Annotated in this window: 152 protein-coding genes, 6 pseudogenes and 1 riboswitch; of the genes and pseudogenes, 92 read left to right on the top strand and 66 right to left on the bottom strand. The window is 62.4% G+C overall.

Translation table 11 applies throughout. The features are described from left to right. A partial coding sequence (locus tag HV770_RS22365; RefSeq protein ID WP_175163031.1) for a sensor histidine kinase occupies positions 1–331 on the top strand: 331 nt, incomplete at its 5' end. 54 nt (positions 332–385) lie between these two features. Here HV770_RS22365 and HV770_RS22360 read toward each other — a convergent pair. Beyond that, positions 386–715 (bottom strand): annotated as a pseudogene (locus HV770_RS22360) (LysR family transcriptional regulator); the annotation flags it as partial. Here HV770_RS22360 and HV770_RS22355 point away from each other — a divergent pair. The 3 genes and pseudogenes from HV770_RS22355 to HV770_RS22345 form a co-directional block, all read left to right on the top strand. Next, positions 705–911 (top strand): annotated as a pseudogene (locus tag HV770_RS22355) (alpha/beta hydrolase); the annotation flags it as partial. The pseudogenes HV770_RS22360 and HV770_RS22355 overlap by 11 nt on opposite strands. A 303-nt stretch (positions 912–1,214) precedes the next feature. Continuing rightward, complete coding sequence (locus HV770_RS22350; protein WP_175163029.1) at positions 1,215–1,568, top strand: DUF4148 domain-containing protein; 354 nt, start codon at positions 1,215–1,217, stop codon at positions 1,566–1,568. An 81-nt stretch (positions 1,569–1,649) separates the two neighbouring features. Then, positions 1,650–2,429 carry an alpha/beta fold hydrolase gene (locus tag HV770_RS22345; protein WP_175163027.1) on the top strand — a complete coding sequence of 260 codons (780 nt, stop codon included), beginning with the start codon at positions 1,650–1,652 and terminating at the stop codon, positions 2,427–2,429. Positions 2,430–2,501: 72 nt separating this feature from the next. On the opposite strand, the gene HV770_RS22340 is transcribed toward HV770_RS22345, so the two are convergent. Continuing rightward, positions 2,502–2,975 (bottom strand): Lrp/AsnC family transcriptional regulator, encoded by a 474-nt coding sequence (locus HV770_RS22340; protein ID WP_175163025.1) that lies wholly within the window; start codon positions 2,973–2,975, stop codon positions 2,502–2,504. 397 nt (positions 2,976–3,372) lie between these two features. Here HV770_RS22340 and HV770_RS22335 point away from each other — a divergent pair, with 397 nt between their 5' ends. After that, positions 3,373–3,993, top strand: a complete 621-nt coding sequence (locus HV770_RS22335) for a LysE family translocator (RefSeq protein WP_175163062.1) — start codon at positions 3,373–3,375, stop codon at positions 3,991–3,993. Positions 3,994–4,325: 332 nt separating this feature from the next. Here HV770_RS22335 and HV770_RS22330 read toward each other — a convergent pair whose 3' ends face one another. Continuing rightward, positions 4,326–5,381: a LacI family DNA-binding transcriptional regulator gene (locus HV770_RS22330; protein ID WP_175163023.1), complete on the bottom strand. Its 1,056-nt coding sequence runs from the start codon at positions 5,379–5,381 to the stop codon at positions 4,326–4,328. Between the two features lie 198 nt (positions 5,382–5,579). Between HV770_RS22330 and HV770_RS22325 the strand changes: the two genes are divergently transcribed. The 5 genes from HV770_RS22325 (at position 5,580) to HV770_RS22305 (ending at position 11,913) form a co-directional block, all read left to right on the top strand. Then, a complete protein-coding gene (locus HV770_RS22325; RefSeq protein ID WP_175163021.1) occupies positions 5,580–6,605 on the top strand; it encodes a TRAP transporter substrate-binding protein in 1,026 nt (341 codons plus the stop codon). A 62-nt stretch (positions 6,606–6,667) separates the two neighbouring features. Beyond that, on the top strand, positions 6,668–8,557 hold the full coding sequence (locus tag HV770_RS22320; RefSeq protein WP_175163020.1) for a TRAP transporter large permease: 1,890 nt from the start codon (positions 6,668–6,670) through the stop codon (positions 8,555–8,557). 92 nt (positions 8,558–8,649) lie between these two features. Beyond that, positions 8,650–9,189 carry a VOC family protein gene (locus tag HV770_RS22315; protein ID WP_175163018.1) on the top strand — a complete coding sequence of 180 codons (540 nt, stop codon included), beginning with the start codon at positions 8,650–8,652 and terminating at the stop codon, positions 9,187–9,189. Continuing rightward, entirely contained in the window at positions 9,186–10,484 is a 1,299-nt protein-coding gene (locus HV770_RS22310) for a ribulose-bisphosphate carboxylase large subunit family protein (RefSeq protein WP_175163016.1), read from the top strand. Before HV770_RS22315 ends, HV770_RS22310 begins: the two co-directional genes overlap by 4 nt. A gap of 13 nt (positions 10,485–10,497) precedes the next feature. After that, entirely contained in the window at positions 10,498–11,913 is a 1,416-nt protein-coding gene (locus HV770_RS22305) for a four-carbon acid sugar kinase family protein (RefSeq protein WP_175163014.1), read from the top strand. A 260-nt stretch (positions 11,914–12,173) separates the two neighbouring features. On the opposite strand, the gene HV770_RS22300 is transcribed toward HV770_RS22305, so the two are convergent. From HV770_RS22300 to HV770_RS22285, 4 genes are all read right to left on the bottom strand, one after another. Beyond that, positions 12,174–12,329, bottom strand: a complete 156-nt coding sequence (locus tag HV770_RS22300) for a DUF3309 family protein (RefSeq protein WP_175163012.1) — start codon at positions 12,327–12,329, stop codon at positions 12,174–12,176. Between the two features lie 152 nt (positions 12,330–12,481). Beyond that, a complete protein-coding gene (locus tag HV770_RS22295) occupies positions 12,482–13,714 on the bottom strand; it encodes a YbfB/YjiJ family MFS transporter (RefSeq protein WP_175163010.1) in 1,233 nt (410 codons plus the stop codon). Positions 13,715–13,818: 104 nt separating this feature from the next. Then, positions 13,819–14,445, bottom strand: a complete 627-nt coding sequence (locus HV770_RS22290) for a TetR/AcrR family transcriptional regulator (protein WP_175163007.1) — start codon at positions 14,443–14,445, stop codon at positions 13,819–13,821. 352 nt (positions 14,446–14,797) lie between these two features. Beyond that, positions 14,798–15,082 (bottom strand): DUF3303 domain-containing protein, encoded by a 285-nt coding sequence (locus tag HV770_RS22285; RefSeq protein WP_175163006.1) that lies wholly within the window; start codon positions 15,080–15,082, stop codon positions 14,798–14,800. Between the two features lie 3 nt (positions 15,083–15,085). Between HV770_RS22285 and HV770_RS22280 the strand changes: the two genes are divergently transcribed. Beyond that, entirely contained in the window at positions 15,086–15,250 is a 165-nt protein-coding gene (locus tag HV770_RS22280) for a hypothetical protein (protein ID WP_175163004.1), read from the top strand. Positions 15,251–15,745: 495 nt separating this feature from the next. Here HV770_RS22280 and HV770_RS22275 read toward each other — a convergent pair whose 3' ends face one another. From HV770_RS22275 to HV770_RS22265, 3 genes are all read right to left on the bottom strand, one after another. Then, positions 15,746–15,964 carry a hypothetical protein gene (locus HV770_RS22275; protein WP_175163002.1) on the bottom strand — a complete coding sequence of 73 codons (219 nt, stop codon included), beginning with the start codon at positions 15,962–15,964 and terminating at the stop codon, positions 15,746–15,748. A 183-nt stretch (positions 15,965–16,147) separates the two neighbouring features. Next, the gene (locus HV770_RS22270) at positions 16,148–16,432 is read right to left on the bottom strand and encodes a hypothetical protein (protein ID WP_175163000.1); all 285 of its coding nucleotides are present in this window, start codon (positions 16,430–16,432) and stop codon (positions 16,148–16,150) included. 88 nt (positions 16,433–16,520) lie between these two features. Beyond that, positions 16,521–16,793 (bottom strand): hypothetical protein, encoded by a 273-nt coding sequence (locus HV770_RS22265; protein WP_121323659.1) that lies wholly within the window; start codon positions 16,791–16,793, stop codon positions 16,521–16,523. A 424-nt stretch (positions 16,794–17,217) separates the two neighbouring features. On the opposite strand from HV770_RS22265, the gene HV770_RS22260 reads away from it, so the two are divergent. Beyond that, positions 17,218–19,383, top strand: a complete 2,166-nt coding sequence (locus HV770_RS22260) for a serine/threonine protein kinase (protein WP_175162998.1) — start codon at positions 17,218–17,220, stop codon at positions 19,381–19,383. Between the two features lie 73 nt (positions 19,384–19,456). Here the strand turns inward: HV770_RS22260 and HV770_RS22255 are convergent, their stop codons facing one another. After that, positions 19,457–21,475: an SUMF1/EgtB/PvdO family nonheme iron enzyme gene (locus HV770_RS22255; RefSeq protein WP_175162996.1), complete on the bottom strand. Its 2,019-nt coding sequence runs from the start codon at positions 21,473–21,475 to the stop codon at positions 19,457–19,459. 469 nt (positions 21,476–21,944) lie between these two features. Between HV770_RS22255 and HV770_RS22250 the strand changes: the two genes are divergently transcribed. The 9 genes from HV770_RS22250 (at position 21,945) to HV770_RS22210 (ending at position 34,717) form a co-directional block, all read left to right on the top strand. Beyond that, complete coding sequence (locus HV770_RS22250) at positions 21,945–22,337, top strand: DUF4399 domain-containing protein (protein WP_246291096.1); 393 nt, start codon at positions 21,945–21,947, stop codon at positions 22,335–22,337. A gap of 46 nt (positions 22,338–22,383) precedes the next feature. Further along, positions 22,384–22,818, top strand: coding sequence for a DUF4399 domain-containing protein (locus HV770_RS22245; protein WP_175162992.1), 435 nt, complete (start codon positions 22,384–22,386; stop codon positions 22,816–22,818). Between the two features lie 289 nt (positions 22,819–23,107). Beyond that, entirely contained in the window at positions 23,108–23,386 is a 279-nt protein-coding gene (locus HV770_RS22240) for a hypothetical protein (protein ID WP_121323654.1), read from the top strand. Between the two features lie 317 nt (positions 23,387–23,703). Further along, entirely contained in the window at positions 23,704–25,161 is a 1,458-nt protein-coding gene (locus tag HV770_RS22235; protein WP_246291094.1) for an efflux transporter outer membrane subunit, read from the top strand. Between the two features lie 269 nt (positions 25,162–25,430). After that, positions 25,431–28,064: an FHA domain-containing protein gene (locus HV770_RS22230; protein ID WP_175162988.1), complete on the top strand. Its 2,634-nt coding sequence runs from the start codon at positions 25,431–25,433 to the stop codon at positions 28,062–28,064. Next, entirely contained in the window at positions 28,042–29,415 is a 1,374-nt protein-coding gene (locus HV770_RS22225) for a beta-barrel domain-containing protein (RefSeq protein WP_175162987.1), read from the top strand. The genes HV770_RS22230 and HV770_RS22225 overlap by 23 nt, the downstream gene beginning before the upstream one ends. Positions 29,416–29,451: 36 nt before the next feature. Next, positions 29,452–30,204, top strand: coding sequence for a peptidylprolyl isomerase (locus HV770_RS22220; RefSeq protein ID WP_175162985.1), 753 nt, complete (start codon positions 29,452–29,454; stop codon positions 30,202–30,204). A gap of 92 nt (positions 30,205–30,296) precedes the next feature. Continuing rightward, complete coding sequence (locus tag HV770_RS22215) at positions 30,297–33,353, top strand: peptidase domain-containing ABC transporter (protein ID WP_175162983.1); 3,057 nt, start codon at positions 30,297–30,299, stop codon at positions 33,351–33,353. Next, entirely contained in the window at positions 33,353–34,717 is a 1,365-nt protein-coding gene (locus HV770_RS22210; protein WP_175162981.1) for a sigma-54 interaction domain-containing protein, read from the top strand. The genes HV770_RS22215 and HV770_RS22210 overlap by 1 nt, the downstream gene beginning before the upstream one ends. A gap of 46 nt (positions 34,718–34,763) precedes the next feature. Here the strand turns inward: HV770_RS22210 and HV770_RS22205 are convergent, their stop codons facing one another. Then, positions 34,764–35,534 (bottom strand): PP2C family protein-serine/threonine phosphatase, encoded by a 771-nt coding sequence (locus tag HV770_RS22205; protein WP_175162979.1) that lies wholly within the window; start codon positions 35,532–35,534, stop codon positions 34,764–34,766. 5 nt (positions 35,535–35,539) lie between these two features. Next, positions 35,540–35,827 (bottom strand): hypothetical protein, encoded by a 288-nt coding sequence (locus HV770_RS22200; RefSeq protein WP_121323646.1) that lies wholly within the window; start codon positions 35,825–35,827, stop codon positions 35,540–35,542. A gap of 474 nt (positions 35,828–36,301) precedes the next feature. Here HV770_RS22200 and HV770_RS22195 point away from each other — a divergent pair, with 474 nt between their 5' ends. Both HV770_RS22195 and HV770_RS22190 read left to right on the top strand, forming a co-directional pair. Next, positions 36,302–36,805, top strand: coding sequence for a lecithin retinol acyltransferase family protein (locus tag HV770_RS22195; protein ID WP_175162977.1), 504 nt, complete (start codon positions 36,302–36,304; stop codon positions 36,803–36,805). Between the two features lie 69 nt (positions 36,806–36,874). After that, positions 36,875–37,123, top strand: a complete 249-nt coding sequence (locus tag HV770_RS22190; RefSeq protein WP_175162974.1) for a hypothetical protein — start codon at positions 36,875–36,877, stop codon at positions 37,121–37,123. On the opposite strand, the gene HV770_RS22185 is transcribed toward HV770_RS22190, so the two are convergent. Then, positions 37,099–37,998 (bottom strand): LysR family transcriptional regulator, encoded by a 900-nt coding sequence (locus tag HV770_RS22185; RefSeq protein ID WP_175162972.1) that lies wholly within the window; start codon positions 37,996–37,998, stop codon positions 37,099–37,101. The two genes, HV770_RS22190 and HV770_RS22185, sit on opposite strands and share 25 nt — an antisense overlap. 99 nt (positions 37,999–38,097) lie before the next feature. Between HV770_RS22185 and bla the strand changes: the two genes are divergently transcribed. The 11 genes from bla (at position 38,098) to HV770_RS22135 (ending at position 47,991) form a co-directional block, all read left to right on the top strand. Then, a complete protein-coding gene (gene bla, locus HV770_RS22180; RefSeq protein WP_175162970.1) occupies positions 38,098–39,042 on the top strand; it encodes a class A beta-lactamase in 945 nt (314 codons plus the stop codon). A gap of 1,328 nt (positions 39,043–40,370) precedes the next feature. Further along, on the top strand, positions 40,371–41,180 hold the full coding sequence (locus HV770_RS22175; RefSeq protein WP_175162968.1) for a type 2 periplasmic-binding domain-containing protein: 810 nt from the start codon (positions 40,371–40,373) through the stop codon (positions 41,178–41,180). Positions 41,181–41,411: 231 nt separating this feature from the next. After that, positions 41,412–41,912 (top strand): aminotransferase class I/II-fold pyridoxal phosphate-dependent enzyme, encoded by a 501-nt coding sequence (locus tag HV770_RS22170; RefSeq protein WP_175162967.1) that lies wholly within the window; start codon positions 41,412–41,414, stop codon positions 41,910–41,912. A gap of 3 nt (positions 41,913–41,915) precedes the next feature. After that, positions 41,916–42,119, top strand: coding sequence for a DUF2848 family protein (locus HV770_RS38815; RefSeq protein ID WP_246291082.1), 204 nt, complete (start codon positions 41,916–41,918; stop codon positions 42,117–42,119). Beyond that, positions 42,106–42,495, top strand: a complete 390-nt coding sequence (locus tag HV770_RS38810) for a DUF2848 family protein (protein WP_246291080.1) — start codon at positions 42,106–42,108, stop codon at positions 42,493–42,495. Before HV770_RS38815 ends, HV770_RS38810 begins: the two co-directional genes overlap by 14 nt. Before the next feature lie 99 nt (positions 42,496–42,594). Then, entirely contained in the window at positions 42,595–43,008 is a 414-nt protein-coding gene (locus tag HV770_RS22160) for a cupin domain-containing protein (RefSeq protein WP_175162965.1), read from the top strand. A gap of 83 nt (positions 43,009–43,091) precedes the next feature. After that, positions 43,092–44,288: an MFS transporter gene (locus HV770_RS22155; protein ID WP_175162963.1), complete on the top strand. Its 1,197-nt coding sequence runs from the start codon at positions 43,092–43,094 to the stop codon at positions 44,286–44,288. Positions 44,289–44,290: 2 nt separating this feature from the next. Next, positions 44,291–44,593: a YciI family protein gene (locus HV770_RS22150; RefSeq protein WP_175162961.1), complete on the top strand. Its 303-nt coding sequence runs from the start codon at positions 44,291–44,293 to the stop codon at positions 44,591–44,593. Between the two features lie 113 nt (positions 44,594–44,706). Beyond that, the gene (locus HV770_RS22145; protein WP_175162959.1) at positions 44,707–46,911 is read left to right on the top strand and encodes a sensor domain-containing diguanylate cyclase; all 2,205 of its coding nucleotides are present in this window, start codon (positions 44,707–44,709) and stop codon (positions 46,909–46,911) included. A gap of 44 nt (positions 46,912–46,955) precedes the next feature. Then, positions 46,956–47,225 carry a hypothetical protein gene (locus tag HV770_RS22140; RefSeq protein ID WP_175162957.1) on the top strand — a complete coding sequence of 90 codons (270 nt, stop codon included), beginning with the start codon at positions 46,956–46,958 and terminating at the stop codon, positions 47,223–47,225. Between the two features lie 34 nt (positions 47,226–47,259). Further along, positions 47,260–47,991 carry an autoinducer binding domain-containing protein gene (locus HV770_RS22135; RefSeq protein ID WP_175162955.1) on the top strand — a complete coding sequence of 244 codons (732 nt, stop codon included), beginning with the start codon at positions 47,260–47,262 and terminating at the stop codon, positions 47,989–47,991. 64 nt (positions 47,992–48,055) lie between these two features. On the opposite strand, the gene HV770_RS39810 is transcribed toward HV770_RS22135, so the two are convergent. The 8 genes and pseudogenes from HV770_RS39810 to HV770_RS22095 form a co-directional block, all read right to left on the bottom strand. After that, positions 48,056–48,400, bottom strand: coding sequence for a type 2 periplasmic-binding domain-containing protein (locus HV770_RS39810; protein WP_425497464.1), 345 nt, complete (start codon positions 48,398–48,400; stop codon positions 48,056–48,058). Positions 48,401–48,593: 193 nt separating this feature from the next. Beyond that, positions 48,594–49,217: pseudogene (locus HV770_RS22125) on the bottom strand (SLAC1 family transporter); the annotation flags it as partial. 236 nt (positions 49,218–49,453) lie between these two features. Continuing rightward, positions 49,454–49,804 carry a response regulator gene (locus HV770_RS22120; protein ID WP_175162951.1) on the bottom strand — a complete coding sequence of 117 codons (351 nt, stop codon included), beginning with the start codon at positions 49,802–49,804 and terminating at the stop codon, positions 49,454–49,456. A gap of 6 nt (positions 49,805–49,810) precedes the next feature. Next, complete coding sequence (locus HV770_RS22115) at positions 49,811–51,328, bottom strand: ATPase domain-containing protein (protein ID WP_246291078.1); 1,518 nt, start codon at positions 51,326–51,328, stop codon at positions 49,811–49,813. A gap of 392 nt (positions 51,329–51,720) precedes the next feature. Beyond that, positions 51,721–53,445: a tannase/feruloyl esterase family alpha/beta hydrolase gene (locus HV770_RS22110; protein WP_175162949.1), complete on the bottom strand. Its 1,725-nt coding sequence runs from the start codon at positions 53,443–53,445 to the stop codon at positions 51,721–51,723. 16 nt (positions 53,446–53,461) lie between these two features. After that, positions 53,462–54,604 (bottom strand): porin, encoded by a 1,143-nt coding sequence (locus HV770_RS22105; protein WP_121323637.1) that lies wholly within the window; start codon positions 54,602–54,604, stop codon positions 53,462–53,464. Between the two features lie 70 nt (positions 54,605–54,674). After that, a complete protein-coding gene (mhpT, locus tag HV770_RS22100; RefSeq protein ID WP_425497463.1) occupies positions 54,675–55,922 on the bottom strand; it encodes a 3-(3-hydroxy-phenyl)propionate transporter MhpT in 1,248 nt (415 codons plus the stop codon). Positions 55,923–56,261: 339 nt separating this feature from the next. Next, entirely contained in the window at positions 56,262–56,732 is a 471-nt protein-coding gene (locus HV770_RS22095; RefSeq protein WP_175162947.1) for a MarR family winged helix-turn-helix transcriptional regulator, read from the bottom strand. A 167-nt stretch (positions 56,733–56,899) separates the two neighbouring features. Between HV770_RS22095 and HV770_RS22090 the strand changes: the two genes are divergently transcribed. The 6 genes from HV770_RS22090 (at position 56,900) to HV770_RS22065 (ending at position 63,883) form a co-directional block, all read left to right on the top strand. After that, positions 56,900–57,727 (top strand): p-hydroxycinnamoyl CoA hydratase/lyase, encoded by an 828-nt coding sequence (locus HV770_RS22090; protein ID WP_121323634.1) that lies wholly within the window; start codon positions 56,900–56,902, stop codon positions 57,725–57,727. 57 nt (positions 57,728–57,784) lie between these two features. Beyond that, positions 57,785–59,236: an aldehyde dehydrogenase gene (locus HV770_RS22085; protein WP_175162945.1), complete on the top strand. Its 1,452-nt coding sequence runs from the start codon at positions 57,785–57,787 to the stop codon at positions 59,234–59,236. 120 nt (positions 59,237–59,356) lie between these two features. Next, a complete protein-coding gene (locus HV770_RS22080; RefSeq protein WP_175162943.1) occupies positions 59,357–61,258 on the top strand; it encodes a feruloyl-CoA synthase in 1,902 nt (633 codons plus the stop codon). A gap of 41 nt (positions 61,259–61,299) precedes the next feature. Further along, positions 61,300–62,184, top strand: a complete 885-nt coding sequence (locus HV770_RS22075) for an amidohydrolase family protein (RefSeq protein WP_175162941.1) — start codon at positions 61,300–61,302, stop codon at positions 62,182–62,184. Between the two features lie 149 nt (positions 62,185–62,333). After that, positions 62,334–63,380 (top strand): phytoene/squalene synthase family protein, encoded by a 1,047-nt coding sequence (locus HV770_RS22070; RefSeq protein ID WP_175162939.1) that lies wholly within the window; start codon positions 62,334–62,336, stop codon positions 63,378–63,380. A 254-nt stretch (positions 63,381–63,634) separates the two neighbouring features. Then, positions 63,635–63,883: a hypothetical protein gene (locus tag HV770_RS22065; protein ID WP_121323630.1), complete on the top strand. Its 249-nt coding sequence runs from the start codon at positions 63,635–63,637 to the stop codon at positions 63,881–63,883. 324 nt (positions 63,884–64,207) lie between these two features. Here HV770_RS22065 and HV770_RS22060 read toward each other — a convergent pair whose 3' ends face one another. The 8 genes from HV770_RS22060 to HV770_RS22025 form a co-directional block, all read right to left on the bottom strand. Beyond that, complete coding sequence (locus HV770_RS22060; RefSeq protein ID WP_175162938.1) at positions 64,208–64,525, bottom strand: DUF4148 domain-containing protein; 318 nt, start codon at positions 64,523–64,525, stop codon at positions 64,208–64,210. Further along, a complete protein-coding gene (locus HV770_RS22055) occupies positions 64,522–64,719 on the bottom strand; it encodes a hypothetical protein (RefSeq protein WP_175162936.1) in 198 nt (65 codons plus the stop codon). The genes HV770_RS22060 and HV770_RS22055 overlap by 4 nt, the downstream gene beginning before the upstream one ends. Before the next feature lie 101 nt (positions 64,720–64,820). Further along, complete coding sequence (locus tag HV770_RS22050) at positions 64,821–65,513, bottom strand: hypothetical protein (protein ID WP_175163056.1); 693 nt, start codon at positions 65,511–65,513, stop codon at positions 64,821–64,823. Further along, entirely contained in the window at positions 65,513–65,995 is a 483-nt protein-coding gene (locus HV770_RS22045; protein ID WP_175162935.1) for a glycoside hydrolase family 108 protein, read from the bottom strand. The genes HV770_RS22050 and HV770_RS22045 overlap by 1 nt, the downstream gene beginning before the upstream one ends. Positions 65,996–66,048: 53 nt before the next feature. Continuing rightward, complete coding sequence (locus HV770_RS22040; RefSeq protein ID WP_175162932.1) at positions 66,049–67,518, bottom strand: tetratricopeptide repeat protein; 1,470 nt, start codon at positions 67,516–67,518, stop codon at positions 66,049–66,051. Between the two features lie 431 nt (positions 67,519–67,949). Then, entirely contained in the window at positions 67,950–68,813 is an 864-nt protein-coding gene (locus tag HV770_RS22035) for an ABC transporter permease (RefSeq protein WP_121323625.1), read from the bottom strand. Positions 68,814–68,829: 16 nt separating this feature from the next. Then, positions 68,830–69,624: an ABC transporter ATP-binding protein gene (locus tag HV770_RS22030; protein WP_121323624.1), complete on the bottom strand. Its 795-nt coding sequence runs from the start codon at positions 69,622–69,624 to the stop codon at positions 68,830–68,832. A gap of 40 nt (positions 69,625–69,664) precedes the next feature. After that, positions 69,665–70,684, bottom strand: coding sequence for an ABC transporter substrate-binding protein (locus tag HV770_RS22025; RefSeq protein WP_175162930.1), 1,020 nt, complete (start codon positions 70,682–70,684; stop codon positions 69,665–69,667). A 260-nt stretch (positions 70,685–70,944) separates the two neighbouring features. Here HV770_RS22025 and HV770_RS22020 point away from each other — a divergent pair, with 260 nt between their 5' ends. Continuing rightward, positions 70,945–71,622, top strand: coding sequence for a response regulator (locus HV770_RS22020; protein WP_121323622.1), 678 nt, complete (start codon positions 70,945–70,947; stop codon positions 71,620–71,622). Beyond that, positions 71,612–73,003 (top strand): sensor histidine kinase, encoded by a 1,392-nt coding sequence (locus HV770_RS22015; RefSeq protein ID WP_175162928.1) that lies wholly within the window; start codon positions 71,612–71,614, stop codon positions 73,001–73,003. The genes HV770_RS22020 and HV770_RS22015 overlap by 11 nt, the downstream gene beginning before the upstream one ends. A 317-nt stretch (positions 73,004–73,320) precedes the next feature. Here the strand turns inward: HV770_RS22015 and HV770_RS22010 are convergent, their stop codons facing one another. Then, on the bottom strand, positions 73,321–74,481 hold the full coding sequence (locus HV770_RS22010; RefSeq protein ID WP_175163055.1) for an iron-containing alcohol dehydrogenase: 1,161 nt from the start codon (positions 74,479–74,481) through the stop codon (positions 73,321–73,323). Next, a complete protein-coding gene (locus HV770_RS22005; RefSeq protein WP_175162926.1) occupies positions 74,481–74,789 on the bottom strand; it encodes a putative quinol monooxygenase in 309 nt (102 codons plus the stop codon). Before HV770_RS22005 ends, HV770_RS22010 begins: the two co-directional genes overlap by 1 nt. Before the next feature lie 598 nt (positions 74,790–75,387). Here HV770_RS22005 and HV770_RS22000 point away from each other — a divergent pair. Further along, positions 75,388–75,555: pseudogene (locus HV770_RS22000) on the top strand (2-hydroxy-6-oxo-6-phenylhexa-2,4-dienoate hydrolase); the annotation flags it as partial. Between the two features lie 53 nt (positions 75,556–75,608). On the opposite strand, the gene HV770_RS21995 reads toward HV770_RS22000, so the two are convergent. Further along, positions 75,609–77,315, bottom strand: a complete 1,707-nt coding sequence (locus HV770_RS21995; protein WP_175162924.1) for an MFS transporter — start codon at positions 77,313–77,315, stop codon at positions 75,609–75,611. 127 nt (positions 77,316–77,442) lie between these two features. Between HV770_RS21995 and HV770_RS21990 the strand changes: the two genes are divergently transcribed. Next, positions 77,443–78,381 (top strand): LysR family transcriptional regulator, encoded by a 939-nt coding sequence (locus tag HV770_RS21990; RefSeq protein WP_175162922.1) that lies wholly within the window; start codon positions 77,443–77,445, stop codon positions 78,379–78,381. Here HV770_RS21990 and HV770_RS21985 read toward each other — a convergent pair. Next, a complete protein-coding gene (locus tag HV770_RS21985) occupies positions 78,378–80,552 on the bottom strand; it encodes a TonB-dependent siderophore receptor (protein ID WP_175162921.1) in 2,175 nt (724 codons plus the stop codon). The two genes, HV770_RS21990 and HV770_RS21985, sit on opposite strands and share 4 nt — an antisense overlap. A 411-nt stretch (positions 80,553–80,963) precedes the next feature. On the opposite strand from HV770_RS21985, the gene HV770_RS21980 reads away from it, so the two are divergent. Then, entirely contained in the window at positions 80,964–83,192 is a 2,229-nt protein-coding gene (locus HV770_RS21980; RefSeq protein WP_175162919.1) for an NADP-dependent isocitrate dehydrogenase, read from the top strand. 113 nt (positions 83,193–83,305) lie between these two features. Here HV770_RS21980 and HV770_RS21975 read toward each other — a convergent pair whose 3' ends face one another. Both HV770_RS21975 and HV770_RS21970 read right to left on the bottom strand, forming a co-directional pair. Continuing rightward, a complete protein-coding gene (locus HV770_RS21975) occupies positions 83,306–83,536 on the bottom strand; it encodes a hypothetical protein (protein ID WP_168667352.1) in 231 nt (76 codons plus the stop codon). Positions 83,537–84,044: 508 nt separating this feature from the next. Beyond that, positions 84,045–84,755, bottom strand: a complete 711-nt coding sequence (locus HV770_RS21970) for a FadR/GntR family transcriptional regulator (protein WP_175162917.1) — start codon at positions 84,753–84,755, stop codon at positions 84,045–84,047. 557 nt (positions 84,756–85,312) lie between these two features. On the opposite strand from HV770_RS21970, the gene HV770_RS21965 reads away from it, so the two are divergent. Both HV770_RS21965 and gudD read left to right on the top strand, forming a co-directional pair. Beyond that, positions 85,313–86,644, top strand: a complete 1,332-nt coding sequence (locus tag HV770_RS21965) for an MFS transporter (protein ID WP_175162915.1) — start codon at positions 85,313–85,315, stop codon at positions 86,642–86,644. A gap of 142 nt (positions 86,645–86,786) precedes the next feature. Beyond that, the gene (gene gudD, locus HV770_RS21960; protein WP_175162913.1) at positions 86,787–88,136 is read left to right on the top strand and encodes a glucarate dehydratase; all 1,350 of its coding nucleotides are present in this window, start codon (positions 86,787–86,789) and stop codon (positions 88,134–88,136) included. 356 nt (positions 88,137–88,492) lie between these two features. Here gudD and HV770_RS21955 read toward each other — a convergent pair whose 3' ends face one another. From HV770_RS21955 to HV770_RS21945, 3 genes are all read right to left on the bottom strand, one after another. Continuing rightward, positions 88,493–90,001: an MFS transporter gene (locus tag HV770_RS21955; RefSeq protein WP_168667363.1), complete on the bottom strand. Its 1,509-nt coding sequence runs from the start codon at positions 89,999–90,001 to the stop codon at positions 88,493–88,495. 276 nt (positions 90,002–90,277) lie between these two features. Continuing rightward, positions 90,278–90,733 (bottom strand): type II 3-dehydroquinate dehydratase, encoded by a 456-nt coding sequence (locus tag HV770_RS21950; protein ID WP_121323613.1) that lies wholly within the window; start codon positions 90,731–90,733, stop codon positions 90,278–90,280. A 75-nt stretch (positions 90,734–90,808) separates the two neighbouring features. Further along, a complete protein-coding gene (locus HV770_RS21945; protein WP_175162911.1) occupies positions 90,809–92,185 on the bottom strand; it encodes an MFS transporter in 1,377 nt (458 codons plus the stop codon). 264 nt (positions 92,186–92,449) lie between these two features. Between HV770_RS21945 and HV770_RS21940 the strand changes: the two genes are divergently transcribed. Continuing rightward, positions 92,450–93,232, top strand: a complete 783-nt coding sequence (locus tag HV770_RS21940; protein WP_175162909.1) for an IclR family transcriptional regulator — start codon at positions 92,450–92,452, stop codon at positions 93,230–93,232. A gap of 52 nt (positions 93,233–93,284) precedes the next feature. Here HV770_RS21940 and HV770_RS21935 read toward each other — a convergent pair whose 3' ends face one another. Together HV770_RS21935 and HV770_RS21930 are read right to left on the bottom strand one after the other, a co-directional pair. Then, positions 93,285–94,352: an SDR family oxidoreductase gene (locus HV770_RS21935; protein WP_175162908.1), complete on the bottom strand. Its 1,068-nt coding sequence runs from the start codon at positions 94,350–94,352 to the stop codon at positions 93,285–93,287. Between the two features lie 85 nt (positions 94,353–94,437). Then, the gene (locus HV770_RS21930) at positions 94,438–95,301 is read right to left on the bottom strand and encodes an intradiol ring-cleavage dioxygenase (RefSeq protein ID WP_175162906.1); all 864 of its coding nucleotides are present in this window, start codon (positions 95,299–95,301) and stop codon (positions 94,438–94,440) included. Positions 95,302–96,074: 773 nt separating this feature from the next. On the opposite strand from HV770_RS21930, the gene cynS reads away from it, so the two are divergent. The 4 genes from cynS to HV770_RS21910 all read left to right on the top strand — a co-directional run bounded on the left by cynS (position 96,075) and on the right by HV770_RS21910 (position 99,912). Continuing rightward, on the top strand, positions 96,075–96,518 hold the full coding sequence (gene cynS / locus HV770_RS21925; RefSeq protein WP_121323608.1) for a cyanase: 444 nt from the start codon (positions 96,075–96,077) through the stop codon (positions 96,516–96,518). Positions 96,519–96,656: 138 nt separating this feature from the next. After that, entirely contained in the window at positions 96,657–97,364 is a 708-nt protein-coding gene (locus HV770_RS21920; RefSeq protein WP_175162904.1) for a dienelactone hydrolase family protein, read from the top strand. 188 nt (positions 97,365–97,552) lie between these two features. Then, positions 97,553–98,545, top strand: coding sequence for a helix-turn-helix domain-containing protein (locus tag HV770_RS21915; RefSeq protein WP_246291076.1), 993 nt, complete (start codon positions 97,553–97,555; stop codon positions 98,543–98,545). 125 nt (positions 98,546–98,670) lie between these two features. Further along, on the top strand, positions 98,671–99,912 hold the full coding sequence (locus HV770_RS21910) for a Zn-dependent hydrolase (protein WP_175162901.1): 1,242 nt from the start codon (positions 98,671–98,673) through the stop codon (positions 99,910–99,912). 72 nt (positions 99,913–99,984) lie between these two features. Here HV770_RS21910 and HV770_RS21905 read toward each other — a convergent pair whose 3' ends face one another. Together HV770_RS21905 and HV770_RS21900 are read right to left on the bottom strand one after the other, a co-directional pair. Next, positions 99,985–100,290 carry a panthothenate synthetase gene (locus tag HV770_RS21905; RefSeq protein ID WP_121323605.1) on the bottom strand — a complete coding sequence of 102 codons (306 nt, stop codon included), beginning with the start codon at positions 100,288–100,290 and terminating at the stop codon, positions 99,985–99,987. 77 nt (positions 100,291–100,367) lie between these two features. Further along, on the bottom strand, positions 100,368–100,991 hold the full coding sequence (locus HV770_RS21900; protein ID WP_246291074.1) for a methylated-DNA--[protein]-cysteine S-methyltransferase: 624 nt from the start codon (positions 100,989–100,991) through the stop codon (positions 100,368–100,370). Between the two features lie 360 nt (positions 100,992–101,351). Between HV770_RS21900 and HV770_RS21895 the strand changes: the two genes are divergently transcribed. Together HV770_RS21895 and HV770_RS21890 are read left to right on the top strand one after the other, a co-directional pair. Then, positions 101,352–102,692: a leucine-rich repeat-containing protein kinase family protein gene (locus HV770_RS21895; RefSeq protein WP_175162897.1), complete on the top strand. Its 1,341-nt coding sequence runs from the start codon at positions 101,352–101,354 to the stop codon at positions 102,690–102,692. A 97-nt stretch (positions 102,693–102,789) separates the two neighbouring features. After that, positions 102,790–103,749, top strand: a complete 960-nt coding sequence (locus HV770_RS21890; RefSeq protein WP_175162895.1) for a substrate-binding domain-containing protein — start codon at positions 102,790–102,792, stop codon at positions 103,747–103,749. 25 nt (positions 103,750–103,774) lie between these two features. Here the strand turns inward: HV770_RS21890 and HV770_RS21885 are convergent, their stop codons facing one another. Further along, positions 103,775–104,206 (bottom strand): PRC-barrel domain-containing protein, encoded by a 432-nt coding sequence (locus HV770_RS21885; protein ID WP_175162893.1) that lies wholly within the window; start codon positions 104,204–104,206, stop codon positions 103,775–103,777. Positions 104,207–104,590: 384 nt separating this feature from the next. Then, a complete protein-coding gene (locus HV770_RS21880; RefSeq protein WP_175162891.1) occupies positions 104,591–105,295 on the bottom strand; it encodes a GntR family transcriptional regulator in 705 nt (234 codons plus the stop codon). A gap of 208 nt (positions 105,296–105,503) precedes the next feature. Here HV770_RS21880 and HV770_RS21875 point away from each other — a divergent pair, with 208 nt between their 5' ends. The 4 genes from HV770_RS21875 (at position 105,504) to HV770_RS21860 (ending at position 109,790) form a co-directional block, all read left to right on the top strand. After that, positions 105,504–106,778, top strand: coding sequence for a glucarate dehydratase family protein (locus HV770_RS21875; protein ID WP_175162889.1), 1,275 nt, complete (start codon positions 105,504–105,506; stop codon positions 106,776–106,778). Between the two features lie 53 nt (positions 106,779–106,831). Beyond that, the gene (locus HV770_RS21870) at positions 106,832–108,160 is read left to right on the top strand and encodes an MFS transporter (protein ID WP_175162887.1); all 1,329 of its coding nucleotides are present in this window, start codon (positions 106,832–106,834) and stop codon (positions 108,158–108,160) included. A 109-nt stretch (positions 108,161–108,269) separates the two neighbouring features. Then, positions 108,270–109,559, top strand: a complete 1,290-nt coding sequence (locus HV770_RS21865; RefSeq protein ID WP_175162885.1) for an MFS transporter — start codon at positions 108,270–108,272, stop codon at positions 109,557–109,559. Positions 109,560–109,601: 42 nt separating this feature from the next. After that, a complete protein-coding gene (locus HV770_RS21860; protein WP_175162730.1) occupies positions 109,602–109,790 on the top strand; it encodes an NUDIX domain-containing protein in 189 nt (62 codons plus the stop codon). Positions 109,791–110,123: 333 nt separating this feature from the next. Here HV770_RS21860 and HV770_RS21855 read toward each other — a convergent pair whose 3' ends face one another. Beyond that, positions 110,124–111,584, bottom strand: coding sequence for an esterase-like activity of phytase family protein (locus tag HV770_RS21855; RefSeq protein WP_175163053.1), 1,461 nt, complete (start codon positions 111,582–111,584; stop codon positions 110,124–110,126). Positions 111,585–111,845: 261 nt separating this feature from the next. Here HV770_RS21855 and HV770_RS21850 point away from each other — a divergent pair, with 261 nt between their 5' ends. The 5 genes from HV770_RS21850 to HV770_RS21830 all read left to right on the top strand — a co-directional run bounded on the left by HV770_RS21850 (position 111,846) and on the right by HV770_RS21830 (position 118,940). Continuing rightward, positions 111,846–112,154, top strand: a complete 309-nt coding sequence (locus HV770_RS21850; protein ID WP_425497462.1) for a hypothetical protein — start codon at positions 111,846–111,848, stop codon at positions 112,152–112,154. Positions 112,155–112,697: 543 nt separating this feature from the next. Next, on the top strand, positions 112,698–114,491 hold the full coding sequence (locus tag HV770_RS21845) for an alkaline phosphatase family protein (protein ID WP_246291072.1): 1,794 nt from the start codon (positions 112,698–112,700) through the stop codon (positions 114,489–114,491). A gap of 153 nt (positions 114,492–114,644) precedes the next feature. Then, complete coding sequence (locus tag HV770_RS21840) at positions 114,645–115,769, top strand: cytochrome c peroxidase (RefSeq protein WP_175162883.1); 1,125 nt, start codon at positions 114,645–114,647, stop codon at positions 115,767–115,769. A 113-nt stretch (positions 115,770–115,882) separates the two neighbouring features. After that, positions 115,883–116,182, top strand: a complete 300-nt coding sequence (locus HV770_RS21835; protein WP_217468634.1) for a hypothetical protein — start codon at positions 115,883–115,885, stop codon at positions 116,180–116,182. Between the two features lie 385 nt (positions 116,183–116,567). Next, positions 116,568–118,940: a filamentous hemagglutinin N-terminal domain-containing protein gene (locus HV770_RS21830; RefSeq protein ID WP_175162878.1), complete on the top strand. Its 2,373-nt coding sequence runs from the start codon at positions 116,568–116,570 to the stop codon at positions 118,938–118,940. A gap of 148 nt (positions 118,941–119,088) precedes the next feature. Here HV770_RS21830 and HV770_RS21825 read toward each other — a convergent pair whose 3' ends face one another. Next, entirely contained in the window at positions 119,089–119,721 is a 633-nt protein-coding gene (locus tag HV770_RS21825; protein WP_246291068.1) for an FkbM family methyltransferase, read from the bottom strand. A 505-nt stretch (positions 119,722–120,226) separates the two neighbouring features. On the opposite strand from HV770_RS21825, the gene HV770_RS21820 reads away from it, so the two are divergent. Then, positions 120,227–120,649 carry a DUF3224 domain-containing protein gene (locus tag HV770_RS21820; protein WP_175162876.1) on the top strand — a complete coding sequence of 141 codons (423 nt, stop codon included), beginning with the start codon at positions 120,227–120,229 and terminating at the stop codon, positions 120,647–120,649. 403 nt (positions 120,650–121,052) lie between these two features. After that, positions 121,053–122,606 (top strand): adenosyl-hopene transferase HpnH, encoded by a 1,554-nt coding sequence (hpnH, locus tag HV770_RS21815; protein ID WP_217468633.1) that lies wholly within the window; start codon positions 121,053–121,055, stop codon positions 122,604–122,606. Between the two features lie 120 nt (positions 122,607–122,726). Here the strand turns inward: hpnH and HV770_RS21805 are convergent, their stop codons facing one another. From HV770_RS21805 to HV770_RS21795, 3 genes are all read right to left on the bottom strand, one after another. After that, positions 122,727–122,939, bottom strand: coding sequence for a hypothetical protein (locus HV770_RS21805; RefSeq protein ID WP_175162874.1), 213 nt, complete (start codon positions 122,937–122,939; stop codon positions 122,727–122,729). Between the two features lie 90 nt (positions 122,940–123,029). After that, the gene (locus tag HV770_RS21800) at positions 123,030–123,437 is read right to left on the bottom strand and encodes an MAPEG family protein (RefSeq protein ID WP_121323591.1); all 408 of its coding nucleotides are present in this window, start codon (positions 123,435–123,437) and stop codon (positions 123,030–123,032) included. Between the two features lie 176 nt (positions 123,438–123,613). After that, complete coding sequence (locus HV770_RS21795) at positions 123,614–123,907, bottom strand: hypothetical protein (RefSeq protein WP_121323590.1); 294 nt, start codon at positions 123,905–123,907, stop codon at positions 123,614–123,616. Positions 123,908–124,014: 107 nt separating this feature from the next. Between HV770_RS21795 and HV770_RS21790 the strand changes: the two genes are divergently transcribed. Further along, complete coding sequence (locus tag HV770_RS21790; RefSeq protein WP_175162873.1) at positions 124,015–124,980, top strand: GlxA family transcriptional regulator; 966 nt, start codon at positions 124,015–124,017, stop codon at positions 124,978–124,980. A gap of 104 nt (positions 124,981–125,084) precedes the next feature. Continuing rightward, positions 125,085–125,600 (top strand): class I SAM-dependent methyltransferase, encoded by a 516-nt coding sequence (locus HV770_RS21785; protein ID WP_175162871.1) that lies wholly within the window; start codon positions 125,085–125,087, stop codon positions 125,598–125,600. Positions 125,601–125,753: 153 nt separating this feature from the next. On the opposite strand, the gene HV770_RS21780 is transcribed toward HV770_RS21785, so the two are convergent. Further along, on the bottom strand, positions 125,754–126,926 hold the full coding sequence (locus HV770_RS21780; protein ID WP_246291066.1) for a trypsin-like serine peptidase: 1,173 nt from the start codon (positions 126,924–126,926) through the stop codon (positions 125,754–125,756). A gap of 782 nt (positions 126,927–127,708) precedes the next feature. After that, positions 127,709–127,808: riboswitch (guanidine-I (ykkC/yxkD leader) on the top strand. 58 nt (positions 127,809–127,866) lie between these two features. Between HV770_RS21780 and HV770_RS21775 the strand changes: the two genes are divergently transcribed. The 8 genes from HV770_RS21775 to HV770_RS21740 all read left to right on the top strand — a co-directional run bounded on the left by HV770_RS21775 (position 127,867) and on the right by HV770_RS21740 (position 138,797). Then, complete coding sequence (locus HV770_RS21775; RefSeq protein WP_175162869.1) at positions 127,867–128,937, top strand: putative urea ABC transporter substrate-binding protein; 1,071 nt, start codon at positions 127,867–127,869, stop codon at positions 128,935–128,937. Positions 128,938–128,972: 35 nt separating this feature from the next. Continuing rightward, positions 128,973–129,788 carry an ABC transporter permease gene (locus HV770_RS21770; RefSeq protein ID WP_175162867.1) on the top strand — a complete coding sequence of 272 codons (816 nt, stop codon included), beginning with the start codon at positions 128,973–128,975 and terminating at the stop codon, positions 129,786–129,788. Beyond that, positions 129,785–130,576, top strand: a complete 792-nt coding sequence (locus HV770_RS21765; protein ID WP_175162865.1) for an ABC transporter ATP-binding protein — start codon at positions 129,785–129,787, stop codon at positions 130,574–130,576. The genes HV770_RS21770 and HV770_RS21765 overlap by 4 nt, the downstream gene beginning before the upstream one ends. A 16-nt stretch (positions 130,577–130,592) precedes the next feature. After that, entirely contained in the window at positions 130,593–131,297 is a 705-nt protein-coding gene (locus HV770_RS21760) for an urea amidolyase associated protein UAAP1 (protein ID WP_175162864.1), read from the top strand. A 15-nt stretch (positions 131,298–131,312) separates the two neighbouring features. Further along, entirely contained in the window at positions 131,313–131,954 is a 642-nt protein-coding gene (locus HV770_RS21755) for an urea amidolyase associated protein UAAP2 (RefSeq protein WP_121323585.1), read from the top strand. A gap of 174 nt (positions 131,955–132,128) precedes the next feature. After that, positions 132,129–135,728, top strand: a complete 3,600-nt coding sequence (gene uca / locus HV770_RS21750; RefSeq protein WP_175162862.1) for an urea carboxylase — start codon at positions 132,129–132,131, stop codon at positions 135,726–135,728. 20 nt (positions 135,729–135,748) lie between these two features. Then, a complete protein-coding gene (atzF, locus tag HV770_RS21745) occupies positions 135,749–137,557 on the top strand; it encodes an allophanate hydrolase (RefSeq protein WP_175162860.1) in 1,809 nt (602 codons plus the stop codon). A gap of 472 nt (positions 137,558–138,029) precedes the next feature. Then, positions 138,030–138,797 carry a bestrophin-like domain gene (locus HV770_RS21740; protein ID WP_175162858.1) on the top strand — a complete coding sequence of 256 codons (768 nt, stop codon included), beginning with the start codon at positions 138,030–138,032 and terminating at the stop codon, positions 138,795–138,797. Positions 138,798–138,840: 43 nt separating this feature from the next. Here HV770_RS21740 and HV770_RS21735 read toward each other — a convergent pair whose 3' ends face one another. Beyond that, a complete protein-coding gene (locus HV770_RS21735) occupies positions 138,841–139,470 on the bottom strand; it encodes a TetR/AcrR family transcriptional regulator (RefSeq protein ID WP_175162856.1) in 630 nt (209 codons plus the stop codon). Positions 139,471–139,553: 83 nt separating this feature from the next. Here HV770_RS21735 and HV770_RS21730 point away from each other — a divergent pair, with 83 nt between their 5' ends. Beyond that, positions 139,554–140,681 (top strand): MBL fold metallo-hydrolase, encoded by a 1,128-nt coding sequence (locus tag HV770_RS21730; protein ID WP_175162854.1) that lies wholly within the window; start codon positions 139,554–139,556, stop codon positions 140,679–140,681. 99 nt (positions 140,682–140,780) lie between these two features. Here the strand turns inward: HV770_RS21730 and HV770_RS21725 are convergent, their stop codons facing one another. After that, positions 140,781–140,984 (bottom strand): hypothetical protein, encoded by a 204-nt coding sequence (locus tag HV770_RS21725; RefSeq protein ID WP_175162852.1) that lies wholly within the window; start codon positions 140,982–140,984, stop codon positions 140,781–140,783. Positions 140,985–141,073: 89 nt separating this feature from the next. After that, positions 141,074–142,642, bottom strand: a complete 1,569-nt coding sequence (locus tag HV770_RS21720; protein WP_175162850.1) for a tetratricopeptide repeat protein — start codon at positions 142,640–142,642, stop codon at positions 141,074–141,076. A 73-nt stretch (positions 142,643–142,715) separates the two neighbouring features. On the opposite strand from HV770_RS21720, the pseudogene HV770_RS21715 reads away from it, so the two are divergent. Next, positions 142,716–143,052: pseudogene (locus HV770_RS21715) on the top strand (ABC transporter permease); the annotation flags it as partial. Between the two features lie 220 nt (positions 143,053–143,272). Here HV770_RS21715 and HV770_RS21710 read toward each other — a convergent pair. Both HV770_RS21710 and nhaR read right to left on the bottom strand, forming a co-directional pair. Next, the gene (locus HV770_RS21710) at positions 143,273–143,983 is read right to left on the bottom strand and encodes an SDR family NAD(P)-dependent oxidoreductase (RefSeq protein ID WP_175163045.1); all 711 of its coding nucleotides are present in this window, start codon (positions 143,981–143,983) and stop codon (positions 143,273–143,275) included. A gap of 299 nt (positions 143,984–144,282) precedes the next feature. Beyond that, positions 144,283–145,179: a transcriptional activator NhaR gene (gene nhaR, locus HV770_RS21705; protein WP_175162848.1), complete on the bottom strand. Its 897-nt coding sequence runs from the start codon at positions 145,177–145,179 to the stop codon at positions 144,283–144,285. A 147-nt stretch (positions 145,180–145,326) separates the two neighbouring features. Between nhaR and HV770_RS21700 the strand changes: the two genes are divergently transcribed. From HV770_RS21700 to HV770_RS21690, 3 genes are all read left to right on the top strand, one after another. Next, positions 145,327–145,809 (top strand): CBS domain-containing protein, encoded by a 483-nt coding sequence (locus HV770_RS21700; protein ID WP_175162846.1) that lies wholly within the window; start codon positions 145,327–145,329, stop codon positions 145,807–145,809. A gap of 91 nt (positions 145,810–145,900) precedes the next feature. Continuing rightward, entirely contained in the window at positions 145,901–146,869 is a 969-nt protein-coding gene (locus HV770_RS21695; protein WP_175162844.1) for a Tim44 domain-containing protein, read from the top strand. Positions 146,870–147,456: 587 nt separating this feature from the next. Continuing rightward, positions 147,457–149,016 (top strand): glycoside hydrolase 5 family protein, encoded by a 1,560-nt coding sequence (locus HV770_RS21690; protein WP_175163043.1) that lies wholly within the window; start codon positions 147,457–147,459, stop codon positions 149,014–149,016. Positions 149,017–149,525: 509 nt separating this feature from the next. Here HV770_RS21690 and HV770_RS21685 read toward each other — a convergent pair. From HV770_RS21685 to HV770_RS21675, 3 genes are all read right to left on the bottom strand, one after another. Next, positions 149,526–150,896, bottom strand: a complete 1,371-nt coding sequence (locus HV770_RS21685) for an SUMF1/EgtB/PvdO family nonheme iron enzyme (RefSeq protein WP_175162842.1) — start codon at positions 150,894–150,896, stop codon at positions 149,526–149,528. A gap of 120 nt (positions 150,897–151,016) precedes the next feature. Then, complete coding sequence (gene fnr, locus HV770_RS21680; protein WP_175162840.1) at positions 151,017–151,811, bottom strand: fumarate/nitrate reduction transcriptional regulator Fnr; 795 nt, start codon at positions 151,809–151,811, stop codon at positions 151,017–151,019. 237 nt (positions 151,812–152,048) lie between these two features. After that, positions 152,049–152,522 (bottom strand): universal stress protein, encoded by a 474-nt coding sequence (locus tag HV770_RS21675; protein WP_175162838.1) that lies wholly within the window; start codon positions 152,520–152,522, stop codon positions 152,049–152,051. Positions 152,523–152,805: 283 nt separating this feature from the next. Here HV770_RS21675 and HV770_RS21670 point away from each other — a divergent pair, with 283 nt between their 5' ends. Then, entirely contained in the window at positions 152,806–153,495 is a 690-nt protein-coding gene (locus HV770_RS21670; RefSeq protein WP_175162836.1) for a FadR/GntR family transcriptional regulator, read from the top strand. A 123-nt stretch (positions 153,496–153,618) separates the two neighbouring features. Here HV770_RS21670 and HV770_RS21665 read toward each other — a convergent pair whose 3' ends face one another. Further along, on the bottom strand, positions 153,619–154,212 hold the full coding sequence (locus HV770_RS21665; RefSeq protein ID WP_175162834.1) for an acyl-homoserine-lactone synthase: 594 nt from the start codon (positions 154,210–154,212) through the stop codon (positions 153,619–153,621). A gap of 152 nt (positions 154,213–154,364) precedes the next feature. On the opposite strand from HV770_RS21665, the gene HV770_RS21660 reads away from it, so the two are divergent. Beyond that, positions 154,365–154,682 carry a helix-turn-helix domain-containing protein gene (locus HV770_RS21660; RefSeq protein ID WP_121323564.1) on the top strand — a complete coding sequence of 106 codons (318 nt, stop codon included), beginning with the start codon at positions 154,365–154,367 and terminating at the stop codon, positions 154,680–154,682. Here the strand turns inward: HV770_RS21660 and HV770_RS21655 are convergent. Further along, entirely contained in the window at positions 154,666–155,370 is a 705-nt protein-coding gene (locus tag HV770_RS21655; RefSeq protein ID WP_175163041.1) for a helix-turn-helix transcriptional regulator, read from the bottom strand. The two genes, HV770_RS21660 and HV770_RS21655, sit on opposite strands and share 17 nt — an antisense overlap. Before the next feature lie 605 nt (positions 155,371–155,975). Here HV770_RS21655 and HV770_RS38805 point away from each other — a divergent pair. The 7 genes and pseudogenes from HV770_RS38805 to araD form a co-directional block, all read left to right on the top strand. Continuing rightward, positions 155,976–156,373: pseudogene (locus HV770_RS38805) on the top strand (dihydrodipicolinate synthase family protein); the annotation flags it as partial. After that, positions 156,370–157,308, top strand: coding sequence for an SMP-30/gluconolactonase/LRE family protein (locus tag HV770_RS21645; RefSeq protein ID WP_175162830.1), 939 nt, complete (start codon positions 156,370–156,372; stop codon positions 157,306–157,308). The pseudogene HV770_RS38805 and the gene HV770_RS21645, both read left to right, overlap by 4 nt. Positions 157,309–157,607: 299 nt before the next feature. Beyond that, positions 157,608–158,783: an extracellular solute-binding protein gene (locus tag HV770_RS21640; protein WP_175162828.1), complete on the top strand. Its 1,176-nt coding sequence runs from the start codon at positions 157,608–157,610 to the stop codon at positions 158,781–158,783. Between the two features lie 92 nt (positions 158,784–158,875). Continuing rightward, positions 158,876–159,955 (top strand): ABC transporter ATP-binding protein, encoded by a 1,080-nt coding sequence (locus HV770_RS21635; RefSeq protein WP_175162826.1) that lies wholly within the window; start codon positions 158,876–158,878, stop codon positions 159,953–159,955. After that, the gene (locus HV770_RS21630) at positions 159,952–160,866 is read left to right on the top strand and encodes an ABC transporter permease (RefSeq protein WP_175162824.1); all 915 of its coding nucleotides are present in this window, start codon (positions 159,952–159,954) and stop codon (positions 160,864–160,866) included. The genes HV770_RS21635 and HV770_RS21630 overlap by 4 nt, the downstream gene beginning before the upstream one ends. Continuing rightward, positions 160,866–161,795, top strand: coding sequence for an ABC transporter permease (locus HV770_RS21625; protein WP_175162822.1), 930 nt, complete (start codon positions 160,866–160,868; stop codon positions 161,793–161,795). Before HV770_RS21630 ends, HV770_RS21625 begins: the two co-directional genes overlap by 1 nt. A 31-nt stretch (positions 161,796–161,826) precedes the next feature. Then, complete coding sequence (gene araD / locus HV770_RS21620; protein WP_175162820.1) at positions 161,827–163,578, top strand: L-arabinonate dehydratase; 1,752 nt, start codon at positions 161,827–161,829, stop codon at positions 163,576–163,578. A 145-nt stretch (positions 163,579–163,723) separates the two neighbouring features. Here the strand turns inward: araD and HV770_RS21615 are convergent, their stop codons facing one another. Together HV770_RS21615 and HV770_RS21610 are read right to left on the bottom strand one after the other, a co-directional pair. Continuing rightward, complete coding sequence (locus HV770_RS21615; protein ID WP_175162819.1) at positions 163,724–164,329, bottom strand: short chain dehydrogenase; 606 nt, start codon at positions 164,327–164,329, stop codon at positions 163,724–163,726. 214 nt (positions 164,330–164,543) lie between these two features. Further along, the gene (locus tag HV770_RS21610) at positions 164,544–164,996 is read right to left on the bottom strand and encodes a DUF3005 domain-containing protein (RefSeq protein WP_175163039.1); all 453 of its coding nucleotides are present in this window, start codon (positions 164,994–164,996) and stop codon (positions 164,544–164,546) included. Positions 164,997–165,322: 326 nt separating this feature from the next. Here HV770_RS21610 and HV770_RS21605 point away from each other — a divergent pair, with 326 nt between their 5' ends. The 3 genes from HV770_RS21605 to HV770_RS21595 all read left to right on the top strand — a co-directional run bounded on the left by HV770_RS21605 (position 165,323) and on the right by HV770_RS21595 (position 167,522). Continuing rightward, positions 165,323–165,556 (top strand): hypothetical protein, encoded by a 234-nt coding sequence (locus HV770_RS21605; RefSeq protein WP_175162817.1) that lies wholly within the window; start codon positions 165,323–165,325, stop codon positions 165,554–165,556. A gap of 154 nt (positions 165,557–165,710) precedes the next feature. After that, complete coding sequence (epsC, locus tag HV770_RS21600) at positions 165,711–166,637, top strand: serine O-acetyltransferase EpsC (protein WP_175162815.1); 927 nt, start codon at positions 165,711–165,713, stop codon at positions 166,635–166,637. Positions 166,638–166,700: 63 nt separating this feature from the next. Then, positions 166,701–167,522, top strand: coding sequence for an AraC family transcriptional regulator (locus HV770_RS21595; protein WP_175162813.1), 822 nt, complete (start codon positions 166,701–166,703; stop codon positions 167,520–167,522). A 3-nt stretch (positions 167,523–167,525) separates the two neighbouring features. On the opposite strand, the gene HV770_RS21590 is transcribed toward HV770_RS21595, so the two are convergent. From HV770_RS21590 to HV770_RS21575, 3 genes are all read right to left on the bottom strand, one after another. Further along, the gene (locus HV770_RS21590) at positions 167,526–168,041 is read right to left on the bottom strand and encodes a metal-dependent hydrolase (protein ID WP_175162811.1); all 516 of its coding nucleotides are present in this window, start codon (positions 168,039–168,041) and stop codon (positions 167,526–167,528) included. A 141-nt stretch (positions 168,042–168,182) separates the two neighbouring features. Continuing rightward, positions 168,183–168,536: a sugar ABC transporter ATPase gene (locus tag HV770_RS21585; protein WP_246291062.1), complete on the bottom strand. Its 354-nt coding sequence runs from the start codon at positions 168,534–168,536 to the stop codon at positions 168,183–168,185. A 316-nt stretch (positions 168,537–168,852) separates the two neighbouring features. Beyond that, entirely contained in the window at positions 168,853–170,004 is a 1,152-nt protein-coding gene (locus HV770_RS21575; protein WP_175162805.1) for a porin, read from the bottom strand. Positions 170,005–170,563: the final 559 nt, after the last annotated feature.

The following is a 170,563-nucleotide window of genomic DNA, read 5'->3' as shown; positions in this document are numbered from 1 at the left end:
GCCGCAGGCATTGCGCCGCATCGTGGGCAACCTCGTCGACAATGCATTGAAGTTTGGCGGCGCAGCCGAGATCAGGATCACGGCGGTGCACGATGGGCAGACGACGATCAGCGTGCTCGACAGTGGCCCCGGCATTCCGGCCGAATCGCTGGAAGCGGTGTTCGAACCGTTCTACCGGGTGGAGACATCGCGCAATCGCCACACGGGCGGCACGGGGCTCGGTCTCGCCATCGCGCGGCAACTCGCGCTGGCGATGGATGCGACACTTTCGCTGCATAACCGTTTGAGTGGCGGGCTCGAAGCAAGATTGACGCTCAGGAATCTGACTTAGATCGCGAATCGGCCGGGCGGGGGGGAGGGCGATGTTTGCACGGGCGCCGCCCACTCAACCCTTACCTCGCAGACGTCTGTTGCGCTTGGGCGCATCATTGCCCTCTCTCGCCGCCGAGAACATCGGCATGCGCTCCTGAATCCACTTGAGCAATTCGAGCGGACCCCGCGCAAGCGGCCGGTCGGTCTTGACCGGCACTCGCGCCTGCGCCCCTTCGAATAGCGGATGCGCAATCGGCACCGTCGTCAGCTCGCCGCTCGCCGGTTCACGGTGCGCGGAAAACTCGCCGCTCAGCGTCATGAAGTTCTCCGCCGTCACGAGACGCTTGAGTGCGCTCAGCGAGTTCGTCGTCATGGTCGCGCGAATCGTGACGATCAATGCGAGCGGCTATCTGATCGGCAGCCAGGAGGCCAACCGTGCACCGCTGCCGCCGAAGGCGGAGCTGACGTGGTGGTATCAGTTCTATTTCGCGACCGAGCGCGGCCAGGCCGGTTACGACGCGAACCGTCACGACTTCAACAAGCTGATCTGGCATACGGCGTCGCCGAAATGGAATTTCGACGATGCGACGCTTTGCCGACGCGATCATCAACGTGACCCGCCTTGCATGACACGTCGGCGCACGCTGGCGACAGGCGAGCCGCTCCGCATCCCGAGAGCGGCTTTTTTGTATCGCAATGTATCCACACCTTACTCAGACAAACAAGCATGCATTAAGCGGCTTAACGAAAACATTCCAGATACGTCGGCGCGTTTTAATACCTACACGCAAGGTTGATTCACAACAGTGCGTTTGAATCAGGCGGGACATGACGGTTTGCATGCAGCAACGGCGTCGCGTTCCACCCAACCTTTGATTGCCTTTGATATCTGGAGAAAACTCATGAAACTCGTTCAATCCCTCATCGTCGCCGCGTTGGTCGCCGTTCCCGTCGCATCGTTCGCACAATCGCAGCAACAACCGCTGACCCGCGCCGAAGTGCGCGCGGAGTTGGTCCAGCTTCAGAAGGCCGGCTACAACCCGTCCAGCGACAACACGCAGTACCCGCAGAACATCGAGGCCGCGCTGGCACGCGTGCAGGCCGATAGCGGTTCGGCTGCGGCGGCATACGGCGGCGTCGCGCAGACCAGTGCGGCTTCGGGTTCGCGCGCGCCTAAGAGCCATGCACCGATGAGCCATGCCACGGCGACCGGGTCGGAAGTCATCGGCCTCGGCCCGATCTACGCGCATTCGTGATCGACTCAACCCCATGACCGTCCGCGTGCTGTCGCGTGGACGGTCGTTCCATCAGCATCCCTATCTATCGAGACATACACAATGACCATGTTTTTGAAGAAGTGCCTCGGATCAGCATTGCTGCTCGGCGGACTATTCGTGTTGCAGGCCGCGCGTGCCGCTCCCCCGCAGGACCTGCAGGGCAAGAACGTCGTGCTCGTGCATGGCGCGTTCGCCGACGGTTCCAGTTGGGACAAAGTGATTCCGCTGCTCGAAGCGCGCGGGCTTCACGTGGTGGCGGTCCAGAACCCGCTGAGTTCGCTGGCCGACGACGTGTCGGCGACCAAACGTGTGATCGATCAACAAAAGGGCCCGGTGATTCTGGTCGGCCATTCGTGGGGTGGCGTCGTGGTCAGCGAAGCGGGCAACGACGACAAGGTCAAGAGTCTCGTCTACGTGGCGGCGTTCGCGCCCGACAGCGGCCAGTCCATCGCGGACATGACGAAGGGCGCACCGGCACCGGTCTGGGCGAGCGAGCTGCGCAAGGACGACGCGGGCTACCTGACGCTCTCGACGAAAGCGGTGCTAGAGGATTTCGCTCAGGACGTGCCGCTGCCCGAGAGACGTTTGATCGCGGCGACGCAAGGGCCGTGGGCCTCCGGCTGCCTAGACGAGAAGGTGACGAAGGCGGCGTGGCATGACAAGCCGTCGTACTTCGTCGTGACCGGTCAGGACCGCATGATCGATCCGAAACTGCAGCAGACGATGGCTAAGAACATCGACGCGACAGTGACGCGCGTCAACGCGAGTCACGTTGCGATGGTGAGCCAGCCGAAAGCGGTGGCCGATGCGATCATCGCCGCGTCGCGCGCTGTGGAGTAACACCGGATGTGAGCGGCGGGCCGGTCATGCGATGACGGTCCGCCGCAACAGTCCGCTGATCGCGACGACCCGCTAGATCGCGATGGACGGAATGCTCTTCATGCATCGCAGCGCGAACATCGACCGGCTGTGACGAATCCCGGCAATCTTGTAGAGCTTCTCGCGCAGGAACCGTTCGTAACCCGCGGTGCCGTCGACGGCCACCTTCACCAGATAGTCGTAGTCGCCCGATACCAGATACGCCTCGAGCACTTCGGACAGCGTCGCGAGTTCGGCGCCGAAGCGGGCGAGCGCGTCGTCGTCGTGGCGGTCGAGCGTGACTTCGAGCAGCACCACGTCGGCGAAACCGAGCTTTTGCTGATCGAGCAACGCGACATAGCCGCGGATATACCCTTCGGTTTCCAATTGACGCGTGCGATTCCAGCACGCGGTGGTCGACATGCCGACCAGTTCAGCCAACTCGGAATTGCTCAGCCGGGCATTCTTCTGCAGTTCGCGCATGATCTTGCGATCCTGATTGTCGAGCGGGCGATTTCGGGCGGTCATGAGAAGATTAGGAAGGTTGTTCTGTACAAGCTGATTTTACAGGAACATCGTCCCTTACGAGGTCGGCTAGACGATCCCTTTAAGAAGCCTATCCAGCCTGCGTCCGGGTATATTTTGACCATGCATTCATGCCCGGGACAACCGTCCGGGCCGCGGGCCTCGCGCCTCGCGGTCTTATGCGGCCACAAGCCGCCACCCGGTGTCTCGCCGCTTTCACCGGAAAGCGGCACGCGGGCGAATTCCGGCGCCACCCGCGCTGGAAAGCGCGCTCGCCGGGCATGGACGCATGTTCCTGACCGATGCTTGTCAGCATGATCGTCCGTATTGCCGGGCTGCGACTCGGTACCTTGAGACGTTATGCATCGGCAACGCAGCCGCCTTGCTCACTTGTCCGCCGATGCCGATCCACCTGTACGTTTCGTTTCTTCTTGCTGCGCTAGTTCTCGTTTATTCCCCCGGTCCGGTCAATGTGCTGACGATGAGCCAGGCGCTTGGCGCTGGCTGGCGCGCCGCGTTGCCGTGCGTTTGGGGCGGCACGTGCGCTGTGCTTCTGCAACTGGTGTTCACCGCGCTGTGTCTGAACTCGCGGTTACTGATCGACGAGCGTGCGTCGACCGCGCTGCGTTGGGCTGGCGCAATGTGTCTGGTTTATCTCGGCGGCAAGCAGTGGCGCAGCGGCAGTCTCGCGGTTCCCACCGGCAGTTCACAGCAACGCAACACGTTCTGGCGCGGCTTCGCCACCTCCGGGCTCAATCCGAAAACCTTGCTGTTCTTTCCGTCGTTTTTTCCACAGTTCATTAGCACCTCTTCGAATGAAGGGCATTGGTCTGTGAATCAGCAATACCTGTTGCTGGCCGCTACGTTCGCAATGGTGTTTGCGTTGGGCGTCGCGTCGACGGCGATTTTTTCGCATCGCTTGCGCACCGTCTTGCAACGGCCGAAACGACTACGCGTCCTGAACCGGACGATGGGCAGTCTGCTGGTCGGCATGGGCGCATTGATGGCGGCGGTGCGCTGATTCGCCGATGCGTCAATCCGCGTGCGCTGCACCGACGCGCGAAGGCGGCGCCCAGTTCTGTGCGCCGCCTCTCTTGTTGCAAAAGGTCAATGGAAGGTCAGGTACAGGATGACCAATACGATCAACGGGACGCCGAGCAGCCAACCGAGTAGATAAGGCATGATGTGATCTCCTTTCGTAGTGAAGTGCGAATACGAAGGTGACCGAGCATCCGCCGTGCCTGACGCCGATCGCAGTGGTTGGCAGCAGCGCCTAAGATGCGCTGGACGCAGGCTCGAAGAGTCGCTACAGCATTCATCGCGGCCACGTGCGGCGCGCAAAACCGCCCTCATTCAAGGCAGATTTTCCCGCAGCACGATGCTGAACTGCACAGGTTTCACATCGCTCATCGCGTCGCGTTTCTCGCGTACGTTGCGGAAAATCCGCAGACAGTTGCCCACCATCGCTTGCGGCGTTTGAGTAATCAGCGCATCCATCGTCCCGTCGATCAGCAGCGCGCGCGTGTCAGGCGTCAAGCCATGCCCCACGAACAGAATCTTCTGCTCCGAGCGCGCCTCGACAATCGCGCGGGCGACGCCGTCCGATCCGCCGCCGCTGTTATAAATGCCCGCGAGGTCGGGATGCTGTTCCAGGAGTTTGCGGGTCTGCATGTAGTTGCGCTCGCTGTCGTCGTGTCCCTCGCGCAGTCCGATCACGCGCACTTGCGGAAACGTCGATTCGATCAGGTGTAGAAAGCCGATCTCGCGCTCCTCGTGACCGCGATAGTTCAGACTGCCCGCGAGCATCGCGATCTTGCCGCTGGGCCGCGGTCCCATGAAGCGCCCCAGCAACAAAGCCGCCGTGCGCCCCGCCGCACGATTGTCGATACCCACATAAGCCAGCCGCCGCGCATTCGACAGATCCGAAATGAGCGTGATGGCCGGCACGCCCTGGTCCGCCAGCGCATTAACGGCATCGCGCACCACCGGATGCTCGAGCGCCATGAACACGACGCCGTCCGCACGCTGTCCGTAATGCAACAGACGGTCGGCCAGTTCTTTCGGGTTGAAACTCTCGACGTAATGGACACGGCACTTCATGTCCAGCGCACTCCATTGATCGTGCGCGAAGTCGATGTAGTCGCCGAGCATGTGCAGGTAGCGATTAGTGCCGGCCGGCAGCAGAAACGCGATGCGCATCGGCTTCGACGCGCTCGCCGCAGGCGCGGCGGGCGTGAGCAGATAGCCGAGTTGCGCGGCCGCTTGCAGCACCCGTTGCGCAGTGACGGCGCGCACGCCTTCGCGCGCATTGAGCACGCGATCCACCGTGGCGGTCGACACGCCGGCAACGCGCGCTATGTCCGGAATGCGTGCGCGCGCGGCGGCGGTGAGGTGAAGCGGTTCGGACATGGCAGTCCTTCACAGATTGGAAAATCCATCAAAAAACATCAAGTCCGCGGTTTGACGCAGGTGCCGTGCACGCCTAGTCTTGCAGCTATCGCGCAACGGCTCAACTGTGATGACCGGAAAATCAACGCGTTGAATCGGCTAATGATGGATTTTGATGGATTCGACAGTCACATCAATTATAAGCAAGGAGACACTCAAATGACCAACCTCGCGAGACGCACGTTGCTGCGTGCCGCGGCCGCCGTGCCGGTGGCCAGTACGCTGGGCTTTCCGGCGATCGTGCGCGCGGCGTCCGGCCCGGAATTCGTGTTCAAGTACGGCAACAATCTGCCGCTCACGCATCCGCTGAACGTGCGTTCGCAGGAGGCGGCCAACCAGATTCGCGAGGCGTCGAAAGGGCGCTTGGAGATCCGGATCTTCCCCAACAACCAGTTGGGCGGCGACACCGACATGCTCGCGCAGGTGCGCAGCGGCGGCATCGAAATGTTCACGCCTTCGGCCCTCGTCGTGTCGACGCTCGCGCCGTCGGTGGCAATCAATGCGGTTGGCTTCGCGTTCAGCGATTACAACCAGGTGTGGGGCGCGATGGACGGCAAGCTCGGCGCCTATGTGCGGGCGGCCATGCAGAAAGCCGGGCTCGAATCGTTCGAAAAGATGTGGGACAACGGTTTTCGTCAGACCACCACCAGCAACGGCCCGATTACGAGCGCGCAGACCATGCGCGGTCTGAAGATTCGCGTGCCGGTGAGTCCACTCAGCATCGACATGTTCAAGGGCCTCGGCGCCGCGCCGACCAGCCTGCAATTCAGCGAAGTCTATTCGTCGCTGCAAACGCATATCGTCGATGCGCAGGAAAATCCGCTGCCGATCGTGCAGGTCGCGAAGCTCTATGAAGTGCAGAAGTACTGTTCGCTGACCAATCACATGTGGGACGGCTACTGGTTCGTGCTGAACCAGCGCGCGTGGCAGCGTCTGCCGAAAGACCTGCAAGGCATTGCCAGCGACGCGTTCAATCAGTCGGCGCTCAAGCAGCGTGAGGATGTCCGCAAGCTCAACGACGCAGCCGTCGCCGATCTGCAAAGCAAGGGGCTCACGATCAATCGGCCCGCGCCGGACACGTTCCGCGTCGCGCTGCGTCAGGCGGGCTTCTATGGCGCGTGGAAGAGCAAGTTCGGCAATGAGGCGTGGGATCTGCTCGAACAATCGGTCGGCAAGCTGGCCTGAGCGTGCAGCAGTCCGGTGAGCATCAGAAGACGCGCGGCGAACGGCCGCGAGGAGACCGCAGGATGTCGAATCACGCATTGAATCCGGCAGAGGCGGCGGCCGTGCCGATGCACGCGGCCAGCACGCCGCGCCGCTGGCTGAGAACCTTGGACCGCGGCCTGATCGCGCTGGTCGAAGTGTGCGCGGCGGCGCTGCTGGCGCTGGAGATCGTCGTGATGCTGGCGGGCGTCGTGTCGCGTTACGTGCTGCATCAGCCGCTCGTGTGGTCGGATGAACTGGCCGGCATCCTGTTCCTGTGGCTCGCGATGCTCGGCGCGGTGCTCGCATTACGGCGCGGCGAACATATGCGGATGACGGCGCTCGTGAGCCGGTTGTCGCCGCAACGGCGCGCCTTCGTCGATACGCTCGCGATCGCCGCGTCGATCGCCTTGCTCGCACTGTTGATCGTGCCAGCGTACGACTATGCGGCCGGCGAGGCGGCGATCGTCACGCCCGCGCTGCAGATCAGCAACGCGTGGCGCGCGCTCGCGTTGCCGATCGGCGCCGCGCTGATGCTGCTGGTCGGTCTGATCCGGCTCGCTCAGGTAAGCCGCGCGCGCGACGTGGTCGTCGTGCTCGCAATCGCCGCGCTGCTTGCCGTGGTGTGCGTATTCGCCGGGCCGTGGTTCCAGACGCTCGGCAAGCTCAACCTGGTGATCTTCTTTGTCGGCGTGGTGGCCATCGGCATTTTTACAGGCGTGCCCATCGGCTTCTCTTTCGCACTCGCGACGTTCGGTTATCTCGGCCTCTCCACTTTCACGCCGCTCGAAGTGGTGGTCGGACGGATGGACGAGGGCATGTCGCATCTGGTGCTGCTCGCCGTGCCGCTGTTCGTCTTTCTCGGTTTGCTGATCGAAATGACCGGCATGGCGCGCGCGATGATCGAGTTTCTCGCGAGCCTCGTCGGTCACGTTCATGGTGGCCTGTCGTTCGTGCTGATCGGCGCGATGTATCTGGTGTCGGGCATTTCCGGCTCGAAAGTCGCGGATATGGCGGCGATCGCGCCAGTGCTGTTTCCCGAGATGAAAAAGCGCGGCGCGTCCGAAGGCGATCTGGTCGCGCTGCTCGCCACAACGGGCGCGCAAAGCGAAACCATTCCACCGAGCATCGTGCTAATCACGATCGGCTCGGTCACGGGGCTGTCGATCTCCGCGCTCTTCACCGCCGGGATGCTGCCGGGCGCGGTGCTCGCGCTGATTCTGTGCGTGGTGGTGTGGTGGCGTTATCGCAAGGAGGACTTGAGCGGCGCGCAGCGCTTTACCAAGCAGCAGATTGGCCGGCTGTTCATCGTATCGTTGCCGGCCCTGGCGTTGCCGTTCGTGATTCGCATGGCGGTGGTCGAGGGCGTGGCGACGGCGACCGAAGTGTCGACCATCGGCATCGCGTATTCGATGCTGATCGGCCTGCTGGTCTATCGCCGCTTCGAATGGCGGCGGCTCGGCCGCATGCTGGTGGATGCGGCAACCCTGTCGGGCGCGATCCTGTTCATTATCGGCTGCGCGACTGCGATGGCCTGGGCGCTCACGCAATCCGGCTTTTCGCAGGATCTCGCGCAATTGATGGGCTCGATGCCCGGCGGCGCGTATGGCTTTCTCGCGGTGTCGATCGTTGTGTTCGTAATGCTCGGCAGCGTGCTCGAAGGCATTCCCGCGATCGTGCTGTTCGGGCCACTGCTGTTTCCGATCGCGCGACTCGCGGGCGTGCATGAGGTGCATTACGCGATCGTCGTGATCCTGTCGATGGGCGTCGGGCTCTTCTCGCCGCCGTTCGGCGTCGGCTACTACTCCGCGTGCGCGATCAGCAAAGTGAATCCCGATGCGGGCATTCGTCCGATCGTCGGCTATATGGGCGCGCTGATCCTCGGCCTGCTGCTGGTCGCGGCGATCCCCTGGATTTCGATCGGCTTCCTCTAAGTTTTCTTCACAGGTTCGACCTTCGGGCGCTGCATTCCCGCCGCGCCGGGGCGTCGCTCGTCCTTCAAAACCCGCAGCATCGGGAGAGTTTCATGAGTCGTTTCTTTGGCGAAATCCGGCAGGCCGGCTATGTGGTGCGTGATATCGAAGCCGCGATGGACTACTGGAGCCGCGTGCTCGGCGTGGGTCCGTGGTTCTACAACGAACGCGTGCCGATCGAAAACTACGCGTATCGCGGGCAAACGTATGAAGTGCACAACTCGGTCGCGCTGGCGAACTCGGGGCCGCTGCAGGTCGAATTGATCCAGACGCGCAACGACGCGCCCTCGATGTATCGCGACTTCCTGGCCGCCGGCCATACCGGTTTGCAGCACAACGCCTACTGGACCACCTCGTTCGACACGGACCTCGCGCGCCTTCAGGAGCAGGGCTTCAAAGTGGCGATGAGCGGCGAGGTGGGGCGTAACGGGCGCTTCGTCTACTTCGATACGGAAGATCATCCCGGCACCGTGATCGAACTCTCGGAGATCGCGGGGCCCAAGGGCAAGCTGTTCGACATGATCTACGCGGCGTCGCGCGATTGGGACGGGCGCGAGCCGGTGCGCCGCTTTCCCGACCTGGGCACGCTATGAGTGCGATGCAGCAGGCGCAACCGGCCAACGACGACACCCTCGAAGCCGACTATCTGATCGAGACGCCGCTCGATCCCGCGCAAGTCGCCGAGGTGATGGCCGGCGAACAGTCGAGCGGCACGTTCGTGCGCGTTGCCAATGAAACCGATGCGCTGCGCGCACGCAGCCGCGCGAGCGTGCTGCGTATCGCGGAACTTGAAGCCGTGGCGCAGCCCAGTCTGCCGAGCGCATGGCTCATCCGGCATGGCACGCCGGGGCCATGGCGGCGCGCGCGCGTCACGCTCTCGTTTCCGCTCGCCAACATCGGCGCGAATCTGCCGACGCTGGCCGCCACCGTCGCGGGCAATCTGTACGATCTCGGCGAAGTCACCGGCATGCGGTTACTGTCGTTGCGCTTGCCCGCATCCTATCGCGCGCGCTTCGAATTGCCGCGTCACGGCGTGGCGGGCACGCGCATGCTGACGCAAGTGACGGACCGTCCGCTGATCGGCACCATCATCAAGCCGAACGTTGGTTTGAGCGCGGCGGAAACGGCGGCGCTGGTGCGCGAGCTGTGCGAAGCGGGCGTCGATTTCATCAAGGATGACGAAGTATCTGCGAATCCCGCGCATGCGCCGCTTGCCGAACGCGTGCGGGCGGTCATGTCCGAGGTGCGCAGTTACCGCGAACGCAGCGGCCGCTCCGTGATGGTGGCGTTCAACATCACCGACGACCTCGACGCAATGCGCCGTCACGCGGAGCTGGTCGAGCACGAAGGCGGCGATTGCGTGATGGCGAGCATCAACTGGTGCGGCTTCTCCGCGATCCAGACGCTGCGCCGCGCGACGCCGCTCGTGCTGCACGCGCATCGCAACGGCTACGGGATGATGTCGCGCGATCCGGCGCTCGGCATCTCGTTCCAGGCGTATCAAACGTTATGGCGTTTGACCGGCGTCGATCATATGCACGTACACGGCCTCGCCGGCAAATTCGCCCAGAGCGATATGGAAGTCATCGGATCGGCGCGCGATTGCGCGACACCGCTCGCGTCCGGTTGCGACGACACCGTGCTACCCGCGTTTTCGTCGGGGCAGTGGGCCGGCACCGCGCCAGCGACCTTCGACGCGGTGCGCTCCACCGATCTGCTGTTCATGTCCGGCGGCGGCATTCTCGCGCATCCGGATGGTCCGTCCGCGGGCGTGACGAGCGTGCGTCAGGCATGGGCGGCCGTGCAGACCGGTACGCCGTTGCCGGTGTACGCCGAGCGGATGCCGGAGTTGCGGCGCGCGCTGGCGTTTTTCGGCGAACGCGCCTGAGCGCGATCGAGACATGAGCGACATGGACGATTTTAGCCGTCGAGGCATGCGCGAATCGCGTGACAAGGGTCCCGCGTACGCGTTCTACGGCGACGACTTCACAGGCGCGACCGATACGCTCGCGCATCTCGCGCGCGCCGGCTTGCGCACGATGCTGCTGTTCGCGCCACCGGATGCCGCCCGTCTGGCGATGCTCGGGCAACTCGACGCGCTCGGCGTCGCAGGCGCCGCGCGGACCATGGCGCCGCTCGCGCAGCAGCAGGAACTCGCGCGGGTCGGCGCCGCGTTCGCCACGCTCGGTGTGCGCGTGATGCACTACAAAGTGTGCTCGACTTTCGATAGCGCACCGCACACCGGCAGCATCGGCGTGGCGATTCGCACGTTGCGCGAGCATTGCGCGAACGAGTTGGTCGCGGTGATCGGCGGTCAGCCAAATTTGCGGCGCTACTGCGTGTTCGGCCAACTGTTCGCCGCGGCCGGGGCGGACGATGATCGGCAAGCGGTCTATCGGATCGACCGTCATCCGACGATGAGCCGTCATCCGGTTACGCCGATGAACGAGGCGGACTTGCGTGTGCATCTGCAACGCCAGGGTGTCGAGCACGTGCAATCGATCGATTGGCGATGCTACGCGGCGGGCGACGCCGCGCTGCAATCCGAAGTGCGGCACCGGCTCGAATCGAAGCCGGACGCCTTGCTGTTCGACGTGCTCGACGACGCGCATCTGCAGGCGATCGGCCGGTTACTCGTGCGGCGCGCGGCGGTGGCGCCGCTGCTGGCGGTCGGCGCGAGCAGTGTTGCGCAGGCTTACGCGTCGGCGCTTGATGAACGAACTGATTCGTCAGCGCGGAATGCGGCTGCGCCGCTGACTCGCGCGCGAGGCCCGGTGTTCGTGCTGGCTGGCAGTCTGTCGCCGTTGACCGAAGTGCAGATTGGCGCGGCGCATTCGTATCTGCGGGTGGAACTTGACCCGCAGCAGATGACCGGCGGTGCCGCGTCCGCCTATCTGGCGGAACGCGTGGCAGCGATCACCGGGCCGTTGCGAGATGGCCGCCACGTGCTTGCATTTACGACGCGCCGAGCGGTGAACGCGACAAGCGTGACGAACGCAGCGGACACGGCGCTGCCGTCACTTGCGCATGCTTGCGCAACGCTGCTGCGGCAGGTGCTCGATGCGGTGCAATTACGACGCATCGGCATAGCAGGCGGTGACACGTCGAGCTTCGCCGTGCGTGCGCTCGACGCGTGGGGTCTGTCGTATCTAGCGCCCTTATCGGCGGGCGTGACCGCGTGCCGTCTTCATGCCGACCGCACGGAACTCGACGGCATGGAGATCATGCTCAAGGGCGGTCAGATGGGCGATGCGGAACTGTTCGAGCAACTGGTCGACGGCTATGCAGTCGGTCAGAACATCGAGCGCCAAGGCTGATCGGCGAACCGGTCGCGCTATTCAACGAGACAACGAGATCGCTGGACGCCAGGCAGGCGCGTAACTTTTCCATCGTCCATTCCCGTCTGACAATGGGCGAAGGTGCCTCAACCAGTGAGACTTTCCCGGCCATCGACATGACAAGGCCGCCGGATATCGCTATCCGGCGGCCGCGTTCGTTCGAACTTCGTTACGACGAGCGTTCTCTCATCCCCGTGGATCGAATCGGTTCGCGTTTCCTCGCGTTTGCTCGCATTTGGCTATATCACGCCGACAACCAGCAGTACGATCACCACGATCAGAACGACACCGAGTCCTCCGGTAGGTCCATAGCCCCACGAACGGCTATGCGGCCAAGCCGGAAACGCGCCGATTAGGAGCAGAATCAGCACGATCAGAAGAATAGTTCCCAACATATCAATGACCTCCGCTGGTTGATAAGGACCCGCCTTCGCACGACGGCCGCGCTAACTTCGCAGCTACCGTGCAAAGACAGCATCGGTGTTTCTGCTGAGCAAGCCGCGTGCCCAACGCGGAGAATCGAATCGCTTTAATCGTATTCATCCGATCACGCCGTCACCCCACGCGGCGTGCCGATTCGCGCAACCACGATATCGGCGACGAACGCAATGGCGAGCGCCGTCGCGCCGCAGATGAAAATCAGCGCGTAGTTGTTATGCGTATGGGAGAACAGAAACGAGTATCCATAACCGCCTAGCGCCTGGAAGAGTGCGAATGCCGTAGTCGCGCGGCTCCATGCGGCTCGCTGTTCGATGTGATCGTGCGGCACGAGTTCGTGGATGCGGCCGAGCGCGAGCGGTACGATGCCCGGCGTGAAGATGCCGAGAATCACGGTCGCCGTCGCCACCGCCAGCGTGCTGCCCGAGAGCGCCAGCATCGCCACCGCCGCGGACTGCAGAAACAGCGCGATCCGATACGCGTTGCCGAAGCCGATGCGATCGGCCACGTTGCCGCAGATGACCGGACCCGTAATCGCCGCGAGGCCGTACAGCACCCAGTATTGCGCGCCGATCGCCGCGCCGTGTCCCAAGCCGCGCGCCACGTAGTCGACGAGCAGCACCATCGCGGGCACGAGGCCGAGCGCGTTCGCCGCGTATTGGGCATACAGCAGGCGCAGCTTCAGGTTATGCGTATGCCCGGCGTGATGCGTGCCGGCGGGTATCACCGGAGCGGGCGGATTCGTCGACGGCCAGCCGAACCAGCTCGCCGCGGTCAGGACCAGCGCGACCACGCCGAGACCGACCCAGGTGGTTTGCAGACCAAAGTGCAGCAGTTGAGGAATCAGTGTGCCGGATGCCGCGATGCCGAGCCCGAGCCCGAGAAAGATCATCCCGCTGACGAAGCCACGGCGGGGCGGCGGGATGTGCGGAAGGATCGACGTCGCCACCAGCACCATGATGGCGCCGCCCGAAATACCCGACAGCAGGCGCCATGCAAAGAACCAGCTGATCGACAACGGATAGGCGCAGGCGAAGAACGCCGCCGTCACGACCGCCATCAGGAGACGCAATGCGCTGCGGTTCGACAGCGCCGACGCAAGCGGACGGCCGATCAGCGCACCGATCAAATAGCCGGCGAAATTCGCCGCGCCGAGCGTCACTGCCTGCGACGACGTGAACCAGTGCGCCTGGATCAGCGAAGGAATCAGCGGCGTATACGCAAAACGCGCGAGACCAATGGCGACGAGACTGCCGCATAGTCCGGCGAAGGTCGCAAAGAGTGCGCGGGCATCGAGCGAGGCAGGTGGTACGGAGCTTAAAGAAGACGGTGCTGCGGACATGACGATTCCTTTACCGGTGCGCATGCCGATGGCGGCGCTGCCGGATGTCGGTGAGAAAACCAGGGAATGCGCCCGTTCGGACGCGCGGTTCGGACGTGGCCGTCTTATGCCGATGAAGCGGGTGGCGCCGAAGGCGGCGGCAGTGCAGGCAAGCCGAGCAGCGTCAACGCCGGCGACACCGAGCCGCATAGCAGCACGTATTGCGGCGTGACTCGCGCGAGCACGCGAATGCCGATCAGCGTGGCGAGCAGATGGGAAGCGGCGTCTTCGAGCGGCACGGCGACGGTGATTTCACCGCTTTGCCGTGCCGCGACCAGGCCCCGGTGAAAAAACGCGCGGATATCGGCCATTTCCGCCGCGACCATGGCACGAAATGCTTCGTCATCCGATGAAATTTCGAGCGCCGAGTTGACCAGCATGCAGCCGCGCATGTCGGGGTCGGCAATCGCGCGCTCGATGACTTCGTGGAAGAACAGCGTAATGCTCCGCGCCGGCGACGCGGTTTTCTCAAGCCGCTCGATCCGCTCGCGCAGGATGTGCTCCAGATAATGTTCGAGCGCTCGCAGGTAGAGGCCGCGCTTGTCGCCGAACGCGTTGTAGAGGCTGGGCTGCGTAAGGCCGGTCGATTTGACCAGATCGCGCGTGGAGGTCGCTTCGTAGCCCTTGCTCCAGAACGCTGCGCTGGCCGCTTCGAGCACGGCGTGCTCGTCGAATCCGCGGGGTCGTGCCATGGTGACTGTCCTTCATGCTGGTCGGCGACCGTTCTATATCGGTCGATATAGAACGGGATTATATATCGGCCGATATAAAACGCAAGGGGAAGTGTTGGGGCGACGGCGCCGGGGCGAACGAGCGGCCAGAGCCGGAGATGATCGGCGGGTGCAGGTCGGTCTGCGCCGGGCGCTTCGGTGCCCGATTCGCCGCGGCGCGGACCCGCACCGGCCGCGCGGCGCAGTGCCGCTCAGCGATGCGGTGTCCAGCGATCAGAATGCCAATATGAAGCGACGGCGTGGCCGTTTCGCAAGTGGCGGCACGGGGCTACCGAGTACTCTTGCGCGATGCCCTAACGCGCCGATGAACGACCTATTGCTGTGCTGCCACATGTTTCCCGAGCGCGGCTCCCAAGTCTTCGTCGGTTAGCGCGGGGAAGATGGTGATTGTCAGCAGGTCACCCCATTCGAGCGACATCGCCACTATGCTCCCCGTGTCGGCAGCCTCGACGACCGCGAAGCCATGCAGGCCTCCGATTGCATGCCAGCGCCCGAGCATGGTGATGCCATCGGGCGGCCGGCCGCCGGTTTTCATGAAGCGTTCGATGACGGCATTCTCGGCGCTCGGCTGACCATTCCATTCCACGATGAATTTCATTGCGTGTCTCCAATCTGGATCGGCGATACCGGCTCGTGGCGCGCCGCGCTCGTCGTCTGGGTGGTGACGCGTCGTCTGCCGGGCGCCACGCACACCACTGCGCCATCGAGCCGTCCGGATAGCACGGGCTATTGGCGGGCGGCAGGAAAAAACCACGTGGCGTCCTAAGCATCATAGGAGAGTGCACGACAATCGATGTCGCCGTGAGCAGACATTCACCAGGTCAATTGAACCGGCACCGCCGTTGCCGCGAGAACGCGAACGGGACGCCACGTTTCCAATTGCGGACGTCTCGCGCGTCCTACAAATAGGTCCCATCCCAAGGGCGTTCGGCGATTGCAGCGTCGATTTCACCATCGTCGACGCCGGTTCGCCGCGCGACGCGGCAGGTCTCTGATAATGACAGTGGATTTCGTGGCAATCCTTCCTGAAGCAGGCGAGCCCACACCATGCGGTGTGCGGCTTTGCCTGTGCTTCAGATACGGCCACGCGCGCGGGTTTCGCGCGAAAAAGCAGTGGGTGATTGGGGCGCGATTTCATGCAGCGAGCAGTGTTACGCGTCGGCCGCATATGACGGTACAAGTAGCGACACAACCCGCGCCCAAAACACAAACGGCATGCGGTTGTGCCGCATGCCGTTGCGATGCCAGTTCGAACTCGACTCTATTCGCGCCGCCGATTACGTGGCAGCGCCACTTCGGCAATCGTCCGATGCGCGGCAGGAAAGCCGGGCGGATATTCGACGACGCGCGCGGCGGCCGGCACCAGCGGCGCGGCCACACTCGATCGCGCGCCGACGCGCGCACCGCCGACGATGGCGGCCATCGCCTCACGGTCGAGTTCGACGCTGTCGATAAGGTCCTTGATGATGAGCTTCGCCATGACGGCTCCCGAAAAGAAATTGGGCGGCCGGTCCATGAACGGGTCCGGCCGCCGCTACTGTCTGTCGTTCGATGTAGAGAGGTCTCGTCGCACTATCAGTATAGGAAATCTGTTTGCAGCTTGTCTGTCGGTGACGATGAAGCAGCACTGAAGGAACCCCCGTTCCTACGGTGCTTCTCGTGCTTATGCAGCGGCGTAGTTGGCGCCCCACAGCGACGGGCTGACGTCGAGATGCAGCGGCACGAACCCCGCACCGATCACGCCGACGTTGTTGAGGGCGGCGACGTTCACGTATTGCATCTGGTTGAGGTTCTGGTTGATCGAGACATTGACGTTGGCAATGCCGCCGAGCCCGGCCACCGAGGGCAGGCCGGGCGTGCCGCCGCCGGCGCCGCCGGCCACCGCCGACATTGCGCGGCGGTCGAGCTCGCGGGTGCGGGACAGATCGCGAATCAAGAGGGATGACATGGTGATTCTCCAAAGGTGCGCGGAAGACGGGCGTGATCGGCGTGAGGCGAAGCGGCCCGCGATCGCGGGCGCTTCGCCTCGTCACGCGTTACACGTGGATGTTGTTGTTCGACGAGATGCTCGGGCTGAACGACGAGGCGATGCCGGCCGCGAACGCAACGTTGTTGCCATTGGCGTTCTGAAGGTCCATCTGGGTGTTGATCAGTTGCGTCGCATCGACGTGCTTGCTGTTGTTCGGTGCGTAGACCGGGCTGAAGTTATAGTAAGAGACCGACGGGCCGAAGCCGCCGCGCACGGCGCTCATCGCCTTGCTGTCGAGTTGTTCGGTGATGGACAGGTCTTTGATCATCAGCGTGTTCATGGTAAGTCTCCTGGAAGAAAATATCGCGGTGTTGCGATTGGGTTCGAGCAATTTGTCTGCTCGGGTGTCACTAACGCATGGGCTGTGCCAGTTTTATTCAAGGTTCCTAATAAAGTTGGTGGATCCTTGCTGCACAAGGCTTTCCCATTGCGACCACAGGTTGACCATAGCGTCGGCATCCGCTCCGTCGGCGCGCGAGCGGTGGCGTATGGCCGACATACGGCCGCATGCTGTCGGCTGGCGGGCGACACTCGCTCGCCACGCCTGCGATGCACGGCGCGGGCCAATCCTGGTTTGCGAAAGCACGGACCGGGAGCTAGTATCGAAGCGGCACATGTAACTGGTTACGACAGGTTTTCCATCAGCCCGAGTGGCTTCGGTCATATGCGATCGGACCCAACGGCAGCGGCGGCGCTTCGCACAAATGGCTAGCCTTGCACGTGTGATTCACGACTTTCAGAGCGGCGAGCTGTCGCGTGACGAGTTCGTCGCTCAACTGGACAGTACGTTGACGACCGAAGAACTCGGTCCCACGCAGCTGCTGGAGATGCTCGGCGCGGCGCATCGTAAAACCCCGTTACCCGACGATCTCTACCTCGAAGTGCGCCGCCGCATCGAGCAGTTGCACGTGTCGAACGTGGCGGCGGGCGGGGAAGAAACCGGCATCCAGACCACGGTGGAGATTCCATCGGTGCCTTCTTCCAGTGCCGGTAGCGCAGGGAGCGCGGGCAACGCCAGCAATGCGCCGAGCGGCGCGGGACACGACCAGAGCAAAGGCACCGGCGACACGTTGAATAACCGCTTCGTCCTCGAGGAATGTCTGGGCGTGGGCGGCATGGGCACGGTGTACAAGGCGCTTGACTTGCGCAAGCTCGAAGCATCGGATCGCAAGCCCTATCTCGCGATCAAGGTGCTCAATGTCCAGTTTCGCGGCAATCCGAATTCGCTCGTCGCCTTGCAGCGCGAGGCGCGCAAGGCGCAGGTTCTCGCGCATCGCAACATCATCACGGTGTACGACTTCGACCGCGACGGGCCGATCGTCTATCTGACGATGGAGTATCTGAGCGGCAAACCGCTCAGCCAGTTGCTGCGCACGCCAGGCTATCAGGGCATGCCGGTGCGCGCGGCTCTGCCCATCGTGCGCGGCATGTGCGCCGCGCTCGCATATGCGCATGAACGCGGCTTCGTCCACTGCGACTTCAAGCCGGCCAACGTGTTTTTGACCACCAACGCCGAAGTGAAAGTGATCGACTTCGGCATTGCGCGCGTGTTTCAGCGCCCCGAAGAGGAGAGCGACGCGACCGTGTTCGATCCGGGCAGCCTGGGTGCGTTGACGCCCGCGTATGCGAGCCCGGAGATGATCGAGCATCGCGAGCCCGATCCGCGCGACGATATCTACGCGCTTGGCTGCATCACCTATGAATTGCTGACCGGTCACCATCCGTTCGACCGTTTGTCGGCGACTCAGGCGCGCAATGCCGACTTCAAGCCGCAGCGGCCACAGAATCTCGATTCGAGGCAGTGGCGCGCGTTGCGTGCCGCGCTGTCGTTCGATCGCGCGACGCGCATGCCGAGCGTGGTGCGCTTCATCACCGAGTTCGACAACGAGGCGCGCGCGGAGAAGTCGGGCACGTTGGCGAAGGCCGGACTCGCGAGCTTTGCCGTGGTGTGCGCGGCGGCGGTCGGCGTGTTCGCGCTGCGCTCGGGGCCGAGCCGGCAGGCAAGTGCGCCGCCGGCGGAGGTAGGGGCGTCGCAGGCATTGGCGGATCGAGCGGATACCGCGTCGGAGCCGAATGCGGCGGCGGCAGTGCCGCCGACTGTGACGGCATCGGCCGCATCGAACTCCGCACCTGCTGCCGCGAGCGCCGCAGCCGTGCCGGCCCCAACCGCCACGCCGCCTGCGCCCAAGCCCGCACTGACGCTCGCCGCCATCGTACCCACGTTGGCGCAAGTACCGTGTTCGGCGCTCTCCGCCGCCATCCAGAATCATTCGCTGACGGTGCGCGGCTTCGTCTCGCAGCGCTACGGTGCGGCCCATCTGAAGGAAACGTTGGCGGCCTTGCCGGGCGCCGATACGCTGACGCTCGACGTCGAACCCATCGCCGAGGACAAATGCGATACCGTCAACGCGCTCGCTCCCTACTGGGTTCGCAACTGGCAAGCAGGGCGCATCGCGGCTTTGCATGTGCGCCCGCCCGGCGGTCAGTTGAGCGAGGGCGAGGCGCTGGTCGTCGACGTGACGACGCCTGGCTTCGACTCGTATGTGAATCTCGACTATTTTCAGCTCGACGGCAGCGTCGTGCATATGGTGCCGAGCCCGCGCGCGAAGGACAATCAGGCGCCGCCGCACTACGCCGCGACGATCGGCAGCGGCGGCGACTGGATCATTTCGAAACCGTTCGGCGCGGAGATGGTGGTGCTGCTGATTACGCCGGTGCCGCTATTCGACAAGCCGCGTCCGGAAAGCGAATCGCGCGCCGACTATCTGCGCGCGCTCGACACGCGGCTCACGCAGATCGGCGGCAAATACGGGCAGGACCACCTCGTCGCCGACTTTGCTTCGATCACGACGAAGCCGCGCGCGCCGTGAATGCGGGGCGGGCGTCAACACCACGTCTGGTCTCGACCGCATGAGCCGCCGATCTGCAGCAAGACCACGCGCTTCATTTGAGATCTTTGACGACCCGAAAGCCATCCTGCGATTGACGTACGCCCGCGCTGTATTTGAAGCGCGTCGCGCTGAGCATGTAGCTGCTGCCTTCGCGCCATGAACCGCCGCGAATCACGCGCATGTCGCAGCCGGGACTGTCCCATGCGTGGCCGTCGGCGGGGCCGCCCTGATAGTTGTTGTGCCAGCAGTCGGCGGTCCATTCCCATACGCTGCCGTTCATGTCGTACAGGCCGAGCGGGTTCGGTGCGAACGAGCCGGCGGACTCCGGTCCTTCCTTGTGCCACGGGTCGCCGCAATCCTTGCAATTGGCGGTGCCCTTGCGCATCTGATCACCCCACCAGTAGGCGGTCGTCGTGCCGCCTCTGTCCGCATATTCCCATTCCGCCTCCGTGGGCAGACGGTAGGGCTTGCCGGTGACTTTGGTGAGCCATTTGACGTACTGCTGCGCGTCGTCCCAACTCAGGTCGCGCGCCGGTGCGGCCTTGTTCGTGTTGCTTTCGGGCGTCGCTTTCTGACAGGCATTGGCGGCGACGCAAGCGTTCCATTGCTCGACCGTCACCTCGTATTTGCCAATGGCAAATGGCGCGCTGATGCTCACGTGGTGGACCGGCTTCTCCGATGGATCGTCGCTGCTGCTGCCCATCGCGAACGAGCCGCCGGGCACGGGGACCATGATCGGACAGGCGGCGCAGTCGCGGCTTTCACCGGCGGTGGGCGGACGAGTGACGGTTTTTTGTGCGACTGCGGCGGCGGGTGGGGCAATCGGCGCGGCCGGTGCGGCTGCGCTTGGCGTGGGCGTTGCATTTGGCGCCGACGCTGTGCGCGGGCGCTCCTGCGCCGGGGCACTTGTTGGCGCGGCGGGATGAGCGGCTTGCGGCGCAGGTGTGGGTGCAGGTGTTGGCGCAGGCGCACTCGCCGTCGCGCGCAGGCGATCGATGCGCGCATGAGCGAGCGTAGCGAAGCGGCCATTCGGATAGGCCTTCAAATAGGCCTCGTAATCGGCGGGGTAGTTGCTGTCCTTGATCGAGTTCCAGAACGTGATTTCGTATTGCTCGCTGCTGTCTTTCGGAAGAATGCCCCTGCTATGCAGCGCGACGGCTGGATTCTCCTGACGCGCCCACGCGACGACCGGCACAGATGCCTCGCGATAGCGGCTGGCGGTTTCGTTCAACTGGGCCGAGGCAGCGAGCGTCGAAGCAATCCACGGCTTTTGCTCACCAGCGGTTGCATCGCGAACTTGCGCGGCGACGTGCTCGAACAGACCGTCGAGCGGTTGCGACGAAGCGCTTTCGAGCGCGTGCAGCAAAGCAGTCGTGTAGACGCCGTGGCGCGCGCCGTCCGCCGCAAAGCCGCCGGGTGCGGTGGCATAGGCGATCACGGTATCGGCACCCGGCGCTGGCGCATCGCTCGTCGCGCCCGGTGAGAACGGATTGTTCAGGCACGCATCGAGAATCACGAGATTGAGCCGACCCGCACGCGGTGCGGCCATCACCCGCAACACGGTATTCAGATCGACGCCGTTATTCACCAGCGATGCCGGCACGCGAGCATCGAGTCCGGCAGGCATGAGCAACGTCTGCGGGCCAATTTGCATGCCGTGGCCCGCGAAATAGAAGAGTCCGACGCCGCCGCCTTGCAAACGCCGCTGGAATTCGTCGATCGCCTCCTGCATGTCCCCTGGCGTCGCATTCGTGCGCATGATGACGTCGAAGCCGAGCGCATGGAGCGTGTCGCGCACTGCTTCGGCATCGCGTGGCGCATTAGAACGAATAGGGGTCGCGAGATCGCCATATACGCCATTGCCGATCACGAGCGCGATACGTGGAGAATGCGCAGGCTCGCGCATTAACGTGAATGGCGAGACCGTATCGGTAAGCGCCGCCGCCTGCGCAGCCGTTGCAATGGGCGCAGGAATTGCAGCGCTCGCCCTGGTCGAGATAGCCGCATGAGCCAAGCTCCATTGCGCCTGGATTGCCCCGGCCATGCACACCAGCAGGAATATTCGCCACATCTTTGCATCCTGTTTGTACCGGACAGAACCCAGGCATTCGAGGACCACGCTGTGTGCAGCATTCGCTGCGGTACTTCGGGCCAAGCATCGATGCCGCTTTCGACGACCACGCGTGTGCAACCTGTCAATAACGATAGCACGCGCTTTGCGCGCCACAACTCGACGCGTCATACGGTTAACGAGTGTGGCGTATCTTTTTGGCAAGTTACGTCCTAAGCTAATTCACAAAGTAACGCCGCACAGTCGTTTTAACTTTGCGGCCGTCCCGTCACTCGCACCCGCGATATCCAGCCGGAGCGCTCGGTCTGCTTTGCGCAGTCGAGACGGCCGTGACCCCTATTCGGGAGAGTGCGCCATGCGAAGAAAAACCCTCACCCCCGTTGTTTCCGATTCGCGTCATGCCGCGAGAGCGAGTGTCGGCGTGGGGCGCGCGGCTGCGTGCGCAACGCTGTTTGCCGCACTCGGCTGCATGGCGACTCTCAATATCGCGCTCGCCGAACAGACCGCGTCGACGCCGGGCGCCGAGGAATACATCATCTGGCCGTCGGATGGCGCGGTGATTCATGGCGGCAAGCTCTGGGTGCGCATGGGTCTGCGCAACATGGGAGTGTGTCCGAAGGGCGTCGCACGCCCGAACTGCGGGCATCATCATCTGTTGATCGATACCGATCTGCCTGCGCTCGACCAGGAAATTCCGTCGGACCGCAATCACCTGCACTTCGGTGCGGGCGAGACGGACGCGCGTATCGAGTTGCCGCCGGGCAAGCACACGCTGCAACTGCTTCTCGGCGACCAGCATCACGTGCCGTTCGTGCCGCCCGTCTATTCGAAGAAGATCACCATTACCGTGCAAAAAGACTAGCGCGATCCGTTCGTTCCACGCGGGTCCGTCAGGACGGAGAGACCTCATGTACAAGATCTTTGTGATCGCGGCGCTCGTGACATCGGCGGGATTGGCCTTGCCTGGCTTCGCCGTGGCCGGCACGACACCAGCGCCGCCCGGCGCATACGCCTATATCGGCTACCCGAACGACGGCCAGGTCGTGCCCGCCAACAAGCCGTTTCGCGTGTGGTTCGGCTTGCGTTTCATGGGCGTGGCGCCCAAAGGCGTCAAGTATCCGAATACGGGCCACCATCATCTGCTGATCGACACCGATCTGCCGCCGATGGACCAGGAAATTCCTTCGGACCGCAACCACCTGCATTTCGGCGCGGGCGAAACGGAAACGATGATTCAATTGCCGCCGGGCAAGCACACGCTGCAGTTGCTGATGGGCGACGATATGCATGTCCCGCACAATCCGCCGGTGTACTCGAAGAAGATCACCGTCATTGCGCGCTGAGACCTTGCACGGCGCGCCTCGTGCATGCCAGTGTCACGACGCAGCCAACAGCTTCGCGCTGTCTGTTGGCTGCGATCCATCATCGGCTGCTTGCCATATCGTCGCGCTCACTTCTTCCAGGATCGTTGGTCATCGGCAAAGCCCTTTATCTGCGGCCTTCCAGGAAATCTCTTAGGAGCGGAAACCAACCCTGGCACAGCCCATGCATTAGTGACACCCGAGCAGACAAATTGCTCGAACCCAAACGCAGGACTGTGCAGTTTCCCCTTCCCCTTCCAGGAGATTCACCATGAACACGCTGATGATCAAAGACCTGTCCATCACCGAACAACTCGACAGCAAGGCGATGAGCGCCGTGCGCGGTGGCTTCGGCTATCCCTCGTCATCCTATTTCAGCTATGCGCCGGTGTATGCGCCGAACAACAGCAAGACCGTCGACGCTACCCAGCTCATCAACACGACGATGAGCATCCAGAGCGCGAACGGCAACAATGCAGCGTTCGTCGCGGGCACCACGACCACGATCGCTCCGCATGTAAGCTCGGCCAACAACATCTACGTGTCCTGAGCGGCGCGTCCCCCGCGAAGGCCTGCCAGCCTTTGCGGGGTCCGCTCCGCCGTGGCCGAGCATCGATCTGGCGTTGCGCCGTGTCGGCTAGTGACTCAAAAAGATTTCCACTTCAATCGTTCTTTGCACGCACCCCTCGCGTCAACGTCCGATCCCCGCGCCACCCTTCCCGCCCGCTGCTTCGATGGTGAAGCCGCCTGGGAGAGGCTGTATCTGAAGGGCGCTCCCGTCGGGCAATGCGTGCAGCGAAGCGGGGGTCATCGGAGACAATCGTGTCAGCGTTGCTTGATTCACCGGTTTGTCAGCGCTTCTTCCTCATGACATCGGCACAGCGCAAGCCGGTGCGTTCAAGCGGCGGCTTGCGCGTCGGCGCCGCGTTGCGCGGCGTATGTGCGGCAGCGGTATGCGCGCTGTCGCTCGGTGCGTGCGTGGACTTCCGCATGGCCGACTACAAGCGCCCCGACACGCCTGCCAAAGCGTCGTGGTCGGATCAGAGGGGCGCGGTGTCGGCCACCGCGACCATCGAGCCCGACTGGTGGAAAGGCTTCCATGATCCGTATCTCGACACGCTGATCGCCAAAGCGATTGCGGGCAACTTCGATATCAGAGTGCTGGCCGCGCGTATTGATGTCGCCGGTACGCAGATCGCAGAGGCCAAAGCAGGTGCGTTGCCCACGATGGACCTCGGCGTCGGCGCCGATTTCGAAAAGACCACGGGCCAAACCTTTGCAAAGCAGTACAACGTCGCGGCCCAGGTGAACTGGGATATCGACATCTGGGGCAAGGTCGAAAAGGGCGTGCAGGCGCAGAAGGCGGAATTTCATGCGAGCGAAGCGGATTGGCGCGCCGGGTATCTCGAACTGGTGGCGAACGTCGCCAGCACCTACTTTCAGATTCTCCAATTCGACGACCAGATCGAGCAGCAGCAGAGAACGCTCGTCACGAACAAACAGATTCTCACGATCTACGACGGCCAGCGGCGCAGCGGCCTCATACCGCAAACCCAAGTGCTGCGCCAGCAGGCGGAAATCAACCGGCTGACGAACGAGCTGCTCGACTTGCGCCGTTCGCGCGCGATTGCCAACAATGCGCTCTGTACGCTGATGGGCGTACCGGCGGGCGAGTTTCAATTGCCGCAGGGCCACCTGCAGGAACGCGTGCAATTGCCCGCGGTACCGGACGGCCTTCCCGCGCAACTGCTCGCGCGGCGCCCCGACGTGGTGGCGGCGGAGTTCAGAGTGCTGGAGGCTTACGACCTCGTCGGCCAGGCCAAGCTCGCGCAATTGCCGACCATCGGTCTCACGGCACACGGCGGCACGGCGAGCGCCGCGCTGAACAACCTGCTGAAATCGTTCACATTCGGCTTGATGCCGAGCATCAACATCCCGTTGCTCGATCCCGGTACGCGGGCTCACGTGAAGACGACTCAGGCGCAATCGACGGTAGCCGAGCAGCAGTACCGCGTGGCCGTGATGGGTGCGTTCGAGGAAGTGGAAAACGCGCTGGTCAATCTGAATTCCCATAAGGCGCAACGCGTGCAATTGCAGGAACAGGTGTCGCGTCTGCAAATCGTCGCCGATCAGATCCAGTCGCAATTGCGACTTGGCGTGGTGTCGCAACTGGAGGTGTTCGAAACTGAGCGGACTTTGCTCGAAGCGCAGCAGGGCCTTCTCGCCAACCATCAACTGATTCTGTCCGACACGGTTCTGCTGTACAAGGCGCTGGGCGGCGGCTGGCCGAGCGTGGACGTGCAGGCGCAGGTCAATAGCAAGTAGGTGACGAATAAGTGGCAGGTAAAAGAGAAGTAAAGGAACACTGAGCTAATCGCGAGACCGCGCGCGGCGTGGGTGTTTTAGATGCAGACGACGCGTGCTGCCTCGACAACCGATCATCTGGAAATTGACACTCGCCATGCGTGACTTACAATCGTTGAGGGGCCCTATTCCATACGGCTCTTTACAACAAGATCGTTTCGCCGTTGTCCTTCGTCCCGTTTCCGTTGCGCTCTCGCCGCAGCGGGTAAACGCTTAGTGATCCAGATAAAATGGCCACCGGCGAAGTTCCGATTGCTGAAATGCGCGCGACCGTGGCCGCTGCCTTCGACGTGGTGTTGTCGCCGGTTGCGTCGGCGCAACGCCCCGCGCTCGACGCGATCCGGATTGTCGAGAACCTGTTTGCGATCGGCCGCAGCGAAGCGCCATTCACCGACTACCCGCCCGAGCGAACCTCGCGTCTGTCGCGCCGTCACGCGCGCGTTTTCACGGAGCACGGCGCGGTTTATGTAGCGGATCTCGGCAGCAAGAACGGCACCACGTTAAACGGCATCGCCGTGCGGCAAATGCCGGCGCGCGTGCGGGCCGGCGACGAATTGTGCTTCGGCGGCGAGCTGTGCTACCGGGTGAGTATCGAGCCGCGCGCACGCATCGTGGCGGCCGCCAGCACACCGCCCACGCCGGGCCTGCTGCTGGTGCCACAGCGCGACGACCTCGGCTTGCAACCGATCGAGGTGCGGGCGTTCCCGTTTCTCATCAGCAAGGCGGACGACGTTTTTTCGCGCTACAAGGAGCGCTATCCGCATCAGGTCAATTACATCTCGCGGCGGCACGCACACATCTTTCTGAAGGGTGGCGACCTCTACGTCGAGGATCTCGGCAGCACCAATGGGACCTTCGTTGGCGGAAAACGCCTGGACGAATCCGCGCTTCCGCTGGCGGAAGGCGACGTCGTTGCATTTGGCGGCGACCACTTCGTCTACAGGGTGTCGCTGCAGAAAGCCCCTGATGTCGAGCCCACCGTGACCCAGCTATTCCTCAATCCAGCCGTCGACGATGCGGCCGATACCGACAAGACCACGTTCGTCGGCGCCGCGCATTCGTTCCTCGATATCTTTTGCGTCGACCCGGGCCTACAACGTGAAGACGAAGTCAACGAAGCGGCATCGGCCGTGTCGGCGCACGCGAAGCGCGATGCGCAGAGCGGCGCAAGGGGCGTGAATGGCACCAGCGGCACCGGCAGCACGAATGGAACGAAGGGCGCGCAGGGCGCGATTAGCGGCGGTAGTGCGCACGGCGCCAACGCCTCGGGCCCCGCGGCGAGCGCGAAGGGCAAGCCGTGGCGCTGGCGCCTCGTCGCGAGCGAACTCGGCAAGGCCTTTGCGGACGACGACCGTCAGAACGTCAGACGCATCGCGGGATGGAGCGGCGCGGGCGTCGCCGTTCTGGCGGCGATCGCGGTGGCGCTTTACTTGCATGGCTCGCCGGAGCGTGAATTGAAGGACCTGCTGGCGAGCGGCGATTACACAAGTGCGGTCACGGCGGCGAAAGGCTATCTGGCGAGTCATCCGGCGGACAGCAAAGTCAGCGCGCTCGCGAGCGAAGCGTTGCTGAAGGCGAAACTGCCCGGCTGGTTGAACGCATTGCAGAAGGCTCAATTCGATCAGGCCGACGCTCTGTTGACAGAGATGAGAGCGTTGAGCGCGGACAACGCGGACGCCACCTCGCTGGCCGGCGAACTGCAATGGGTGGGCGATCTGGAGCGCTTCGTGGCGGGGCGCGGCGGCGCGGATGCGCCGATCCGCATGTATGCGGACGAATCGACGATCAATAAACTCCTGCAACGCTGGGAAGACGACCCGAAAAGCCATCAGCGCGCGCTCGACCGGATCGCGTCATACGTGCCGGTGTTTGCCGAGCCCTACGCGCATGCGCTGAGTCATCTGCGCAAGCTGGAAAGCGACGATTCGGTGTACGTCGCCGCGATCGACCGGCTGAATGGCGTGATCCGCGCCGAACTGGCGCGCGACAAACCCGACGCGCTGCCACCGGTGCTCGACGATTACGCGCAGCGCTACCCGCGTCTCGCCGGCCTCGACCGGGTGCGCGAGGATTTGCGCCAGTACTCCGCGTTGCTCAATGCCGCGCTGAGCCGTCAGCTGACGCCATTGCTCGCGATGCTGAAGTCGGTGCATTTCGGCACGCCGCCTTTTCAGGCGCAGTTTCAACAACTGGCGGCGAGCCGTTTGCCATCCGCCGACGTGATGGAGCGTCACGACGCGGTGAACGCGGCGTGGCTGCGCGGCGACGCGCAGCAGGCCTTGGCCGATTTGCAGGCGATGCCCGTCGGCCCATGGTCCGACGTGCTCGCGGCTGAAGCAGTGCACAAGAAAGCGCTGCTCGACCAGTACACCGATTTGCAGAAGACGCGCGGCGGCAAGGATTACGACCAGCGCCTGCTGTCGTTCTATGCAAGTCTCGATCCGCAGGCGGATGCGTGGTTCGTGCAGTCGATCGATAAAGACGTCGCCGCGCTGCATGACAAAGCGCTCGCGCGTGCGCAAGATCTGCTGCTGCGCGCGCAGAGTCTGTGGAAGCAATATCGCGCGAGCGGTTCGATCGGCGGCACGCAACGGCTCGAAGCGGGCATCTCGCCGGGCTTTCGCAGTGAGGCGCGTTTGCTGTCCGACGCGCAAACGGCGGCGCAGCAGGGCATGCGCATCTACACGCAACTGAAGGCCGATCATCCCGCCGACTTCGACCGCCTGCTCGCGGACATCGAAGCCGAAGCGGATCTGCAGCGCCGCTCGCTGACGGAGTTGCGCATGGTGCTGGACCCGGGTCTGTTGAAGGCGAAGCTGGCATTGATCGGAGGCGAGCACAGTGAAGCGCGACAATCACCCTAAGCCGTTGTCCGAGGCGCTGGAGGACCACAGTGTCGAAGGCATCGCGATTCTGACTGCCGAGCCGGTGCGGATCGCGCGTGCGCTGATCTGGGCAATGGTCGCGCTGGTGGTGGCCGGGCTGCTGTGGTCGTTCGTCGGCCGGGCGGATGTGATCGTCACCGCGCAGGGAACCTTGTCGCCCGAATCGGAAGTGCGCCGCATCTATGCGCCGATCGACGGCGAACTGGCCGACCTGTACATCGCCGAGGGACAGCCGGTGTCGAAAGGCGACGTGCTGGCGCGGCTGAACGCGCGCGGCGCGATCGAAGCGGCGAGCAACGCGCTGCAAGCGCAACTCAAACTCGAAGACGCGGAGCGCGACTCGAAACAGTTTCCGCAGAAGAAGGCGCTGATGGAGCGTAAAGCCGCGGCGCTGAAGGCTCAAATGGAAGTGGAATCCCGTCTGCACGAAAATCGGGTGTCGGAGGGCACCACCAAGCTTGCCGAAGGGCAGAAGGCGGAACTCGACGAAGCGCGCAGCATTCTCGACAACGCCCGCCGCACGCGCGAGGCGGCGCGTCAGGAACTGGACCGCTATTCGAAGCTCTTCGCGCAGCCGGGGGGCGGCGGCATCGCCGAATTGCAAGTCGAGCAGAAACGCACCGCCGCGCTGGAAGCGGACAACGCCTACCGTGTCGCGCAATCGAAACTCGCCGAACTGGACTTTCGCCTGAGTCATGAATACACGCAGGCGAATGCACAACTCGAAACCAGCGGCCAGCAGACCGCCGACCTGCAACTCCAATACGATTCGGCGGTGCGTGATATCACCGATGCGGAAGACAAGGTGCGTCTGCAATTGCAGAGCGCCCGCCTCGTGTCCGAGGCCGCCGCGCGAATCCGCTTCGAGAACATCGACAAGGACAACTTCCTGCTGATTCTCGCGCCGGTCTCGGGCGTCATTACCGATGTGACATCGACGCAGCGCGGCGACAAGATCCAGGCGAACGCGCCGCTCGGCGGCATCGCGCCGAAAGACGCACGGCCCGTGCTGAAGATCGAAATCGCCGAACATGACCGCGCTTTTCTGCATGAAGGCTTGCCGGTGAAGCTGAAATTCAACGCGTTTCCGTATCAGCGTTATGGGCTGATCAGCGGCACGCTTGCCTATATTTCGCCCGCCACCAAACCGTCGGCGCAGGACAAGCAGCCGGTCTACGAGGGCCGCGTGACGCTCGACAAGAACTACTACCAGATCGCCGACACCCGTTACCCGTTGCGCTACGGCATGACGGCAAGCGCCGAGATCGTGGTGCGCGAGCGGCGCCTGATCGATCTGGGTCTGGATCCGTTCAGGCAGGTGGCGGGCTGAGCATGCTGAATATTCCCAATCAAAGGAGCGAGTGAAATGACCGCGATAGTGCGTATCGATGATGAAGTCGTGGACGTGTCCGAGTTCATTCGTCTTCTGAAGCTGACCGGCCAGTTCGAAAGCCTGATCGAACAGATCGTGCGCGACAAGCTCACGGTGCACGCGGCGAAAAAGCACGGCGTTACCGTGACCGCCGATGAGATCCAGCAGCGCGCCGATCAGTTCCGCCGTGTGCGCGGCCTGCATCGCGCGACCGACATGAACCAGTACCTCGACGTGCTGCACGTGAGTCTCGACGAGTTCGAAGCGTTCATTACCGACGGGCTGTACCAGGAGAAGATGCTCGACGAGGTCGGCAACGAAGCCGCGATCCGCGACTACTTCGCGCTCAACTCGCCGAAGTTCGACGCGATCGAAGTGAGCCATATCGTGCTCGACAGCGAGGGCAAGGCAAAGGAGATGATTTCGTATCTGCACGACGATCCGGACAGTTTCGCCGACATGGCGCGCGAACATTCGATTGCCGACACGCGCGAGGCGGGCGGCGTGATCGGCAAGGTACTGCGCGGCTCGTTGAAGCCGGACGTCGAAGCGAAGATTTTCAATGCCGCGGTGGGCGATCTGCTGGGGCCGTTTGCGTCGGCGGATCGCTCGTGCTTCGAGATTTTCGCGGTGACGGCCAAGTATCCGGCGACGTTGGATGGGGACGTGGCCGCCGAAGTCAGGCGGCTGCTGCGCGAAAGCTGGCTGATCGCGCGCGCCCAGGAGCATGTGATCGAGGCGCGCTAACTGAACCGGGCGCTTTGCTTTATTCGCGCCGTAGCGCAGTCGCACCACTCAAGCCAAGTCAACGCAGTCAGCCGAACGGAGGTCCGTAGTACATGGACGCACCCCAGACCGTGCCTTCCGCCGCCGAGTTTCTCGCCTCGGTGGAAATTCTCTCGCCATTCTCACGTGATGAGATCGAGCGTCTTGCCGACTACGCGCAAGCGCGCTTCTATTCGTTTGGCGAAACGGTCTGCTCCTCGGGCGAGGTGGCCGACGGACTCTACGTGGTGCGTTCGGGTTCGGTACGCATTTTCACCGAGGAGCACGGCAAGGAAACCAGCATGGGCGTGCGCAAGTCCGGCGAGATCTTCGCCGACATCGCGATGTTGCGCACCTACATGCACGAAGCGTCGGTGCGGTCGTCGGCGAAAACCGAGTTGCTGTTCATTCCGCGCGCCGCGATCGAACCGGTGATGGCCGGCAATCCGGCGGCACTCGCGTTCGTCGCGAGCTATGTGGCGATCAGCTCGGCGGGCGGCTTCGTCGCGCAGTTGTTCGATTTGCGCGGCAAGCTGAACAAGGCGGAACTGGAAGAGTATGTGCGCAGCGTCGGCGTGAAACGGGTCGTCGCGGGCAAGGAGATTCTCAAGCAGGAGGGTCGCGACGACCGGCGGCTCTACGTGGTGCGGCACGGCCAGGTGCGCATCGTGCGGCACGAGGAGGGTCACGACTACACGCTCGCGACGCTCGGCGAAGGCGAGATTTTCGGCGAGAAAGCGTGTCTGATGCGCCAGGAGCAGATGGCCTCCGTCGTCGCGACGACCGATACGCGGCTGCTGGTGATTCCGGAGCGCACGGTTCACTTCATCCTCGAACGCAATCCTAAGCTGCGCGACGTGCTCGACGAGCGCATCCGCTACGGCGACCGCGAATTACAGCGGCAAAAGCGCCTCGAACAGCGCCGCAAGTTGCCGCTGATGCTCGACTTGCAAAGCAAGCCCGAGTTCGGCGAGAAAGTCATCAAACGCTTCGCGCTGGTCGAACAGGCCGAGGAGATGGACTGCGGCGCCGCGTGTCTCGCGATGGTGTGCCGCCATTACGGCATCTCGATGACGCTCGGCAAATTGCGCGAACTCGCCAACGTCACGACCCAGGGCGCGACACTCGACAGCCTCGCGCGCGCCGGCGAATCGCTCGGCTTCACGGCGCGCGGCGTGCAATGCACGTTCGATTCGTTGCGTGGTTTCGATCTGCCGTTCATCATCCACTGGGAGGGCTATCACTACGTCGTGGTGTACGGGCTCTCGAAGGATTACGTGTGGATCGCGGACCCGGCGCTCGGTTTCCGCAAATTAACCGTCGAGGATTTCGAGCGCGGTTGGAGCGGCACGTGTCTGCTTTTCACCGGCGGCCCGCACCTGGTGCAGATGTCGGCGGCGCGTTCGCCGTGGATACGGTTTGTCGGCTACCTGAAGCCGTACAAGAAGATACTCGGCCATCTGTTTCTTGCCACCTTCGTGATTCAGGTGTTGGGCGTGATTCCGCCGCTGATCATCCAGAACATTCTCGACGGCGTAATCGTGCATCAGAACGTCAGCCTGCTGCATCTGCTGATAGGCGGTTTGATCATCGCGAACGTGTTTTCGCAATTGATGTCGACGATCCGCGCGTATCTCGCCAACTTCATGGTGCGCAACATGGACTTCGCGATGATGTCGCAGTTCTTCAAGCACACCATGTCGCTGCCGTTCTCGTTCTTCGCGAAGCGCAAGACCGGCGACATCTTCGCGCGCTTTCAGGAGAACCAGACGATCCGGGCATTCCTCACCGAATCCACCGTCACCACCACGCTCAATCTGCTGATGGTGTTCATCTACTTCACGATCATGTTCGTCTACAACGTGAAGATGACGCTGGTGTTGATCGCGTTCGTGATTCCGATCATGGCATTGACCGCGATCGCCACGCCGAAGATCAAGGGCTACGCGCGCGAAGTGTTTACCGCGTCGACCGATTCGAAGTCGTTTCTGATGGAAGCGCTCGCGGGCGTGGAGACCATCAAGGGCATGGGCATCGAGCGGCCGGTGCGTTTGCGCTGGGAGAAGAAGTACGCGAAGGCGCTCGAAGTGCAGTATCGCGCGCACGCGTTCAACATTCTGGTCGGACTCGGCAGTCAGTTGCTGAACGCCGCGACGACCATTGCGATTCTCTGGGTCGGCGCGAATCTGGTGCTGGCGCGCGAAATGACGATCGGTCAGTTGATCGCATTCAATGCGTTCATGGGTAGTGTGATGGGCCCGCTGATGGGGCTCGTCGGTTTATGGAGCATGTTGAACGACGCGGGCGTCGCGATGGAGCGGCTCGGCGACGTGCTCGACATCGAGCCCGAACAGAAGCCGCAGGATTTGCCCTCGCGCGTGATGCTGCCGGAACTGCAGGGCGAGATCAGTTTCAGCGGCGTCTATTTCCGCTACGCAGACAACGACTCCGCCTACGTGCTCGAAAATATTAGCTTCGACATCAAGCCCGGCGAACTGGTGGCGATAGTCGGGCGCAGCGGCTCGGGCAAGACCACGCTCGCAAAGTTGCTGGTCGGCTTCTACACGCCGACCGAAGGAAAGATGAGCATCGACGGCTACGACCTCGGCGTGGTCGATAAAGCCTATTACCGCGCGCAGATAGGCTATGTGATGCAGAGCAATCTGCTGTTCTCCGGCACCATTGCGGAGAACATCGCGAGCGGCGACGATGCGCCCGACCGGCGCCGTATCGAGGAAGTCGCGAAGATGGCCGACGCGCATGCGTTCATCAGCAAGATGCCGCTCGGCTATGAACAGATCGTCGGCGAGCGTGGGATCGGTTTGTCGGGCGGACAGATCCAGCGGCTGTGCATCGCACGCGCGCTGTATCACGACCCGCGTCTGCTCGTGTTCGACGAAGCGACCTCGGCGCTTGATTCGCAGTCGGAAAGCAATATCCTCGGCAACATGCATGACATTCTGAAGGGCCGCACGGCGGTGATCATCGCGCACCGGCTCAGCACCATCATGCGCGCGGACAAGATTCTCGTGCTGTACGAAGGGGCGATTGTCGAACAGGGCCGTCACGATGAGCTGATTCAGCGTGGCGGAATGTATTACCAGCTGGTCCAGAAACAGTTGAGCGCGTGATGATGAAAATACTCGACCAGATTGAAGAGGCCAGCCCCGCGATTTCCTACGCGGGTTTGATCGAGCGGATCGAGATTTTGCGCTCGACGTTGCGCTGGTCGTCGCGCCTCGAACGCGCGGATATCGACAAGCTGCTCAGGCAAGCCACCTCGTTGCGAGACGAAGTGATGCAGCTTTCGCACAAGGAGCGCTTCGTGCAGGCGGCGGTGGCCGCCGAGCCGCAAACGCCGGTCGATCAATCGCGCGGCGCACGCAGAAAGGCGTTGCTCGAACGCAGCTTCATTTTCGAAGGGACGTTCGGTGACAATGCGCGTCTGCTGGAATCGCTAGAAATCGCGGAGAAAGCGGCGCCCACCGACTTGCCCGTGCTGATCGACGGCGAAAGCGGCACCGGCAAGGAACTGATGGCGAAGGTGATTCACGCGAACGGCTCGCGCGCGGACAAGCCGTTCATCTCCGTGAACTGCGGCGCGATTCCGGACAACCTGCTGGAGTCCGAATTGTTCGGGCATCGCAAGGGCGCGTTCACCGGGGCGTCGAATGATCGCAAGGGCAAATTCGAAAGCGCGCATACCGGGACGATCTTTCTCGACGAGATCGGCGAGTTGCCGCTCGCCGGCCAGGTCAAACTGCTGCGCGTGCTGGAAGCGCACGAGATTCAGCGCGTGGGTTCCGACGAAACCATTGCCGTCGATACGCGCATCGTCGCGGCGACCAATCGCAATCTCCGCCAACTGAGCGAAGAGGGCAAATTCCGCGAGGATCTGTTCTACCGGCTCAGCGTGATTCACGTCACGCTGCCGCCGTTGCGCGAGCGCCGCGATGAAATCCCGCTGTTGATTGCGTGGTTCGGCGACGAAGCGGCCGGCACCTTAAAACGCAGGCCCGTCAGACTGACGCCGCGCTTGCGCGACTTTCTGCTGAACTACGGGTATCCGGGGAATATTCGCGAGTTGCGCAACGTGATGTATCGCGTGTCGTGTCTCGCGGGCGATATGGCGGACGTCGATCATCTGCCGCTGGACATGCGGCCGACGGCGCCGGGGGCGGCGGCTGTGTTGACCGGCGCGCCCGCGAGCGGGCAGGAGCCGATCAGCGTGGCCAGTCTGATGTCGCTGAGCGACGCGAAACGGGCCGCCAGCGACGACGCCGAGAAAGCCTTCCTCGAGCGTGGCCTTCGTGAGGTGAGCGGCACCGTTGCGGAACTCGCGCGGCGGATCGACATGAACCGCTCGCATTTGCAGATGCTGCTGAAGAAGCATGGTCTGCATTCGAAGGACTTCCGCAATCGCCATGCACCGGCCGCCAGCGGGAACGGCGCAGAGGACGAGCGGGAGCGCGGCGAGGAAGACGGCGAGACTTGATGCCGGTCAAGTGCGGTGTCGAATTGGCGGCGTCAAAGCGGTAACTTCAGGGCGACGGATTCAGCAAGGTCTTGTCGGACGCATTCGGATCTTCCGCCTGCACGACCACCGCGGTGATATTGTCACGTCCGCCGCGCGCGAGCGCCAATTCGACCAGTTGCTCGGACGCGTTCTCACGTTGCGCCGAGGTCAGCACCGAGATGATTTCGTCGTCGCTCAACTCGTTGCTCAGGCCGTCGCTGCAGAGCAGGAAGACGTCGCCGTCGGCGACTTCGATCGCATCGTCGTCGAGTTCGAGCAGGTCCGTCGCGCCCACCGCGCGCGTGATCATATGCTGCGCCGGATGATGCCGCGCCTCTTCGTCGGTGATTACGCCGAGTGACTTGAGTTCTTCCACCTGACTATGATCGCGCGTGAGTTGCCGCAACTGTCCTGCGCGATACAGATAGATGCGACTGTCACCCGCCCACAGGTAGCCGCAAAAGCGATCGCAAGCGAGCAGCACGGCGACGGTGCTGCCGATGCGCTGCACTTGGCGGCGCACGGCTTCGTCGCGCAGTTGACGATTGGCGGTTTGCAGCCGCGTGCGCGCGTCGGCAATCAGCGATTTCATGCTGAGCGGCGCCGCGAGCCGGCTCAACGCATCGATCACGAGACGGCTTGCGAGATCGCCGACCGCGTGCCCGCCCATGCCATCGGCGACGGCCCAGCGGCCGGGTTCGGGCTGGTCGAGGCAGGCATCTTCGTTGATCTCGCGGACGCGTCCGGCGTCGGAACGCGCGGACGACGTCCAGCGAAATTGGCTCGCACAAATCACAACGGCTACACCGTATCGTTTCTGCTGCGTGCGTCGGGGGAGACAGCGATGTTCGAATTCGCCCCCGTGTTGTAGACATCGACCGACTGAAACTGGTTGATCATCTGGTTAGCATAGAAGTTGTTGGACACCTCGTACAGGTTCACGACGGGTCCCATGCTCGGCGTGTTGCGCACATACGGCTGAATCCAGCCATAGACCCACGGCGCACCACCGCCGCCGCGAATCGCCGCCATCGCTTTACGGTCGAGCGCGAGGTTCAGCGTGAGGTCGTTGAGTGTGATGCAAGCCATGACGTTTCTCCGGTTGCCGCGCCGGTTGCGCGCGCGGTTTAAAAGGATCTGGACGTGATGGTGCAAGTGCCATGCCACTTTGCGGACCGCATCCACGACTTTGTCGTAACGCGTTGATTGCACGGCGATTCCGTGCACTTGCTCGCGCAGCGCCGGGTTGCGCGGGGCGCTGGTCGGTCGGCCTGCAGCCAACAAACGCTCCCGCGCAGCGGTGTATGACCCAACACATTCGGATTGCTTCCGGCCGCACGTCGACGCATGGAACTACAGCGGAAAGCGGCACGCCGGGCAGCCATCATTGAGCGTCGCGTACCAACACATCGGGACGAATTCTGTCGGCTCGCGGCTGACACCCGGACCGTTCCGCATCCCACCTCGAGACTAGGAAGTGCCTTAAATAAAGGCTTTCGCGCGCATGGCCCGGATGATGCAAAAGACCTCGCAACAGTGTTGGAAATCGAACCGAGGCCAGCCATGAACACCCCTCTTCTTCAAACGAGCAGTACGGGCGACGAAGCGCGCCAGCCTGCAACGTCCACCATCGATCTGCCGATCGGCGCGCATCTCGTCACGCAACGGCGCGGCTACGAACACCACGGCATCTATGTGGGCAATGGCCGCGTGGTCCACTACGCGGGCTTCGCGAGTTCCGCGCATCGCGGCCCGGTCGAGGAAGTGGAACTCGCGCGCTTCGCCGCCGGCCAGCCGCTGTCGATCCGGTCGACCCCGAGCGCCCGCTACGTCGGCGACGAAGCCGTGCGCCGCGCGCGCTCCCGTCTCGGCGAAAACCGCTACCGCCTGCTGACCAACAACTGCGAACACTTCTGCGCATGGTGCCTGCTCGGTGAAAGCCGCAGCGAACAGGTGCATGGCTGCCTGCGTCATCCGAGCGCCGGTGTGCTTGCGCTGGTGTGTCTGGTGAAGGTTCTCGTCGAAAGCGGTGCGAAGGGCGCCCACGTGGCCGCGCAACTGGCGTAAAGCGCAACGACGCCGTCAACGACTCAACGGTTTAACGATTCAAACGCGACAGGATTCAAGGAGAGCATCATGGTTGCCGCAGAAAAGACCTTGCACTGGGCCGTCGACAAATGGCTCGCACCCACCCCGTCGATGCCCGCGCGCGTCGTGCGGTTCTGCCACCGCGCTTCGCAACGCTATGTGTGCGTCGAAGCGTTGCGGCCGGGCGGCCTGCTGTCGATCTTCTTCTTCCGTCACGACGACGGTTCGTGGAACGTATTCCCGCCGCAGGCCGAACGGCCCGCGATGAACGGTCATCGCCGCAACGCGCTGTGCTGATCCGGCGCGTGCCGTCCCGCTTCGTTGACGAGCCATTGACTGAACAGCAGCATCGCCGGCGTCATCGGCTTGCCCTTCAGACAGGTCAGCCAGTAGCTGCCGGCGTGGACTTCCACATCGAACGGACGCACGAGGCGCCCCGTGTCGACCTCGTGATCGAACATCAGCGCCGGCGCGAGCGCGATTCCCGCGCCTTGCATCGCCGCCTCCACCATCAGGCGTGACGAATCGAACACGGGCCCGCGAACCGGCCGCGGCGGAATGCCGGCGGCGTTGAACCAGTTCATCCAGTCGTCCGGGCGATACGAACGCAGCAGGGTTTCTTCCGCCAGATCGTCGGGCTTCGACAGACGCGCGGCGATCTCCGGTGTGCATAGCAGTGCGAGCGGCGCATCGAGCAGCCGGGTGGCGAGCGAGCCGGGCCACGTGCCGTCGCCGAAGCGGATCGCGAAGTCGAGCCCTTCGGTGGCGAGATCGACGAGGTTGTTGTTCGTCAGCAGCCGCAGTTCGACGAACGGATGCGCCTCGCGAAACGATCTGAGGCGCGGCATCAGCCAACCCACCGCGAACGTGCCAACCACGCCGACCGTCAGCACCTCATGAAAATGCCCGCCTTCGAATTGCTTGAGCACCGCTTCGATGCGATCGAAAGCGTCGCTCAGAACCGGACGCAGCGCGAGGCCTTCGTCGGTCATCGCAAGGCCGCGCGGCAGACGCTTGAAAAGCGCAGTGCCCAGGCGTTCCTCGAGCGCGCGGACCTGTTGGCTGACGGCGGCCTGGGTGACGTTCAGTTCGAGCGCGGCGCGCGTAAAGCTCAGATGTCTCGCGGACGATTCGAAGGCGCGCAGCGCGTTCAGTGGAAGACGCGGTCTCATGATGAAGACATAAGATTTTCTTGTGAGTCGGCTAACTTATCATCGTTTGTCAGCGCCGGGTGGAAAACGGATAGTGGCGGCTTCACAGAAGGAGCGGCGATGATTACGAGACGGAAGTTCGCGGGCGCGGTGCTGGGTGCTTCGATAGCTGGAGTTGCGCTTGGCAGCGCAGGCGCGTGGGGAAAGACGATAAAGGCGGGTGGCCCCGCGCGTGGGCGTGAGCTGGCGGACGCCGAGGCGATCCGCGAGCGGCTCGCGCGGATCGAGGCGGCAAGCGGAGGGCGGCTGGGCGTGTCGATCGTCGACACGACCACCAGTTTGCACGCCGGTTTGCGCGCGGACGAGCGCTTCCCGATGTGCAGCACCTTCAAGCTGCTGGCGGCGGGGGCGGTGCTGACGCGGGTGGATCGCGGGCAGGAAGATTTGCAGCGGCGCGTGGTGTTCTCCGCCAGCGATCTCGTGCCGAATTCGCCGGGCACGAGCCGGCATACTCGCGAACTGACCGGCGACGCGGGGATGAGCGTCGGCGAATTGTGCAAGGCGGCGCTTACGCTCAGCGACAACACCGCGGCCAATCTGCTGCTCGCGAGCTTCGGCGGCCCGGCGGCGGTCACCGCATTCGCACGCAGCCTGGGCGATGGCATCACGCGGCTGGACCGTATCGAGCCCACGCTGAACGAAGCGATTCCCGGCGATCCGCGCGACACCACCACGCCCAACGCGATGCTCGGCAACCTGCGCGAGCTCGTGCTGGGCGAGCATCTGTCGGCGGCATCGCGGACGCAATTGCTGGCGTGGCTCGTGGCTAACCAGACCGGCGGTTCACGGCTGCGCGCGAAGCTGCCGGAGGACTGGGGCGTCGGCGATAAAACCGGCACCGGCGAGCGCGGCACCGCCAACGACATCGCGATCCTGTGGCCGCCCGGCCGTGGGCCGGTCCTGGTGACCGTCTATCTGACCGAAGCGGACGGCGACGCGGCCCGCAGCAATGCGGCGATTGCGAATGTCGGCGCGCTGGTGGCGGAGTCTATCCGGCGCGCATGATCCGAACGAGTTCGATGCTGGCGCAGGCTGGCCCGCGTTTTCAGCAGTCGAATTGTGCAACACTAAGATCACACCGAAAGGGGGCAACCCCCCGAGGGCAACCGCGCCGACAACGGCCGATTGCCTCGATGGATGCGGTGAGAAGTTGACTGTCCAGGTGAAACGCTCGACACATACTGCCGACGTTCGTCCAGGTAAGCCGTCGGCTTGTCCAACCGTGCATCATTGCCCTCATTCGGAGTCCACTATGTCGTGTACGTCCTCGCCTTGCTTATCGGCATCGTCGCCGGCCTTCGTGGCGAATGATGCGATTCGACAGGGCTGCGTAGATTCGTCCGATGGACATGCTCAGATAGGCAGAAAGGAGTAGATAGTTAGCCAGCCAAGAGCTCTAGCTTCTCATTCCCTGTCACGTCAGAAGAAGAAAAATTCGTCTGTAACATACTAAGAACGATGGGGTGAAAAAGATACAGTTCCTAGCCCAGCTTGCCGAACCCTTCGAATGCTGCGCATGCGCGCGTCGAATCGTCGATCCATCCAGACGCTCATGCGCGACCAGCAATAGCACTGCCGTGCCCAAGGCGATCGCCGTAACACCCAAACCGTTGCTTTCCCGGATCGGCCGGATCAGACAAACCAATGTCATCCCCGCTGCCGTCAGCCACTCCGACACGCACCGCGAGGCCAAGCCACACGCCGCGCCTCGAGCAGCGCCAAGCGCCAGCAAACGGCGATTGGTCGAGGCAGGCGAAATACGCGTAGAGACATCGCGAGCGCTACCCGGGTACAGGACGGGTGGCGGAGAAAACGGAATCGTGTGGCGTTTCCGGGCGCAAGGGTCTGATGGGGAGTACGGGGTACTGAGTGCGCGGGGGGAGCCACTTTCGGTGGGGATGCGGCGGTGGTCAAGAGTTGGGCGTAACGCCGTGCGAGCCATTGCTGAGCATTGTAGCTGGACGTCGTTGCCGTCATGCACTGCACAGATCGATGTCCCGCAAAAGGCTTGCCGAGTGGGCATTGTGCAGAGATGGGATGGTCCACCGGCGTGGCGGGGGCGAGCGATTGGTGGCCGTGCCTATCAGCGCAAGGTATCGGAGCTATAGATGGGCGCGCTCACGGCTTCGGTGAACATGCTTCCTGCTATGCGGGCTGCATAGATCTTGTCGCTCGTTTTCCATCGCAGCCATATTGAATGGCCGTCTCAGAGGAATCGGCTTCTACCTAGTTTGGTGCCGAGAGTCAATCACAAACTACGCCGGTGTTTTCGTGATCTGCCGTGTGTACGATGCGCTAAGACTTGGCGACATCGCCGCACGACAGGGCCAACCATGCATTTCACCTTTATGACTGAGTTCTGCACGGCATCGTTACCGGCACAAGCCGTGCGGATTTTCGCCGGCATATTCAATGAGCCCGACCAGCCGCTCTTCAATGTTGTCCCTTTATATGACTGGCAAGCCTCGTCTCTCAATATCCTGAAAGAAGTGAGGCGGGGGAAACTGGACGGTACTGCAATTCTCGTACATCACTGCCAGTACGCACCCACCGACGGCGGGGAAGCGGCGTCACGGTATGCGTCGAATATGGGCAGGTCTGCAAGCCACGCGGTTGCGAGGGACTCGCTAGTTTTACTCGCAGCGGCCCCGGCACCGGCTGGAGGGCTTTGGACGAAGCGCGCCATCACGAGCGTTGGTGACCTTAAGGGCGTGCGGGTGTGCGTGTTTGATTTTGAGTCGGGCGTATTGCTGCGGCAACTCGGCGCGGAGCCGGTAACCGCTGATTGGTGTCGTGCAAGGGAGAGCATAGTCGCCAAGGAAATGGACGCGGTGCTGTGTTCTGGCGACGAGGCGACCTCTCTTTCGCTATCACAGCATTTCCGTTACTTTTCCGCGGTCCGTTATCCCCGATCTGCGTGCGCTCTGCTGATCTCGGCGCGCACGTTTAGGCGGCTATCTGTAACGCAGCAGGATGCAATTCGTCAGGCCGGCAGGTCCGTCGAATATCAGCTCGCTGCAGTCGCACCCTATCAGGAGCAAATCATCTTCGAGAATCTGCATAACCTTGGGGTGCATGTGGACTCTCGACCTGCGGCCGAGCTAAGCGCAGCATTCGCTGGCAGCCCATTGGTCGTAGCTTGAGACTGAGCAATGAGCGGGGAATCGTCGAATCATTGCCCGGCCTTCTTCCAGTTCGGCAATCGATTGTCAATGGGAATTGGATGCCGTGATTTCTTGGAGACCTGCCCCCTAAACTTCGCGGCACGGTAAACCTGCGAAGCACACGAAGCAATGTGAGCCGACACCCTCAGGAAAAGATATGCGCTTGATATTTGCAACGGAGTCTTTGCCCCACAACAGCACATTACGGCGATGTCGGATGCACGACTGCGCGAGAGAACTGTCGTGGTGGGATCGCTCGGCAAAACAATGCACGTTACCGGCTGGAGAATTGGATACGCAATCGGTGCGACAGCCTTGACCAACGAAATCCGCAAGGTTCTCCAGTTCAACACGTACGCTGCGCCCACGCCGCTGCAGCAAGCTATGGCTGCCGTACTGGATGACGCCGCGTATTGCGATTTGCCGCAACTATTTCTTCAGAAGCGCAATCGCTTCCTTGAGGGATTGGGTAGCTCGCGCTTCAGCTTCATGCCAACCGGCGGCGGCTATTTCCAGATGGTCGACTATTCGGCGATATCCGAACTTCCGGATACGGAGTTTGCGAACCATCTCATCGAATGCCACGGTGTTGCCGGGCTGCCGATGTCCGGCTTCGGCTCTCAGTATGCGAAGTCGAAGCTCCTGCGGTTCTGTTTCGCCAAGAAAGAAGAAACGCTCGACGCGGCCACCGCCATTCTCCGCGCAATCTAAACCGTGAACGTCCACAAATTCACTGAACAGAGCGACATTAGCCGCACGATACAGCTGGTCGCGATAGATCTCACCATAGCCGGATGGACCGGCCGGAATTCGGAGGCCGTTCAACACCACATCGATGAACTCGCGGCGATCGGCGTTGCGCCGCCTAAACAGATTCCGACGCTTTACCGCGTGGCTCGCGCCCTTGCTCACGACTGAACCGGTCATCGAGGCCGTCGGGGCTAGCTCAAGCGGCGAGGAGGAGTTTTGCCTTTTTAATGCAGACGGCCAACTGTACGTCACGGTCGGCTCAGACCACACTGACCGGGCGCTCGAGACCCATGACGTAGCGCTTTCCAAACAGGTCTGCGCAAAGCCCTTGAGTGGCGACCGCTGGCGATTCGACGAAGTGGAGGACCATTGGAACCAACTGGTCCTGCGCAGCTTCGCCACAACGGATGGCATCGAGCGGTTATATCAGGAAGGGTCTGTAGCCGAGTTGTTGCACCCGCGGGAATTGCTCTCAAGGCTCGAGGTGCCATTCGACCACGGCAACTTCCTCTTCGGGGGAACGTGCCCGTCAAGGGCACCGTGATTGGAGCCGAGTTCTTCCGCGTCGAGCTGCACGACCCGGTACTGGGTCGCACTCTTGCCTGTGAATATCAAATCAAAGTTCTTTAATAGGAGAACATCAATGCTGAAGCCGCATCTTGAGTTTGTCTCGCTGGACCTGAATGAAGGCTGGAGCGTGCCTTCGGGCTATCCGCAAGGAATCGAGGAGAAAATTCTTTGTGGCTCTCTTTCCCCGGAAACCGCCACCGGCTGCAGAACCCGACTGCTGCGCTTCGCAGCGGGCAATTATACGACCGCCCCGTTTGTGCACGCGTACTGGGAAGAAGTCTATCTCGTGCAGGGTGACCTGACTGTTGGCAACGACGCGAACGGGCAAGGCGGGACACCGTTTGGTCCCAACACATATGCGTGCCGCCCGCCTGGCGCGTTCCATGGCCCATTTAAGTCGGAAAGCGGTTGCATGCTTCTCGAAATCCACTATTACGTGAAAGAGCACGCTATTGCGACGGCGGTACCGGCTGCGGTGGCTGCGTGAAAGGGTCTCCAATGGAAGCGAACGCCCAACGAAGACTACGACTCGCACAGTGGACTGCATTCTGGCTTACGATTGTGGCATACATGGTGTCGTTCTTTCATCGAGTTGCACCTGCAGCACTATCGATTGAGCTACAAAAGGCATTCTCCGCGACCAGCACGGAACTCGGATCTATCACGGCAGTTTTCTTCTTTGCCGTGATGGCTATGCAGATTCCGACCGGCGTTATTGCTGATACCTTGGGGCCGCGGCGGATACTGGTGGCCGGCTGCGTGACGGCGGCACTCGGCGCATTCGTCTTCGCGAGCGCTCACACTGTCGAAGTCGCGTGCATCGGACGTGGACTCATTGGTCTTGGAGCTGCCGTCCCGTTTGTCGCGTTGCTGCGATTGAACGCTTCTTGGTTCTCGGCACGGCAGTTTGCGACGCTGAGTGGACTTACCCTGCTCTTTGGTAACCTGGGATCGATATTGTCGACTGCGCCGCTACAGATGATGTCTCAGGTCGTTAGCTGGCGCGTCGTCATTGGCGGCATCGGCGGTCTCACCCTCGTAGCCGGAGCGCTCATCGCAGTGTTCGTGCGGGACAAGCCCGCCGACCTTGGACTGCCGCACCCGGACGGTCAACCCAGCGTTCCTCCGCGTTCCCGGCCGTCGTGGGTCCGGCAGTTGCGCGATGTGGTTACCAACGCACGTACATGGCCGTGCTTTTGGGTGGGATTTGGCATTTGCGGGACGTTCTTCGCATTCACCAGCCTATGGGCAGTACCGTATCTCGTCAAATTCATCGGTCTAAGTAAGGGCGAGGCGTCCATGCATGTCCTTGTCATGATTCTCTGTCATTCGGTTACGGCACTCTTCTTGGGGCGGGCGTCCGATCGGCTGGGTAACCGCAAGGGGCTGCTGCTGATCCTGGGAACTGTCTATCTCGTCTCGTGGGTGCCCATGTTGGGTCCGATGAACACGTTCTCTGGCGAGAGCTATGTCGTATTCGCGATTCAAGGTATGGCCTCCACCAGTTACACGCTCATCTGGGCCATCGCCAAAGAGGTGAACGATCCGAACTCAGCGGGCATGGCTATCGGGGTCACGAATACCAGCATGTTCATGGCTGCGGCAATCCTGCAGCCGCTGATTGGCTCGCTGATAGACCGGTTTGGTATGCAGGGGATGACTTATTCAGTCGCACTATTGGCCGCGGTATCCGGAGTCGGTCTGCTGGCCGGGATGTGTCTGGTCGAAACGCGAGGAAGAAACATTTACATAGAGAGGGCCGTTTAACGATGCTTTACTCGTTCTATAACATCGACGCGCCAGGAACAGACCTGAGACCGACGCTACGCCCAGCACACCGCGAGTACCTCGCGAAATTCTCAGAACAGTTTGCCTTCGCGGGGCCGCTGCTGGCGGACGACGGGGTGACACCGGTTGGTAGCTTGCTTGTGCTAGATTTTGAGACTCTCGAGGAGGCGAACGCTTTTATTGAGGCAGAGCCGTACACGGTCGCAGGACTTTATGCGAGTGTCAGTATCCGGCCGTTCCTCAACCTATGGCGGCAGTGCAAGGGCTTTCCCCAGCCGCGCTGACGCGCTTTTTAGCGCGTGCCCGGAAGACGCCCCTTTGCGGTGGGGCGCTTCTCACCAGAATAGCTCGGCGCATTCTGTACAATCGCCAGAGCCTGTACCGAACGATTGGCGACATGTCCAAAAACCCTTCCGCAAAACGCCAGTTTCGAAGCGTTATCCTGATTCCAGCCGTGGGCGTCCTGGTACTCGCCGTCGTCTGGATTGGCGTGCTGACCCGGCTATCTACGGAAAGGGTGGAGGTGTTACAGGCGGCTCAGGCCAAGGCAGATGTCTTAGCTGATGCTCTGGTCCAGCACACGGAGACCACGATTCACGATGTGGATGTCATCGCGCTCGTGGTGAAACTTCAATTTGAAAAAGACCCAGCGTCAGTCAACCTAAAGACGCTGCAAGACGTGGGTTTTTTCACGAGAGAAACTGCGGCCCAAGTCTCGATTGTCGACCCCGCCGGACGTATCCTACAAAGCACTATCCCCTACGCCGGCGGCGTTTACATTACTGACCGCAAGCACTTTGCGGTCCATCGGAACACTGATGTCCATGGACTCTACATCAGCAAACCGGTGCTCGGCCGAGTCTCCGGGAGATGGACAGTTCAACTGACGCGTCGGCTGGAGACAAAGGACGGAAAATTCGCGGGCGTGGTGGTCGTCTCCGAGGACCGAGGCTACCTCACACGCGGATTTACTGACGTAGCCGCGCTCGGGGAGAACGGCTCGGCGGCTGTCTTCCTACAGGACGGCTCAAAGCTTTCCGATGACGGGACCGAGGAGACGGCAACAGACAAGCAGGCGAAAGGTCGCGATAGTCGAGAACCCGCCTGGAAACCTGCGGACCAGATAACTGCGCAGCGGACCGTCCCGGGCTATCCGCTTCACGTCGAGGTGTCCCTTTGTCGTTCGGATGCGCTGACGCCCTATAACAACATGAAATCGGTGTATCTCACGAGCACCGCCTTGCTATCTTTCTTATTCGCGATATTCGTGATCGCGATATCGGTACTCGTACATCGCCTCTTCAAGAGTCGCGACCGCCTTCGACTTCTTTCCGAGACTGACACACTCACGGATCTGTGGAATCGCCATGGCTTACTCGCGCGGTTAAACGAGGAAATGGCAAGGCAGTCACGCCTGAACCGCCTCGCTGTCGTCTACATCGACTTGGGCAATCTTAAACAGGTTAACGACTCGCTCGGCCACGAAGCCGGCGACCAGTTGTTGAAGAAAATTTCCATGCGACTTCGGCAAGGGCTTTCGCCTCACACTGTCGGCCGGTTTGGCGGCGATGAATTCCTTGTGATTGTGACGCCTGAAGATAGCGATGCAGACGTCTATCCTGCGACACACAAGGTGATAGATGCGATTATCGCCATATTTGAGACGGCGGTTACTCTGCGCGGAAGCGTTTTTGATATTCAGGCAAGCATTGGAGTCTCGATACATGCATGCAGTGACAATAGTGTGTCGACGCTTATTCGCGAGGCCGACGAGGCGATGTACGCCGCGAAGGCGCAGATGGCGAGCACGCACAAGACGATCTGGCGACACTATTCAAACGAGATGCGCGTGAGCAGGCGGCGGGCGGTTGAAAACGAGCAACGCGTGCGCAGTGCGTTAAGCGACGGAAGTCTCCAGCTTGCCTTTTACCCCGTCCGTGAGACCCACAGCAAGAGCGTGGAAGGCTTTCGTGTCGAAGTTGCCGTCCAGGAGGAGAACGGCTACCTGCTGCCCGTGAAATCCTCCCTGTCCATCAACGAAGAAAACGGGCTGCTTGGACCGATAACTGAGTTCGCCCTCGCTCAGATGTGCCTCACCCTCTCGAACTGGCGCGAAGACGGCACTGAGCCTACACGACTTAGCTATCCCCTGGACAAAGAACAGTTTCTCAATGTCGACTGTGCCTTCATCGTTCGCGAACTCATGCGGAGATTTGAATTTATGCCGCATGAATTTGTGCTGGAAATCCCGGAAATCGCGTTTTCTGACGAGCCCGTCCTCGCGGCAGAACGCGCCGTTGCACTTGCCAGCACGGGTGTGCGCCTGATGCTTGGCACCTTCTCGGGCGCCTTTGGCGCGTTTGAGATACTCAAGAATAGTCCGATCCGGGGTGTGGTAATTGCACCCCAGTCATGTTCGGCCGATATATTGGCCTTCGCAGTCGGGTGCGTAACACATTCGGGGCGGACAGTTATGCTGGAATCGGAAGAGCTGCCTGCAAAGGTAGCCCCCGACTCGTTGGTATCGGTACTAGAGTACTTCGACGCTCATCTCGACGCGAACGCGGCCTTTCAATTATTGAGACAGGTTGCGAGCCCTTGAAGAAGCTAAACTTATATAAGTAAAACTCATGGCTGACGCAGTAAGTGAAAAATCGGGAAACTGTTGTTTACGCTGCCGAAGTCGTGGTCGGACGGGAGCGTGTAAGCGTGAGACTACTGGTGCGTGGCGCACTGATCCTCCTTGAGCGAGAGCTTATTCAGGCGGATGACACATCCTTCATCCACTCCGTTTTGGTGGATGCGCAAGCTGCCGCGTACGACTATCTGACTGCGGACCCGTATTTCGCGGAGTTGGAACGGCACTATAGTGCCATTCAAGAGAAAATTCGCCAGGTTGTAAGCCAAGAAGAATAAGCGAACCTAATATTTCTAAAAGGCTGTGCAGGGAATGCAAGCGAATATCGGGGAAGTGCTGGCCGCAATCAATGTGCTAGGCGAGTGCAGCGACGACATAGAACTCCATCCGCGGCTCAGAGCCATTTTCTCGCGGCTTCAGGTTCCCTCGTTTATCTTCAGTTCCTTCCGCGTGGACACGAACGGACTCACGACCGATTATCGCTTCCTCGTTGGATGCAACCCGGAGTGGATTCAGATCTATCAGCACCGCCATTGGTACAGCAACGACCCGTATCTTCAGTACGCACGGGTCAATGCGATGCCAGCGCTGGGCAGTAGCATCCACATAACCAGTGCAGGCCAACGTGCTATGTGCGCTACGGCCCGTCAATACGGGTTTCGCAGCAATCTGATCGTCCCTGCACATTCACGCGGGACATCGCTGCTTGGCGTGTTACATGTCGCGAGCGAAGTCGAAGTTGGAGATGGAGGGGAAGCGCGACTGTTTGAATGGCAGGCGCTCTTACGCGCAATAGCAATGACGCTTCTGGATGTACGCATGATGGCGCGGCGCAACTTGATGGTTGACAAGTTTGAACTCGAGGAACGCGATCTGACTGCACTTCGGCTGGTGCTGATAGCGGAACCGGCACAGGAGGTGGCGAAGAGCATGGGACTCTCGGTCGCGAGCATCTATTCCATGTACTCACGAATAAACGAGAGAATGGGCACAAGCCGGATTAACGAGGCCGCGCGTCTAGCTCAACAGAACGATTTGCTGTAGGTCCCATCGGCACGGTTATTCCGCGACGATGCGGCACCGGCCGGTAGGGGATCCACTCGAAACGTTATCGGGCGATTGATTTGCCGCAGGGGTCGCTGACATCCTCCCGAGACGAACGGACCAGCAGTGCGCGTGCGTCGGACGGCGCCTGCTCAAACCAATTGGCCGTGCGCGCGGCACCTGCTGCACGCATAGCAAGACGAAGGGCCACCCCAACGGATTCGTGTACATCGACACCGGCACGTTCCATGGCGGCGTAATTGGCTTTGACGCGTTCAGGAAGCGCTTCCCACTCCAGGCGCTCTGTCTCAGCCGCCGCGGTTTGTATGGCGGCCCGCATGTCAGGTGAGAGCGCATCGAAGCGGCTCCTGCTTACCACGACAAACGACAGAGGATAAGCGTACGACACCGCGGTGAAGTGCGGCAGACGAGTAGCGAAAGCCCGGCCTTTTGTGTCAACCTCTAATGTTACAAGTTCATTGCGTCCATTGAGTCGAGAGACGTTTGTGTCGAACTTTATTTGCACCAACCTTAGTCTGGAAAATCGCTAGGTATCTGATTTTATGGAACTGCTTGTGTCAAACCCTATTGTTTGTTCACACCAGTGCGAACAGAGCAGGCGTGCCGCTGCTCAGGCTCAGATAGGTCACGCCACCGACGACCGGCGGCGCGAGTTGCACACCGAGGATCGCGCGCAATGCTTCGGGCAGCGGCTCATGGACGGCGGCGCGGTGCAGGATCAGCGATTCGAGTGCGAGCCATGACAGCACACCGGCGCCGAAAAGCAGCTCTCCCAGCTGATGAAAACCGAAGGCGGCGGCAGCCGTCCCGGCGACGAAGCTCGGCGCGACGGTCGGCAGATAAATGGCCGGCGTGATCAGTTCAGGCTTGCGTCCGCCTTGCCAGAGCCGTCCATGGAGATACACGCCGAGCGCCAGTTGCGCGAGCGCGGCGAGCAGGCCCGACACCGGCCCGAGCGCCGCAAACGACGATTGCACCGGATGCTGCATTTCCGCGCGGGCGTCGGCGGCCTGCGTGAGCCACTTATGCCCGTACGCGGCCATAACGACGAGCCACACGGCGAGCGCCGCGACTGTCAGCAGGGTTCCCGCCACGGCGGGCAGATGCCATACCCTGAGCGCCACGCGCCACAAATTGGCGAACGCCAGCGCGCCCACCGCGATCCCGAAGAAAGCAACTGGAACCGCCCCACGATTGCTGTTCATCACCGAGCCTCCGAAAGTTGCGACGCGCTCCGCTGTTCCGGTGTTGCGCGACCGATGGCTCACTGTAAAAGGCGGTGTCCAATCGGTGAACGCGGCAAAGGCTCGACAAATGGCGCGATCGTCTCAATCTGCGCGGGTCGCCGTTTCATCGCGGTTGGGGAGGGGTGCCTCGAGGGCCGGAGGGTTAGGCGCACGTGGCGCGGCATTCGCCTGCCGCTGCGTCGCGACGACGGCCGTCAGGCCGACATGCGTTCGAGCATCGCGAGCAGCGCGTCGAAAGAAAGCGGCTTGCGCGCGTAGGCGATGGTGGGATTCGGCTGCACGGGAATGTCCGAGGCCGCGCTGCACAGGATGATAGGAATGTCGCGCAGAGCGGGGTCGGCATATAGCGCCGCGCACAGCAGCAGTCCCGACATGACCGGCATCATGCAGTCCGACACGATGACGTCGGGCCGTGTCCTGCGTATCTGTTCGAGCGCGGCGGCCCCATTCGACGCCGTCATCACGGTATAGCCGTGCCGCTCCAGCAGCAGCCGCCAGACCGTGAGGATGTCGAACTCGTCGTCCACGACCAGAATGGTTTTCATGAGCGGCTACGTCGTGCGCCGTGGCTGCAGCGTGGCCGATAAGCCCTGCGCCGCGGACGCGTTGGCCGACACGCCACTGTCGGTCACGTCGAGGCCTTGCGACGAAATCACCAGTTCGCGCAGCGAAGTGTCATGCGCGCTTTCGCGCTGCTTGACCACGGAAATCATGCGCCGCAAACCCGTCCCGGACTCCGCGTAACGCAGCAGCACGAGGTTCTCGGTCAATGCCGAGACCCGCACACTCTTCGCGTAACCGGGGTCGGCGTAAAGCGGCAGTTCTTCGGTCAGCAGCGTCGTGACACCGATTTCGCGAAGCTGATGCAGCAGCGCATTCAGGAACAGGCCGAAGCGCTCGGTGCGCAACGCCGAATCGCGGAAGCCCTCCACACCGTCGATCACGATGCGCGAGGCGCCGATTCTGTTGACGGTGGCAAGCGCGTTGGCCGCGAGTTCGTCGACGGCCAGCTCGATGGCCGGGTGCCATTGGACGACGAGGCGGCCGTCTTCGTACCCCTCGGTCAACGCGATCGAGACCGCCTCGGCTTTGCCGATCAGCCGCTGCGGTCCTTCGTAGAAGCCGAGATACACGCAGCGTTCGCCGCGCGCCACGCCGGCCGCGAGGAACTGCAAACAAAGCATGGTCTTGCCGACCCCCGACGGTCCGATCAGCGTGGTCGTCGAGCCTTGCGCGAAGCCGCCGCCGAGCAGATCGTCCAGACGCGGCAAGCCGAAGGCGAGGCGCGTGGTGAGATCCACCGGACCCGGCTTCATCGCGCATTGCGCTTCGAGGCGCGGGTACATCAGCAGCCCGCTTTCGGCGATGCGGAAGAAGTGCTTGCCCATCAGATGGTTGCGCGCGCGCATCTTGTGCACTTCGATTTCGCGGGCACGGCGCATGCCGTCGGTGTAGCGGTTCAGTTCGATCAGACCGTCGACCAGCGTGTGCTCGGGATGCGGTTCGTTGCCGGAGAGCGGCGCGAGCAGCAACGTGGTGCAATCCATGGCCGCGACCAGCGCATTGAGCTCGTGAATGAACTTCGACAACGACAGCTCGGTTTCGCTGAACTCGCGCGCGCTGCGAAAGCCGTCGATGATCATCAGGCTCGGCCGATAGTCGTAGATGCTCGATGCAATCAGCTTGAGGAAGCCGTCGAGACCCTCCTGCATCAACTCGTGATAGCCGGAGACGAACAGCATTTGCTGCGCGACGGCGGTCTCATCGAAGAAGCTCAGGCCTTTGAGGTGTCCCAGCAGCTTGTCGTGCGACTCGGCGATCAGGGTCATGTACAACACCTTCTCGCCCTGGCTTACACGATGAAAGCCGATCTGGCTCGACAGAATCGTCTTGCCGGCCCCGGCCATCCCTTCGAGCAGATAGACGCCGCCGCGGAGCAGACCTCCACCCAGGATCTCGTCGAAGCCGGGCACACCCGTTTCCACGTTGGCCCGGACGCCAGGAGAAGAGATCGCGCTCGAAGGGGGCGCGCCAGGCCGGGAGAACGGTTGAGATTCGGGGATAGTCATTGTCGATCTGTCATTCAGATTGCAGAAAAAGCGACGGTGCATACCGGAACCGTCGTGTGCTCGAATTGAACATTGCCAGCAATTCGCATTCCCACGGGCGCCTTGACGCGTTCGGAATTGGAATGCCCGTGATTCTATCCGGCCACGGCGCGCCTAGGAATGAAACGCCGGCGTGTACCGGGCTCTGGATAGGTGTGGCGGAAGGGGGAAGACGCGATGGTCGATGGTTATCGACGTGCGGTGGGGGGCTGCTTTCGGCCCGATGTAACGGTGTTGCCTCGCGCATGCAAAAACGACATGCATGCGCGAGGCGCAGGCGTTGCTCACGCGCCGGACGGCGAGCGATGCAGAGCGCTGGCGGGTCCGGGTCCCGGCCCGCGCTTCCCAGCGGCTTAGCTACACACGAAGCTGCTCGCCGCGTTGACGTCGCCGCCCTGGTAGCGGGCCACTTTCGGATACGCGCAGAGTGGCCGCGTGCGTCCCGAGCCCCAGCCGGCGGGCACGTCGGCGTTGGGCGTGATGCTGCTCGCGTCGCGCGCGCTCGCGACCACGCTGTCTGGCGCCTTGCCCTGCTCGACCCACGCGATCATCGGCGTGAGCAGGTCGAACTGGTCGGTGCTCGGGCCGCCGCTGCAGTGGTTCATGCCGGCGATCGTGTAGAGGCGCGCGAAGTTCGATGCGTCGCCGCCGTTGGCTGCGCTGAGACGCTGATACCAGTCGGTCGTGTCGTTCGATGAAAACACCGGGTCGCTCGTGCCGTGATAAACCATCAGCTTCGCGCCGCGTTGCTTCAATGCACCCAGGCTGGTTTCGTCGGGCGGTGTCATGAACGACCAGGCCGACTCGCTGTACGCGCCGCTGGTGGCGAAGATCTTCGGTGCGTCGGTGTCCATGCTGAAGTTCAGCGCGTAGGCGGACAACTGGCTCAACACGGCGGCGCTTTGCGGCGGCGTGGTGAACGTGAAAGCCGCAGCGGCCGGATCGAGCGTGATCGAATTAGCCTGCTTCCATGCCGACCAGCCCTGGCCGAGCCCCGCGTCGTACGGAAAACTTGAGTACAGCGCCGTACCCGCACTGTTACGCGCGCCCGAGAACACGTTGCCGATCGCGTCCTTCTGCGCGCTCGTCAGACAGCTTCCGTCGCGCGCGTCGTTCGCGCAGGTGGGGACGTCGTTGGCCAGGCTGAAATTTGCCTGGCAAGCCTTGATATCCTGAATGAGGCCGTCGCTGGCGCCGTCGAGCGCGTCACATTTGGCGAGTATCTTCGAGGCGACCATCTGACGTTCGGTGGCGGTAAAACCGGTCGTGATGTCGGGCAGACCATTGGCCGTGGTCGCGGTCGCCACCTTCGCCAGTTGTTGCGCGCTCCACATTTCGCCGATCGCGGCCTTCGGCAGATGGAAGCCGGGGTCGCCCGCAATGATGCCGTCGTATTCGGCCGAGGAGCGCGCTGCCGCGACCAGCGCGTGGCGGCCGCCGTTGGAGCAGCCGTCGAAATAGCTGCGGTCCGGTGCCTTGCCGTATGCGAGCTTGATCACCTGCTTGGCCATCGGCGTGAGCGTGGCGACCGCGTGATAGCCGTAGTCGATGCGCGCCTGCGGGTCGAGCCCGAACAGCGGATTCTGCGACGCGCTATGTCCCGCATCCGAGCTGATGACCGCGAAGCCCATGTTGAGCGCGTCGTTGGTCGGACCGCCGCCGCCGATCTCGCCGGTGGCGGTCAGGACGTTGCCGTCCAGGCCACCATTGGCCTGGTAGAAGAAGCGGCCGTTCCATGCCAGCGGCAAGCGCATCTCGAAGCCGATCGCATACGTCTTGCCGTCGACGCTGCTCACGCGCTGGTTCATGTTGCCCTGGATCAGGCAGTGTTCGGCAATCGGTTTGCCGGCCACTTTCAGCGTGCCGGCCGCCACGTCCGTCACCGTGGTGAAAACCGTGTTGGCGAACGTGAGTTTCGCGGCCAGCGCCGCGCAATTGCCCGCGAGCGTGCCGGGCGTGGCCGCGCTCAGTTGCGGCAACGCATTGGCGCTGCTGTTGCCACTGTCAGTGTCATTGCCGCCGCATGCGGAGAGGCCGAGCGCGGCAGCCGCTGCGAGCGCGATGGAAGTGCGCTTCATGTTCATGCGAGATCTCCTAGAACGAATGACGAATGCCGAGCATCACGCCGGTCTGGCCGGTGCCTGCAGAAGGTGTCGTGCCGCCGCCCCCGCCGCTGACCGAGTAGCGGGCCTTCGCGCTGTTGGCGAGATACGAGCCTTGCGCGTAGACGGCGGTGCGCTTCGACAGCAGATAGGTGGTGCGCAGAGTGCCCATCGTGGCGCGCGTGTCGTGGTCGCTATTGGTGATGTGATAGACCTCGCCGTCGACGATGAAAGCAGGCGTCACGAAATACGACGCCGCGACGAAGAACAGATTCGAGCGCACATCGGCGAGCGCGGCGGACGACGTATCGACGCGGCGATTCAGCCAGCCCACGCCGAGCTTGGCCTTGCTGCCGAGGTTCGCGTAGGCGCTCACGTGCGTGCGGATATCCTTGTCGGCGGCGTTGATGAGCGGAGTCGGCGCTACGCCGTCGAAAAAGTTTGCCGCCGCGGTGCTGCCGCCGCGCTGTTCTTCGTATGAAGCCGCAACACCGAACAAGGGCGCGTCGTACTTCAGCATGACTGACCATTCACGGCATTCCGTGGCATGACCGGGAACCGAACCGGTGCAGGTGCCCTGGCCCGGCGAGTTGCCGGTGCCCGCGGCGTCGCGGCCGAACGAATAATTCGCGCCGAGCGTCACCCCCGCATAGCTGCCGAGGTAGGTCATGGAGTTGTCGGCGCGCGCGTTCGGCACATACGCGTCGAGCGAGCCCAGCCCGTAAATGTCCGGTCCGATCAGGTCCGCGCCCATCAGCGCGAGGTAGGTCATCGTGTACTGGCGCCCGAACGTGAGCGTGCCGTACGGGCTCTTGATGCCGACGAACGCCTGACGGCCGAACAGCCGGCCGCCCTGGCCGAGATCGCCGGCGCGCACGTTGAAGCCGCTTTCCAGCGTGAAGACCGCGCTATAGCCGCCGCCGAGGTCTTCGTTGCCGCGCAGTCCCCAGCGTGACGGAAACTCGCCGGTGACGGCGGGCATGCGGAATACGCTCTTGCCCGCTGCGTTCGCGTGGGAAACGTATTCGATGCCGGTGTCGACGATGCCGTAGAGTGTCACGTTCGATTGCGCTGCGGCGGCGCCGCTGACCGCGCACAGTGCGCCGCAGAGTAGAAGGCGTGCGGATGCTTGCATGAAAGATGTCTCCAAACCGTTTGATTGAACGTATGTGTTGTTGTTGTCGGGTCTTTTTGCGGGGCTGCGCTCAGTCGTCGGCGCGCGGGCGGCGCAGCAACAGCAATGCGGCCGCGGCGGCGATCACCGTCACAGGAATGCTTGCGCCGATCACCGTCGACGAACTGCGCCCCATCGCCAGCAGTTGACCGGCGGCCAGCGGCCCGACCACCGAGCCGACGCGCCCGACGGCCACCGCCGCGCCGACGCCGGTGCCGCGCATCGCGGTCGGATAGAACGCGGCGGACAGCGCGTACAGGACCGATTGCCCGCCGATCACGAACATCCCCGCGAAGAACGCGGCGGCCGCGAGCGCACCGAAGCCGGGCGCCATCGAGAGCGCCGTGAGCGACGCGATGATGCCGACGTACATGCCCGCCACCACGACACCCGAGCGCATCCGATCCATCAGCATGCCGATGCACAGCGCGCCGATCCCGCCGCCCACGTTGAAGAAAATCTGCACGTAACCGACCTGCGCGCGCGACAGACCGCTTGCGGCCATCAGCGAGGGCAGCCAGTTGAGCAGGAAGTAGAGGACGATCAGCGTGCAGAAGTAGCTGACCCAGATCTGCACGGTGGAGAGTCCACGCGTGCCGCCGAACAGAATTTCGCCGACCGGCGCGGGCTTGCCCCGTCCGTCGTGCGAAGCCTGGGTGAATGCCTTCGAATCCGCGAGAAACAGGAGCAGCAGCGGCACCAGCAGCAAGGGCCCCGCACCGCCCACATAGAAGATGTGACGCCACTCGGCGTCGCCCGCGCTCATCACGCCGATCACCGAGGCGATCACGCCGCCGAACGGAATGCCGCAATACATCACGCTGACGGCGGTGCTGCGCGAACGCGGCTCGACCGCTTCCGACGACAACGCAATCAGGTTCGGCAGTGCGCCGCCGAGCCCGATGCCCGTCAGCATGCGCACGATCACCAGCGTGTGAAAGTCGCTGACCAGCGCGGTCATGATCGAGAGCAGGCCGAACAGGCACGCGGAAATCACCAGCACGCGCTTGCGGCCGATCCGGTCGGCGAGTCGTCCGCCGAACATGGCGCCCGGCAGCAAGCCGAAAGTGCCGGCGCTGAACGCGAGACCCATCTGTCCGACCGACAGGCCGAACTCGCGCGCCATGCGCGGTGCCGCCACGCCGACCGACTGCAGGTCGAGCCCTTCGAGCAGCGCAATGGCAAAACACAATCCGAGCGTGACCGCGGCGCCCGATCGGCCGGATGTCGCTGGGGCGGAAACGCCTTGCGTCGGAGTCAATGTTCCGGTTCTTTTCACGTTAGTGATCCTTATTAAAGTGCGTGGTTTTCCGGTTTCGATGAAGTACGGCAGATGCCGGCCCTGCGCCAACGCGCGTGCAGGCCCGAGTCGTCCGGGTTGACGGACGGCATCGGCAAAACGGTAGTCAGATCGGCATCAAGCGCGTGATGGGACGCCTCGCCACCCCGGGGCGCGCGGCGCATCGGGTCGATGTCCGCACGACGGCGTGTGTGCTACGAGGCCAAGCGGCGTCTCTCCACACGCCGCATCGTGGTGTGGATTTAATATCAGGTAGGCTGATAAAACAAGTGCAAATCCTTCGGTGAAAACACCTAGCACTCTGGCGGCGCGGAGAATCTAGCCGCGCAGATTCCGGACGAAAGTTTCGAGGTGAGTCTGAAGCGCGCCGGCCACGTCGAGTTCGATGCCCTCCATCATCTGTTTCTCGATGGCCTTGACGGCCAGTTCGCATTCGCGCAGCACGGCGCGCCCTTCGTCCGTCAATTGCAGCAGCACGATGCGGCCGTGCGTCGGGTCCGGTTCGCGGCTGACCCAATTGCGGCTCGCCATTGCGTTCATCACTTCATTGGCCGATTGCGGCGTGATGAACGAGCGCTCGGCGACTTGTGCATTGGACGCCTGCCCCTTCGCCTCAAGCACGGAAAGCGCCGTGAATTGGGCGAGCGTAAGACCGAGCGGCGCGAGCGCTTCGGTCATGCGGCGCCGCAGGATGCGATCCAAGCTGCCGATCACATAGGTCAGGCGCAGGCTGGAACGTCGGGTGCGTGCGGCGGTGGGTTCGGCGGCTGGCTTTTGATTTTTGCTCATGATGGACAGGAGGTTCGGTCTATCCCGCATCTTAGCGCGCTGGACGCCAGAAACCGTCGCTAGGGGTTTGCACCGAGCCTGCGAATTTCCGCTTTACATATCAGGCAACCTGATATTAAATGTGTCCATGAGGCCGCTACGTCGGTCGACATTCACGGAGAAAACAGATGAATTACGAAGGCCGTTGGAAAACCGTCAAGGTCGATGTCGTCGAGGGTATCGCATGGGTGACGTTGAACCGTCCCGAGAAGCGCAATGCGATGAGCCCGACGCTGAACAAGGAAATGATCGAGGTGCTGGAAGCGGTCGAGCTCGACGCCGAAGCGCAGGTTCTGGTGCTGACCGGCGAGGGCGATGCGTGGACCGCCGGCATGGACCTGAAGGAATATTTCCGCGAGGTCGATGCGGGCCCGGAAATCCTGCAGGAAAAGATTCGCCGCGACGCGTCGCGCTGGCAATGGCAACTGCTGCGCATGTATTCGAAGCCGACCATCGCGATGGTCAACGGCTGGTGTTTCGGCGGCGGCTTCTCGCCGCTGGTGGCGTGCGATCTCGCCATCGCCGCGGACGAAGCGGTGTTCGGCCTCTCCGAAATCAACTGGGGCATTCCCCCGGGCAATCTGGTGAGCAAGGCAATGGCCGACACCGTCGGGCATCGTCAGGCGCTGTATTACATCATGACGGGCGAGACTTTCACGGGCCAGCAGGCGGCGCAAATGGGCCTCGTCAACAGCAGCGTGCCACGCGCCGAATTGCGTGAGGCGACGCGTGCGCTTGCTGGCAAACTGCTGGAGAAGAACCCGGTGGTGTTGCGTGCGGCCAAGCACGGCTTCAAGCGCAGCCGCGAATTGACGTGGGAGCAGAACGAAGACTACCTGTACGCCAAGCTCGACCAGGCGCAACTGCGCGACCCCGAGCATGGCCGCGAGCAGGGCCTGAAGCAGTTCCTCGACGACAAGGCGATCAAGCCGGGCCTGCAAGCCTACAAACGCTGAGCGTTTTGCGCGGCACCCCAGGTTCGAGCGAAACAGACACGCGAGGAGACGACCTATATGCATGAAGTGACTTTATTGATCGACGGCCAGAGCCGCGGCGCATCGGACGGCAAGACGTTTGAGCGGATCAGTCCCGCGAATGGTCGGGCCGCTTCGCGCGCGCCCGCCGCGACGCTGGCCGACGCGGACGCGGCGGTCGAAGCCGCGGCGCGTGCTTTCCCGGCATGGTCGGCGCTGGCACCCACCGAGCGCCGCAAACGGCTGCTCGCCGCCGCCGACCTGATGGATGCGCGTACCGCGCAGTTCATCGAAACCGGCGTGGCCGAAACCGGCGCAATGCCGAACTGGTACGGCTTCAATGTGATGCTCGCGGCCAACATGCTGCGCGAAGCCGCCGCGATGACCACGCAGATCGACGGCGACGTGATTCCGTCCGACGTGCCCGGCAGTCTCGCGATGGCCGTGCGCCAGCCGTGCGGCGTGGTGCTCGGCATGGCGCCGTGGAACGCGCCGGTCATCCTCGGCACGCGGGCGCTTGCGATGCCGCTCGCTTGCGGCAACACGGTCGTGTTCAAGGCGTCCGAGGGCTGTCCGGGCGTGCATCGGCTGATCGGCAGCGTGTTGCAGGAGGCGGGGCTTGGCGATGGCGTCGTGAACGTCGTCACGCATGCCGCTGAAGACGCTCCGGCTATCGTCGAACGTCTGATCGCGCATCCTGCGGTGCGGCGGGTCAACTTCACCGGCTCGACGCGCGTGGGGCGCATCGTCGCGCAACATGCGGCGCAGCATCTGAAGCCGGCTTTGCTCGAACTGGGCGGTAAAGCACCGGTGGTCGTGCTCGACGACGCCGATCTCGATGCGGCCGTGGCCGGCATCGCGTTCGGTGCATTCTTCAACCAGGGCCAAATTTGCATGTCGACGGAGCGGGTAATCGTCGATCGCAAGATAGCCGATGCGCTGGTAGAGAAGCTGGCGGCCAAAGCACGCACCTTGAAGGCTGGCGACCCGGCCGCCGCAGACTCGGTGCTCGGTGTGCTCGAAAGCGAGGCGTCGGCGCGGCGCATCAAGGCGTTGATCGACGACGCGCGCGACAAGGGCGCGCAACTGCCGGTCGGCTGCACGGTCGAGGGCGCGGTGATGCAACCGGTGATCGTCGACGGCATCACGCCTGCCATGAAGCTGTATGCGGATGAGTCCTTCGGCCCGGTGGTCACGGTGCAGCGCGTGGACAACGACGAAGAAGCGGTTCGGGTTGCTAACGACAGCGAGTACGGTCTTTCCGCCGCGGTATTCAGCCGCGACGTATCGCGCGCATTGAACGTGGCCAGGCGGATCGAATCGGGCATCTGTCATATCAACGGCCCGACGGTGCACGACGAAGCGCAGATGCCGTTCGGCGGCGTGAAGAAGAGCGGCTACGGGCGCTTTGGCAGCAAGGCGTCGATTGCCGAATTCACCGATCTGCGCTGGATCACGATTCAGACCGGGCCTCGCCACTATCCGATCTGATCGTCCGCGCTTCGAAGGTTGATCGAAACAGTAGATAGAGAAGGTTGCTCCGCCGCATCGGGCGGAGCGCCCGATGCCGTCGCGAGACGGCGCGCAGGCACCTTTCCAGGGAGACAGGCTTTGCATTCCGAGCCGACACAAACGAACACCTCCGGCGCGCCGACGCGGTACCGGGCGACGACGATCGGCGCTTCGTCGTTGCGCATGCGGCGGCAGGGAGACACGTGGTATCTGCAAGCATCCGAAGCGCTTGGCGAGCATCCGCAGCGTTTGACGCAGCGGCTTGCGAGCGGCGCGCAGGCGCATCCCGAGCGCTGGCTGGCGGCGCGCCGCGGCAGCGACGGTGAATGGATCGGCCTGAGCTACGCGGACGCGCTGCAAAGCGCACGCGCCATCGGCCAGGCTTTGCTGGCGCGCAATCTGTCCGCCGAGCGGCCCGTCGCGATTTTGTCCGGCAATGATCTCGACCATTTGCAACTCGCGCTCGGCGCGATGTGGGCCGGCATTCCGTATGCGGCCATTTCTCCGGCCTATGCATTGGCATCCGGTGACTACGGCAAGCTGCGCCATACGATCGACCTGCTGACGCCCGGTCTGGTCTTCGTGAGCGGCTACGAGACGTTCGCCAAGGCGATCGACGCGGTCGTGCCGGCCGATGTCGAAGTCGTCGCCGCGACGTTGCCGCGTGAACCGCAAAGCGGGCGCCAGGTGACGGCGTTCAGTGAGCTGTTGCGCACCACGCCCACCACGGTCGATGCCGTTCACGCGGCGGTGAGCCCGGACGCGATCGCCAAGTTTCTGTTCACCTCGGGTTCGACCAAACTGCCGAAGGCGGTGCCGACCACGCACCGCATGCTGTGCAGCAACCAGCAGATGCTGCTCGAAACGTTTCCCGAATTCGCCAAGGAGCCGCCGGTGCTGGTCGACTGGCTGCCCTGGAACCATACGTTCGGCGGCAGCCACAACGTGGGCATCGCGCTCTACAACGGCGGCACGCTTTATATCGACGACGGCAAGCCGGTCAACGGCAAGTTCGGCGACACGCTGCGCAATCTGCGCGACATCGCCCCGACCATCTACTTCAATGTCCCGAAGGGCTGGGAAGAACTGACGATCGCGCTAGAGCAGGACGCCCAGTTGCGCGAGACGTTCTTTTCACGAGTGAAGGTGTATTTCTTCTCGGGCGCGGGGTTGTCGCAAGCGGCGTGGGACCGGCTTGAACGCGTCACGGAAAAGTACTGCGGCGAGCGCATTCGCATCATGGCCGGACTCGGGATGACGGAGACGTCCCCATCGTGCCTGTTCACCACCGGGCCCATCATGAGCGCGGGTTACGTGGGCCTGCCCGCGCACGGTTGCGAGGTCAAGCTCGCGCCCGTCGGCGACAAGCTCGAAGCGCGCTATCGCGGCCCTCATGTGATGCCTGGTTACTGGCGCGCGAACGCCGCAGAGCGGGCCAATGCGTTCGACGAAGAAGGCTATTTTTGCAGCGGTGACGCGGTGCGCTTCGTTGACGTGGCGCGGCCCGAGTTGGGGCTGCTGTTCGACGGGCGTGTCGCCGAGGATTTCAAGCTGAGTTCGGGCACCTTCGTGAGCGTCGGGCCGATGCGCGCGCGGGTCATTTCCGAAGGGGCGCCGTATGTGCAGGACGTGGTGGTCGCCGGCATGAATCGCGACGACGTCAGTCTGCTGGTGTTTCCGCGACTCGACGATTGCAGGCGCCTCGCGGGTCTGCCCGCTTCGGCGAGTGCGCGCGAGGTGGTCGATGCGCCCGCCGTGCGGGCACACTTCGCGGCGCTGCTGGACACGCTCAACCGTGGCGCGACCGGCAGCGCCACCACCATCGCGCGCTTGCGGCTGATGGACGTCGCGCCTTCGCTCGACCTCGGCGAGATCACCGACAAGGGCTCGATCAATCAGCGCGCGGTGCTGACCCATCGGGCTGCGCTCGTCGAGACAATGTACGACACGGCACAGCGCGATCCCGCTGTGATCGTCGCGAGCGCGCGCGGCGCGCTGTGATGCGTGACGCTCGAACGCGGACACCGACAGGAAATCCGTAGATGAACCTCGACCAACTCGTTGCAATCGACATGCACGTGCACGCGGAAGTCTCGTGCTGCCAGCCGCCGGATCTATTCGGCAAGGAGTTTGACGATGCCGCCGACAAGTACTTCGGCACCGTGCTGAAGCGCGGCAGGCGGCCGACGATTCCCGAGACCATCGAACATTATCGCGAGCGCAAGATCGGCTTCGTGATGTTCACCGTCGACTGCGAAGCGAATCTCGGCCGGCGGCGTATTCCGAACGAGGAGATCGCCGAATTCGCGCAGAAGAACAGCGACATCATGATCGCCTTCGCGAGCATCGATCCGCACAAGGGCAAGATGGGTGTGCGAGAGGCGCGCAAGCTGATCGAAGAATATGGCGTGCGCGGATTCAAGTTCCATCCGACCATGCAGGCGTTTTTTGCCAATGACCGTCTGGCTTATCCGCTTTACGAACTGATCGCCGAGTACAAGCTCACGGCCGTTTTCCACAGCGGTCATTCGGGCATGGGCTCCGGCATGCGGGGCGGCGGCGGGTTGCGGTTGAAGTACTCCGAGCCGATACATCTCGACGACGTCGCCGCGGATTTCCCCGATATGAGCATCGTGATCGCGCATCCGTCGTGGCCGTGGCAGGAGCAGGCGTTGTCGATCGCATTGCATAAGCCCAATGTGTATATCGATCTGTCCGGTTGGTCGCCGAAGTACTTTTCGCCCGAATTGATCCGTCATGCCAACACCGTGCTGAAGCGGAAAATGCTGTTCGGCTCCGACTTCCCGCTGATTCAGCCCGATCGCTGGCTGGAGGATTTCAAGCAGGTCGGCTTCAGGGATGAGGTGCAGCCGCTGATTCTCAAGCAGAACGCGATCGGGCTGCTGGGGCTGGGCGATCAAATCTGAGCGTGAGCGAAGCTGCTCGACGGTCGATGTGAGGCAAGCGTGGAAACACTCGCGCATGGCAAAGGCGCGCGCCGTATACAATTCGGCAGCGCCTGTTTTTTGCCCGCTTTTTTTGCCCGCTTCCTGCCCATACCGACCCTATCCGATCCATGCCGAATCCGACCCGGGCCTTCCTTCTCGGCCCGCTCCTGAAAGGTGTTTCACGCTCCTTCTATCTCACGCTGCGCGTGCTGCCCGCCGGCATGCGCGATCCGATCGGCCTCGCATACCTGCTGGCGCGTGCGGCCGATACAATCGCCGACACCTCGCTGATCTCGCCGGAACAACGCCTCGCGCTGCTGCTGTCGCTGCGCGAACAGGTGAACGGCGCCACGGACGACGGCGCACTGCTGCGACGCATGGCTGACGAAGTGGCGAGTCAGCAGGTCCAGTCCGATGAAAAAGTGTTGCTCGAATCGCTCGGCCCCGCGCTCGACGTGCTGTCGCAATTGAGCGAAGCGGACCGCAAGGCCGTGCGCGAGATCGTCACGACGCTGACCGAGGGCATGGAATTCGATCTGCGCACCTTTCCCGACGAACGTTCCGGCCAGATCGCGGCGCTTTCCGGATACGATGATCTCGACCGCTATACGTATCTGGTGGCGGGGTGTGTCGGTGAGTTCTGGACCACGATGACCTATGCGCACATGCCGGGTACGCTGAAGGAGCATCCCGGCACGATGGCGCATCGTGGCGTGCGTTTCGGCAAGGCGCTGCAAATGACCAACGTACTGCGCGATTGTGGCAAGGACTTGCGCATCGGCCGCTGCTATCTGCCGCAGAGCATGTTGGACCAGTACGGGCTCGCTGCGCGAGAGCTGCTTGTGCCGGCCAACTCGCTGCGTGCGCGGCCGCTGCTGGTCGAGCTTCTGCGCAAGACGCTCGATCATTTCCGCGAGGCTCTGGACTACACGCTGGCAATTCCGGCATTTTCCGTGCGTTTGCGTCTCGCGTGTTTGTGGCCGATTCTGATCGGCCTCGAGACACTGTTGCTGCTGGTCGATAACGACGCGTGGCTCGATCCGCAGAAGGTTTCCAAGGTACGACGCAATACGGTGTATCGGATCATCGCGTCGTCGCTGCTGCTGGTGTCGTCGAATGGACTGGTGCGCAACGCGATCGAAAATCGCATCGGACTGATCGAAGCGCGGCTGTAAAGGCTGCAGAACATGTAGCTGGATGAGCGGCCTTGCGCGCCATAGCCGCTGTTCGGCACGGCGCGAGGCAGGCCGAAAGCGTACCGCGCCAGGTCAACTTTACTGCGCAAGAGCCGGATCCCATATCCCACATGCTAGTAACACCGGCAGCACTACCCGATTTAATCTGCATCATTGAATAGCGATCAATCGGGAAACCCCTAGGACCCTGCGTCTCCGGTTCGCGTTAGTCTCTTCTAAAGAGGAGGCGACCCATGAGACAGGCGTTCAATATTGCCGTGGTGCTGTTGCTCGGATATCTGATGGCGGATAGAGCCTTGATGCGCGCGCAAGCCGGAGAGGTCGGGACCATCACGTGCCATCAGGGCGCGCAACTGGTCAAATCGAACGCGTTGAAGAAGGGGTTTGGAGACGTTGCAGCCAGCAGTCAGGGAGAAAACTTTCTGTCGAGCTGTCTGGTCACTGGTCGTGGTCAGGTGGGCGATCTCATCGCACGCGATTGACGTGGTCGCGGCCGTTGCCATATTGACCGGAGCGGACCGTCAGGGCGCGGAATAAAAAACGGCGTGCCGACAGCGCCGAAAAAGCGCCCAGACCGTGAAGGTCCGGGCGAAGTCACCGGGAGCCCGATGACGGAGGTAACGAATACAGAACTGGCCCGCGCTCGGGGATACCCGGCCGCGGGCCAGTTCATTTGAATCAGGGAGCGCGTTGCATCAACGCGCTGAGCGACAGATTGGCGCACGACGGCATAACACAACGATGAAGCATGCCGCCGATCGGCTAACAGCCGTCTATCGGCTGCTTACTGTCCGCTCGATGGAGGCTTACTGGCCGAAGTAGATCGACTTCTGACCGTTCGTCGTGACAGCGTGGCCCGACTGCGACGAGCCGCTCGACACACCGCCGAAGCCGCTCGCCGCTGCTTGAGCAGTGCCGTTTTGCGCATCGACACGAGCTTGCGCGGCTTGAATGTCAGCCGGGTAGTGCGGGTCGGCGTGACCCGGTTGATAGCCGGCCTTTTCGAGTTGGACCAGTTCCGCACGCACCTGGGCGCGGGTCACGGGCTGGTTGGACTGCGCAAACGAAGCAACAGGAGCGGCCAGCACAGTGGCGATGACAACAGCTTGAATGAGCGATTTCATAATGAACTACCTCCAGTTCGGATTTTGTCTTGCTGCGAACGTTCTTGTTCGTAGTCAGTGATTACATTGTAGTTTTGCGATCCGGAGAGAGTAATCGCCGCTTCAGGTATTGTTTGTTGCGAATTTTGAGACAAAAACAGGGAACTTCGTATGGCGGCGGCGGCGCCGTAGTCCAGCGACGCCTTCACTGCCATGCCACGGCATCCCACCGGAACTCACGCAGCCAGTCGAACCCGCAAGGCACGCAGCGAGCTGCAATCTTCCCGCGTGCCTTGCATCAGTGAAGAGCGGCTGATCAACCGCCCGAGAAAATCGGACCCTGTCCGCCCGGCGTGAACGGCTGGAGGACTTCGTGCGGCACTGGAGCAGGCGCGGCTTGCGCACGCGCGGCCGGTGCCGATGCCGGTTCGCGCAGCGTGAGCGCGCTATCCGGCGTGATGGGCACGCTAGGCTTGGCGAGCAGTTCGGTTTTCCGCATCGACCCAACCGAGGTGCCGAAGTAGTAGCCGATGATGCTGATCCACGCGGTGCCCAGCGCGCCGACGATCACGTTGACGAGGTCCTTGTTGGGCCCCGGTAACGGCTGGAACGCCATCAACATCAGAATGCCGAAGAAGCCCGCGGTGACCGCCATCGCGAGTACCTTGGGTACCCAGTCGCGATTGCTGGTCGCCATCGCGCGCGCGTTGGCCCGATCGTCGGCTTCGATACGCACCATATCGGTTTCGTGCGCAAGTCTCGCCTGGGCCGCGGTCACCACCAGCTGCTGCAATTGCAGAGAGTTCGCACTCTCGGCCTGCCTGATTTTTTCGAGCGCGCTGGGATCGTTCAACGCCGGTTCGACGAAGGCCGGATCGCTCGGCGTGCCGAGCGCATGCGAAATGATCGCCGCCGCAGCCGTCACGCCAAGTCCGACGGGACCACCTACCAGCCCGGCGAGAAGCGGGGCAGTGCTGCCGATGTTCGACGCTACTTTTGACCAGTCCATCATGCTGCTCCCAGAAGAAGATTCTCGGCCATCCGTTCGGTCCAGCCGCGGCTGAAGTGAGGCCACGTGTGAAGATTGCGCAGATATCGCAGGCGATAGGCGGCGAAGCGCATGACGAACTTCATCGCGTCAGTGCTTTTGACCGCATTCAGGGTGTCTGGGCCGAACTTGCCGTCTTCCTTCGCACCGGACGCTTTTTGCATCCACAACACGACGAGGCCGCCGTTGTAATTCGCGTCGAAGATCTGGAAAGCCACGCGCGGCTCGAGTTCGTCGAGATGCAGCGGATCCCAGTACTTCTGCTTGGCAATTTCCTTCGCGGTTTCCAGCGGCAGATCTTTCATCGCGCCGGTGTAGCCCTGGCTGCGCGCGACGCGAGCAGTCACGCCCCACATCGTTTCGCCACCGGGATCGGCCGGATTGAAGCAGTAACCGCCTTCGTTTCCAATCAGAGCCCTGAACGCGTCTTCAAAGTTGTCCATCGACTTCTCCTCTTCAGCTGTATCTACGACAGGAACATGGGGTGCTTCTGCGATTACGCTTCGGCATTGGGTGATACTTCAAGTGATGCTTGAAACGGAAGTGCTGGGAGTGGATTCGAAACGGGTCGGCTGCGCGCATCGGGTCTCGGCGCGTCCGGTGCGCCGGTGCCCTCTACTGCGTTGGCGAGGCGCGCCAGTTGTGTCTCGTGGGCGCTCAACGTGCCCGCATTGCGTTCCAGCGCTTGCGCATACTTGCGCGAGGCGCCACGCAGATCACCCTTGTGATCGAATGCCCGGCCCATTTCCGCGTAGGACGGCGCAAGATCGGGACGCAGCGAGATGGCGCGAGAGAGCTTTTCGATCGCTTCGTCGTATCGGCCGACCTTGTCGAGCGCTTCGCCCCAGTCGTGCAGATTGTCCACGGAGCCCGGATTCATTTCGTCAGCCTGCCTGAACGCGTCGAGTGCTTCTTCGTTGCGATGCGCGCGCAACAGCACGTCACCGAGAAGGCGCAGGTTTTCGGCCGTCTTCGATTTCTCCCTCGCGCCGGCACGCAATGCTTCGAGTGCGTCGTCGAGGCGTTCCTGCTGTGCGAGCGCACGGCCGAGACTCGCGTGCAGAATCGCCGAATGCTTGTAGACGGTCAGCGCCTCGCGGGTTTGCCGTTCCGCCTCTTCTGCTTTCGACTCCCCTTGATCGGTCAGCAGCCACGCTTTGCCTGCAAGCGCCCATTCCCTTTGCTCGGGTGAGGGCAGGGTAAGTACCTTGTCGTAGATCGCGATGATCTCGTTGTAGCGGCACGCTTCCGGATGGCATCTGGTTTTCCGGACCTGTGAATAGAGATGGCTGGCGAGGATATTCGGTTCGGCGAGGCGCATCGCTTCGACAGCGATCATGTGCACGAAATCTTCCAGGTCACGTCCTTCGGACGGCACGATGCTTTCGCGGGAATTGAACGGGCCACCTTCTATCTGCACATGGGCAACGTACGAGTCGGAGCTCTCGTTGATTTTCGTGATGCCGACATGAACGACCACGTCCGTGCGCTTGATGATCCCTTTGATGAAGCGGACCGTCGACGCGTACGACATATCCTGACCAGGAAGCTGGATGTCGGGTTGGGAGTCGGTGTCGGTCATCGTATCGTGAGGAATCGAATCGGCATCCTGAGCGATATCCCGCATCGAAGACATGATTCGCTCCGCGAGAAAGCTCGATGTGTAGCCGCGCTGTGAAAGTGATTGCGGCGTTTCTACGGGCGGCACCAGCAATTGCCGGTTGAGCACGCCACGCACGACGAGGCAAGAAAAGCCGATCGCAAGCAGGATGAAGAACCACGGCAGGATGTACGGCCAAACATACTTCGGACCCCTGCCGATGAAGCCGACGGCACGCCACCCGAGCGGCAGGAATCCGGCGAAACGGCGGGTTTGGCTACCATGGCGCCTTTGTGCGGCGCGGCCTGGACGGGATGGCCGGCCGCGCCAATTCATTGGCCGACGTGGGCTCTGCACACTCGACATGACGCACCTCGTTTCAAAGCGTTGTTGGTCACTGCGCGACTTGACTGGGCGCAATGACGCATTGACCGTGCCAACGGGGCGCCGGCCTTTATGCTAGCGGCGTGTGGGGCTAATGCAGAGGTCAGGCACGCGGAGAGTGTTGTGCGCAAGCCAACGCATTCCGGTGGGGAAGTTGGCTGGCGGACGACATCGCGTGGGAGAAAGCCCACGGAAGACAGGAAGGTGCGTGATCCAGGAAGAACGGCTGCGAGAAAACCCGCTTTTCGCTTCCTGATCTGAGAACGAAGCAGGTGCGGCGTTATTCAAGCGACGCAGTGCGTAGTCGCTTCATTGCCCGCTTTCTTGCGACACAAAGAAAAAATGCCGTTCAGTCGCGGACTGAACGGCAAGATACGCTGCGGCCGTGTACTACACGGCCTCATACATTTCGCTCACACCGCAGCGGGACGCCATTTGAGCAGACGCTGCTCGATTGCGGTCAATAGATAATCAGCCGCCAGCGCGACCACGGCCAGCACGATCATCGCCGCGAACACGCCGCTCGCATTGAATGCACCTTGTGCCGTGGAGATCAACAGGCCAATCCCCTGCTTCGACCCGAGAAACTCGCCGACCACCGCGCCGACCAGCGCAAAGCCGAAGCTCACGTGCAAGCTGGCGAGAATCCAGCTCAGCGCCGACGGAATCACCACCGAAGTCGTCACCTGGCGACGCGACGCGCCGAGAATCTGCGCATTCGCGATCATGTAACGGTCGGCTTCACGCACGCCCTGGAACGCATTGGCGAACACGACGAAGAACACCATCACCACCGCGAGCGCCACCTTCGACGCCATCCCGAGGCCCAACGCGATCACGAATACCGAGCCGAGCACCACCCGCGGAATCGAGTTGGCAATCTTGATGTAGAGGCTGAACACATCGGAGAGCAGCTTGTTGCGGCCGAGCACGATGCCGCAGAAGATGCCCGCCACCGAGCCGATGATGAAGCCGAGCCCGGTTTCTTCGAGCGTGACCCACACCTGGGTGAGCAACGGGCCTTGCGACGTGCCGTTCACGAACCAGTCGACGATCTGATCGAAAATGGCGGTCGGCATCGAGAAGAAGAACGGGTCGATCCACTTCAGGCGCGCGGACAGCTCCCATCCGCCGAGCACGACCACGAGCACGAGCACGCGCAGCGTGATCACCAGCGCATGACGTTGCCGGATGCGTTTTTGCGCGACGCGTTCGACATGCGCGAGCGACGCGGCGTCGATGCCCGAGGGCATCATCTGTTGAGGGGTAGTAGACATGTTTGCCGTTCCTTGATTATCCGATCTGCACTTCTTCGCGCAGGTCATGCCAGATGTCGCGCGAGATTTCGATGAAACGCGGGTCGTAGCGAACCTCCGAGGTGACGCGCGGACGCGGCAAATCGATTTCGTACACCTTCTTCAGCGTCGCGGGGCGCGCGGTCAGCACGAACACGCGGTCGGCGAGCGCAATCGCTTCTTCCAGATCGTGCGTAACGAACACCACCGATCCGGCTCCGCCCCACAGTTGCAGCAGTTCGTCCTGCATCAACGTGCGCGTTTGCATGTCGAGCGCCGAGAAGGGCTCGTCCATCAGCAGGATTTCCGGCTTGTTGATGAAGGTCTGCGCGAGCGCGACGCGCTTGCGCATGCCGCCCGACAGTTGATGCGGATAGTGCTTGCCGAACTTGTCGAGGCCCACGCGGCGCAGCCATTCGTTGGCTTCGTCGTACGCGGCCGACTTAGAGCGGCCGCGATACAGCGGACCGGCGGCCACGTTGTCGAGCACCGTGCGCCACGGGAACACGGCGTCGGCCTGGAACACGAAGCCGATGCGCGGGTCGATGCCGTCCACGGGCGCGCCCATCACGCGCACTTCGCCGGTGGTGGGCTTCAGCAAGCCGGTAATCATGCTGAGCGTGGTGGACTTGCCACAACCCGTCGGGCCGACCACCGCGACGAATTCGCCGCGCGCCACCGACATGCTGAAGTCGCGCAGCGCGACCGTCGCCTTGCCGTCCGGCGAGATGAAACGGCACGACACGTTGCGCATCTCGATCGCTGGTGTATCGCGTGACATAGGTTGATTCATCGGCTGGTGCCTCGCAGTGCTCGTGATATTGAAAAAAGCCTTACTTCGCCGCGGTGTTGACCGGCGCCGACAGGTAGTCGTTGCTGTAGGTCTTGGCGAGATCGATGTGCTTACCCTTCACCGAAGGATTGAACGCGGACAGCACCTTCAGCACAGTATCCGGGCCGTCGGCGGGCATCTTGCCGTCCTTCGTGAACATCGGCAGCGAAGCCTTCAGCGCGCCGACGTACAGGTCCTTGTTGTTGCCGTAGTAGTCCTTCGGCATCTTCGCGGCGATCTCCTCGGCGCTGTGCGTCGAAATGAAGTTCAGTGTTCTGGCGAAAGCGTGCGAGAGTTTCGCGGCATCGTCCTTGTGCGACTCGGCCCAGGCGCGCTGCACGTAGAAGCTCGAAGCCGGATACGTGCCGCCGAGCGCGGCGCGCGTGCCTTCCAGCGTGCGCATGTCGACCAGCACCTTGGCGTCGCCGGTCTTCAGAAGTTGCGAAACGGTCGGCTCGGTCGTCATGCCGGCGTCGATACGGCTTTGCTTGATGGCCGCGATGAAGCTGTTGTCCGCGCCCACCGGCAACAGCGTGTATTGCGTGGAGGGCACACCCGCGCGTTGCGCGAGGTATTGCGTGAGGAAACTCGTCGACGAGCCCAGGCCGGTCACGCCGAGGGTCTTGCCCTTCGCGTCGGCCATGCTTTTGAACGTGCCGGCCGCCTTGGTCGACACCATTTCCACTTCGCCCGGCACCTGGCCAAAGATCACCAACGCCTGAACTTCCTTGCCCTTGCTTTGCAGATCGATCGTGTGGTCGTAGAAGCCCACCACGCCTTGCACCGCGCCCGCGAGCAGTTCGTTTTCCGCGTCGACGCCCGCCGGTTGCGAGAGGATCTCGACGTCGAGACCCTCGTCCTTGAAGTAGCCGAGCTGTTCGGTGAGCTTGGCCGGCAGATAGATGATCTTGGTGGCGCCGCCGACCATGATCGTGAGTTTTTCGGCGTGTGCGGCAGCCGAAGCGGCGGCGAGGGTGAACGCAACACCTGACACAGCGGCAATCTGGCGCAAGGTACGCATGAAGCAGTCTCCTTAGGTTTGGTCGCCGCGGGTATGGCAGGCGGCGCTTTCTGGGTGAATGATGGCGATTATAGAAATCTGAAACCTTCTGCTAGCTTTCTGAGGCTTCGACAAAGCATGAGTGTTAACCCCGTACTGCGTGTAAACCCCGCTGCGCTCCGGCCGCAAGCGTACGTTCCGTGTGCGGTGGATCAAACGGGGCGCGCGCAAAGCCCTTGTTTTACGGCACAATCGACGGCCTGACTTTTGCCGTCCCTGCCATGAAGCTGCTGCTCATCGAAGACAATCCCACGCTCGCGCACTGGCTTGCGAAAATGCTCGAGCAGGAGGCGTTCGCGCTCGACGCCGTGCAGGACGGCGACGCGGCCGACCAGCTACTGCGCACCAATCATTACGACGTGATCCTGCTAGACCTGAATCTGCCGAAGCTCTCGGGCAAGAACGTGCTGCGCCGCTTGCGCCAGCGCGGCGACGCGACGCCGGTGCTGATCTTGACCGCGAGCGGTTCGATCGACGAAAAGGTGGAACTGCTTGGCGCTGGCGCGGACGATTACCTCGTCAAACCATTTGAAGTACGCGAGCTGATTGCGCGCATCAAAGTGGCGATCCGCCGTCAGTCGCCGTCGAAGGCGAGCGAGGTGGTGTGCGGCGATCTGGCCTTCGACATCGACACGCGCCAGTTCACGCTAAAGGGCGCACCGCTGAACGTCACGCCGCGCGAGCGCTCGGTGCTCGAAGCGTTGATCCTGCGCCTCGGCAAGACGGTGACGAAGCCCGCCCTGGTCGATGCGATCTTCACACTCGCCGACGAACCGAGCGAGGACGCGGTCGAAATCTACATCTCGCGTTTGCGCAAGAAACTCGACGGCAGCTCGGCGGCGATCGTCACGCTGCGCGGGCTGGGCTATCTGCTGCGCAAGAAAGACGATGACCAATAGCCTGCGGATACGCTTGTTGTGGTGGCTGCTGGTGCCGCTCGCGTTATATGTGTTCGTCACCGGCAAGGCCGAATACGACAACGCGCGGCGCACGGCCGATCTCGTGCAGGACAACCAGTTGATCTCGTCGGCGCGCATGATCGCCGGCGAAGTGGAGTGGGTGGATGGCTTCCTGCGCGTCGACGTGCCGCCCGCCGCGCTCGAAGTATTCGTGTCGCCGTATCGCGATCAGGTGTTCTATAGCGTGCGTGTCGACGATGGACGGTTGCTCGCCGGCACGCCGGATTTTCCGCCGCGCCCGGTGCAGGCGGCCGACACGCCCGACCATTACGACGCCGAGCTGCGAGGCCAGCCGGTGCGTGCGGTCGGGCTCGTGCGTCTCATGTACGACAATGGCGCGACGCGCCGCGTGCGGGTCACGGTGGGCAAAACCGTGCGCTCGCGCGACGCCATGGCTCAGCAATTGTGGCAGCCGCAACTCGTGCGGCAGATCGCGATGATCGCGCTCGCGGTGGCGCTGGTGTGCATCGGACTGACGTTCGAATTGCGGCCGCTGATGAAAGTCAAAGAGGATGTCACCGACCGCGACCCGATGCAGCTCGAACCGATTCGCGTCGAGCGGCTGCACACCGAGTTGCGCCCGATCGTCGAAGCGATCAATCAATGCATCGCGCGGCTCGGTGTACAGGTGGCGGCGCAACGTCGTTTCATCGCCGACGCCGCGCATCAGTTGCGCACGCCGCTCACGCTGCTTGGCACGCAGTTGCAGTTCGCGCGGCAGCAGGACGGCATTCATCCCGCGCTCGACGAAGCGCTTGCCGCAATGCATCGGAGCAATCGTTCGATGGTCGCGCTAACCAACAAGCTGTTGTTGCTGGCACAGGCCGAAGCCACCGACAATACGCAGCTCGCGACGGAAACCGTGGACCTGGTGCCGCTTGCGATGGAAGTCATGGAAGATCTCGCCCTGCTCGCGCAGGCACGAGAGATCGATCTGGGCGCCGAGCTGAAGGGCATCGCGCCGGTGAGCGGGCATCGAGGGCTGCTTCAGGCGCTGATCGCGAATCTCGCGGAGAACGCGATTCGCTATACCGGCAGCGGCGGCCACGTCACGGTTGCCGTTAGCGTCAACGCCGATACGGTCACCGTGAGTGTGCTCGACGATGGTCCCGGCATTCCGGCCGAGTCGCGCAGCCGCGTGTTCGAGCCTTTCTTCCGGGCGTCGGCCGATACCGAGGGCACCGGCCTGGGTCTCGCTATCGTGCGCGAAATTGCCGATACGCATCACGGCGAGATCGCGCTCAAGCCGGGTGTCGGCGGCAAGGGTGTGCACATCAGCGTGTCGTTCCCGCGCGCTGCCATCGCGCTCCGTGACCGATAGGGTATCCGAAGCAAACCGGCTGTCCGAATCAACTGCTCGACAGCTCGGCATCACCGGCAGGAAGGAGTTCACTCACTTGATCCAGCGCGCCCGTATTCTTGCACGTCATGTACCGCAGATAGCAGGTCTGCTGCGGAGGAACCTTCCCGGCAATTTGTGCCACTTCTCTTTTCTCTACAGTAGCCAGAGGATCGCATCGAGAATGTCCCGAGCACTGCGTCGGGGCCGGCCACGGCCAGCCGCAAACCGATTCGCAGCTAACCTACAGCCACCCGGCGCATCCGTCTCCGTCCCCCGGCCTCCCTGCGAACCCGCCCTCAAAACGCCGCGACGTAAATCCCCAACGCATCGCTCTCGCTAACCGGGCGTGGATTGTTCACCAGCAACCGCGTCTGCAACATCGCATCGCTTGCCATCCGTTCGAGCCCGTCGCGTGCAATGCCGACATCGCGAAGCCGCCCCGGAATCGCGGTCGCGGCGATCATATGTTCGAGCCGTTCAATCAGCGCCTGAGTCTTGCTCGCGTCGCTGCCCGGCGCCTCCGGCACGATCACGTCCGCGAGTTCCGCGTACAGGTGAGCCGCCGCCTCGGCGTTGAAGCGCAACACGTGCGGCAACACGAGCGCGTTCGAAAGGCCATGCGGCACGTGATAAATGCCACCGATCGGATACGCGAGCGCATGCACCGCCGCCACTGGCGCATTGGCGAACGCCTGCCCCGCGAAGGTTGCGCCGAGCAGCATCGCTTCGCGTGCATCGCGCTTCTGGCCGTTCTCGCAGGCGGGCAAGAGGTTGCGCGACAGCAGCTCGAGCGCCTTCACCGCGAGCATGTCGGAAACGGGATTCTTCAGATGCGCGGACGTGTATGCCTCGATCGCATGAACCATCGCATCGATGCCGGTTGCCGCGGTCGCGGCCACGGGCAGGCCGAGCGTGAGCTCCGCATCGAGAATCGCGAGATCGGCGATCAGTTGCGGCGCGACCACGCCCATCTTCTTCGCTTCACCCACCGTCACGATCGACACGGCCGTCACTTCCGAGCCGGTGCCCGCCGTGGTCGGCATCTGCACGAGCGGCAAGCGCGCGACGCTCACCTTGTTCACGCCATACATCTCGCCGAGCGCCTGCTCCTGTTGCGGCGCGAGCACGGCGATCAGCTTGGCGACATCCATCGACGATCCGCCGCCGAGCCCCAGCACGATTTCCGCGCCGGCCTGCCGCGCACGGGACGTCGCTTCGAGCACGATGTGCTCGGGCGGATCGGCGATCACGTCGTCGATCACGGTGGCGTTCCAGCCGTGCGCGGCGAGATCGGCGAGCGCCGGATTCAGCAGGCCGCTCGTGTGCAGAAAACCATCGGTGACGACACACAAACGCGTGAGCGCCGGAAATTGCGCACGCAGCAGCGCACCGAGGCGACGCGCGGCGCCGAACTCGACGACGAGCGTTGGCACCATTTGAAATTTGAATGCGTTCATCATGCTGTGTCTCCGGATACCAGATGGCTCGACACTTCGCGCCGCTCGAGCAGCGGAATGATGATGCCGACGCCGATGCGCTGAAAGTGCTCGGTCTCGCGATGCACGGCGAGGCCATCGGCGTGGCTGTACTGCTCCATGATCACGAAGTGCTCGGGATCGAGCGGCGAGCGGAAGAATTCGTAGTACAGGTTGCCGGGCTCGGCGCGGGTTGCCGCGGCAAGCTCCGTGAGGGGCTTCACCAGCGCGTCGCCGTTGCCGGGTTTGGCAAAGTAATGTGCGATCACCTGCAGGTAAACATCGGCCATCGATCACTCCATCAAGACGGGTATGTCAACGTTTCCATGTTCGGAACCGGGATTTCATCAGTCGCTGTCATTCGCTGCCGTCGCTCGGGAACGCCGGTCTTTTGCGGAGGAAGCCTGGCGTGACGATCGCCGCGAAGGTCTTGCGCGGACCGGGGCGAGCATCAACACGGACATCAGTTGTACCAGATTAAGACCGCTTTGCCCGCAAGCCATCATGCTGCATAACGCGGGCGGCGTGTGAGGCGCGAATCACTGAAGGACTGACGTGCTCACGTGATGACGCTTCGATCCGCCACGGCATGCCGAAGCATGGGCCGGTACCCCGCATCGGCGGTGAATCGTCTGCTCAACCTGTCCGGCGAGTAAGTTTAGTTCCGCACCGCGTTGGGAATGATTCGCGCTACGTTAGATTGCTGGCCGAGCCGATAGCTACCAGCACGCTCCTGTTTCACCACTGCGCCACTGCGCCAGCTGTCAAGAACGCCGCTCACGTCCCGCGCGCGGCGTGGCTTTGCTACCGCGCGGACGCCTCCGCCTCCAACCCTTCGATCATTTCACGCGCAGCCGTTTGAAGCTCGGGTGTCCGAGCAAACGCTCGGTGATCCGGGGGCGCGACGATCGTTTCGTACCGATGGACGTGGGTCTGCGCCTCGTCGCCGGCATGCAGAATGCGGACATGCATATCTTCAGCCGCTGCGGTCATTGGGGGCAATGGGAACACGCGGACAAGTTCAACAGCATGGTTGTCGAGTTCCTGGGCCGTTGAGTCTGTTCGGTCTGCCGGTGCCTGGCTGTGACCGCCAGCCAGGCTGCGGCGGTTTAGCATGAGTCGCAGCGAGCGGCCTGCCGTGTCGCGGGCGATGTCTGCTTCGAGGCGGACACTCTAGTCAGCCTCCTTGAAGCGCTCCCCGAGATCACGAAACTGAGGGCCGCGAGCACCCACACGCCGATTCCTCCGTAAAGCATCACCCAGCCGAAACCCCGCATCAGCGCAGCATGGACGATGCTGCCGGACGGATCGATTCGCGTGAGCGCCGGGACGCCCGCGCGGATCGCGTCGACATCGCCTGCCGCCACTTTTTCCGCCAGCCGGCCGAGTTCCGCGATGTCGAGCGTGGCCGGCAGGTTCGTCTTCAGATGGTAGAGAATGCCGCCGACCAGGATCGCCCCCATCAACGCAATATTGATGGCGAGCGTGATCATCCGCGCGCTCATGTCGATGCCGGATGCCATGCCCGCGCGCTGCGTGGGCACCGCGGCGGTGGTCGTGTTGGTGACGGGCGTGTTGGTGAGGCCGAGGCCCGCGCCTGCAATCACGCAGCCGGGCAGCATGCTCGACACGCCCGGATACGCGGCGCCGCTGCCGAGTCTCATCAGCATGAAGCCAAGGCCGATCGTCAACAGGCCCACCGGTATCGCGATGCCCGAACCGTAGCGCAGCGCGAGCCGTTCGCCGAGCGGCGGGAACAGCAGCGTCGGCAACGTGTACGCGAGCAGCGCGAGGCCCGCGCTCACGCTGTCGTAACCGAGTCCGATCTGGAAGTAGATCGGCAGATAGATCATGAACGGCCAGAAGCTGAAGTTCATGCCCGCCGAGCCCATCAGCGCGCCCGAAAACTGCGGAATCCTGAATACCGAAAAATCGAACATCGGCCGCGGGCTCAGTTTCTCCGCACAGAGAAAGGCCACGAAGGCGAGCACGCTCGCGGTGATGATGAAGAGCGCGAGCGGATTCGTGAAACCCAGCGCCGGGACCTGGGTGATGAAGTACACGAGGCCGAAAACCGCCAGCGAAAGCGTGACGATGCCGGCGACATCGAGCGTATGCGCATGCGGATCGCGCGATTCCTGTACGCCGCCGAAAACCAGCGTCAACGTGACGACGGCAAGCAGCGCGTGCACCCAGAAGACCCACTGCCAGCTCGACACCGCGACGATCATCCCGCCGATGATCGGCCCGAAACCCAGCCCGATGCCGAAGATGATGCCCCACGCGCTGAATGCGCGGGCGCGCTCGGGGCCGTCACTGAACTGGTGCGAGAGCACGGCGACCTGGCAGATCAGCATCGCGCCCCCGCTCGCGCCCTGCAACAGGCGCGCGGCAATCAGCATCGGCACGCTCTGCGCGAAGCCGCAGAGCAACGACGTGATGCCGAATAGCGCGATGCCGACGACGAAAATCCTGCGGCGCCCAAAGCGGTCCGCGAGGGTGCCGGTTGCCATTAGCACGGTGGTCACCGCTAGGGTGTAGGCGTTCATGATCCACTGCATGCCTTTGAAATCGCCGTGCAGCACGTGCTCGAGCGTGGGCAGGATCACCGGCACGCTGGAGATTTCCAGACCGAACATCAGCGACGCGAGGCAGACCGCGCCGAGCGCCAGCGTGTTCTTGCGGAGGAGGGCGGCGCGCGGTGGGGCGGCGGCGGCCTCGCTTGCGTTGGTTCGCGCGCTTTGCGAATCAGGTACGGTTATTTCAGGCTTTTCACGTTCGTCGCGCCGTGGCGGCGCGTGCGGATGACTGGACATGGATCTTCACCTCGTTTGGCGATGGGCGTGGCCATCATGGAATGGGTAATATAGGGGGAATCTATCTCCCCATTGGCACACGAAAATCCCAGAAATGTGTCCAAGGTGGAACCAATCCGGTGAAGGTATGAGCGACATCCTCGATGGTGTGACGACGTTTGTGCGCGTCGTCGAAACAGGTAGCTTTGCGCTGGCGGCCGAGCGCCTGAACCTCACGCGCTCGGCGGTCGGCAAGGTGATCGTGCGGCTCGAAAAGCGGCTCGGCGTGCGTCTCATCCATCGCACGACGCGCAGCCAGAGTCTCACCGAGGACGGCCAGGCTTATTACGACCGCTGCGTACGCGCGCTAGCCGAGCTCGAAGCCGCAGAGGCCGATCTGGATTCCGGGCGGCGGGCGCCGAAAGGGCGGCTGCGCGTGAGCGTGCCGCAAGCATTCGGCCACTATTGCGTGGCGCCGGTGCTGCTTGGACTCGCGCGCCAGCATCCGCAATTGAAGATCGACATATCGGTCAGCGACCGCTTCGTCGATCTGGTGGAGGAGGGCTTCGATCTCGTGGTGCGGGTGGGGCCGCTCGCCGACAGCACGAGTCTCGCCGCGCGCAAGCTCGGCATGCAGCACGCGAGCATCGGAGCCGCGCCTGCGTACCTGGCGCGGCACGGCACGCCGCGCAACGTCGATGAGTTGCGCGGGCACGCGGTGATCGCGTATCTGCGCGCAGGTGTCGCGCAACCTTGGGACGTGGTCGACGTCGACGGGCAGATCCGCCGCGCGCAAGTCGAGCCGCAACTCGGTTTCGACGACATGCAGGGCATACTCGATGCCGCACTCGCCGGATTTGGTTTGGCCTGGCTGCCGAGTTGGCTGCTGGCGCGCTATGAGCAAAGCGGCGAGCTCGTGACCGTGATGGAGAACTGTTTCCGCCCTTCGCAGGAGATCCACGCGGTGTGGCCGAAGAGCCGCTATCTCGCGCTGAAGACGCGCTGCGCGATCGATGCGCTGGTCGCGGAGATGCCCGCGATGATCGGGGCGCCCGGGCGGGCCGCCCCTCGATCACGCGATAGTTAGAATTGCAAAGTAGCGCTCGCTACGGCGGTGCGAGTCGGCGACGGCGATACGTAATAGCCCCAGGCGGTGGTCCAGTAGCGGCGGTTGAACAGGTTATTGATGCCCGCGCGGAACGTGACGTCCTTGCCGGCAATCTTTGCCTCGTACCTGCCGCTCAGATCGAACGTGGTGTAGGCCGGCACAAACTGCGTGTTGGCCGCGTCGACCGCCTGGTTGCCCACGTACTTGCCGCCGAACGCGAGCGTCAACGGACGCAGATACGCCGGGTTGTATTCGACACGGCCCGTCACCGTCAAGCGCGGTGCGCCATAAATGCGCTTGCCCTCGATGGCCGGATCGTCGATGTCGACGGCCTTCGTGTCGAGCCACATCACGCCGCCCATCACACGCCATTCGCTGGTCAGCGCGAGCCAGCCGCTCGCGTCGACGCCGGTGTAACGCTTGGTGCCGTCCTGCAGGAAGATGTTCGCGGTGTTCGTGTAGTTGTAGCCCTGATCGACACGGAACAGCGCAAGGTTGGCGCCCCACTTGCTGTGGTCGGACTTGAAGCCCACTTCATACTGCTTGCTGCGCAGCGGGCCGAAAGTCGCCGGATAGTTGAGGTTCAGGTTCGATGCCGCGCCGCCCTGTTCCAGCGACTCGACGTAGCTCGCATACACCGTCGAATACGGATCGGTCTTGAACATCAGCGCGAAAGTCGGCGTGACCGGGTTCGCGCTGTACTGCGACGTGACGGCGCCGTTCGGGTCGTACACGTTCTGGCGGTATTGCGTGTAACGGACACCGAGCAACGCGGACAGTCGCGAGGTGAGCTGCAGCGTGTCGCTCGCATACACGGCGGCCTGCGTGGTGCGCTGCTCGCGATAGAGGTCCGAGCCGATGCTGACTTCGTTGTTGGTCAGCAGCGTGGTGCTGTACAGATTGCCCTTGCCGAGGAAGTAGCCTTCGTTCCAGCCGACGCTATTGCTGTACTCGCTGGTCTGCGTCTGGTACCCCGCGCCGAGCACCACGTCGTGCTTGATGAAGCCGGTGTTGAATTTGCCCTGCACCATAGCGTCGACGTTCTGGTAGAAGTAGCGCGTCATCGCCGCGTAGAGCGTGTTGGAGTAGTTGCCCGCGTCGTCGGACACGTACAGGAGGCTGTCCGAGTTGGTGCGGTTCTCCTTGGCGAAGCGGTACTTCACGCTCGCGTGCCAGTTGTCGGAGAGGCGATAGTCGAGGCCCGTGCCGAACGAGGTCATCTCCGTCATGTAGTAATTCTGCGGCTGCGTGAGCGTGCCGCTGACTTTGCTCGCGTCGGGAATACCGCCCGCGAACATCAGGCCGAACAGGGTGCCTTCGGTTTTGCGTTTCTGGTAGAACGCGTCGGCGCTCAGCACGAGGTCTGGCGTAATGCGGAAGTCGAACGCGAGTGACGCGACCTGGCGGCTTACGTGCCCGTTCTCCTCGGCGGTGTTGCCGTATTCGTTGGCGAGGTTCAGGCGGTAGCCGAAGCGGTTGTCGTTGCCGAACCGTCCGCCCAGATCCACCGCCTGGGTGAACACGCTGGACGACTTGTAGCCGAGCGTGAAGCTGCGGTACGGGTCGTCGGTCGGGCGCTTCAACACATAATTGACGATGCCGCCGGGCGAGCCGAAGCCGTACATGAAGCCGGACAGGCCCTTGAGCAGTTCGACCTGCTCGAACGGTTCGAGCGACAGGTCGGTGTCCCACGACGGGAAGGTCTGGCCGTCCACCTTGATGCTGTTCAGCGTGTCGATCGGCATGCCGCGCACATTGAACATCGAGTTTTCGCTAACCGAGTTTTCGCTGCTGACGGTCACGGCCGGGTCGTACTTGAACAGGTCGTTGGCGGTCGTCGCGAACAGATCCTGCGCTTCCTCGCTCGTCACGACCCGCGTCGAGAACGGCGTGTCCACCTGCTTGCGCGAACCGAGCGCGCCGGCGCTGACGGTATCGGCCTGCGCCACGGTCGTGTCTTTCGCTGCCGATACGCTCACGGCAGGAAGCGTGGCGGCCGCATCGCCAGCCGCGGACTGCGCCCACCCCGACGATGACAGCGTGGAAAGCGACAAGCCCACGCTGACCAGAAGCCCCGCGCTCAAGAGCGAAGGGGAGCGGCGCGGAGCGCGCGCAAACGCCGGACGGCCGGCCGTAAAGGATTTCTGCATGTTTGTTTGAGTTAGGCAGGGTGACGCCGCCGCGCACCAGAGTTGGGCGCTGCGGCGCGGGTTCGAGCGAGTGGTTGTTAAACAGATGTTGCAAACCTCCAAAGCGCATGAATATTAATGCATCTAATTCGCATTTACAAACACGCGCACCGTTGAGTCATGTATAAGACATCTGTCTCAAGACAGCGCCCATTGGTCCCAAAGCCTTATCTGGCGGGGCTCGACCCTGTTGAGGGTGGTTTCCGGACCTGTTTGTTTAGCAGCGAATAGAGGAAAACGCGCATATACTCACGGTCGGGCCGTAAAAAGTAGTGCCGTGGGTTGCGCTGCGTTTTTGCTGCTTCGTCGCAACTCCGCTGGCTCAGCGCTACCAACGCTCTGTCTACCACTTCATCTAGCAAAGCATCGAACATGTCCACACCGCCGAAGATCATCTACACCCTGACCGACGAAGCGCCTGCTCTGGCGACTTACTCGCTGCTGCCGATCGTCAAGGCGTTCACGCGCTCGTCCGACGTGATCGTTGAAACGCGCGACATCTCGCTCGCCGGCCGGATCATTGCTGCATTTCCGGACTACCTGACCGCGGAACAGAAGGGTTCCGACGATCTGGCGGAACTCGGTGGACTCACCACGCGTCCGGAAGCGAACATCATCAAGCTGCCGAACATCAGCGCGTCGGTGCCGCAACTGAAGGCCGCGATCGCGGAATTGCGCGATCAGGGCTACAAGCTGCCGGCCTATCCGGACGTCGCCACGACCGACGCCGAAAAAGACGTCAAGGCTCGCTACGACAAGATCAAGGGCAGCGCGGTCAACCCGGTGCTGCGCGAAGGCAATTCGGATCGCCGCGCGCCGCTGTCGGTGAAGAACTACGCCCGCAAGCACCCGCACAAGATGGGCGCGTGGAGCGCGGACTCGAAGTCGCATGTCGCGCACATGAGCGGCGGGGATTTTTACGGTAGCGAAAAGTCGGCGCTGATCGCGGCAGCCGGCGCCGTGAAGATCGAACTGACGGCCGCCGACGGCACGAAGACGGTCCTGAAGGAAAAGACGGCGGTGCAGGCGGGCGAGATCATCGACGCGTCGGTGCTGAGCAAGAACGCGCTGCGCAGCTTCATCGAAGCGGAAATCGCCGACGCGAAGAACAAGGGCGTGCTGTTCTCGGTGCACCTGAAGGCGACGATGATGAAGGTCTCGGACCCGATCATCTTCGGTCACGTGGTGTCGGTGTTCTACAAGGACGTGCTGACCAAGCATGCCGACGCGCTGGCGAAAGTCGGCTTCAACCCGAACAACGGTATCGGCGACCTGTACGCGCGTCTGAAGGATCTGCCGGCTGAAACGGCCGCGGCGATCGAAGCCGACATCAAGGCGCAATACGCACAGCGTCCGCAACTGGCCATGGTCAATTCGGACAAGGGCATCACCAGCCTGCACGTACCGAGCGACGTGATCGTCGACGCGTCGATGCCGGCGATGATTCGCGAGTCGGGCAAGATGTGGGGCGCGGACGGCGCGCTGCACGACGCCAAGGCCGTGATTCCGGACCGCTGCTACGCGGACGTGTATCAGGCGGTGATCGAAGACTGCAAGAAGCACGGCGGCTTCGATCCGGTCACGATGGGCACGGTGCCGAACGTCGGCCTGATGGCGCAAGCCGCCGAAGAATACGGCTCACACGACAAGACGTTCCAGATTCCGGCGAACGGCGTCGTCCGCGTGACCGACGCAGCCGGCGCGGTGTTGATCGAGCAGCCGGTGGAAGCGGGTGACATCTGGCGCATGTGCCAGACCAAGGACGCGCCGGTGCAGGACTGGGTCAAGCTGGCGGTCAACCGCGCCCGCGCGACCAACACGCCGGCCGTGTTCTGGCTGGACGCGGGTCGTGCACACGACGCGCAGATCATCAAGAAGGTCGAGCAATACCTGAAGGATCACGACACCAGCGGTCTCGACATCCGCGTGATGACGCCGGTCGAAGCGACCAAGTTCTCGGTCGAGCGTATCCGCGCGGGCAAGGACACGATCTCGGTTACCGGCAACGTGCTGCGCGACTACCTGACCGATCTGTTCCCGATCATGGAACTGGGCACCAGCGCGAAGATGCTGTCGATCGTCCCGCTGATGGAAGGCGGCGGCCTGTTCGAAACCGGCGCGGGCGGTTCGGCGCCGAAGCACGTTCAGCAACTGGTCGAAGAAGGTTTCCTGCGTTGGGACTCGCTGGGTGAATTCCTGGCGTTGGCCGCGTCGCTCGAACACCTGAGCAGTGCGTACCACAACCCGAAGGCGCAGGTTCTGGCCAAGACGCTGGATCAGGCTACCGGCAAGTTCCTCGACAACGACAAGTCGCCGGCGCGCAAGGTGGGTGGCATCGACAACCGCGGCAGCCACTTCTACCTCGCGATGTACTGGGCCGAAGCGCTGGCCGCGCAAACCGACGACGCCGCGCTGCAGGCGCAGTTCGCCGGTGTCGCGAAGGCGATGGCCGACAACGAAGCGAAGATCGTCGAAGAACTGGGTGCGGCGCAGGGCAAGCCGGTGAACATCGGCGGTTACTACCGCCCGAATGCCGAACTGACGAGCCAGGCTATGCGCCCGAGCGCGACGCTGAACAAGATCGTGGACTCGGTGGCCTGAAGCATCCACTGAGGTACCGACGCAAGCAGCGAAGCAAGCTGTAAAGGCGGCGATGGCGCTCACAAGCGCCATCGCCGTTTCTACATCCACGTGACCAGCGGTCATGCCCGCCCTCACACGTGAACGATTTCCCAATCGGCCAGTTTCTCCGGGATTTCGAGCGTCGACGTGTCGTCGCTTTCGGACAGATGCGGGCAGGTCAGGCCGCGCGCGAGGTCGTCGGCAGCCTGTTGCGGGGTGGAAAATTCACCGAGCGTATCGTTGCCGTAGGTTGCCTCCCAGCCATCATGGCCCGGCAGAATATAGAACGCTCCCTGAGTCGAACTAAAGCGAAAGCCTTTCATTTTTTGTCTCCCAATTGCCAATTAAAAACCGCGGTGCCTGAGTGGCTTCGTGCGTCGATTTGACTACTGGGCAGACTGCGTCTTTTCTAGCCCATCCAAACTCGACTGCCTGAAGCCGCTGCTCTTGTAAAAGAGTCTACGTCAGCGAACCGCATCGCAAGGGAGGGTTAGACAGTTCGATCGATCAAAAAATATCGTTTAAAAATAAAGCGTTACGCGCCTCATTTTGCGATGTGCAACGCGGGGCGACATTGCGAAATGCCTGATTTGTGCCCCGCACCACGATTTTTTACGAAGCAACGCATCGTCCCGCATCGTGAAATTTCGCCGGGGTTGGCGTCTTCCTGAACTGTGGGGCGTGTTGGGTCTTATCGCGTCGTCGGGAAATACGCGGCGTAGCTTCCCGTTTTTGAGGCCGTCATGGAGGGTTGAGCGAGCGCCGCGCGACACGCGCCTGATCAATACGCGACGCTCAAATTCCTCCATCGATTGGATCCGGGAAAGAACCTCACCCGCCCGCTTTACTCGACTCATGCGCGCGTCGCAGCCGTTCGCGGCTATTGCTCAAATGCATGCGCATCGCCGCGCGCGCGTCGTCCGCGTCCTGTCGCTCGATCGCGCGATAAATCAATTGGTGTTCGCCGAGCACATTGCGCAGATGCTCGATATGGTCGAGTTCCGCGATCTCGGCGGAACCGAGCCGCGTGCGAGGGCTTACCGCGCGGCCGAGCTGGCTGAGCACGTCGAAAAAATAGCGATTGCCGCTGGCGCGCGCGATCTGCAGATGGAACTCGATGTCGTGCGCCAGCGTATCCGTGCTGCCTCGTTCGAGTTCGGACTCGAAGCGCTCCAGCGCCGCGCGAATCTGCTTGAGATTCTGCTCGGTGCGCCTGGCGGCGGCGAGCGCGGCCGAGGCAGCCTCGACGTCGATGCGAAATTCGATGATCGCCATCACGTCGAGCATGCTCGACAGATCAGCGGCGGGCAGTTGCATCGGCTTTTCTGCGGCGGGCGCGAGCACGAATGTGCCGATGCCGTGACGCGTCTCGACCACCTTGGCCGCCTGCAGGCGTGAGATCGCTTCGCGCACCACGGAGCGGCTCACGCAGAGCTGCTTCATCATCGCGACTTCGGTGGGAATGCGGTCTCCCGGCCTCAGGGTACCGCGACGAATTTCATCGGAAAGGGTGGCCACCACCTTCTCAGTTAGGCTGCTCATTTTTGAGGGTTGTTGACTAATCGGCTGGAATGCGGACGCTCGCGGGAGCGAGTGACGGCGTCGGACGGTTCGGATCGAGTGGCCATCATCATGGAGCCGGCCGGGATCGGGAGCGACGCCGTGGCTGGACCTCCTGCAAAGTATCGCACAGGACTTTACTCGATTCTCGCGCGCCAGGCGGCCTCGGCGTTGGCTATTTTGCCGGCAACGCATGCCGGGTTAGAGCGCTTTCACGCGGTCGATGCGCCAATGCTTATCGGTTGGGCGGGTGAGTGTCGATTGCCGTTAAGCGGCCGCGCGGCCTAGTCATCAGACGTCCTAGTTCGACTATCTCTTATCCATTTTGCGACGGCCATACAGTGCAATGTCCGCCGCTAACCCTTGTTCAAATGGGGAAGCAGGGTAAACACCCAATTCGAATCGTTAGGGGACAAGCTAGACTGTCATCAGACAACATATCACGCATGACGGGATAGCTTTCCCTGCTCGAATGCGCGTCGCGTCGTTGCGTTACGTTCGAGCAGGCCGCCAGCGCGTGGCCGATCCTGGAGACACCCTTGACATCAGCCCTCACCACCGCAGTCAACCCGCTGGATTCCGCGGTCTCAAAGGTCAAGCGACACGTGCTGCCGCTCTTTCTGATCATGTTCATCGCGAACTATATCGATCGCGTGAATATCGGCTTCGTCAATTCGCACATGCACACGGACCTGGGCATCGGCGCCGCGGCGTACGGGCTCGGTAGCGGGTTGTTCTTCATCGGCTATGCACTGTTCGAGGTGCCGTCGAACGTATTGATGCAGAAGTACGGCGCGCGCGCGTGGCTGACCCGCATCATGGGCACGTGGGGGCTGGTCGCGGGCGCCATGGCGTTCGTGTGGAACGACACCTCGTTTTACGTGCTGCGCTTCCTGCTCGGTGTGGCCGAAGCGGGCTTCTTTCCGGGTGTGGTGTATTACTTCACGCAATGGCTGCCGCAGAAGGAGCGCGGCAAGGCAGTGGCGGTTTTCCTGTCCGGCTCGGCGATCGCGTCGGTGTTGTCCGGTCCGATCACGGGCAGCCTGCTGTCCATTCGCGGCTTCGGCCTGCAAGGCTGGCAGTGGATGTTCCTCATCGAAGGTGGCTTTTCCATCGTGCTGTGCGGCGTCAGCTGGATGTTGTTGAAGTCGCATATCCGCGACGCGACGTGGCTCACCGGGGAAGAGCAGAGCGTGCTCGAACGCTCGATCGCGGCGGAGCAGGCCGAACGCGAAGCGAAAGGCGGCGCGCATCTACCAACGATGAAGCTGTTGAAGGACCCGCAGATTCTGCTGTTCTGCTTCCTGTACTTCGCGATCCAGTTGACCATTTACGCGGCCACCTTCTGGCTGCCGACGATCATCCGCAAGATGGGCGGCCTGTCCGACTTCCAGGTCGGCATGCTCAACGCGATTCCGTGGCTGATCGCGATGGTCGCGATGTACTGCTTCGCGGTGCTGTCGGCGAAATGGCGCTTCCAGCAGGCATGGCTCGCGGTGGCGCTCGTCATCGCGGCGTGCGGGCTGTTTGCGTCGACCTCGGGCAATCCGGTGTTTTCGTTCGTGGCGATCTGCTTTGCGGCGATCGGTTTCAAGGCGGCGGCTTCGCTGTTCTGGCCAATTCCGCAGGGCTATCTGGACGCCCGCGTGGCCGCCGGCGTGATCGCGCTGATCAACTCGGTGGGCAACCTCGGCGGCTTCTTCGCGCCGGCCACGTTTGGCTATCTGCAGCAGCACACCGGCTCGATCACGGGCGGCCTGTATGCGCTGGGTGTAGCCTCGCTGATCGCGGCGGCAGCCGGCTTTCTGACGCGCAATCGCCGCGGCGCTCACAGCGAGCTGCCGGAGGCGTTGCGCAGCAAAGTACACTGACGTTCACTATTTTCAATCACGAACTACGAGCCGCGGGCTTGTCACGCGGTCGTGATTTTCCATCCGGTATCGGTGTCGAACGCGACCTTGAGTCGCGATGATTTCCACCCGCCGGCTTTATTACTCAACAGATCCTATTTACATGTCCACGAATCTCTCTGAATCGAACGCCACGCCGATCGTCACCGAGCTACGCGTCGTGCCGGTCGCCGGCCGCGACAGCATGTTGATGAATCTGAGCGGCGCACATGGTCCGTTCTTCACCCGCAACATCGTCATTCTGCGTGACAGCGCGGGGCATACCGGTGTCGGCGAAGTGCCGGGCGGCGAGAGCATCCGCAAGACGATCGACGACGCGCGTCCGTTCGTCGTCGGCCAGTCGATCGGCAATATGCATTCGATCCTGAACAAGGCGCGCACGCAGTTCGCCGACCGTGACGCGGGCGGCCGCGGCTTGCAGACTTTCGATCTGCGCACCACGATTCACGCGGTGACCGCGCTCGAAGCGGCATTGCTCGATTTGCTCGGCCAGCACCTAGACGTGCCGGTTGCGGCCCTGCTCGGCGAAGGTCAGCAGCGCGACGAAGTGGAGATGCTCGGCTATCTGTTCTACATCGGCGATCGCAAGAAAACCGATCTGCCGTACGCGAGCGGCGCCGATGGCCGCGACGACTGGGACCGCGTGCGCACCGAAGAAGCGATGACGCCCGAAGCCGTCGTGCGCCTCGCCGAAGCCGCCCAGGCGCGCTATGGCTTCAACGACTTCAAGCTGAAGGGCGGCGTGCTGCCTGGCGACGCCGAAATCGAAGCGGTCACCGCGCTCGCCGAACGCTTCCCCCATGCACGCGTGACGCTCGACCCGAACGGTGCGTGGTCGCTTGCCGAAGCGATCCGTCTATGCCGCGACCAGCATGACGTGCTCGCCTATGCGGAAGACCCGTGCGGCGCGGAAAACGGCTACTCGGGCCGGGAGGTGATGGCCGAATTCCGCCGCGCGACCGGCCTGCCGACGGCGACCAACATGATCGCCACCGACTGGCGCCAGATGGGTCACGCGATCCAGTTGCAGTCGGTGGACATTCCGCTCGCGGATCCGCATTTCTGGACCATGCAGGGCTCGGTGCGCGTCGCGCAGATGTGCAACGACTGGGGCCTGACATGGGGCTCGCATTCGAACAATCACTTCGACATTTCTCTTGCGATGTTCACGCACGTGGCCGCGGCGGCGCCGGGCAAGATCACCGCGATCGACACGCACTGGATCTGGCAGGACGGTCAGCGTCTGACGCGCGATCCGTTGCAGATCGTCGGCGGCAAGGTGAAGGTGCCGCAAGCGCCGGGGCTGGGCGTCGAGCTGGACATGGACGAGATCGAGAAGGCGCATGCGCTGTATCAGCAGCATGGTCTCGGCGCGCGTGACGACGGCGTGGCGATGCAATACCTGATCCCGAACTGGAAGTTCGACAACAAGCGTCCGTGCCTCGTGCGTTGATGCTTGAATAAAGCCTGACTGCAGCGGCGCAGCGGGCGGCGGCGCGCGAAACGGCGCGGCGCCTGGCGCTGTTCGACGCCACGTGCGCGCTTCGCTTCAACACGCACGTGGCAATACGCAATCGTTGCGCAGGTCCGGCAGTGATCTTCACGATGCCGCTGCCGCTGCGGCTGCGGCTCGCGTAGCGTTAGCCGACCACGAGATCGCGCCGCCCACTGCCGCCGATCCGCAAACTCGACGCGTAGCAGATCGCTGGATCGAGCGACTGCGCGCGATGCCTGCACCGTCCCAGGAAAATCGACGCGTCGTTCACCACGCCAACCGGGACCGCCGCCGCAGGCGATCCCCTGGCGGCATCAGCTGCGCCGAAACACCACGTGCGAAATCCGCTGCACCAGCAATGCCGCCGCCAGCGACGCCACCGCCGTCAACCACACGCCGATATGAATCGACTGCACCAGCGCATCGCGCGCCGTATCGAGCAGCGCGAGCGTATCGAGCCCTGACGTTTTCATATCCGCGATCAGCTTCGTTCTCGACGCTTCGTCGATGAGAATGCGCAGGTCGACGAAGCGCGGCCGCCATTGCGACGCGGCCGGTTCGCCGAGCACGCTGATCGTGCGTGTGACGACGTTGCGGTAGTGATGCGAGACGACGGTCGCGACGATGCTCGTGCCGAGCATGCCGCCTACCATCCGTGTGGACTGCAGCAGCGCGGTCGTGATGCCGAAGCGCTCCCGCCCGGCAATTTCCTGGGCGAACACGTTCAGATTGTTGAGGATGAACCCGAGACCGATGCCGACTGCCGCCATCGGCACGACGATGCGCAGATGCGGCGTATCGGGATTCGCGAACGCCAATGCGATCGACGCGAACATCAGCAGCGCGAAGCCGATCGTCAGAATCCGCGTGGGCTTCTTCATGTGAATCACGATGCGCGTGTTCAGCAGACTGCCGAGCGCGATGCAGGCGGCGATCGGTGTCGCGAGCAGGCCGGCCTGTTGCGGCGACAGGCCAAAGCCGCCTTGCAGCAACAGCGGCGCGAAGAAGATCAGCGAGAACATCACGAAGCCGGACAGCATGCCGAGCGTGAACAGCGTCACGAGTTGCGCGTCCTTGAACAGGTCGAGCGGAATGATCGGATGCGTGGCGCGTTTTTCGCAGATGAACAACGCAATCGCGCCGGCGATCACGCACACCGCCAATACGACGTTGCCGGTGGTCAGCCCGCTTTTCGGCACCGCTTCGATGAAAGTCTGCAAGCCGGCGAGCACCGCCGCGACCAGCGCCGCGCCGAGCCAGTCGATCTTGACCTCTCCCTCTTGCGGACGGCGGAAACTCGGCAGATGCGCCCAGATGAAATACAGCGCGGCGGCGCCGACCGGCAGGTTGACGAGGAAGGTCGAGCGCCAGCCCCAGTGCTCGCTCATCCAGCCGCCGAGCGACGGGCCCGCAGCCGTGCCGATGCCATACGCGGCGGCCAGCACCACTTGCCAGCGCACGCGGGTGCGGGCATCGGGAAACAGATCCGGTATCGACGCGAACGCCGTGCCGACCATCATCCCGCCGCCGACGCCCTGCAGGCCGCGCGCGATGACGAGAAACAGCATGTCGTTGGCGAGGCCGCACAGCACCGACGCCACCGTGAACGTGATCACCGCGGCGATCACGAAACGCTTGCGGCCGAAGTAGTCGCCGAGCCGGCCGAACACCGGCACCGTCACCACCGACGCCAGCAGGTATGCGCTGGCGATCCACGCGAAATATTCGAAGCCGTGCAATTCGGCGACGATAGACGGCAGCGCGGTGCTGACGACCGTCTGGTCGAGCGCGACCAGCATGTTGACGAGACCGATGCCGAGCATCGCAAAGAGGGCGTTTCGGAAGGGCAGAGCAGTGGCAGTCGGATTCACGGAGCTGGCGAAGGGCTGTTCAGGGTGGGCGTCGCGCGGTGGAGCGCGGGCCAGGGTCTTGACGGCTACATCCTCTAGTTGTCTGACCTCTTGAGGCGATTATACGGGTTTTCCCTGGATGAAATAGTGTCATGCGATTGACAGACAAAAAAATGCCGCGCCACGCGGCACGGCAAGTTGGAGGAGGAGGGACGTACGATCTCTCGCGCCCTGCGGGTACATCAAACGTCAGCCGAAATGCGGGCTCTTGCCGAGCGCCATCGCCATGGCCTGCAGTGCAACCAGATAGCCGTTCGCGCCGAGTCCGCAGATCACGCCGGTCGCCGCGCGCGAGATCAACGAATGGCGGTAGGTCTCATCGCGCTTGTGAATGTTGGTGATGTGCAGCTCGATCAACGGACGCTCGATCAGCTTGACCGCGTCGAACACCGGCACCGACGCGAACGAAAAGCCCGCCGGGTTGATGATCACCGCGGCGTCGCGTTCGAACGCTTCCTGCAGCCAGTCGACCATGGCCGCCTCGCTGTTGGTCTGGCGGAATTCGCAGGTGAGTTCGAGCTTCGTCGCTAGCGCTTGCACCTGTTGTTCGATTTGCGCGAGCGTGGTCGTGCCGTACAGATGCGGCTCGCGCTTACCGAGCATGTTGAGATTCGAGCCATTCAATACATAAACGAGTTCAGTCATTATTCAGTCGCCTGTTTGCAAATTCAGTCTGTCGCCGGCATGCCGTGGTGCTTACGTCGGTGCTTACGTCAGGGCTCACGTGCGGTGGCCGTTACCCACGCCGGCCGCCGCGAAGTCCGCTTCGCCGGTCACGACCGCGGCCGAGTCCGTACGATTCATGTCGATGCCGCGCGTCTCGCGTGCCGTCAGAATCATCACGAGCGAGATCACGTTGAAGACCACGCACACCGCGACGACGCCCCACGGCGAGCCATTGCATACGGCGAACAGCCACACGGCCAGCACCGGCATCGGGCCGCCCGCGACCAGGTTCGCGCCCGTATAGGCGAGCGCCGAGCCGGAGTAGCGCACGTTGGTCGGAAACGCTTCCGCGAAAGCCACCGGTTGAATGCCGCTTTGAAACTGCGTAAAGCCGAGGAAGAAGCCCATCGCGGCCAGCATCGGCAGGAAGCTTTTGGTGTCGAGAATCTGGAAGTAGAAGAACAGCATCAGCAGAGTCGCGCTCGAGCCGATCGCGAGCGCCTTCTTGCGGCCGATGCGGTCGCTCAACATGCCGCCCGCGAGCGCGCCGACGATCGCGCAGACATTGGCGCCCATCAGCAGCAGGAAACCGGTTTGCTTTGGAATGGCGAGCGTCTTCGTGATGTAGCTGAGCGAGAACACCACGATCAGATAGAAGATCGCCGCAGGCCCGCAGAAGAACAGCATCCAGCGCAGCACGGTGCGCCAGTGTAGATGCAGCGCATCGCGCAGCGGGCTGCCTACGTGCACGACTTCCGTTTCACGCAGCGCCTCGAATGCGGGCGTTTCGCTCACGCGCAAGCGGATGTAGACGCCCACGATCACGAGAATAAAGCTGAGCACGAAGGGGATGCGCCAGCCGTACGAATCGAATGCCTGCGCCGACATCACGGACGACAGCAGAAGCAGCACACCGTTGGCCATGATCTGGCTGAGCGGCGAGCACAACCCGAGCAGGCCCGAGTACTTGCCGCGCTTGTCGGCGCTGGCGTGTTCGATCGCCATCAATTGCGCGCCGGTCGATTCGCCGCCCAGCGCGAAGCCCTGCAGAATGCGCAGCAGCACGAGCATGACCGGCGCCCATACGCCGATGCTCGCGTAGGTCGGCAGCAGACCCATCGCCATCGACGCGAGGCCCATCACCGTCACGGTGCCCAGCATCAGATTGCGGCGCCCAAGCTTGTCGCCCAGATGCCCGCAGATGATCGCGCCGAGCGGGCGCGCGGCGAGCCCTACGCCGAAGGTCGCCAGCGAGGCGAGCAGCGCGGAGGTTGGGTCCATCGAGGGGAAAAACAGCCGCGGCAAAATCGTCGCGGCGAGCGCGCCGTACAGCGTGAAATCGAACCATTCGAGCGCCGTGCCGATGGCGGCGGCAGTGACCGCTCGCGTGCGCATCGCGGCCTGCGCGCCGGGTTGTGCATCCTGAATCATGTTGTCTCCTTTGTCCGTCTGTCGTGCGAGATGCTGGGGGGGCCGGCGTTCTGACGCCGTGCCATGCCCTTGCTTTCGCCCTCTTGTCTGATCGATTGACTCGGCGATTGCGCTGTCGCAATCCGACATCGCAGCCTTGAAAACAGCTTAGCATCCGGAGGTGGGATGCCATTCCAGGGTGGAATTTGATCTCACGATGTGCAAAACTGCGGCTGCTACCGCATTTGCGGTATAGGCAAACCGGCTTTTTTGCGGGAGACAGATATGCCCGGCGTGACGGAACGCACCCTCGCGGTACTCGAATTTCTCGCCACGCAAATGGAGGGCACGCCGCTCGCCATGATCGCCGACCAGCTCGATATTCCGCGCAGCGCATGTCATCGGCTGCTGGTCGATCTGAAGCAATGCGGCTATGTGCGGCAGTTGCGCGAACACGGCGACTACGTGCTCACCACCAAGCTCGTCGGCCTGGGCCTCGGCTTTCTCGCGACGTCGGGCATCGTCGATATCGCGCAGACGATACTCGACCGGCTCGCCGAGAAGTCCGGCGAACTGGTGCGGCTCGCCATCGTCGACGGCGACAGACTGACATGGGTCGCGAAGTCGCAAGGCGCGTTGAAAGGGCTGCGCTACGACCCGGACATGGGCATGGACACGGTCCTGTCGTGTAGCGCGACGGGCCACGCGTGGATGATGACGATGACCGACGAACGCGCGCTCGAACTCGTCTCACGGCAAGGTTTTGGACAGCCGAAACAATACGGGCCGAACGCGCCGACCACGATCAACGGCTTGTTGAAGTTCGTGCATGCCGCGCGTGAGCGAGGCTACGCGACCATCAACGAGGTGTTCGCCCCCGGCATGACGGCGATGGCCGCGCCCTTGCAGCGGCGCGGCTATGCCGCAATGGGGGTGATCAGTATCGCCGGTCCGCTCGTGCGGCTCGACGAAAAACGCATGGAAACGCTCGGCCCCACGCTGCTCGCGGCGGCCGCGGAACTCGCCGCCGCGAGTCACGCGTCGCCGTTGTTTAACCGAGGGCGTTAGCCGCCTGCGGGAGAGAAGATTGAAGTACGAGGCGTCTGTGCGCAGGCCCTCCTCATTGCGGAATGACCCGCTCCGCTTTCAGCCGGTCGAATAGCGCAAAGAACGCATCGGGTGTGCTTTGATAATCGAGGAAGCCCGCCTGGCGGCTCTTCGTCATGTCGGTCAGCACTTCCATCGGACGGCCGAGATCCGCGTCGGTGTGCCACCACGAGGCAAGCCTGCCGATGTCCGCTTCCTTCAGATCGAAGCGCGCCGCGATCCCGGCCCATGTTTGCCCGGCGTCCTGCATGCGCCCTTCCAGGGGATGCAGTTCGCCATCGAACGGCGCGGCTTCGATGCCGAAGTACCCGGCAATGCGCGACCACATCCACTTCCAGCGGAACACGTCGCCGTTCACCACGTTGAAGTCCTCGTTGCGCGCAGTCGCGGACGTGGCGGCCCATTCGAGGTGGCGCGCGAGCAGGCGGGCGTCGGTCATGTCGGTGAGGCTGTTCCACTGCGCGGCCGAGCCAGGGAAGACAAACGGCTGGCCGGTCTCTTTGCAGAGCGTTGCATAGACCGCGAGCGTCACGCCCATGTTCATCGCGTTGCCGAGCGCATAGCCGATGATCGTATGCGGACGGTGCACGCTCCAACCGAACCCATAGCGCTGCGCCGCTTCGAACAGACGGTCTTCCTGCTCATAGTAGAAGTTGTCGACGGGCTGGCGGCCTTGCTCCTCGCGAAACGGCGTGATCGGCACCGCGCCGGTCGCATACGCTTCGAAGGGGCCGAGATAGTGCTTCAGACCGGTCACGAGCGCGGCATGCGTGAGCGTGCCCGTCGGACCCACGGCGTCCATCACGTGACGAACCATCGCGCCGTTCACGCGAATGTTCTCCTTCTCCGTGGCCTGACGCGACCACGCGGTGAAGAAGACGTGACTGAACGACTTGCCGCTTAACGCGCGGCCGACGGAGTCGGCCGAACCCAGGTCGGCGGTGATCGATTCGATCGCCGGCGAGACCGGCGTGCGGCCGCGCGAGAGTCCCGCTACCTGCCAGCCGCTCGAGAGCAGCCGGTCTGCGAGATTGCTGCCGACAATGCCGCTTGCGCCAATGATGAGTGCTCGTTTTTCCATAAGAGTGAAGTCGTAAAAAGGAGGACTGGGGGACTCGGCGTGGTCCTGCGACCAGGGTCGAGCCGAGGGCGAATCTGTCTCCGGGTTATGTCGAGCGGTTCAGCACGAAATCGAATTCGAGTGTGCTGAACGGCGTGGTCATGCGCGTGCCGTCCGGCGCGATGCCGGCTTCGTGACGCCGCCATTGCGCGACGAGCGAGGAACGCACGCCGAATACCGCGTCGGAGTCGAGGTACTTGTCGCCGTCGCGGAACACGTGCGTAACGAGGCGCTCGTAGCCCGGCGCGGTAATCATGAAATGCAGATGCGCGGGCCGCCACGGATGCCGGCCCAGCGCTTCGAGCATGCGGCCGACCGGGCCGTCGTGCGGAATCGGATAAGGCTCGGCGACGATCGAGCGGAAATGATAGCGGCCGTCGTCGAGACTGTGCAGCACGCCGCGTGCGCGATGCGCCGGGTCGCCGGCATGTTGCACGTCGTAGAAGCCGTCCGCGTCGGCTTGCCAGACTTCGATGCGCGCGTTTGCCACCGCTTCGCCCGCTGGACCCTTGATGCGCCCCGACACGAAGCAAGGCTCGCCGCGCGCGCCATTCGATACGTCGTCGCCGTTCTGGTAGGCGGGCGCGCCTTCGACGAAGAACGGGCCGAATACCGTCGCTTCCGTGCAGCCCGGCGGTTTGCGGTTGGCCATCGCGGTGACCAGCATCGACAGGCCCAGCGTGTCCGATAGCAGGATGAACTCCTGACGCCGGGCGTCGGTGATGTGGCCGACCTCGGTGAGGAAACGAATACCCTGTTCCCATTCGTTTTCGCTCAGGTCGACCTCGCGGGCGAACGCATGCAGATGCCGCACGAGGCTCGTGACGATGGTTTTCAATCGTTCATTATCGGCATGGGCGTGACGCGCCAGTACCGCGTCGGTGATCGTGTTCTCGTCGAGATTGCGCATGACCGTCGTGACTCCTGCTGTCGATCTTGCGATTATCGGCCTGTTCGACGACGGGCGTTCGACGGCGGCGCCGCGCTTGACCCGGGTGGCGCCAACGCTGTGGCGCAGACGCTCGAGCCGACTGCCAATCTCTCCCCACAAAGTCAGTTGATCCTTCTCGTGATCTGATTACGCCGGGGATTCAAGCGGATAACCGGCTCACACGCGGCTCATGAATCGTCCCGTGGCAGCGGTGATATTAATTTGGCATTTGGATGCGGGATTTTTGACTCGGTGCCGCATAGTTTATTTTTGTAAGGATTCGGCAATAAAAAAGGCCGACACGATGTGTCGGCCTAAAGATTCTGGCGTCCGAGGATTGCTTGCCAGAACCTGAGAGACGTTGAGCAGGCTAATCTTGCAATTGGCCTGCACTATGCGGGACTGCTTGATTATCACGCGGAGTAACTTCTAACAGGAACAACCGGCAACAGTACTGACGGGCCGGCCTTGTGGCCGTCACTTTAAACCAAACAGCATGGGCCGAAGCATAACCGGCTCTAAAAATTTTGTCAGCCGAGCAATTCCCAGTTAATGATCGGAAAATTCAGAAGTAACTATAGTATTTGTATGGCATTGATCAATCCCTATTTAAAAGCGTGCGATGCTGGATGGAGTCGCGAACCAATGGTGAGATGACGACGCGAGACTGTTTTTTTGACCAGTCCGGTTCCGGATACTATCCCTACATGCCGCTCAACGTCTGTTGCCTGACTGTTCAAAAGGACGCGATTATGGACCGCAACGAAGTCACGAAGAAAATTGTCGCCGCCAAGGTGGCCCGCAAGCTCACGTGGGCCGAGATTGCCGGCAAGATCGGCAAGAGCAAGGAGTGGACGACCGCGGCGCTGCTTGGTCAGATGACGCTCGACGCGCAGCAGGCAGGCGTCGCCCGCGATCTGTTCGATCTGACCGACGAAGAAACCGCATGGCTGCAAATCGTCCCGTACAAGGGCTCGCTGCCGGGCGCGGTGCCGACCGATCCGCTGATCTATCGCTGGTACGAAATCGTGAACGTGTACGGAACGACGATCAAGGAGTTGATTCACGAGGAGTTCGGCGACGGCATCATGAGCGCGATCGATTTCTCGATGGATATCCAGCGCGAGCCGAACGCGAATGGCGACCGCGTGCAGGTGGTGCTCAGCGGCAAGTTCCTGCCTTACAAGTCGTATTGATCGTGCAGCAGGCCGTGCGCGTTAGGCGTGTCTGTGCCGGCTGGCGTCGTGCGTGTGGTCCGCGAGCGGCGTCGGCCGTCGCAGAACCAGCGGCGCCGGGTTTATGCTAGCGGCTTCGTCTAACCCGAGGAGCAAGCGATGAAAACCCCAGCAGGATCGATGATCACTTTTAGCCGCCCCGATGGCCAGCAGCTTCAAGGCTATCTGGCCAAGCCGCAGAAGCTGGAAGGCGCACCCGGCATCGTCGTGATTCAGGAATGGTGGGGTGTGAACGAGCAGATTCGCGGCGTGGCTGACCGGCTCGCGCAGGCCGGCTATCTGGCGCTCGTGCCCGATCTCTACCGTGGCAAAACGACGGTCGAGGAAGAAGAGGCGCACCACCTGATGAGCGGACTCGACTTCGGCGACGCGGCCACCCAGGACGTGCACGGCGCGGTCCAGTATCTGAAGCAGCATGCGGCGAAGGTTGCCGTGACCGGCTATTGCATGGGCGGCGCGCTCACGTGGCTCTCGCTGTGCAATGTTCCTGACGTGGCGGCCGGCGTAGTGTGGTACGGCTTCCCCCCGCTCGACTACATCGACGCGTCGAAGATCAAGGTGCCGGTGATCGGCCACTGGGCATCGCAAGACGAATTCTTCCCCGCGGAAACGGTCGACGCGTTGGAAAAGAAGCTGACCGACGCCAACGTCGATTTCGAGTTCCATCGCTATCTGGCGCATCACGCGTTCGCGAACGAAACGGCGGTGGGCCCGGGACGCATCGCGAAGACGCAGTTCGATCCGGTCTGGTCGCAGCTCGCGTGGGACCGTACGCTGACCTTCTTTGGCCGTACGATGTGGAAGTAAGCGGCAGGGCGGCAGGTTATACCGTGGTCCGTTGACGTCGGCGCGTCGGCCGATACTCCTTTCATTGCGGCGAGAGCCTTTCGCACGCTCCCGCTTCGAGTACGAGTGTTGCGCCGCCGCCTCGCCCGCTCGTGAAGTTTTCGCCGGGTGCGGCTATGATTCGCAAATTGCGACTGGCGGAAAAAAATTTGAGGACCGACTCCTTAACGACGCATGCCGCCACGCCTTGCGTCTACAGCCACTTCGATACGCATTACGAAGCGCCACGCGCGCAACTGCTCGCATGGCGCGACCGGCTGGGTCACTTTCTCGATGTGCCGATCTCGCGTCGCCAACTGGCCGACGGCTTCAGCGGCAGTATCGACAGTTACCGCGCCGGCAATCTGACCTTTATGGACTGCAGGACCGATCCGATTTCGCAATCGCGGTCGGTGGCGCGCATTTCCACGGATTCGGTGCGCCAGCTGGTGTTTCATGTGGCCGTCGAAGGCACGATCGAAACCGGCTCGGGGCTGTACCCGAAACGCATCGCAGTGCAGTCCGAGCCGGGCATCCTCGCGCTCGATATGAATCAGCCGATGCAGATGACACGCAGCGCCTGTCGCGTACTCGCGTTTTTCCTGCCGCGCGAACTGGTGGAATCCGTCCTGCCAGAGGCTGAGTCGATTCATGGCCGGGTGATCGACTATCACTCGCCGCTTGCGCGAATGATTCCGACGCATCTTGCCCACCTGTGCACGCGGCTGCCGACGATGAGTGCGCCCGAAGCCTACGACGCAATGCACACCTGCGCGATGCTGATCGCGGCGGCTTTCGGCAAGCAGAGCGGACTCAGCGGCAGTGCGCGTGCGGCGGCGCGCGCCGCGATGTTCGCGACGGCGCGCCGCTACATCGACGCGAATCTCGGAGAACTGGATCTCACGCTCGATAACGTGCTTGCCGTCTCGCAGCTTTCGCGGCCCACGCTGTATCGGCTGTTCGAATCCGAGGGCGGCCTCGCCGCTTATATTCGCAACCGCCGTTTGCGCGAAGCGGCCGAGGAACTGCGCCGCTACCCGCATAGGGCGGTTATCGAAGTCGCTTATGGTTGGGGCTTCAATAGCGCGTCGGATTTCAATCGCGCGTTTCGTCGCGCGTATGACATGTCGCCGAGCGACTTCCGAGCGATTTCCGTTCGCTAAGGCGATAGGCGCTGCGCGCGTCGGCGCAAACCGAGCGCGTCAAACCGCGCTACAGTCGCGAGGCATGAACGTGCGTCGCAACCGAACCCACGCAGCGTGGGCAATCAATCAAAGGAGAGGAAAACGTGGTGAAGATCGATCCGCACCGGTTGCTGGCCGACCTGAAACAGCTGCGTAGTTTCGGCGCGATCGGACCGGGCGTGGTTCGGCTCGCGCTCTCGCCGGTGGATCTGGCGTCGCGCGAGTGGCTCGCGGCACGCATGACCGAGGCGGGGCTCGACGCGCGCATCGACGGCGTGGGTACGGTTTTCGGCCGCTCGCGCAACAGCGGTCCCGCGCTCGTGATCGGCTCGCATACCGACACGCAGCCGACCGGCGGCTGGCTCGACGGCGCGATGGGCGTGATCTACGGACTGGAGATTGCCCGCGCGCTGGCGGAACACGACGACACGAAGCATCTCGCCGTGGACGTGGCTTCGTGGATCGACGAAGAGGGCACGTTTTCCGGCTTGCTCGGCAGCAGAAGCTTCGTGGGCGATGCCGTCGACGAGGCGATCCGCGGTGCGACGAACCGGCAAGGCGAGCGCCTCGAAGACGTGCTCAAAGCCGCGGGACTAGCGGGACGGCCGCGTGCGCGCTTAGAGCCCGGTCGTCAGGTCGCCTATCTGGAGCCGCATATCGAGCAGGGCGGCCGGCTGGAAGCGGCGGGAAAATCGATCGGCGTCGTCACGACGATCGTCGGGCTGCGCGAGTTGCGGCTGCGCTTCACGGGCCAGCGCAACCATGCCGGCACCACGCCGATGTCGATCCGGCGCGATGCCGGCGCGGCGCTGGTCGCGTTTATCGCCACGATGAACGACGCGTTCGCGCAACTCGCGGATGCCGACACCGTCTGGACCGTGGGCCGCATCGATCTCGACCCGGGTTCGTTGAGCGTCGTGCCGGGCGCGGCCGACATGTACCTGCAATTCCGCGATGCCAATGCCGCGCGTTTGCAGGCGATGGAAAGCAGGCTTGCCGAGCTGGTGCGGGACTTCAATGCGCGAAACGGCGTGCATGTGGAATTGACGACCATCGACGAGCCGATGGAACCGGTCAGCATGTCGTTGGCGCTCGCGGAGCATCTCGCCCAGGCCGCCGACGCTATCGCGCCACGGCAATGGATTCGCATGCCGAGCGGGGCGGCGCACGACGCGCAGGTGATCGCGCGCTGCATGCCGGCCTGCATGATGTTCGTGCCGAGCATCGGCGGCGTGAGCCACGACTTCATCGAGGATACGGCCGAGGAGCACATCGTTCTCGGTTGCCAGGTCGCGGCCACGGCGGCGGCCGCTATCTTGCAGGAGCAGTGGACGAAGCGTGCGTGACGCGCAGAGGCGCCGTGGCGTTACGTTAAATGAACCGCCACGCCGCTTCACGCGCCACGCGCGCCGTAGGCACTATTTCCATTTCGAGCCGAGCTTGTCCAATCCGGCTTTCATCAGGTCTTCCGGCAACATCGCAATGCGCATTTCGCAGTCGGCGTTGAACTTCAGGAACCAGGGTTCCGCGAGCGACGGAATCGCGGACGCGTCGTCGATGTTCACCGCTAGCACGGCTCCGCGGTGCCCGCTCTGCTCGGTGAAGTAGACGGTTTCCGGTTTCGTTTCGTCGAGTATCTTCGCCATCACTTCGCCGATGCTGCCGTCGCGCACCATCGTGTTGAACGGTTCGTGCGGGATTCGTATGTTGAGAAGCATGCGCATGTCATCCTCCTGGTTGAAGCCCAAAGGGCTTCTTAAGGATAGGTGCTTTATGCGCCGATACCACGCCTCGCTTGCGCTCAGTTGCCGAACAGCGATGCCTGCGTTCCATGGCTCGGCGCATGGCGTGCGGGCTTCGCGTGAGCCTTGCGCTCGGCGCCGCCGATTGCCGGCGCGTGCGCTTGCGACTGTGCTTGCGTATCGGTCGCCGCTTCCAGCGAAGTCTGCCCGGCTTCGAGCGACAGCAGCAGCATCTTGTTAGCCAGCCCACCCGCAAACCCTGTCAGCTCGCCGGACGCGCCGATCACGCGATGACACGGCGCGACGATCGAGATCGGGTTCCTGCCATTTGCCGCGCCGACTGCCCGCACCGCATTGACGTTGCCGATCTGCAGCGCGATTTCCGCGTAGCTGCGCGTCTGGCCGAACGGGATCGTCAATAGTGCGTGCCAGACTTTTTTCTGGAAGTCGGTACCCTGAAAATCGAGCGCCAGGTCGAACGCGTGCCTTGTGCCGTCGAAATACTCCTGCAACTGCCGCTCGGTTTCGATCAGCACGGCACGCTCATTCGCTTCGACGAGTTCGCCGAGACGCACGCGGTTCGGCTTGTCGTTTTCCCACAGAATCGCGGCCAGGCGCTCGCCGTTGGCGACGAGCTTCAACTGACCGACAGGCGAATCCATCAACTTGTATGCATACGTCACTTTGCTAGCTCCTGACTGGTTGGAGGCCGAGGCAAACGAGGCCGGCCGGCGAGTCCGCGCTGAAAGCGCGCCGATATTCGACAGTGTGAGCCTCGCTGCTTCTGAAGACGCTCCAGATCTTGCTATCTGATTCGTGCCCAGCATCGATGTTCCCGCCCCTTGGCGGGAAAGCGCGCAGGGCTTTCACTGTACCGCTCTTTGTGCGTCCCCTCATAGGAGGCTGCGGGCGTTGCCACCCGATCGAATACACTCGGGCCGCACCGCATCGACACGCTCCGGCGAATGGCCCGAGCGCGCATCCAGCCCGCGACTCAGTAGAATTGATGCCTTCGATACGATGCTCACCGCTTTCTCCTCACTGTGACGACGACACTAGAACAACTGCGGGCCGGGCAACTCACCGGAGCACGCCAGCTCAAACTGGCGTGCGGCCTGAACGAATTCCCGCGCGAAATTTTCGATCTCGCCGACACGCTGGAAGTACTCGACCTCTCGGGCAATGCGCTCACCACATTGCCCGACGATTTGCCGCGACTGCGCAATCTGCGCATTCTGTTCGCGTCCGACAACCCGTTCACCGACCTGCCGGAAGTGCTGGGCGAGTGCGCGCAACTGAGCATGGTCGGCTTCAAGGCGAACCGCATTCGCACGGTGCCTGGTAACGCGCTTGCACCGCAATTGCGTTGGCTGATCCTCACGGACAACGAGATCGAAGCGTTGCCGCCGCAGATTGGCGAATGTACGCAATTGCAGAAGCTGATGCTGGCGGGCAACCGTTTGCGCATGCTCCCCGACCAACTGGCCGCGTGCTCGCGGCTCGAATTGCTGCGTCTCGCGGCGAACCGGCTCGACGCATTGCCGGGCTGGTTGCTGCGTCTGCCGCGGCTCGCATGGCTGGCTTATGCGGGCAATCCGTTTGGCGATGCGCTGGAAACGGCGGCGATGTGCGACACGCCGATTGCCGGGATTCGCTGGGATAGCCTGATACTCGAACAGCCATTGGGCGAGGGAGCTTCGGGTGTCATCTATCGCGCGCAGCTTTTCGCGAACCCCGAGCACGCGTCGCGTGCCGTCGCCGTGAAACTGTTCAAAGGCGCCGTAACCAGCGATGGCTTGCCCGACTGCGAAATGGCCGCTTGCATTCGAGGCGGCGACCATGCGAACCTGATCCCCGTGGCGGGAAAAGTGCAAGACCATCCGGCCAACACCCATGGTCTCGTGATGGAACTGATCGATCCGCAATTCAGGAACCTCGCCGGTCCGCCGAGCCTCGCGTCCTGTACGCGCGACATCTACGATGCCGGCACCCGCTTCGATCTCGACTCGGCATTGGGTATCGCGTATGGGATTGCAGCGGCGGCAAATCATTTGCATCGGCGAGGCGTGATACACGGCGATCTGTATGCGCACAATATTTTGCATGACGGCGCGGGGCGCGCGTTGTTGGGCGATTTCGGCGCAGCGTCGTTCTATGCTGCGGACGATCGTGACACTGGCGCCGCGTTGCAGCGCGTGGAAGTCAGAGCGTATGGCTGCCTGCTCGAAGAATTGATCGAACGATGTGACGCTCTGGATGCACACCGGGGCGTCGCGGCGAAGCTCACCGCATTGAAGGACGCTTGCCTGAGCGACGCGGTCGACAGCCGTCCGCTGTTCGATGAAATCGCAACCTGTGTGCTCGCGTTGAAGGGCGATCGATGAAGCGCCTGCACGGCCCCGCGCGTTGTCGGCGGCGCGATCCGCTTTCGTTCGAACGCGGCGTGGCGATGCGCGAGGCCGGCGCGCAAGGAGAGAACCGATGAAGCAGACCATGCGCCGCCGCATGCTGTTTGCCGGTGCGCTCGCCGCCGCCGGACTGAGCGGGGCGGCACGAGTCGACGCGCAAGGCGGCAAGGCGAAGATCGCGCTCGTGCTGAAGTCGCTCGCCGATCCGTTCACGGTGGCGATGGCCGACGCCGCGCGCAATCATCAGCAGCATTACGCAGCGCAATTCGCGCTGACAATTCGGGGCACGGCGCGAGAGACCGACACGGCCGCGCAGATCCGGATGGTCGAGGAGATGATCAAGGCGAAGATGGACGCGATCGTGATTGCGCCCACTGATTCGAAGGCGCTCACGACCGTGGTGGCGCGCGGCGTCCGGGCCGGCATCATCATGATCACGATCGACAACCCGCTCGACGACGCGTCGCAAGTGGCCGCCGGCGTCTCGGTGCCGTTCGTTGGTCCGAACAATCGCAAAGGTGCCGCGCAGGTGGGGCACTATCTGGCCGGCCGGCTGCAGGCGGGCGATCAGGTGGGAATCATCGAAGGCATTACGGTGGATCGCAATGCGCAGCAACGCACGGCCGGCAGCAAGGATGCCATGGACGCCGCCGGTATCAAGGTCGTCGCGATTCAGCCCGGCAACTGGGACTACGGCAAGGGCCGCGACGTGGCCACGAAGATGCTCAACGAGCACCCACAGATTCGTGCGCTGCTATGCGGCAACGACAACATGGCGATGGGCGCGGTCGATGCGATTCGCGACGCGGGCCGAAGCGGCGGCGTGTATGTCACCGGCTATAACGCTATCGAAGCCATCAAGCCGCTTCTCGCCGACGGCCGCGTGCTTGCGACGATCAATCAGTTTGCCGACCGGCAAGCCATCTTCGGAATCGATGTCGCGTTAAAGGCGGTGACCGAACACAAGAAGCAGAAAGATCTGTCGAGACTGATCGAAACGCCGCTGCAACTCGTCACCGCCGCGGGTCGTTGAGTGCCGGCGCTCGCCGGCCCTTTGTCTATTCCGCCTTCACCTTGCGCGGCTTGGTTGCCTTTTCGAGCTTGTTGTACTCGAAGCTGGGCACCGACTTCAGCGCCTCCTTCGTGGCGCCCGCGAGGAACAGATTGCCGTCGCGAATCTCGAAGTGATCGACCGGGATCGCGACATAATGCTTGCCCATCCCGAGAAAGCCGCCGACCGACACGACCGCGAAAGTCGCCTTACGGTCCGGCGAAATGATCACGTCATAGATGCTGCCGATCTTGTCGTTGAGATCGTTGTAGACCGGCTCGTCGACGAGCGCGCGGCGCACGCTCCAGCCCTTGAGCAGCGCATTGGTCTGCTCGACCGTGCCGCCGAGTGGCTGCAGGCCGGCGATCTGCGAGAACGCGCCCTGCGACGCGCAGATCGCGGCGAGAGCCGTTGCGCAAATCAGTGTTCTTGCGTTCATGGTCCGCCTCCTGGGGGTTGTCGAATCGTTGTTCGCCATCGTTTGTGCAGGGTTGTTTTGCGTGCAGATTCGATAGCACGTCGCATGCCCGGCTTTGTTGCCGTGTTTCGGATCGTGCGCCCTGAAGCGCCCACGCAGGCCCCCCTTAAAGCGCGAGATGGGATTCGCGAGGCAGGTTGCGGATCGCGTGGTGTTGATGGATCAGGACGAGATCATTGAAACCGGGACGCCGCGGGCGGTGTTCGATCATCCTCGTAGTGCGCGGCTCAAGCGGCTTTTTTGTCAGGGGGGTGAGGGCGGATCAGGTCGGGTTGCCGGTACGCCATTCACGCGATGTGGGGCGTCTTTCAACAACGGCATTCGCCCACGCGTCGCCAACCCTCTTCAGTCATCCGTCAAGAAATTCGGATGACTTGTGCGGATCTGATCCACCTGATTCAGCGTACCCGACAGATGTTTGCGCAGCGCCGCCTGCGCGGCCGCGACATCACCCTTGTCGATCGCATCGACGATCTCGGTGTGATCGTGCACCACCGCCATCGTCTTACCCTCAACCGGCAGGTGAAGACGCCGCAGCCGGTCGATGTGGCCGCTCAGTCTGCGCACCAGATCCCACAGTTGCGGCACGCCTGCCGCCTCGTACATCTGTCGATGAAAGCTCTGGTCGAGCAGCGAGAACTGCTCATAGTTCTTGAGATCACGCAGTTCCATCTGCCCCGCAATCGTGGCGCGCAGTTGCGCGATCAATGCCGCATTGCGCTGCTCCGCGAGCGTACGCACGACCTCCAGTTCGATCGAGCGGCGCAGGAAATGCGCCTGCAACGCCGACGTCACGTTGATCTGGCTGACGACGGTGGCGTGCTGGGGAAAGATGTCGACGAGGCCTTCCTCGCCGAGCTTCATCAACGCATCGCGCACGGGTGTCTGGCTCAGGCCGTATTGCGTGGCCAGATCGGCGCGTGAGAGCACCGTGCCGGGCGCCAGTTCCAGCGAAAGGATCATTTCGCGCAGTCGCTCGAATACTTGCGGCGCGGCGTGACGGGAACGGTCGAGCCGGCACGCCGCCGACGGGGAAGCGTTGGTTTTCATGGCAGAGCGGAAAGCGTGGGGCGGGGCGGATAGGGCTGATCCGACCCGCTGAAATATTAATACTATAGCCGACGCTCACCCGCCTTCTGCGACCGTGCAGCCGTTTTCCCGCCGAGTGCAGGTGGGTATTTACCCCAGTAACACACTAATACATTAGTGCTTTACTATGCGTTCGTCAGTTTCCACCCTTATATGCCGGATTGCCACCATGACTCGGGACATCACCGTCACCCAAGTGCGAATTACTCCGATCGCTTTCCGCGACGGCCCGCTCCTCAACGCAGCCGGCATCCACGAGCCGTGGGCCTTGCGCGCGATCGTGGAACTGGAAACGAGCGACGGCCGCGTCGGCATCTCCGAGACTTACGGCGACGAACCTATGCTGCGCGTGCTCGAACAGGCCAAGGCGCTGGTGATCGGCCTGTCGCCGTTCGATCTCAACCGGATGGAAGAGCGCGTGCGGGCGTCGATCAAGGCCGCGCCCGGCGCGGTCGAATTCGAACTCGCGCCCGGCTCGCACGCGGCGAAAAACGCGCCGAAAGTCATCAGCACGCTCGAAGTCGCGATGCTCGATTTGCAGGGGCAAATCGTCGGCGCGCCGATCGTCGACCTGCTCGGCGGCAAGGTTCGCGACGCCGTGCCCTACAGCGCTTATCTCTTCTTCAAGTACGCGGAGCACGTCGAGAAACCGTATGCACCCGACGCCTGGGGCGAAGGCCTGAGCGCGGAGCAGATCGTCGCGCAGGCGCGTCGCATGATCGAGCTGTACGGCTTCCAGAGCATCAAACTCAAGGGCGGCGTGTTCGAGCCGGCGCACGAAATCGCATGCATGCGCGCGCTGTATCAAGCCTTTCCCGGTGTGCCGCTGCGCCTCGACCCGAACGCCAACTGGACGCTCGAAACGAGCATCCAGGCCGCGCCCGAACTCGACGAACTGCTGGAGTACTACGAAGACCCGTGTCCGGGGCTCGCCGGCATGGCCGAGCTGGCGAAGCATACCCGGCTGCCGCTCGCGACCAACATGGTGATCACGACCATGGACGACTTCCGCCGCGGCGCCGAGATGGGTTCGGTCAAGGTATTGCTCTCGGATCACCACTACTGGGGCGGCCTGCGCGCGACCCAGACCCTCGCGCGCATGTGCAAGCTGTGGGACTTGGGCATGTCGATGCACTCCAACTCGCACCTCGGCATCAGCCTGATGGCGATGACACATGTCGCGGCGAGCATCCCCAACCTGACCTACGCCTGCGACACCCACTACCCGTGGCAGGAGGAAGAAGTCATCAAAGGCGGCCGCGTGAGCTTCGAAAACGGCGCGGTGCGTGTGCCGACCACGCCGGGCCTCGGCGTCGAGCTCGACCGCGACCGGCTGGCCGAACTGCATGCGCAATATCTGTCGTGCGGCGTACGCAATCGCGACGACCTGAAGCAGATGCAGAAGTACGACCCCAGCTTCACCGGCAAGAACCCGCGCTTCTAACCCGCGCGGACAGCCGATCCGCGACGCGCATTGCGAACCAAGGAGACAACCCCATGAGCAGATCCAATCCGGCCCAGGCCGGCGTGGACCGAGTCGACGCGTTGGCAATGGCCGTCCGGAAGATCAAGTGGCATGTGCTGCCGCTCTTCGTCGTGATGTTCATCGTCAACTACATCGACCGCGTGAATATCGGCTTTGTCCGCCAGCATCTGAGCGCCGATCTCGGCATCGGTGCGGCCGCGTACGGGCTCGGCGCGGGACTCTTCTTCGTCAGCTATGCGGTCTTCGAAGTGCCGTCGAACATGCTGCTGCAACGCTACGGCGCGAAGGCGTGGCTCACGCGCATCATGTTCACGTGGGGGCTGGCCGCGGTGGGTATGGCCTTCGTGCGCGGCGAGATGTCGTTCTACGCAATGCGGCTCGTGCTCGGCGCGGCCGAGGCGGGCTTCTTTCCCGGTGTGGTGTTCTATTTCACCAAATGGCTGCCGCGCGACGAGCGCGGCAGGGCGATGGCGATCTTTCTCAGCGGCTCGGCGCTCGCCTCGGTGCTCTCTGGGCCGATCTCCGGCGCGCTGATGCTGATCAGCGGCGGGGGCCTGCACGGCTGGCAGTGGATGTTCGTGCTCGAAGGCATGGCCTCGGTGGTGCTGGCCGGCTTCATCTGGCTCTGGCTCGACTCGAATCCGCGCGACGCCCGATGGCTGAGCCGTGCCGAGCAGGATGCGGTCGTCGCCGAGATCGAAGACGAGCAGCGCCAGCGCGATGCGGCGCACGCTGTCACGCCGTCGGCGTGGAGCCTGCTGCGCGACCCGCAGATTCTGATCTTCTGCGTAATCTATTTCTCGGTTTCGCTGACGATCTACGGCGCGACTTTCTGGCTTCCCAGCATCATTCGCAAGATGGGCCATTTCAACGACTTCCAGGTCGGGCTCTTCAATTCGATCCCGTGGCTGATCTCGATCGTGGCGATGTACTTCTTCGCCATGCTCGCGGCGCGCTTCAAGTTCCAGCAGGCATGGGTTGCATGCGTGCTGCTGATCGCCGCGCTCGGCATGTATGCGGCCGGCAAGGGCAGCCCGACGTCCTCGTTCGTCGCGATCTGCTTTGCGGCGATCGGTTTCAAGGCCGCATCCGCCCTGTTCTGGCCGATTCCGCAGGGCTATCTGGACGCGCGGATTTCCGCGGCGGTGCTGGCGCTGATCAATTCGATCGGCAACCTGGGCGGCTTCGTCGCGCCGGCGACCTTCGGCTTGCTCGAGCAGAAGACCGGCTCGATCGAAGGCGGACTCACCGGGCTGGCCGTGATGTCGGTGGTGGCAGCGGGGGTCGTTTTCTTTGCCCGCATGACGCCTCGCGAGGGGCGGCGCGCCCTCGCACTATAGGCGGCGTGCGGAGCGTTTTGCCAGGCATTCCGTATTGACATTCAGGTTTCGGTGTCCGTCGTATTCACGAGGATATCGCGGCCCTTTATACCAACGTTGGGGACACACGATGAAAATGATAGGAACCCAATCCGTCGCCGATCAAACGGCAGCCGGACGATACCGATGGACGATCTGCGCGCTCATCTTCTTTGCGACGACGATCAATTATATGGATCGTCAGATGCTCGGGTTGCTCGCGCCGCTGCTGCAAAAAGACATTGGCTGGACGCAGGTCCAGTACGCGCAAACCGTGATGGTGTTCACGGTCGCCTATGCAGTGGGTCTCGCCACGTTCGGCCGGATCGCGGACAAGATCAGCACCAAGGTGGTCTACGGCAGTGCGATGGCGATGTGGAGCCTCGCCGCGATGCTGCACGCGGCGGCGGCGAGCGTCCCCGGTTTCGCGGCCGTGCGCGGTTTGCTTGGGTTCGGCGAGGCGGCCAATTTCCCGGTCGCTATCCGTACCACGGCCACATGGTTCCCGAAGAAGGAGCGCGCGTTGGCCACGGGCTTCTGGAACATGGGCGCCACCATCGGCGGGATCGTGGCACCTGCCTTCGTCCCGATCGCCGCCGTCACGTGGGGTTGGCGCGCGACGTTCATTGCGGGTGGGGCGGCAGGTTTCGTGTGGCTGGCGGTGTGGCTGCTGGTGTACCGTCCTCCGGCGGAGCATGCGTCGGTATCGAAGGCCGAGCTGGATTACATCAATTCGGACCGCGACGAAAGCGTCGAGCAACCCGTGAGCTGGCTTTCGGTGCTGAAGTACCGCGAAACGTGGGCGTTCGTCTTTGGCAAGCTGCTGACCGATCCGGTGTGGTGGTTCTATCTGTTCTGGCTGCCGAAATGGCTCAATGAATCGCGGCATATCGACATCAGCAATATGGGCCTGCCCTTGATCGCCATTTACACGATGGCGTCCGTCGGCAGTGTGGCGGGCGGGTGGCTGTCGTCGCGGCTGATGCAGCGTGCCCACAAACCCAATATTGCGCGCAAGGTTGCGATGGGTATCTGCGCGGTGTGCGTGTTGCCGATTGCCACGCTTTCGCATTTTCAGAGCCTCTGGTACGCGGTTTTCGCTGTGGGTTTGGCCGCGGCGGCTCACCAGGGGTGGTCGGCGAATCTGGTCACGACCGTTGGCGACGTGTTTCCGCGCCGGATGGTGGGCACGGTGGTCGGTATCGGCGGCGTGGCAGGGATGATCGGCTCGTTCTTCTTCTCGGGCGTCATCGGTGAGACGTTGCAGCGCACCGGTCAGTATTGGGCGCTCTTCGCTGTGGGGGCATCGGCTTATCTGGTGGCGCTTGGCATCATTCATGTGTTGATGCCACGTATGACGCCTGTGAAGTTGCGCGATTGACGGGTTATAGCGGATTGAAGTCTTTTTGAAAGAGCAGGCGCTTTGTTCCTGAACGACAACGACGAATGCCTCTTCATCCAGAGCGCCAATACCGGACATCGAGACGGGCAATACTCGCTGGTGGCCGGCCACCTTGAACCGGGCCAATCCATCGAGGCGTGCGCGATCCGCGAATCGAGTGAAGAAGCGGGCGTCACGATTGCACGGGGACGCTCGACTTCTCGCTGGTGATGATGCGCGATTCGGAACAGAACCGCATCAGTTTTTTCTATCATGCCTGGCATGGCAAGGCATCCATGACCAACATGGAGCCGCGCAAATGCTCCGGCTTCGTATGGGCGAAACTGGACAACCCGCCTGCGCCCACAGTCGACTACGTGGCCAATGCCCTCGAACGCATTCGTGAAGGCGTCCAGCTGGCCGATTTCAGACCGCAGGCGCAGGCTCGCGCTTCTTTTGCTCATGCGACGGTTGAGCCCGTGCGCGCCATTGAAACTCAATCCGATCGAAGCCACGCGTCTTCCCGCATTTGCGCATGCGCACCGACCAGGCACAGACAACCACTCAGAACCCGAAAGGCCGATGTCCTGAGTGTCCATGCTCGTCCCGCTCATCTTTCAGGAAGCTGCATTCCCCGGCATGGCCAGAAAGCCGCTGAACGCCGGCGAACTGCTGAGGTACATAATCCGGCAGATCGTCCTTGTCCATCGCGAAGACAAAGAACTGGTTCGGATTCGCGATGCCGGCCGGATGATTCGAATCGGTGACATTGCCGAGAAAGTCATTGTCGTTCGCGATGAGGAACGTGTGCTTGCGCACGCCATTCATCACAATATCAGGGCCGAACGTCAGACTTTCGAGCTTCGCAGGAATGTCTTGCGCGCTGAAGCCGTGAACGTTCAGCGCGGCAACCACATCGAGAAAGAGCGACTTCGGCAGAGCATAAGGCGCGAGCCCCGATTCGCCGCTTGCCTGGCTGATGTCCTGCGCGCCATCCAGGTCGACGCGAAACACTTTCTTGAACGCCGCGGTCGAATCATCGCCAAGGCCTTTGCCATCGCGCTCATCCATCAGAAGCACGTGGTCGTTGACCGCCACGACGTCGCTGATGGTCGGATAGTTCGGCTTCGATGCAGTCCCGATGTTGGTCAGTGGATACGCAAACTGCTGGGTCTTGCCGGTACGCAGATCGATACGGATGATGCGGCTGAAGCCGCCTTTGGTACCGCCGTCCTGCAGCAGCGGGCTCTGCATCGCGCCGAACAATGTTTTGCCATCGGGCGAAATCGCCAGCCCTTCCATGCCCTTGTTGGCCACGCGTCCGGATGTGTTCGCACTGATTTCGGTGTTGCCCACCGAACTGAGCGTCGACACGGCGAACGAGTCAGGCAGCTTGATGACATCGATCCGACGTCCCGTGCGGCGATCGAAACGATAGATGTACGGACCGTATTCGTCGGAAATGAACACGCTCTGTCCGTCGTTGGTCACCCGGATGCTTTCGGGATCGAGGCGCGCATCGAGCGGGTTCGTCGACAGGTGCGTCGGGTCGAAATTGTCCGAGCGCCCCGTGAAGTAGTGCGTGTGGTTCTGGCGGTTCAAGCCGGGTGCACCGTCCGGCACGCCGGCCGCTGCGCCGTTGCCGTACACGAGCCGCTCGGCGGTGTGCAGGAGCGTCGTGTCGACCAGCTTCGGCGTGAGTGCGTAAGGCAGATCCGAACCTGATGGCGCAGCGACAAGCGACAGTTGGAACGTGTGGAAGCGGTTGATGTACGAGACCGTATCGTCGATCGCCGCGTTGTACGAAATTGCATTGGGGCCGCGATCAGGCAAAGCGACGAACGTGTTGCAGCCCGCGAAGCTCATGCCCGAGCCGATACCGCCGAGCAGATTGCCCGGCGCACCATTTTCGAGCGGCGCCGCCGTCTCGCGGGACAGGTCGGAGATCGTGCCGCTAATCTGACCTTTCGCGATTAGATCGACGGTGGCGTGAGCGTTCGACATCGCGAAGAGCGAGGCGATCATGGTGAGCACGAGCGGTCTGGATGTCAGCACGGATATCTCCTTCAATTGTTTCGAGAGAACATCGTCAGGTAGCCGTAAAAGCCGGCCTTCATGGGCTTACGAAGAGCCATCGAAAGTGTCGGTAATTTTCGTGTCATGAGGGTGAAACCGAATCGGCCTCTGTCGTGGGCATGCGTGTTTCAGAACCGTGCCGTTCAAACAATTTTTCCTTTTTTCTCGGCGTTTATATTGCATTGCAGCAATATGTGTATAGACTAGGTCATGAACGTCTACAGCCATGAGCTTTGCTTTGATATGACGGAGAGCGACATGCCGACTTTGCCGGCTTCGAATCGCCCAGCCGTCCCTGAATTGCACGTTTTCGAGCAGGAGGGAGGCTGGCATTGGGGTATCACCGTCCCGCGAGTGGCGGGAAGCGGTTTCAAACTGATTGCCTTCAGCGAAAGCTCCTTTTCGCTCGAAGCGGCCGCGCGCGCCGACGGGAGCCACGCGCTGGCGCATCTAGCAGATAAGGCACACGCAACGGACTTGCCGTTGACACCGCTCGTGACCGATTTTCAGCAGGAGTAAGCAGGTCTCGCCTGCCATTGATGGCGCTTCTTTGGGTGCATGAACACCGAGGTGCGGCTGCCGTTGTCTTCACTTTCCAACTGCTACCACTGATACGCGCAGGCGATCTGCACTAAATCGGCGCGTATGCCTCAAGCCCATCACCTTCCCGCGAACAAGATAGTCGATATAGCAGCCATCCGAATCTCCGTGCGGCGCGCTCGACGATCCATTTTCTGCAGCCCGACAACGTGCCAGCGATAGCGGCTGCGAATTCACGACGTCTGCTTCCAGCGTGCGCGAATCTCACCGCGTCGCCCCAACTCGGTTCATTACACTGACGTAACCGAACTTTCATATAACTATCTTAAGCTCCTTCGCCGATGTAATAAATCCAACAATCGGGCGGGCCGGCGTAAAGACGCTGCCCGCCCGGCGTGCGACGGGAGCCCCCACGTGATTTTTTCGAAGAACAAGAACCTGACAGGTCGGAAGAGTGTGTTAGCCCTATTGGCCAGTATCGGCCTGGCGGTTGGTTTGAGCGCTTGTGGCGGGAACGATGACATGACCTCCCCGGACACGACTCCTCAGGTTTCCGGCCAGGTGCTCGGCAGCTACATCCAGAACGCCAAGCTCTGCCTCGACCTCAATGACAACGGCAAGTGCGACAGCGACGAGCCGTATACGGTGAGCGACGCCAAGGGCAAATTCTCCATCGGCGACAAGAACAACGGCAACTGGAAGAATGTGGTCGCCGATTTGACCAACGCCCGGGAAAACGATGCCAATGGCAAAGACATGGGCACCAAGTTCGGTTCCGGCGCGTTCTTCCTCGCGCCCAAGGGCGCGACCGGCACGGTGAGCGCCATCACCACGCAATTGGCTCAACTGGTGACGGGCGGCGCGGCGCTGAGCGACGCGAAGAACACGCTGGCAGCCAAATACGGCGGTGTGTCAGCCGACAAGCTGCTGGGCGACTTCAACAGCGACAGCAGCCTTGCCAGCGTGAAGGCGGCCAGCGACGACTACATCAAGACGGTGGTCGGTTCGAAGGCTGTGCGTCACGTCTTCGTGATCACGCTCGAGAACAAGAACTACGATGAATCCTTCGGCACGGGTTCGGCTACTAGCGGCCAGGACCCGTACCTAAAGTCGCTCGCTCCACAAGGCGCGCTGCTGACCAACTATTACGGCACCGGCCACGTCAGCCTGGACAACTACATCTCGATGATGAGCGGCCAGCCTTCGACGGTCGATACCGAGACCGACTGCTTCAGCGTATGGTCCGACATCGTCGACGCAGGCAACGACAGCAGCAATCCAAAGGTCCTCAAGGCCGGTACGGATGCGAACGGTCACGCCGGCGGCGGATGCGTGTATCCGGCCCGCGTCAAGACGCTCGCCAACCAGCTCGATAACGCCAAGTTCACCTGGAAGGGTTACATGGGCGATATGGGCAATGACCTGAACCGCGACGGCACGAAGTCGTGCAGCTTCCCGACCCGCACCGCGAAGCTGGCAGGCTCGGATCCGGCGAAGGCGGTCGACGGTACGCAATCCGCCCAGGCGGGCTCCGCGTCCGGCGACGTCAAGGGCGACGCCTACGCGACTCGCCACAACCCGTTCGTGTACTTCCACTCGATCATCGACGACATCAACTATTGCGACCAGCACGTCGTGAATCTCGACGACAACCTGGAAAACGATCTGAAGTCGATCGATACCACGCCGAACTTCGTGTACATCACGCCGAACCTGTGCGATGACGGTCACGACGGTGACGGCACGGGTGCGGCAGGCAAGGGTTGCAAGAGCGGTGCGCCCGGCGGCCTGACGTCGATCGACGCCTTCCTGAAGAAGTGGGTTCCGATTATCCAGGCTTCGGCGGCTTACAAGCAGGACGGTCTGATCATCATCAACTTCGACGAATCGAATGCGGCCAGCTCGCCCATGACCACGTCGTTCAACGCCAGCTACTCGCAGATGAATCTCACGATCAATCTGCCGGGCGCTTCGTGCTGCACGCAACAAACTGGTCCGAACGTCAAGCGTCCTGAAGATCAGGTCATGTCCACGCTGCCGATCGCCTATGCGTCGACGCTGGGTATCAACACCGCGCTGCTTCCGTCGACCGTTCAGTTTATCCAGATCGGCATGCACTACGACGGGGTTGGCGGTGACCGCACGGGCGCAGTGCTGCTGTCGCCGTTCATCAAGGCGGGCACCACTTCCGATACGGGTTACAACCACTATTCGCTGCTCAAGAGCCTGGAAAACCGTTTCGGTATTCCTGAGTATCTGGGTTATGCGGACGATGCGAACCTCGCGACTTTCGGTTCCGACATCTTCAACCAATAAACATAGATGCTTTTTCTCTGTACTAAAGGGACCGTCCGGGGGGCGGCCCTTTTTTTAATTTCAAGTCTCTTCCTGACGGCATGCGGCCGTCAGGAAGAAGCCTTCGGCGCCCCCGCCGTCACTACGGTTTCCGCGGCGCCATCCAACAAGGATATGGCCGAGATCGGCAAGCTGGCCTTTTTCGATCCGTCGCTGTCGGCTTCCGGCAAACAGTCGTGCGCGAGCTGTCACAGCCCCTCGAATGCCTACGGTCCGCCCAACGGCCTCGCCGTGCAACTGGGCGGCATCGATATGACGCACGCCGGCACACGCGCGACGCCTTCGTTACGCTATCTGCGCCGGGTGCCGATCTGGACGCATACGTACGCGAGCAGCTTCAAGGAACGTCTCGAGGACGGCGACAACATGCCGTCTGGCGGTTACACCTGGGACGGGCGCTTCGACAGCCCGGCCGCCCAGGCCGCCTTCCCGCTGTTGAACCCCAACGAGATGGCCAATACGGATGCCGCCGACGTTACGGCTAAATTGAGCAGGAGTGCTTATGCCGCGCGGTTTAGCGCAGTGTTCGGCCGGGATATCTTCTCGCGCCCGGCCGATGCGCTCGCCGCATTGGGCAAGGCGCTCGAGCGCTTCCAGTTCGACGATCCCAGCTTCCAGCCGTTCGACAGCAAGTTCGACAAGGTACTGGACGGTAAAGCGCAGTTCAGCACTCAGGAAGCGCGTGGCTTTGCGCTTTTCAATGACCCTGATCGCGGTAACTGCGCATCCTGCCACCTGGTCGAAAAGGGCGCTGCCGGTGCGCACCCGACGTTCACCGACTACAACTTTCAGACGCTAGGCGTGCCGCGCAATCCGGAGATCCCGGCGAACTCGGATCCGAAGTACTACGACATGGGACTGTGCGGCCCGATCCGGACCGACAAGACCGACACCGACTGGTATTGCGGTATGTTCAGGACCCCTACGCTGCGCAACGTCGCGACGCGCCGGGCGTTCTTTCACAACGGCCGCTTCCATACGCTGGAAGACTCCTTGCGCTTCTATGTGCAACGGGACACCAATCCGCAAAAGTGGTATCCGCATGCGGGCGGCAAGCAGCAGTTTGACGACCTGCCAGTGAAGTACCAGAGGAACGTCGACCATCTCAATGCGCCGATGACGAATCACAAGGGCGGCAAGCCGGTTTGGTCGGAAGGCGATATTCGTGACGTAATCGCATTTCTCAAGACCTTGAACGATAGCGATGCGCAGATGGTGCGGAGTACCGCGACGCATTGACTGAAGAAGCTTGATGCCCGGGACGGAGGCCGGCCGCCGCGGGACCGTTGTGGTTCTGGCAGTCGGCGCCCGCCATGTTTCTTGATGAGCCGCCTGGAAAATCAGGCGGTTTCATGTACGTGCAGAGCACGGCACGTCTGCGCGACGCTGATGGTCAAACCGGCATTTCCGTGCAGCTCAGTTTCCGCGACGGTCTGCGTTTGTCGACGACGATCACCGACAAGACGCAGTTGCTCGAGTTCGGATACGACTTCAAGCGAAGCAACAACGATCTGAAATTCGGCGGCTTTCAGGTTTTCAATTCAAACACGCACATCCACCAATTGCTGGTGCTTTGCGTCATCGGCAAGCCGACCGACGCGGGGATGTCGCACGCCTTCGACGCTCGTCGCAAGTCCCGGCGCAGTGGATAGCGGCAACAACGACGCGGCATTCAACGCGGCGCGGCAGGGCGCGACGGGGGCGTGACCGTTCCCAGCGTTGCTGCCATGAGCTTTAAATAAAGGAAGCCTCGGAGTGTGCGTTACCGCACAGTAAACAAGCGTTCAAGGAAGCAACCTCCAGCTCTTGAAAATGCGCAACCGGCGGCAGCGGCCAAAGGCGGTCGAACGCTTCGACGTGCCTCGCAAAACGGCCGGCCGGCTCTTGGGGCCGCTTGTGTTTGGTCTCAATACGTCTAGGTTTAGACGCATCTCGACATCGCCGCGTGATACTTTTCATACACGGGCGCACGCGGTCGGTCCCGGTTAGCCTCGCATATGTTGGCCCATCATTTGCACTTACGCAGAAAGGTGATTTATGAGCCATGCTGCCAGATCGGTGCGCGTCGAGCGCGCAACCCGCCGCCGTCGCCCGATCCAAAATACGTGGCTCGTTATAGGCCTCTCGCTGACAGGGCTTTTCGCCGGCCAGTCGAGCTTCGCGGCGGGCGTCCTGCCACAAGGCGGCCATTATGTCGCCGGCTCGGGAAGCATCGCTCAGCATGGTGCGAACCTGAGCATCACGCAAACTGACCCGCGGGGCATCATCGAGTGGAACAGCTTTTCGATCGGAGCGGGCCAGAAGGTGTCGATCGACAACGGCACGGGCGCCACACTCAATCGCGTGACCGGTAAAGATCTCTCCGCAATCTATGGCTCCCTGACGGGCACTGGCAGCATCTATCTGGTCAATCCGAATGGCGTGCTCATCGGACCACGCGGCGTGGTGTCGACGGGCACGCGCTTCGTCGCTTCGACACTGGATGTCTCCAACAGCGATTTTCTCAATCCCCCTGCATACGTTGGAGCGTTGTACACAGGCAGTTCCACGGCGAATGTGGTCAATCTCGGCAAGATCGGCTCGTCGGGCGGGGACGTGTTTCTCATATCGGCCAACCAGGTCATGAACGCAGGGAAAATCGATGCGCCGAACGGCAATGCCGAACTTGCCGTGGGGCGTACCGTGTCGTTATTGGATGGCAAGTATCAGCAAGTCTTCGTGAGGATAGGAAGCGGCGGCACAGTGACGAACACAGGCACCGTGCAGGCGGCGCTGATCAACCTGCAGGCGGCCGACGGCAATATCTTCGCGCTCGCGGGCCGTTCGGCCGCGCTGCGGGCCACCGGCACCGCGACGCGCGACGGCCACGTGTGGCTCGTCGCGAGCACGTTCGATCAGGCCGGCAACCGCGTCACCGGCAATGTCGATGCGAGCGGGGCGCGCATCGGTGCGCGCAATGCGGACGGCAGCGGCGGCACCGTTGATATGTCCGCCGGGAGCGTCAAGGTCGGTGGCGCAGACGTTCGGGCGAAGGCGTGGAATATCACCAGCGGCGATTTCACCGCCGATGCCAGCACGACCAGCACGTTCGCCGCAAGTCTGAGCCGTGGCGCATCCATCACCGTGGAAGCGATCGGCGCCGACGGCAAATATGGTGCGAACGGCGAGGGCGACATCGCGGTCGAGTCGAGCGTGCGCTGGCATGGGCCAGCGTCACTGACGCTCAATGCCGCGCACTCGCTGACTATCGCACCGCATGCGGACATCGCCAATACGGGCACTGGCTCTCTGAACCTGTCCGCCGATACCCACGGATTTGACAACGGCGGCAGCGTGGTCAATCTCGGCATGATCGACTGGTCACGTAGTGCGGGCATCGTCGTGGCGCTTTACGACAGGAACGGCAGCTACACGCGTGGCGATGTCCGCACCAACACATCCTGGAGTCCGGCGCCGTTCAGCGGGCTCGTCACGCAGTTCACGGCTTATCAGCTTGTCAACTCCATGGCAGACCTGATCGCGGTGAATAACAACCTCGCTGGCAATTACGCATTGGGCGGCGGAGGGCTGGGATTCGCGGCTGCGCCGACTTTCAGCGGCATCGGCACCGCAGCGAACCCGTTCACCGGGCAGTTCGACGGCATGGGGCATCTCCCTGGGGATTTGACTCTTGCGGCCGATACCGGATTCTTTGGCGCAATCGGCAAAACCGGCGTCGTGCGAAATTTCACGCTCGCGGATAGCACGGCAACCTCCTCGGGAGCACCGGTCGGACTGCTAGCCGGGATTAACTGGGGGTACATGGTCAATGTCGGCGCAACAGGCACCATCAATTCCATCGGCAACACAAGCACGGCGGTCGGCGGGCTAGTCGGCGAAAACTTTGGACGCATCGAGCAGTCGTCGGCTGGTGTGAGCATCCATGGCGCGGGTCAGATAGGCGGGCTCGTCGGCGTCAACGATGGTTCCATCGACAAGTCTTATACGCTCGGCTCGGTGACAGCCGGTGCGCAAAGCACAGTCGGCGGCCTCGTCGGTACGAACAACGGCGCGATCTCCCGATCGTATGCGTGGGAACGTCTGAGCGGCGGCGCGACGACCGTCGGAGGACTGGTTGGCAGCAATACCGGCTCCATCGGCGAGTCGTATGCCTGGGCGCATCTCCCGGTGGGCGGGAACTCGACGACGGGCGGCATCGCGGGCACGAACAGCGGCTCGATTGCCGCGAACGTGTTCTGGAACAGCGAGACGTCAGGAGCGCAGGCGGGCGTCGGCTCGGGCACGGCGGTGGCCGCCTCGAGCGGACTCACGGAAGCACAATTCAGAGACCCGGCGAGCTTCGGCCCGACGTGGGATTTCAGCGCGAACGGTACGTGGCTGGCCGGTTTGTTGCCAACGCTGCGCCGCTAGGCCTGCCATCGCGAAACCGATTCTCCGCTAGCAGCAGGCACACTCAAGATTCGGGACTCTCCTGCACGAATCGACGGCTGCCTTTCAACGCAGCCGGATGATCGACTGCTGGTCAGCGAAGCGTACTAATGGCCGACGACACTTGGCGTCAAATCACTGGCCGGATCGTATTGGAAATCGAAAAAACGTTCTCGCCGGCGTATACGAAATCACGCTGCATTTCGACATGCCACTTCAGGAAGTTCCGACTGTTCGATTTCCGTGGAAGCATCCAGTCATGCAGTTCAATGATCACCAGCGGAAATCTGTTTAACTCCTCGGAGTGACGTGAAAAGAGGTCCGACTCTGCGCCCTCGATGTCAATCTTCAGGATGAATGGCGTTCCGCTCGATTTCGCTATCACCTGTTCCAGCGTCATCGCTTCAACGGCGTACGAGTGATCGGTGGGCTGCTCACCCGTACGATATCCGCAGGCGCCTCGTCCCGGATCGTCCAGATAAAGCGTACCGCTGGTCGCTGCAATGGCGGCGTTCAGCGGCACTACAGATGGGAAGGCGCTCGAGTTACTCTTGAGGAGTTCGTAGTTCGATACGTCCGGCTCAATTGCCAGAATCTTTGCTTTCGGATACGTGAGCGCAAACCAAACCGCACTGGCCCCGATGTTGGCCCCGGCGTCGACGATGATCGGATCCGCACAGGCGCGATAAAAGTCGGCTATCTCCTGCGCCCGGCTAAGTTGATCCGTTGCATAGACTCGTCGAAAAAAAATCTGCTTGCACACCGTTCGGTCCGGTATTGAAGGCCGGAAATTGAAGCGCCTTCCGCCAGGAAGCCTCAACCCGTGCAGACCGTATCAAGCGGCTCCCCAAGCATCGGGAGACCGGTTTTTGGGTCGCAGCAATCGCACGAGCCCTGGGGGCAACATGTCCTTCAGGGTGGACCTTACTAGCTCGTGCATATTGGTTCTCCGCGTGATCGTTTCGCTGGTCGGGACCGCAGTTGCATTGACGGGAATCTGCCGATCCTAAAAAAGGCACGCACCCTTGGTAGGGCAGTCTATGGATTTGTGCAACTCACCTCGGGCCTTTCCCTATTTCCGGCATACGCGCCAAACTTGCTTGGTTCAAAGTCCAAGGCGTGGCAGACGACGCGGGATCGGTGACGAGCAGCGTGTCGTGAAAGCCGCTTCCCCGGAGCAAGGGCCGTTACTATCTGTGGGAGCATGTTTTTGTTAGCGACGTGAGAGCAGCCTCGTCGATCGTCGCAATTTTCTTGTGGGAGGTCCCGTGAGCACTGCTCAATCAGACAAACATTCGTTTGTTGCCACCGGCGAATTTGACGTGAAAATCGCGCCACCCCATATGATCGCCGTTCCGGCGAACGCCTCAGCCATAGGCCGCCATGCTCTCGAGAAAGCGTACCGCGGCGGTTTAAACGGCCGGGCACAGGGGGAAATGCTGAGCGCCGGGCAGCCGCAACAGGGTGAGGCAACTTACGTCGCGCTCGAATCTTTTGACGGTACGCTGGACGGTAAAACTGGCGGATTCGCGCTAGCCCACCTCGGAGAAATGGACGCGGGAGGCGAGGAGTTGCGTATCGGCATCGTGCCGGGCTCCGGAACCGGTGAGTTAGCCGGAATTCGGGGCCAATTGCTCATCCGCCGCGAAGCCGGCAAGCATTACTATACGTTGACATACTGGAGAGCCTAGGGAATCCGCGGCGGAGGCAGGGCAGTCGCAAGAAGTCCCCGTGATGGCCTGACGAATGACGCCTCCTGGCCCGACCTGTGTCTGAAGCGGCAGACTCCGTTCGACCCAGATGCGACGGTTGCAACCGTCTGATGCCGGCCATTTAACGCCGCGGTACCGCCGGTCGCGTTTTGGGTGTCAGATGCGCGTCGCAAGCCGTCTGCGGCAGCTTTCGACCCTCCTGCGCAGTTTGTGCGATCATTGCGCGCAAAGTCGGACGCATCCTGGCCGATCCTGGCACTGACCGCGCGCACGCGGTCGGCACGGGTTGGCACATGATCGCTCTCGAATCAAACATTTAGCTTTTACTGGACACAGTGCGGGTCGTCCGCCGAGTAACCGGTTATCGAGGAGTATTTGCAGCATGGGAGTGCCAATTTCGCAGGCGTGGACGGTCGCCACCTACGTTCTGAAACAGAAGCTGATGCGGCGAAGCCGTTATCCGCTCGTCCTCATGCTTGAGCCGCTCATGCGCTGCAATCTGGCATGTGCGGGGTGCGGGAAAATTCAGTATCCGGCGCACGTGCTGAAGTCGCAACTCACGCCTGAGCAGTGCTTCCAGGCGGTAGAGGAGTGCGGCACGCCGATGGTCGCGATTCCGGGCGGTGAGCCGCTTCTGCATCCTCAGATGCCGGAGATCGTGGCCGGCCTCGTCGCGCGCAAGAAGTACGTCTATATGTGCACGAACGCCTTGCTGCTTGCCAAGAACCTGCACCTCTTCAAGCCCAGCAAGTATCTGTCCTTCTCCGTTCACGTGGACGGCCAGCGCGAGCATCACGATTTTGCGGTGTGCCGTGAAGGCGGCTACGACATCGCGATGGAAGGCGTGCGGGCCGCGGTCGCGGCGGGTTTCCGCGTCACCACCAACACGACGCTGTTCGACGGCGCGGACCCGAACAGCGTTCGCCTGCACTTCGACGAAATGATGGAAGCGGGCGTCGAAAGCATGATGGTGTCCCCTGGCTATACGTACGACAAGGCGCCCGACCAGAAGCACTTTCTTGGTCGCGCGCGTTCGAAGAAACTGTTCCGCTCGATCCTGTCGAACCGGAAGAAGAGCTGGCGCTTCAACGCGTCGCCGATCTTCATGGAATTCCTGATGGGCAAGAAGGACCTCACCTGCACGCCGTGGGGCATGCCTACGTACAGCATCTTCGGTTGGCAAAAGCCGTGCTATCTGCTCCAGGATGGCTACGCTGACAGCTTCGACGAACTGATGGAAAGCGTGAAGTGGTCCGAGTACGGCACCGAAAGCGGCAATCCGAAGTGCGCAAACTGCATGGTGCACTCGGGTTACGAGGCGAGCGGCGTGAATTACACCTTTGGCTCGTTCAAGGGTCTGTTCCAGACGGTCAAAGCGATGCTGTTCGATCGCTATGAGGATCGCGAGGCCACCGAAATGCTCGCGGGATGGAAGAAGACGTCGAACGAAGTGCCGATGGTGTTCGTCCCCCTGGCACAGCGCGCAGAGGCTACGAAGGGCGAAGCGGCTCACGCCGCCGCGCCGGCGGCCGCAGTCGCTCCGGATCAGATGGAGACGGCCGCTGGTACGGTGCACGAGCATCTCGAGGGCTGGACGCCGGAACTGACGACCGAAGCGGCGGTTCGCGAGGCGATGGAAAAGGCCTTCGATTATCGTGGCGATGTCACGATCACCCGCAAGGATGGCTCGACTGTTGCGGGCTATCTGTACGACCGCCAATACGGCGCTGCCTTCAAGGATTGCTTCGTCCGGATCATTCCGACCGGCAAACAGACCAAGGACGTGATCCCGTACGCGGAGATCGGCGCCATCGCCTTCACCGGCAAGGATACGGCGGCCGGCAAGACCTTCGAAAACTGGGTCAAACGTTACTGGGAAAAGAAGGCCGCGGGCGAAAAGAACATCCAGATCGAGCCTGAGTGTCTGGATGAGTGAGAGTTGAGGGCGCCAGCCGGGATGCGCGGCTGATGCCCTTGCGGACCGGTCGCCAAATGGAAGCAGGCGGCGGTTGACCGCCGTCTTCAGCTTACTTGACACCGGTCCCGCTAATGGGTGTCAGCGGTTCGAGTTCAACCGTGGAATGACGGCTAATGGCCCGGTGAACAGGAACGGCAGAAACCGGGACCGGCTACCGCTGCGGGCTATTGCCAACCTTATCGGAAAGCGTCGCGCTCGAATGGGGAAGCCCTTCACCAGAAGGTTTTTCGCAGCGTCGCCGCCGGTCGAGCCGGTGGCGCCCGAGATGAGGATGGTGGGTTTCGCCGCCATTCGTTCGATATGCTTATCTTTGCGTCAGACCATGAGCGGCGCCAAGAGCACGAGGGTGGGCACGACGCGAATGGCCTGTGCAATAGTCAGTCAGATATGGCCGAGCACAGCGTCGGCAATCATCAGGGTCGAGCCGACGCCGGCCACGAACGCGAGCGTGCGGACGACCGGGATACCCGCGGTGTAGACGACGTAGTGGACGAGTCGCGCGATCAGATACGTCTTGGCTGCGAGGATCGTTGCCGGTGTGCTCGCGCCGATCAGGGCCAGGATGATCACGAGCGGTGCAAACACCGCCAGATTTTCAACCGCATTGGCGTGCGCGCGCCGCGCTCTCTGGGCCCAGGCCGGGTCGGGCGGGGCGGTCGGATCCGCTGGATCGGCGAGTGTCCGGACCGGTCCGCGCGTCAGAATTCTCGATGCCATGTAGGGGACCCACATCAGCACCGTCGCTGTGGCAACCAGCGTCAGGACATAGAGTTCCGGGGTGAGTTTCATGATCGAATACCTTCTATCGTTGCGAGAGTTCCTGTAGGGGCTCCGCGTCGACGCCGCCGATCATTGTTCTGGTGAGCTAACGACCGGTCGGAAAGGAACTTCCGCAGCAGGAATCTCGTTGTGACGCTATCAGGGGCGCTGCCGATGACCGGCGCCACCGACAGCGCTTGCGGCACTTACTTGCCCTGGATCAGCAGGCCCAGCGGAGCGAGCGGACCGACGTGCATCAACTCATACTTTGCATACCCGCCGGCCGTGAGCGGCAGCGCCTCGACAGCGTCGCGTGCCTCGTCGATCGATTCGGCGTTCATGAGGAAGATGACGCCCGGCGCATCCTGGCGAAACCAGAACTGCTCAATCTTGCCGTCAAGATAAAGCTTGAGCGTTGCCGGTACTTCGCTTGGCATGATCTGCATTTTTTGTTCGTCCGGGATCGGCTTCACGATTGTTGCAACGGCCAAAACCTTCATGGGAGTCTCCTAGGTGGGTTGATTGCGACATGCAACGGGATCAAGTCTAGTTGTCTGCCTTGATCGCTGGTACAGTCACAAACGCCAACTTTGTGGACATTTACGCCATGAGAATTTCTGTGCTCGCTCTTGATGGAGTGTTCGATACGGGCCTGTCTGTCACACTCGACGCGTTCCTGGTCGCCAATGCGCTTGCGACGCGGGCAATGGGCGGCACGCTGCGATTCGATGTATCTCTCGTCGGCGTGCGAAAGAGGGTGAAATCCACGCACGGACTCGTGGTGCCCGTGCAACCGATCACGGCGCAGCAGCAACCCGACTGGGTGATTGTGCCTGCGCTGGCCACGACGATGCCGGATGAACTGGTTGCTTCTCTGGAGCGGCCGGACGTGGTTCGGGCAAGGGCGCAACTGTTGGCATGGCATGCAGACGGCGTCCGCCTGGCGGCTTCCTGTATCGGGACGTTTCAGCTTGCGGAAGCGGGACTTCTGGATGGCCGGGAGGCCACGACCAACTGGGCCCTTGCGCCGTTTTTCCGGCAACGTTACCCAGATGTCCGGCTCGACGAATCCCGCATGCTGGTGCCGACGGACATCGGCGTGACGGCCGGCGCGGCAATGGGCCACCTCGATCTCGCCCTCTGGCTGATACGTACGGCCAGCCCCGAGTTGGCATCGATGGTTTCTCGTTACCTGCTCGCCGATATCCGTTCGTCGCAGGCCGCCTACATCATTCCCAATCACCTCGCGCAGGCCGATCCGCTGATTCAGCGCTTTGAACGATGGGCTCGCGAGAATCTGGCATCCGGATTCTCGCTGCAGAACGCGTCCAGTGCGTTGGCCACGAGCACACGCTCGTTGCAACGCCGCTGCCAGGAAGTACTCGGCAAATCTCCGCTCGCTTATTTCCAGGATCTGCGCGTGGAACATGCGCAGTCTTTGCTCCGCAGTGGCGGTCTTGACGTTGAAAGTATTGCTGCCCAGGTCGGGTATGACGATGGTGCGACGCTGCGCGCATTGCTGCGTCAACGGCTGGGCCGAGGTGTTCGCGAGATTCGTGCTGACCTGCTCTGACGGATGAAGAGGTTGCCGATTCTCGATCGCATCATGGATGACACAATGAATTGCGATTTTCCTGACGCAGCCAAGATGGCCGCTCTGGATGTGACGGCACCCGAGTGAATATCGCCTGTCACCAGAATCTAGGGAGAAGACGATGGAAATGGCCGGCGCTTAGCCTTCCGTTCGATGCCGATGCCTTCGATCTGGCATGGACGCAGCACGTTGCGATGAACATCGTTGATCGCGCTGCGTTCGACCGTGAAGCCGCCCGCGTACTGCGAACAGGCGGTCACCTCGCTGTTTTTGACGTCATCGCGGCATCCGGTGATCCATTGCATTTCCCGGTGCCGTGGGCGAAGGGGCCGGAAGCGAGCTTTCTCATGACGGAGGACCAGATGCATGGGGTGTTGACGGAACAGGGGTTCCGGTCGGTCTCGTGGATCAACACCACTCAGGCAGGCATAGACTGGTTCGCGCAGCGACAGAAGCAGCAGGTCCAACAGTCGGCACCGCCCGCGTTCGGACTGCATCTCGCGATGGGACCGGGCTTTGGTGAGATGACGGCCAATCTCGCGCGCAATCTGCGAGAGGGACGTGCAGCGCTCGTTCAGGCGATCTACGAAAGAGCTTGATCAAATTCTGCTGTGGTTCTCGTGCGATCGTCGGCTGTACGCGAAAGCATTTCCATGGAGTGAGCGATAGCCCGTGTGCGACCAAGGCACCCGAAGCCATGCTCGAAGATTGAAATGCCGGTCACCATTCGCGTGATCGGCCAGCCGGTGGCGCTAGCAGGCTTTCGGCGTGGCGCTGCATGCGCTATTAACGAGCGGTACGATATTGCCGCTGGTGAAGGGTGACGCGCCCTGTTGTTTGAGGGCGGTGTCGGCGGCGTACCCCCAACTTGTGACCCCCACCACTATGTTGCGCGTCGCAGCCTGGCCGAAAGCCGTGTCTTTAAGGACGGGCGCTATGCCAAGGTTGACGAGCCACGGGCCGCCGCTGGACCCTCCTGTCATCAAGGAACCGATAATCGTGTTGTTCGAGAAGCTTGACGCCGCATAACCTTGCGAGTCATTGCGTTGCATGAGATTGCCGCCATCCAGTGAAACTGGAAAGCCCAACTGGCTAATCAGTGCCTGCTTCGATGCATTGAAACCGTAGCCGTCCCAGCCGTAGCCGTACCAGCCTGTCCGGCTACCGACATACGTGCCGGACTGCGGGCGAAGCGTGAGCACTGCCACGTCGTCCTGGCAGACAATGCCGCTTAAGGTGCATGGGTCGGTTCCGGTGTAATAGGACGTTAGTACCGTCGCGACCGAGACAGTCCACACACCGTACGGCGCCGAACCGTTGTTATAGGCCGGGACATACACCCAGTTTGAGTAATACTGGCGGCGCCCAAAATCTGTCACGCAGTGTGCGGCAGTCACTACCACTCCCGGTTTGACCATGGAGGCGGAGCAGACGAAGGTAGATCCGTTGATATTGAAGAACAGCTTGCCGGTCGGCCGGAACGCATAAAAGGATTGCGTATTGTCGCCCTGCGCATTGACCCTGTTCGTGGTGAACGGCTGCCCGGACGTCCCGGATTCCTGCGGTGCGACTCCGTCTTGTGCTGCGACTCCGTTTTGTTGATTCAGATTCACAGGCGGGACCAGCTGGACGGGCGCCTGCCTGCCGTCTCCTTCACCGCCAGCCGCATGCCCCGGCGTTGTTTGAGGCAGGTTGGGGGCCTGCAACAGCGAGTCCGCGGACGGTGGCGGTGCAAGGCCCGCACTTGGAAGGGGCAAGGCCCGTGCATTGCCGAAATCGATGCCAGCCGGTGCGACCTGCGTCGCCTGATCTGGCGCGACGAATTGGGTGGTGGCTCCCTGCGACTTTACTTGCTGCGCGAAAGCGCAGGTCGAAATCGCCGAACCCGCCAGAGTGAGAAATAAAAACTTCGCAAAATGATTCACTTTAAACTCCTCAGTGATGATGAGTTAATCGGTAAAGCTGGTATAGGCAAAAAGGAATTCGGCGCGATCTCAGATCGGGTTGCCGTTTCACAGATTCCCGTTTCCCGATTGCGGGTCGCGCGCACGCCTATGGGCGACGACTAAAGTACGCGGACCCGGATTATCGGGCACGAGTATGCGGCGGCAAACGTTGGAATACCTTGTGAGTACGCAGCACTTTTGCCGGGATAAATCGTTGGCGGAAAATAGCTATTTTCGTCAAATTTATTCGATAGTATTATTACTCGATTAAGATTGGACTATGAAAAAATAAAATCAAGATTTTTATTCATGTATAAACATATAGAATAAATAGATAGACACGTAATCAACAGTCGCCGTTTCCGTACTACAGCTTTGACCACCTCGCCGACGACATTCGGCTCGTGTAAATCAGCGTTTTGAGTATTAGCGGCCGCAATGACGACAGGGGAGATCTTGATAATTGCCAATCCTGAATTCGGGCGCCTGAATTCAGGTCTGGCGACATTCACGTTATATCCGTTCAGCTAGAACAACGCACAAATCGTATTCGACCAGCCGATCGCGCCAATGTCGCCGGAGGTCCGCAAGCCAATGCACGAATAAGGTGCCAGTTCAGCACGCGAACGTGCACGCCGTCACTCGAGCGGGGCAGACACCCGCTGCGCCGCGCGGAAAATGCACTTGCCCCGTTTGGCACACTTCTCGCTTATCAGGAAGGGCAAGGAGCCGGCGCATCATCCGGTTCAATACACAATCTGGAAATGGACGGCTAGGGTTCCGGCCTGCTTCACGCAGGCGCTGGTCCGAGAGCTGTCGACCTCAGGCGAGGTTACACGGCGGGATAAAAGCCCGGGAGAGAACGCGATGTTTGCGCTGCTCCCTGCCGTCGCTAACTGTCCCTTCCGAGGTCAACCTCATGCGCAAGTTCGTTCGCTTTCTTGGCATCGCCGCCGTTTCTCTCTCCGTGTTCGCCTCCACCTCCGCATTGGCTGCGGGCCGTACCGACTTCAAGGTTTGCTGGACCATCTATGCGGGTTGGATGCCGTGGGGGCAGGCCAAAACCCAAGGCATCGTCTCGAAGTGGGCGAAGAAATACGGCATCAACGTAGATGTCGTGCAACTGAACGACTACGTCGAATCCATCAATCAGTACACCGCCGGCAAGTTCGACGGTTGCGCGATGACCAATATGGATGCGTTGACCATTCCTGCTTCGGGCGGCGTCGATTCGACGGCGCTGATCGTCAGCGACTATTCGAATGGTAACGACGGCGTGCTCATCAAGGGCAAGGGCAAGCAGGTCGCCGACCTGAAGGGTCAGCAGATCAATCTGGTTCAGTTCTCCGTCTCGCACTATCTGCTCGCACGCGCTCTCGAAAGCGCCCATATGAGTGAGCGCGACCTCAAAGTGGTCAACACGTCCGATGCCGACATCGCCGGCGCGTTCGCGACGCCCGCGGTCCATAACGCGGTGACTTGGAACCCGATGCTCGCCGACCTGAAGGCGCAGCCGAACGTCAGCGAAGTCTTCGACTCGAGCAAGATCCCCGGCGAGATCATGGACATGATGGTGGTCAACACCAAAACCCTGCACGACAACCCCGCACTCGGCAAAGCGCTGACGGGCGCATGGTTCGAAATGGTCGCACTGATGCACGCCAACAACGCCGACAGCGCGACCGCGCTCACTGCGATGGCCAAGGCATCGGGCACCGATCTCGCGGGCTTCAAGGGGCAACTGTCGACCACCGCGCTCTTCTACACGCCGAAAGCCGCACTCGATTTCGTCACCAGCCCCGACATGCCGAAGATCATGACGCGCGTCGCGAAATTCTCGTTCGATCACGGTCTGCTCGGACAGGATGCCAAAAGCGCGGACGAGGTCGGCATGGCGTTCGACAAGGGCGTCGTGATCGGCAACAAGAGCAACGTCAAGCTGCGTTTCGATCCGACCTACGTCGAAATGGCGGCAGCGGGCAAGCTCTGACGCAAACACCCACGCATTCCACAAGGCGAGCAGCCATGCGACTCATCAATCGATATCCCAGCCGAAGCGGTGGCTTGATGCTGCTGTTGCTGCCGTTCATCGTGCTGGTAGCGATTTATTTCACCGGGTCGTCGATGCGGCTTCAGCTCAACCCCGACGACAAGCTGCTGCCGGGGGCGACGCAGATGAGCGACGCCATCAAGCAGGTCGCCTTCACCGAGGACAAGCGCACGGGCGAGTATCTGCTGTGGGCCGACACGGTATCGAGCTTGCGGCGGCTAGGCATCGGCCTCCTCGTAAGTGCCGTGATCGCGCTGGTGGCGGCCATCGCAACCGGCTCGTTTCCGCTGGTGAGCGCAACGTTTTCGCCGTTCATCACGGTGATCTCGATGATCCCGCCGCTCGCGGTGCTGCCGATTCTGTTCATCGTATTCGGGCTCGACGAATTGTCGAAGGTCGTGCTGATCGTGGTCGGCATTACGCCGATGATCATCCGCGATCTGCATTCGCGGGCCCGTGAAATCCCCACCGAGCTATGGGTCAAGGCGCAAACGCTCGGCGCGACCAGCTGGACGTTGATTCTGCGTCTCGTGCTTCCGCAGTTGCTGCCGCGTCTATTGGTGGCGATGCGTCTGTCGCTCGGCGCGGCGTGGCTCTTTCTGATCGCCGCGGAAGCGATCGCTGCGACGGATGGCCTCGGCTACCGCATCTTTCTGGTGCGCCGCTACCTCGCGATGGACGTGATCCTGCCATACGTGGCGTGGATCACGCTGCTCGCGTGGCTCACCGACGAACTGCTGCGCCGCCTCACGCAATGGTCGTTCCCCTGGTATGGCGGAGGCGCACGATGATCGAAGTTCGCAACGTCTGGAAGGAATACGGCGATCAGGTCGTGCTGGAACGATTGAACCTGCGCATCGAAGAAGGCGAGTTCTGTTCGATGGTCGGCGCATCGGGCTGCGGCAAGTCCACGTTCCTGCGGCTGCTGCTCGGCCAGGAGCGCGCGACGCGCGGCGCGATTCTGCTGGACGGCGAACCGTTGCCGGGCGAACCCGACGAGCATCGCGGCGTGGTGTTTCAGCGCTATTCGGTGTTCGACCATCTCACGGTGATTCGCAACGTGATGCTGGGACTCGAACTGCCGCGTGCGAAATTCACGGGCCGTCTGTTCGGCGCGCAACGCCGTGCGGCGCGAGACGAGGCCGCCGCGATGCTCGAACGCGTGGGCCTCGGTGCGGCACTGGACAAATATCCGCAGCAACTCTCGGGCGGCATGCAACAGCGCCTCGCGATTGCCCAGGCGCTGATGATGAAGCCGCGCGTGCTGTTGCTCGATGAGCCATTCGGCGCGCTCGATCCCGGCATCCGCAAGGACATGCACGAATTGCTGCTGAGCCTGTGGCGCGAATCGAAGCTGACGATCTTCATGGTCACGCACGACCTGAAGGAAGGCTTCACGCTGGGCAGTCGCGTGCTGGTGTTCGACAAGGTCCGCGTCGATCCGCAGGCACCCGGCGCCTATGGCGCGCGCATCACCTACAACATTCCGCTCGACCACAGCCGCGGCTGCGCGTCGTCCCTTCATATGGCCCAGGCCGTGGTGGAAGGCGCGTCCCGTGTCGAAGCGGTCTCAGCCTGACAGGAGTCTTAACCTCATGGATCTGCTACTCGAAGAAACCGTCCCCGGCGGCGGCCATGCCTCGTTGATCATCAAGCGCGGCCAGTCGCTGCGCATTACCGACCTGCGTGGCGGCGCGAACGTCAGCGTGATGCTGATCAACGCAAACGAGAAGAGCGAACGGCTCAACCTGCCCGACACGCTCAAGTGCCAGCACACGGCGAAGCTCACTGACGGCCATTGCCTGTACTCCGATATGGGCCGTGTGCTGGCCGCGATCGTGGCGGACACCTGCGGCTGGCACGACAGCATAGGCGGCGTATCGAATGCGGAAGAAGTGCACGAACGCTACGGGTCGGGCCGCTATCAGGAATTGCGCAACGCGTTTTATCGCAACGGCACCGACAATCTGCTCGTCGAAATGGGCAAGTGGGGGCTCGGCATCTCTGACCTGCTGATGACGCTCAACCTCTTCAGCCGTGTCGACGTCACAGGCGAGGGCGCGCTGAATTTCGTGCCGGGCAATTCGAAGGCCGGCGACTACGTCGAGCTGTACGCACCGATGAACACGCTCGTGGTGCTCACCGCGATCCAGCATCCGCTCGATCCGAATCCGGAATATGCGCCCAAGCCGGTCAAGCTTGCATTGAGCCATGCGCGGCGCGACGTCGCCGAACTGTGCCGAACCTCATGTGAGGAAAACGTGCGCGGTTTCATCAACACCGATCGCTTCTTTCTTTGAGCGGAGCCCGACATCATGACAACGACGCTGACAGCTAGCGACAAACGCGCCGAACACGCGGTCTTTCGCGAAACACTCGCGGCCGGGGAACCGTGGCTGCACGAACTGAAGGCCGGCCAGACGCTGCGTATTCTCGATCTGGAAGGCAATCAGGCCGTCGATACGCTGTTCTTCAGTCTCGCCGATCCGCGTGAGCGGTTCGATCCGCAACGCACGCTGCGCAGGCAGAAAAGCCTGTACCTGACGACGGGCACCGTGCTCTATTCGAACCTCGGCAAGCCGATGCTGACGATCGTCGCCGATACCTGCGGCCGTCACGACACGCTCGGCGGCGCGTGCGCGCAGGAGAGCAACACGGTGCGCTACGCGCTGGAAAAGCGCTACATGCATAGCTGCCGCGATAACTACCTGCGCGCCTGTGCACACGACGGACGTTTGTCGAAGCAGGACATCGGCGCCAACATCAACTTCTTCATGAACGTGCCGGTGACGTCCGAAGGCGGCCTGACTTTCGAAGACGGCATCTCGGCGCCGGGCAAGTACGTCGAACTGCGCGCGGAAATGGATGTGATCGTGCTGATCTCCAACTGCCCGCAGCTGAACAATCCGTGCAATGCCTACAACCCGACGCCCGCGGAGTTGCTGATATGGAACTGAAGCGTATGCGCAACTGGCTTTACTTCGTCATGCTGGTTCGCTCGGGACGCTGCTGCACCTGCACGCGCGAACAACTGACTCACGCAGATCGCTGACACGGACCTCTGCCGCGGACGACCTCGGCATGCATTCCCACGTGGCGGGACGGCCCGCCCATGAATCAAGATCCCTTTCATGTTCGAGAAAATCCTGATCGCCAATCGCGGCGCGATTGCGTGCCGCATCCTTAGAACGCTGCGCGAACTCGACGTTACCGGTGTTGCCGTTTACGCCGAAGCGGATCGCGCGAGCCTTCATGTGAGCGAGGCGCCCATCGCGCATGATCTCGGCGATGGAGCCGCGTCGGCCACCTATCTCGATACGGAAAAGATTCTGGCGATCGCCCGCCGCGAGAACGTGCAGGCGATCCATCCGGGTTACGGTTTTTTATCGGAGAACGCCGGTTTCGGCGAAGCGTGCGAAGCGGCGGGCATTGCGTTCATCGGACCGACGCCGGCGCAATTGCGCGCCTTCGGTCTGAAGCACACGGCGCGTGCAATCGCGGCGCAAGAGGGCGTGCCGATGCTCGAAGGCACCGGCTTGCTCGAGGACCTCGCCGCCGCGCTCGAGGCGGCAGCCGCGATCGGCTATCCGGTGATGCTGAAAAGCACGGCGGGCGGCGGCGGCATCGGCATGCGGGTGTGCTGGAACGTCGAGGAACTGAGCGCGCATTTCGACGTGGTCAAGCGTCTTGGCCAGAACAACTTCAGCGATGCCGGCGTGTTCCTCGAAAAGTACATCGAGCGGGCGCGGCATCTGGAAGTGCAGGTTTTCGGCGACGGCCAGGGCGATGCGATCGCCCTCGGCGTGCGCGATTGCTCGGTGCAGCGGCGCAACCAGAAGGTGCTCGAAGAAACCCCCGCGCCCTGTTTGCCCGAGGGCATGTCGGCCGCATTGTGCGACGCTGCCGTCAAGCTCGCTAAGGCGGTGAGTTACCGTTCGGCCGGCACCGTCGAATTCGTCTACGACAGCGCGGCGCAGCAGTTCTATTTCCTCGAGGTGAATACGCGCCTGCAGGTCGAGCATGGCGTAACCGAGCAGGTCTGGGGCGTCGATCTCGTACGTTGGATGATCGAACTGGCGGCGGGCACGCTCGCGCCGTTGCAGGAACTCGCCGCGGGTTTGCAGCCGCAGGGACACGCGATTCAGGCGCGGCTTTACGCCGAAGATCCGGGCCGCGATTTCAAGCCGAGTCCCGGCCTGCTGACCGATGTCGCGTTTCCGCACGCAGACGGTCGCGCACTGCGCATCGATACGTGGGTCGAAGCGGGCTGCGAAGTGCCGCCTTACTTCGACCCGATGCTGGCGAAAGTGATCGCATGGTCGCCGACGCGCGACGCGGCACGCCGCGCGCTCAACGACGCGTTGCAGAACACGCGCATCTACGGCGTGGAGACGAATCGCGACTATTTGCGGCAGATTCTCGACGACCACCCGTTTGCATCGGGCGAACCGTGGACGCGCTGTCTCGAAGGGCTCAGGTATCGGGCGAGCACGATCGAAGTGATCAGTGGCGGCACGCAGACGACCGTGCAGGATCATCCGGGCCGTCTCGGCTACTGGGCGGTCGGCATTCCGCCTTCCGGTCCGATGGATGACCGCGCATTGCGGCTCGGCAACCGGCTGCTCGGCAATGCCGCCGACGCCGCCGCACTCGAAATCACCATGAGCGGGCCGACGTTGCGCTTCAACACGGATGCGGTCGTTACGGTGACGGGCGCGCGTCTGCCGGTGCTGCTCGACGATATCGAACAGCCGTTGAACACGACGCTCTTTGTCGCGGCTGGTTCGACGCTTGCGCTCGGCACGATTCGCGGCGCGGGTGCGCGTGCCTATCTGTGCGTGCGCGGCGGTTTCGATGTCGCGGTGTATCTCGGCAGTCGCAGCACCTTCACGCTCGGCCAGTTCGGCGGACATGGCGGGCGGGCGCTGCGTGCAGGCGATGTATTGCACCTTCACCCGCTGCAGGATGAGAAAGCGGGCGCGGCGCTCGCCAAGGTCCCCGAGCTGGAAACGGTGCGGACGCTGCGCGTGATCTATGGTCCGCACGGCTCGCCGGAGTACTTCAGCCCGCGTTATATCGAGCAGTTCTTCGACACCGAATGGGAGATCCATTTCAACTCCAGCCGCACCGGTGTGCGTCTGATCGGACCGAAGCCTGAGTGGGCGCGCGAGGATGGCGGCGAGGCGGGGCTGCATCCGTCGAACATTCACGACAACCCATATGCGGTCGGCGCCGTCGATTTCACCGGCGACATGCCGGTGATTCTCGGACCCGACGGCCCGAGCCTCGGCGGCTTCGTGTGCCCGGTGACGATCATCGAGGCGGACCTTTGGCAGATCGGTCAGTTAAAAGCGGGCGACAAGGTGCGCTTCGTGGCGGTGCACATCGATGCAGCGCGTGAGGCGGCGCGCCAACGTCTGCGTGAATTGCAGACCCTCGAATTCGACGCAAAGCCGCCATTCACCGAGCCCGCAGCGCTCGTCTCGCCGATCGTTCTCGATACCGGTGCGGATCGCGAACGGCTCGTCGCACGCGTTTCCGGCGACACGCATCTATTGCTCGAAATCGGCCCGGCGGAACTCGATCTCGTGTTGCGTTTTCGCGGCCATGCGCTCATGCAGTCGCTCGAATCGATGGCGCTGCCTGGCGTGATCGATCTGACGCCCGGCATCCGCTCGCTGCAGATTCACTACCAGCCTGAAACGCTGCCGCTGCCGCAGTTGCTCGCGATCGTCGAGCGCGCTTGGCAGCATGTGCTGTTGCAGAAGGATTTGCGCGCACCGTCGCGGATCGTGCATTTGCCGCTGTCGTGGGACGACCCCGCCTGCCGGCTCGCGATCGACAAATACATGACCACGGTGCGCAAGGATGCGCCGTGGTGTCCGAGCAATCTCGAGTTCATCCGCCGCATCAACGATCTCGACTCGATCGATGCCGTCAAGCAGATCGTCTTCGATGCCAGCTATCTCGTGATGGGACTCGGCGACGTATATCTCGGCGCGCCGGTCGCGACGCCGCTCGACCCGCGTCACCGGCTCGTGACGACCAAATACAATCCGGCGCGCACCTGGACGGCGGAGAACTCGGTCGGCATCGGCGGTGCGTATCTGTGCGTGTACGGGATGGAGGGGCCAGGCGGTTATCAGTTCGTCGGCCGCACGTTGCAGATGTGGAACCGCTATCGCGAAGTCGCCGATTTCGCGGGACGGCCCTACCTGTTGCGCTTCTTCGATCAGATTCGCTTCTACGAAGTGCCCGCCGACGAGTTGCTGCGTATTCGCGCGGACTTTCCGCTGGGGCGTTATCCGTTGAAGATCGAAGAAACGGAGTTGTCGCTGGCCGACTATCAAACGTTTCTCACGCGCGAATCGGCGGGCATCGAGCAATTCCGCGCGCGTCAGCAAGCCGCGTTTCAGGCCGAACGCGAGCGCTGGCGCGCAGCGGGAACGGTGGACGAGAGCTTTGACGCGCCGGTTGCCGAGGACGCGGAACTGGCGCCGCTGAAAGATGGCGAGATAGCGGTGGACAGCGAGATTGCCGGTAGCCTTTGGCAAGTGCGCGTGAATGCCGGCGACACGGTCGAAGCGGGCGAGGTGCTGCTCGTCATCGAGTCGATGAAGATGGAGATCTCCGTGTGCGCGCCGTGTGCGGGAACCGTCGGCGAAATACACGTGGCGCCTGGTTCTGCGGTGCGCGCGGGGCAGCGCGTTGCCGTCATCGAACGTCTTTGATTTTTCCGGGGTAAACATCCATGTCTTCATTTGATCTGCGTTTGTCTACGCTGCGCGCCGCTTACCGTGCCGGGACGCTCACGCCGCGCCAGTTGATTGGCGAGTTGCGGGCGAAAGCCGCTGCACTGAATCCCGCGTTTCATCTGTTCATCCACCTTCTGAGCGAAGCGGAAGTCGCGCCGTATCTGGACCGGCTGGAAACACAGGATATCGAAGCATTGCCGCTCTATGGCATTCCGTTCGCGATCAAAGACAACATCGATCTGGCGGGGATTCCGACGACGGCCGCCTGTCCCGCGTTTGCCTATACGCCAGGCGAGTCGGCGACGCTCGTCGCGCAGCTGATCGCGCTGGGCGCCGTGCCGCTCGGCAAGACCAACCTCGACCAGTTCGCCACCGGCCTGAACGGCACCCGTTCGCCGTACGGCAAGTGCCGCAACAGCGTGCATCCCGACTATCCGTCGGGCGGATCGAGTGCGGGGTCGTCGCTGGCGGTCGCGCTGGGCGTCGCCAGCTTTGCGCTCGGCACCGACACGGCGGGCTCCGGCCGCGTACCGGCGGGGCTCAATAATCTTGTCGGACTCAAGGCGACCAAAGGTGTGCTGTCCACTGCCGGTGTCGTGCCGGCCTGCCGCACGCTCGATTGCGTGACCTACTTCACGGCGACCGCGCGCGAAGCGAGCGACCTGCTCGCACTCACAGCGCAAGCCGATCCCCGCGATGCATACAGCCGTAAGAACCCGCAATGGAACGACGCACGCGCATTCGGCAAGCTCGCCACCTTCCGCTTCGGCGTGCCGTCGCAACCCGAATTCGCGGGCTGTGCTGAAAGTCCGGCGTTGTTTGCGAAGGCTCGTGCGCTGCTCGAAGCGGCGGGCGGCGAGGCGGTCGAGATCGACTTCGCGCCGTTCGTCGAAGCGGCGAACCTGCTTTATCAAGGCCCCTGGGTCGCGGAACGCTACAGCGTGGCGGGCGAGTTGATGGAAGCGAACAAGGAGGCCGTGTTGCCGGTCATTCGCGACGTGCTGGCGAAGGCGCCGAGCGCCACTGCAGTCGAACTGTTTCGCGCGCAATACCGGCTGCAAGCGTTGAAGGCGGTCTGCGACGCCGCGCTCGAATCACTGGACTTCGTTCTCACGCCGACTTATCCGCGTCCCGTCACGCTGGCAGAGTTGGAGCGCGACCCCATCGGGCCGAACTCGTTACTCGGCTACTATACCAACTTCATGAATCTGCTCGACTACGCGGCCGTCGCGACACCGACCGCATTCATGAAGAATGGCCTGCCATGGGGCGTAACCGTGTTCGGCCGCGCGTTCACGGATCAGTATCTGTTGAGCGTGGCCGATCTGCTGCAGCGATCAAGCGGTGTCGAATGTGTCGGGGGCGGCAAGCCCGATGCGAGCGAGCGACCGACGACGGCAGCCAACGATCGGGTACGTGTCGCGGTGTGCGGCGCCCACATGCAGGGGTTGCCGCTCAATCGCGATCTGGTTTGCCGCGGCGCACGCCTCGTAGAGGCGACGCAAACTGCGCCGCGCTATCGCTTGTCCGCGCTGGCGGCCACGCCGGATGGCACGAGGCGCCCCGGCATGCGGCGCGTGCCGGACGGCGGCGCGGCGATCGCGATCGAAGTCTGGGAGATGCCGAGTCTGGAATTGGGCTCGTTCCTCACGACGATTCCCTCTCCGCTTGCGCTAGGGAAGGTCGAACTGGCGAACGGTACGTGGGTGACCGGCTTTGTGTGCGAAGGTTATGGCCTGGAGGCCGGGACCGACATCACGGAGTTCGGCGGCTGGCGAGCATGGCTCTCAAGCGGGCGCAAATAAATAGCGCGTGTGATGGCGGATGCGCCGTTGTGCGGCAGACAAGCCTGGCTGCCGCACATTTTATTTGCAGGGAAGCTGGTACGGCGCCATTGACCCTTGAGGACAATACCGGCTTCCCTTCGGGGCAATACAAGATTTGTCCCTTTTCTTTCGCGCGGATGACCGCTACATTGATCTCTGCGCCGGCATGTCGGAACGCGCCAGGTTTAATGAACAGATCGCCGCGAAGCACGCCCTGAGTACGGAGCACACTGGCCGCGCTTCGGCGCTCGAGACATATGATCCTCATGTTGTGTGGTCGCCGAACGAGCGAAGGTGATCGGCCGTCACAGGCTCAAGCGCTTGTTCGGTCCGGTGCAGATACCCCTCTTGATTAGCAACTTGCGAGGTGACACGGGTTCAATGTCGTGCAGCCGCCGTCTCGCGCCATGGCTGCCACGTGCCCAGCGTGTGCCTTCATAGGGAGCGATACATGCAGCAACTCATCAGGCATCCCCTCGTCCTGCTGGTCGTTTCGTTCGCGTTCATGTCGCTGGCGGCCTGGTTCGGGAACTCGGTTCTACGAAAACGTATGGCGCTCGATGAAGATTCGCGCGACGACTTCAGAACCGTTCAGGGCGCCACGTTGACGCTGCTCGCGCTGATCATCGGTTTCAGCTTGTCCATGGCGGTAGGCCGTTACGATCAGCGAAAGAACTACGAAGAGGAAGAAGCCAACGCGATCGGGACAGAGTTCATTCGCGCGGATCTTTTGCCGGAAGCGGCGGCCGCCGCGATCCGCTCGGACCTCGCGAAGTATGTCGACTTGCGCATCGAGTACTATCAGACTCGCGACACGCAACGCGTGGAGCAGATCAATGCCGCCACCTCTGAACTGCAGGACAAGTTGTGGTCCGCAGCCAGGAGCGGCGTCGTCACCCAGCCGAATCCCGTCGTCGCGCTCGCTGTTGCAGGCATGAACGATGTGATCAACACCCAAGGCTATACCCAGGCAGCATGGTCGAACCGCATCCCCGTGGCGGCCTGGATAATGATGATCCTGATCGGCGTGTTCGCCAACGTACTGGTGGGCTATGGGGCGAAAAATCCGAGCAGCAAAGGCCGCTTCCTGATGATCATGCCGTTGACCGTGTCTATCTCGTTCATGTTGATTGCGGACATCGATACTCCGCGCAACGGCATCATCCGTGTCGTGCCGCAAAATCTCATTAGCGCGGCGCAATCTCTGCACAGACCATAAGGCCGCTCGACACGCTCACCGGCCCCACACAAGATAACCACGCTCAAGCCGCCCCGGCCCCTGCGTAACGCGCCAGAAACATATCCGCCGCGGAATCCGCCACCTGCTTCTGTTCGTCCTGACTGAGAGAGGGCTGCCCCATCGTCACCTGCGGCCAGAATGCGAACGCCTTCACGAGACCTTGCAACTGATGCGCGGCGAACACCGGGTCCGAGGTACTAAGACGTCCATCGGCGGTGGCCGCGCGTACCCATACCGTCAGGTCTTCCTCGCGTTCGCCCAGGCGCGCCACCATGTCCCGCGCCCGCTCCGGCGAATGAATGCCCGCCGCGATGGCCACGCGAGCGAGCGACAGGAACGCTTCGTCGTTCATCAGCGTCAGCTTGCGCGACAGCAGTTCGAGCAACTGCGCGCGCAACGGCATGTCGGCGCGATAAGCCGGCGCGGGTCCCATATGACTGGCTTCCCACAACTGCCGCAGGATCTCCGCGAACAGCGCTTCCTTGCTGGGGAAATGGTTGTAGATCGTGCGCTTGGAAACGCCCGCGCGAGCGGCGATGCGGTCCATGCTGGTCGCATCGAAACCGGCTGCGAGAAATTCTTCGATGGCCGCGCTGATGACGGCGAGGCGCTTGCGATCGGTGAGGCGCTGAGGGGTGACATGCGGGTCCATCGAAGAATTTTACACCGGGCAGTTTACTTTTCAGGACAATAAACTACACTATCCAGTCTACTTTCCGCCTCCAGGCATTCCCTATGACATCGTTCATCGGTTCCATCAGCCGGACTTTGGGTCTCACCGCGGCGAAACGCGGGCGCGAGTTGTCCGGTTCGTCGGCGCAGCATGACGGCCAGCGCTTTCGCAACGTCAAGCCGCGTCCCGCGGAAGGATTCGGCAAGACCTTGCGCATCGCGTGGAACGTGTTGTTGAACAAGCCTGCGGGCACCGTGCCGTCCGGCGCGTTGCCCGTCGATACGCTGACCCGCGAGCAGCTCGACGCCGCGCCCGATCGCAGCCTGTATCGGCTCGGACATTCGACGATGTTGCTCAAGCTGCGCGGCCAGTTCTGGCTGACCGATCCGGTATTCGCCGAACGCGCGTCGCCGTTCCGGAGTGTCGGCCCCAAGCGCTTTCATGCGCCGCCGATTGCGCTCGCCGATTTGCCGCCGCTGCGCGGCGTGATTCTCTCGCACGATCATTACGACCACCTCGACCGCGACACGGTGCTCGCGCTCGCCGCGAGCACGGGCGTGTTTCTCACGCCGCTCGGTGTGGGCGACCGACTGATCGAGTGGGGTATCGCCGCGAGCAAAGTGCGTCAGTTCGATTGGTGGCAAGGCGTGCAGATCGACGGCCTGGAATTCACGGCGACGCCCGGACAGCATTTCTCGGGGCGCAGCCTGTTCGACGGCAACAGTACCTTGTGGGCATCGTGGGTCATCGTGGATGACGATCTGCGCGTGTTTTTCAGCGGCGATACAGGCTACTTCGATGGTTTCAAGGCAATCGGCGAGCGGCTCGGTCCGTTCGACGTCACGCTCATCGAGACGGGCGCTTACGACGCGCAATGGCCGTACGTGCACATGCAGCCCGACGACACCGTGCAGGCGCATGTCGATTTACGCGGCGACTGCCTGATACCGATTCACAACGGCACCTTCGATCTGGCGATGCATCGCTGGCACGAGCCGTTCGAACGCGTGATCGGCCTGGCCGCCGCGCGCGGCATCACCCTGTCGACGCCGCGCATGGGCGAGCGGTTGGACCTCGGCGCACCGCATCGCGGCGAGCGCTGGTGGCGCAACGTCGTCGAGACCGCCGATGCGCCGAAGACGTCGCGGCGGTGGTTTGCCTGTCGCCATACGGGGCAGGCCAATTCGTAAAACGCCGACCCTTGACGTCGAACCGCTTTGGCGGGACTCGAAGGTAACTTCGGAGCTGGCCGGTTCAGACAAGGCCGGACGATAGGCGAGCCGGTCGCATCAGGGCGCACCGTCATCGGCGGCCGCCGCTCGCGCGGGATGAACCGCCAGCATGTGGCTCGAAAACCCTTTGTCCTGTTCGAGCCGCCACGTCGCCCATAAACGCTTGGCTGGCTCGTCGAGTTCGATGGCGAGCCAGTTACGGCGCGGCGCGAGATTAGTGAGCGCGCCACCGAACATGCATCGGGACGAACCCTGGCGCATGGCTTCACCGCGCCACGATCGCGGTTTGTGGCTCGAATCCGCAACGCGTACAGCGACGACGCGCCGCACTCGCTGCGCGGCACGCTGATTCAGGCGTGCCGCACAGCGTCGATTTGCGCGCGAAGCGCGGCCACGACGCCGGTCCAATCGCCTCGTGTGGTCTGTCGAAAGAGCCGCGCTTGTGCGTACCACGGACTATCGTTTCGTTCGAGTTGCCATCGCCAATCCGGCATGAACGGCAAAGCAATCCATACGGGTTTGCCGAGCGCGCCCGCGAGATGCGCGACCGCCGTGTCGACGCTGATGACGAGGTCGAGGCGTGCGATCAGTGCAGCGGTCTGCGCGAACGTGGTGAGCCGCGCGGAAACATCGCGCAAGCGCCCACGCTGTTCCAGTTGCGCGAAGCACGCATGGTCACTTTCGCGCACCTCCTGTTGCAGCGAGAAGAATCTGACGTCGGCATCCAGCAGCGGCTTCAATTGCGCGAGCGGTATGGAGCGGTTGCGATCATTCAGATGCGTCGTGCTTCCCGACCACACGATCCCAATCTTGAGTTGCCGATCGGAATCGGCAAAAAGATCATCCCACTGACGGAGAAGCGCCTCGTCCGCATGCACATACGGTGCGAGCGTAGCGAGATCGGCTGCACGAATCTTGAGCGCGAACGGCAGGCTCATGATTGGAATGTGGTAGTCGAAATGCGGCACCGGCGCTGTCTCGCCGATGACTTCGGCCGCGCCGCGATAATGTCGCAGAAGCGGCAGCAAGGCATCCTGAACACGCAATACGACGCGAGCGCCGGCTGCGCTGAGTCGATCCACGAAGCGCACGAATTGCAGCGTGTCGCCGAAGCCCTGCTCGTGATGAACCAATACGGTCTTGCCGGTGACCGGTTGGGCGCCGGTCCACAGTGTGTTCTGCGGGAAACCGTGGCTGCCCGTGCCATCGCGCCAGCGCCATTCGTATTCGCGCCAGCCGTGTTCGAATTCGCCGAGCAGCAGGTTGGTCTGAGCGCGATTGGTGCGCGCGCCGACATCGTTCGGATCGAGCGAAAGCGCCTTCTTGAACTGGAGCAATGCCTCATCGAAACGCGACAGGTCTCGCAGCGCCACGCCGAGATTGACGTAGGCGCGCACGAAACGCGGCTTGAGCGCGATCGCCTGCCGGTAGGCATCCAGTTCGTCGTCATAGCGCTCCATCGTGCCGAGCAGCGCGCCCCGGTTGTAATGCGCTTCGGCGGATAGCGGCTGGACTTTGCACAGGTGCTCGAGCATCGCAAGTGACCGTTGCAATTCGCCACGCTGGATCAGGGACATGGCGGCGCCATACAACGAAGCGGCATGGTTGGGAAATTGAGCGAGGCAGCGTTCGAACAGCGCGATCGCATCATCGTGACGTTGCGCCGACTGGCACACTTGCGCGGCGAAATTCAGTTGATCCACGGACATGAACGTGGTTGCCGATGGCCGCGTCAGATACTCCGCTGCGCGCATATGATCGCCCTGCCTCGCGGCGATGGCGCCGAGACCTGCCAGCGCTTCGCCGTGATCGGGGACGCTCGCCAGAATGGTATGCAGCAGACTGGCGGCCTCGTCTAATTGACCGGCGTTAAAGCTCCTTTGCGCAGCGGCGAGCGCGAGTTCAATGTCGTGATTCATGGCGAGGAATGCGGCGCGAAATGCTATCTGTCGACGAAAGGGCAACGGCTCATTGTACGGGATCGGATCGAGCGGGACCGGCAGCTTGCTGTTCGTGCTGGTGCATGCGGTGCCGTGGCCGCTCGCGCTCAATACATACTCCGGTTTTCAGTCCGTGCCGGCGACGCTGCGGATGACCGGGCGCAACTACGGCCTGACAGGCTTGCGCCGCGTGCTGCTGATTCTGGTGCCCGCGGACTTGCCGTCAACGGCGGACTGGGCTGGTACATCTTCCAGAATCGCCATGAGTTGTACACCGACCGGGTTTTCGCGGGGCTAGCGGCGGCATCGTGATCGGGTTGCTGATCGAACACCTGGTGTTCGATACGCTGGAGCGCGTCACGCTGCGGAGATGGGGTGTGCAGCAGTAGTGGGTTTGCGGAATGAGAGGTCCATCCTGACGCATCGCTAGGGTTGTCCAATGACGCTTACTCGACAGCGAAGGCGTCACGCGCGGTGCGCGAGCAGGCATGTGCGGCCCGATGGCTGCAACGCGACGCGCGTGACGATCGACGAACGGTATTGAACTCCGGATTCTGGCGTTGGCCAATGTTTCGAAGGCCGCGAGAATCTGGTGCTGCGCGCGATGCGTCAGAGCTTCGAGCCTCCATCGACTCGCAGCGTTTCGCCCGTGATCCAGCGCGCGGCGTCGGATGCAAGAAACACGACCGCATCGCCGATTTCATCGGGCTGGGCGAGACGCTTCAGCGCTTGCATGCCGAGCGTGGCAGCCCGCCCTTCGTCGGTTTTCGTGAAGTTCGACATATCGGTTTCAACGACGCCCGGCGCAACGGCATTCACCCGGATGCCACGTTCTCCGAGCGCCGAGGCGAAATGCGTGACGAGGGTATCGACGGCACCCTTGGTCGCCGCATAGGCCGATAGCGCGCCAACCGCCGCGCGTGCCGCGAGCGACGAGATCATGACGATGCTGCTGCCCTTGCACATCACCGGCAGCAGTTGCTGGACGAGGAAATAGGGCGCGCGCACGTTCACGGCAAACAGCGTGTCGAAGGCTTCGACCGTCGTCTCTTCGATGCTCGCGGCTCGGGAAACCCCCGCGTTCGCAACGAGAATATCCAGACGATGGCCGATCACTTCACGCACGCGTTTCGCGAGCAGGTGCGCACCGTCCGCATCGCGCAGGTCGGCTGCGACTTTTTGCGCGGCGCCCCCCGCCGCGCGAATCTCCGCAACGACGGCTTCCGCTTCCTTTTCGCCAGTGCTGTAGTGGACGAGCACCTGAGCACCTGCACGAGCGAGTGCGAGCGCTGATCGTGCCGTAGTCGTTGAGGATGCCAGGCTGACTCGTGGCCGGCGTTCGCGTCGTCAATGTAGCGCTGATCGATGGAGCGGATATCGATACGACGGTGGCAAGCGAACTCGCTGTGACACGGACGCTCGCGAACGTCCGGCAGCAACTTGTCAGTTTGCAGGAGTCACTGTTCTGGTGCCTGAGCTGGCCCGTGCGGCAACTCTTTGCTGTGGCCCGGTGACGACAACCGTGCGCGGTAGACATATCCCTCGCCGCCAGGCCATGCCACGCCGAACCCGCTTGCGACTACCCGCACATCGGCTTGCAATGGAGACGCGGGGATCGTCTAAGCGTTGAACAGTTCACTACGTGCCGCATCGATGATCGTTGCGACCGCGGGATGGCTGATGCGACGTTCGATGGAGATCGCAAAGAACTCCTCGACGATGGTGTTGATCTGCCCGACCATCGTCAGCTGATGTTCCGCCTGTAACTGATCCTCCAGCACGGTTGGGGCGAACAGCAGCCCGCGGCCTTCACGGCCGAACGCTAGAGCCATGGCTCCGTCGTCGAATTCGCCGACGATGCGCGGCGAGATCGCGCGCGACGCCAGCCAATGATCGAGCTTGCGGCGCACCGCTGATTCCGTGCCCGGCAACAGCAGAGGCAATTGGCTAAGCGACATCGGAAAGCGTTTCAGCCCGCCTTGCAGCAACGCCTGCGCCCCGAAGCAACTCAATGTCGAACGGCCGAGCCGGTGATTGAAGGCCTTGATGTTGACGTCGGCCGGAATAGGGGCGTCCGCGATGATGAGGTCGAGGCGGTGCACGGCCAGTTGCGCGAGCAATGCGTGCAGCTTGCCTTCATGACAGATCACGCGCAGCGACACGGGCGCGCCTAGCGCCGGTTCCAGCAACCGGTACGCGATCGCCTTCGGTACCGAATCCGCGATGCCGACGCGAAACCGCGACTGCGTGCCGACTTCCTTTTCGCGCCGTACCGCGCTTTCGAGTTCCGAGCCGAGTGAGAAGATTTCGTCCGCGTAATCGAGCGCCAGCCGGCCGGCATCGGTGAGCTCGGTAGTGCGGCCGCTCTTCTTGAAGAGCTTCTTATCCAGTGCTTCTTCGAGCAGTTTGATCTGGCCGCTGAGCGTTTGCGGCGTGATGTGCAACTGCTCGCCGGCGCGGACGATCCCGCCCGCATGCGCCGCGACCCAGAAGTAATACAGATGCTTGAAGTTCACAGTGCCCCCGTCAACCCTGCAACGTTACGGTTTTTTCGAAGTATCAGCAATAAAAATTCGAATTTTCCGTTGTCTCGAGTTCAGTTAGATTCAAGCCTCGGCCCGAGGCGTCAGCGGGCGGCTCATGACAGCTGACAGAGGTGACAAATGACATCGGTTGCACAATTCCTGCGTTCGAAGGCTTCCCAGACCGTGTGGTCGACTCAGGCATCGGCGTCGGTGTACGACGCGATAGCGATCATGGCGCACCGGCAGGTGGGCGCGCTCATCGTGGCGCACGAGGGGCGCATAGCCGGCATCGTTACCGAACGCGACTACGCCCGCAAAGTCGTGCTGATGGACCGTTCTTCGCGGGATACGCCGGTGCGGGACATCATGTCGAGCGCGGTGCGCTACGTCGGCCCGGAGCAGACGACGGAGGAATGCATGGCGCTCATGACCGCGCACCGGATACGTTATCTGCCGGTGATCCACGCGGGGCAACTGATCGGAATGGTGTCGATCGGCGATCTGATCAAGAACCAGATGTCAGAGCAGGAACACACGATCCAGCAACTCGAGCATTACATCCACGGCAATGGTTTGCAGGCCACTAGTGGTCGATTGCAGGCTGGCCGATGGCATGTTTGACGGCCGAAAAATATTACTGTCCGTAATGTTTCTGTGCGAGAAGCTGGACGCACGATGCGGGCGGTCCCTGACTCATCAAGAGAGGTTTCACATGTATATGCAAATCATCAATCAGCTGCGGTGGGCTGCCGGCAAGCTCACGCGCGGGGGCGCGGCGCTGGGTCTGGCGGGCGTGCTCGCCGTTGGCGCGGCGGCATCGAACGACGCCGAAGCGAAGCGGGTGGGCGGAAGCCAGAGTATTGGGCGCCAGTCGCAGATGGCGTCGCCGTCCGGTCAAGGACAACGAAGCCAGCAAGCTCAACCTGCTCAGCAGGCCGCGCAAGCGCCTGCCGCCGCGCCCGCGCGTAACGGCTGGATGAGGCCGCTCGCCGGCCTTGCCGCCGGTCTCGGCATCGCCGCGCTGCTGTCTTCTCTGGGCCTGGGCGCCGGGCTTGCGCAGATGCTGTCGAATGCGCTGTTGATCGGCCTCGTGATTTTTGCGGGCGTAGTGCTATTTCGCTTCATCGCCAACCGGCGTCGTCCGGATCTCGCTTATGGGCAAAGTACCGCGAACCGGGGCCAGACGAACGGCTCGCCGTTCATGAGTCAGTCTGGCCAGGCGCGGCCGGAAGCAAATTTTTTCGGCTCGCAGCGCGCTGCGACGGATCCGGCCGGAACGGCAGGCAGGGTGCAAACTCCGGCCACTGGGCTGCGGTTGGATCAGGTCGAGTTGCTGACATCGGCGAAGACCATGTTCATGCGTCTTCAAAGCGCGTGGGACCGCAACGAGCAGGGCGACCTGTTCGAGTTGACCACGCCCGAAATGTTCGCGCGAATCAAGCAGGATCTGGAAGGTCGCGGCAGCCAACCAAACAGCACGGAAGTACCTCAACTCGATGCCGAGGTGCTGGGCGTGGAAACCAATGCGGAGGAAACTTTGGTCAGCGTGCGCTTTTACGGTCAAATGCGGGAAGACGGCGCTCAGACCGCCCAGCCGTTCCAGGAGGTCTGGAACATCGTTCGCGCCGCGCATGGCGACCCGGCATGGCGACTGGCCGGCATCCAGCAGCTGAACCATTGACGGTAATTAGGGGGCATTGCGCTTGATCGGAGGCAGCGGATCGGGCGCGGGAAGACATTCAGCGAATACAGGCCATAGGTTGAATGACAATGATCGTGGCTGATGAATCTCACTCATTCATGCTTGTAGTTCGATGGCGCATCGCTGCACCGCCTCAATGATTCTTTTAACGCATTGCTCGAATGAAGTTGCGTCAAAGCGGAAGCCGGAAACGGGTTTCAACTTCCGCATTATTTCTATGTCCTGGCGAATAAAGCAGAATTCGGGACAAATAATGGAGCGGCTGAACGATATAAGATCTTCTGCGCGACTTGCGGTTTGAGAGCTCCGGTACGCGCGGCATCGGGCCGCGTTCGGCCACACAGGATCCTTAGGCCGACACTTTTCACAGTGGCGCCAATCGCCGAACTAGTACGCTCTCCTTAATAGTCGAATGTCGTTATTTACTTAACATCTCACGCCCTGCATAAAAATATAGCGCTACTTTTTGAGCAAAGATAAACGCAGCACGCGTAACGATTGGAATACAATCCGGATTCCTGTGCGGCCAGATACGGTCTATCGTGGAAAAATTCCTGCTCGGTCAATTGACTTTAGCAAGGTCCAGGCTCGGCTGGAGCGTGCTCGTTATAGCGCTGTTGGGGTGCCGGGTTGCGATCGGGCAGACCAATACGCCCGTGCCCGGCATTAACCTGGGCGACGAAATCAGCGACATCATCTACCGGAATCCCGGCAACCCGACTCAGGCAATCAGCAATTACATGGCCGGCCTGGCGACGACCAAGGCCCGCTGGGTCCGGATTGTCATCAACTGGGCGCAAACCCAGCCCTCGCCAGCGACGATCAATGACAGTGATCCTAATCCGGGCGCAAGCAGTGGATTGACCTGGGGGGTGGCGGACACGGTTATCCGGGCCGCCCGCAACAACGGCTTAAGAGTGCTGGGCGTGATTTTGCTGACCCCTCCATGGGCAGCAAGTTCAGCCTGTTCCAGCAGCTATCAGCAAGCGAACTACGTTCCATTCTGGCTGTGCGCGCCGGACCCCACTCTCTATACCAAATTTGCGCGGGCCGCTGCCAAGCATTACAGCAGCGATAGTTACGGTGGCCAGGTCGACGCATGGGAGATCTGGAACGAGCCCAACTGCGGCGGTGATTTCATGCCTCACGATCCCGCTCTCTACACGACGATCCTGAAGAGTGTCTACCCGGCTATCAAGCAGGCAAATCCAGGCGCCTATGTGTACGCTGGCGGTAGTTCAGGCTGTACTACGTGGCCGAATAACGCGACCGGTGCTCTGCCGTCGAACGGCATTGCGGGCCTCGTCAATTCGACCAACCCTGGCTACCCGGCACCAATACAGTGGAACCCGCGCGACTGGCTGGCGGTGATGTACGCGAAGGGCGCCCACGGATATTTCGATGCGCTTGCTCACCATCCCTACTGTTATAGCGACGACTGGCAGTCGGCGCCCAACCAGTGCCCGAGCACGACGCTCAACTCGGCGTTCCCGCAATACTCGAATGCGTTCAACATGATGTGGCATACGTTTTCGTCGCCATCGTACGGTTGGCCGGAAAGCGACGGAGGAAATACATTCGCGAGCTATACGGGCACGAGCCTGCGCGAACAGATGGGCGCGCACGGCGACGGCGCGAAGGCGATCGCCCTTACCGAGTTCGGCGTGCCGACCACGGGTTCGGATGGCGCGACAAGTTTCACGGGTTATTTAGGCGAGAACCCGACCACGTACACGAACGCCAATTTTCGAATCTGGACGGACCTCTCGTCTCACCTGACGCAGGCCAACCAGGCGCGCGAATATAGCGCACTGATGGCTTGGGTTGGGCATCAACCGAAGGGGATGTACGGTCCGGTATACATGTACAGCTATTCCGACCAGGCATTGTGGTTGCCGAGCAGCACGAACGTCTACGAACCGTACTTCGGCATCATGACGCTGGGTTCGACGACCGGCTCGACGGGCAACGCGGGTGCGGCGAAGATCGCTGGGAGTTCTCAGGCGCCGTCGAGTCACTACTATCCCGCATGGCCCAATTTCGGTGCGATGGCCGCAGCTGCGGCTGGCGGCAGCGGGGGCTACGCGCCGATAGGTCCAGGCTGGTTCAACGCGCAGGGCAAGTGACTCGTCGTCGTGCCTCCCAAATGACCGGGTAAAGTCGGTCACAGCACATCCTCGGATTAGCTCGGGAACTGCTTGATGACATCGAGCGTGGCCGCGCCGATGCAGAGCGGCTTGTCCTTAGAGCATGCGTTTCGCGCGGTGGGTCGGCACCTATCAGAATCAAGCGATTAACGTTACAACGGTTGCTCATTGTCCTGGTGATTCCCGTCCCAGAAGAACGACAAAGGCTGCGCCATTGAGAGCAAGCTCATTGCACTATTCTTGGCGATGCCGACAAACCTTTTTGTCGACGCATCGCCGCTTTTTGCCATTAGCAGAGCCACTGACAGCCATGGATCGGTCGTGTTGACTGTGATGTTCAATAAGGACAAGCTGGAGAGGTACTTCGGACTGTCGATATGGCGGCAGAAGGACGAGCCGCTCTATGAGCGCATTCGTGCAAAATTAGGTGTCGGCGTGAAGAGCAGCTCACGCCGGCACGCTAGAGCAATAGTGGGTCGTCGCTTTCGTTAAGCCAGAAGACGACCTTTTGACTCATCTTGCGCGTTAGTTTCCAACGCCCTCACACAGCGAAACCCCGCATACACATACTGATAATGCGCTTGAAACCAGTTGCGGAAAGCCGGCCGCAGCATGCATTGCGCGGTGCGTGCAGAGCCGCCTTTGAGCACGTAATGCTGCCCATCGAAGAAATTGGCTGAATAGCCCAGATAGAACGGAAACGCTTCGAAACCAGGCAGCGCGTCGAATACCGTCGAGGTCCATTCCCAGCCATTGCCGAACTGACCTTCGACGCCGAACGCGCTGACGTTCTGCGCATACGCGTCGACCGGCTTCGGGTCCCAACTGCGGAAATCGAAATTGCCCGACTCGGCGTGCGGCGCACCTTGCGCCGCACGTTGCCATTGCGCTTCGGTGGGCAGGGACTTGCCGGTCCAGCGCGCGTAAGCACTGGCTTCGGCGTGGCTCACGTAGGCTGGCCAGTCGAGCGGCAGCGGCACCTCGTCGAACATCGTGCGTAGCATCCATTCACTCGCGTTGCCGCCTGTTTCGCCGCTCGCCTCGCGTCGCGACCAGCAGGCAGGATGCTCGATGTGCTCGGCTTGCCTCCATGCCCAATCTTTCTCGGACCACCATTTGGATTCGCGATAGCCGCCGGCCTCGATGAACTCGCGAAACGCGCCGTTCGTCACCATGTATCGATCGATCTCGAAGGCGGGCACGTCCACGCGCATTTCGCCGAACTCATTGTCCCAACCGAACTGGCCGGCATCGCGCGACATACCGAGGACAGCCGCCCCGGCCGGCACGCCGACCATCGACGCCAACGCGTCCCGGCGCTCGGGATACGTCACCACGGACTCGCGCAGTTCGGTGACCTTTTGTGCAAGCGGCAACTGATGGAGCATGTACGCGAGCGTCTCGGCATGCATCAGCCGGTGCTCGATCGCGACGTTCAGCAACTGCCGGCAGGTGTCGGCTTGCGCGCTGTGGCGGCCGAACGTCGCGGCGTCCGCGAGACCGGCGAGCGCGTCGTCGATCTGCTTGCGCGCGCGCAAGGCATACGCGCGTACGGTGTCGAGCGATGGCCAGTCGCCGGGTTGATCGGTGGGAAAGCCGCCGTCGACCGGGTCGATGCCGAAAGCAAACAGCTGGTCGAGTTCCGGAGCGAAGGCGGGCAGGTCGCACACACGTCGATCGAACAGATTGCGATCGAACGCTTCCAGATGGCCGATGTAAAACACGATCCGGTGGCGTTCACGGATCGGCCGTTCATACAGAAATTCGGGTTTGACGATGGCAAACAATGCGTCAGTGACCTGACGCGCGTCGATCAGACGCTGGACGAGCGGGTGACGTGCGGCGGGGTCGCGATTCATTTCGCCGGATCTCCTTGCGGGGGAGGGACTAAAGACTGTACCCGCTCGCAGGAGCCATGCCAAGGCGAAATCGCGCCAAATGAAGGTGGGCGGGGCGCCGGCTGGCCCCCGGTGAAGGGCTCAGACCTCTCGCAGTCCGGCCAGATCGACGATGCGGATGTGCTTGCCTTGCGTGTCGATGAGGCCGCGCTTTTGAAATCTTGACAAGGTGCGGCTCACGGTTTCGAGCGTCATACCGAGGTAGCTGCCCATGTCGTCGCGCGTCATGCGCAGGTTGAATTCCGCCGACGAATAACCGCGCTGCGCATTGCGCTCCGACACGTCCAACAGGAAAGCGGCGACCCGTTCGTCCGCGGACAGTGAACCGAGCATCATCATCTGCGTGGCTTCGCGGACGATTTGCGCGCCCAGCAGCTTGTGCATGCGCTCCTGCATCGAACTGATTTCGCGGCACAGGCGTTTGAGCGCGCTGTAGGGGACGATGCAGACGGTGCTGTCCTCGAGCGCCACGGCGCTGCACGCGTGGAGGTCTTCGCTGATGCCGTCGAGCCCGAGCGCCTCGCCGGCGAGGCGCAGCCCGGTGACCTGCTCGCGGCCGTCGCGGTGCGCCATCACGGTTTTCATCGAACCGGAACGCACGGCGTAGACGCTGTCGAAACGATCGCCGCTACGATAGAGCGCTTCGCCGCGCTGCACCGAGCGCGCGGAGCAGATCAGCGTCTCAAGTTTCGCGAGCTCCTCGGCCGACAGGCCTTGAGGCATGCAGAGTTGCCGCATCGAGCAACTCGAACAGCGGGCGGCGGTGCGCGCGGTCGCCCGCACCGGTGCCGCGCGGCGGCCGTTGGGCGCGGGCGACGAACTGGCGGAGGGACCGTCGATACCGGTGGAGTGCGTTACAGCGGAAGGAGTGAGCATGTTCTGCAGGCGATTATCGGAGTAGCGGCGATTGTCCCATCCACCCTATACCCGCTTTGGCGGCAAAGTGACGCCTTCGGTCGGTTAGGCATTTTGAGCGTCGTGGCGCTGGATAGGTGGTCGGGTGGGTGGACTGCGATGTTTTCTTGAGCGCTTGTATCTGTGCGGGCTTCATGAATGAGCCGGCATTGCGCGACGCCGTTTTCACACGGCAAACGGCGATCGCATGATGCGCCGTTACTGGGCGGTGGGTTCCTTGTCCTGGCCCGCGGCGGACGGAATCAGCAACACGGGGATGGTCGCCTGGCGCACGCAGCGTTCGGCGACGCTGCCGAGAATCAGCCGTTGAAAACCACGCCGGCCATGTGTGCCCATGACGAGGAGGTCGGCGTCGAATTCGGCGGCGGCCTTCAGCACGATGTCCGACACGTCGCCGAGCGACGATGCCTCGCTGACGGCGGGGTCGCCCTTGACGCCTTGCTCGGCCATCGTCTGCGCGAATTCCGCGCGCAACTCCCTGCCTTCTTCGATCAGACGGTTGCGCAGGATCGACGGGTCGTAACCGGGCGCTTCGAAGTACATGGGCGTGTTTTCGACAACGTAGAAAGGCCGCAGAACAGCGCCGTTGGATTTGGCGAGCGCGAGGGCTGCCTCGAATGCACGGCGGGAAGTGTTGCTGCCGTCGACCGCTACAAGGATGCGTGTGTACATGGCGACTCCGCGCTGAAAAATCCGTATGCCGTAGCCATTTTCACGGCCCGGCTCCTTGATCTTTTATACCAACGAAGCTTAGATGATGGCCGAAAAAGATGCACTCACCAGGATGTAAATCAAACTCTTGTCAAATTCATGGGTCCGGTGTGCTTGTCGTCAACCTTGATAGCGCGAGTCCAGGCGACTCCGCGACTCGATTCAGGACGCATATTTCCATAAAAGACGGCCAAAGTTGGCCTTACAATTAAGTGATACTCAGACAAGCTGTTTCAGCCCGCGGATGAACGAGCGCAAAACCACAGGCCTGCCCGACAAGATTTACGGCGATATCCTCAATCGCATTCTTGAAGGCGAATACAAGGAAGGTGAGCGCTTGCCAACCGAGCACGCACTGGCCGAACGGTTTGCGACCTCGCGGCCGACCGTGCGCGAAGCACTGGCGCGCCTGCGGGCGGACGGCATCATCATGACGCGGCATGGTTCGGGCACGACGGTCGCGCGGCGGCCCGATCCGGACGTGCGCCGTTTCGCGCCGCTCGAAACGCTGTCCGATATTCGCCGATGCTACGAATTTCGCATCGTGACCGAGGCTGGCGCGGCCGCGTATGCGGCGCTCAAAGCCGATGCAGACGACATCGCCGCGATTCAGCACGCCTGGGACGAACTGGAGCGCATCATCGAAAGCCGCGGGATCGGCGCGCAGGACGACTTCCTGTTCCATCTGGCCGTGGCGCGCGCGTCGAAGAACCCGTTTTTCATCACGGTCATGTCGTTCATCGAGGAGCAGATTCTCTTCAGCATGAACCTGTCGCGCAACCTTTCGCTCGTCAAGACGGTGGAGCGTCAGCGGCTCGTCCAGGCCGAACACATGGCGGTGCTCGATGCGATTCGCCGCAAGGACGCGCCGGCTGCCGGCGCGGCGATGCGCGCGCATCTCGAGAATGCGCTCGACCGGATGTTCGGCTCCTGAGTTCCGCGTACCGACCCGACACCACACAGCCGCGCGAAAGCGTTCGTCCTGGCCAATCGCATGGCCCGCAATCAGCCGGACGAGTTTCCGTGAACCGACGCGAGGCGCGAGCGTGCCGCCGGACTAAGCCGCAACCGCAATCGGCCCGAACAGGGCCGTGAGGGTCTTCGGACTCACGGCGACGTTCAGCGCCACCGCCCGCTCCACGCCGATCTGCACTGGCGCGCCGAGCCGGCTGATGTCGATGCCGGTCCGGCGCAGGAGCCGCTCGATCGGCGTGGTGGTCACGGTGACGTACTGCGTAATGCCCATTCGCTGCGCGAATTTCATGACTTCCTGAATCGCCTGGATCGTCATGTCCGTGAAGCCGAACGACTGCTCTTCGCCACCAGTTTCGATCGCAAACCGGCTCAACTCCCAGATATGCCGCCCGACCGGCGCCTGCTCGCCATGCAGTAGCTGAGGGAAAGTGTCTTTCAGCATATGGGGACCTTCGGTCGGCATCATGCGCCAACAGCCGCGCAACTTCCGGTCTTCACTCTGGATCAGCATGTAATACGGCCCGAGGGCGTCGTAGCCGTCGATCTCCATGCCCGCTATGGTCGGGACATCCCAGCCGAGCCGCCCGTGAAACACCCGTGCCCGCAGGCGGTACATCTCGTTGATGTCCGAGTTGTCGAAATCCTGCCGCATTCCAATCCGGATCGCTGTTTGCATGCCGTTCTCCTGAACGAGTTGAGAAACCAATACCAGGAAAACTCATGCATATTGAATCGTTCTGCCACCTACCTACCTGGATAGGTGTGCATGCTTATCGGGTAACGCAGAATTCGAGACACGTATCCGCACCCAACCGACAAGGCACGAAAATGGAACTTCTCGAAAATCACTGGCAACCGCAGACTGGCCTCCAAACGCGCCCGGCGGAGGTCTCCACGGCGGTGGATCGTGTGCTGATCATTGCGTACCGCAAGAAGAAAAAAGAAAGCCAGCGCCGCTTCTGGGCACGGTTCGGCGTCACTCAGTCGCGCGGCAGCCGGTTCGAATCCGGTGCTGAAATCCCCGCGCCGGTGTCGATCCTGCTGGGCTTGTACTTCACGAAAACCGTTTCCGATGCGGATCTGGGCCGTGCTGAGCGGGTGCTGTATAGCCGCGACGCCGCCGCGTTGCTCAACCCGGGTCAATAAGCCCGAGTTGCGCCGCGATCACGGCTGCCGCGCGCCGCGAATTCACGCCGAATTTCGTCCTGATGTTTTTCATGTGGAAGTTCACCACGGCTTCCGAACAGTTCAGGATATGGGAGATTTCCCAAGTGGATTTGCCGCGTGCGGTCCATTTCAGGCACTCGCGTTCGCGCGGCGTGAGCTTGGGCAATACGGTCTGAGCGTGCGTATCCAGATGACGCTGGCTGGTATCGATAACCAGGTCGCGCAATAACACCAGATTCGGTAGCGCCGCGTTGACATGGCGCTGGAAATCGTCGATCGAACTGCTGTCGTTGACGAAGCACATCATGCCGGCTTCCTGGTTCGGTCCGTGAATCGGTACCGTCACACCGGCGCGCAGCCCGTATGAGCGCGCTTCCTCGTACATGGCTTGCTGTGCCGCCGTCGAGAAGATTGCCGGCGACCAGATCAGCGGTGCCGCGCGCGCCATGCAATGTTCGACGGTCGGGTCGATGTGAACCAACCCCTCCTTGTCATACGTCTGTCGCCATGCCGGCGCGTAGGTGCTGCGTATGTAGGCATCTTCCAGTCGCATGGTGGGGCGCGGCAGCATGGCGATCAAAATTTTGTCGAAGCCCCATGTCTCGGCAAGGCCCGCAATCGCACCGAACCATTCCGCTTCGTCGGCGGCGTCCAGTAGCGGTGCCATCTGCTCGATAAAATGTAGCGACAATTTTTTTAACTCTCTCAGGCTCGCAAACATCCTGTTGCGGTTCGTCGCGGAACTGTAATCCGTCCGGCTGTATTAATCGTCACAATCTAACACTAAAAAAACTTGCGCAGCGCCGAACGCGGTCGAACAGCAGGACGGGCCGCTCTCTGCGAAGAAAACGAGCGAATTGTCATCTAAGTCTGTTTAGCCCGATTATGAGTTGCAGGCTCTTAAAATAGTAATTCTCTCGTCGCCGGCATTTTGAATGCCTTTCATTGGAAATGTTATTACCTTCTGATTTTCATCAGGCACGAGGCGCTCATTGCCGGAACCAACCGCGCATTCGTCCACGATGACGCGCGGATGCTCACTATCTGGCAAGGGTGACGCATCGATGCATCAGGCTCCATTGTCATATAAAAGTGACAGTTCGCAGTCATCTCGAGAATGGCCAGCAAGCTCGCTCAAGCGGCGTCGGCCCCGGTTGTTTAACAACATGGCGAAGCGAATGCTACCGTGAGCGCGCCCATTGCGCTCGCCAGGCTGGCGGCGTCATAAACGAATCCCCACTCCATGACGGCGACTTCGCCGCCCCGGTCATGGCGAAGATCGTGTCGGGCATGGCCGAGCGGCCGGCGCTCGTGCATTTGCGCGAATTCGGCCTCGTGGCATGGACTACGGGCTCGGGACGCATCGCGCCGCGCATGGTCATGGCCTTGCTGCAAGCGGTCCGCAGCGGTGCTCACGAAACCGCGCATCGGCTGTACGACGCGTTCCTGCCGCTCGAAACCCTGCGCGACGCAACCTCGCTGACCCGCGTGCTGCACGATGCCGTCACGTTCGCGCAAATCGCCGACATGGGCCCGATGCTCCACTGCTCAGTTCGACGCCGCGCGAACATCATGCGAAGATCGACCCTGCCGCGCGAGCACTGCTTGCGCTGGAGCGCGGGTTTGTGCAAACCCATTCATCCATCTCCGAACCCCAATCACCAGCATGACCGACAACAGCCGACGCTATCCCGATCCTTCTATCCGCATATTCGATCCGCGCTTCAAGCCGCTGATTCTTGCCTCCGCTTCCGTCGAGTGTCTGTACCAAGGCGCGCGCTGGTCGGAAGGCCCGGTCTGGTTCGGCGATGGCCGCTATCTGTTGTGGAGCGACATACCCAACGACCGCATCCTGCGCTGGGACGAACCGAGCGGCACCGTCAGCACGTTCCGGCAGTCGTCGAACAATGCGAACGGCCACACGCGCGATCGCCAGGGACGCCTCGTCAGTTGCGAGCACCTCACGCGCCGCGTGACGCGCACCGAATACGACGGCTCGGTCACCGTGCTCGCCGACCGTTATCAAGGCAAGCGTTTCAATTCGCCGAACGACGTGATCGTGAAGTCGGACGGCTCGATCTGGTTCAGCGATCCGACCTTCGGCATCGACGGCTTCTACGAAGGCGAGCGCCAGGCGTCGGAACTGCCGGCGTGCGTGTACCGCGTCGACGGCAAGTCCGGCGAGGTGTGGATGGTCGCCGACGACGTGCTCGGCCCCAACGGCCTCGCGTTCTCGCCGGACGAGTCGGTGCTGTACATCGTCGAATCGCGGGGCGAACCGCGCAAGATTCGCGCGTTCGATGTCGGCAGCGACGGCGCTGCACTGTCGAACAACCGCGTGCTGATCGACGCGGGTCGAGGCACGCCGGACGGCTTTCGTGTCGACGTCCACGGCAATCTGTGGTGCGGCTGGGGCATGGGCACCGACGAACTCGACGGCGTGCGTGTCTTCACCGCGCAAGGCGAGCCGCTTGGCCACATTGCCTTGCCGGAGCGTTGCGCGAACGTGTGCTTCGGCGGGCGTCATCGCAACCGGCTGTTCATGGCCGCGAGCCACGGTCTGTATTCGCTCTACGTGAATACCCAGGGCGTGCAAGGGGGCTGAGCGAATCGGCGTGAGCAGATGCGTGTGGGCGCAGGTGAGCGCGCCACGCATTCTCCTGTTGCTTGACAACGAAGCGTGCGATCTCCTGACCGGCTGCGGGTTTGCCCTTGGATGCGGCGCGCTCCGCTTTGATCGATAAGGATTCCCCGCAAAAACGGCGGTTTTCACACGCCGCTCGCCCTCGCGAGTATTTGCTTGACATCGGCTGTTCCGCTTCGCTATGTTGCGTTGGTAGAGAGAAACACCGCCCGCAGCGCACCTGACGGGCGGACTTCCATACCAAGAAGCGAGGAGACGCAATGACTGTTTCGCACAGGTTGTCGCTCAAGCTGGTGTCCGTATGTCTCGCGGCGAGCGCCGCATTCGCATTCGCATCCGCCGCGCACGCGGCCGATCCGGTTACGATCAATATCGTCGACGTGGCCGGCGATCTCCAACTCACGCAAAAGGGCTTCGAGGCCTTCAAGGCGAAGTATCCGAACCTCGTCGCCAATCTCACGTTCACCAACGCACCCGCTCCGCAATTGCCCGGCAAGATCAAGGCGATGCAGGGCGCGGGCCGCTCCGACATCGATCTCGTGCTGACCGGCACCGACGCGCTCGCGGCCGGCATCGAACAGAATCTGTGGATCAAGCTGCTGCCCGACAACGCGGCGCAGTTTCCCGGCGTGCTCGACAAATACGCGCCGGGCCCGCGCAAGATGCAGGACCTCGCGCAGGGCTATGGCCTCACGGTCGCGTATATGCCGGCCGGTCCGCTGCTCGAATACAACCCCGCCAAAGTGAGCGATCCGCCGAAGACGCCCGAGCAGCTTCTGCAATGGTGCAAGGCGCATCCGGACAAGCTGATCTATGCACGGCCGGCCAACTCGGGTCCGGGCCGTACGTTCCTGATGGGCTTGCCCTACGTGCTCGGCGACAAGGATCCGCAGGACCCGATTCACGGCTGGGACAAGACGTGGGCCTTTCTGAAGCAATTGAACGAGTGCATTCCTTACTATCCTGGCGGCACCTCGGCGGTGATGAAGGAGCTAGGCGAGGGCACGCGCGACATGACCGTCACGGTGACGGGCTGGGACATCAACCCACGTGCACTCGGCATCGTGCCGGCTGAATTCCGCGTGCAGGCGTTCGACAACATGACATGGGTGAACGACGCACACTACATGGTGATTCCGAAGGGCGTGCCGAAGGAAAAGCTCGACGTCATCTACAAGATGATGAACTTCATGCTCGAACCGGCGCAGCAGGCCATGACTTATGACGACGGCTATTTCTATCCCGGCCCGGCGATCAAGGGTGTGAGCGTCGAACAGGCGCCCGCGCACAGCCAGGAGGTGCTGAAGAAGTACGGCCGCCCGGAATACGCGAAGCTGCTGGCTGACCGTCCGCATGCGTTGCCGTTGAATGCGTCCGCGATGGTCGCGGCCTTCAAGAAGTGGGATGCCGAGGTCGGCGCACAGAAGACCAAGTAGTCCGCGCATCCAGCCATGCATGCCGTCGCGATTCGCGCGTGACATGTCGAGAGGAGCATTCGTCGACATGTCGCGCGTACCAGGAACCCTCCATGAAGCATCACTTTGAGCAGTTGCGGCTCGACTCGGTGAGCCGCAGTTTCACGAATGCGCAAGGCCACGCGATCGCGGCGCTGCAGGAACTCGACCTGACGATCCAGCGTGGCGAATTCATCGCGTTGCTCGGGCCATCCGGCTGCGGTAAATCGACGGCGCTCAATTGCATTGCCGGCTTGCAGCCGTTGACGGGCGGTGGCATCTGGCTCGACGACAAACGCATCGACGTGTTGCCGCCGGAAAAGCGCGGCTTCGGCATGGTGTTTCAGAACTACGCACTGTTTCCGCATATGAGCGTGCTCGACAACGTCGGTTTCGGTCTGAAGATGCGCGGCGTCGGCAGAAGCGAAACGACGCGCCGCGTGCGCGAGGCGCTGCAGCTCGTGCAACTGGTCGGTCATGAGCACAAGTTGCCCGGCCAATTGTCCGGCGGCCAGCAACAGCGCGTGGCGATTGCGCGCGCGATCGTGATCGAGCCGCCGCTGATCCTGATGGACGAACCGCTGTCGAATCTCGACACCAAACTGCGCATCGAAATGCGCGCTGAAATTCGCCGTATCCATAGCCAGCTCGACCGCGCGACGCTCTACGTGACGCACGACCAGGACGAAGCGCTGTCGATGGCGGACCGCATCGTCGTGATGAAAGAAGGCGTGGTGCAGCAGGTCGCCACGCCGAAAGAGGTCTACACGCGGCCGCACAATCTGCATGTCGCGCGTTTCATGGGTTATCGGAACGTGGCCGAATTCACGCTCGAAGGCACGCAGGGCGAAGGCGTCGCGGTGAGCGTGAACGGCGTGCGTCTGATCGGCACGCCGATGGCGGGCTTCGACAGCAAACGCGTGAGCGTCGCACTGCGTCCCGAGGATATGGAGCGCGCCGCGCCCGGCGCGGACAACGCGTTCGACGCGCTGGTCGACGCGGTCGAATACGGCGGCCGCGATTCGTTGCTGCGTGTGAAGACCGCGTTCGGCGACGTGTGGGCGCGCATCGTCGGCGAATTCGTGGCGGGCGAGCGCATCACCTTGCGCGTGGCGCCGTCGCGCGTGCTGGTCTACGACGCCGAGGCTGTATGAATACGCCTACGTTGTCGCCAAACGCTTCTCAACCCGCTTCTCCAGCTGCTTCGCCACCGCTCGCGGCGCGCGACGCCAAGGCATGGCTCGTCACGCCTGCGTTGCTGTTCATCGTCGCGATGTTCATCTATCCGTTCGCGTACGGCCTCGTACTGTCGTTCCGGCCGATGAACGGCGGCGGCTTATGGGCCAACTATCTGACGTTCTTCACCGACACGTCGATGTGGCCGACGATCCTCGTCACCCTCAAGCTCGCGGTGCCCGCGACGCTGATCAACGTCGGGGTGTCGGTGCCGGTGGCGTTCGCGTTGCGCCGCTACTCGCGCTATCAGAAGATCGTCACGACGCTGCTGGTGATTCCCGTCACGCTCGGCACCGTGCTGATCGCCGACGGCATGCTGACCTACTTCGGCCCCAACGGCTGGTTTCCGCAAGCGTTGCAAGGCCTGCATCTGTACACGCGCGAAGTGCGGCTCACGCACAACTTCTGGGGCGTGCTGATCTCGCTGATCGTGTCGGGTTTTCCGTTCGCGTTTCTGCTGACGCTGTCGTACGTGACCGGTATCGACCCGACGCTCGCGAGTGCGGCGGCGACGCTCGGCGCGAGTCCGTGGCAGCAGTTTCGCCGCATCTATCTGCCGCTGCTGATGCCGGGGCTGACGATGGCGGCGTGTCTGTCGTTCGTGCAGGCGTTCTCGGTGTTTCCATCGGCGGTGCTGCTCGGCGCGCCCGCGGGTCCGACGCGCGTGATGTCGATCGCCGCCGCCGAAGCCGCGTTCGAAAGCTACGACTATTCGCTCGCCTCCGCGATCGCGATGGTGATGGGCTTCGTGCAATTGCTGGTGGTCGCCGCGCTGCTCGGCGCGCGCCGCTTCTTCTACAGCGGACCGGCAACCGGAGGCAAAGGCTGATGACGAGCGAACGTCGTACGGCGCAGCCCGCGTGGTCCGGGTCCGCTTCGAAGGGCCACGGCGACGGCGCGCGCGAGCCCGTCAAGCGCGCGACGCAGCGCGCCGGCGTGCCTGGCCGCGTGTGGCGCGTGCTGGTGTGGGCCGTGATGGTGTTCTTCCTGCTCAACGTGGTGCTGCTGATTGCGACCGTCGCGGTCAATTCCGTGGCGACGCGCTGGTTCGGCACTCTGTTGCCGCCAGGCTTCACGCTGCACTGGTATGCGCAGGCGTGGAGCGATTTCCAGCTCGCGAGCGTGCTGTGGGTGACCGTCGAGGTGGTCGGCGCGGTCGTGCTGCTGTCGGTGCTGCTCGGCGTGCCGGCGGCATACGCGCTCGCCCGCGTGCAGTTTCGCGGCAAGCGCCTCGTGATGCTGATCTTCCTGCTGCCGTTGATGGTGCCGCCCGTCACCTACGGCATTCCGATGGCCACCGTGATGTACAAGATCGGTCTCGCGGGCACGCTGAGCGGCGTGATCCTAGCGAACCTGGTGCCGGCGCTGCCGTTCGTGATTCTGGTGATGACGCCGTTCATCGAGCAGATCGACCCGAATCTCGAAGCGGCGGCGCGCATTTTCGGCGCCAACACGCTCCGTTATTTCCGCTATGTGCTGCTGCCGCTGCTGGTGCCCGGCATGCTCGCGGCGGGGCTGCTGGTGCTGGTGCGCACCATCGGCATGTTCGAGCTGACTTTCTTCACCGCGGGGCCCGCTACGCAAACGCTGGTGGTCGCGTTGTACTACGCTGTATTTTCAACCGGCGTGCGCGCTCCGCAATCGATCGATGCGATGGCGATGATCTACATGGCGATCACGCTGATCTGGGTGCTGATAGCGCTGCAATTCGTCAGCCCGACGCAGATCGTGTCGCGCGTGAAGGAGCAGAAGCGCTGAAGCACTCCCGACGCTATTCGTGGAGCCGACGTTGACGAAGAGAAAGACCGCCGAGGAGCTGCGCAGCCACCGCTGGTACGGCGCGAACGATATGCGTTCGTTCGGCCATCGCTCGCGCACCGCGCAGATGGGCTACAACCGGGAGGAATACGCGGGCAAACCGGTCATCGCGATTCTCAACACGTGGAGCGAGATCAACGCGTGCCACACGCATTTCAAGCAGCGCGTCGAGGAAGTGAAGCGCGGCATCTGGCAGGCCGGAGGCTTTCCCATTGAGCTGCCGGTACAGACGCTGTCCGAGCCGTTCCAGAAGCCCACCACGATGCTCTACCGCAACTTCCTCGCGATGGAAGCCGAGGAGACCCTGCGCTCCTATCCCGCCGACGGCGTCGTCCTGATGGGCGGCTGCGACAAGACCACGCCCGCTTTGCTGATGGGCGCGATCTCGATGGACCTGCCCGCGATCTTCCTGCCCGCCGGCCCGATGTTGCGCGGCAACTGGCATGGCGTGACGCTCGGCTCCGGCTCGGACGTCTGGAAGTACTGGGCCGAACTGCGCGCCGGGACGATCACGCAGGACGACTGGCAGGGCATCGAAGGCGGCATTGCGCGCTCGCCGGGGCATTGCATGACGATGGGCACCGCCTCGACGATGACGAGCGCGGCCGAGGCGCTCGGCTTCACGCTGCCCGGCTTTGCGTCGATTCCCGCGGCGGATTCGCGCCATGCGCAGATGGCGGTGCAGACCGGCATGCGCATCGTCGACATGGTCTGGGAGGATCTCCAGCCTTCCGAGCTCATCACCGCCGGCTCGGTCGATAACGCCGTGACGACCTGCCTCGCGCTGTCCGGTTCGACCAATGCGATCGTCCACATGATTGCCCTCGCGCGCCGCGCGGGCATCGCGCTGACGCTCGAGCGCTACGACGATATCTCACGGCGGACGCCGGTATTGGCCAACATCCGGCCGACCGGCGCATATCTGATGGAGGACTTTTTCTATGCAGGCGGCTTGCGGGCGTTGCTTGCGGAGTTGGGCGAGCTGATCGACGGTTCGCAGAGGACCGTGAACGGCCGCACGCTCGGGGAGAACCTCGAAGGCGCGCGAATTTTCAACGACGAAGTGATTCGCCGCCGCGACAAGCCGCTCCTGCCTGACAGCGGACTTGCGGTGCTGCGGGGCAATATCGCGCCCGACGGCGCGGTGATCAAACCCGGCGCGGCCGAGCCGCATCTGCTCGTGCATACCGGCCGCGCGGTGGTGTTCCAGGACTATAACGACCTGGCCGCGCGCATCGACGACGAAGCGCTCGACATCGACGAGACCTGTGTGATCGTGCTTCAGCATGCGGGGCCGGTGGGCGCGCCGGGCATGCCCGAGTGGGGACAGCTACCGATCCCGCGCAAGCTGCTGCAAAAGGGCGTGCGCGATATGGTGCGTATCTCGGATGCGCGGATGAGCGGCACGAGTTACGGCGCGTGCGTGTTGCACGTCGCGCCGGAGTCGTTCGTGGGCGGCCCGTTTGCGCTGGTGCAAAGCGGCGACTCGATCGAGTTGGACGTACCGCGGCGCAGGCTTAACCTGCTGGTGCCGGACGAAGAACTGGCGCGCCGCCAGGCCGCGTGGGTGAGGCCCGCGCCGCGTTTCACGCGCGGCTATGGCGCGATGTACCAGGTGCATGTGATGCAGGCGAATCAGGGCTGCGACTTCGACTTCCTGCAACGCGGCGGTGCGCATGCCGCGCCGCAGGCGGACAAGCCGGGCGAGCCGGAGATTCACTGAGGGTCTGGCAGGCGGGTCGCCAGGCCACGCCACGCAACGGGTTTATCGAGGGCCGTCGGCAGAGCAGTGCAGCCGCCGCAGAGCGGCGAGACAGCGAGAGGGGGACGCGATGCGGCCAGACCGCATCGCGTGATTCCCTCGACATTCAATACCCCACGCGATACACCCGCCCCGTCTGCGCGCCTTCCACGCTGCGCACGTAGGCGAGCGCCGCGCGTTGCGCCGTCACCGGCTCGAAGCCGCGGAAGTAGGGCGCATAAGCGTCCATGGCTTCGGTCAGCACGGTCGGGCTCACCACGTTGATACGGATGCCGCGCGGCAATTCGATCGCCGCGCCGCGCACGAAACCTTCGAGTGCCATGTTGACCGTGGTCGCGCTCGCGCCCAGGCGAATCGGCTCGTCGGCGATGATGCCGCTCGTCAGCGTGAACGAGCCGCCGTCGTTCACGTATTGCTGCGCGGTTAGCACCACGTTGATCTGACCCATCAGCTTGTCGCGCAAACCGACCCAGAACTGTTCGATGCTCATGTCCGGCAGCGGCCCGAAGTGCACCTTGCCGGTCGCGGTGACCACGCCGTCCACCTTGCCGATCTCGCGAAAGAGTCGCTCGACGCTCGCCGGGTCCGTGATGTCGGCGCGATACTGCCCGCGCGTCGCGCCCACTTCGATCACTTGATGACGCGCCTGCAATTGCGCACTGACGGCCCGGCCCAGTGTGCCGGCCGCGCCGATCACGACGATTTTTTTCATCGGTTGCTCCGTTGAGCGTGGTTGACGTGGGCTCGATTGTGTCGAGGATCGGCGCGGAGAAAAAGCCGCGCTGGCGCCCAGGTCTCGCAACTCTGAGTTTCCAATCGATCCGAAGCAAAGCGCGCGCCATTATTCAAACGGTGCGCGCGATGATATTCAATGATTAATAGGAATAAGCGCGGGATTCAAACGGCAGCGGAATTGCCGCCCGCGCTTATTTCACCCGGTGTAATTCGATCACGCGCGTGGGCCGAAAATGATTCAGCGCATAATGGATACGGCCGCGATCCTGGCGGCTGCCCACTGGACGTGGATCGTCGAACTGGTGATCGGCGGAGTACCCGCCTTGCGGTTCGATCATGCCTTTGTCGATGACCGTGTAGCCGGGTTCGAGCGCGAGCAGCAGATGATTGCCACCAACCCGGCTGTCGAAGCCGGCCATGCCGTCGAGCGCCTCGGGCACGCTGTTCTCCAGCGACGCGTTGCTGGTGGTGATCTCGTCGGGCGAGATAGGCCGGTAACCCGCGATGCGCGCGGCTTCGAGGTTCTTGCCGTCGGTGTCTACCGTGCTGTCGTGCGTGCGGTCGTTGTGCAATTCCGCCGAGCTCGGGCCGCTTGCAGCCGCCTGCTTCGCGACGTCTGCTGGCTTGTTGATATCGCTGTTCATCATGGGTTCTCCTTGAAGAGGACATGGTCGAAGGTCAGCAAAACCCGTACCGCCTGGCCCGACGCCCTTGCACGCGTCACTTACAATGCGCATACCCCACGCTTGCAGCGCGATGCATGTGAGGACATTTCACCTGGCGATTGCGTCGGCGATTCTTTTCGTTTTTTTTAATGGACGCGTATTTTCTACAGAGTATGATCTTACTCCGACGAGCGAAGCGCGGTTAAATTGACGACAGGGCCCCGACTAACTCACCATGGTCGGAAACAACGAACGAAAGGCCGCGCTACTTAAAACATTTTTACGGGGCGTCAGGGCGGTGACTCATGCACTTCGATGCTGCATTCACACATCGCGGCTACTTGTTGAATTGCGCGCCGGCGCGCGCCGGCGATGGCACTTGGCAACCTTATGTGGTGATCTCGCGCTCGAGCGACGGCGAGCTGGTCGCCAACCGTTTCTTCCCTAACGAATTGCGCTTCCGTGATGAACGCGCCGCCATCGCCCATGCACGCGACTGGGCAGTGCGCTGGATCGACGCGAGCAGCGTAACCATCTGAAGAAGCGCCCGCATGGCATGGCACCGCGCAGCGTGAGCGCATGCGAGCCGCGTGCCAGCCGGCGCCGCCGCTGCGCGGGCCGTGACAAAACGCGGTAATCTCTCGGCATAATCCATCATCTCGAACCGTGCTCGCCGCATGGCGTCGTTCTTCTATGCCTAACGTGCCTTCCCAGAACTGGGGTCTCGAACAGATCGTCGCGGACCTGCGCGCCTCGCGTGAACAATTGCATCGCACGCGGCACCCGCTCGGCATTCGCGAACTGCCGTCGCGCGAAGCGGTGGTCAACATCGTCGCGGGCCTGCGCGCGGCGCTGTTTCCCACGCACTACGGCGCGCCCGATCTGACCGACGAAACCGTCGACTACTACGTCGGCCACACGCTCGAGAGCACCTTGCGTTTGCTCGCCGAACAGATTCGCCGCGCGCTGCGGTTTCTGCCCGAGTACGCCGCGACCTTCGAGGCGGAGCTGCAGGAGCGCGCGTTCGGTGTCGCGCGCGAATTCGGCACGCTGTTACCGGGGATTCGCGCGCTGCTGGTCAGCGACATTCAGGCGGCCTTCACCGGCGACCCCGCCGCCCAGCACATCACGGAAATCCTGCTGTGTTATCCGGGCGTGTGGGCGATGACTCACCACCGGCTCGCTCACGCGCTGCATCGGCTCGGCGTGCCATTGCTGGCGCGTTTCATCAACGAGATCGCGCACTCGGCGACCGGCATCGACATTCACCCTGGCGCCACGATCGGGCCGAGCTTCTTCATCGACCACGGCACGGGCGTGGTGATCGGCGAGACCGCGATCATCGGCGAACGTGTGCGGGTGTATCAGGCGGTCACGCTCGGCGCGAAGAGCTTCGCCGCCGATGGCGACGGCGCACTGATCAAGGGCAATGCGCGCCATCCGATCGTCGAGGACGATGTCGTGATCTACGCCGGCGCGACTATCCTCGGGCGGGTGACGATCGGACGCGGTTCGGTGATCGGCGGCAATGTGTGGCTCACGCATAGCGTGCCGCCAGGCAGCAGCGTGTCCCAAGGCAAGGTGCGAGAAGGCGAGCGCACTGACGAGAGCCGGCGATGATGCGCGCGGTGGATGGCCGCTCCGGTTCGTTTGGCTCCAACCACTGCAACTGAGGCACGACTCATGCCGCGCGGCCGCGTCCACATGCCTCGCTGCACGATTGCCGGCGTCGAAGCGACGGTGGCCGACACCGCGCATTCGTTTCCGCGTCATTCGCACGACCGCTTCGGCGTCGGCGTGATCGTGCGTGGCGGACATCGGTCGGCGAGCGGGCGCGGCGTCGTCGAAGCGCGCGCGAACGACGCGATCACCGTCAATCCTGGCGAGGTCCACGACGGCAGTCCCCTCGATGAGCGCGGACGCGCGTGGCGCATGTTGTATTTCGAACCGTCGATGCTGACTCGCGCCGCCACCGAGGTGACGGGTGTGGCGGCGCGGGAGATCGAACTCACGCGCCCGGTGGTGCACGATCCGCTGCTCAAGCATTTGTTCGAGCGGTTATTTGCGGTGTCGGTGCTGACGCAGTCGGCGCCCGACAATCTGCGGACGGAAGCGGCGTTGCTCGAACTCCTCGGGCATCTGGTCCAGAGTCACGCGACCCGGCCGGCGCACACGCTCGCCGTTCATGCGCAGGGTCCGATTGCCCGAGCCAAAGCGCGCATCGACGATGATCCGACTGCCACGCTCACCTTGGCCGAGCTTGCCGCCGACACCGGCCTGAGCCGTTTTCAGTTATTGCGCGGCTTCGCGCACGAGATGGGTTTGCCGCCGCACGCCTACCGGATGCAGCGGCGCATCGCGCTCGCAAGGCGCTCGATCGCGCGCGGCGCGACGCTCGCCGATGCGGCGGCAGCGGCCGGCTTTGCCGATCAGAGTCACATGACGCGGGCCTTCGTGCGCTTGCTGGGCGTGACGCCCGCGAACTATGCGGCTGCGATGCGATAACGCTTAGCCCATGCGCAGATAGCGCAGCAGTGACAGCTCATGTACGCCATGCCACCAGACATGCTCGCCGATCAACCAGGCCGCGGCCCACGAAGCCGCCACCACGATCAGGTCGCAGTGCCCGCTCTTCCACAGATTCAGCGAATGCCGTGCGGCAATCCACGGCACCCCTAGCGGATTCGGCCAGTCGGCCAGCAGATGCATCAGGCCGCCGCACGCGAAGCCGAACGCGGGCGCGGCATAGATCGAATGTCCGAGCCAGTGATAGGACATCGCGAACAGCGCGAGCCACCCCACACCCCAATGCGTCAACGTGCGATGCGTGATCCAGAGACGCCGCGCGCGCGACCACCACGCCACCTCCATCCAGTCCGGCGCGGTGCTGCCGGCGAGACCGGCGAGGAAGCTCAACAGGACGCCGAGATGATACGAATCACCGTCGCCGGTATGCGCGACGATTGCCGCCGCGATGACACCGGCTGCAAAACCGGTCGCGTGATGCGCGTTGCTGGAAGCCATGAAACTCGCGGCGCAGCGCGCCGCGTCAAAGACGAAGGGCGGCTATGTTCGCAGATGAGCCGACAAAAAAATAGCCGCCGCGCGAGATAAAAAATTCGCGCGGCGGCGTGGCCTTCACAACCCGAATGCGTGAGCGGAATTTCAGGTTGCGCAGCGTGCGATGTCGAAGCGCATTTCTTCTTCCGGCGGATCGTCCGGCGCATTCGCGGGGCGCATCACCTTGATGACGGAGCCCGCGTTGAGCGGCGTCAGCGTGACGAAATACGAGTTGTTCGAATCCGAGCCGACGGCGAGTTCAGTCGCCGTGCCGTCTTGCGACACGCGCACGCGCGGCAAACGATCCTTGAGGCATTGGGCGATAGAGGCGGGGGCGCGTTGCGACGACACGTACATCAGCGGCACGGATGCATCGCGGGCAGGGCCCTTGGAGGTACCGCAGGCGCAGAGAGCGGCAATCACGGCAACAGCGGGGGCTAACAGGAGAAGTCTTTTCATGGTCCGATCGTCGGCGTCCCCGGTCGAACGCGGGGACTTGAGGCGCGGGCGAAGCACCATGCGTTTTCAGCACAACGTGATGCTTCGCGACGAAGCCGCCGGGCTGCCGCAGCGACATCGCGGTGGCCGGGGCGGCGTGGGCCAGTATACCCACCGCACGCCGGCGCTGTCACTTTGCGCGGTGGCGAGACCCATTGATTCACCACCATGTCGAATCGTCAGTGCGATAAAAAAACCCGCGATGTGATCGTGTCACGCGCGGGTCGAAATGCAGCGGGAATGGATAGATTCGCGCCGCGGGTACTGCGTGGAAAACTTAGAAGCGGTGACGCAGACCGACGGCCGCAGCGACCTGGTTGCCCGTCGACGACGGCGCCAGCGTATTGATCGCCGCTACGTTCGCGCCGAAGTTGCCGAGTTCGCCCGACGCATGCTGATAGACGCCTTCCACATACACGTCGGTACGCTTGCTCAGCGCGTAGTCGCTTTGCAGCGACACCGTGTGCCACTTCGGATCGCCGGTGCCGTTCGAGCCCGTCATTCTGCCGTCGGTGAACGTGTACGCTGCCGCGAGGCTCAGTGCCGGCGTCAGCGCGTAGCGGCCGTTCACTTCGTAGTTGTCGAGGCGCAGATTGGTGCCCGCCACGCCCGGCAGCGTGACGCCGCCCACGTTCACGCCGCTGATGCCGTCCAGTTGCGTGTGTGTGTACACGAAGCCGGCGGTGGCCGGACCGTACGTGTAGTTGAGGCCGGCGCCGAACGAGCGCTGCAGGTTCGCGGCGATCGCCGCGGTGCCGTTGCCTTGCGACACGGCGCCGCCCAGGTTCGAGCTGCCCGAGTTGTTCAGTTGCAGGTACGAGGCCGCGAAGTTCAACGGGCCGTTCTCGTACGAAGCGCCGGCGCTCCATGCGCGATTGTTCGCGAACTGGCCGGCTGCATTGCTGAAGCCATACAGGCCGCCAAACGTCAGGCCCGCATAATTCGCGCTGGTGTACTTCACCGCGTTCTTGACGGAGAAGGACGCATCCAGATTGTCGTTGTCGAACGGGTGAGCGGCGAGGTTGTTGCCATAGCCTGCGCCGGTAGCGGATAGCGGCGACAGGTAGTCCACCATCGAATCATATTGACGGCCGAGTGTCAGCGTGCCGTACTGATCGCTTTGCAGACCCACGAAAGCCTTGCGGTTGAACAACGTGCCGCTTTCCGAGTTCTGGCCGTTGTTCAGGTTGAAGCCGCTTTCCAACGTGAAGATCGCGTGCAGACCGCCGCCGAGGTCTTCGCTGCCGCGCAGACCGAAATACGTGTTCGACATCGAGCCGCTGCCTTGTTGCCAATTGCTGTGGCCGCCCTGGTTGTTCGAATACACGAGGCCGGCGTCCAACGAGCCGTACAAAGTGACGCTGCTCTGTGCGTGCGCGGTGACGGCGAACGCGCCCATGAGGCCGGCTGCGATGAGGGTTTTTTTCATGTTCAGATAACTCCGGGACAGTGCGTGGAGAATCGCATTCCAGTGCTTTCAGCCGATCGAGCCGGCTGCCTGACGATTCGCAGCGAAGTGTATTCCTGCCATTCATATCTTTAATCTCATAAGACACAATAATTAATTCTCAAATGCGTAATGACTACTTTGATTTGGTGTAAGTGCGGGAAAAATAAAAGAAAAGTGGCCGCTTTAGGAAACTGGAATGGGAAGGTCGATCGGAGCGGTGTTGCTGGCTCGCGACGCATCCGCTCAGGCAGTCCTGGCGGGCCTTACAACCTATTACTGAGTGCGCGAGGATTCATTCCAATTTTTGCAATGCACTTTTCCTGATTGCATGGTCTATCTTGATCGATTACGGATCTACAATTCGCGCACCCTTTGACCGAGGGTGTCTTTTTCATTTCTACGCGCGGCTTTCGGGCCGCGTTTTTTTATGGGCTTTTTATAATGATTTTATAAGTTCCCGCGAATGCGGAAATGGCGTATTTCCCCGGACCGTGGGACCGCCACGACTTGTCCGTTCGTCAGAGGGGCGCGGCCGGCG

Source organism: Paraburkholderia fynbosensis, from assembly GCF_902859935.1.
In the GTDB taxonomy this organism is placed as follows: Bacteria; Pseudomonadota; Gammaproteobacteria; order Burkholderiales; family Burkholderiaceae; genus Paraburkholderia; species Paraburkholderia fynbosensis.
This window is presented reverse-complemented; position numbering and strand designations above follow the sequence as displayed.

Coding starts and splice junctions, on each gene's coding strand:
- HV770_RS22350 (WP_175163029.1), top strand. CDS start 1,215: ATGAAACTCGTTCAATCCCTCATCGTCGCCGCGTTGGTCGCCGTTCCC.
- HV770_RS22345 (WP_175163027.1), top strand. CDS start 1,650: ATGACCATGTTTTTGAAGAAGTGCCTCGGATCAGCATTGCTGCTCGGC.
- HV770_RS22340 (WP_175163025.1), bottom strand. CDS start 2,975: ATGACCGCCCGAAATCGCCCGCTCGACAATCAGGATCGCAAGATCATG.
- HV770_RS22335 (WP_175163062.1), top strand. CDS start 3,373: ATGCCGATCCACCTGTACGTTTCGTTTCTTCTTGCTGCGCTAGTTCTC.
- HV770_RS22330 (WP_175163023.1), bottom strand. CDS start 5,381: ATGTCCGAACCGCTTCACCTCACCGCCGCCGCGCGCGCACGCATTCCG.
- HV770_RS22325 (WP_175163021.1), top strand. CDS start 5,580: ATGACCAACCTCGCGAGACGCACGTTGCTGCGTGCCGCGGCCGCCGTG.
- HV770_RS22320 (WP_175163020.1), top strand. CDS start 6,668: ATGTCGAATCACGCATTGAATCCGGCAGAGGCGGCGGCCGTGCCGATG.
- HV770_RS22315 (WP_175163018.1), top strand. CDS start 8,650: ATGAGTCGTTTCTTTGGCGAAATCCGGCAGGCCGGCTATGTGGTGCGT.
- HV770_RS22310 (WP_175163016.1), top strand. CDS start 9,186: ATGAGTGCGATGCAGCAGGCGCAACCGGCCAACGACGACACCCTCGAA.
- HV770_RS22305 (WP_175163014.1), top strand. CDS start 10,498: ATGAGCGACATGGACGATTTTAGCCGTCGAGGCATGCGCGAATCGCGT.
- HV770_RS22300 (WP_175163012.1), bottom strand. CDS start 12,329: ATGTTGGGAACTATTCTTCTGATCGTGCTGATTCTGCTCCTAATCGGC.
- HV770_RS22295 (WP_175163010.1), bottom strand. CDS start 13,714: ATGTCCGCAGCACCGTCTTCTTTAAGCTCCGTACCACCTGCCTCGCTC.
- HV770_RS22290 (WP_175163007.1), bottom strand. CDS start 14,445: ATGGCACGACCCCGCGGATTCGACGAGCACGCCGTGCTCGAAGCGGCC.
- HV770_RS22285 (WP_175163006.1), bottom strand. CDS start 15,082: ATGAAATTCATCGTGGAATGGAATGGTCAGCCGAGCGCCGAGAATGCC.
- HV770_RS22275 (WP_175163002.1), bottom strand. CDS start 15,964: ATGGCGAAGCTCATCATCAAGGACCTTATCGACAGCGTCGAACTCGAC.
- HV770_RS22270 (WP_175163000.1), bottom strand. CDS start 16,432: ATGTCATCCCTCTTGATTCGCGATCTGTCCCGCACCCGCGAGCTCGAC.
- HV770_RS22265 (WP_121323659.1), bottom strand. CDS start 16,793: ATGAACACGCTGATGATCAAAGACCTGTCCATCACCGAACAACTCGAC.
- HV770_RS22260 (WP_175162998.1), top strand. CDS start 17,218: ATGGCTAGCCTTGCACGTGTGATTCACGACTTTCAGAGCGGCGAGCTG.
- HV770_RS22255 (WP_175162996.1), bottom strand. CDS start 21,475: ATGTGGCGAATATTCCTGCTGGTGTGCATGGCCGGGGCAATCCAGGCG.
- HV770_RS22250 (WP_246291096.1), top strand. CDS start 21,945: ATGGCGACTCTCAATATCGCGCTCGCCGAACAGACCGCGTCGACGCCG.
- HV770_RS22245 (WP_175162992.1), top strand. CDS start 22,384: ATGTACAAGATCTTTGTGATCGCGGCGCTCGTGACATCGGCGGGATTG.
- HV770_RS22240 (WP_121323654.1), top strand. CDS start 23,108: ATGAACACGCTGATGATCAAAGACCTGTCCATCACCGAACAACTCGAC.
- HV770_RS22235 (WP_246291094.1), top strand. CDS start 23,704: ATGACATCGGCACAGCGCAAGCCGGTGCGTTCAAGCGGCGGCTTGCGC.
- HV770_RS22230 (WP_175162988.1), top strand. CDS start 25,431: ATGGCCACCGGCGAAGTTCCGATTGCTGAAATGCGCGCGACCGTGGCC.
- HV770_RS22220 (WP_175162985.1), top strand. CDS start 29,452: ATGACCGCGATAGTGCGTATCGATGATGAAGTCGTGGACGTGTCCGAG.
- HV770_RS22215 (WP_175162983.1), top strand. CDS start 30,297: ATGGACGCACCCCAGACCGTGCCTTCCGCCGCCGAGTTTCTCGCCTCG.
- HV770_RS22210 (WP_175162981.1), top strand. CDS start 33,353: ATGATGAAAATACTCGACCAGATTGAAGAGGCCAGCCCCGCGATTTCC.
- HV770_RS22200 (WP_121323646.1), bottom strand. CDS start 35,827: ATGGCTTGCATCACACTCAACGACCTCACGCTGAACCTCGCGCTCGAC.
- HV770_RS22195 (WP_175162977.1), top strand. CDS start 36,302: ATGAACACCCCTCTTCTTCAAACGAGCAGTACGGGCGACGAAGCGCGC.
- HV770_RS22190 (WP_175162974.1), top strand. CDS start 36,875: ATGGTTGCCGCAGAAAAGACCTTGCACTGGGCCGTCGACAAATGGCTC.
- HV770_RS22185 (WP_175162972.1), bottom strand. CDS start 37,998: ATGAGACCGCGTCTTCCACTGAACGCGCTGCGCGCCTTCGAATCGTCC.
- bla (WP_175162970.1), top strand. CDS start 38,098: ATGATTACGAGACGGAAGTTCGCGGGCGCGGTGCTGGGTGCTTCGATA.
- HV770_RS22175 (WP_175162968.1), top strand. CDS start 40,371: ATGCATTTCACCTTTATGACTGAGTTCTGCACGGCATCGTTACCGGCA.
- HV770_RS22170 (WP_175162967.1), top strand. CDS start 41,412: ATGTCGGATGCACGACTGCGCGAGAGAACTGTCGTGGTGGGATCGCTC.
- HV770_RS22160 (WP_175162965.1), top strand. CDS start 42,595: ATGCTGAAGCCGCATCTTGAGTTTGTCTCGCTGGACCTGAATGAAGGC.
- HV770_RS22155 (WP_175162963.1), top strand. CDS start 43,092: ATGGTGTCGTTCTTTCATCGAGTTGCACCTGCAGCACTATCGATTGAG.
- HV770_RS22150 (WP_175162961.1), top strand. CDS start 44,291: ATGCTTTACTCGTTCTATAACATCGACGCGCCAGGAACAGACCTGAGA.
- HV770_RS22145 (WP_175162959.1), top strand. CDS start 44,707: ATGTCCAAAAACCCTTCCGCAAAACGCCAGTTTCGAAGCGTTATCCTG.
- HV770_RS22135 (WP_175162955.1), top strand. CDS start 47,260: ATGCAAGCGAATATCGGGGAAGTGCTGGCCGCAATCAATGTGCTAGGC.
- HV770_RS22120 (WP_175162951.1), bottom strand. CDS start 49,804: ATGAAAACCATTCTGGTCGTGGACGACGAGTTCGACATCCTCACGGTC.
- HV770_RS22115 (WP_246291078.1), bottom strand. CDS start 51,328: ATGACTATCCCCGAATCTCAACCGTTCTCCCGGCCTGGCGCGCCCCCT.
- HV770_RS22110 (WP_175162949.1), bottom strand. CDS start 53,445: ATGAAGCGCACTTCCATCGCGCTCGCAGCGGCTGCCGCGCTCGGCCTC.
- HV770_RS22105 (WP_121323637.1), bottom strand. CDS start 54,604: ATGCAAGCATCCGCACGCCTTCTACTCTGCGGCGCACTGTGCGCGGTC.
- HV770_RS22095 (WP_175162947.1), bottom strand. CDS start 56,732: ATGAGCAAAAATCAAAAGCCAGCCGCCGAACCCACCGCCGCACGCACC.
- HV770_RS22090 (WP_121323634.1), top strand. CDS start 56,900: ATGAATTACGAAGGCCGTTGGAAAACCGTCAAGGTCGATGTCGTCGAG.
- HV770_RS22085 (WP_175162945.1), top strand. CDS start 57,785: ATGCATGAAGTGACTTTATTGATCGACGGCCAGAGCCGCGGCGCATCG.
- HV770_RS22075 (WP_175162941.1), top strand. CDS start 61,300: ATGAACCTCGACCAACTCGTTGCAATCGACATGCACGTGCACGCGGAA.
- HV770_RS22070 (WP_175162939.1), top strand. CDS start 62,334: ATGCCGAATCCGACCCGGGCCTTCCTTCTCGGCCCGCTCCTGAAAGGT.
- HV770_RS22065 (WP_121323630.1), top strand. CDS start 63,635: ATGAGACAGGCGTTCAATATTGCCGTGGTGCTGTTGCTCGGATATCTG.
- HV770_RS22060 (WP_175162938.1), bottom strand. CDS start 64,525: ATGAAATCGCTCATTCAAGCTGTTGTCATCGCCACTGTGCTGGCCGCT.
- HV770_RS22055 (WP_175162936.1), bottom strand. CDS start 64,719: ATGGCAGTGAAGGCGTCGCTGGACTACGGCGCCGCCGCCGCCATACGA.
- HV770_RS22050 (WP_175163056.1), bottom strand. CDS start 65,513: ATGGACTGGTCAAAAGTAGCGTCGAACATCGGCAGCACTGCCCCGCTT.
- HV770_RS22045 (WP_175162935.1), bottom strand. CDS start 65,995: ATGGACAACTTTGAAGACGCGTTCAGGGCTCTGATTGGAAACGAAGGC.
- HV770_RS22040 (WP_175162932.1), bottom strand. CDS start 67,518: ATGTCGAGTGTGCAGAGCCCACGTCGGCCAATGAATTGGCGCGGCCGG.
- HV770_RS22035 (WP_121323625.1), bottom strand. CDS start 68,813: ATGTCTACTACCCCTCAACAGATGATGCCCTCGGGCATCGACGCCGCG.
- HV770_RS22030 (WP_121323624.1), bottom strand. CDS start 69,624: ATGAATCAACCTATGTCACGCGATACACCAGCGATCGAGATGCGCAAC.
- HV770_RS22025 (WP_175162930.1), bottom strand. CDS start 70,684: ATGCGTACCTTGCGCCAGATTGCCGCTGTGTCAGGTGTTGCGTTCACC.
- HV770_RS22020 (WP_121323622.1), top strand. CDS start 70,945: ATGAAGCTGCTGCTCATCGAAGACAATCCCACGCTCGCGCACTGGCTT.
- HV770_RS22015 (WP_175162928.1), top strand. CDS start 71,612: ATGACCAATAGCCTGCGGATACGCTTGTTGTGGTGGCTGCTGGTGCCG.
- HV770_RS22010 (WP_175163055.1), bottom strand. CDS start 74,481: ATGAACGCATTCAAATTTCAAATGGTGCCAACGCTCGTCGTCGAGTTC.
- HV770_RS22005 (WP_175162926.1), bottom strand. CDS start 74,789: ATGGCCGATGTTTACCTGCAGGTGATCGCACATTACTTTGCCAAACCC.
- HV770_RS21995 (WP_175162924.1), bottom strand. CDS start 77,315: ATGTCCAGTCATCCGCACGCGCCGCCACGGCGCGACGAACGTGAAAAG.
- HV770_RS21990 (WP_175162922.1), top strand. CDS start 77,443: ATGAGCGACATCCTCGATGGTGTGACGACGTTTGTGCGCGTCGTCGAA.
- HV770_RS21985 (WP_175162921.1), bottom strand. CDS start 80,552: ATGCAGAAATCCTTTACGGCCGGCCGTCCGGCGTTTGCGCGCGCTCCG.
- HV770_RS21980 (WP_175162919.1), top strand. CDS start 80,964: ATGTCCACACCGCCGAAGATCATCTACACCCTGACCGACGAAGCGCCT.
- HV770_RS21975 (WP_168667352.1), bottom strand. CDS start 83,536: ATGAAAGGCTTTCGCTTTAGTTCGACTCAGGGAGCGTTCTATATTCTG.
- HV770_RS21970 (WP_175162917.1), bottom strand. CDS start 84,755: ATGAGCAGCCTAACTGAGAAGGTGGTGGCCACCCTTTCCGATGAAATT.
- gudD (WP_175162913.1), top strand. CDS start 86,787: ATGTCCACGAATCTCTCTGAATCGAACGCCACGCCGATCGTCACCGAG.
- HV770_RS21955 (WP_168667363.1), bottom strand. CDS start 90,001: ATGCTCGGCATCGGTCTCGTCAACATGCTGGTCGCGCTCGACCAGACG.
- HV770_RS21950 (WP_121323613.1), bottom strand. CDS start 90,733: ATGACTGAACTCGTTTATGTATTGAATGGCTCGAATCTCAACATGCTC.
- HV770_RS21945 (WP_175162911.1), bottom strand. CDS start 92,185: ATGATTCAGGATGCACAACCCGGCGCGCAGGCCGCGATGCGCACGCGA.
- HV770_RS21940 (WP_175162909.1), top strand. CDS start 92,450: ATGCCCGGCGTGACGGAACGCACCCTCGCGGTACTCGAATTTCTCGCC.
- HV770_RS21935 (WP_175162908.1), bottom strand. CDS start 94,352: ATGGAAAAACGAGCACTCATCATTGGCGCAAGCGGCATTGTCGGCAGC.
- HV770_RS21930 (WP_175162906.1), bottom strand. CDS start 95,301: ATGCGCAATCTCGACGAGAACACGATCACCGACGCGGTACTGGCGCGT.
- cynS (WP_121323608.1), top strand. CDS start 96,075: ATGGACCGCAACGAAGTCACGAAGAAAATTGTCGCCGCCAAGGTGGCC.
- HV770_RS21920 (WP_175162904.1), top strand. CDS start 96,657: ATGAAAACCCCAGCAGGATCGATGATCACTTTTAGCCGCCCCGATGGC.
- HV770_RS21905 (WP_121323605.1), bottom strand. CDS start 100,290: ATGCGCATGCTTCTCAACATACGAATCCCGCACGAACCGTTCAACACG.
- HV770_RS21890 (WP_175162895.1), top strand. CDS start 102,790: ATGAAGCAGACCATGCGCCGCCGCATGCTGTTTGCCGGTGCGCTCGCC.
- HV770_RS21885 (WP_175162893.1), bottom strand. CDS start 104,206: ATGAACGCAAGAACACTGATTTGCGCAACGGCTCTCGCCGCGATCTGC.
- HV770_RS21880 (WP_175162891.1), bottom strand. CDS start 105,295: ATGAAAACCAACGCTTCCCCGTCGGCGGCGTGCCGGCTCGACCGTTCC.
- HV770_RS21875 (WP_175162889.1), top strand. CDS start 105,504: ATGACTCGGGACATCACCGTCACCCAAGTGCGAATTACTCCGATCGCT.
- HV770_RS21870 (WP_175162887.1), top strand. CDS start 106,832: ATGAGCAGATCCAATCCGGCCCAGGCCGGCGTGGACCGAGTCGACGCG.
- HV770_RS21865 (WP_175162885.1), top strand. CDS start 108,270: ATGAAAATGATAGGAACCCAATCCGTCGCCGATCAAACGGCAGCCGGA.
- HV770_RS21855 (WP_175163053.1), bottom strand. CDS start 111,584: ATGATCGCCTCGCTCTTCGCGATGTCGAACGCTCACGCCACCGTCGAT.
- HV770_RS21850 (WP_425497462.1), top strand. CDS start 111,846: ATGAACGTCTACAGCCATGAGCTTTGCTTTGATATGACGGAGAGCGAC.
- HV770_RS21845 (WP_246291072.1), top strand. CDS start 112,698: ATGACCTCCCCGGACACGACTCCTCAGGTTTCCGGCCAGGTGCTCGGC.
- HV770_RS21840 (WP_175162883.1), top strand. CDS start 114,645: ATGGCCGAGATCGGCAAGCTGGCCTTTTTCGATCCGTCGCTGTCGGCT.
- HV770_RS21835 (WP_217468634.1), top strand. CDS start 115,883: ATGTACGTGCAGAGCACGGCACGTCTGCGCGACGCTGATGGTCAAACC.
- HV770_RS21830 (WP_175162878.1), top strand. CDS start 116,568: ATGAGCCATGCTGCCAGATCGGTGCGCGTCGAGCGCGCAACCCGCCGC.
- hpnH (WP_217468633.1), top strand. CDS start 121,053: ATGGGAGTGCCAATTTCGCAGGCGTGGACGGTCGCCACCTACGTTCTG.
- HV770_RS21805 (WP_175162874.1), bottom strand. CDS start 122,939: ATGGCGGCGAAACCCACCATCCTCATCTCGGGCGCCACCGGCTCGACC.
- HV770_RS21800 (WP_121323591.1), bottom strand. CDS start 123,437: ATGAAACTCACCCCGGAACTCTATGTCCTGACGCTGGTTGCCACAGCG.
- HV770_RS21795 (WP_121323590.1), bottom strand. CDS start 123,907: ATGAAGGTTTTGGCCGTTGCAACAATCGTGAAGCCGATCCCGGACGAA.
- HV770_RS21790 (WP_175162873.1), top strand. CDS start 124,015: ATGAGAATTTCTGTGCTCGCTCTTGATGGAGTGTTCGATACGGGCCTG.
- HV770_RS21775 (WP_175162869.1), top strand. CDS start 127,867: ATGCGCAAGTTCGTTCGCTTTCTTGGCATCGCCGCCGTTTCTCTCTCC.
- HV770_RS21770 (WP_175162867.1), top strand. CDS start 128,973: ATGCGACTCATCAATCGATATCCCAGCCGAAGCGGTGGCTTGATGCTG.
- HV770_RS21765 (WP_175162865.1), top strand. CDS start 129,785: ATGATCGAAGTTCGCAACGTCTGGAAGGAATACGGCGATCAGGTCGTG.
- HV770_RS21760 (WP_175162864.1), top strand. CDS start 130,593: ATGGATCTGCTACTCGAAGAAACCGTCCCCGGCGGCGGCCATGCCTCG.
- HV770_RS21755 (WP_121323585.1), top strand. CDS start 131,313: ATGACAACGACGCTGACAGCTAGCGACAAACGCGCCGAACACGCGGTC.
- uca (WP_175162862.1), top strand. CDS start 132,129: ATGTTCGAGAAAATCCTGATCGCCAATCGCGGCGCGATTGCGTGCCGC.
- atzF (WP_175162860.1), top strand. CDS start 135,749: ATGTCTTCATTTGATCTGCGTTTGTCTACGCTGCGCGCCGCTTACCGT.
- HV770_RS21740 (WP_175162858.1), top strand. CDS start 138,030: ATGCAGCAACTCATCAGGCATCCCCTCGTCCTGCTGGTCGTTTCGTTC.
- HV770_RS21735 (WP_175162856.1), bottom strand. CDS start 139,470: ATGGACCCGCATGTCACCCCTCAGCGCCTCACCGATCGCAAGCGCCTC.
- HV770_RS21730 (WP_175162854.1), top strand. CDS start 139,554: ATGACATCGTTCATCGGTTCCATCAGCCGGACTTTGGGTCTCACCGCG.
- HV770_RS21725 (WP_175162852.1), bottom strand. CDS start 140,984: ATGCGCCAGGGTTCGTCCCGATGCATGTTCGGTGGCGCGCTCACTAAT.
- HV770_RS21720 (WP_175162850.1), bottom strand. CDS start 142,642: ATGAATCACGACATTGAACTCGCGCTCGCCGCTGCGCAAAGGAGCTTT.
- HV770_RS21700 (WP_175162846.1), top strand. CDS start 145,327: ATGACATCGGTTGCACAATTCCTGCGTTCGAAGGCTTCCCAGACCGTG.
- HV770_RS21695 (WP_175162844.1), top strand. CDS start 145,901: ATGTATATGCAAATCATCAATCAGCTGCGGTGGGCTGCCGGCAAGCTC.
- HV770_RS21685 (WP_175162842.1), bottom strand. CDS start 150,896: ATGAATCGCGACCCCGCCGCACGTCACCCGCTCGTCCAGCGTCTGATC.
- fnr (WP_175162840.1), bottom strand. CDS start 151,811: ATGCTCACTCCTTCCGCTGTAACGCACTCCACCGGTATCGACGGTCCC.
- HV770_RS21675 (WP_175162838.1), bottom strand. CDS start 152,522: ATGTACACACGCATCCTTGTAGCGGTCGACGGCAGCAACACTTCCCGC.
- HV770_RS21670 (WP_175162836.1), top strand. CDS start 152,806: ATGAACGAGCGCAAAACCACAGGCCTGCCCGACAAGATTTACGGCGAT.
- HV770_RS21665 (WP_175162834.1), bottom strand. CDS start 154,212: ATGCAAACAGCGATCCGGATTGGAATGCGGCAGGATTTCGACAACTCG.
- HV770_RS21660 (WP_121323564.1), top strand. CDS start 154,365: ATGGAACTTCTCGAAAATCACTGGCAACCGCAGACTGGCCTCCAAACG.
- HV770_RS21655 (WP_175163041.1), bottom strand. CDS start 155,370: ATGGCACCGCTACTGGACGCCGCCGACGAAGCGGAATGGTTCGGTGCG.
- HV770_RS21645 (WP_175162830.1), top strand. CDS start 156,370: ATGACCGACAACAGCCGACGCTATCCCGATCCTTCTATCCGCATATTC.
- HV770_RS21640 (WP_175162828.1), top strand. CDS start 157,608: ATGACTGTTTCGCACAGGTTGTCGCTCAAGCTGGTGTCCGTATGTCTC.
- HV770_RS21635 (WP_175162826.1), top strand. CDS start 158,876: ATGAAGCATCACTTTGAGCAGTTGCGGCTCGACTCGGTGAGCCGCAGT.
- HV770_RS21630 (WP_175162824.1), top strand. CDS start 159,952: ATGAATACGCCTACGTTGTCGCCAAACGCTTCTCAACCCGCTTCTCCA.
- HV770_RS21625 (WP_175162822.1), top strand. CDS start 160,866: ATGACGAGCGAACGTCGTACGGCGCAGCCCGCGTGGTCCGGGTCCGCT.
- HV770_RS21615 (WP_175162819.1), bottom strand. CDS start 164,329: ATGAAAAAAATCGTCGTGATCGGCGCGGCCGGCACACTGGGCCGGGCC.
- HV770_RS21610 (WP_175163039.1), bottom strand. CDS start 164,996: ATGAACAGCGATATCAACAAGCCAGCAGACGTCGCGAAGCAGGCGGCT.
- HV770_RS21605 (WP_175162817.1), top strand. CDS start 165,323: ATGCACTTCGATGCTGCATTCACACATCGCGGCTACTTGTTGAATTGC.
- epsC (WP_175162815.1), top strand. CDS start 165,711: ATGCCTAACGTGCCTTCCCAGAACTGGGGTCTCGAACAGATCGTCGCG.
- HV770_RS21595 (WP_175162813.1), top strand. CDS start 166,701: ATGCCGCGCGGCCGCGTCCACATGCCTCGCTGCACGATTGCCGGCGTC.
- HV770_RS21590 (WP_175162811.1), bottom strand. CDS start 168,041: ATGGCTTCCAGCAACGCGCATCACGCGACCGGTTTTGCAGCCGGTGTC.
- HV770_RS21585 (WP_246291062.1), bottom strand. CDS start 168,536: ATGAAAAGACTTCTCCTGTTAGCCCCCGCTGTTGCCGTGATTGCCGCT.
- HV770_RS21575 (WP_175162805.1), bottom strand. CDS start 170,004: ATGAAAAAAACCCTCATCGCAGCCGGCCTCATGGGCGCGTTCGCCGTC.